Here is a 227,325-nt window from a genome sequence, read left to right as displayed (position 1 = left end):
GTAGGCCTGCTTCGCGGCCGCCTGACGGGACGTCCAGCTGCCCTCGGTGCCCTCGGTGTGGTCGACCGCGCCGCCAGACCAGGCGTTGTCGGCGAACTCGTGGTCGTCCCAGATAGCGATGACCGGCGCCTTCAGGTGCAGGGCCTGCAGGTCGGGGTCGGTCTTGTAGGTGGCGTGCCGGATGCGGTAGTCAGCGAGCGTGAGGATCTCGTGCGCGGGGGCGTGCGGGCGTACGACCGTGCCCCGGGCCGCGTACTCGCCGGACTTGTACTCGTAGATGTAGTCGCCCAGATGCAGCCACGCGTCGAGGTCGCCGCGCGCCGCGAGGTGACGGTAGGCCGAGAAGTGGCCGGCCTCCCAGTTGGCGCAGGAGACCACGCCGAAGCGCAGGCCGGGCACGGTCGCGTCCGCCGCCGGCGCGGTGCGGGTGCGCGCCACCGGGGAGTCGGTGCCGCCGACCGAGAAACGGAACCAGTAGTCCGTGGCCGGCTCCAGGCCGCGGATGTCGGCCTTCACGGTGTGGTCGGAGGCGGCCGTCGCGGTGGTGGAGCCCTTGGCGACGACGCTGGTGAACGCCTTGTCCCTGGCGACGATCCAGCTCACCTCGGTGTCCGGGCCGAGCCCGGATCCGGGTATCGCCTCCGGGACGGCAGTCACCCGGGTCCACAGCAGGATGCCGTCGGGCAGCGGGTCACCGGAGGCGACGCCATGCAGGAAGGCGGGGGCGTCCGTGGCGGCGCGGGCCGGGAGCGCGGCGGCCAGCGGGCCGGCCAGGACAGCGGTCGCCGCCGCGGCCTTGACGACCGTACGGCGGCGTGGCGAGGGCGAGTCGAGGCGCTGCGACGCCTCGGACGATCGGTATCGACTGGTCACGACCGATCAGGTTACTGATCGGTATGCAGGAGAGCGGGCGAACTCGGAAAGTTCGCCCGCTCTTCACGCGGAGGCCGGATCGCTCACGCGCGGGGCCGTCCGCCCGCTGGGGAGACCGGCGGTGACGGTCCGTCAGCCCTTGAGGGCCGCGTCCACCACCCGGTTGAAGTCGGCCACCGTCATGGGCGGGTCGCCCGCGGCGTCGGTGGTGAGCTTCTTGCCGTCCATGACGAAGCTCGGGGTGCCGCTCACGCCGTCCTTGTTGTCGTCGAACGTCTTGGACATGGCCATCGCCCAGGCGTCGTAGGTGCCGTTCTTCACGGCGTTCTGGAACGTGGCGTTGTTCTTCAGCGCGGGGACGGTGGCGGCGACCTTCAGGAGGTAGTCGTCGCTCTTGAACTTGTCGTCCGTCTCGGCCGGGTGCCACTTGGTCGAGTACAGCGCGGTCTTGTACTCGAGGAACGCCTCGGGGCTGACGTTGAGCGCCGCGCCGAGGGCGCTCAGCGCGTTCTTCGAACCCTGGCCGTCGGTCCGGTCGAGGAACGTGGCACCGATGAACTGGATCTTGAACTTGCCGTCGTCGATGTCCTTCTTCACGGTCGACCCGACGGTCTGCTCGAACTGGGCGCAGATCGGGCAGCGCGGGTCCTCGTAGATCTTGAGGGTCTTCTTGGCGGTGTCCTTGCCGATGACGACCGTGGTGCCCTTCGTGCCCGTGGTGTTGGCCGGGGCGGTGACCTTGGCGTCCTTCAGGCCCTCCCAGTAGCTGGGCTTGTTGGCCTGGACGACGGCGTAGCCGATGCCGCCGGCCGCGGCCAGCACGGCCACGACCGAGGCGGCCACGATGATCTGCCGCCTGGCCTTGTCCCGCTTGGCCTGCCGCTCGCGCTCCTGGCGCAGCCGCTCCCGGGCCGCCACCTTCGCCGCCTGGCTGTTCCGCTTGCTCATGTTGGTGATCTCCATGTGGGACGCGCACATGTCGTACGCGGGATACGTGTGGGGGACTGGTCGTGCTCACGTGCCGTCGCTTCAGGCGAAGGCCGGTGAGCACGGCGGTCCACGCCGTCCCAGGGAGTGCACGAGGAGGCGGTCGCGGGCGGCGGCCGGCCGCGGGGCCGGCCGCGGCAGCGCGCGGGCCGGGGACAGCCGTACGGAGCCGGCGGCCACGGCCAGCAGCAGCGGCCGGAAGGTGGTCGCGGCGACCGCGCGCAGCAACTGGGTGAGGGCCCGCTCACCCCTTCGCAGGGAGGCGGCCGCGAGGAGCCCCACGCCGACGTGCGCGGCGAGCAGCAGCCACGCGGCGGCCGGGCTGGCGTGCGCGAGGAAGGCCTCGGCGCCACGGCCCGGGGCACCGGTCATCCGGGCCAGCGGGGCACCGACCGCACCGCCCTGGCACAGCACGTCGACGCCGAAGGCGCGCAGCGGGCCGGCCACCGGGCCGCCCGCCCTGCCGTAACAGGTGTGCTGGCCGGTGGTGAACACCGTGTCCGCGGCCAGCTCCAGCGGGATCAGCAGGGCCGCGATCCGGCCGAAGCCGCGCTCGCGGCCCGCCAGCGCGTACGCGGTGACGAACACTCCGGCGGCGACCGCGGTCACGGCCGCCAGCGGCAGCGGAGCCCGCGACAGCAGCACGTGCGACGCGGTGCTGAGCGTCACGACGAAGGCCGTGAACAGCGCCGCGCGCACGGCTCTGAGCTGGGTCCCGGAAATGTCCATAGCGAAAGGAGAGTGTGTCACGTGAGCGGGTAAGGGACCCCTAAAGGGTGCCTGTGAGTGCGCGAAGGTCACAGCCCCGGAATCCGGCCGTTGCGGAACAGGTCGACGAAGATCTGGTGGTCGGCGCGCGCGCGTGCGCCGTAGCTGTGCGCGAAGTCCACCAGCAGCGGCGCGAAGCCCTCCTCGTCGGCCGCGAGCGCCGCGTCGATGGCGCGCTCGGTGGAGAAGGGCACCAGGGACTCGCCGGACTGGTCGTCGGCCGCCGCGTGCATGGTGGCGGTGGCCCGGCCGAGGTCGGCCACGACGCCCGCGATCTCCTCGGGGTCGTCGATGTCGCCCCAGTCCAGATCGACCGCGTACGGCGAGACCTCGGCGACCAGCTGGCCCGTGCCGTCCAGCTCGGTCCAGCCCAGCCACGGGTCGGCGTGCGCCTGCAGGGCGCGCTGGGAGATCACCGTGCGGTGGCCCTCGTGCTGGAAGTACTCGGCGATCGCCGGGTCCGTGACGTGCCGGGAGACGGCCGGGGTCTGCGCCTGCTTGATGTAGATCACGACATCGTTCTCCAGGGCGTCGCTGTGGCCCTCCAGCAGGATGTTGTACGACGGCAGGCCCGCCGAGCCGATGCCGATGCCCCGGCGCCCGACGACGTCCTTCACGCGGTACGAGTCCGGCCGGGCCAGCGAGGAGTCCGGCAGGGTCTCCAGGTAGCCGTCGAAGGCTGCCAGCACCTTGTAGCGGGTCGCCGCGTCCAGCTCGATGGAGCCGCCGCCGGGTGCGAACCGGCGCTCGAAGTCGCGGATCTCGGTCATCGACTCCAGCAGCCCGAAGCGGGTCAGCGAGCGGGCGTCACGCAGCGCGTCCAGCAGCGGGCCCTGCGCGGTGTCCAGCGTGAAGGGCGGCACCTCGTCGCTCTTGGCGCCGGTGGCCAGGGCGTGGACGCGCTCGCGGTAGGCCGCCGCGTAGACCGTCACCAGCTCGGTGATCTGCTCGTCGCTGAGGGCCTTCGCGTACCCGATGAGGGCGATCGAGGCCGAGAAGCGCTTGAGGTCCCAGGTGAAGGGGCCGACGTAGGCCTCGTCGAAGTCGTTGACGTTGAAGATCAGCCGGCCGTTGGCGTCCATGTAGGTGCCGAAGTTCTCCGCGTGCAGGTCGCCGTGGATCCACACGCGCGAGGTGCGGTCGTCCAGGTACGGGCCGCCCCGCTTCTCGGCGTCCAGGTCGTGGTAGAAGAGGCACGCCGTGCCCCGGTAGAACGCGAAGGCCGAGGCGGCCATCTTCCGGAACTTCACCCGGAACGCGGCCGGGTCGGCGGCCAGGAGCCGGCCGAAGGCGGTGTCGAAGACGGCGAGGATCTCCTCGCCGCGCTGCTCGTCGTTGAGCTGGGGGACCGACATCGCGGGGTGCCTCCTGGTGCAGGACGGTGGTGCGTGCATGTGCATGAACGGGTACGACGGCGCTTCCGCCGTCTTCAACGGGCGACGCCACGCGGGAGTGCCCGGTTCCCTGCACGAAGGTACGCGGATGCGGCCCGCGAGTGTCAGTGCCGGGGCATAGACTTCGACGCTGTCCCCAGACCGTCCGGAACCCGTGGGACGCCCGTCGACGTCCGTTTGCCTTGGAGGCTCGAACCGTGTCAAAGCCGCCCTTCACGCACCTGCACGTCCACACCCAGTACTCGCTGCTGGACGGTGCCGCGCGGCTCAAGGACATGTTCAACGCCTGCAACGAGATGGGCATGACGCACATCGCCATGTCCGATCACGGCAACCTCCACGGGGCGTACGACTTCTTCCACTCCGCGAAGAAGGCCGGAATCACCCCGATCATCGGGATCGAGGCGTACGTCGCCCCCGAGTCCCGGCGCAACAAGCGCAAGATCCTCTGGGGCCAGCCGCACCAGAAGCGGGACGACATCTCCGGTTCCGGTGGTTACACCCACAAGACGATGTGGGCCGTGAACAGGACGGGCCTGCACAACCTCTTCCGCCTCTCCTCGGACGCCTACGCCGAGGGCTGGCTGCAGAAGTGGCCCCGGATGGACAAGGAGACCATCGCCCAGTGGTCCGAGGGCATCGTCGCCTCCACCGGCTGCCCCTCCGGCGAGGTGCAGACCCGGCTGCGCCTCGGCCACTTCGACGAGGCCCTGAAGGCCGCCGCCGAGTACCAGGACATCTTCGGCAAGGACAAGTACTTCCTGGAGCTGATGGACCACGGCATCGAGATCGAGCGCCGGGTCCGTGACGGCCTGCTGGAGATCGGCAAGAAGCTGGGCATCCCGCCGCTGGTCACCAACGACTCGCACTACACGTACGCGCACGAGGCGGGCGCCCACGACGCCCTGCTGTGCATCCAGACCGGCAAGAACCTCTCCGACCCGGACCGCTTCAAGTTCGACGGCACCGGCTACTACCTGAAGTCCACGGACGAGATGTACGCCATCGACTCCTCGGACGCCTGGCAGGAGGGCTGCGCCAACACGCTCCTCGTCGCCGAGATGGTCGACACCACCGGCATGTTCGAGAAGCGCGACCTCATGCCCAAGTTCGACATCCCGGAGGGCTACACCGAGGTCACCTGGTTCAAGGAGGAGGTCCGCCGCGGCATGGAGCGCCGCTTCCCCGGCGGCATCCCCGAGGACCGCCAGAAGCAGGCCGACTACGAGATGGACACCATCATCTCGATGGGCTTCCCGGGCTACTTCCTCGTGGTCGCCGACTTCATCATGTGGGCCAAGAAGCAGGGCATCGCCGTCGGCCCCGGCCGAGGCTCAGCGGCCGGCTCGATCGTCGCCTACGCCATGGGCATCACCGACCTCGACCCGATCCCGCACGGCCTGATCTTCGAGCGGTTCCTCAACCCCGAGCGCATCTCGATGCCCGATGTCGACATCGACTTCGACGAGCGCCGGCGCGTCGAGGTGATCCGCTACGTGACCGAGAAGTACGGCGCCGACAAGGTCGCCATGATCGGCACCTACGGCACCATCAAGGCCAAGAACGCGATCAAGGACTCCGCGCGCGTGCTGGGCTACCCGTACGCGATGGGCGACCGCATCACCAAGGCCATGCCCGCCGACGTCCTCGGCAAGGGCATCCCGCTGTCGGGCATCACCGACCCCAGCCACCCCCGCTACAGCGAGGCCGGCGAGGTCCGCGGGATGTACGAGAACGAGCCGGACGTGAAGAAGGTCATCGACACCGCGCGCGGTGTGGAGGGCCTGGTCCGGCAGATGGGCGTGCACGCGGCCGGCGTGATCATGTCCAGCGAGACCATCACCGAGCACGTCCCGGTCTGGGTGCGGCACACCGACGGCGTGACCATCACGCAGTGGGACTACCCGAGCTGTGAGTCGCTCGGCCTGCTGAAGATGGACTTCCTGGGCCTGCGCAACCTCACGATCATGGACGACGCGGTCAAGATGGTGAAGGCCAACAAGGGCCTCGACATCGACCTGCTGTCCCTCCCGCTGGACGACCCGACGACCTTCGAACTGCTCCAGCGCGGCGACACCCTCGGCGTCTTCCAGTTCGACGGCGGCCCCATGCGGTCCCTGCTCCGGCTGATGAAGCCGGACAACTTCGAAGACATCTCCGCCGTGTCTGCCCTGTACCGGCCGGGCCCGATGGGCATGAACTCCCACACGAACTACGCCCTGCGCAAGAACGGGCAGCAGGAGATCACGCCGATCCACCCGGAGCTGGAGGAGCCGCTCAAGGAGGTCCTGGACGTCACCTACGGCCTGATCGTCTACCAGGAGCAGGTGCAGAAGGCCGCCCAGATCATCGCGGGCTACTCGCTCGGCGAGGCCGACATCCTCCGCCGCGTGATGGGCAAGAAGAAGCCCGAGGAACTCGAGAAGAACTTCGTCATCTTCCAGGCCGGCGCCCGCAAGAACGGCTACAGCGACGAGGCCATCCAGGCACTCTGGGACGTGCTGGTCCCGTTCGCCGGCTACGCGTTCAACAAGGCGCACTCCGCCGCGTACGGCCTGGTCTCCTACTGGACCGCCTACCTGAAGGCGAACCACCCCGCCGAGTACATGGCGGCCCTGCTGACCTCCGTCAAGGACGACAAGGACAAGTCGGCGGTCTACCTCAACGAGTGCCGCCGCATGGGCATCCGGGTGCTCCCGCCGAACGTCAACGAGTCCGAGGCGAACTTCGCCGCCCAGGGCGACGAGGTGATCCTCTTCGGCCTCTCCGCCGTCCGCAACGTCGGCACCAACGTGGTCGAGTCGATCATCAAGTGCCGCAAGGCGAAGGGGAAGTACAGCTCCTTCCCCGACTACCTCGACAAGGTCGAGGCGGTGGTCTGCAACAAGCGCACCACGGAATCGCTGATCAAGGCGGGCGCCTTCGACTCGATGGGCCACACCCGCAAGGGCCTCATGGCCCAGTACGAGCCGATGATCGACAACGTGGTCGCGGTCAAGCGCAAGGAGGCCGAGGGGCAGTTCGACCTCTTCGGCGGCATGGGCGAGGAGACCAGCAGCGAGCCCGGCTTCGGACTCGACGTGGAGTTCGGCACCGACGAGTGGGAGAAGACGTATCTGCTCGCCCAGGAGCGGGAGATGCTCGGTCTGTACGTCTCCGACCACCCCCTCTTCGGCCTGGAGCACGTGCTGTCCGACAAGGCGGACGCGGGCATCGCCCAGCTCACCGGCGGCGAGCACGCGGACGGCGCGGTCGTCACCATCGGCGGCATCATCTCCGGCCTGCAGCGCAAGATGACCAAGCAGGGCAACGCCTGGGCGATCGCCACCGTGGAAGACCTCGCCGGCTCCATCGAGTGCATGTTCTTCCCGGCGACCTACCAGCTGGTGTCGACCCAACTCGTCGAGGACGCGGTCGTGTTCGTCAAGGGCCGCCTGGACAAGCGCGAGGACGTGCCGCGGCTCGTGGCCATGGAGCTGATGGTCCCGGACCTGTCCCACGCGGGCACCAACGCGCCGGTGGTCCTCACCATCCCGGCGGTGAAGGTCACTCCGCCCATGGTCAGCCGCCTCGGTGAGATCCTCAGCCACCACAAGGGCGACAGCGAGGTCCGGATCAAGCTCCAGGGCCCGCGCAAGACCACCGTGCTGCGCCTGGACCGGCACCGGGTCAAGCCCGACCCGGCCCTCTTCGGCGACCTGAAGGTGCTGCTCGGCCCGTCCTGCCTGGCCGGCTGAGCCATGGACGCGCGAAGGGGCGCACCCCGCACGGGTGCGCCCCTTCAGTGTGCCCGGGCTTTCAACTGCCCTTTAGTTGTGGCCGAAGCTCTTCTGCTTCTTACGAGCACCATCCGAGGGGTCGCCCGGGACGTGCGCCATCGGCGACTCGTGTTCCTCCGCCGACGGACGCTGCGTGCGCTCCGGTGCGTGCTCGGCCTGCGAGGAACGGTTCTGCGGACCAGTCTGCTTACGGTTCTTGTTCTTGGCCATGGTGATCTGCCTCCTGTGGGGGATCTAGGGGCCAGGGCCGGGTTCAGATTCACATAGGCTGACAACAAGCGCATGTCGGATAATTACCGTGTGTGACAGGGCAGGTGGGCGAGCGGGAACCGCAAACGCCACGCCGAAGATCGAGTTCGGGCCGTTAACCCCCGCGCGGTCGGGCAGACTCGAAGGAAGTCCGAAGCAAAACCTCCCGGGAAGAGGGTGAGTCGCGTGGACCGCTGCATCGTCCTGGTGGACGCCGGGTATCTGCTGGGCGCCGCCGCCAGCCTCCTCGCCGGTGAGCCCTCACGATCCCGGATCACCGTCGACCACCCCGCGCTGATCCAGGCCCTGCGTGAACGCGCGGAGTCCGAGACCGAGTGCCCGCTGCTGCGCATCTACTGGTTCGACGGCGCCCCCGACCGGGTCCCCCAGCCGGAGCACCGCCGGCTACGCGTGATGCCCCGGGTCACCGTCCGGCTGGGCGCCCTCACCCGCAGCGACGGACGCTGGGCGCAAAAGGGCGTGGACGCGGCCATGCACGCCGAGCTGACCGAGCTGGCCCGCAACCGCGCCTGCTCCGACGTCGTCCTCGTCACCGGCGACGGCGACCTGCTGCCCGGCATGATGGCCGCCAAGGAGCACGGCGTCGCCGTCCACCTGTGGGCCGTGCAGGCCGCCGACGGCGACTACAACCAGTCCGAGGACCTGGTCGCCGAGGCCGACGAGCGGCGCGTCCTGGACCGCGCCTGGATCACCAAGGCCGTCCGGGCCAAGGAGCTGACCGGCGTCTGCGCGCCGCCGCCCGCGCCGCGCCCCGAGATCGCCGCGATCCTCTCGGCGCCGCTGCCCGAGTCCGCGCTCTCCACGGGGGCCGAGCGGCCCGCCGAGCAGGGCACGCACGCCCGGGCCGGCACCGCGACCGAGAACGGCGCCCAGGAGCGGGTCCCCGCCACCAAGGGCGTCCCGACCCCCAAGGACCTCGCCGCGCTGCGCGCACCGGGCGTCCAGCCCCCGCAGCACCCCGCGACGGCGACCCTGCGCTGGTCCTCCGACAAGGGCTGGGTGGACCGGCCGGGCGCGGTCGCCGAACCGCCCGAGGTCGCCTCCATGCCGACGCTGGCCCAGCTCACCACGGCCGAGCAGCGGTGGGCCGACCGCGAGGAGGACATCACCACGGTCGGCGGCGACCCCTACGAGGTGGGCCAGGTCTTCGCCCGCCGCTGGATGTCCCGGCTCGGCGACCAGACCCATCTGCAGAAGCTGTCGCAGATGTACCCGCGCATCCCGCACCGCATCGACGGGGAGCTGCTGCGGTACGCGGCCCGGTTCGGGCTGCTGGCCCACAAGGACGACCAGATCGACGAGCACGACCGTTACGCCATTCGGGCGGGGTTCTGGCGAGAGGTCGACGTGCCGGCCGCCACCGAACAGGCGAGCACGGGGGAGTGAGCGGATCGGTGCCGGCGGCGTCATCCCCACCGGTCACGTACAGAAGCGGACCCAAAGGCGAGTAAAGGCCCCCGACCCCGTAGTCTCGTCCTTTGTGGATACGCGCGCGGGACAGGTACCTCGGCATGACGAGGTCGTACGCGTGCGCGGGCTCAGCAAGACCTATCCGGCCGTCAAAGGGCGGCGCGGCACGCCCGGCACCCCCGAGGTGCGGGCCACCGACGGGGTCGAGCTGGACGTGCGGCGCGGCGAGGTCTTCGGGCTGCTCGGCCCGAACGGCGCCGGCAAGTCCACCCTCGTACGGCAGCTGACCGGGCTGCTGCGGCCGGACGCCGGCCGCGTCGAGATCCTCGGCCACGACATCGTGAAGCACCCCGAGCGGGCCGCGCGGATCCTCGCCTACCTGGGCCAGGAGTCCTCCGCACTGGACGAACTGACCGTCTCCCTCGCCGCCGAGACGACCGGACGCCTGCGCGGCCTGGACGTACGGCGGGCGCGGGCCGAACGGGACGCCGTCCTGGACGAACTGGGGCTCACCCCGATCGCCGGGCGGGCGCTGAAGAAACTGTCCGGCGGACAGCGGCGGCTCGCCTGCTTCGCCGCCGCGCTCGTCGGTCAGCGGCCGCTGCTCGTGCTGGACGAGCCGACCACCGGCATGGATCCGGTCGCCCGGCGCGCGGTGTGGGCGGCCGTGGACAGGCGGCGCGCGGAGCACGGTACGACCGTGCTGCTGGTCACCCACAACGTCATCGAGGCCGAGACGGTGCTCGACCGGGTCGCCGTGCTCGACCAGGGCCGGCTCATCGCCTGCGACACCCCGGCGGGACTCAAGGAACAGGTCGCCGGCGAGGTACGGGTCGAGCTGGTGTGGCGGGAGCGGGCGCCGCTGGAGGTGCCCGAGGTCGCCGTCCTGCGCGAGCGGGCCGTGGAGTCCGGCAGGCGCTGGACGCTCCGGCTGGCGCCCGAGGAGGCCCGCGCCGTCGTCGCCACCGTGACCGGCGGAACCGCGTTCGCTGCCCTGGACGACTTCACGCTCGCCACGCCCAGCCTGGAGGACGTCTACCTGGCGCTGGGCGGCGCGGCCCGGCAGGGGCTGGTGAGGGCATGAGCGCACGGGCCGCGGGATGCGTATGGATGTGCGCGACTGCCGTAGGGAAGAGGAGCAGTTCGTCGTGAGTGTCGTACCCGCCGAGGTTCTGCCGGGCGGCGCCCGGGCCGTGCCGAAGACGGCACCGGGCGCGGCCGAGCTGGCTCCGCCCGCGCGGCTGTGGCCCTCGCTGGTGGCCGTCTACCGGGCGCAGCTGTCCCGGGCCCGGGTGGCCCGCATCCCGCTGCTGTTCGTGGCGACCTTCCAGTCCGTCGGCATCACCGTGATGATGCGGGGCGTCGTCGACAGCGGCAGCGAGGCCCAGTCCGTGGTGGCCGGCTCGTCCGTGCTGGTCGTCGCGTACGTGGCACTGAACCTGCTGTCGCAGTACTTCGGCCAGCTGCGCGCCAGCGGCGGACTCGACCACTACGCCACCCTGCCGGTGCCGCCGGCCGCGGTGGTGCTGGGCGCGGCGGCGGCCTACGCCTCCTTCACCGTGCCGGGGACCTTGGTGACCGCCGTCTTCGGCTGTGTGCTGTTCGGGCTGCCACTGTCCAATCTGTGGATCCTGGTGGCGGTGATCCCGCTCGCCGGGGCCGCGCTGGCCGGGCTCGGCGCCGCCTGCGGGCTGCTCGCGTCCCGGCCGGAACTGGCCACGCTGCTCGGGCAGCTGGGCATGTCGGCGGCGCTGCTGCTGGGTGTGCTGCCGGCCGACCGGATGCCGGAGATCGTACGGCTGGCCCGTGATCTGCTGCCCTCGACCTATGGCGTGGAGGCATACGCCCGGACCTTCGGGGCACACCCGGACTGGGCCGTCGTCCTGGTCGACCTGGGGGTGTGCGCGGGTGTCGGAGTGGTCTCGCTGGCCGTGGCGACCTGGGCCTACCGCAGGGCCGCCGTCCGGTGACGCGGCGCACAGCGGGACCTGGCACGATATTCAGGTGACCGCACCGCTGACTCCGCCTCCGCCGCCGCACGACAACTCCGCGCACCAGGTCTGGCAGGCTCCGCCGCATGCCGGGGCGCCGGGCGCGGGATCGTACGAAGAGGACGGCCCCGGGATGAAGACGGAAGTGCGGGAGGCCGCCGTGATCACGGTGGCAGTGGCGCTCGGCGGGATACTGCTGGGGCTGCTGTGGTGGTGGCTGGCGCCGCGTGTCCAACTGGTCGGGGACGAGTTCGACAAGAGCTGGGTCGTCTATGTGAAGGACTCCGAGGGGGAGCAGGCGGCCGGGGTGGACGGAACGTTCACGCTGCTGGGGCTGGGCTTCGGGCTGGTCAGTGCGGTCGTCGTGTTCCTGCTGCGGCGGCGCGGGGGTGTGCCGCTGGTCGTCGCCCTCGGCCTGGGCGGGCTGCTCGGGTCGCTGCTGGCCTGGCGGCTGGGGGTGTGGCTCGGACCGGGGTCCGACGTGCTCGCGCATGCGAAGGCCGTGGGCAAGGGGGTGACGTTCTCGGGGCCGCTGGAGTTGGGGGCGAAGGGGGCGTTGCTGGCCTGGCCCCTCGGGGCGTTGCTGGTGCACCTCGGGCTGACCGGGCTGTTCGGACCCCGGGATCCCGACCCGCAGTATCCGCAGGCCTGACCCCGCCCACCCGCGTCGATCGGCTGAAAGCCGACCGCAAACGACGAGCCCGCCGGCCTCACCCGACGGACACCGGCCCCACGCCGTCGGCTTCCCAGCGCCCGATCGGCGGCCCGCGCCCGTCGCTTCGCACTTCGGGGGGCCGCACGCCCGATCGGCGTGGGCGCCCGCGCCCGTCAGCCGCGCAACCAGTACCGAGGCGAGGCCGTCGGCCTCGCTCGATGGGTGCCAGTACCAGGGCGAGGCCGTCGGCTTCGCCCGATCGGCGCCGACCCGGCGCCCGTCCACCTCGCGCGATCTGCGTCGGCCCCGCGCCGCTCAGCCAGTACCCCGCCCGTCCGCCTCGCGCGATCGGCGTCGGCCCCACGCCATCAGCTTCACAGCCGGTACCCCGCCCGTCCGCCTCGCCCGATCCGCGGCCCGCGCCCGTCGCCTCGCAGTCGGGGGGCCGCACGCCCGATCGGCGTCGGCGCCCGCGCCCGTCAGCCGCGCAGCCAGTACCGAGGCGAGGCCGTCGGCTTCGCCCGATCGGCGCCGACCCGGCGCCCGTCAGCCTCGCCCGATCGGCGTCGGCCCCGCGCCCCTCAGCCGGTACCCCGCCGTCCGCCTCGCCCGATCGGCGGCCCGCGTCCGTCGCCTCGCAGTCGGGGGCCGCACGCGGCGGCGTCCGCTCCTGTCAGGCTCGCCCGATGGGTGCCAGTACCGCGTCCGTCAGCTTCGCCAGGTCGCCCGGCGCCAGCTCGACCTCCAGGCCCCGGCGTCCCGCCGATACGCAGATCGTGGGGTGGGCGTCCGCGGAGTCGTCGAGGACCGTCGGCAGCTTCTTGCGCTGGCCGAGCGGGGAGATGCCGCCGCGGACGTAGCCGGTCGTGCGCTCGGCGAGGGTCGGGTCGGCCATGGTCGCCCGCTTGCCGCCCACCGCCGCAGCGAGGGCCTTCAGATCCAGGGAGCCGGCCACCGGGACCACGCCGACGACCAGGGCGCCGTCCACGTCGGCGACCAGGGTCTTGAAGACGCGGTCCGGGGAGACACCCATCGCCTCCGCCGCCTCCTCGCCGTAGGAGGGGTGGGAGGGATCATGGTCGTAGGAGTGGACGGTGAAGTCCACGCCCGCCGCGGTCAGGGCCACCGTCGCCGGCGTGCCCCCGGACTGCTGCTGTTTCTTCGACTTCTTCGCCATCGGAGTGTCTCGGCCTCGGTCTTCCGGGTCTTCCTCAGTTCAGGCTCGTCGGCGTCCGTGTCAGCTCGAACGCCGGCAACGACGGCAGACTACGGATGATGGCCGTCTCGGAGCGAAGGAGTTTCAGCTCGTCCCGCAGCCGGGACGCGGTGTCCGGGGCCTGGAGCAGCCGCTGCTTGGTGGGGGTGTCGTGCACCATCGCCGCCGCCACCAGGTACGACACCACGCTCGGGTCGTCCGGCAGGTCGGCGCCGGTGGACAGCGAGCGCTCGCGGGCGCCCGCCAGGCGCTTCTGGTACTGGCGGAAGGACCGCAGGACCCCCTCGGCCAGCGCGCCGGCCTCGTCGCCGGGCTCCTCGGGCAGCTCCTCCAGCTCCGCGGTCAGGTAGGGACCCGACGCGTCCACGGACAGCAGCCGCACCCGGGTCGTACCGGTGGCCAGTACCTCGAACGTGCCGTCGGCCCGTTCCCGGACGGTCGCGGCGTCCGCCACGCAGCCCACCTGGTGGAAGGCCTTCAGGGGGTCGGGGCCGAAGCCCGCGGCCGGGCCGCGCTCGGGCTGTGCCGTGGGATCCGGCATGCCGGGGGCGCTCGGCGCCACCTCGTGGCCGTCGCGGATGGCCACGACGGCGAACCGGCGCGGTTCGTCCTCGGGGGTCTTGAGCAGCTCGCGCATCATGGCGCGATAACGCTCCTCGAAGACGTTCAGCGGCAGCACGAGCCCCGGGAACAGCACCGAGTTCAGCGGAAAGAGCGGGAGACGGACGGTGGTCACGACGCCCCAGCCTAGTGGTCACCGGCGCGGGCGTGTCCGCGGTGTTCGCCGAGGGGGCCCCGGGGCGCCGGTATCAGCCCGGCCGGGACCGGCCGGGCACCGGCGGTCAGCAGGTGCTCGCGCAGGCGCAGGAAGTGCCCGAGCGGGTCGTCCGAGAACCGGTCCCAGGGGAAGGACGTGGCGTACGGGCCGATGAGCCGCAGCTGGGCCTGCGCGTCCTGCCGGCGGCCCAGCCGCACCAGGACGTACAGGAGCTTGTTGCGGACCTCGGCGGGCCACGGGTCGGCCGCCGGGAACCGGGCGGACAGGGCGATCGCGCGGTCGGCCGCCGCGTCCAGCCGGGCGCGCGGCACCTCCGGGCCGCAGCCGTCGGTCAGGTAGCCGAAGGCCGCCCGGGCCGGCAGTGCCTGCACGAGCGAGTCGGCCGGGGCGTCCTGCGCGGCCCGGTCGGCGAAGTCGAAGCACTCGTGGTGCGCGCCGTGCCAGAGGGCGGCCAGGTAGCGCAGGGCGGCCACGTGGCAGCCGTAGTGGTGCGGGGCGCGCCGGACCGCCGCCTCCCACAGCTCCTCGAAGTACCGGTGCCCGGCCCGGGAGCCGCGCGCGTGGTCGAGCGCGATCCTCCAGGGCACCGGGTCGCGGTCGTCGGCGCGCGCGGCGGCCGTGATCAGCGGGCTCGCCTCCCGCAGCAGCTCGGCGCGGGCCGGGGAGGGCCAGACGCGGTCCACCGCCAGCTGGGCACCGAGGAGCAGGGTGTCGGGGTGGTCGGGGGCGGCGGTGCGCCACTCCTCGTACCACTCGGGGCGCGAGCGGGCGAAGGCGGCGAGGCGCCTGACGTACCGGTCGTGGGTCTCCCACTCGGCCGCGGCGCGGGTGGCGGCCAGCAGTTCGGCCGCGCCGGTGTACTCGCCCCGGCCGGCCGCGACCAGCGCGGGCGAGAGACGGTCGTCGGGCGCGTCGAGCACGGTCTCGTCCCCGGCCGACGGCCGGCCGGACGGACCCGCGGAGCGTTTGGTCATCCGGGTGGGGCGGATGAACGAGGGCAGCAGAGCCATGGTGTCGACCATTGAAAGACCGCAGGTCGGGGGCGCGCCAGAGGGTCGGGGCAAGTTACGGAAGGTTGTAGCGCCGACGGTCAAGGAACAGTAAAAGGTGACGGTTCAACCGATGTGGTGAACCTGTCGACGAACCGTGAATTCTTCGGAGAACGGGAACTTCCCGGCGGCCGGCGGTCAACCGCGGCGGAGCAACCGCGACGCGCCCGCCGCCACCGTCGTCGCCAGGACCCAGCCGAGCAGGATCATCACCGCCGCCAGCCACTGCCAGCCGCCGCGCAGCCGCCACTGACCGGCCTGGCCCAGGTCGATCACCGGCAGCAGCAGGTCCAGGGTGAACAGCGCCGGGCTCCAGGACGGATGGCCCTCATGGTCCACCGGCGGATGGTCCGCGTGCGCGAACGCGAGCGTGCCCGCCGCCCACAGCACCGCCATCCACACCGCGGCCCGGCCCGGCCGGTAGCCGTAGGCGACCGCCAGGTCCTGGACGAAGCCCCAGAACTTCCCGGCCAGCGGAAGCGTCTCGCGGCGCCGGCGCTGCTTGGCCAGCAGCACCTCGCGCGCGTCCTCGTCCTCCCCGGCCGCGCGCAGCACGGAGGCCAGCCGTTCGTACGGCTCCGGGGCGTACTCGGCGGTGGCCGCCGCCACCCAGTCCAGGCGCCGGGTCAGCGGGAAGGGGCCCCGCGGGACCAGGTTCTCGTAAGCGAACCCGGCCATGTGCAGGTTGCCGGCCTCCGGCCAGCTGCCCGCGCGGTCCACCAGGTTGACGATCCGCGCGCCGGACAGCGCCACCTTGCCGCGCTGCGGTTTGTCACCGAGGAAGCGCAGCTCGGGCGTCTGCACCCGGCGCAGCGACAGCTCCTGGTCGTCGGTGAAGACGAACCGGGCCCGCTCCAGGTCGACGGCGTCCCCGAACCGCCCGTCGTCCAGGCGCACCCCGCCCCGGCACTCGAACCGCTGGATCCGTGTCCCGCGCGCGGGTGTCGTGCCGCTCAGCAGCGGGCTGCCCACGCCGGCCGGGGTCAGGTACAGGGTGCGCTCGACCGTCAGCTGGGGCGCGTTCAGGGCGAGCCGCGCGTAGGGATTGGCGAGTCTCGCGCCGCGCAGGCTGAGCGAGACGCCGACCTGGGCGCCGCGCAGGCTCAGCTCGCCGTGCGACTCCAGCATCTCCGCCTGCAGGTCCTGGCCGACGGTCATGCCGTCCGCCGCGATCGACCGGCCGCTGCGGTCGCGGTAGACGATCGCCTGGTTGAGCAGCAGATCGGTGCCGATGTGCGCGTCGGTCAGCCGGACCCCGTTCTGGAAGCGGCAGCGCGGCAGGTGCAGGTCGCCCTCGGTGTGCACACGGGCCGCCTCCAGGCGCGGCACCGAGCAGTCCACCAGGCGCACGGTCGTGAACCGGGCCTCCGGCAGGCGCACCTCGTCGTCGAAGCGGCAGCCGCGCAGCTCCACGTACGGCGTCACCGTGCCGCCCGCCAGGTCCAGCGTGTCGGTGATCCGTACGCCGACCAGCTTCAGGGCGGACACCCGGCCCGCGAGCGCGGGCGGACCGTCCAGCAGCAGCCAGCAGACGATGCGCGCGCGAACGGTACGCTCGGGGCCCCACGGATGGCCGCCGTGCGGATCGTCCACTACGGCGTCCCCGCTGCTCAGGTCGTACACGCTGCCGTTGCGGAAGGCCTGCCACATGCCCGCCTCGGCCGCGGTCAGGTCGTCCGGCAGGTCCCCGGCGCGGATGCCGGTCCCCTCGGTCACCGCTCTTCCTTCTCCCTCGCCCGTTCGGGCTACTCGTGAGTCACCTGTGTCGTACTGGCGTTCATGCCCGGTGCGTGACACCCCGAACACCATGGGTGACGGTGATCTTCCGGGTTCCGGCCACCCTATGTACCAGCGATTGACCCACGGTCTGTATCAGCCATTGATACGCGCGAACGGCTCCCGACGCCGGTCTGAGAGAATTGGGACTGTGATTTCCCGAATCGATCTGCGCGGCGACGCCCTTCCCGAGGGCCCCGCCCTGCGCGACCTGCTGCCCCGAGCCGACTTCGACGTTCAGGCCGCCCTGGAGAAGGTGCGTCCGATCTGCGAGGCCGTGCATCATCGGGGCGACGCGGCGCTGATCGACTTCGCCGAGAAGTTCGACGGAGTACGGCTGGAATCCGTCCGTGTCCCGGCCCAGGCGCTCACCGACGCGCTCGACGGCCTCGACCCGGCCGTGCGCGCCGCCCTGGAGGAGTCCGTCCGCCGCGCCCGCCTGGTCCACCGCGAGCAGCGCCGTACGACGCACACCACCCAGGTGGTCCCCGGCGGCTCCGTGACCGAGAAATGGGTGCCGGTCGAGCGCGTCGGGCTGTACGCGCCCGGCGGGCGGTCCGTCTACCCGTCGTCCGTGGTCATGAACGTCGTGCCCGCACAGGAGGCCGGCGTCGAGTCCATCGCGCTCGCCTCGCCCGCCCAGGCCGAGTTCGGCGGCCTGCCGCACCCGACGATCCTCGCCGCCTGCGCCCTGCTCGGCGTCGACGAGGTCTACGCCGCGGGCGGCGCCACCGCCGTCGCGATGTTCGCGTACGGCACCGAGTCCTGCCCGCCCGCGAACATGGTCACCGGCCCGGGCAACATCTGGGTCGCCGCCGCCAAGCGCTACTTCACCGGCAAGATCGGCATCGACGCCGAGGCCGGCCCCACCGAGATCGCGATCCTCGCGGACTCCGCCGCCGACCCGGTGCACGTCGCCTCGGACCTGATCAGCCAGGCCGAGCACGACCCGCTCGCCGCGGCCGTCCTCGTCACCGACTCCGTCGAACTGGCGGACGCGGTGGAGAAGGAGCTGGAGCCGCAGGTCGCCGCCACCAAGCACGTCGAGGACCGGATCCGCCCGGCCCTCGCGGGCAAGCAGTCCGCGGTCGTGCTGGTCGACGGCATCGAGGAGGGCCTGCGGGTGGTCGACGCCTACGGCGCCGAGCACCTGGAGATCCAGACGGCCGACGCCACCGCGGTGGCCGACCGGGTGCGCAACGCCGGCGCGATCTTCATCGGCCCCTGGGCCCCCGTCTCGCTCGGCGACTACGCGGCCGGGTCCAACCACGTCCTGCCCACCGGCGGCTGCGCCTGCCACTCCTCGGGCCTGTCCGTCCAGTCCTTCCTGCGCGGCATCCACATCGTCGACTACACGAAGGACGCGCTGGCCGAGGTCGCGCACCACGTGGTCACGCTGGCGGAGGCGGAGGACCTGCCGGCGCACGGCGCGGCGGTCAAGGCACGGTTCGGCTGGAAGGTACCCGAGAGCAAGTGACCGGCATCGACGATCTCCCCGTACGGGACGAGCTGCGCGGCAAGTCCCCCTACGGCGCGCCCCAGCTGGACGTGCCCGTACGGCTGAACACCAACGAGAACCCCTACCCGCTGCCCGAGCCGCTGGTCGAGCGGATCGCGGAGCGGGTGCGGGAGGCCGCCCGCGACCTGAACCGCTACCCCGACCGGGACGCGGTCCAGCTGCGCACCGAGCTGGCCAAGTACCTGACCAGGACCGGCAAGCACCCGCTCGGCATCGAGAACGTGTGGGCGGCCAACGGCTCCAACGAGGTCATCCAGCAGCTGCTGCAGACCTTCGGCGGACCGGGCCGCACGGCGATCGGCTTCGAGCCGTCGTACTCGATGCACGCGCTCATCGCGCGCGGGACGGGCACGGGCTGGATCTCCGGTCCGCGCGGCGAGGACTTCACGATCGACCGCGCCGCCGCCGAGCGCGCCATCGCCGAGCACAAGCCGGACGTCGTCTTCATCACCACCCCCAACAACCCCACCGGCAACGCGGTGCCGCCGGAGACCGTCCTCGCGCTGTACGAGGCGGCCCAGGCGGCCAAGCCGTCCATGGTGATCGTGGACGAGGCCTACATCGAGTTCAGCCACGGCGACTCGCTGCTGCCGCTGCTGGCGGGCCGCCCGCACCTGGTCGTCTCCCGCACCATGTCGAAGGCGTTCGGTGCGGCCGGGCTGCGCCTCGGCTATCTCGCCGCCGACCCGGCGGTCGTGGACGCCGTCCAGCTCGTCCGGCTGCCGTACCACCTGTCGGCGATCACCCAGGCGACCGCGCTGGCCGCCCTGGAGCACACCGACACGCTGCTGGGCTACGTCGAGCAGCTGAAGGCGGAGCGGGACCGCCTGGTCGCCGAGCTGCGCGCGATCGGCTACGAGGTCACGGATTCCGACGCGAACTTCGTGCAGTTCGGCCGGTTCGACAGCGCGCACGAGGCCTGGCAGAGGATCCTCGACCGGGGCGTGCTGGTCCGGGACAACGGCGTACCCGGGTGGCTGCGGGTGTCCGCGGGCACGCCGGAGGAGAACGACGCGTTCCTCGACGCGGTACGTGAACTGAAGAAGGAGCTTGAGGCATGAGCCGCACAGGACGCGTGGAGCGCACCACCAAGGAGACCTCGGTCCTGGTCGAGATAGACCTCGACGGCACCGGGCGGACCGACATCGCCACCGGCGTCGGCTTCTACGACCACATGCTCGACCAGCTCGGCCGGCACGGTCTGTTCGACCTGATCGTGAAGACCGACGGCGACCTGCACATCGACTCCCACCACACCATCGAGGACACCGCCCTCGCGCTGGGCGCCGCCTTCAAGCAGGCGCTCGGCGACAAGGTGGGCATCTACCGCTTCGGCAACTGCACGGTCCCGCTGGACGAGTCCCTCGCCCAGGTCACCGTCGACCTGTCCGGCCGCCCCTACCTCGTGCACACCGAGCCCGAGAACATGGCGCCGATGATCGGCGAGTACGACACGACGATGACCCGGCACATCCTGGAGTCCTTCGTCGCCCAGGCGCAGATCGCGCTGCACGTGCACGTGCCCTACGGGCGCAACGCGCACCACATCGTCGAGTGCCAGTTCAAGGCGCTGGCCCGGGCGCTGCGTTACGCGTCCGAGCGCGACCCGCGCGCGGCCGGCATCCTCCCCTCCACGAAGGGCGCGCTGTAACCCATGACCGGTCTGTCGACCCTGCTGATCGTCGTCGGCCTCTTCCTGGTCGGCGGGATCATCTCCTTCGTCAAGCAGAAGATGCCCACGAGCCTGATCGTGCTGCTCTCGATCGGCGCGGGCCTGTGCCTCGTCGCGGGCGTCATGCGGCTGGAGGTGTGGAATTGAGCGCTCCCAAGCGAGTAGTCGTCTTCGATTACGGCTTCGGCAACATCCGGTCCGCCGAGCGCGCCCTCGCGCGCGTGGGCGCCGACGTGGAGATCACGCGCGACTTCGACAAGGCGATGAACGCCGACGGCCTGCTCGTGCCGGGCGTCGGCGCCTTCGCCGCCTGCATGCAGGGCCTGCGCGCCGCCCGCGGCGACTGGGTCGTGGACCGCCGGCTGTCCGGCGGGCGCCCGGTCATGGGCATCTGCGTCGGCATGCAGATCCTCTTCGCGCGCGGCATCGAGCACGGGGTGGAGGCCGAGGGCCTGGACGAGTGGCCGGGCACGGTCGAGCCGCTCCAGGCCGACGTCGTGCCCCACATGGGCTGGAACACCGTCGACGCCCCGGCCGACTCGCAGCTGTTCGCGGGCCTGGACGCGGACGCCCGCTTCTACTTCGTGCACTCCTACGCCGTCCACGACTGGGCCCTGGAGGCGCACAACCCGGTGATCGCGGCCCCCAAGGTCACCTGGTCGACGCACGGCAAGCCCTTCGTGGCCGCCGTGGAGAACGGCGCCCTGTGGGCCACCCAGTTCCACCCCGAGAAGTCCGGCGACGCCGGTGCCCAGCTCCTCACCAACTGGATCGGAACCCTGTAGACCATGGCCAAGCTCGAACTCCTCCCCGCCGTCGACGTCCGCGACGGCCAGGCCGTACGCCTCGTGCACGGTGAGTCCGGGACCGAGACCTCCTACGGCTCCCCGCTGGAGGCCGCCCTCGCCTGGCAGCGGTCCGGCGCCGAGTGGCTGCACCTGGTCGACCTGGACGCCGCGTTCGGGACGGGTGACAACCGGGGCCTGATCGCCGAGGTCACCAAGGCGATGGACATCAAGGTGGAGCTGTCCGGCGGCATCCGCGACGACGACACCCTCGCCGCCGCCCTCGCCACCGGCTGCACCCGGGTGAACCTCGGCACCGCCGCCCTGGAGACCCCGGAGTGGGTCGCCGAGGTCATCGCCGAGCACGGCGACAAGATCGCGGTCGGCCTGGACGTGCGCGGCACGACCCTGCGCGGCCGCGGCTGGACCCGCGACGGCGGCGACCTCTACGAGACGCTGGAGCGTCTCGACAAGGAGGGCTGCGCCCGCTATGTCGTCACCGACATCGCCAAGGACGGCACCCTCCAGGGCCCGAACCTGGAGCTGCTGAAGAACGTCTGCGCCGCCACCGACCGCCCGGTCGTGGCCTCCGGCGGCGTGTCGTCCCTGGACGACCTCCGCGCCATCGCCGAGCTGGTACCCCTCGGTGTCGAGGGTGCCATCGTCGGGAAGGCCCTGTACGCGAAGGCGTTCACCCTGGAAGAGGCCTTGGAGGCGGTAGCCAAGTGAGCGACGTACGACGCGTGTCGACCGGCGCGCCCTGGGAGGAGCAGTTCGGCTACTCCCGCGCGGTGGAGCTGCCGAACGGTCTGGTGCTGGTCTCGGGCTGTACGTCCATCGTGGACGGGCAGATCGCCGGGGGCGGCCCGTACGAGCAGGCGATCAACGCCTTCCACGTCGCGCTGGCGGCGCTGGGGCAGGTGGGGCTGGGCCGGGACGACGTCGTGCGTACGCGCATGTACATCACGCACGCCCGGGACGTGGACGAGGTCGGCCGCGCTCACAAGGAGCTGTTCGACACCGTCCGGCCCGCCTCGTCCATGATCATCGTCTCCGGTTTCGTAGACCCCAGCCTGGTCGTCGAGGTCGAGGTGGAGGCGTTCCGAGGAGTATCCGCATGACCTTGGCCGTACGAGTCATCCCCTGCCTGGACGTGGACAACGGCCGGGTCGTCAAGGGCGTCAACTTCCAGAACCTGCGCGACGCGGGCGACCCCGTCGAGATGGCCAAGGTGTACGACGCCGAGGGCGCCGACGAGCTGACGTTCCTGGACATCACCGCGTCCTCCGGCAACCGGGAGACGACCTACGACGTGGTGCGCCGCACCGCCGAGCAGGTGTTCATCCCGCTGACGGTCGGCGGCGGTGTCCGTACGGCCGAGGACGTGGACAAGCTGCTGCGGGCGGGCGCCGACAAGGTGGGCGTGAACACCGCGGCCATCGCCCGCCCGGACCTGATCCGCGAGATCGCCGAGCGCTTCGGCCGGCAGGTGCTGGTGCTGTCCGTGGACGCGCGGCGCAGCGAGTCCGGCTCCTTCGAGGTGACCACCCACGGCGGCCGCAAGGGCACCGGTATCGACGCCGTCGAGTGGGCGCACCGGGCCGCCGAGCTGGGCGCGGGGGAGATCCTGTTGAACTCCATGGACGCGGACGGCACGAAGGACGGCTACGACCTGGAGATGATCGCCGCCGTCCGCAAGCACGTCACCGTCCCGGTGATCGCCTCGGGCGGCGCGGGCCGGCTGGCCGACTTCTCGCCGGCGATCGAGGCGGGCGCGGACGCGGTGCTGGCCGCGTCGGTGTTCCACTTCGGCGACCTGCGGATCGGCGAGGTGAAGCAGACGCTGCGGGAGGCGGGCCACCCGGTCCGCTAGACCCGGCCCCGAGCATCCCCAAGATGCGAAAGAGAAGTTGCGCAAAATTTGTTGTGCAACTTTTCTTTCGTGTCTAGGCTTGCGGGCGTGGCAGACAAGGAGAACCGGCGGATCACCGATGTCGGGACGCTGAAGGCCCTCGCCCATCCGCTGCGGGCGCAGCTGTACCGGCTGCTGTGCGTCGAGCGGGTGGCCACGGCCTCCCGGCTCGCCGAGCACGTGGACGAGGCCGTGTCCCTCGTCAGCTACCACCTGCGCAAGCTCGCCGAGCACGGGCTGATCGAGGAGGCGGAACCGCAGACCGGGGACGCGCGCGAGCGGTGGTGGCGACCCGCCTCGGACGGGGTGAGCATCCGGGACGAGGACTTCCGGGGCGAACCGGGCAAGGCCGCGGCCCACTTGGCCGCCACCCGCCTCTTCCACGACCAGCGTGCCGACCACTACCGCCGCTACCTGGACGAACGCCCTGCCTGGAGCCCGCAGTGGAACACCGCGTCCGTGGACAACGAGTCCTGGCTGCGCCTCACCCCGGCGGAACTCACCGAGCTGAAGCAGGAGTTGGAGGCGCTCCTGCGCACCTACGACGAGCGGGGACGAGCCGCCGAAGCCGCGGGCGAGACCGAGGGGCGCGAGCACGTCGCGCTGTACATGTACGGATTCCCGTTCCGCGTCTGAGGGAGGCCACCGCCGTGACCACCGTGTCCGCGACACCCGCCGTACAGCAGGCCCCGGACCGCCCCGCCCACCGCGACCCCAACGTCCTGCGCTGGCTCGCCGCCTACACCTCCTCGATGCTCGGCGACGGCGTCTACTACCTCGCCCTGTCCTGGGCCGCCGTCCAGGCCGGTACACCGGCCCAGGCCGGACTCGTGATGTCCGTCAGCGCGCTGCCCCGAGCCCTGCTGATGCTCGTCGGCGGAGTGATCGCCGACCGGTTCGGCCCGAGGAGAGTCGTCATCGGCAGTGACGCCGTGCGCTGCGCGACCGTTCTCGCCGTGGCCGCCCTGCTGTTCCTCACCAGTCCCGGCCTGTGGCCGCTCGCCCTGCTGGCGCTGGTCTTCGGCACGGTCGACGCGGTCTTCATGCCCGCCGTCGGCGCCCTCCCGGCCCGCCTCACCGGCAAGGGCCAGCTCGCCCGCATCCAGGGCCTGCGCGGCCTCGCCATCCGCTTCTCCACCGTGGTCGGCGCCCCGCTCGGCGGCCTCTGCGTGGCCGTCGGCGGCGCGTCCGCGGCCTTCGCCCTCGCCGGGCTGCTCATCGCCGTCTCCGTGCCGCTGCTGGTCTCCGTACGCGTACGGGACCTGCCCCAGGACGACACACCCGGCAGCACCACCGCCTGGCGGGACCTCGCCGCCGGCCTGCGCCACATCCGCCGCCACCGCGTCCTCGCCCCGCTCATGCTGGTCATCGCCCTCGGCGACCTCGGATTCGTCGGCCCGCTCAACGTCGGCCTGACCCTGCTCGCCGACCGGCGCGGCTGGGGCGCCTCCGGAGTGGGCTGGGTGCTCGCCGGCTTCGGAGTCGGCGCGGGCGCCGCCTCGCTGCTGCTGACCGTACGCGGCCGGATGCCCCGCGCCGGACTGGTCACCGGGTGCGCGTGCGTCGCGGGTTCCGTGGCCATCGGCGCCCTCGCCTTCGCCCCCGCGCTCGCCGCCGCCGTCGGGGTGGCCCTGGCCGTGGGCCTGCTCGCCGGGCTCAGCGGCGCCCTGTGCGGGGCCCTGCTGCAGACCCAGTCCGACCCCGCCTGCCTCGGCCGGGTCACCGCGGTCGCCGGCCTGATCAGCCTCGGCATCGCCCCGCTCAGCATGCCGTTCGCGGCCGGCGCGATCGGGGCGTGGGGGCTCGGCCCGGTCTTCGTGGTCAGCGCGGTCGTCTGCGGCCTCGGCGGACTCGTCGCCCTCGCCGTCCCCGACCTGCGCCGCGCGGAACTGCCGGGCTGACCCTCACTCGTTCGGCTGAACCAGCTGCACCAGATTGCCCACCGTGTCGTCGAACACGGCCGCGAGCACCGGCCCCTGCTCCCGCGGCTCGTGCGTGAACCGGACACCGAGGCCGCTCAGCCGCTCGTGCTCCGCCCGCAGGTCGTCCACGGAGAAGACGATGCACGGGATGCCGGCCTCGTACAGCGCCCTGCGGTACGGCTCCGCGATGGGGCCCTGCCCGGGCTCCAGCAGCAGCTGCAGATCCGGCTGGGCGCCCCGGGCCCCGACCGTCACGAACAGCGTGCCGTCCCCGAGGTCCCGGTGGATCCGCGTCCCGAAACCGAGGACCTCCGTGTAGAAGGCGTGCGCCTTAGCCACGTCGTCGACGTACACGCCGGTCATCGCCACCCTGATCACGGGCGTGTCCTCTCAGATGCCCAGCTGCCTGGACGCGTGCAGCCTGTCGATCGCGTCCGCGTCGCCCTCCAGCTCCACCTTGGCGGCGTTCTGCCGGCCGAACGCGAACATCAGCAGCTCCGACGGCTCACCGGTCACCGTCACCACCGGAGCACCCCGGCGCGCCACCGCCGTCTGACCGTCCGGGCGGCGCAGCACCAGCCCCGTCGGCACGCCCCGGCCCATCAGCCGCGCGGTGCGCTCCAGCCGGGACCACAGCGCGTCCTGGAAGACCGCGTCCAGCTCGCGCGGGCTCCAGTCCGGCTGGGCACGGCGGACGTCCTCGGTGTGGACGTAGAACTCGACGATGTTGGCCGCCTCGTCGACCTGTTTGAGCTGGAAGGGCGAGAAGCGCGGCGGGCCCGTACGGATCAGCTGGACCAGCTCCTCGTACGGCTTCGCGGTGTACTCGGCCATCACCTTCTCGAGGCGCGGCGCGAGCTGCTTGATCAGCGTGCCGCCCGCCGCGTCCGGGCGGCGCTCACGCACGATCACATGCGCCGCCAGGTCCCGGGTCCGCCAGCCCTCGCAGAGGGTCTCGGCGTCCGGACCGACGGTTTCCAAGAGGTCGGCGAGCAGAAGCCGTTCACGCTTGGCGAAGGTCGACATACGATCAGCCTACGACCACGTCGTCGGTCCGCCCACCCGTCACCCGGCCACCACCCCCCGAAGGGACGCCGCCCGCCGCTGTGACCACTCCATGGACACGGCCCCGGCCGTGCCGGTGCGGCGCGGCACAATGGCACCCATGACCAGTACGACCGGTACCCCCCGGCCCAGCAGCCTCGACCCGGAGATCGCCGCGCGCCTCAAGCGCAGCACCGACGGACTCCTCCCCGCCATCGCCCAGCAGTACGACACCGGTGAGGTGCTCATGCTCGGCTGGATGGACGACGAGGCGCTGCACCGGACCCTGACCACCGGCCGCTGCACCTACTGGTCGCGCAGCCGCCAGGAGTACTGGGTCAAGGGCGACACCTCCGGCCACTTCCAGTGGGTGAAGTCGGTCGCCCTGGACTGCGACGCCGACACGGTGCTGGTCAAGGTCGACCAGGTGGGCGCCGCCTGCCACACCGGCGCCCGCACCTGCTTCGACGAGGACGTCCTCCTCAAGGACGCCGATTCCGGTCCCGCCGGTTCGGATCAGTAAGGTCAGCGGCCATGGACCTCGAGACCTTCCGCAAGCTGGCCACCGACCGGCGAGTCATCCCGGTCACGCGCAAGCTCCTCGCCGACGGCGACACCCCGGTCGCGCTCTACCGCAAGCTCGCCGCCGAGCGCCCCGGCACGTTCCTGCTGGAGTCCGCGGAGAACGGCCGCTCCTGGTCCCGGTACTCGTTCGTGGGCGTCCGCAGCGCCGCCACGCTGACCGCGCGGGACGGACAGGCCCACTGGCTCGGCACCCCGCCCGTCGGCGTCCCCACCGACGGCGACCCCCTCCAGGCCCTGCGCGCCACGATCCAGACCCTGCACACCCCCCACCAGGAGGGCCTGCCGCCCTTCACCGGCGGCATGGTCGGCTACCTCGGCTACGACATCGTCCGCCGCCTGGAGAAGATCGGCCCCGGCGAGCGCGACGACCTGGGACTGCCCGAGCTGACCATGCTGCTCACCAGCGACCTCGCGGTCATGGACCACTGGGAGGGCTCGGTCCTGCTGATCGCCAACGCGATCAACCACAACGACCTCGACACCGGCGTGGACGAGGCCCACGCCGACGCCGTGGCCCGCCTCGACGCCATGGAGGCCGACCTCACCCGTGCGGTGGCCCAGCCCCCGGCCGTCCTGCCGCCCTCCGAGCTGCCCGAGTACACCGCGCTGTGGGGCGGCCCGGACTTCCAGGCGGCCGTCGAGGACGTCAAGGAGCGCATCCGCGCGGGCGAGGCCTTCCAGGTCGTGCCCTCCCAGCGCTTCGAGACCCCGTGCACGGCGAGCGCGCTGGACGTCTACCGGGTCCTGAGGGCCACCAACCCCTCGCCGTACATGTACCTCTTCCGCTTCGACGGGTTCGACGTCGTCGGCTCCTCGCCGGAAGCCCTGGTCAAGGTCGAGGACGGGCGCGCCATGGTGCATCCCATCGCCGGCACCCGGCACCGCGGGGCCACCCCGCAGGAGGACCAGGCCCTCGCCGAGGAGCTGCTCGCCGACCCCAAGGAGCGCGCCGAGCACCTCATGCTGGTGGACCTCGGCCGCAACGACCTCGGCCGGGTCTGCGAGCCGGGTTCGGTCGAGGTGGTCGACTTCATGTCCATCGAGCGCTACTCGCACGTGATGCACATCGTCTCCACCGTCACCGGCAAGGTGGCCGCGGGCCGCACGGCCTTCGACGTGCTCACCGCGTGCTTCCCGGCCGGCACCCTGTCCGGCGCCCCCAAGCCGCGCGCCATGCAGATCATCGACGAACTGGAGCCCTCGCGGCGCGGGCTGTACGGCGGCTGCGTCGGCTATCTGGACTTCGCCGGCGACTCCGACACCGCGATCGCCATCCGCACCGCCCTGCTGCGAAACGGGACGGCGTACGTGCAGGCCGGAGCCGGCATCGTCGCCGACTCCGACCCGGTGGCGGAGGACCAGGAGTGCCGCAACAAGGCGGCCGCGGTGCTCCGCGCGGTGCACACCGCCAACCGGCTGGGCGAGTAGGGCGTTTCTCATACGAACCCCGGGTGACGGTTCGCCCGGGGTTCAGGCGATAGTGGAGTACGTGACTGCTGTACCTGACCCCCGTTCCGAAGCCGCCGCACCCGTCCGGTCCGGCCGGCGGAGCCTCGCCGTGGCCCTCCTGTGCGGTGCCCTCGGCGCGGCCGTGGCGCTGCTCGCGACCCGGCAGCGCTGGGCGGAGGGCACCGCTACGGTGGCCGGCGGCGCGTTCCCGCTGACCGTGAAGGGCAGCGACGTCACCGGCGTCCCGGCGGCCCTCGCCATAGTGGGCCTCGCCGCGCTCGTCGCCGTCTTCGCCGTCCGCAAGGCCGGCCGCTTCCTGGTCGCCGGTCTGCTCGCGCTCTCCGGGGCCGGCATCGCCGTCGCCGCCCTCGTGGCCGCCTCCGACAGCTCCGCGCTGGACGAGCAGGCGGCCAAGGCCAGCGGCGACACCTCCGCCACGGTCGGCGCGCTCACCCACACCGGCTGGCCCTACGTCGCGGCCGCCGGCGGCGCCCTGATCCTGCTCGCCGGTCTCCTCGCGCTGCGCTACGGCAGCCTGTGGCCCGCCATGTCCGGCCGCTACGAGCGCGGCAGCGACCGCCCGCGCCGCACGGCCCGGCCGGCCGACCCCGAGCGCCCCGAGGAGATCTGGAAGGCCCTGGACCGGGGCGAGGACCCGACGGGCGCCTGAGCGATCCGCCCGAACGGGCCGCCCGGGTGATGTGGTGAAACAGACGCCACCCCCGCGTCCGGCACCCGCCCGCGTACGGGACAATGGAGGACGAGCGTCCGGCTCGGACAGTGACGGGCGGGCTCGGAATCGTACGGACACGTACTACGACACGTACACAGCAACGAGGAGCAAGTCATGGCGGGCAGCAGCCACGGTCACACCCCGGCCGCCTGGACCGGCGTCATCATCGCCTTCATCGGTTTCTGCGTCGCGGGCGCCTTCATGGTGATGGCCCAGCCGGTCGGCTTCTGGGCCGGCATGGCGATCGTGGTCCTCGGTGGCGTCGTCGGCGCCGTCATGCGCGCCATGGGCCTCGGCCAGCCGAAGGAGGAGCGTGCCCTTCCGCACCAGGCTCCCCTCGCGACCCCCGAGCCGGCCGGCGTCGAGAGCTGAGCCCCACGGCTTCCCGCGAGGGGCGGCCCCGGCACCCGTGAGGTGCGGGCCGCCCCTCGTCGTGTGCCGGGCCCCGCGCCCCGGGACCGGCGGCGGCCCGCCCCTGGCGCTCACCCGACGAGCGCGTGCCGCGTCCCCGGTCGTCGCCCGGCCGGCCGCCGCGCACGCGCGCGTGCCGGGCCGGCGGGGCAGAATGCCGCCGTGAACGCCGACAGTCCCACGGCCCCGCCCCCGGTTCCGCCCTCCGCCCCGCCCGGCCCCGTGTGGCGGCGGCTCGCCGTCCCGGCCGGGCTGTTCGCGGCCACCGCCGGAGCCTTCGCCTACGTCGGCACCGTCGACCCCGGCGAGCCCGGCCACTACCCCGTCTGCCCCCTGTACCGGCTCACCGGCCTGTACTGCCCCGGCTGCGGCGGACTGCGCAGCGCGCACGCCTTCATTCACGGCGACCTCCTCACCGCCCTGCGCGACAACGCGGCCGGCGTGGCCGCCTACCTGGCCTTCGCGGTGCTGTGGACCGTCTGGGTGATCCGCACGGTGCGGGGCAGGCCGGCGCGGCTCGACCTCGGACCGGCGCAGCTGTGGACGATCGGCGCGCTGCTGCTGGTCTTCACGGTGGTCCGGAACCTTCCGTTCGGCAGCTGGCTGCGTCCGTGACCGACCGGCGAAATGTCCAGGTAGTGGGACCGCCATCCACCGGATGCGAGGCCTGCGCGCTCCTGCGGATACCATCGCAGTGACTACGGGTTTGCAAAGCCCGAGGGATCCACCGCCAGGAAGGGGGCCGCTCGCGTGAGTGTGCTCGACGAGATCATCGACGGAGTCCGTGCCGACCTCGCGGAGCGGCAGGCACGCGTGAGCCTCGACGAGCTCAAGGAGCGCGCGGCCAAGGCCCCCGCCGCCAAGGACGGGGTGGCCGCGCTCAAGGGCGACGGCGTCAAGGTGATCTGCGAGGTCAAGCGCTCCAGCCCCTCCAAGGGCGCGCTGGCCGCGATCGCCGACCCGGCGGGACTCGCTGCCGACTACGAGGCGGGCGGCGCGGCCGTCATCTCCGTCCTGACCGAACAGCGCCGCTTCGGCGGCTCGCTGGCCGACCTGGAGGCCGTCCGCGCCCGGGTGGACATCCCGGTGCTGCGCAAGGACTTCATCGTCACGTCGTACCAGCTGTGGGAGGCCCGCGCGTACGGCGCCGACCTCGCGCTGCTGATCGTGGCCGCCCTCGACCAGCCGGCCCTGGAGTCGCTGATCGAGCGGGCCGTCTCCATCGGGCTCACCCCGCTCGTCGAGGTCCACGACGAGGACGAGGCCGAGCGGGCCGTGGACGCGGGCGCCAAGGTCATCGGCGTCAACGCGCGCAACCTGAAGACGCTGGAAGTCGACCGCGGCACGTTCGAGCGGATCGCCCCGGAGATCCCGGCCGGCATCCTCAAGGTGGCCGAGTCCGGGGTGCGCGGACCGCACGACCTGATCGCCTACGCCAACGCGGGTGCCGACGCGGTGCTGGTCGGTGAGTCCCTCGTCACCGGACGCGACCCGAAGGCCGCCGTCTCCGACCTGGTCGCCGCGGGCGAGCACCCCGCACTGCGGCACGGGCGGGGCTGAATCTCCGGCTAAGCTGGATCTCGATGATGCTTCCGATCACGCCGGCGACGCGGGACCCGTATGCCCGCCTCGCCCGCGGCTGCCGACCCCGTGGCTGCCGTGCCCCCGCGCGGCGGGTGCACGGGCGGCGGGTCCGGTATGTGATCGGTGACGAGCCGGGTCAGGTGAACGGCATGCGATGGCGTCCCCTCGCGTGCGCGTCACCTGCGGTGAGCTGAGTCGGCGTTCTCTGTCCGAGTCGGCTCGCCTTGTGCTCCCGTTGCCCGGGCCGACCAGAGGGCTCCGCCCCCTGGCCCCCGGTGTGTCCACCCGCCACCGGACTCGGTCGGCTGGACAGCGGCCCGTCGCTTGCGGCTCGGTCGGCTGAACAGCGGTGTGCCCTGCCGGCAGTGAGGGTCGGCGGGGTGGGAACGCACCGTCGAGGGCAGCGCACGCGTACCCCGTACCCCAAGACCAGCTACCCGGGGCCGAGCCCCTGCGAGGTATCCGTATGCCCAGCGAGTTCTTCATCCCTGACCCCAGCGGCCAGGTGCCCAGCGCCGAGGGCTACTTCGGCGCGTTCGGCGGCAAGTTCATCCCGGAGGCGCTGGTCGCCGCCGTGGACGAGGTCGCCGTGGAGTACGACAAGGCGAAGGCCGACCCCGAGTTCGGGCGCGAGCTCGACGACCTGCTCGTCAACTACACCGGGCGCCCCAGCGCGCTCACCGAGGTGCCCCGGTTCGCCGAACACGCCGGTGGCGCCCGGGTGTTCCTCAAGCGGGAGGACCTGAACCACACCGGCTCCCACAAGATCAACAACGTGCTGGGCCAGGCCCTGCTCACGAAGCGCATGGGCAAGACGCGGGTCATCGCCGAGACCGGCGCCGGTCAGCACGGTGTCGCGACCGCCACCGCCTGCGCGCTGTTCGGGCTCGAGTGCACGATCTACATGGGCGAGATCGACACCCAGCGGCAGGCCCTCAACGTCGCCCGCATGCGCATGCTCGGCGCCGAGGTCGTCGCCGTGAAGTCCGGCAGCCGCACCCTGAAGGACGCCATCAACGAGGCGTTCCGGGACTGGGTGGCCAACGTCGACCGCACCCACTACCTGTTCGGGACCGTGGCCGGACCGCACCCCTTCCCGGCCATGGTCCGCGACTTCCACCGGGTCATCGGGGTCGAGGCGCGGCGGCAGTTGCTCGAGCGTGCCGGGCGGCTGCCCGACGCCGCGATCGCCTGTGTCGGTGGCGGCTCCAACGCCATCGGCCTCTTCCACGCCTTCATCCCCGACGAGGGCGTCCGGCTCATCGGCTGCGAGCCCGCGGGGCACGGCATCGAGACGGGGGAGCACGCGGCCACGCTGACCGCGGGCGAGCCCGGCATCCTGCACGGCTCCCGGTCCTACGTCCTGCAGGACGAGGAGGGCCAGATCACCGAGCCGTACTCGATCTCGGCCGGTCTGGACTACCCGGGCATCGGCCCCGAGCACTCCTACCTGAAGGACTCCGGCCGCGGCGAGTACCGCGCCGTCACCGACGACGCGGCGATGCAGGCCCTGCGCCTGCTGTCGCGCACCGAGGGCATCATCCCGGCCATCGAGAGCGCCCACGCCCTCGCCGGCGCCCTGGAGGTGGGCAAGGAACTGGGCAAGGACGGCCTGATCGTCGTCAACCTGTCCGGCCGCGGCGACAAGGACATGGACACCGCCGCCCGCTACTTCGACCTCTACGACACCGACGCCGAGGTGGCCGCCGACGAAGCCGACACCGCCGAGATCGAGGGGGACGCCAAGTGAGCGGCAACATCCAGCTGTTGACGGACACCCTCGCCGCCGCCCGGGCGGAGGGCCGGTCCGCGCTCATCGCCTACCTCCCGGCCGGCTTCCCGACCGTGGACGGTGGCATCGAGGCGATCGAGGCCGTCTTCGAGGGCGGGGCGGATGTCGTGGAGGTGGGGCTGCCGCACAGCGACCCCGTCCTCGACGGCCCCGTCATCCAGACCGCCGACGACATCGCCCTGCGCGGCGGCGTCAAGATCGCGGACGCCATGCGCACGGTCAAGGAGGCCCACGCGGCCACCGGCAAGCCCGTGCTCGTCATGACGTACTGGAACCCCATCGACCGCTACGGCGTCGAGCGCTTCACCGCCGAGCTGGCCGAGGCGGGCGGCGCGGGCTGCATCCTGCCCGACCTGCCGGTCCAGGAGTCGGCCCTGTGGCGGGAGCACGCCGAGAAGCACGGCCTCGCGACCGTCTTCGTCGTGGCGCCGAGCAGCAAGGACGAGCGGCTCGCCGAGATCACCGCGGCGGGCAGCGGCTTCGTCTACGCCGCCTCGCTCATGGGTGTCACCGGCACCCGCGAGTCCGTCGGCGCGCAGGCCCAGGACCTGGTCGAGCGGACCCGCGCCACCGGCACCGGACTGCCCGTCTGCGTCGGGCTCGGCGTCTCCAACGCGGCCCAGGCCGCCGAGGTCGCCGGCTTCGCCGACGGCGTCATCGTCGGCTCGGCGTTCGTCAAGCGGATGCTGGACGCCCCCGACCACGCCTCGGGCCTCGAGGCGGTCCGTGAGCTGGCCGGCGAGCTGGCGAAGGGCGTGCGCGGGCAGGCGTAACGGAACTCATCATCCTTCACCGTTCACAACGGAAGATTCGGTCACTCGAACGGGTGGACCTCAGGCCGGGGAGGCGCGCTGCGCCTCCCCGGTTCGTTCTGGGGGTGTGAGCGAGAAGAACCGTGACGGAAAGCGCACGGCCCGGGAGAGGCTGACGGCCGAGCGCGAGAAGCAGAAGGCCGCGGAGAAGCGGCGGCGCACGCTGATCGTGGGCGCGAGCGTCGTCTGCGTCCTCGGCCTCGCGGCGGTGATCGGCGTGGTCGCCGCGAACGCGGGCAAGGACAAGAAGAGCAGCAGCGCGGGCCCGGTCGTGGCGCCCTCGGGCGCGCAGGGCAAGGACAGCCTCGCGATCCCGGTCGGCAAGGACGGCGCGAAGTCGACGCTCACCGTCTGGGAGGACTTCCGCTGCCCGGCGTGCCAGGCCTTCGAGATGGCGTACCGGCCGACGCTGCACGAACTGGCCGACGCCGGCAAGCTCAGAATCGAGTACCACCTGGTCCGGCTGATCGACGGCAACCTCGGCGGCAGCGGCTCGCTGCGCGCGGCCAACGCCGCGGCCTGCGCCCAGGACGCCGGAAAGTTCCGCGACTACCACGACGTGCTGTACGCGAACCAGCCCAAGGAGACCGACGACGCCTTCGGCAACGACGCCAAGCTGATCGAGCTGGCCGGCAAGGTGAAAGGCCTGGACACGCCCGCCTTCCAGAAGTGCGTCAAGGACGGCACCCACAACAGCTGGGTGACCAAGTCCCACAAGGCCTTCCAGTCCGGCGGTTTCACCGGCACGCCGACGGTCCTGCTCGACGGCAAGAACATCTACCAGGACCAGACGATGACCCCGGCCAAGCTCAAGCAGATGGTGGAGGCGGCCGACAAGCGGTAAGCGTTTCTCACGCCCCCGTTATGGACCCGTAGCCGGGCTGTGTGCCGTCCCCCCGGCCCGGCACGGTAGCGTCGGACCTGCCATGGAACTTGCCTACATTCCCAGCCCGTCGCACGGGGTGCTGTATCTCGGCCCCATCCCGCTGCGCGGCTACGCCTTCTGCATCATCATCGGCGTCTTCGTTGCCGTCTGGCTCGGCAACAAGCGCTGGATCGCCCGCGGCGGACAGTCCGGCACGGTCGCCGACATCGCGGTCTGGGCCGTGCCGTTCGGCCTGGTCGGCGGCCGGCTCTATCACGTGATCACGGACTACGAGCTGTACTTCAGCGAGGGCCGTGACTGGGTGGACGCCTTCAAGGTGTGGGAAGGCGGCCTGGGCATCTGGGGCGCGATCGCGCTCGGTGCCCTGGGCGCGTGGATCGGCGCGCGGCGCCGGGGCATCCCCATGCCCGCGTACGCCGACGCCGTGGCACCGGGCATCGCGTTCGCGCAGGCCATCGGCCGCTGGGGCAACTGGTTCAACCAGGAGCTGTACGGCCGCGAGACGCATGTTCCGTGGGCGCTGCACATCACCTCCTCCGAGGGCGGCCGGGTGCCGGGCTACTACCACCCGACCTTCCTCTACGAGTCGCTGTGGTGCATCGGCGTCGCCCTGCTCGTCATCTGGGCCGACCGCCGCTTCGAGCTGGGCCACGGCCGGGCGTTCGCCCTGTACGTCGCCGCGTACTGCTTGGGCCGTGGCTGGATCGAGTACATGCGGGTGGACGACGCCCACCACATCCTGGGCCTCCGCCTCAACGACTGGACCGCGCTGATCGTCTTCCTGCTGGCGGTGACGTACATCGTGGTGTCGTCGAAGAAGCGGCCGGGGCGGGAGGCCGTGGTCGAACCGGATGTCTCCGGCTCCGGCGGTTCGGCCGACGGTACGGAATCCGTCGCCGAGGCGGACGCGCAGGCCGAGCCGGGTGCCGAGGAGACGAAGGACGAGGCAGAGTCGGCCCCGAACAAGGGCTGACGGCCGGCTGTGACGCCACCGAGGGCGCCCGGGGTTTCCGGGCGCCCTCGGCATGTACGGGCGGGCGGCCGCACCGGCTCGGCGAACAACAGGCTCAGTCCCTGCGCGCCAGGGACAGCGTGCGCCGGGCCATGGCCACCACCGCCGCGTCGATGAAGCGGCCGTCGGGGAGGGCCTGGGCGCCCTGGTGCGTGGCCGCTGCCTTGATGATCGTTTCCGCCTGCTCGATCTCCGCCGGGGTCGGGAGGTACGCCTGCTCGATGACCGGCAGCTGCCGGGGGTGGATCGCCGCGCGGCCCAGGAAGCCGAGCGCGCGGCCGTGGGCGCTGGACGCGGCGAGTCCGTCCAGGTCGCGGATGTCCGGGTGCACGGACTGGGGCGGCGGGGCGAGCCCCGCCGCGCGGGCGGCGACGACCACCCGCGAGCGCGGCCAGTCGAGGCCCGCGTCGGCCCGTACGCCCAGGTCGGCCCGGAGGTCCGCCTCTCCGAGGGAGATGCCCCGCAGGGACGGGTGGGCGCCGGCGATCGCGTGGGCGTGCTCGATGGCGAGGGCCGACTCCAGCAGGGCGTACAGGGGCAGGGGGGTGGCCACGGCGACCTGCCTGATCTGGTCCGGAGACGTCACCTTCGGAAGCCGTAGCCCGGACACGCCCGGCAGTGTGGCCAGTGCCGTGAGGTCGGCGGCCGCCCAGGGGCCGTCCAGCGCGTTGACGCGGACGTGCACCGGGACCGGCTGGGGCGCGCGGAGGCGGTCGGCCGTGGCCGCGCGGGCGTACTCCTTGCGGTCCGGGGCGACCGCGTCCTCCAGGTCGATCACCACCACGTCGGCGCCCGCGGCCAGCGCCTTGGTCACCACGTGCGGACGGTCGCCGGGGACGTAGAGCCAGGTGAGCGGCATCCGGGGGGTCACAGGGCGCCCTCCGCGCGCAGGGCGGCGATGTCGGCCGGGTCGAGGCCCAGCTCGGTGAGCACGGCGTCCGTGTCGGCACCGTGCGGCCGGCCGGCCCAGCGGATCGCGCCGGGCGTCGAGGAGAGCCGGAAGAGGACGTTCTGCATCCGCAGCGGGCCCAACTCGGGGTCGGCGACGGTGGTGACCGTGTCCAGGGCCTGGTACTGGGGGTCCGCGAGGACGTCCCGGACGTCCTGGACCGGGGCCACCGCCGCCTCCGCCTTCTCGAAGGCCGCCAGGACTTCGGCGCGGGTGCGGGCGGCGATCCAGGAGCCGACCGCCTCGTCCAGCACGTCGGCGTGGGCGGCGCGGTCCGCGCCCGAGGCGAACCACGGTTCCTCGGTCAGCTCCGGGCGGCCCACCAGGCGCATCACCCGCTCGGCGACCGACTGCGCGGAGGTGGAGACGGCGACCCAGGCGCCGTCGGCGGTGCGGTAGGTGTTGCGCGGGGCGTTGTTCGCGGACCGGTTGCCGGTGCGTTCCTGCACGTAGCCGAGCTGGTCGTACCAGGTGGGCTGCGGCCCGAGGACCGACAGGATCGGCTCGATGATCGCCATGTCGACCACCTGTCCGGTGCCGGTGCGCTCCCGCGCGGCCAGTGCCGTGAGCACGGCGTACGCGGTCGCCAGGCCCGCGATCGAGTCCGCGAGCCCGAACGGCGGGAGCGTCGGGGGCGCGTCCGGCTCGCCGGTGATCGCCGCGAAGCCGCTCATCGCCTCGGCCAGGGTGCCGAAGCCGGGGCGGTGCGCGTACGGACCGAACTGGCCGAAGGCGGTGACCCGGGTCAGGATCAGCCGCGGGTTGGCCGCGGCCAGTGCGTCCCAGCCGAGGTCCCATTTCTCCAGGGTGCCGGGGCGGAAGTTCTCGATCACCACATCGGCGCCGGCGGCGAGCCGCAGGAGGGTGGCGCGGCCGCCGGGCGTGGACAGGTCGAGGGTGACGGTCCGCTTGTTGCGGCCGAGCACCTTCCACCACAGGCCGACGCCGTCCTTGGCCGGGCCGTGTCCGCGGGAGGGGTCGGGCCGGTGGGGATGCTCCACCTTGATCACGTCGGCGCCGAAGTCGCCGAGCAGGGTCGCGGCCAGCGGGCCGGCGAACAGGGTCGCGAGGTCCAGCACCCGCAGACCGTCCAGGGCCGGGGGCGTGTGTGTCGTCGTCCTCATGAGCTGTACTGCGCCTCGATCTCCGGGCGGTACGGCATCGACGCCGACGCCCCCGCCCGCTGCACGGAGATCGCCGCCGCGGCGGCCGCCCAGGACAGGGCCTCCCGTACCGGTTTCTCCTCGGCGAGGGCCACCACGAGCGCACCGACGAAGGTGTCGCCCGCGCCCGTGGAGTCGACGGCGGTCACCCGGGGCGCGGGTACCACGAGCGGCTCGGTGCCGCGGGCCAGGTAGAGGCTGCCGGTCGCGCCCAGGGTGACGACGACCTCAGGGACCAGGTCCAGCAGGGCGGCGGCCGCCTCGCGCGGGTCGGTGCGGCCGGTGAGGGTGACCGCCTCGTACTCGTTGGGCACCAACAGGTCGATGGAAGCGAGGAGTTCGGGTGGCAGTGGCTGTGCGGGGGACGGGGTGAGGACCGTACGGACACCGTGCCGGCGGGCCGCCTCCGCGCCCGCGACGACCGCGGCCAGGGGGATCTCCAGCTGCAGCAGCAGGGCGTCGGCGGAGGCGATCACCCCTTCGTCGCCGGGGGAGAGGTGGTCGACGGTGCCGTTGGCGCCGGGGATGACGACGATGGAGTTGCCGCCCTCGGCGTCCACCACGATGTGTGCGGTGCCGGAGGGACCCTCGACCGTGCGCAGGGAGTCGGTGTCCACACCGGAGTGTTCGAGGGTGCCGCGCAGGCGCACGCCGAAGGCGTCGTTGCCGACCGCGCCGATCATCGAGACGGTGGCGCCGGAACGGGCCGCGGCGATCGCCTGGTTGGCGCCCTTGCCGCCGGGGATCGTACGGAACTCCCGTCCCGTCACGGTCTCGCCGCGCTGCGGGGCCTTGGTGACGTAGGCGACGAGGTCCATGTTCGTGCTGCCGAGGACGGCGATGTGGGTCATGAGCGGGTCGCCTCCAGGTGGGTGAGGTGGGCGAGGGAGTCGAAGCCGGTGCCGTGGAAGTCGGCGACCGTGGTGGCGAGCCGGTTCTTCAGCGGGGCCCGCCAGCGGTCGGGCAGCGCGGTGGGCGCGCCCGCGAGGAGACCGGCGATGCTGCCGGCCGTGGCGCCGTTGGAATCGGTGTCCCACCCGCCGGACACCGCACGGCAGACGGAGCCGGTGAAGTCGCCGTCCGCGTGGGTGAGGGCGGCGGCGATCAGGGCGGTGTTGGGGAGGGCGTGCACCCAGTGGTGGGCGGGGGCGTAGGTGGCGTGGAGTTCGTCCACGACCTCGTCGAAGTGCTCCTTCGCCGCGGCCAGTCGGACGGCGTGGTCGATCGCCCTCGCCAGGCGGGAGCGGGGCGGGACCACCGTGCGGCCGGCGCTGAGGCAGGCGTGGACGTCGTGGGCTCCGGTGGCGGCGGTGGCGATGACGGCGGCGGTGAACATCGCCGCGTAGACGCCGTTGGCGGTGTGGGTGAGGACCGCGTCGCGGTGCGCCTGTTCGGCGGCGGCGGCCGGGTCGCCCGGGTTGGTCCAGCCGTGCACGTCGGCGCGGATCAGGGCGCCGATCCACTCGCGGAACGGGTTGCGGTGGCGTGCCGTGTGCGGGGGTTCGACGCCGCCGAGGAGGTTGCGGTAGGCGATGCGTTCGGCGGTGAAGGTACGGCCGGGCGGGAGTTCCTCCAGCCAGAGCCGGGCCACGTCCGTGGTGGTGAAGGACTTTCCGTGGCGCCGCAGGAGAAGAAGGTTGAGCAGGGGGTAGTTCAGGTCGTCGTCCTCGGGCATGCCGTCGATGTTCTCGGCGAGGGAGGTCGCGGCCGAGCGGCGGTTCCAGGGGTACTGGTCCAGGAGGTCGCGGGGGACGCCCTTGGCGGTGAAGTACGTGGTGAGCGGCCAGTTGCCGGTGGCTCGGGCCAGGGCGCGGATGCCGTCGAGGGGGAGCTTCTCGACCGGCTTGCCGAGCAGGCAGCCGATGGCCCGGCCCAGCCAGGACGCTTCCAGGGCGAGGGGGGAAGGGGGCGGCGCGGGGGGCCGGTCCTGCGCCCCCGCCGGCGGGGCAGGCCACGCGGGGCACACCGCCTTGATACCGGCCAGGTCCGTCGGCTCGTCCTCGGCCAACCTGCTCGGCAGGTCCGCCAGTTCGTCCAGCAGGTCCTCGGCCAGCAGGCGCAGGTAGCGCGAGGCCCGTTGCGGTGAGGCGCCCGCCCGCTCCGGAGCGGCCATGCCGCCGGCCGCCCGCCACCGCGCCTCGATCCTCGACGGCTCCCGGCCGTCCAGGCGGGCCTGGCGGAGTTCATGGCCCAGGAGGTCCTCGGGCTGGACCCAGGTCAGTCGGAGCATGCCGGGCCTCCGAGTGCCGCGAACGCCCTCTCATGGGCGCGTCGGCGGCGTACGTCCCGGGCGAAGATCTCGCGGGTGACCGTGGTGAGCGTGCGGGCCGGCTCCCACAGGTCCAGGCGGCTCGCCTCCGCGACCGTCTTCGACCACTCATCGGGAACGGGTGAGCCGAGGGCCCCCGCGAGGGCACCGGCCATCGTGGCGATCGAGTCGCAGTCGCGGCCGTAGTTGATCGAGCCCAGGACGGCGTGCCGGTAGTCCCCGCCGGAGACCAGCACCATGCCCAGGGCGACCGGGAGTTCCTCGATGGAGTGCAGACGGGAGGGGCGGCGGGCGGCGAGGGAGGGGGCGCGGTAGTCCGGGCCGACCGTGTCGTACGGGGCCACCGCCGCGCGCAGCGGGCCGAGCGCCGACTCGAAGTCACGGTGCCGCGCGGCGACTTCGCAGACCTTCTCGATCGCCGTGCGGGTGCCGTCCTTCGCCAGGGACAGGCAGGCGGTCACGACCGAGTCCGGGGTCGCGCCCGGTGCGGTGGCGGCGGCCACGGCCGCGGCGAAGACGCCGGCCGCCTCCCGGCCGTACGACGACTGGTGCGCACCGGCGAGGTCCAGCGCCTCGGCGTAGGCGGCGGCCGGGTTGGCGGCGTTGACCAGGCCGACGGGGGCCATGTACATCGCCGCGCCGCAGTTGACGATGTTGCCGACGCCCGCCTCCCGGGGGTCGACGTGGCCGTAGGCGAGCCGGGCCACCAGCCATTTCTCGGCGAGGAAGACGCGGTGCAGCGGCAGCGTCTCGGTCTGCAGTTCCGGGATCCAGCGGGGGGTGGTCATCAGGTCCGGGACCAGGTGGTCGGCGATCGCGTACGCGTCGAGGTGGTCACGGACACGGTCGTAGACCCGGACCAGCGCGTGCGTCATCAAGGTGTCGTCGGTGACGTGCCCGTCGCCCTTGTGGTACGGGGCGATGGGGCGGGCGGTGCGCCAGGCGTCGCCGTGCCAGGGGCCGACGACGCCATGGACGCGGCCGCCGTGGCGCTCGGCGATCTGGTCCGGGGAGTAGCCCTCGACCGGGCCGCCGAGGGCGTCGCCGACGGCGGCTCCTACCAGGGCGCCGGTGATCCGTTCGTCGAGGGTGTGCGGGGGTGGCTCGCTGCGTTCTTCTTCCGCGGGACCTCGAGGTGCCGTGGGTTCCCGGGACGCATCGGACTCTCGGCGCGCTTCGGTTTCGCGGGGCGTTTCGGCGGCTCGGGGCTGTTGGGGTTCTTCGGGCGTCATGTCCCGAATCATCCTCCTGGACGGGCCGGTTGTGCGGCTTCCAGGAGTCCGGCGAGTTCCACCAGGTCGGTGCCGGTGAGGCGGGGCAGGGCGCAGCCGGACAGGGTGCGGCAGGCGTCCCGCCAGCTCTGCGGGACGGCCGGGCCGCCGCCGAGGGCACCGGTCAGCGCCCCCGCGAGGGCGGGCGCGGAGTCCGCGACCCGGGACAGGCAGGCGGCGGCCGGTACGGCTTCGGCGATGCGGCCGCGGGCGGCGGTGGCCAGGGCGAGGGCGACGGGGACGGTCTCGGCGGCGGCGATGCCGTAGCTGTAGACGTGGTCGACGATCTGGTGCTCGAGCAGCGGGACGAGGGCGAACGCGGACTCGCTGTCCTCGGCCAGGGCGAGCGCGTGGCGGGTGTTGCGGCCGATCTCCGTGTCCGCGGGGAGTTCGGCGAGCGCGGCGGTCACGCAGGTGCCGGTGTCCGCGTCGGCGAGGGCCAGCGCCAGGGCCGCGGCCATCGCGCGGGCGCCGTGCACGCCGTCGCCGTCCTGGGTGTAGCGGGCGTCGAACTCGGCCAGGGCGGCGGCGCGTCGGGGGTCGCCCGGGTGGGCGACCGCGAGGACGCAGGCGCGGACGCAGGCGGCGTCGTCGAAGTAGTGCGGGTTGTCGTGGCCGGTGGCGGGTGGGCGCAGACCGGCGGCGAGGTTGCCGAGGCCGGCGCGGACGGAGATGCGGGCGCGCAGGGGGAGGACGGCGGACTCGATCTCCGGGGCGCGTTCCGCCGCCGCGGCGACTTCGGAGGCCACGGCGGTCCAGGTGAGGTCGATCGCGGCGCGCATACGGCGTTCCCGGCTGAGGTCGCCGAGTACGTCGTCGTCGCCGGCGAGCAGGACCGCCTCGGCGGCGAAGACGGCCCACTCGGCGTCGTCGGAAGGGCCGAGGCGGAGAGGCTCGGGGGGTTGGTTGAGGGCGATCGGCACCGGCAGGGTGGTGGTCGCGTTCTGCTCGGCGAACGTGTCCAGTTCCCGGGTGAGGCGGCGGGTCCACTCCGGCATGCGGGCGGCGCGGTGCCGTGCGGCGGGCCAGCCGGCGGCGTCTCCCGCGGCGAGGCCGAGGAGGAGGCCCTCGATACGGCGCGCCCTCATGGCCGACCCTCGCTGTCCCCGTTGCCGGAGTTCCCGGCCCCCACCAGCGGGCTCCGCCTTTTGTTTTCTAGCCCCTCAACCCACCCACCACCCGACTCGGTCGGCCGGGAGGTGACCGAAAAGGGCGGGGGCGGATCGGTGGGCTGGGAGGTGGCCGGGAGGAGTGGCGGCGGATCGGTGGGCCGGGGAGTGGCTGGGAGGGGTGGGCGTGGGTCGGTGGGTTGGGGGGTGGCGGGCAGGGCGGCTACGGGCGGCTCGGTCGGCTGGGGGGTGACGGGGAGGGCGACCACAGGCGGCTCGGTCAGCGGGGAGATGGTCGGGAGAGCTGGAAGCGGCCCGGTCGGCTGGGAGGCCGGGGGACGGGGTGGGACCCGCTCGGTCGGCTGGGGACTGGGCGAGGGGGAGGGCGCGGGGGCGGGCGGCTGGGAGGTGGCCGGGAGGGGCGGTCTTGGCTCGGTCGATTGCGCGGTGGTGGATGGGCCTGGCGGGGCCGGGGCGGTGGGCCGAGAGGTGGTCGGGAGGGAGGGCGCGGGGGCGGGCGGCTGGGAGGTGGCCGGGAGGGGCGGCCTTGGCTCGGTCGATTGCGCGGTGGTCGGGAGGGAGAGCGCGGGGGCGGTGGGCTGTGGGGTGGTGGTTGGGGAAGGGGTTGCCGGGACGGGCGGCTGGGTGGTGGTTGGGAGGGAGAGCGCCGGGGCGATGGGCTGGTGGGTGGTGGTCGGGAGGGAGGGTGCCGAGGCGGTGGGCTGGTGGGTGGTGGTCGGGAGGGAGGGCGCCGGGGCGGGCGGATGGGAGGTGGGGGAGAGGGAGGGTGCCGGGGCGGTGGGGGTGGGTGCCTTCTCCGTCGTGGTCTGCGTGAGCTGCAGTGCGGCCAGTACGCGTTCGCGTTCGCGGTCCGGTGGCTGTTGCCGCGCGTCCTCGTGGGCGGGGTGCCCGGCGCCCGGTGTCGGGCACCGGTCGGGCTGCGGCAGCAGCTCCCGTAGGGGCTCCGGCAGGAGTTCCGGCAGGATCACGTCCGCCCCCCACTTGCCGCCCTCGCCGGGTACCAGCAGCTCCGCCACGTCCAGGATGTGGTGGCCCGCCATGGACGGCAGGCAGCGGCCGCGGGCCGGACCGATGGCGGCGGCCCAGGCCGGCGGGATCGCGGTGAGGCCCTGGGCCGCACCGCAGAGCGCGCCCGCCACCGCCGCCGTCGTGTCCGCGTCGCGGCCCATGTTGACGGCTGTCAGAACGGCCTCGCGGAAGTCGCCGTCGGCCGCCGCGTACGCGCCGAAGGCGAGGGCGACCGCCTCGGGGGCCAGGTCGGTCCAGGGGTAGCCGCCGATGACGACCGCGGAGCGCACCGCGCGCTCACCGCGGTGCGCCACCGCCACCGCGCGGCGCAGGGAGCGGGCCGTCCAGGAGTCGTCCGGGACGACCGCGAGGGCGGAGGCGACCACCACCGGTACCGGCGCTCCCGCCATCGCCGCCGCCACGCCCGCCGCGACCGCCTGGCCGCCGTAGATGCCCTCGCCCTCGTGGCTGATCGAGCCGTCGATCGCCACCAGCCGGGCCGCCTCCCCGGGGCGACCGGCGGCGAAGACCCCGAAGGGCGCCGCCCGCATCGCCAGCCCGTCGCTCCAGGCGTGGCGGTGCTGGGCCGAGATGGGCGCGGCCAGCCCCCGGCGGAGGTTCTCCAGGGTGCCGCGTTCGCTGAAGCCCGCGCCCCGGAAGGGGCCCTCGGCCCGGTCCGCGATCCACTCGTGCCAGGCCGCCTCCACATGGGCCGGGGTCAGCGCCGAGCCGTGCCGGGCCAGGAGGAGACCGGAGAAGATCGCGTACTCGGTGTCGTCCGTGCCGGCCGGTTTCTCGGCGACGTACCCGGTGATGCGGCCCCAGCGCGCGCGGATCTCGGAGGGTCTGAGGTTCTCCGCGGGTGCCCCCAGCGCGTCCCCGACCGCCAGGCCGAGCAGTGCGCCGCGTGCCCGTTCGCGGAGTCCGGTGGCGTCACCGGGGGCCGGGATCGGGGGAGTGCAGGCGGTCGATGCCATGGGGCGGCCTCCTTCAGCAGGATCACGGGGACCCTGGAGCGGCCTCGGTCGGCGGGACCACGGGGACCCTTTGCGGATGTGTGCCACGGGAGGCGCCCCGGCGAGCCTCCGGGCGCCCGGAGTCACCCGCTCGACATCTGAGCAGTAACTGGCACGAATGAGCGATGGCAGGGAAAGCCGCAGGTTAGCCCAGCCTTTCCTTGCTGGCGGCAGCGAAATTCTCGGCGTAGGTTCTGAGTTATCAAAAAGTAGAACTCGTCCAAAGTTAGCTTTGGCTTAGCTATCCGGGGGGCCGCATGGCCATCATCGACACCGAGGCCGCGCTGCACGAGGCGCACCGCGACAACCACACGCACCGCGACGTCAACGGCGGCTGGCTGCGCCCGGCCGTCTTCGGTGCGATGGACGGCCTGGTCTCCAACCTCGCCCTGATGACCGGCGTGGCCGGTGGTTCCGTGAGCCAGCAGACGATCGTCATCACCGGGCTCGCCGGCCTGGCCGCGGGCGCCTTCTCCATGGCGGCCGGCGAGTACACCTCCGTCGCCTCCCAGCGCGAGCTGGTCGAGGCCGAACTCGACGTCGAGCGCCGTGAGCTGCGCAAGCACCCGCAGGACGAGGAGGACGAGCTGGCCGCACTCTACGTGGCCCGCGGTGTCGAGCCGGACCTGGCCCGGCAGGTCGCCCGCCAGCTGTCCCAGGACCCGGAGCAGGCCCTGGAGATACACGCTCGGGAGGAGCTGGGCATCGACCCCGGTGACCTGCCCTCGCCGCTGGTCGCCGCGGTCTCGTCCTTCGGCTCGTTCGCGCTCGGCGCCCTGCTGCCGGTGCTGCCGTACCTGCTGGGCGCGACCGTGCTGTGGCCCGCCGTGCTCCTCGCCCTCGCCGGACTCTTCGGCTGCGGTGCCGTCGTGGCCAAGGTGACCGCGCGAACCTGGTGGTACAGCGGTCTGCGGCAGCTCGCGCTCGGCGGTGCGGCGGCCGGTGTGACGTACGCCCTGGGCAGCCTGTTCGGAACGGCCGTAGGATAGCGGGGCCGGTACTTATGCGATGGGCCGCATAAGTAGCCGTTACTCGCTGGTTTCGACTGCATGACCACCGGGCATGAGCCGTAAGCGCTGTGGGCAATGACGCCTGCCGCGCCCCCCGGGGTGAGCCGACGACGCTCCCCCCGCCCCTCGGGCCGACGGACGGCGATCAGACCGATCGCGTCCGCAACGGTCCCCCTCATACGTCGGCCGCCTCGCGCGGCTCCGCGCCGCCCCGTGCGGCGCCCGGCCACGGACCCCGTGGCGTCCGCATGCTGGAACGGAGTATCCGGTTCCCGAGAACCGCTCCATCATGTAACCTGCACGAAATTTTGCACTCCACGCAGAGGGCCAACGTCGTCCCTCGGCACTTGCCACATGCCACATGACGACGACGGGAGAGCCGATGCGTACGCCGCGCCAGCCGTCCCAGCATTCCGCGAATGGCCAGAACTGGTCGTTCATGGATGCTCGCCCTGCTGCGCAGGGTATGTACGACCCCCGCAACGAACGCGACGCCTGTGGCGTCGGTTTCGTCGCCACCCTTACCGGCGAGGCGTCCCATACGCTGGTCGAGCAGGCGCTCACCGTGCTGCGCAACCTGGAGCACCGCGGTGCCACCGGCTCCGAGCCCGACTCGGGCGACGGCGCGGGCATCCTCTCGCAGGTGCCGGACGCCTTCTTCCGTGAGGTGGCCGGATTCGACCTCCCCGCCGCCGGTTCCTACGCCGTCGGTATCGCCTTCCTGCCGGAGGAGGGCGCCGAGGACGCCGTCTCGCGCATCGAGACGATCGCGGCCGACGAGGGCCTCACCGTCCTCGGCTGGCGTGCGGTCCCGGTCGCCCCGGAGCTGCTGGGCGCCACCGCCCGCTCCACCATGCCGGTCTTCCGTCAGATCTTCGTCGCCGACGGCGCCAGCGAGGGCATCGCGCTGGACCGCAAGGCGTTCGTGCTGCGCAAGCGCGCCGAGCGGGAGGTCGGGGTCTACTTCCCGTCCCTGTCAGCCCGCACGATCGTCTACAAGGGCATGCTGACCACCGGCCAGCTGGAGCCCTTCTTCCCGGACCTGTCCGACCGCCGCTTCGCCTCCGCGATCGCGCTCGTCCACTCCCGCTTCTCCACCAACACCTTCCCGTCGTGGCCGCTCGCGCACCCGTACCGCTTCGTCGCGCACAACGGTGAGATCAACACCGTCAAGGGCAACCGCAACTGGATGACCGCCCGCGAGTCGCAGCTGGTCTCCGACCTGTTCGGCTCCGAGGAGAAGGCCATCGAGCGGATCTTCCCGGTGTGTACGCCGGACGCCTCCGACTCGGCGTCCTTCGACGAGGTGCTGGAGCTGCTCCACCTCGGCGGCCGCTCGCTGCCGCACTCCGTGCTGATGATGATCCCGGAGGCGTGGGAGAACCACGCGTCCATGGACCCGGCCCGGCGCGCCTTCTACCAGTTCCACTCCACGATGATGGAGCCCTGGGACGGCCCCGCCTGTGTCACCTTCACCGACGGCACCCAGGTCGGCGCCGTCCTCGACCGCAACGGTCTGCGCCCCGGCCGCTACTGGGTCACCGACGACGGCCTCGTCGTCCTCGGCTCCGAGGTCGGCGTCCTCGACATCGACCCGGCCAAGGTCGTCCGCAAGGGCCGCCTGCAGCCCGGCCGCATGTTCCTCGTGGACACCGCCGAGCACCGCATCATCGAGGACGACGAGATCAAGGCGTCCCTCGCCGGCGAGAAGCCGTACGCCGAGTGGCTGGAAGCCGGCGAGATCGAGCTGGGCGACCTGCCCGAGCGCGAGCACATCGTCCACACCCACGCCTCGGTCACCCGCCGTCAGCAGACCTTCGGGTACACCGAGGAGGAGCTGCGCGTCATCCTCGCGCCGATGGCCCGCACCGGTGCCGAGCCGATCGGCTCCATGGGTACGGACTCGCCGATCGCGGCCCTGTCCGAGCGCCCGCGGCTGCTCTTCGACTACTTCACCCAGCTGTTCGCGCAGGTCACCAACCCGCCGCTGGACGCGATCCGCGAGGAGCTGGTCACCTCCCTGCGCTCGTCCCTGGGCCCGGAGGGCAACCTGCTGGAGCCGACGGCCGCCTCGTGCCGCTCGGTCACCCTGCCCTTCCCGGTGATCGACAACGACGAGCTGGCCAAGCTCATCCACATCAACGCCGACGGCGACATGCCCGGTTTCAAGGCCGCGACCCTCTCCGGCCTGTACCGGGTGCACGGCGGCGGCGAGGCGCTGGCCGCGCGGATCGAGGAGATCTACGCCGAGGCCGACGCCGCGATCGAGAACGGCGCCCGCCTGATCGTCCTGTCGGACCGCCACTCCGACGCCGAGCACGCGCCGATCCCGTCGCTGCTGCTCACCGCGGCCGTCCACCACCACCTCATCCGCACCAAGCAGCGCACCCAGGTGGGTCTGCTGGTCGAGGCCGGTGACGTCCGCGAGGTCCACCACGTCGCCCTGCTCATCGGTTACGGCGCCGCCGCCGTCAACCCGTACCTGGCGATGGAGTCCGTCGAGGACCTGCTGCGCGCGGGCACCTTCATCAACGGGCTCGAGCCCGAGAAGGCCATCAAGAACCTGATCTACGCCCTCGGCAAGGGCGTGCTGAAGGTCATGTCCAAGATGGGCATCTCCACCGTCGCCTCCTACCGCGGCGCCCAGGTCTTCGAGGCCGTCGGCCTGGACGAGACCTTCGTGGAGAAGTACTTCAACGGCACGGCCACCAAGATCGGCGGCGTCGGCATCGACGTCATCGCCCAGGAGGTCGCCGCACGCCACGCCAAGGCCTACCCGGCCTCCGGCATCGCTCCCGCGCACCGCGCGCTGGACATCGGCGGCGAGTACCAGTGGCGCCGCGAGGGCGAGCCGCACCTGTTCGACCCGGAGACGGTCTTCCGCCTCCAGCACTCCACGCGCACCGGCCGCTACGACATCTTCAAGAAGTACACGGACCGGGTGAACGAGCAGTCGGAGCGCCTGATGACGCTGCGCGGCCTGTTCGGCTTCAAGTCCGACCGAGGGCCGATCCCGGTCGAGGAGGTCGAGCCGGTCTCCGAGATCGTCAAGCGGTTCTCGACGGGCGCCATGTCGTACGGCTCCATCTCCAAGGAGGCGCACGAGACCCTCGCCATCGCCATGAACCAGCTGGGCGGCAAGTCCAACACGGGTGAGGGCGGCGAGGACCCGGAGCGCCTGTACGACCCCGCGCGGCGCAGCGCCATCAAGCAGGTCGCCTCCGGCCGCTTCGGCGTCACCTCCGAGTACCTGGTCAACGCGGACGACATCCAGATCAAGATGGCCCAGGGCGCCAAGCCCGGCGAGGGCGGCCAGCTGCCCGGCCACAAGGTCTACCCGTGGGTCGCCAGGACGCGGCACTCCACGCCGGGTGTCGGCCTGATCTCCCCGCCGCCGCACCACGACATCTACTCCATCGAGGACCTGGCCCAGCTGATCCACGACCTGAAGAACGCGAACCCGCAGGCGCGGATTCACGTCAAGCTGGTCTCCGAGGTCGGCGTCGGCACGGTCGCGGCCGGTGTGTCCAAGGCGCACGCGGACGTCGTACTGATCTCCGGCCACGACGGCGGTACCGGTGCCTCGCCGCTGACCTCGCTGAAGCACGCGGGCGGCCCCTGGGAGCTGGGCCTGGCCGAGACCCAGCAGACCCTGCTGCTCAACGGCCTGCGCGACCGCATCGTCGTCCAGACCGACGGCCAGCTGAAGACCGGTCGTGACGTGGTCATCGCCGCGCTGCTCGGCGCCGAGGAGTTCGGTTTCGCGACCGCTCCGCTGGTCGTCTCCGGCTGCGTCATGATGCGCGTCTGCCACCTGGACACCTGCCCGGTCGGCATCGCCACCCAGAACCCGACCCTGCGCGACCGCTTCGCCGGCAAGGCCGAGTACGTGGTGAACTTCTTCCGGTTCATCGCCGAGGAGGTCCGCGAGCTGCTCGCCGAGCTGGGCTTCCGCTCCATCGAGGAGGCCGTCGGCCACGCCGAGGTGCTGGACGTCGAGCGCGCGGTCGACCACTGGAAGGCCCAGGGCCTGGACCTGGAGCCGCTGTTCCACGTGCCGTCGCTGCCCGCCGGCGCGGTCCGCCACCAGATCGTCGAGCAGGACCACGGCCTGGAGAAGGCGCTGGACAACGAGCTGATCAAGCTCGCCGCCGACGCCCTCGCCGCGAACGACGCGACCGAGGCGCAGCCGGTGCGCGCCCAGGTCGCCATCCGTAACATCAACCGCACCGTCGGCACCATGCTCGGCCACGAGGTGACGAAGAAGTTCGGTGGCGCGGGCCTGCCCGACGACACCATCGACATCACCTTCACGGGCTCCGCCGGCCAGTCCTTCGGCGCGTTCCTGCCGCGCGGTGTCACGCTCCGCCTGGAGGGCGACGCCAACGACTACGTCGGCAAGGGCCTGTCCGGCGGCCGGATCGTCGTCCGCCCGGACCGCGCGGCCGACCACCTCGCCGAGTACTCGACCATCGCGGGCAACACCATCGGCTACGGCGCCACCGGCGGCGAGCTGTTCCTGCGCGGTCGCACCGGTGAGCGGTTCTGTGTCCGCAACTCCGGCGCCCTGGTCGTCTCCGAGGGCGTGGGCGACCACGGCTGCGAGTACATGACCGGCGGTCACGCGGTCGTCCTCGGCCCGACCGGCCGCAACTTCGCGGCGGGCATGTCCGGCGGTGTCGCCTACGTCATCGACCTCGACCGCGACAACGTCAACGTCGGCAACGTCCAGTCCGTCGAGGCGCTGGACGACGCGGACAAGCAGTGGCTGCACGACGTGGTGCGCCGCCACGCCGAGGAGACCGGTTCGACGGTCGCCGAGAAGCTGCTCGCCGACTGGGACACGGCCGCGGAGCGGTTCAGCAAGATCACCCCCAGCACGTACAAGGCAGTGCTCGCCGCCAAGGACGCCGCCGAGCGAGCCGGTCTCTCCGAGACCGAGATCACCGAGAAGATGATGGAGGCGGCGATCAATGGCTGACCCGAAGGGCTTCCTGAACCACGGCCGTGAGGTCGCCAAGACCCGCCCCGTCGACGAGCGGGTCAAGGACTGGAACGAGGTCTACGTCCCCGGCTCGCTGCTGCCGATCATCAGCAAGCAGGCCAGCCGGTGCATGGACTGCGGCATCCCGTTCTGCCACAACGGCTGTCCGCTGGGGAACCTGATCCCCGAGTGGAACGACTACGCCTACCGCGAGGACTGGGCCGCCGCCCAGGAGCGTCTGCACGCGACCAACAACTTCCCGGAGTTCACCGGTCGCCTCTGCCCGGCCCCCTGCGAGTCGGCGTGCGTGCTCGGCATCAACCAGCCGCCGGTCACCATCAAGAACGTCGAGGTCTCGATCATCGACAAGGCGTGGGAGACCGGTGACGTCGCCCCGCAGATCCCCGAGCGGCTGTCCGGCAAGACGGTCGCGGTCATCGGGTCCGGCCCCGCCGGTCTCGCCGCCGCGCAGCAGCTGACCCGGGCCGGCCACACCGTCGCCGTCTACGAGCGCGCGGACCGCATCGGAGGCCTCCTCCGGTACGGCATCCCCGAGTTCAAGATGGAGAAGCGGCACATCAACCGCCGTATCGAGCAGATGCGCGCGGAGGGCACCCGCTTCCGCACCGGTGTCGAGATCGGCCGCGACCTCAAGGCGACCGACCTGAAGAAGCGGTACGACGCCGTCGTGATCGCCGCCGGCGCCACGACCGCGCGGGACCTGCCGGTGCCGGGCCGCGAACTCAAGGGCATCTACCAGGCGATGGAGTACCTGCCGCTCGCCAACAAGGTCCAGGAGGGCGACTACGTGACCGCCCCCCTTTCCGCCGAGGGCAAGCACGTCGTCGTCATCGGTGGCGGTGACACCGGCGCGGACTGCGTGGGCACCGCCCACCGTCAGGGCGCGGCCTCCGTCACCCAGCTGGAGATCATGCCCCGCCCGAACGAGGAGCGGCACGCGACCAACCAGCCCTGGCCGACCTTCCCGATCCTCTACAAGGTCACCTCGGCCCACGAGGAGGGCGGCGAGCGGATCTACTCCGCCTCCACCACCCACTTCGAGGGCGACGAGGACGGCAACGTCCAGTGGCTGCACCTGGCCGAGGTCGAGTTCGTCGACGGCAAGCTGACCTCCAAGCCGGGCACCGAGCGCAAGATCCCCGCCCAGCTCGTCACCCTCGCCATGGGCTTCACCGGCACCGACCGGGAGAACGGCCTGGTGGAGCAGTTCGGCCTGGAGCTGGACGAGCGCGGTAACATCGCCCGCGACGCCGACTTCCAGACCAACGTGCCGGGTGTGTTCGTCGCCGGTGACGCCGGCCGCGGCCAGTCCCTCATCGTCTGGGCGATCGCGGAGGGCCGCTCGGCCGCCCGCGGAGTCGACCGCTACCTGACCGGGGCCAGCGACCTGCCGGCCCCGATCCGCCCGACCGACCGCGCCCTGGCGGTCTGACGGCTCCCCCACAGACGTCCCGTACAAAGGCGTACGGAACACCAGACGGCGCCTGCCCACCTGTCCCCGACCGGACGCTTGGGCAGGCGTCGTTGCATGTCCGCCGGCCCTAGGGCACCTTGTACGTCTCCCCGTACACCTGCCACTCCAGCGGCGTGCGCAGGTCCAGGTTCCCGTCGTGGAGGAACCGGCGCTGGGCCGTGTCGATGCGGGAGGTGTCGAGGGTGGCCCTCTTGCTCTTCATGGCCTTGCGGCGGATGTCCAGGAAGACGTCGAGGTAGTGCTTCTCGCTGCCGCCGTCGGAGGGGGTGTCGGCCTGCTTCAGGGCGCGCTCGCGCAGGCCGTAGAAGCCGGTGGGGCTGGTGCCGGGCCCGTGGAAGACCATCGCGTCGTAGTACACGAACTGGCCCAGCGTGCCCAGCCCGTCGAGCTTGGCGAGCCGGACGGCCGGGTCGAAGTAGACGCGGTCGCGCTCCTCGTCCTGCGCCGCACGGAACGCCGGCAGCTTCGCCTCCGCCTTCCAGGCCGCGGTGAACCCCGGGTCCAGGCCCTCGTGCGAGTCCGTGCCGTCGACCTCGCGCAGGGCGGGCAGGTACCTCGCCAGGCCGTTGTCCGGGTGGGCCTCGGTGTAGCGCTCCACGAGGGTGAGCAGATCATGGGTGCCGGTGCAGAAACCGATGATGCCGGCGGTGTAGCCCTGCCCGTCGCCGATGTCCTCGATGTACCCGTAGGCGGACCGCCAGTCCAGCGTCGAGTTCTCGGCGCTCGCCACGAGCCGCTGCGCCAGTTCCTTCTTCGCGGGCGCGGCCAGCCCCGGCGGGGCGTCGGCGATGACCTCGTCGTCCCCCGACCGCGCCTCGCGGCCCGCCGAGACGTCCTTGCCCCCGTCCGCGGAACCCGACTGGCCGGGACCGACGGCGTACAGCACGCCCGCGACCACCACCGGCACGGCCGCGAACAGCAGGATTCCGGCTCTCCTCATGCGGCCGCACCTCCCGTGAGACCCGACACCTTGACCCAGGCGAGGACCAGCAGCGCAGCCGTCAGCGCCACGCACACCCCCGCCTGGACCGGCACGCGCCGGCCGTCCCGGGGCGCGTACGCGTACGCCAGCGTCACGGCTCCGCCCGCCAGCAGGCCGCCGAGGTGGGCCTGCCAGGAGGTCAGCCACGCGGAGATCACCAGCCACAGCAGCAGACCGCCCATGTACTGGTTGACGGCCCGCATGTCGTGGCCGAGGCGACGGCCCATGACCCAGTAGGCGGCGCTCAGTCCGAAGAGCGCACCGGACGCGCCGACCGTGCGGGTCTCCGGAGCCACCAGCAGGACCAGCACCGAGCCGCCCAGCGCCGCCAGCAGGTACAGGGCGAGATAGCGGACCCGGCCCAGTTGGGCCTCGACCACTCGGCCGATGTTCCACAGCACGATCATGTTGAACAGGACGTGCGTGATGCCGAACGTGCCCTCGCCGGGCGTCAGATGCAGGAACGCGCCGGTCAGCAGCCGGTACCACTCGCCGTGCGCGACGCCCTCCGGGAGGTGGCCCGCGGGCACCGTGCCGAGCATGTCGAAGCGGTACTCGACCGACGGGCGCGCCAACTCGGCCAGATAGGCCAGCACGTTCAGCCCGATCAGCACGTACGTCACCAGAGGCACCGCGCTGATCCGGCCGCCGAACGCGGTCCGCGCCTGCCGGACCGTGCGCGCACCCTCCTTCACGCACTCCACGCACTGGTGGCCGACCGCCGCCTCACGCATGCAGGACGGGCAGATGTAACGCTCGCAGCGGGTGCAGCGGACGTACGACGCCACCTGCGGATGGCGGAAGCAGGTGGTCACGGCGGACTCGGCGGCCACGGCCGGCTCCTCGGAAGAAAGAAAAGGGGACGGGAAGAGCCGGTGGGGGCGGCAGCGAACAAAATATCCAACCACGGTGACAGCAGCGACCGCAGGGCCCGTGATCACGTAGGCTCGGCCCCCGGACAGCCCAGGGGGGACCATGGCAGCGATCAGTCTGCGCAAGGTGGAGGAAGCCGCACCCGCGCTCGTCGGCGCCTACCGCTCGGCCGGGGTGTCCCTGCGCAAGCACGGCCTGGACGGGCTGCGGACCGCCGTCTACCTCGTGGTCGACTACTCCGGCTCGATGAAGCCGTACTACGCCGACGGCAGCGTGCAGGCCCTCGCCGACCGGGTGCTGGGTCTGTCGGCGCACCTGGACGACGACGGCCGGGTGCCGGTGGTGTTCTTCTCCACCGACGTCGACGCGGTCACCGACATCGCCCTCGACGGTCACGAGGGCCGCATCGGGCGGATCGCCGCCGGACTGGGGCACATGGGCAAGACCAGCTACCACCTGGCGATGGACGCCGTCATCGACCACTACCTCGACAGCGGCGCCACCGACCCCGCCCTGGTCGTCTTCCAGACCGACGGCGGCCCGATCAACAAGCTCGCCGCCGAACGCTACCTGTGCAAGGCGGCGAAACTGCCACTGTTCTGGCAGTTCGTCGGCTTCGGCGACCCGGGCAGCCGGCAGTTCGAGTTCCTGCGCCGACTGGACGAGCTGGCGGTGCCCGGCAAGCGGATCGTGGACAACGCCGGCTTCTTCCACGCCGGCCGGGACCCGCGACGGGTCACCGACGACGAGCTGTACGACCGTCTCGTCGGTGAGTTCCCCAGCTGGCTGACGGCCGCGCGCGCCGCGGGCATCGTAGGACTCGGCCGGGTCTGACGGCCTCCGCGAGAAACAGGTCCCGGCACTCCTCGGGCTTCCCCCACGCCGTGCGCAGCGCACGGGCCTTCGGTCATGCCGGTCGGCGGATGTGCGGGTGTGCGGGTCAGCGGGTGAGGCGGGTCGCTGCCGCGTGCTGCCGTTCGCTCATCACCGACAGGAAACGCACCACGGTGCGAAGTTCCTCCGTGCTGAACTCCTCGCAGGCCTCGACGATGTCCCGCGCCCAGTCCTCGAAGAAGCCGGCCAGTTCGGCGAGCTTCTCCTGGTTCAGTTCGACCACCACCCGGCGCTTGTCCGTCGGGTGCTTGACCCTGCGGACGAAGCCCTTGGACTCGAGCCGGTCGAGCAGGCCGGTGACGGAGGCGGGGGCGAGCCCGGTCAGCTCGGCGAGGTCCTTGGCGGTGAGCGGACCCTTGCGCTGGAGGTAGTCGAGGGTCTTCTCCTCCGTCGCGTTCAGCCCCTGCTTGGCGGCCACGGCCGAGTGGAACATCACCGTCACGGCGCTGTGGGCCCGTCCCACCTCCATGAGCTGCCCCAGGACCTCGGCGCGCGCCGCCTCGCCCGGCTTCTCGTCTCCCTTGGTCATGGGCCAAGGCTAACAAAAATTTCGTTCGGTCGAACTAAAGACTTGCGGTCGACGCGGCGTCGATGGAAGTCTTTCGTTAGGGCGAACGAAATAAATCCGAGCCGAGGAGACCACTCATGTCCACGACCGCCACCCCGAGCCCGTCGACCCTCGCGGAACCCCATCCGCGCCGCTGGGCCGCCGCCGTCGTGATGATGATCGCGGCACTGATGGATCTGCTGGACGGCACGATCGTCAACGTGGCGGTGCCGTCCATCAGCCGCGACCTGCACGCCTCCGCGAGCGACCTGCAGTGGGTCGTCTCCGCCTACCTGCTCGGCTTCGCCGCCGCGCTGATCGTCTCCGGCCACCTCGGCGACCGCATCGGCCGCCGCCCCCTCTTCCTCACCGGCACCGTGGGCTTCGGGCTGGCCAGTCTGGCGTGCGGAATCGCGCAGTCACCAGGGCAGCTGACCGCCGCCCGCGCGGTCCAGGGCGTCCTGGCGGCGGTGCTGGTGCCGCAGGTGATCGGCTCCTTCCGCACCCTCTTCCAGGGCAAGGAACGCGGGGCCGCCTTCGGGCTGTACGGCGCCGTCGCCGGGTTCGCCTCCGCGATCGGGCTGCTGCTCGGCGGGGTGCTCACCGACGCCGATCTGTTCGGCTGGGGATGGCGTTCGGTGTTCCTGGTGAACGTGCCGGTCTCGATCGCGACGTTCGTGGGCGGGCTGCTGCTGGTGCCGGCCACGCGGGAACGGTCGGCGGGCCGGCCGGACGTACGGGGCAGCCTGGTCCTGGCCGGCGGACTGGTCGCGATCGTGCTGCCGCTGGTGCAGGGTCGGCAGAACGGCTGGCCGGTGTGGGGCTGGGTGTGCCTCGCGGCGGGCGCGGTGGCCGTGGTCGGCCTCGGGGTGTACGAGGCCCGCCGGCACCGGCCCGGGACCGTGCCGCTGCTGCCGGCGCGCGCCTTCGGGCTCCCGGCGTTCTCGGTCGGTGTGCTGGTCCAGCTGCTGTTCTCCGTCGGTCTGCAGGGCTTCTTCCTTGTCTTCGCGGTCTGGCTGCAGGGCGGCGAGGGGTACACGCCGATGCAGGCCGGGCTGGTGACGGTCGCGTTCTCGGTCGGTGGTTTCCTCACCGCGCCCGCCGCGGACGGGCTCGCCGTCAGGTACGGGCGGCTGGTGCTCGGTGCCGGGGCGCTGATGATGGCGGGCGGCTTCGGCTGGGTGTGGGCCGTGGTCGACGGTGCGGCCGCCGAGCACACGGGGGCGTGGCCGTTGGTACCGGGGCTGGTGATCGCCGGGGCGGGGCTCGGTTTGCTGGTGGTCCCGCTGGTGAACGTGGTGCTGTCGGCCGTACCGGGGGAGTTGGCGGGTGGCGCGTCCGGGATCTTCTCCACGGCCCAGCAGTTCGGGGGAGCGCTGGGGGCGGCGGTGGTCGGCACGGTGTTCTTCGGGGCCGTGGGGGAGGGGCTGAGCGGGGCGCTGGCCGAGGCGATGCCGTGGGTTGTGGGAGCGTTCGTGGTGTGCGGGGTGCTGTGTGCGGCGCTTCCTCGGCGGGCGGTCTCGGACCACCTCGGCTGATCCCCGGACCCCTGGGGGTCTCCGCCCCCCGGGCCCCTTGTCCTCCGCCCTCGGCCCCCTTGCCCACCCGGCCGTCCGACTCGGCCGGCTGAAGGAGCGAGGCGGGACGGGGGGCGTGCGCCCGGCCGAGCGGGGTGCGTGCGCCAGGATCGAGCGGGGTGCGTGCCGAGGCCGAGCGGGGTGCGTCCCCTGGCCGAGCGGCTTCGGTCCCAAGGTCGAGCGGGGTGCGTGCCCAGGCCGGCGGGGTGCGTCTTCAGGCTGAGTGGTGCCCGTCTCCAAGCCGAGCGGCATCCGTCCCGAGGGCAGCGGCGCCCGTCTCCAGCCCGACCGAGCCCGGCCCCGCGTGTTCCGGTCTGCCGAGGCTGGACCTGGGCCTTCCGGTTGGCCGAGTCAGGTGGGGCAGGCAAGGACGGGGGCTGGGGGCGGAGCCTCCGGCCAGGTGCCGTGAGGCTACGTGTCGCACTCCAGTACCGTCCGGCACAGCCCGCACCGCGCGCGGACGCGCCCCCGTACAGGCACCCTGATCCGCTGGTGGCAGGTCGGGCAGGGGAAGGAGACGCGGAGGTGGCCGGAGGGGTCGGGGGTGAAGGCGTAGGGGGCTGTCGGCTGGACGCCGGAGATGTGCCGGCGGTCGTGGGCGTACCGGCGCCGCCCCGCCCAGCCGGCCGCGGTCAGCGGCGGCTGCTCCTCGTCCCGGCGGGCCCGGGCCATGCCCTTGGTGTAGGCGGTGTAGGCCTGCGGGCTGGTGAACCACACGGAGGGGTCCTCCTGGAAGAGCAGCGCCCGCTTGGCCAGGACGTAGCCGAACTCCTCCGGGGTGAGGTAGCCGAGCTTCTGGGAGGAGACCGCGTCCTCACGGAAGGCGTCCAGCAGCAGCCAGCCCGCTCCCAGATAGGTCGTCACCGTGTCCGTGAGGATCTCGTTCTCCGCCGTGGTGGGGAAGACGAGGTCCATGCGGTGCAGGTAGACGTGGGCGATCTCGTGCGCGAGCGCGGCGCCGATGTCCCGGCGATGGGTGCGGAAGCGGTCGTTCAGTTCGACGAAGTACTCGGGGCCCGCCGTCAGTTCGACGTTCGCCGCGTGCGTCATCTCCCGGAAGCCGACGATCAGCCGCGCGTCCGGCAGCCGGAAGTGCCGCACGATCTCGCGGGCCACCCGCTGCGCGCCCAGATGCAGGTCGTCGATGTCGCAGAACGCCACGTCGGCGGGGGCCACGCTGGTCGAGAACGTCTGGACGGTGTCGTAGGACAGCCGTTTGTACAGCGCCGTGACGGCGGCCCGCACCGTCTCCAGATGCGGGAAGCCGTGCTGGACCGGTCCGCCGTTCGCCACGTCCGCACCCCCAAAGACGCCGGAACTCCTCTCCACTGTAGGCGGGGCACGCGGCCGGTGTGCGGGGGCGGGCGGCCGGTCACACGGGCAGCAGGCGGGGCGCCGGCCGGTTCGGGTCGGTCTCCTGCAGCTCCAGCAGCCACAGCTCGTTCTCGCCCTCGCGCAGCACCGGCCCGGGGACGTACAGGGACCGCTGGGGGCCGACCGACCAGTAGCGGCCCAGTCCGAAGCCGTTGATCCAGGCGAAGCCGCGCGTCCAGCCGGGCAGGTCGAGCCGGGCGTCCCCGGCCCCGCGGACGGTGAGCGTGCCCCGGTACAGCCCCGGGGCGCCCTCCTCGGGCAGCGCACGGAAGGGCACCGGATCGACACCGCCGGCGAACGCGTCCAGGTCCAGTCCACGCGCGCGTACCCCGTGCAGGTACTGCCGCTCGTGCAGGATGCCGCCGGTGACGCCCTTCGCCTCGCCGGAGCGGGGCCCGTAGTTCACCCTCCCCAGGGACTCCACCCACAACTCCACGCGCGCGGGGCCCGCGACCGGCTCCTTCAGCCGCGGCTCCTCCTCGGTGAGCACCCCGGCCCGCTCGCCGTCCACGTACACCGTCGCGAGGTCCCGCAGCCCGCGCACGGTCAGCGGGTACGGCCGCCGCGGCCCCGGCACCTCCACCGTGTAGCGCACGAGTCCCCGGGTGACCCCGAGATCCTCGAAGGAGGGCGGCATCGGGGTCACGGTCCCCGCACCGCCCAGTGCCTCCAGCACGTCACCCAGGGGTGCCCATCCGGTGAGCGCGGCCTCGGCCGGAGCATCCAAGGGGGCGGGTCGCGGCGGCAGTCCGGGGAGCGGGCCGGTGCGGTACTCGGCCAGCACCTCGCGGAAGCGCCAGAACTTCTCCGTCGGGCGGCCGTACTCGTCCACCGGCGCGTCGTAGTCGTACGACGTCACGTCCGGCTCCAGCGGCCCCTCGTGCAGCTCGCCGCCGCCCCGGTTGGCGCCCGCCCAGCCCCCGAAACTCGTGCCGCCGTGCGCCATGTAGAGGTTCACCGAGGCCCCGCACTCCAGGATCTCCCGCAGCGCCTCGGCGGCCTCGCCGGGGTCCCGTACGACGTGCTCGCCGGCCCAGTGGTCGAACCAGCCGCACCAGAACTCCATGCACATCAGCGGGCCACCGGGGCGGTGGCGGCGCAGGGTCTCGAAGGCCACGCGCGCGTGGGAGCCGAAGTTGACCGTGGCGAGCACACCCGGCAGCGAGCCGCCGGTCAGCATGTGGTCCTCGGGGCCGTCCGAGGTGAACAGCGGGACGGTGACCCCTTCGGCGCGCAGCAGCACGGCCAGCTCCGTCAGGTAGCCGGTGTCGCTGCCGTAGCTGCCGTACTCGTTCTCCACCTGCACCATGAGGACCGGGCCGCCGCGGCCGATCTGCCGGGGCACGATCTCGTGCAGCAGATGGCGGAACCAGTTGCGGACATGGAACAGATAGCGTTCGTCGCGGGTACGCGCGCGTGTGCCCAGCTCGCCCGTCAGCCACGCCGGGAGCCCGCCGTTCTCCCACTCGGCGCAGATGTAGGGGCCCGGCCGCATGATCGCCCACAGGCCGGCCTCACGGACCGCGTCCAGGAACCGGCCGATCGCCCGCACGTCCCGGAAGCGCCCCGGGCCCGGCTGGTGCAGGTTCCAGGGGACGTACGTCTCCACGCAGTTCAGGCCCATCGCCCGCAGCATCGCCAGCCGGTGCCCCCACTGCGCCTCGTGCACCCGGAAGTAGTGCAGCGCCCCGGACAGCAGCCGTACCGGCCGCCCGTCCAGCAGGAAGTCCGCTTCCCCCACCGTGAACTCACTCATCCGCCCGCCCCCGCCCCCGGCCTCGCGCACGACGCGCCCGGCCCCGCCCTCACTCATGCGCCCGCTCCCGGCCCCTGAACTCGCTCGTGCGCCCAGGCTCACCCCTGGCGGCGCCCCCGCGCCATGGACGAAGATCGGCGCTGCTTGGACAAAAGTCCGCCGCCGCCGACGCCGGGAGGAGCAGCGATGTACCACACCTGGATGCGGTTCTTCAGCCCCGGCCCCGCCCACCACCGCCTCGGCCTGGTCTGCCTCGGGGTCGGCCTCCAGCACGGCGCGCTGCCCACGGTCGGCCCACGCACCCTCGACCACCACGTGGCCGTCGTGATCAGCTCGGGCGGCGGCTGGTACCAGGGCGCCGACGGTCGCCGTACGACCGTCACCGCGCCCGCCCTCCTCTGGCTCACCCCCGGCGTGCCCCACCACTACGCGCCCGATCCGGACACCGGCTGGGACGAGGGCTTCGTCGACTTCGCCGGGCCCGCCACCCCCACATACACCGAACTCGGCTACATCGAACCCGGACGGCCCGTCGTCCCGCTCTCCGACGCCTCCGCCCCGCGCGCGGTCGTCGCCCGTATCGCCCGCGCCGCCCGCCGCGGCAACCCACTGCTGGAGGTGGAGACCGGGGCCGCCGTGCACGAACTCCTCGTCGCCCTGCGCCGCGCCCGCGCCGACCTCGCCCCCGACGGCGACCAGGTGCTCGAGGCGCTGGCCCGGGACGCCTGCACCCCGATGAGCGTCGCCGACCACGCCGCCCGGCACGGGATGACCACCGCGGAACTGCGCGGCGCGGTCCGCCGGGCCGCCGGCTGCAGCCCCAAGGACTACCTCCTCGGCATCCGCCTCGGCCGCGCCAAGGAACTCCTCGCCGCCACCGAGCTGCCCGTCGCGGCCGTGGCCCGCCGCGTCGGCTACGACGACCCCGCCTACTTCTCCCGGCTGTTCACCCGCCGCGTCGGCCTCCCCCCCCGTCCGCTTCCGCGCCCAGCAGGGCCGCAGTGTCCCCGGCGGCTGGAGCGACCGTGTTCCCGACCCCGGCGATCCGCCGATGATCCACTCTCCGGACACCCCGTAGGCGGGACCCGGCGACCGCATAGGGTGGGCGCCCATGACCACCAGCAACACCCATAGCGGTGCCGTGGACCCCGAGGTCCGCCAGGAACTGGAGCGGCTGCGCGACAGCATCGACAACATCGACGCGGCCGTCGTCCACATGCTCGCCGAGCGTTTCAAGGCCACCCAGCAGGTCGGCAGGCTCAAGGCGGTGCACCAGCTGCCGCCCGCCGACCCGGCGCGCGAGGCCCGGCAGATCGAGCGGCTGCGCAGCCTCGCCGAGAACGCCAAGCTCGACCCGGCGTTCGCCGAGAAGTTCCTGAACTTCATCATCGCCGAGGTGATCCGTCACCACGAGCGCATCGCCGAGGACACCAACGGGCGCTGAGCCACGGACGGCTCCCCCGGGAGGCGGGGGCGCACACCGGACATAAGCCTTGTACCGGTCCGCCCCTGTGCGCTGCCGGTCCCATCAGGCAGCATGGCCTGCATGTCCGTACTCACGCGCGATGAGGCGCAGCTCCGAGCACAGTTCCTCGACGTCCACCGCTACGCGGTCGAACTGGACCTCACCACCGGTGAGGAGACCTTCGGCTCCCGCACCGCGATCCGGTTCACCGCACGGTCCGACGGGGACACGTTCGTCGAGCTCAAGCCCGCCGAGCTGCGCGCGGTCACGCTCGACGGGCAGCCCCTCGACGCGGAGACGCTGCACGAGAACCGGCTGCCGCTGAAGAACCTCACCGCGGGCGAGCACGAGCTGCACGTCGACGCGGTCATGCGCTACTCCCGCACCGGCGAGGGCATGCACCGCTTCACCGACCCCAGCGACGGCGAGACGTACGTCTACACGCAGATGTTCATGGACGACGTCCAGCGGGTCTTCGCCGCCTTCGACCAGCCCGACCTGAAGGCCGTCTTCGAGATCTCCGTGAAGGCGCCCGAGGACTGGACCGTCCTCGCCAACGGCATCACCGAGCGGCGCGGCGACGGCGTCTGGCAGGCCGCACCCACCCCGCTGATCTCCACCTACCTCGCCGCCGTCGCCGCGGGCCCCTGGCACTCGGTGCGCACCGAGCACCGCGGACTGCCCTTCGGCATCCACTGCCGCCGCTCCCTCGCGCCGTACCTCGACACCGACGCCGACGAGATCCTCGACGTCACGCGCGCGTGCTTCGACCGCTACCACGAGAAGTTCGACGAGCCGTACCCCTTCGACTCCTACGACCAGGCGTTCGTCCCCGAGTTCAACGCGGGCGCCATGGAGAACCCGGGTCTGGTCACCTTCCGCGACGACTTCGTCTACCGCTCCGCCGTCACCGACACCGAGCGGCAGACCCGCGCCATGGTCATCGCGCACGAGATGGCCCACATGTGGTTCGGCGACCTCGTCACCCTGAAGTGGTGGGACGACATCTGGCTGAACGAGTCCTTCGCCGAGTACATGGGTTACCAGACCACCGCGGAGGCCACCCGGTTCACCGACCCCTGGACCGAGTTCGGCGTCACCCGCAAGGCCTGGGGCTACGACGCCGACCAGCGGCCCACCACCCACCCGGTCGCCCCCGAAGCCGTCGACGACACCGCCTCCGCGCTGCTCAACTTCGACGGCATCTCCTACGCCAAGGGCGCCTCCGCGCTGCGCCAGCTGGCCGCCTGGCTCGGTGAGAAGGACTTCCTCGCCGGTATCAACACCCACTTCGCGCGGCACAAGTTCGGCAACGCCACCCTCGCCGACTTCATCGACTCCCTCGCCTCGGCCACCGACCGCGACGTGCACGCCTGGGCCGACGACTGGCTGCGCACCACCGGTGTCGACACGCTCACGCCCGTGATCGCCTCCGCCGACGGCACCTGCACGCTGACCGTCGACCGCGCGGGCAGCCGCCCGCACCGCCTCACCGCCGGCCTGTACGACCACGACGTCGCCGACGAGGGCCGGCTGGTGCTGCGCGAGCGCCTCGGCCTCGACGTCCCGCAGAGCGCCCCGCGGCCCATCGGCAAGCGCCCCGCGCTGCTGCTGCTCAACGACGGCGACCTCACCTACGCCAAGGTCCGCTTCGACGACGGCTCCTTCGAGGCGTTGCGCTCCAGCCTGTCCGGCCTGCCCGACCCGCTCACCCGCGCGATCGTCTGGAACGCCCTCAGGGACGCCGTGCGCGACGGCGAACTCCCGCCCACCGCCTACCTCGAGACGGCCCGCGCCCACCTCCCGCGCGAGACCGACCTGGCCGTCGCCCAGGGCGTCCTCGCCTTCGCCGCCGGGCAGATCGCCGACCAGTACCTGCGGGCCGAGGACCGCCCGGCCGCCCTGGCCACGCTCACCTCCCTCTGCCGCGACCTGCTGCGCCGCACCGAGGACGGCGACCACCCGGGCCTGCGCCTGATCGCCGTCCGGCACCTGATCGGCGTGGCCGCCCACCCCGACACCATCGCCGCCTGGCTCGCCGACGGCACGGTCCCCGGCGGGCCGGAACTCGACCCCGAGCTGCGCTGGCGGATCCTCGGCCGGCTCGCGGTGCTCGGCGCCACCGACGAGGCCGCCATCGCCGCCGAGCTGGAGCGCGACCCGAGCGCCGCCGGCCAGGAGGGCGCCGCCCGCTGCCGTGCCGCCCTGCCCGAACCGGAGGCCAAGCGGGCCGCCTGGGCGGCGATGTTCGCCGGCGACGACCTGTCCAACTACCTCTTCACGGCCACCGCGCAGGGCTTCTGGCAGCCCGAACAGGCCGAACTGGTACGCGCGTACGTGCCGCGCTTCTACGAGGACGCCGTCGCGCTCGCCGCCCGCCGCGGCCCCGCCATCGCCGTCGCCGCCGGCCGCTGGGCCTTCCCGGCGCACGCCGTGGACGCCGAGAACCTGCGCCTCGGCGAGGCCTGCCTGCGCGACGCCGACCTCACCCCGGCCCTGCGCCGCACCCTCGCCGACCGCCTCGACGACCTCGCCCGCGCCCTCCGCGTACGCGGCGAGCAGGGGCAGCAGGGAGAGCAAGGGCAGCAGGGAGAGGACACGAAGGAGAGGCAGACCCAAGGAGCGTAGGCCGGCGACCCGGGGTGCGGCTGCCGCTGCCGACTCGGTGAACCCAGCCGCCCCCACCGCACCCCGCCACACGGCAACCCGCCACCGGATCCCTCCCTCACCGGCCCCGACAGCACCGCCCCGCCGCCCGAGTCGGCCCTCTACGGGCCGTAGTACCGCCCGACCGCCCGAGTCGGCCTTGGGCGGGCCGGTGCTGCCGCCTACCCGAACCGGCCCCGGGCGCGCCGTAATACCGCCCCGCCACTCGATTCGGGCTTAGCGGGCCGTAGTACCGCCCGCCGCCCGAACCGGCCTCAGGCGGGCCGGTGCTGCCGTCCCCCGAACCGGCCCTGGGCGGGCCGTAGTGCCGGTCGGTGTCGTCACCAGGCCTCGGCGGGTCGCAGTGTCGCCCGCCGTAGGGATCCGTCGCGCGGGTTCGGTCGGCGGTCGGCGTCGGCGGGGCGGGGCGCGGCGTCGGAGGTCAGGGTGAAGCCGAGCCTGCGCAGGAAGGCTTCGCCGGAACGCCAGCCGGGCGGGACCGTGGCCGTCACCACCGAGGCGCCCTCGGCGCGGGCCAGCAGGGAGGCGGCCACGGCCCGGCCGAGGCCCCGCCCGCGCGCCCAGGGCGCCAGCAGGAACAGGCCCACCGCCACCGCCCCGGGCTCCGGATGGTTCCGCACGGCGTCCACCACGCCCGCCACCACCCCGTCCCGCTCCACGACCAGCAGCACCTTGTCGTCCGGGTCAGCGCCCTCCGGCAGCGCGTAGAACAGGCTCTGCACATCACCCGGCCCCGACGGCAGCCCCGTCGCCGCCACGAACCAGTCCTCGCACTCGTCGAACAGCGTGAGCAGCGGCCCCTCGTCCGCCGGGCCGAGTTCGCGCACCAGCACCCGCTCACCGGGCACGTCGATCATCCACGCGTCAACCACCCGACCGACGTTAGCGCGCACGGCCACCTCCCAACGCGTTTTCCCCCCACGGCCGTACCCACTTTCGGGTACTGATCGCCGGGCTTCCGGGACGCGCGGCCCTCTTTCCGTACAAGCTGGGAGTCCCCGGACAGAAACGTCCGTGCAGCAGCCTCCGAACACCGTCCTCGCGCCCCGGAGGAAAGCCATGAGCACGCCGCCTCCTCTCGCCTCAGGCCCCGACGGCGCCGACGCCCTGCGGCCGCTCCTGGGCACCGTTCTCGACGCGCTCGCGGCCGGTGGCCGGGCGCGCGGCGGACCGCTGCCCGCCGGCGGGCCGGAGGCCGTCGCCGCGCGCGTCGCCGACGCCGTCGGGGACGCTCTGCCGGACGACGGCGACCCCGAGGCCCTGCGGACCCTCGTGCACACCCTCGCCGAGGGCGCCGCCGACCCCGCCGACCCCCTGTGCGCGGCCCATCTGCACTGCCCGCCGCTCGCCGTGGCCGTCGCCGCCGACCTGGCCGCGAGCGCCCTCAACCCCTCCCTGGACTCCTGGGACCAGGCCCCGGCCGCCTCCGCCCTGGAAGCCGCGGTCACCCGTGCCCTCGCCCACGCGGCCGGTCTCGCCGACGCGCTCGTCACCACCGGCGGCACCGAGTCCAACCAACTCGCCCTGCTGCTCGCCCGCGAGGCGCACGGCGGCAGCGTCCAACTGGTCTGCGGTGCCAACGCCCACCACTCGCTGCCGCGCGCCGCCTGGCTGCTCGGCCTGCCCGACCCGGTCGTCGTCCCGGCACCGCACGGCACCCTCGACCCGGCCGCCCTGCACGAGGCGCTCACCGCGCTGTCCGGCCCCCTGCTGGTCGCCGCCACCGCCGGCACCACCGACGCCGGCCTCATCGACCCGCTGCCCGAGATCGCCGGGCTGTGCACCGCCCACGGTGCCCGTCTGCACATCGACGCCGCCTACGGCGGAGGCCTCCTCTTCAGCGACCGGCACCGCGACAAGCTCGCCGGACTGGAAACCGCCCACACCGTCACCCTCGACCTGCACAAGCTCGGCTGGCAGCCGGCCGCCGCGGGCCTCCTCGCCGTCGCCCGCCCCCGTGAACTCGCCGCACTCCACCAGCGCGCCGACTACCTGAACGCCGACGACGACACCGAGGCCGGATTCCCCGACCTGCTCGGCCGCTCCCTGCGCACCACCCGCCGCCCCGACATCCTCAAGACCGCGGTCACGCTGAAGACCCTCGGCCGCAGCGGACTCGGCACCCTGGTCGACCAGGTGTGCGCCCGCGCCCGTGAGTTCGCCGCGCTCGTCCAGGAGCACCCGGGCTTCGAGCTGTACGACCGGCCGGTCATCAGCACGGTCCTGTTCCGGCCCGCCGAGGCCGCCGACGACGCCGTGGCCGCCGTACGCCGCAGGCTGCTCCACGAGGGCCGGGCCGTCCTCGGCCGCGCCCGGCTCGACGGCCGCCTCTGGCTCAAGGCCACCCTCCTCAACCCCCACAGCCGGCCCGACGAACTGGCCCAGCTCCTGAAACTCGTAGAAGGAACGACCCCCGAATGACCATCCCCCCACGCCACGAGCCCACATCCCCCCGCGATCTGGTCGGCATCGGCATCGGACCGTGCAACCTCTCGCTCGCCGCCCTCGCCCACCCGCTCGCCGAACTCGACGCCGTCTTCTACGAGCAGCGTCCCGGCTTCGACTGGCACCCGGGCCTGCTCATCGACGGCGCCACCATCCAAGTGCCCTTCCTCGCCGATCTGGTGACCCTCGCCGACCCCACCAGCCCCTGGAGCTTCCTGAACTACCTCAGGACCCGCGAGCGGCTCTTCCCCTTCTACTTCGCCGAGCGCTTCCAGATCCACCGCGCCGAGTACGACGCCTACTGCCGCTGGGTCGCCCAGAGCCTGCCCGGGCTGCGCTTCCGCCACCAGGTCGACGCCGTCCGCTGGAACCCCGAACGGGATGTGTTCGAGGTCGACTTCACCCAGCTCGACGCCGACGGCGAGGCCGAGGCCCTGGGCCGCACCCACACCCGCAACATCGTCCTCGGGGTCGGCACCGTGCCCCATGTGCCCGACCCCCTCAAGCCCCTGGTGGACACGCCCGCTGTGCCCGTCCTGCACGCCGCCGACTACCTCGCCCACCGCGACACCGTCCTCGCCGCCGAGCACGTCACCGTCGTCGGCTCCGGACAGTCCGGCGCCGAGATCTTCCTCGACCTGCTGCGCCACCGCCCGGTGGGCCGCGAGAAGCTGCACTGGATCGGCCGTACCGAGGCGTTCGCGCCGATGGAGTACTCCAAGCTCGGCCTGGAGCACTTCACGCCCGACTACACCCGCTACTTCCACGCCCTCGCCGAGCCGGTCCGCGACCGGCTGGTCGCCGCCCAGTGGCAGCTGCACAAGGGCATCGACGCCGGCACGCTCGCCGCCATCCACGACGAGCTGTACCGGCGCGCCCTGTACGGTGGCTGGCCCGACGCCGTCCTCACCCCGGGCGTCCGGGTCCGCACGGCCGGCCGGATCGCCACGACCAAGGTCGAACTGCATCTGGAGCATCTCCAGCAGGGCAGCCGCTCGCGGCTCACCACCGACGCGGTCGTCCTCGCCACCGGCTACCGCGAGCGCCCCCTCGGCCGCATCCTCGCCGGACTCGACCCCTATCTGCGCCGCGACAGCAGCGAACGCCCCCGTGTCGACGACGAGTTCCGGCTCGTCCTCGATCCCTCGGTCACCGGCTCGGTGTACGTCCAGAACGCCGAGCTGCACACCCACGGCGTCGGCGCCCCCGACCTCGGCCTCGCCGCCTGGCGCAGCGCCACCATCCTCAACTCGCTCACCGGGAAGGACCCGTACCCGCTGCCGGCCCGGACGGCCTTCACCACCTTCGGACTCGAGCAGGCCCAGCCCCGGGTGCCGCAGACACGGCCGGCGAAGGGGCTGACCCCACTCGTCGAGGGCAGGTGACGAGCGAGGCCAGGCCCGATCCACGGCGGCCCTAGAACACCGGCGTGCCGTTCCGGGTGAGCTTCCAGTCCACGGACGCGAAGTCCTTCGGGTCCAGGACGCCCTTCGCGGTGACCCACTCCGCGATCCTGGTGCGGATCTCCGTCGACTCCGACCACAGCTCCTTGGCCGTGGCGACGTGCGGGAAGGCACCGCCGCCGTTGGCCCGATAGTTGTTCACCGCCAGCACGAACTGCTGGGCGTCGTCCAGCGCGGCCCCGCCGAAGGTCAGGTTCTTGATGCGCGACCCGGCCGGCTGGGCGATGTCGATGTCGTACGACAGACCCGAGACGTAGTCGTAGTTGTAGTCCGGGCGGCCGCCGGCGTTGGTCAGCTTCTCGACGTCGACCGTGGCGTCCGCGGCCGTCTGGACGTAGTACTCCGCCGAGTACTCCAGGTACGCGCGCACCTGAGCGCCCGTCAGCAGCTTGGCGACCAGCGTGTTGTCGTACACGTACAGGCTCGACAGGTCCCGGATCGTCACCTCGCCGGCCGGGATCTCGGAGGTCCGGGAGAACGGCGAGGCCTGGGCGATCACCGGCAGCGAGGCGTACTCGGTGCCCGCGAGCGCCGTCTTGACCACGTCCTCCTGGACCTTGGTGATCAGGTCGATGATCGGGGCGTCCTTGTACCGTGCCTCGACCGTGGTCAGCGTCTCGGTCGCCCGGCCCACCACCTGGTTGACGTACGCGACGACCTTCTGGTGCTCGTCGGTCAGCAGCTTGGTGATCTTCGGGTCGTCGGCGACCGTGTTGGAGTTGCGCAGCGAGGCGGAGACCGACTCCACCTCCCACTTCCCCTTGCTGAACACCAGCTCGATGTCGAAGAGGGAGAGCCGTTCGGCGTAGCACAGCGGCTCGGAGAGCACGACGGTCCTGCCGGTCTGCTCGTTGACGACCTTCAGCTCCGGGATCTCCACGTGCGCGTGGCCGACCAGGATCGCGTCGATGCCGGGTACCTTCTTGGCCACGTCCGCCGCCGCGTTCTCCACGTACGGCACCTGGTCGCCGTACGACGACGTGCCCGAGGTGCCCGAGTGCGCGGAGACCACGACCACGTCCGCGCCCAGCGACCTGAGCCTCGGCACCCACTTCGCGGCCTGCTCCTCCAGGCCCTCGAACTTGAGTTTGCCCTGCACATAGGCCTTGTCCCAGATGGCGATGCCCGGGTTGGTCAGGCCGAGGACGGCGACCTTGACCGGCTTGGCGCCGGGCACGTGGAACGTCTTGATGAAGTAGGGCGGGAAGGCCGGCCTGAGCGTCTTGGCGTCGACCGCGTTGGCGCCGAGCAGCGGGAAGTCCAGCTGGTCCTCGAACCGGCGCAGGGTCTCGATGCCGTAGTTGAACTCGTGGTTCCCGAGCGCCGCCGCGTCGTACCCGATCGCGTTCATCGCCTGCGCCATCGGGTGCACCGGGCCACCCTTGGCGGTGATCGGGTCGACCTTGGCGTAGTAGTACGTCAGCGGGGTGCCCTGGATGGTGTCACCGGCGTCCAGCAGGAGTGTGTTGCGGCGGCCCTTCTCCTCGCGCACCTGGTCCACCAGGGTGGAGATCCGGGCCAGGCCCATCGCGTTGCCGGCCTTGTCGGAGTACTCCGCGTCCTTGAAGTAGTCCCAGTTGAAGACGTGACCGTGCAGGTCGGTGGTGCCCATGACCGTCAGGGAGTACCGCTTCACGGGATGTCCCGGCTTCCTTTGCTCCGCCGCCTCGGCCGCCGGAGTCGCCGCCGCACCGGCGATCGCCACTCCCGCCCCGGTGGCAGCGGACTTCTTCAGGAACTTCCGGCGGTTCAACGGCATCTCTGGGTCTCCTCGGGTGGTCGAACGACGCGCGTAGATTCTGGCCTGAACATGACCCGTGGCAACAGGTCCGGAAGGTTGCGATCTGATGACCCCATGGAAAATCGCTCATAGGAGCGGGCCGTCGCACAATTCAACACTTGTCAAATCCCTTTACCCAGAGTGCGTTGAGTAGTCATACAGCGCCGATTCTCTACCCGCGGGTAAGGCATAGGCTCGACCCATGCGCCGAGCAAAGATCGTCTGTACATTGGGGCCCGCCACCGACTCGTACGACCAGATCAAGGCACTGGTCGAGGCCGGAATGGACGTCGCCCGCTTCAATCTCAGCCACGGCACTCACGCCGAACACGAGGAGCGTTATCAGCGCGTGCGTAAGGCGGCCGACGAAACCGGCCGTAGCGTCGGAATCCTCGCCGACCTTCAAGGCCCGAAGATCCGGCTCGGCCGCTTCGTCGAAGGGCCGGTACTCCTTGAACGCGGCGACACCTTCACCATCACCGTGGAGGAGGGCGTCGAGGGCGACCGCCACCAGTGCGGCACCACGTACGCCGGTCTCGCCGCCGACGTCACCCCCGGCGAGCGCGTCCTCGTGGACGACGGCAAGGTGTGCCTGGAAGTGACCGCCGTCGACGGACCCCGGGTCCGCACCCGAGTGGTCGAGGGCGGCGTGATCTCCGACCACAAGTGCCTGAACCTCCCCGGCGTCGCCGTCTCCGTCCCCGCCCTCTCGAAGAAGGACGAGGACGACCTGCGCTGGGCGCTGCGCACCGGGTTCGACGTCATCGCCCTCTCCTTCGTCCGCAGCGGCAGGGACATCCAGGACGTCCACCGCATCATGGACGACGAGGGCCGCCGCCTGCCGGTGATCGCCAAGGTCGAGAAGCCGCAGGCGGTCCAGAACATCGACGACATCGTGGCCGCCTTCGACGGCATCATGGTCGCCCGCGGCGACCTGGGCGTGGAGATGCCGCTGGAGCAGGTTCCGATCGTCCAGAAGCGTGCCGTCAAGCTCGCCCGGCGCAACGCCAAGCCGGTCATCGTCGCCACCCAGATGCTGGACTCGATGGTCGACAACTCCCGCCCGACCCGCGCCGAGGCCTCCGACGTGGCCAACGCGGTCCTCGACGGCACGGACGCGGTGATGCTCTCCGGCGAGACCAGCGTCGGCAAGCACCCGATCGAGACCGTGCGCACCATGGCGAAGATCGTCGCGGCGGCCGAGGAGGACATGCTGGCGGGCGGCCTGCCGCCGCTGACCGAGCGGAACAAGCCGCGCACCCAGGGCGGCGCGGTCGCCCGCGCCGCCGCCGAGATGGGCGACTTCCTCGGCGCGAAGTTCCTGGTGGCGTTCACCCAGTCGGGAGACACGGCCCGCCGGCTCTCCCGCTACCGCTCGCCGATCCCGCTGCTCGCCTTCACCCCCGAGCCGGCCACCCGCTCCCAGCTCAGCCTCACCTGGGGCGCCGAGACCTTCCTCGGTCCGCACGTGGACTCCACGGACGCCATGGTCGACCAGGTGGACGAGCTGCTGCTGAAATACGGCCGCTGCCGGAAGGGTGACGTCGTGGTGATCACGGCCGGCTCCCCGCCCGGCGTCTCCGGCTCGACCAACATGGTCCGCGTCCACCACATCGGCGAGGACGACAGTCCGAAGTGACGGGACGGGGCCTTGCTCGGGGCGCCCTTCTCAGTGCTGGGGGCCGACGTGGGCGTCGACAAGAGCCACCGGGGCCCTCTTGGCGACGGGCACGTGGTGAAGGAGTGCGGCGACACGCGGCAAAAAGTGGATGTTCACGAAACCATGAACGTCCACTTTTTGAGGTCACCTTCGTTTCCTAGGAAAAGTACCCCGGGTCGGATTCGAACCGACGCTGGATGGTGTTTGAGACCATTGCCTCTACCGCTGGGCTACCGGGGCTCCCTTGAAAAGCAAGGTCGACGGGCACCCGCCGTGACCCCACCTTACCGTAGCTGGGTAGGCTCTTGTCAGCAGTACCCCTGCCCTGAACGAGGAGCCCCCGTGACCGCCGAGTCGCCCCAGCCCGTAGACGCGCCCGACGACGACAAGTCGCACGTGCCTCCGCTGACGACCCGTGTCGTCATCGCCGAGGACGAGGCACTGATCCGGCTCGACCTCAAAGAGATGCTCGAGGAGGAGGGGTACACCGTCGTCGGTGAGGCCGGGGACGGTGAGCAGGCCGTCGAGCTGGCTCGCGAGCACAAGCCGGACCTGGTCATCCTGGACGTGAAGATGCCCAAGCTCGACGGCATCTCCGCGGCCGAGAAGATCGCCGAGGAGTCCATCGCGCCGGTCCTGATGCTCACCGCCTTCTCGCAGCGCGACCTCGTCGAGCGGGCCCGGGACGCGGGTGCCATGGCCTACCTGGTGAAGCCGTTCAGCAAGAGCGACGTCGTCCCGGCCATCGAGATGGCCGTCTCCCGCTTCACCGAGCTGAAGCAGCTGGAGCAGGAGGTCGCCGACCTCACCCAGCGGCTGGAGACCCGCAAGCTGGTCGACCGGGCGAAGTCCATCCTGCAGACCGAGTACGGCCTGACCGAGCCGGCCGCCTTCCGCTGGATCCAGAAGACCTCCATGGACCGCCGCATGTCGATGCAGCAGGTCGCCGAGGCGGTCATCGCGGACAACGAGGAGAAGAAGGCCGCGAAGAAGAGCTGAACGCGCCTGTCCACGACGAGGCCCGCGCCCCGGAAAGGGGGCGCGGGCCTCGTCGTGGTCCCGGTCAGTCCTCGCCGAGGTACGCCTTGCGCACGGACTCGTCGTGCAGCAGGTCCTGGCCGGTGCCGGACAGGACGATGTTGCCGACCTCCATGACATGACCCTGGTCGGCCAGCGAGAGTGCCGCCTGAGCGTTCTGTTCGACCAGCAGGATGGTGGTGCCCTGGGCCTTCAGCTCGGCGATCGTCGACATGATCTTCTGCATCATGATCGGCGACAGGCCCATGGAGGGCTCGTCCAGCATCAGCAGCTTGGGCTGGGACATCAGCGCCCTGCCCATCGCCAGCATCTGCTGCTCACCGCCCGAGAGGGTGCCCGCGGCCTGCTTCCTGCGCTCCCCGAGGATGGGGAAGAGGTCGTAGGCGCGCTGGATGTCCTTCTCGATGCCGTCCTTGTCCTTGCGGAGGAAGGCGCCGAGCTGGAGGTTCTCGGCGATGGTCAGGCGCGGGAAGATGTGCCGGCCCTCGGGGGAGTGGGCGAGCCCGAGGGAGACGATCTTGTGCGCCGGGACGCCGGCGAGCGGCTTGCCGTCGAAGACGATCTTCCCGGAGGTGGGCTTCAGCAGGCCCGAGAGCGTGCGCAGCGTCGTCGTCTTGCCGGCGCCGTTGGTGCCGATCAGGGTGACGACCTGGCCGGCCTCGACGCTGAACGAGATGCCCTTGACGGCCTCGATCTTGCCGTAGGCGACCCTGAGGTCCTCGACCTCCAGCAGTGCGGTCACTGGGCCTCTCCCTTGGTGGTGCTGGTGCTCTCCTCGCCGGTGCTCTCCGCGTCGCCGGTGCTCTCCGCGTCGCCGGTGCTCTCCGCAGCGGCGGTTTCCGCGGCCTCGGCCTCGGCGGCCTCCGCCTCCCCGGGGTCGCCCTCGAAGGGCTCGCCGAGATAGGCGGCGACGACCCGCTCGTCGGCCTGGACGACCTCGGAGGTGCCCTCGACGAGCTTCTCGCCCTGGACGAGGACCGCGACGCGGTCGCAGAGGTTGAAGATGAAGCGCATGTCGTGCTCGATGACGAGCACGGCGATGCCCCTGTCCCGGATGGCGAAGACCAGTTCCTCGGTGGTCCGGGTCTCCTGCGGGTTCATACCGGCCGTCGGCTCGTCGAGCAGCAGCAGACCCGGCTCGCTCGCCAGCGCCCGGGCGATCTCCAGCTTGCGCTGCTCGCCGTAGGGCAGGTTGCGCGCGAGGTGGTCGCGCTTGGCGGCGAGGCCGACGAACTCCAGGAGTTCCATGGCCTTCGCCTCGGACTCCTTCTCGGCCTTGCGGAAACCGGGGCCGCGCAGCAGCGCCGACCACAGGCCCTCCTTGGTCCGCGTGTGGCGGCCCACGAGGACGTTCTCCAGCACGGTCATGTTGGCGAAGAGCCGGATGTTCTGGAACGTACGGGCGATGCCCGCCTGCGTCACCAGGTGCGGCTTGGGCGGCAACACCCGGCCCTGGTACGCGACCGTGCCCTCGGTGGGGATGTACAGACCGGTGAGGCAGTTGAAGAACGTGGTCTTGCCGGCGCCGTTCGGGCCGATCAGGCCGACGATCTCGCCGCTGTTGACCGTGAAGTCGACCGAGCGGACGGCGGTCAGTCCGCCGAAGCGCATCGTGACGTCGCGGGCTTCGAGTACAGGTGTCGTCATGGTTCCTTACGCCCCTGCCTTGGTGGCGGCCGGTTCGTCGGTCAGCGTCTTCTGTTCCGGTACGTCGAGTTGGCCGGTCTCGTGGAACTCCAGCTGGCGGCGGCGGTTGGCGATGATGCCCTCCGGCCGGAACCGCATCAGCAGGATCAGCGCGATACCGAAGGCGAACAGCTCGTAGTTCTGCAGGAACTGCAGCTTCTCGGGGACCAGGTAGAGGACGCTCGCGCCGAGCAGCGGGCCGCTGACGGTGCCCATGCCGCCGAGGACGACGGCGGCGAGCAGGAAGGCCGAGTTGGGCGGGGCGGCACCGGCGAACTGGTACGGCTGCGGGTTGACGCTGTAGTTGACGTGGGCCATCACGGTGCCGGCGAGACCCGCGAGGGAGGCGCCGAGGGCGAAGGCGATCAGCTTGACCCGGAAGCCGTTGATGCCCATGGCGGTGGCGGCGGTCTCGTCCTCGCGGATGGCGATCCAGGAGCGGCCGATACGGGAGTCGGCGGCGCGGGTGAAGACGAGCACGACGATGGCCGTGACGATGAGCATCAGGAACAGGTAGTTGGCGAACCGGCCCAGGGTGAACCCGCCGATGTCGTGCGCCTCGCCCAGGTTGAACCCGAGGATGTTCAGGTCCGGGATCTGGGTGATGCCGTTGGGTCCGCGGGTGATGTTCGGTCCGGAGTCGCCGTCGAGGTTGTTGACGGTGATACGGAAGATCTCACCGAAGCCGAGGGTGACGATGGCCAGGTAGTCGCCGCGCAGCCGCAGGGTCGGCGCGCCGATGAGCACACCGAAGACCAGTGCTGCGGCCATGCCGGTGAGGGCGGCGGCCCAGAACGGGAAGTGCACACCGGAGAACCGGGAGTACTCCGAGCCGGAGACCAGCGCGGCCGCGTAGGCGCCGACGCCGAGGAAGGCGACGTAACCGAGGTCGAGCAGGCCGGTGAGGCCGACGACGATGTTCAGGCCGAGGGCGACGGTGGCGAAGATCAGGATGTTCACGCCGACGTTGGCGTTGTGGTCGTCGCTCTGGGTGAAGGGGAAGATCACGGCGGCGACGAAGGCGAGCGTCGAGGCGAAGGCCTTGTGCTGTGCCGAGATGGTCGTGTAGCGGTCGACGAGGCCGGTGTGGACCAGCGCCCAGGCGGCGAAGATGACGAGGAGCAGGAAACCGATGAAGGTCTCGCTCTCCTCGTTGTCGATGCCGATGCCGTAGGTGAAGGCCACCAGGGCGATCGCGGTGCCGGCGGTGATGATGCCGCGCTCGGCGAGCGGGTTCAGCTTGCCGGGGCGGGGCTGCTGGGGCTTGGTGAGGTAGCCGCGGACGCCGGTGCCCGGAGCGGGGTGCGGCAGCGCGAGGGCGCCGACGACGGGAAGCGCGGAGGCCACCATCGCCACGTAGGCGCCGGGGTCGAGGTTGACCAGGCCGCCGAGGTCGACCGCGATGGCGATGCCGGTGAACCAGCAGACGGCGAATGCCGACAGGGCCGCCAGGAGCACGGGCGAGGTGGCGTCGGCGGGGTTCAGCCGGCGCAGCCCCTTCACGTCCCACAGGGTGAGTGCGAACAGCAGGGTGAGGGCGCCGGCCACGAGGGCGAGGATCTGCAGGCCCGCCGGGTAGCCGTAGACGGTCAGGTCGCCGGGGAACTCGGGCGTCCAGGTCCAGCTGAGGAAGGTGCTGGCGATGGTGCCGACGGCGCCGACGGCGACGAGCAGCCGCGCGGCGGACCGCGGGAGCGGGACGGGTCCGTGCTCGGGTGCGGCGGTGGTCTTGGCGGTGGTCTCGGTCATGCTGCTCACGCCCTGTCCGCGACGCGTTCGCCGAGCAGGCCCTGTGGTCTGAACAGGAGGACGAGGATGAGGAGGACGAAGGCCCACACGGCGGCCCAGCCGCCGCCGCCGAGCTGCTGCATGCCGGGGATGTCGGCGATGTAGGCGGTGGCCATGGCCTCGGCCAGGCCGAGGACGAGGCCGCCGACCATGGCGCCGTAGATGTTGCCGATGCCGCCGAGGACGGCCGCGGTGAACGCCTTCAGACCGGCGATGAAGCCCATGTCGTAGGAGACCGAGCCGTACTTGAGGCCGTAGGAGACGCCCGCGACAGCCGCGAAGAAGCCGCCGATGGCGAAGGCGATGACGATGATGCGGTTGGTGTCGATGCCCATCAGCTGGGCGGTGTCCGGGTCCTGGGCGGTGGCCTGCATGGCGCGGCCGGTGCGGGAGAGCCGGACGAAGAAGGCGAGGACGGCCATGCACACCGGGGCGGCGATGATCAGGAAGACGTCACCGCTCTGCACGGTCACGGAGCCCAGGTGCAGCGGGCCGAACGGCAACTGCGGGAAGACCCGGGCGGACTTGGCGTCGCCGCCGTAGTTGTACCAGTTGAAGACCGCCTGCTGCAGGGCGAGTGACAGGCCGATCGCGGTGATCAACGGCGCCAGGCGTGGTGCGCCGCGCAGCGGACGGTAGGCGAAGCGCTCGGCGCCGACGGCGATGAGCACAGCGACCAGTGCGCCGCCGATGAGCATCGCCGGCAGGGCTATCCACATGGATATGCCGTCCGGCAGGGCGAGGTAGACCGTGAGCGCGCCGAAGCCTCCGGTCATGAAGATCTCGCCGTGGGCGAAGTTGATGAGCTGGACGATGCCGTACACCATCGTGTAGCCGATGGCGATCAGCCCGTACATCGAGCCGAGGAACAGCCCGTTGGCCAGCTGCTGCGGCAGGGTGTTCACCGCATGGCCTCCATGTGGTGGGGAGAGTCAAGGGGGGCGGTAGAAAGCGGGCCGCGCGGTGACGGTGGTCTGCGCCGCGCGGCCCTGGTGGTGCGAGGGGTTCGGTGGTTACTTCGGGTTGGCGGTGCCGCTCTTGACGGACTTCCACTCACCGTTGGTGACCTGGTAGACGGTCAGCTGCTTGTTCGTGGTGTCGCCGTACTCGTCGAACGAGATCTTGCCGGAGATGCCGTCGAAGGAGCTGTTCTGCACGGCCTCGACGACCTTGGCGCGGCCGTCGGAGGGAACCTTGCCGTCCTTCACGACCTGGCCGACGGCCTTGATGATCGCCGTGGTGGCGTCGTAGGCGTACGAGCCGTAAGTGCCGTAGTCACCGGGGTACTTCTTGGCCTTGTAGGTGGCCACGAACTCCTTGGCGGCGGGCAGGGTGTCGACCGGGACGCCGATGGAGGTCACCAGGTCGCCCTCGGCCGCCTTGCCGGCGGTCTTGATGAAGGTCGGGGTGAACATGCCGTCGCCGCCGAACAGCGGGATCTTGGCCCCGGCGTCCTTGAGCTGCTTGGTCAGCACCTGGGACTCGTCGTACTGGCCGCCGTAGTAGAGGATGTCGGCGCCCGAGTTCTTGATCTTGGTGACGAGGGTGGAGAAGTCACGGTCACCGGTGTTGACGTGGTCCGTGCCGATGACCTTGCCGCCCTGCTTGGCGAACTGCTCCTTGAAGATCTTGGAGAGGCCCGCGCCGTAGGTCTGCTTGTCGTCGACGACGAAGGCCTTCTTCTTCTTGAGGCCGTTGTAGGCGTAGTCGGCGGCGAAGGCGCCCTGGAGGGCGTCGGTGGTGGCGGTGCGGAAGTAGGACTTGAACGGGCGGGACTTGCTGGTCTGCCAGTTCTTGCCCTGGGTCAGCTCGGGCGCGGTGTTGGAGGGGGAGATCTCCACCAGGTTGGCCGCGGCGAGCGTCTGCTGCATCTGCGTGGCCACACCCGAGTTGAGCGGGCCGACGACACCGAGGACGTCCTTGTCGGCGACGAACTGGGAGGCGTTCTGCTGGCCGGTGGCGGGAATCGCCTTGTCGTCCAGCGCCTTGATCTTGAAGGTGACGCCCGGGACGGTCTTGTTCTTGTTGGCGTCGTCCACGGCGATCTGCGCGCCGTACTGGATGCCGAGACCCGTGGCGGAGTTCTGGCCGGTCAGCGGGGCGTCAACGCCGATCGTGACCGTCACGTTGCCGCTGTCGCCGTCTTTGCTGTCGTCGTCGCGGGAGCCGCAGGCGGTGAGGGTCAGAGCTCCGGTGGTCAGCACGGAGGTAAGAATCACCAGAGAACGCTGTCGCACAATCGATCCTTTCCGCAGGCACGGTCGCCCCCTTCGGGGTACGACGGGTGCCGCGCCGGTACCGAACTCCCGATGGAGCGGTGACTGGCCGTGACTCTAAGCGTGTGTGGGGAACGTGGAGGAGAGCTTGACCAAGGCTGTGACGCTCTTGTTATGACACGAGGTAATGCAGAGCGGTACAGCGTGGGGGGAAAACAGGAATTCAGGCCGATTCGCCCCGTCCACATTGTGAGAACCCGCAGGACTCACCGTGATCGGTTCAGGTGTCTCCGGGGTTTTGGTGATTACGCAACTCTGTTGCTGCAGGCGACTTCCGGGGATGCGGAGAGGCGCTGTGCGCGGTGCGCGTCACGGGGGAAACGGCGAATGCGTATTGCGTGCGCATTACGCAGAGTTACGTCTGAGGAAATGGACTCGGCGACTTCGGTCGCTTTTCGGTATTTCGTCGCGGGAGGCCTGCGGCCATCCCGGGGGGCCGGGCCTGCCTCTGTCCGGAAGGGGCGCCCGGCGTCGCGGCGCCCGGTGTCTGCCACCTGGCGCGGCCCCGGCCGTGGGCCTGACGGACCGTCAACTCACCGGGTCCGGGTGGGCTTCGAGGGCGGCTTCGTGGTCCACACCGCGCGGCCATGCCCGGCGGGGCTCGACGGCCCCGCCGGGAAACGGTCAGACGCCCGTGCCGCGAGCGTGCGCCTCGTCGCCCGGCTTGGCGTCCCGCAGCAGGCAGGTCAGCCGGGCGGTGCACACCCGGCGGCCCTCCTCGTCGCTGATCACGATCTCGTACGTCGCAGTCGACCGGCCCCGGTGCACGGGCGTGGCCACGCCGGTCACCATGCCCGAGCGGACGCCGCGGTGGTGGGTGCAGTTCAGGTCCACGCCGACGGCGATCTTCGAGCTGCCGCCGTGCAGCATGGAGCCGACCGAGCCGAGCGTCTCCGCCAGTACCGCGGACGCGCCGCCGTGCAGCAGGCCGTACGGCTGGGTGTTGCCCTCCACCGGCATGGTCGCCACGATCTTCTCCGCCGAGGCCTCCAGGATCTGCACACCCATGCGCGTGCCGAGGTGGCCGGCCGAGAACAGGGCGGGCAGGTCGACACCGAGCGCTGCGTACTCGTCGATGATCTCCTGCGGGAACTTCACTCGCTGCTGCTCGCCCATCGGTCCGGCTCCGTTCGTCGTACGCCTGTCTGGCGGCTGAGCAAACGCTCAGTCGGTCGCCGATTGTTCCAGACGGCTCTCCGCCCGGTCCTCGGCGCGGCCCTTCCCGTGACCCTCCACGGGGAACTCGACGTGGTCCTCGAGACGTACGACGACGGACTTGCTGGCCGGGGTGTTGCTGGTGTCGGCTGTGGCGTCCAGAGGGACGAGCACGTTCGTCTCGGGGTAGTACGCCGCCGCGCAGCCCCGGGCCGTCGGATAGAGCACGACCCGGAAACCGGGCGCCCGCCGCTCCACCCCGTCCTTCCACTCGCTCACCAGATCCACGTACGACCCCTCGGCGACCCCGAGCCGGCGCGCGTCCTCGGGGTTCACCAGCACCACCCGGCGCCCGCCCGTGATGCCCCGGTACCGGTCGTCGAGCCCGTAGATCGTGGTGTTGTACTGGTCGTGCGAGCGCAGCGTCTGCAGCAGCAGCCGGCCTTCGGGCAGTTCCGGGTACTCCACCGGCGCCGCCGTGAAGTTCGCCTTGCCGGTGGCGGTCGGGAAGCGGCGCTCGTCGCGCGGGGCGTGCGGCAGCGCGAAGCCGCCGGGGCGGGCCACGCGCGCGTTGAAGTCCTCGAAACCGGGGATCACGCGCGCGATGCGGTCACGGATCGTCGCGTAGTCCTTCTCGAACTCCGCCCACGGCACGACGCTGTTCTCGCCGAGCACCCGGCGCGCCAGGCCGCAGATGATGGCCGGCTCGGACTTCAGCCGCGGGCTCGCCGGCGCGAGCCGCCCCCGCGAGGCGTGCACCATGCCCATGGAGTCCTCGACCGTCACGAACTGCTCGCCGCCGCTCTGCAGATCGCGTTCCGTCCGCCCCAGCGTGGGCAGGATCAGCGCCCGCGCGCCGGTGACGACGTGCGAGCGGTTGAGCTTGGTCGACACATGCACGGTCAGCCGCGCGCGCCGCATCGCCGCCTCGGTCACCTCGGTGTCGGGGGACGCGGAGACGAAGTTGCCGCCCATCGCGAAGAACACCTTCGCCTCGCCGTCGCGCAGCGCGCGGATGGCCCGTACGACGTCCAAGCCGTGCTCGCGCGGCGGGGCGAACCCGAACTCCTTCTCCAGCGCGTCCAGGAAGGCCGGCGCGGGCCGTTCGAAGATGCCCATCGTGCGGTCGCCCTGCACATTGGAATGGCCGCGCACCGGGCACACGCCCGCGCCCGGACGGCCGATGTTGCCGCGCAGCAGAAGGAAGTTGACCACCTCGCGGATGGTCGGCACCGCGTGCTTGTGCTGCGTGAGCCCCATCGCCCAGCAGACGATGGTCCGCTCCGAGGCGAGCACCATCCGCAGGGCTTCCTCGATCTCCTCCTGGGAGAGACCGGTCGCGGTCAGCGTCTCGTCCCAGTCGGCGGCACGCGCGGCCGCGGCGAACTCCTCGAACCCATGGGTGTGTTCGCGTACGAACTCCTCGTCGACCGCGCCGTCCGTCTCCAGGATCAGCCGGTTGAGGAGCCGGAAGAGCGCCTGGTCGCCGCCGATGCGGATCTGCAGGAACAGATCGGTGAGGGCGGAGCCCTTGAGGAGACCCTGCGGGGTCTGCGGGTTCTTGAAGCGCTCCAGGCCCGCCTCGGGCAGCGGGTTGACGCTGATGATCCGCGCGCCGTTCGCCTTGGCCTTCTCCAGCGCGGAGAGCATGCGCGGGTGGTTCGTCCCCGGGTTCTGCCCGGCGACGATGATCAGGTCAGCCCGGTACAGGTCCTCCAGCAGGACGCTGCCCTTCCCGATGCCGATGGTCTCGGACAGCGCCGAGCCCGACGACTCGTGGCACATGTTCGAGCAGTCCGGCAGGTTGTTCGTGCCCAGTTCGCGCGCGAACAGCTGGTACAGGAACGCCGCCTCGTTGCTGGTGCGGCCCGAGGTGTAGAAGACGGCCTCGTCGGGGGAGCCGAGGGCGGCGATCTCCTCGGCGATGATGTCGAAGGCGCGCTCCCAGTCGACCGGCTCGTAGTGCTCTCCCCCTTCGGGGAGATACATGGGGTGCGTGAGCCGCCCCTGCTGGCCCAACCAGTAGCCGCTCCTGGTGGCCAGGTCCGCGACGGAGTGCGCGGCGAAGAACTCCGGCGTGACCCGGCGCAGCGTGGCCTCCTCCGCCACCGCCTTCGCGCCGTTCTCGCAGAACTCCGCCGTGTGCCGGTGGTCCGGCTCGGGCCAGGCACAGCCCGGGCAGTCGAAGCCGTCCTTCTGGTTCACCCGCAGCAGGGTCAGCGCGGTGCGCTTCACACCCATCTGCTGCCGGGCTATGCGCAGGGTGTGGCCGATGGCCGGCAGTCCCGCGGCCGCGTGCTCCGGCTCCGCGACCTGCGGCGCGTCCTGAACCGGATCACCCTTGGGCGGCTTCGTCGCCATCGCACGGTCCCCTTCGACTGCGTGTGAGAAGTACGACGACGATCCTCCCACGGGCCACTGACAACGGTTCCGGGTGGGCGGACCGGAAGCGGGAGCGGTGTTCTGCGCCGGTCCATCGACGCTCCGCCACGGCGAGTGACCGACGGGCAACCCTGCGCACCTCGGGAGGGAACCGCCCGGGCCGGACTGTCAGTGCGGCGTGGCAGGATCGGGGACGTGGCAGAGACAGCATCGAAGCAGACCGACAAGACCCCCGGCGGCAGCCGTCCCCGGCTGATGCTCATGGACGGGCACTCGCTGGCCTACCGCGCGTTCTTCGCGCTGCCCGCGGAGAACTTCACGACCGCGACCGGCCAGCCGACGAACGCGATCTACGGCTTCGCGTCGATGCTGGCCAACACCCTGCGTGACGAGGCGCCCACCCACTTCGCGGTGGCCTTCGACGTCTCCCGCAAGACCTGGCGCTCCGAGCAGTTCACGGAGTACAAGGCGAACCGCTCCAAGACCCCCGACGAGTTCAAGGGCCAGGTGGAGCTCATCGGCGAGCTGCTCGACGCGATGCACGCGCAGCGCTTCGCCGTGGACGGCTTCGAGGCGGACGACGTCATCGCCACGCTCGCCACCCAGGCCGAGGCCGAGGGCTTCGAGGTGCTGATCGTCACCGGCGACCGCGACTCCTTCCAGCTGGTCACCGAGCACACCACCGTGCTCTACCCGACGAAGGGCGTCTCGGAGCTGACCCGGTTCACCCCGGAGAAGGTTTTCGAGAAGTACGGATTGACGCCCGCGCAGTACCCGGACTTCGCGGCCCTGCGCGGCGACCCCTCCGACAACCTCCCCGGCATCCCCGGCGTCGGCGAGAAGACCGCCGCGAAGTGGATCAACCAGTTCGGCTCGTTCGCGGAGCTGGTCGAGCGCGTCGAGGAGGTCAAGGGCAAGGCCGGGCAGAACCTGCGCGACCACCTGGAGTCGGTCAAGCTCAACCGCGTCCTCACCGAGCTGGAGCGGCAGGTCGAGCTGCCGAGGACGGTCGCCGACCTGGAGCGGGCCCCGTACGACCGCAAGGCCGTCGCGATGATCCTGGACACCCTGGAGATCCGCAACCCGTCCCTGCGCGAGCGCCTCTTCGCCGTCGACCCCGGCGGCGAGGAGGCCGAAGCCACCCCGATCGCGACCGACGGCGTGGAACTGGACGGCAAGATCCTCGCCACCGGCGAGCTGGCCCCCTGGCTCGCCGAGCACGGCACGGAGACCCTGGGCGTCGCCACCGTCGACACCTGGGCGCTGGGCGCCGGCTCGGTCGCCGAGGTGGCCCTCGCCGCGGCCGGGGGAGCGGCCGCCTGGTTCGACCCCGCCGAGCTGGACGAGGCCGACGAGAACGCGTTCACGGCCTGGCTGGCCGACGCCGGCCGCCCCAAGGTGTTCCACAACGCCAAGGGCGCCATGCGCGTCTTCGCCGAGCACGGCTGGAGCGTCGAGGGCGTGCGTATGGACACCGCGCTCGCCGCCTACCTGGTCAAGCCGGGCCGCCGCTCCTTCGATCTGGACGCACTGTCCCTGGAGTACCTGCACCGCGAGCTGGCTCCCGCCGCCGCGGCCGACGGCCAGCTCGCCTTCGGCACGGACGACGGCGCCGAGGCCGAGGCCCTGATGATCCAGGCCCGCGCCGTCCTCGACCTGGGCGAGGCCTTCGAGGGCCGCCTCCAGGAAGTGGGCGCGGCCGACCTGCTCCGGGACATGGAGCTGCCCACCTCCGCCCTGCTCGCCCGCATGGAGCGCCACGGCATCGCGGCCGACCGCGCGCACCTCGAGGCGATGGAGCAGATGTTCGCGGGTGCGGTGCAGCAGGCCGTGAAGGAGGCGCACGCTGCCGCCGGACACGAGTTCAACCTGGGCTCGCCCAAGCAGCTCCAGGAGGTCCTCTTCGGCGAGCTGGCCCTGCCCAAGACCAAGAAGACCAAGACCGGCTACACCACCGACGCCGACGCCCTGGCCTGGCTGGCCACCCAGACCGACAACGAACTGCCGGTGATCATGCTCCGGCACCGTGAGCAGGCGAAGCTGCGCGTCACCGTCGAGGGCCTGATCAAGACCATCGCGGGCGACGGCCGTATCCACACCACCTTCAACCAGACGGTGGCCGCGACCGGCCGCCTGTCCTCCACGGACCCGAACCTGCAGAACATCCCGGTCCGCACGGACGAGGGCCGGGCGATCCGCCGCGGATTCGTCGTCGGCGAGGGCTTCGAGTCCCTGATGACGGCGGACTACAGCCAGATCGAGCTGCGTGTGATGGCCCACCTCTCCGAGGACGAGGGCCTGATCCAGGCGTTCACGTCCGGCGAGGACCTGCACACCACGGCGGCCGCGCAGGTGTTCTCCGTCGACCCCTCGGCGGTGGACGCGGAGATGCGCCGCAAGATCAAGGCGATGTCGTACGGCCTGGCGTACGGCCTGTCGGCGTTCGGCCTGTCCCAGCAGCTGAACATCGAGGCGGCGGAGGCGCGCGCCCTGATGGACGCGTACTTCGAGCGCTTCGGCGGCGTCCGGGACTACCTGCGCCGAGCGGTCGACGAGGCACGGGCGACGGGCTACACGGCGACGCTGTTCGGGCGCCGCCGCTACCTGCCCGACCTCAACAGCGACAACCGCCAGCGCCGCGAGGCGGCCGAGCGCATGGCCCTCAACGCGCCCATCCAGGGCACGGCGGCGGACATCGTCAAGATCGCCATGCTGAAGGTGGACAGCGCGCTGCGGGAGGCCGGCCTCAAGTCCCGCATGCTCCTGCAGGTCCACGACGAAATCGTCCTGGAGATCGCCCCGGGCGAGCGGACCGCCGCGGAGCAGATCGTCCGCCGCGAAATGGCCAACGCCGTCCAGCTCCGCGCCCCCCTGGACGTCTCGGTCGGCGTAGGCCCCGACTGGGAATCCGCAGCCCATTAGCCGGCGGTGCCAACCTGGGGCGCTGGGGCGGCGGGGCGTCGACGTCGCCCACCCCCCGGCGCCCCTACTACGGCACGCCCAGCCCACACCCCACCCACCAGCACAACGCCCCGACCCCCAGGTAGCAAAGACGGCCGAACCCCCGGAGGGACGTCACTCTCGTGGCCCCCGCCAAAACGCCCCCCACCCCCCACGGCCGCAAGACTGCGGGCATGGGTATACGCATGCTTCACCGCCGGACGCCCGAGGCAGTCACCCGGGCCTGGGCGGACACCGCCTCGGCGCAGGCCATGCCCGCCTCGCCGGTCCCGGCCCTCGCGGCCGACGCAAGCACCGCCCGCATCCCGGCCGACCTGGCCGCGACCGCACGCAGGACCGCCACCGGCTTCCGGCGCAGACTCGCCGGCCTGACCGCCCGCGCGGACCACGCCCCGGACTGGCGCCCATGGGCCGACCTGGCCCGCGGCTATCTCGCCCTCGCGCTCACCCTGATCCCGAGATCGCGCCGCCCCCGGCCCACGCTCACGGTCTTCGTCGCGTCGCTCACCGAGAGACCGGCCGCCGCCGGCCCGCACCGACCGTCCCACCGGGACTCCCCGCAGCCTCAGGGCCGCCCGGAACCGGGCCCGGACGCCACACCCTGACCCCGACCGCGTACAGCAGCAGCCCCAGGACCACCCCGGTGCCCACCCCGAAGCACAGGGTGGGCACCAGCTCCCACGGCCGCGCCGGCGCACCCTGGTGCTCCCACCACCGCGCCGCCCGCTGCACCGCCCCGGCCGACGCACAGCCGCCGATCACCGCCAGCGCCCCCCACCGGTCCCGCACGGACAGCTCCGGCACCCCCGTCGGCTCCCCGCCGGGCGCCCGCCGCAACGCTCGTACCAGGACGACCGCGATCACCACGGCAGCGGCCACGGACGAGCCGTACTGCAGCCACGAGTACAGCGGCATGCCCGCCGGCCGGTCCCGCCCGATGGCCGGAATCAGCCGCGTCCCCCACCGGTCGTGGTGGGTGAACGCGTCCCACACCACATGGGTGAGCGCGCCCAGCACCGCGGAGACGTACCACCACACCACCGAAGCGGCCCGCACGCGCGCGCGTGGCGTACCGCAGCGCAGCAGACCGGCCGGCCTGCCCTGCCGGGCCCGTGGCAGCAGCGCGACCAACGGCTCCCGCACGAGCAGCCACAGTCCGGCGAGCGCCCAGGTGATGAGCACGTCCACGGTGGCGACCCCGGCGAACGAGTGGGTGACCGCGCCGAATTCCATGGCGCCCGGCACAAGACTCGCCGCATAGAAGGTCAGATCGGGTGCGAAGGAGCCGGCGACGAGCAGCGCGGGCACCAGCCGGCCCCGGCCGGTCCCGTCGTGGCGGATCGCGGGCAGCACGGCCGCCGCGTGGCTGAGCGTGAACGGCAAGAGGGCCCCCTCGTACGGTCGTCGGCCGTGACACCGGCACCGGTGATCGGGCCCGTCCAGTATGCGGGACCGCTGTCCGGCGCCGACGACGACGATAGTCGGCCAACAGGTGAAAACCGGGCGCGCACAGTGCCCACGCAAAGCAAGTTGTCGTAGGGTCACCTGCGTCGCCGTGCCGGGCGCACGGTCGAACGCACGTCGCACACATGGAAAGGCGGAACAGGGGCAACCACAGCACCGGGTCGACCGTCACACCAGAGCGAGGAAGACAGACGGAGACGGACGCAACGGCGTCCAGGGGAGGGGTTCACTCTATGGCGGCGCATTTCGGCAGGCGGCTGCGCAAGGGAGCGGCGACCACCGCCGTGGCCGCGGCAGCGGTCGCGGCTCTTTCCGCGTCCCAGGCTCCCGGAGTGACCGGCGAGGACCACGGGGGACCGACAGCGGCCGGCGCCTCCACGCCCGTACCCGACACGGCCTCCGGCGGCGTCGCCACCGGCAACTCGCCCTACTACACGGACCTACCACCGCTGAACAGCCCCAGCCCCAGCCCCAGTTCCTCACCGGACATCGGCACCCCCGTCTCCCGGGGTGAGGCCGAGGCCGGCATCCCCGCGACGGTTCTCGACGCCTACAAGAAGGCCGAGGCCGAACTGCGCGCCTCCAAGCCGGGCTGCAATCTGCCCTGGCAACTGCTCGCCGCGATCGGCAAGGTCGAGTCGGGGCAGGCGCGCGGCGGGCGGGTCGACGCAGCCGGCACCACGCTGGGCCGGATCCTCGGCCCGCAGCTCGACGGCAACGGCTTCGCGCTCATCCCGGACACCGACCACGGCGCGTACGACGGCAACAGCACGTACGACCAGGCCGTCGGCCCCATGCAGTTCATCCCCTCCACCTGGGCCTGGGCGGGCCGTGACGGCAACGGCGACGGCGCGAAGGACCCGAACAACGTCTACGACGCCGCCCTCGCGGCCGGCCACTACCTGTGCCGCAACAACTGGGACATGTCCAGTGAGGCCGGACTGCACCGTGCGATCCTCAGCTACAACAACTCGCAGGACTACCTGAACCTGGTCCTGAACTGGCTGCACTACTACCGCAAGGGCACCCACTCCGTGCCCGACGGAACCGGCCAGGTGCCGCAGCACCGCAGCGACGACAGCACCCCGCACGGCAAGTCCCCGAAGCCCTCGCACCCGCCGAGGACCGAGCCGGCCCCCAAGCCGGACCCGAAGCCCCAGCAGCCCGGCGGCGGCAACGAGGGGAGCCCCCGCCCGAATCCGCCGAAGTCGCCCGTCCCGCCGACGTCCCCGCAGACCCCCACCGACACGGTGGACCACCTGGAGGACGCGGGCACGCCCAAGCTCACCGCGATGGCCGGCGACGCCTTCACCGAGCGGATCGGCACCCGCGCCGAGACCAAGGCCGGCAAGTCCGTCGGCAAGGTCAGGATCAGGTTCACCATCACCGGGGACACCGACGCCACCTTCACCGGCGGCGAGACCGTGGCCACCGTCGCCACGGACGCCAAGGGCGTCGCTCTCGCCCCGGCGCTCCAGGCGGGCGAGAAGACCGGCGACTTCAAGGTCACCACGGCCGTCGTGGGCCGTTCGGTCAAGGGCGTCGACTACACGGCCACCGTCACCGCGCGCGCCGCCGACACCCTGGCCCGCACCAGCGACACCGCGCTGACCTGCACCCCGGGCGGCGAGTTCGCCGACCAGGTCCAGCTGAAGGCGACGTACAAGGGCGCCGTCGCGGACAAGGTCGAGGCCACCGCCACCCTCGTCAAGTCCGCGACCGACGCCACCGAGAACGACAAGGGCCCCTACTTCAAGGACGCCGACGGCAAGCCCCTGCGTACCCTCACCGGCCTCCAGACGGACGACAAGGGCCTGCTCACGCTGCCGAAGCTGTACGCGGACGACACCACCGGCACCTTCCTGCTCCGCATCACCACCACGGGCGGCGCGACGCTCACCGTGGAGTTGACGGTGGCGGCCCCCGCCGACCCCTCGGAGAGCCCGTCCCCGAGCCCGTCCGCCTCTTCCTGAGGCCGCACGACTCCAGGGCGCCCTCACCGCTCCGGCGGGGAGGGCGCCCTCGTGCGTGCGTGCACCGCTGTTCTCCTCACGACGGCCCGCTGCCCCGGTGCCCGACCTGACGAACCGTCAGGAAGCAGTCGGGCCGCGCTTTCCCTCTGCCTGGAGGCCCGCGCCCGCCGCCCGCAGGACCCCGCACCCACGCGGACGGGGGCCCGAACCGGTCAGCGCCTGAGGCGCGCGTTGGTGTGCCGCGTGGGCTCGGCGGTCGCCGGGTCCTCCGGCCACGGATGCTTCGGATAGCGCCCGCGCAGCTCCGCCCGTACGCCCTTGTAGCCGTCCGCCCAGAAGGAGGCGAGGTCGGTCGTGACGGCGGCGGGCCGCCCGGCGGGGGAGAGCAGGTGCACGAGCAGCGGCACCCCCGCCACAGCCGGCGTCTCCCGCAGCCCGAACATCTCCTGCAGCTTGACGGCGAGCACCGGCCGCTCGGCATCCCGGTAGTCGATCCTGATTCTGGACCCACTCGGTACGGTGATCCGTTCGGGCGCCAGCTCGTCCAGCCGTGCGGCATCCCCGCTCGCCCAGGGCAGCAGCCGAGCGAGCGCCTGCCCTGCGTCGATCCGGCCGAGATCGGCCCGCCGCCGGGCCCTGCTCAGTTCCGGCTCCAGCCACTCGTCCACGCGCGCGTGGAGCGCGTCGTCCGACACGTCCGGCCATGGTTCCCCGAGGTGCGCGCGCAGGAACGCCAGCCGCTGCCGCAGCCCTTCCGCCTCCGGCGACCAGCGCAGCAGCCCGAGCCCTTCCCGCCGGAGCCCTTCGAGCAGCGCGGCCCGTACGAGGGCCGGGTCGGCGTCCTTCAGGGGCTGTACGGCCAGCTCGATCGCGCCCAGCCGTGCCACGTGCCGGGCCACGACCTCCCCGTCGGCCCAGCGCACCTCGTCCCGCTCCTCCAGGAGCGCCCCGGCAGCGGCGCGCGCGACGTCCTCCGGCACCGCGGCCCCGAGCCGCACGCGCGCGTGCCCCTTGCCCGCGGGCCGGTCGGCAACGGCGACGACTATCCACGGCACCCCTCGCAGCGCCGACCCGTCCCCCACCTCGACCCGAGTCCCGGACGCCATCAGATACGACCCACCGTCCAGCCTGGCAACCCGCTCCGGAAAGGCGAGGGCGCCGACAAGCCCGACGAGCCCGTCCTCTCCGGAACGGACTGTGGGGGGTCCGCCGAGGGTGCCGTCTTTGTCGGGGGTGGCGGGGGGTCCGCCGAGGGTGCCGTCTCCGGCAGGCTCGGCGACGGGGCCGGTGAGCGTGGCGTCCCCGGTGGCCGGTCCCGTTTCGACGGCCGCTTCCGAGTGGTGGTGCCGGTGACGGGCGGGGGGATGGGAGAACTCCGCGGAGACGGCCCGCAGCCGCCGCACCTCCGCAGCCCACCGCCCCGCGTAGGCGTCACCCCCACGCCGGGCCCGCCGCAACGCCCCGGCCAGATCATCCCCGTACTCCCGCGGCACCTCTTCGGAGAGCAGGGCCACAACCGGGGCCCCCTCCCCGGCCGTGTCCAACAGCGCGCGCCCCAGCCGGGGATGCACGCCCAGCCGGGCCAACCGCACACCGACCTCCGTCGCCCGCCCGACGGAGTCCACCGCTCCGACGGCCGACAGGACATCCCGCGCCGCCGCCATCGCCCCGCCCGGCGGCGGATCGAGCAACGCCAGTCCCGAGGCGTCCGGATCGCCCCAGCAGGCCGCCTGGAGGGCGAACGCGGTCAGGTCGGCCACCTTGATCTCCGGCGCCGGAAACGCCGGAAGACGGACGTCCTCGGCCTCGGACCAGCACCGGTACACCGCCCCCGGCGCCTCACGCCCGGCCCGCCCCGCCCGCTGCCGCCCGGCCGCCCGCGACGCCCGTACGGTCGTGAGGCCGCTCAGCCCGCGCGCGTGGTCCACCCGCGGCTCTCGCGCGAGCCCCGAGTCGACCACCACCCGCACCCCGGGCACGGTCAGTGACGACTCCGCCACCGACGTGGCCAGCACCACCCGGCGCCGCGCCCCGGGCGCCAGCACCGCGTCCTGCACGGCGGCCGGCGCCCGCCCGTGCACCTGGAGCACCTCGACGTCACACAGACCCCCGAGCTGACCGCCCACGCGCGCGATCTCGCCCACGCCGGGCAGGAAACACAGCACGTCCCCGTCCCGCTCGGCCAGTGCGCGCCGCACCACCGACGCCACATGCGCCAGCAGCGCGGGATCGACGCGCATCCCGTGCGGCGGACGCACCGGACGCTCCGGCGGAGCCCACACCACCTCCACGGGATGCGTGACACCCGCGGCCTCGACCACCGGCGCCCCGCCCAGCAGCCGCGCCCAGCCCTCCGCGTCCGTGGTCGCCGACGCGGCCACCAGTCGCAGCTCCGGCCGCAGCGCCTGCCGTACGTCCCACAGGAACGCGGCCACCGTGTCGGCGTCCAGATGCCGCTCGTGGCATTCGTCGAGGACGACGACATCGACGCCGGCCAGCTCCTGGTCGCGCTGCAGCCGCTGCAGCAGCACACCGGTCGTCACGACCTCCACGCGCGTGTGCCGCCCGACGGCCCGCTCGCCGCGCACCGTGAAGCCCACGCTCCCGCCGGGCTTCTCACCCAGCAGCCATGCCATCCGGCGGGCCGCCGCCCGCGCCGCGATCCGCCGCGGCTCGGCCACCACGACCCGTCGCGCGTGGCCGCCGCCGACGAGCCCCGCCAGCACGAGCGGCACCAGCGTCGTCTTGCCCGTGCCGGGCGGCGCCACGAGGACGGCGGTGCCGTCCCCCTTCAGGGCGTCGGTCAGGGCGGGCAGGGCGGAGCGCACGGGCAGCGCGTCCAGGGCGTCGTAACGGATCACGCCCCTAGTGTCGTACGACGGCGAGTACGCCCCTCAGGCGCGCGTGCCGCAGGCGCTCAGTCCCGCTCGCACACGAAGATCGCCGTCCCCGGGATCAGGTTCCCGCGCAGCGGGGACCAGCCGCCCCACTCCGACGTGTTCCACGACGGCCACTCCGGCTCCACCAGGTCCACCAGCCGGAAGCCCGAGGCCACGATGTCCCGGACCCGGTCGCCGACCGTCCTGTGGTGCTCCACGTAGACCGCGCGGCCCTCCTCGTCCTGCTCCACGTAGGGCGTGCGGTCGAAGTAGGAGGAGGACACCGACAGGCCCTCCGGGCCCGGCTCGTCCGGGAAGGCCCAGCGGATCGGATGCGTCACCGAGAAGACGAACCGGCCGCCCGGCCGCAGCACCCGGCGCACCTCGCGCAGCACCAGCCGCGGGTCGGCCACGAACGGCAGCGCCCCGTACGCGGAGCACGCCAGGTCGAAGGAGCCGTCCGTGAAGGGCAGCGCGCCGGCGTCGGCACAGACAAGGGGAAACGATCCGCCGATCCGCAGGGAGTGCTGCAGCTGGCGGTGCGAGAGGTCCAGGGCGACCGGGCGGGCTCCCTGCGCGGCCAGCCAGCGCGAGCACTGCGCCGCACCCGCGCCGATCTCCAGGACGTCCCTGCCCTTGAGATCCTCCGGCGGGCCCAGCAGCTCGGCCTCCACCTCGTCCAGGCCCTCCGGGCCCCACACGAAGCGGTCGTCGCCGAGGAACGTGCCGTGCTCGGTCTGGTACTCGTCCGCGTTGCGATCCCACCAGCCCCGGTTGGCCCGGGCGCTCTCCGTGACGTCCGCGTCACGCCGGGTGGCTTCCGGTTCGAACCCTTCGGGACCTTCGGGCTCGTGCGTTTCCGGCTCTTGGATGATCGGCTCCCTCGTCGTACTCTTCCGTCCAACCCGCCGGGGGTGGTCGCGGAAGCGATCCCACAAGCCCGCGTGGCCTCCTGGGACGTTTCTTCTGCCTGGAATGCGGCGATCTGCCCCGGGTGTGCGCCTTCGCGCATTGACCCTGCCCGGCTGCCCCCGTATGCTACAAGTTGCGCTGCGGGCCTGCGCACCTCAGACGTAGCAGGCTGCGCTCGCATCTGTTGTATGTCCCCTCGGTTGTCGAGGCGCCACAGTGGTTTTGTGTGGCGCTTCCTTGGCTGTCCGGCTTCTGCAGAGCGAAACGGGCTCCCGGCGTAAGCAGTACCTACGACTTCAATGTCCGTACCGGAGCCCTTTCCCACATGACGAGCAGCACCGAGACCACCGCCACCACCCCGCAGGTAGCGGTCAACGACATCGGTAACGAGGAAGCCTTCCTCGCCGCGATCGACGAGACGATCAAGTACTTCAACGACGGCGACATCGTCGACGGCGTCATCGTGAAGGTCGACCGGGACGAGGTCCTGCTCGACATCGGTTACAAGACCGAAGGCGTTATCCCGAGCCGCGAGCTCTCCATCAAGCACGACGTCGACCCCAACGAGGTCGTCGCCGTGGGCGATGAGATCGAGGCCCTTGTTCTCCAGAAGGAGGACAAGGAAGGCCGCCTGATCCTCTCGAAGAAGCGCGCCCAGTACGAGCGTGCCTGGGGCACCATCGAGAAGATCAAGGAAGAGGACGGCATCGTCACCGGTACCGTCATCGAGGTCGTCAAGGGTGGTCTCATCCTCGACATCGGCCTCCGTGGCTTCCTGCCGGCCTCCCTCGTCGAGATGCGCCGCGTCCGCGACCTCCAGCCTTACGTGGGCAAGGAGCTCGAGGCCAAGATCATCGAGCTGGACAAGAACCGCAACAACGTGGTCCTGTCCCGCCGGGCCTGGCTCGAGCAGACCCAGTCCGAGGTTCGCCAGACGTTCCTCACGACCCTCCAGAAGGGTCAGGTCCGCTCCGGTGTGGTCTCCTCGATCGTCAACTTCGGTGCCTTCGTGGACCTGGGTGGCGTCGACGGTCTGGTCCACGTCTCCGAGCTGTCCTGGAAGCACATCGACCACCCGTCCGAGGTCGTCGAGGTCGGCCAGGAGGTCACCGTCGAGGTTCTCGACGTCGACATGGACCGCGAGCGCGTCTCCCTGTCGCTGAAGGCGACCCAGGAAGACCCGTGGCAGCAGTTCGCCCGCACCCACCAGATCGGCCAGGTCGTGCCCGGCAAGGTCACGAAGCTGGTTCCGTTCGGTGCGTTCGTCCGCGTGGACGAGGGCATCGAGGGTCTGGTCCACATCTCCGAGCTGGCCGAGCGCCACGTGGAGATCCCGGAGCAGGTCGTCCAGGTCAACGACGAGATCTTCGTCAAGGTCATCGACATCGACCTCGAGCGTCGTCGCATCAGCCTCTCGCTGAAGCAGGCCAACGAGTCCTTCGGTGCCGACCCGGCCTCGGTCGAGTTCGACCCGACCCTGTACGGCATGGCCGCGTCCTACGACGACCAGGGCAACTACATCTACCCCGAGGGCTTCGACCCGGAGACCAACGACTGGCTGCCGGGCTACGAGAAGCAGCGCGAGGAGTGGGAGCGCCAGTACGCCGAGGCGCAGTCCCGCTTCGAGCAGCACCAGCAGCAGGTCATCAAGTCCCGCGAGGCCGACGCCGCTGCCGCGGCCGAGGGTGGCGAGGCTGCGGCTCCGGCCGCGACCGGCGGTTCGTACTCCTCCGAGGGCGCGGACACCTCCGGTGCGCTGGCCTCGGACGAGGCGCTGGCCGCGCTCCGCGAGAAGCTGGCCGGGGGCCAGAGCTGAGCGCTGCCGCTGAGGCTTAGCCGATAGCTGCTGAGGGGCCGTACCTTTCGAGGTGCGGCCCCTCAGAGTTTTTCCGGGCGGGTCGGTCGTCGTCCCGCCCCGGGTCTTCGGTGGCCGGGCGCGCGGTCCCCGTGTCCCTCAGGGCGTCACCGGGACGTTGGTCAGGCCCTTGCCGCCCGTCACCGTGTTGCTGCTGTACACCGTCGTCCTGCAGCTCGCGCTGGAGTTGGTGACGTTGATCGCCAGCCGGGTCGAGCCGGTGGCGCCGGTCAGAGTCGACTTGTTGCCCTTGAAGACCGTGCCGCAGCCCCAGCCGGACTGCTGGGTGTGGGTCTGATAGCCGTCGTTCGTGGTGTTCGTGCCGGTGTTGTCCTGGACGAGGACGTCGTTGCCCTTCACGTCGACCCAGGAGTCGTCGTAGTTGGCGCCGGTCAGCCCGCTGCCGTCGAAGGTGTTCCCGATGATCTGCGCGCCGGTCGTGCCCTCCTTGATGTCGATGCTCTCGCCGCCCACGTCCGGGCCGATCGTGTTGTGCAGGATCCGGATGCGGTCGCTGCGGTCGGAGAGCGTGCCCGCGGAGCCCACGTACACGCCCTCGCCCATGCCCCTGCCGTCGTTCCCGGTGTCGTAGATCGTCGAGTTCCTGATCACGCCGTCCGTGCTGGAGGTGCGGAAGTGCACGCCCTCCATGTCCAGGCCGTGCACCGTGACCCCGTCCACGACCACCCCGTCGGCCGCGTCGATCATGATGCCCTTCTGCCCGCCGGTCACGGTCAGCCCGCTGACCGTCCAGTAGGAGGCGCCGTTCAGATGGAGGCCGTAGCCGCCGCTCGCGGTGAGTACCGCCTTGGGGGAGCCGGTGAGGGTGATGCGGGCCGTGGCGGTCGCCGGCGCTGTCGCCTTGAAATTGCCGGTGTAGGTGCCGTCCGCCAGATGGATCGTGTCGCCGGGCCTCGCGCTGCCGAGCGCGGTCTTCAGCTGCGCGGCGGTGCCGACCTCGATGGTCGAGGCGGCGGAGGCGGGGCCGGCGGAGAGGAGCAGTCCGCCGGTGGCGGTGGTCGCGGCGAGCAGGGAGGTGAGCAGCGTGCGCGTGCGCATGGGGGTGCCTTCCTGTCGTACGAGCGCGATCTCATGCATGAATGATGAACGTGTATATGAACGCCGTCGTCGTGAAGGTACGGACCAGCTGACGGGTCGTCAAGGTGTGCTGCGCGAGATGCCTGATCAGCGACCTGACCCGGGAATGCCCACGCCCCACAGTGCGTTGTCCATCAGGAACACGAGGAGGAGCGGTCACAGTGCTTGATCCGCAGGGTTTGTACGCATGGGAGCCGAAGGGCCTCGCCGTGGTGGACATGGCGCTCGCCCAGGAGTCGGCCGGCCTTGTCATGCTCTACCACTTCGACGGATACATCGACGCGGGTGAGACCGGCGACCAGATCGTCGACCGGCTGCTCGACTCACTGCCCAACCAGGTCGTGGCCCGTTTCGACCACGACCGGCTCGTGGACTACCGGGCTCGCAGGCCCCTGCTGACCTTCAAGCGGGACCGCTGGGACGGTTACGAGGTCCCCGCCATCGAGGTCCGCCTCGTGCAGGACGCCACCGGCGCCCCCTTCCTGCTGCTGTCCGGTCCCGAACCGGACGTGGAGTGGGAGCGGTTCGCGGCCGCCGTACGCCAGATCGTGGAGCGGCTGGGCGTCCGCCTGTCCGTGAACTTCCACGGCATCCCCATGGGCGTCCCGCACACCCGCCCCGTGGGCCTGACCCCCCACGGCAACCGCACCGACCTCGTCCCCGGCCACCGCAGCCCCTTCGAGGAGGCCCAGGTGCCCGGCAGCGCCGAGTCGCTCATGGAGTACCGCCTCATGGAGGCCGGGCACGACGTCCTGGGCGTCGCCGCGCACGTCCCGCACTACATCGCGCGTTCCCCGTACCCGGACGCCGCGCTGACCGTCCTGGAGGCCATCACGGCCGCCACCGGACTGGTCCTGCCCGGCATCGCGCACTCCCTGCGCACGGACGCGCACCGCACGCAGACGGAGATCGACCGGCAGATCCAGGAGGGCGACGAGGAACTCACCGCGCTCGTCCAGGGCCTGGAGCACCAGTACGACGCCGCGGCGGGCGCCGAGTCCCGCGGCAACATGCTCGCCGAGCCCGTGGAGATCCCGTCGGCCGACGAGATCGGGCGGGAATTCGAGCGGTTCCTGGCGGAGCGGGAGGGCGACAACTAGGGCCCGTCCCGCGCGGGGGCGGGGCGGGCGAGGCCCTGGAGAGCCGAACGGCGGGGATGGTCCGGTGCCGGGGTCGGCTCTGCTTGGCCGGTGCTGGGGTGGGTTCTGCTGGCGGTGGCTGGTGTCGGCGGCTCTGCTCGGCCGGTTCCGGGTTGGGTTCCGCCCATGTCGCTCGCACCGGTGCCGGGAGTGGTTCTGTCAGCGGCAGGGCCTAAGCTTCCGCTCATGCTGAAAGTGGGGCTGACCGGCGGCATCGGCGCCGGCAAGAGCGAGGTGTCGCGGCTGCTCGTGGACCACGGGGCCGTACTGATCGACGCGGACCGCATCGCGCGCGAGGTCGTGGCGCCCGGCACGCCCGGCCTCGCGGCCGTGGTCGAGGCCTTCGGCGAGGGCGTCCTCACCGCCGACGGCAGCCTGGACCGGCCCCGGCTCGGCTCGATCGTCTTCGCCGACCCGGCCAAGCTCGCCGTCCTCAACTCGATCGTCCACCCCCTGGTCGGTGCCCGCTCCCGTGAGCTGGAGACCGCCGCGGCCGATGACGCCGTGGTGATCCACGACGTCCCGCTCCTCACCGAGAACGGCCTCGCGCCGCTCTACGACGTCGTGGTCGTCGTGGACGCGAGCCCCGAGACCCAGCTCGACCGGCTGGTCCGCCTGCGCGGCATGACCGAGGAGGACGCACGCGCGCGCATGGCCGCGCAGGCGACGCGCGAGCAGCGCCGGGAGATCGCGGACATCCTGATCGACAACGACGTACCGCTGGACGCGCTGAGGAAACGCGTCACAGAGGTGTGGGACGACCTGGTGCGACGGGTGCGCGGGAGCGAGGAGGAGCCCGGCGGCAGACGTCCGTAGGACAGCGGCCTGGAATAACGGGCGTCTGTGCGGGCGTTGAAGTGCGGTAGTGAGGGAAGGACTGTGCCGTGCCCGAGACCAGCGGTTCCACCGGACGCACTCCGGAGACGCATGTCATCGACTTCCGTGCCGCCGAGCACCTGCTCAACGCACGGGACCCGCGGGGCGCGGTGAAGCTGCTGGACGGAGTCATCGCCGCGCATCCGGAGAACACCGCCGCCCGTCTGCTGCGCGCGCGTGCCTTCTTCGCCGCGGCTCAACTGCGCCCTGCCGAGCTGGAGTTCACCATCGTGCTGGAGCGCGAGCCGGACAACGCGTTCGCGCACTTCGCGCTCGCCCGCACCTACGAGCGCCAGGGCCGACCGGACCAGGCCAAACGCCATTTCCGGCTGGCGGCCGCGCTCGACCCGAACCCGCAGTACCTGAAGGCTGCCCACTTCGACGACTGAGCGTCGTCCGGCCGTCCTCGGCCGAGCCTCTCGACGACCGAGTGCCGTCACGCGTCCTCGGCTGAGCGTCGTCCGGCTGACCTGGGACCGAGCCTGCTCACGGATCCTCGGCCTCGATCCGGCATCGTCGTCACGGATGCCGGTGCCTGCGCGGCCCCGGGTACGGCGGTCCGCCGTCCGGCGGCGGGTAGGGCGGTATGTCACGGCCCGGCTGATAGTGCGGGCCCTGCCGGATGTGCCTGAGGATCAAGGCCATGTCGGCGGTGACCACCAGCCACAGCACCCCGCAGGCAGCCGCCCAGGCGGGGCGTCCGGCGAGCGCGAACGCCGCCGTGCCGAAGATCGCCCAGACCAGTCCCCACACGCTCAGCCACAACCGCGCCCGCAGTGCACTGCGCGCGGTCGCCGGTTCACTGCCCGTACGCATCGGATCACCACTCCTCACTTGCAACGTACTCTTCGAGGGCGACGTGCATCAACGCTCGACGGCGACGCGCGCCGGTGCCGGCGCCGTGCCGTTCGCCGAAGGGGGACCCATCGTGCTGCCGGACGCCGACGACCTGCCGGAACTCCTCCTCGACCTGGCCGTGCCGCACGAGGACATCAACGGTCTGGTCGCACTGCGGCACAGGGTGACCGGGGACCCGGGCACGCTGCGGCTGCTGAAGGAGTGCGTCGAGGAGATGTTCCGTGATCCGGGGGACCTGGGCCGCACCCCCGACCTCGCTGAACTGCTCGCCTCGGCACCGGTCGATCTCACCGACACCTTCCCCGTGTACGTCTTCCTCGCCGCGCTCCCGCACACCCGCGCCCAGCACCGGGAACGTGGCATCCCCGCCGAGATCTCCCGACGCACCCTGGCCGACCTGGGCCGCCACATGACGGCGCACCGTCGGCGGCACGGCAGGTCCGGGGTGCAGTCGCGGCGCTGGCTGGTCCGCCACTTCCGCGGCGAGCTGTACCAGCTGGGGCGACTGCAGTTCGAGCGGGCCCGGATCGGACAGCGCACGGCGCCGGTGCTCGCGGCCGCCGGACTGGACTCGGTGCCGGGCACGCCCTGCCTGAACCTGCACATCCCCGACTTCCACGGACCGCTGACCCCGTCCGCCTGCGACCGCTCCCTGGCACTGGCCCGCGAGTTCTTCGCCCTGCACTTTCCCGAGGAGCGCGTGCAGGCCGTACTGTGCCATTCCTGGCTGCTCGACCCGCAGTTGAAGGCCTACCTGCCCGCGGACTCCAACATCGTCCGCTTCCAGGACCGGTTCGGCGTCGCCCGCGAGGACACCGAGCCGGCCGACACGGAGCCCGTCCAGTTCGTGTTCGGGGACCCGGACCTGCCAGTGTCCGAGCTGCCCCGCCGCACCTCCGTGGAGCGGGCGGTGGGGGACCACCTGCGGTCGGGCGGCCACTGGTACATCGGGCACGGATGGTTCCCGTTCCGAGCCTGATGACTCGAACGAGTGAACCAGGGTCGAACGGGAACGGGCATGCGGCGGTGGGCCGTTGTCCGGGCATGACGGTCGAAATGCGTGAGGGCTACGAGGGCACGGGACCCGGTGCGATCACCCCGGACGGCTGCGCGGTCGAGCTGTACGAGCGGCTGCCGGTGGGCGAGGAGCCGGACATCATCGCCGCGGCGGTACCGGCGGGGGCGCACATCCTGGAGCTGGGCAGCGGAGTGGGCCGAGTGACCCGTCCCCTGCTGGAGCGCGGGTTCACGGTCACGGCGGTGGACGAGTCCGCCGACATGCTGGCCCGCATCCGTGGGACGCGCACGATATGCAGCCCCATCGAGGACCTGGACCTGGGCGAGACGTTCGACGTGGTGATGCTCGCGTCGTTCCTCGTGCACGCCGGTGACGAGGAGGTGCGCAGGGGCCTGCTGCGCACCTGTGCCAAGCACGTTGCGGAGGGCGGCTGCGTGCTCCTCCAGCGGGAGGGCGAGGACTACCACACGAACGTCCCCAGAGAGCGAGTCGACCCCAGCGGCTTCACCGTGCGGATCGTGTCGGCGGAGCCCGTCGGAGACGGGGTGGACTCGGTCCGGGCCGAGTACGTGTTCCCGGATGCGGTCTGGACGCAGACGTTCCTGTCCCGGCCTCTGACGAAGGAGCAGTTCGAGTCGGCGCTGGCGGAGGCGGGACTGGAGGTGGACACCTATCTGACACCGGACGGGATGTGGGTGAGGGCGGTACCGACGACGTAGGCGACTGCGGCGCCGGTCGTGACGGAAAGGAGGTCATGGAGGGCGTAGGGGGGACGATCGGCGTGGGCGGAGATGTCGGACGGCGAGTCGACTCATCGCCCCCGGGATTGGCCACCGGACCCACGGGTGCCTCCCGGCCTTTCCGACCCACGGGTGCTTCCGGGGTTCCCGGACCCACGGGTGTTCCCGGACCCACGGCTGCTGCCTTGGCCGCCTGGCGCGCCCGGTGCACCTGGGCCGCCGAGTCCGGCGAAGCCGCCGAGCCCTCCGGGGCCGGCCGGGCCGGCGAGGCTGCGGAGGCGCTCCAGTTCACGGCGGTCCCGCTTGGTGGGGCGCCCGGTGCCTCGGTCGCGGAGACCGGCGGGTGCGAAGGCCTCGCGGGGCGGGGGCGGAGGGGAGTTGTCGACGTAGCACTGGGCGGCCACGGGCGCACCGACCCGCTTGCGGATCAGGCGCTTGACGATCACGATCCGTTCCCGGCCCTCGTGCCGCAGGCGCACCTCGTCGCCGACGCGCACGGAGTAGGCGGGCTTCACGCGCTCGCCGTTCACGTGCACGTGCCCGCCGCGGCACGCGGCGGCGCCCAGGGAACGCGTCTTGATCAGACGTACGGCCCAGATCCAGCTGTCGAGCCGGACCGTCTCGCCCTTGGACGGTCCCGCGGCCTCGGCGGCGGCCACCGCGGCGGCGACCTTGGGATCGAGCGGTTGGTCGGCGGAGGTGTCGGTGCCGGAGGTGCCGGAGCCGTCTGCATCCTGGGCGGGGTCCGTTCCGCCCGGCCCGCCGGTCCCACGGTTCACGTTCTCGTCCGCATCCTCGGAAGCCATGTTCCGACCTTAACGCGCCAGGCCGGGAGAGCCGGGCGCAATTTCCGGGCGCCGCCCACCCCGCGCTTCCGCGCCCCCCGCGCACCCCGGGCTCCGCACTTCCCGGCTCCAGCTGTCTCGGTCACTGCGCCCAGGCCTCTGCAATCCCGTGGTCCCCGCGCACCCCGCCCCCGCTCCAGTTGTCTCGGTCACTGCACCCTGGACTCCGCCCCCCGATCCCCGCGCCCCCGATCTCCGTACGCTCCAGGACAGCCCGCCGCCCTCTCCGGCTCTTGCACCCCGCCTCGCTCCGGCCCTGCACCCTCCGGCGCCCGCACTCCAGGCACGCCTGGACCCCCAGCCCGCGCCCGCACCCCCGCACCCCTTGGCTCCCGTGACGGCCCTCGGCCTGGTGCGCAGTCAAGCCGCTCCCGCGCGCCCCCTGCTTCCGCACACACGCATCGGCCCACGTCACCGGGGCATACGGTGGCGGTATGGACGACAGCAGCGCCCTTGACCGGCTCGACCGGCGCGTCGCGGAGTGCCGGGCCTGTCCTCGGCTGGTCGACTGGCGTGAGGAGGTGGCCCGGACCAAGCGGACCGCGTTCGCCGACTGGACGTACTGGGGGCGGCCGGTGCCCGGCTTCGGCCCGGCCGACGCACGGCTGGTGATCATCGGGCTGGCCCCCGCCGCGCACGGCGGCAACCGCACCGGGCGGATGTTCACCGGTGACCGCTCCGGGGACGTCCTCTATCAGGCGCTGCACGAGGTGGGGCTCGCCTCGCAGCCCACCTCCGTCAGCATCGACGACGGACTCGAGCTGTACGGCGTACGCATCACCGCGCCGGTGCACTGCGCCCCGCCCGCCAACAAGCCGACCCCCGGCGAACGTGACACCTGCCGCCCCTGGCTGGTCCAGGAGCTGAAGCTGCTGCGCCCGACGTTGAAGGCCGCGGTCGTCCTCGGTGCCTTCGGCTGGCAGGCCGCGCTGCCCGCGTTCGCCGAGGCGGGCTGGACCGTGCCCCGCCCCCGTCCACCCTTCGCTCACGGCACCCGCGTCGCCCTGGAGGGCCTCGACCTCTTCGGCTGCTTCCACGTCAGCCAGCGCAACACCTTCACCGGCCGGCTCACCGCAGAGATGCTGCGTGAGGTGCTGCGCACGGCGGCGGACGCGGCGGAACTGCCGTAACGCGTCGCGCAGCTCGAAGAGTGCCGTGACCTCGGTCGGGGTCAGCGCTGTGCGTGCGACCGTGCGGCGGGCCGACTCGAACAGGACGGAGCCCTCGGCGACCACCGAGGGCCGGGGCCGGTCGTGTGTGCCGCTGATGCCTCAGGGCTGCCAGACGTAGCGGACGTCCGGCTCCCGCTCCTCGTTGTCGCTGCCGTCGGTGAACTCGACGGCGGTGAAGCCGTGCCGTTCGTAGAAGCGGTGGGCGGGCTTGTTGACCTGGAAGGTCCACAGGGTCAGCCCGCCCGGGCTGCGCTCCTTGGCCAGCGCGACGAACCGGTCCCCGAGGCCCCGCCCCCGCCACTCGGGTTCCAGATACAGCTGGGACAGCAACTCTCCGTTGAGCACCATCAGGCCGACGATCCCGGTCCCGGCCGCCTCCGCCACCCAGATCTCCCGCAGTGGTACGACGACGTCCCGGAAGTAGTCCCGTACGTCGTCGTCGGTCCGCGGCCGGACCACCGTGGGCAGCGCGGCGGCGAACGACCGCAGCCAGACGTCGGCGGCGGCACGGGCGTCGGCCGCCAGGGCGCGCCTGAGGACGACCCCTGTCGTCACGGTGTTCCCTCGTCCGGCACCACGGCCGTCGCCGTGATCTCCACCAACTGCCCGGTGTACCCGAGGCAGGCGACGCCGAGCAGCGTGGAGGAGTGCGGCCCCATGCTCAGCCCCGAGGCCTCCACGACGTCCCACACCGCGGACAGCACCGAGGGCTCGCTGCTGACGACGTACACCTCCGTCACCAGGACATGTTCCAAGTCGCTGCCGACCGCGCGCAGTTGCTCGCGCAGATTGGCGATCACCTGCTCGGCCTGCCGTACGGGATCACCCGGACCGACGATGTCCCCCTTCTCGTCGAGCGGCACGGCCCCCGCGAGGAACGCGAGCTTCGTGCCCGCCTCGACGACGGAGGCGTGGGAGTACGTGGGGGGCGGGAAGAGCCCGGGCGCGATCACTCGCCGGATCATGGAAGCTGCTCCTGGACGGTCAGCGGACGACTTCCCGATGATCGGCCTCCCCGGCCCGGAGCGCATCCGAATTTCGGGGCGGCCCCCAGGCGGCCGGCGTGTACCGCCGCCGACCCGCTCCGCCAGGGACGGTCGCCGTCAGGATGGCCCTGGCCCTGACCTGCGGCGCCCGTCCGTGACCCGGGCCCGGCGAGTGGGCCGCCGACACGTCGATCAGGCGGCCACCCGGCCACCTCCGCAGGGTCCGCGGCAGGGAGGCCGCGGGGTGCGCCGTACTTCGGTGATCTCGTTCAGGAGCGGACTTCGGAGCGGTTGCGGCAGGCTGAGGGTATGAACCAGTCGTCCGACCCCGGCTTCCTCTCCGCCACCGCCGACCGCCTCGCCGCGCTCCCGACCGTCCGAGCGGTGGCGCTCGGCGGTTCCCGGGCCCAGGGCACCCACCGCCCGGACAGCGACTGGGACCTGGCCGTCTACTACCGCGGCCCCTTCGACCCCGACGAACTGCGCGCCCTCGGCTGGGAGGGCGAGGTGTCCGAGGTCGGCGGCTGGGGCGGCGGCGTCTTCAACGGCGGGGCGTGGCTCACCATCGACGGACGCCGGGTCGACGTGCACTACCGGGACCTGGACGTGGTCGAGCACGAGCTGACGGAGGCGGCGGAAGGAAGGTTCCGGGTGGAGCCGCTGCTGTTCCACCTGGCCGGCATTCCCACCTACCTGATCGTGGCCGAACTGGCCCTCAACCAGGTCCTCAGGGGCACCCTGCCCCGCCCGGCGGGCTACCCGGCCAAGCTGCGTCTCACCGCCGCCGAACACTGGCACGGCACCGCGCGCGCCACCCTGGCCTACGCGAAGGCCAACCACGCCGCGCACGGTCGCCTCACCGAGACCGCCGGCGCCCTCGCCACCGCCACCACCCAGGCCGCGCACGCCGTACTCGCGGCACGCGGGGAGTGGGTGACGAACGAGAAGCGGTTGCTGGAGCGCGCCGGGTTGCGGGGGATGGACACCGTGACGGGTGCGCTGCGGGCCGCGCCCGAGGCCTTGGTCGCTGCCGTCCGCGAAGCGGAGGAGATCATCGCCAGGGCATTGCGTTCACAGATCAACGCACCGGCATTGCGTTCATAAAGAAACCCGTCCTCCGGGCACCTTTCACCTCCCTGAAACGTGATCGTCCCGTTTGCTCGGGGAACGCGCCCTACCGTGGAAGCAGGTCCCGTGGCACCACCGTGGGACCACGTCCCGCGGCACACCACCGTGTGCACCCCGTGGGAACACCGCCCGGCCACCGTCGTCCGAAGGCCCACCCCGCCCTCGTATGAACAGGAGCCCTGTGTCCCGGCCTGTCGCACCGCCCTGGCTCGCTCACGCCCTGCGTGCTCAGCGCGGTCCCGTTCCCTGGAGCGCGGTGACCCGGGGTGCGCTCGCCGCCGGGCCGCTGCTGCTCGCCGGTGTGCTGAGTGGGCGGACGCCCGTCGGGGTGCTCGCCGCCATCGCCGCGATGCTCGCCGGGATCAACGACCGGCCCGGGAGCCGGCGCGCCTGCGTCAAGCGGCTCGGGCTGCCCGCGCTGGCCGGTGCCCTCGGGCTGCTCGGGGGCACGTATGCCGGGCAGGGGATGGCGGCCGTACCGCTGACGTCTGCGCTCACCGCGCTCGGGCTGGTCGCCGGAGGCATCAGTGCCGTCGGGCCCGTCGCCTCCGCCGCCGGAACGCAGTTGCTCGTCGCCGCCGCCATCGGCGCCGGGATGCCGGCGGCCGAGAGCGGCTGGCAGCGGGCCCTCGCCTTCCTCGCCGGCGCCGGCTGGTTGATCCTGCTGCGGCTCGCCCTGCCCACACCCGGTTCGCTCGCCGGGGACTTCCGGTTCGACGGGGAGCGTAAGGCGGTCGCCGACGTGTACGACGCGATCGCCGCGCTCCTCGACGCCGTCGGCGGCGCGCACGCCACCGCCCGGCGGGCCGCGCTCACCGCCGCCCTCGACCATGCCCAGGACGCCCTCGCCGGACCCCGGCTGCGCCGGTACGCCAGTTCCGCCGCCGAGCGCCGGCTGTACGCCCAGTACGCGGCCGCGCTGCCCCTTGCCGAGGCCGCCACCGCCCTGTACTGGACGGGAGAGCCCGGCACGGCGCGGGCGGCGGAAGGGCCCCGGCGGCTCGCCGCCGCGGTCCGCGGCAACACCGGCACCGGCCCGCTGCCCGCGCCGCAGCGGTCCGCGCCCGCGCTCCGCGCCCTCGACGACGCCCTGCTGCGCGCCGCCGAGGCCTTCGACCGGGCCGAGGGGACCCAGCGGCGGCTGGTCGCCCGGCGCCGGGGCGTCCAGGAAGCGGTACGGGCCGCGTTCGGGGCCGGTGGACGCGAGTACGGCCTGCGGGTCGCCCTCTGCTTCGGCGGCAGCGCGGCCATCGCCCAGGCGCTGCACCACGCCCGCTGGTACGGCCAGCACCAGCACTGGTACTGGCTGCCCGCCACCGCCGTCTTCCTGGTCAAGCCCGACCTCGGGCCGCTCGCCTCCCGGGTGCTGTGCCGGGCCGCCGGAACCGTGCTGGGCGCCCTGGTCTTCACCGGCCTCGCCGCGCTGCTGCCCCGGCCGGCGGGACTGATCGCACTGGTCGCGGTGTGCGGAGCGCTCGTCCCGGTCGCCACCCGGCACTTCGCCGCCCTGACCGCTGTCGTCACGGTCCTGGTCCTTGCCCTGGTCATGGTCGGCGGGGAGCCGCAGGCCTCCGTCAGCCGGATCGGCGAGACGCTGCTGGCCTGCGCGCTCGTGCTGGTCGTCGGGCATCTGCCGATGCCGGGCCAGCACGGCGGCGGGGTACGGGCCCGGCTCGCCGCGGCCGGGGACGCCGCGCACGCCTATCTCCTGCACGTCCTCGGCGAGTCCGGTGACCGTGCCGAGCGGTGGGCGCTGCGCCGGGAGGCCTACCGCACCCTCGCCGAGGCCCGTACCGCCATCGCGCTCGCCGCCGCGGAACTGCCCGCGCTCGCTCGGCACACCGAGGGCACGGACACCGTCGCGGACGCCCTGGAACGGCTCGTGGACACGACCACGGCCTGCGCCGTCCACCTCGACGACACCGGACGGCTCACTGCCCGGCATGTCCGTCAACTGGAGAAGGCGCTGGGGGAGTTGCGGCTGCAGGGGGTGCCGGTGCCGCTGCCCGCGGCGGCGTAGCGGGTGCCGGCGGTCCCGTGCCGCACCGCGCAGCGGTCCAGGCGTTCCCCTGCGCCGCCCACCACCCGGATCATCGTGAGCGTCTCCGGCTGCAGAGTGCCCGCGCGGTCGGTCTCGGCGCGAGCGCCGGCAGCCTCGCCCCCGGCCGCCGCGCCGACATCGTCCTGGTCGACCTCAGCGGCCCGCACACCCGGCCCGTCCACGGCCTCGCCGCCACCCTCGTGCACAGCGCCCGCTCGGCCGACGTCCGCACCACCATCGTGGACGGCCGCGTGCTGGTGCGGGAACCGGAACTCCTCACGGAGCGGCGGAAAAAGTGTCGGAAAAAATTCTCCGCGCGCAGCGATGAGTTCCGTATCCGATGACGGTCACCACCCCGAACCGACCGTCGGACAGGAGGGCCCATGTCGCTTCCGGAGATCGTCTCGCGCGAGCAGTGGCGCGCGGCGCGCGAGGAGTTGCTGCGCAAGGAGGAGGCGGTCAGACGGGCGCGCGAGGTGCTGGGCGCCGAGCGGCGGAGGCTGCCCATGGTCGAGGTCGACCCGGAGTACGTCTTCGAGGGCGGCGACGGGAAGGCCACCCTCCTCGACCTCTTCGAGGGACGGGCTCAGCTCGTCGTCCACCACTTCATGTTCGCGCCGGAGTGGGAGGCCGGCTGCCCCTGCTGCGCGGCCTTCCTGGACCAGGTCGGCCACCTCGCCCACCTGAGGGCCCGGAACACCTCGTTCGCGGCCGTCTCCCGGGCGCCGTTCACCCGCGTCCTGCCGTTCAAGGCACGGATGGGCTGGGCGGTGCCCTGGTACTCCTCCAGTCACAGCGACTTCAACCGCGACTTCGAGGCCACCGTCGAATCCGGTGGGGAACCGGTCGAGCGGCCGGGCCTCAGCTGCTTCCTGCGCGACCACGACCGGGTCTTCCACACCTACTCGGTGTACGACGACGGGCTGGACGGACTCGGCACCATCGCCGGCCTCCTCGACCTGACCGCGCTCGGCCCCAGCCCCACGGGCAGCGATCACCTCCGCCTTCACGACGAGTACGAATACTGACACCCAGGGTGCGTTTCGTGTCACGACGTGAACGGATCCTCACCGTCCGCGCCGAACGCGTGTCGACAATGTCTCAGTCCCGTCACTGAGCGAGGCGTTTCCCTCCTCCAAGGCGTTAACTCCTACAGTTACGACGCTTCTGGAGGTGCGAGATGGTGAACGGGCGAACAGTGCTCGAACGCTTTCCCGCCGGTGGTCCGCGCGGATCCCGGCCAGCGGAGGAATTCGCGCACGCGCGGCGTCTGGAAGGCCTGCCCGCCGAGGTCGTCATGGACCTGGCGACGGACACGTTCCTGGTGATCGTGCGCGGGGGCGACGCCGCCGAGTGAGACGGCCGACCCCCGCGGGACCGGGTCAGGACGCCGCCGAGCCGGTTCAGGCCGGAAGTCGCCGGGCCGGGCCAGACCGCGCTGCCGAGCCCAGTCAGGAAGGCAAGCCGCTGTTGCCGGGTCAGGCCGGTTTCGGCGCCGGGATCTTCGCGGTGAACTGCCGCGCCTGGAGCGCGTACAACTCTGCGTAGACACCACCCCTCGTCAGCAGTTCCTCCGGGGTGCCGGACTCCACCAGCCGCCCGTGCTCCAGCACGTGCACCAGGTCGGCGTGCCGGACCGAGGCCAGCCGGTGGGTGATCAGGACGACCGTCTGCCCGCTGCCGGCCAGCGCCCGGATCTTCTCGAACACCTCCAGCTCGGCCCGCGCGTCCAGCGCCGCGGTCGGCTCGTCCACGATCAGGATGTGCCCGCGCCGGTACGCGGCGCGCGCGATGCCGAGCCGCTGCCACTGGCCGCCGGACAGCTCGTGCCCGCCGCTGAAGTTGCGGGCCAGCAGCGTGTCCAGACCGTGCGGCAGATCCGCGACCACCTGCTCGGCGCCCGCGTCGGCGATCGACGCCGCCAGCCGCTCCTCGGTCATCGGCGCGGCCGAGCGGCCGACGGCCACGTTCACCCGGGCGGTGAACGGCCATCTCTTGAAGTCCTGCGCCACCATCGCGACGCGCTCGGCGAGCAGCCGCCGGTCGGCCCGCCCGGCGTCGACCCCGTCCCACAGGATCCGGCCCCGGTCCGGTGTGTACAGGCCCGCGAGCAGCTTGACCAGTGTCGTCTTGCCCGAGCCGTTCTCGCCGACGAGTGCGATGATCCGGCCCAGGGGAAGCGTGAGGGTGACATCGTCCAGGGCGGGCCGGGTCGCGTCGCCCGGATAGCTGAAGGTGACGTTCTCGAACCGGATCTCCCGCGGGTTCTCCGGAAGGGCCTCCCCGCCCGCCGGGATGGCCCGGGCGGCCGCCTCGACGTACAGCCGTTCCAGGTCGCCCACGAACAGGGCCTCCTCGTGCAGTTGGTTGATCTGCAGCACGAGGGTGTCCAAGCTCGCCGCGCCCGTACGGATCGCGAGCACCGCCGTACCGGCGACGGACAGGGCCATCGCGCCGCCCAGCAGCAGCGCGCCCAGCGTGGCGTACGTCGCGAGCGTGGCGAGGCCCGTCCAGGCCGCCGCGATCAGACCGGTCCGGGCGGCCAGCCGGGACAGCCGGGCCTGTTCCGCCTCCGCCGTCTCCGACATGGCCCGGAAGTGCCGCAGCAGGAACGGGCCCATCCCGTGCACCCGGATCTCCGGGGCGGCGCCCGGCTCGGTGAGCAGGCTGCTGAGCAGCTGCCCGGCACGGGCGTGCTGCACCCAGGTGTGGAACGACTCGTAGTGCCGCCGGGCGTTGGTCAGCGCGCTCCAGGCGCTGGGCAGGGTCATGGTGACCAGCAGCGGCAGCAGCGCCGGGTGCAGCACGGTCAGCACGCCCGCCGCCGCGACCAGCGAGATCATGGCGTTGATCACCTGGGTGCCGTACCCGATCATGCGCCGGGCGGACCGGGCGCCGTACTGCGCCGTGTCCAGCAGCTTGTGGAAGGCATGGTCCTCGATCGCGGCCAGTTCCACGTTCGCCGCGCGCTCCAGATACAGCTCGGTCGCCACCCGTTCCACCTTGGGCTCCAGCCGCCCGGTGGCGTAGACGGAGGCGGCCCGCAGCAGCGCGGCCACCAGCATCACGGCGGCCACGACGACCAGGGCGGGCGCGGCCGCGTGCAGGCGCTGTGCGATGTCAGGGCCGGTGAGCAGGTTTCCGAGCGCGCTGTTCACGGCCAGCAGGCTCACCGCCTGGGCGGCGCCCCGGCCCATCTCGGCGGCCAGCACGATCCACGCGGCCCGCGGGTCGGCCTGCCGGGCCAGTCGGAGGCTGGAGACCAGCATGCCGGGCAGCCGGACCACCATCGCGCGGAAGTTCAACTGCAAGAAGGCGTCCGCGTGCTTGTTCCAGCCCGTGTCGTACCGCAGCGGCCCGCCGAACAGCAGCCGCTCCGACTCCGACACCGCGGGCTCGGCAGGCCCCCGTTTCTTCCTCACCTTGACCTCCCGGACCGTGACGGAACGGCCACTATCGCGGGCGCGCGCGCTGCCTGGGCAGGGCGCGAGAGGACGTAAGGGGGGCGCGGAGGGGGCGCTGTCGTGGGGCGGGGGCGGGGCGGCGGGTGGCCGGAGGGGGCTGGGGACGGACGGACCGGGGGCCGGGGCAGCCGGGCCGGCGAGCCGGCGGGGGGATGGAAGCTGCGAGGGGGGAAAGGGCGTGCGGTGCGCCCGGTGCCGGCGGCACGGCCGATGGGAGGCGTCCGATGCCTCCGATGCGGCCGTCGTGATTCGTGCGCCGAGGCCGGTGGAGGTGCTGCGGTGCGCCGTGTCGTTCTCGCGTCGGGGTACCGGTCGCGGCAGGTGCCCCACGGCTCAGACAGCCGCGGCCCTTACGCCGATACCGCCCTCGACCAGTCCGGATTCGTCCCGGTCACCCGGCACAGGGAGAGATACAGGGGGATCGGCGGGGTGTACGGGACCGTGCCCTCGGGGCAGTGGATGAGCCGGGCGGTACCGGTGACCTGGGCGCCGGAGGCGTACTGGGCGGGGGACGGCCAGCGCAGGGCGTAGTCCGAGTCCGCCGGAACGATCCACCACCAATGTGTACCGTCGGCGTACACACATCCCAGCCGGGGCAGCCGCGGTACGACGAGGGGGCCGAGGCGGTCGGGTACGGCCACGGCGTCGTAGCCGAGCGGGGCCGTCATGCCCTCCGGCATCGGCAGTCGGCGCACCGCGTCCGGAGCCGGTCGGCGGCGCTGCAGCCGCACGAGGGTGTCCAGCCCGATCGGCCCCTCGGGGCCGGAGGGCCGACCCGGCGCGGAACCGGTCGCCTCGTACCGGCGGGAGCCGGTGGCGTCGTACCGGTCGGGGCCGGGAGCGCCGTACTGGCCGGGGTCGGTCCCGCCGTACCGGTCGGAGGCGCCGGTGCCGGTCACGGCCGTTCTCCGGTTGCGTGCTGCTCCTGGACCCGGTGCTGGGGCTGGGCCGGGGTGCGGTGCTGAGGCTGGGACGGAGTGTGCCGCAGGGGCTCGGCCGCGGTGCGGGGCCGGTGCTGCTCGGGGAGCCTGCGGTGGGCCTCGGCCGGGTCGTCGTCGCCGGAGTCGTCCGGGCGGTCCGGCTTGGGGCGGGCGCCCCAGCCAAGATCGTTGCGCGGCTCGTCGGTGTCCTGGGCCGCGTCCGCACGGCGGGCCAGCTCGGCCCAGACCAGCAGCCCGGAACCGTGTTCCTGCGCACCCCAGGACCGGCACAGGGCGTCGACGAGAAACAGTCCCCTCCCGTGTTCCTCATCGGGCCGCTGCGGGGACGGATGAGGTTCACCGGGGGCACAGCCCTCGTCGCGTACGGCTATGCGCACCGTGTCGTCGTGGTCGTGCAGTTCGCACACGACGCGGCTGCTCGCGGTGTGCACGATCGCGTTGGTGACCAGCTCGGATATGACCAGGGCCGCGTTGTCGCAGGTGTCCGCGCACACGGCCCAGCCGGTCAGCCGGGCATGCGCAAGGCGTCTGGCCTGGGCGACGGAACCCGGATGTGCGGCCAGCTCGAAGCGGAACCGGCGCCGGGCAGCGTCCCCCGAAGGGGTTGCTCCCGTCGCGGCACCGAGACCAGGACGGTCTGCGGCGGCGTCTGTTCCTAAGGGCGCGGACGGAATCACGCTTGCCACTATCTCCCCGCCGTGAACACTTGGCAAGTGTCACTATGAAAAATGCAGAGTGCTGTGTGACTCGGTCAGAGGCCGTGGCACACTGCTCGCAACAGCACGTCGCGCGGCGCCAATTGGGGTCATCGGAGATCCGACCCGGTCTTCGAATGAGTCTTCGAATGGCGCCGCAGGGCTGTCAGGAAACTTTCGGTGGAGCTTTCGGTGGAGGTGGGACGTGAGCGAACCGCGGTCCGCGCCGACCGTGGGTCAGGTCGTCCTCGGCCGGCGCCTGCTGGACCTGCGGGAGCGCGCCGGACTCAAGCGTGAGGAGGCCGCCCGCGTCCTGCGCGTCGCCCCCGCCACCGTCCGCCGCATGGAGATGGCCGAGGTCGCCCTCAAGATCCCGTACCTGCAACTGCTGTTGAAGGCCTACGGCGTTCCCGACGACGAGGCCGAGGTCTTCGTACAACTGGCCGAGGAGGCCAACAGACCCGGCTGGTGGCAGCGGTTCCACGACATCCTGCCGGGCTGGTTCTCGATGTACGTCAGCCTCGAGGGCGCGGCCGGCCTCATCCGCTCCTACGAGCCGCACTTCGTCCCCGGCCTGCTGCAGACCGAGGACTACGCGCGCGGGGTGCTCAAGTCCGGTGCCATCGGCCAGACGAGCCCGGACGAGATCGAGCGCCATGTCGCCCTGCGCATGCAACGCCAGGAACTGCTCACCCGCCCCGACGCCCCGCGCTTCTGGGCGGTGATGGACGAGACCGCCCTGCGCCGCCCGGTCGGCGGCCCGGAGGTGATGCGTGCGCAGATCGACAAGTTGCTCGAGGCCACGAAGCTGCCCCATGTGACGCTCCAGGTCGCTCCGTTCGCCAACGGGCCGCACCCGGGGACGTACGGGCCCTTCGTGCTGTTCCGATTTGCCATGTCAGAACTGCCGGACATGGTCTACAGCGAGTACCTGACCGGCGCCGTCTATCTGGACGCGCGCGCCGAGGTGGCGACCCACCTGGAGGTCATGGACCGCATGGCGGCGCAGGCCGCTACGGCACAACGCACGAAGGAGATCCTCCGGGATCTCCGCAAGGAGCTGTAAATGGATCGCATCACGCCGCGCGGACACGTCTACAACGGCATGCCCGCGCGGGAGCTGGGCAGCGAGGGGTGGCACAAGCCCTGGAGCGGCGGCAACGGCGGCAACTGCCTGGAGGCGATGAAGCTGGCCGACGGCCGGATCGCCGTACGCCAGTCGACCGACCCGGACGGGCCGGCACTGATCTACACCACGGACGAGATGACCGCGTTCATCGAAGGCGCCAAGGCGGGGGAGGCCGACTTCCTGCTGTCCTGAACCCGCCGAAGGTGCGGCCGCGCCGAGTCGACGGATTTTTGTATCTTGCGCAAGTTCCTTACCGTGACAGTGACTTGACCATGCAACGTGTCCGACGCCTACGGAGTGCCGCATGACAGGGCAGGACCCGACAGCCATCGAGATCGACACCGGCAAGCCGCATCCCGCGCGGATGTACGACTGGTATCTCGGCGGCAAGGACAACTACCCCGTCGACGAGGCGATGGGCCGGCAGATGCTGACCCTCGACCCCCGGGTGCCGGTGATGGCCCGGGTCAACCGCGCGTTCATGCACCGCGCCACGCGCTGGCTGGCCCAGCAGGGCGTACGGCAGTTCCTGGACATCGGCACCGGCATACCGACCGAACCGAACCTGCACCAGATCGCCCAGCAGGTCGCCCCCGACGCCCGGGTGGTCTACTGCGACAGCGCCCCGATCGTGCTGGCCCACGCGGCCGCCCTGCTGCGCAGCACGCCCGAGGGCACGACCGAGTATCTGCAGGCCGACGTGCGCGACCCGGGCGCGATCCTCACGGCGGCCCGGCAGATCCTGGACCTCGACCGGCCGGTGGCCCTCTCCCTGGTCGCCCTGCTGCACTTCATCCCCGACGAGGACGGCGCGCACGAACTCGTCCGCCGGCTGCTGTCCCCACTGCCCTCCGGCAGCTACCTGATGATGACCCACGCCACGGCCGACTTCACCCCGGAGGAGTCGGCGGCCGCCGTCGAGAAGCTCAAGGCGGCCGGCGTCACCCTCGCCCTGCGCTCCCACGCGGAGTTCGCCCGCTTCTTCGACGGCCTCGACCTGGTCGACCCCGGCGTCGAGGTCGTCCACAAGTGGCATCCGGAACTGGGCGAGCCGGTGCCGGGGCAGGACGACGGCGTCATTCCGGGGTACGGGGCGGTGGCACGCAAGCGATAGGCCTCCGGCGGCATGCGGCTGCCGGCCCCGTGCGACACCTGCACGGTCATCGCTGCGCGGGGTAGGTCCGGCGGCATGCGGCTGCCGAGGACACCTGCGACACCTGAGGACACCCGCACGGTCACCGTCACCGCCACCGACCCCCACCTCCGAAGCATCTCGTCCGCTGTCGCGCCGCTCCTCCTCCCCGCCGCCTCCGCCGTCCCGAGCCTTCCCTGACTCCCGTCGCTTCGCCGTCCCGACTCTTCCTCGGCTCCGTCGCTCCACCCGCCGCCTGCGCCGTCACTCAGGCGGCAGCACCCCGCACAGCGCCTCCAGCGCTGCCTCGTAGGTGTGTTCGGCGGCGGCCGCGTATCCCACCACCAGGCCCTCACCAGCCGTCGTGGGCGACTGCGGATGCCGGAACGCGGCGAGGCCGTCCAGGCCGACGCCCTGCCACGTGGCGGCCTTCACCGTGGACCGCTCGGTGCCGGGCGGCAGGCGCAGCACCGCGTGCAGACCGGCCGCGATCCCCGTCACCTCGATGTGCGGCGCGTGCGCGGCGAACGCGGCGACGAGCCGGTCGCGGCGACCCCGGTACCGCTGCCGCATCCGCCGCACATGACGGTCGTACGACCCCGAGACCACGAAGTCGGCCAGCGCGAGCTGGTCCGGCACGCTCGCCCATGCCTCCCGCTCGCCCTTCGCCGCGAGCACGGGCCCGACATAGCGCTCCGGCAGGACCATCCAGCCCAGCCGCAGCGCTGGTGACAGGCTCTTGCTGACCGAGCCGATGTAGATCACCCGCTCCGGATCGAGACCCTGGAGTGCGCCGACGGGCCGGCGGTCGTACCGGAACTCGCCGTCGTAGTCGTCCTCCAGCACCACCGCCCCCCGCGCCCGGGCCCAGTCGATCACCGCGGCACGGCGTTCCGGATGCAGCGGGCCGCCGGTCGGGAACTGGTGCGCCGGTGTGAGCAGCACGGCCCGCTCCCGCCCGAGGACCTCCACCCGCGCGCCGTGCTCGTCCAGCGGCAGCGGCACCGTCCGTACTCCGGCCGTCGCGAGCAGCCCCCGGTGGAAGTCCAGCCCGTAGGCCTCCACGCCCAGCGGACCGCGTAGCACCCCGCCCGTACCTTCCCCGAACAGCAACCGCAGCGCGTGCGCGAACCCCGAGCAGACGACGATCCGGTCCGGCTCGGTACGCACTCCCCGCGCGCGTGCCAGGTATTCCGTCAGCGCCTCCCGCAACTCCCTGCGCTCGGCCGGATCCCCCGGCCCGAACGCCTCGCTCGGCGCCGCCTGCAGCGCCCGCCGGTACGAGGCCGACCAGGCCGTACGCGGGAACGACGACGCATCCGGCGCACCCTGCCGCAGATCGTGCCGCGGCCCATGCGCGCGTGGAGGTGTCTTCACCGGCGTCCGTACAGCCTGTCGCGGCGGTTTCCTCCTCCCCGACTGCCCGGAAGGCGTGGAAGGCAGCCCCATCGCGACCCGCGTCCCCGAGCCCTGCCGAGCGGTCAGCCAGCCCTCCGCCACCAGTTCCGCGTACGCGTCCGCCACCGTGTTGCGCGCGACGCCCAGGTCGGCCGCGAGCGACCGGTACGGCGGCAGCCGGGTGCCCGGAGCGAGGCGTCCGCTGCGCACGGCCTCCCGCAGCGCCCGGGTCAGCGCCGCCCGCCGCCCGCCCGGTCCCGACAGCTCCAGGTGCAGATCGGCACCGATCCGCTCGGCGGAATTGACCCATGATTCCGTCATGGAAATGCACCCTATCGTCGGTCTTTCCCCACCCTAGATTGAAGACATGACGACGAACACGACCGCAACTTTCCCGGCCGCCACGACTGTCGACACCGCCTCCGGGATCGCCACCGCCGAGGCCGCCAGGGCCCGCCTGGACCTCGCGAAGACCGCTCCCAAGGTCTTCCGCGCCCTCATCGGCTTCGATGCCGCCGCCCGCACGGGCCTCGACCCCGCACTGGTCGAGCTGATCCAGATCCGGGCCTCGCACCTCAACCACTGCGCCTACTGCCTGCACATGCACACCAGCGACGCCCGCAAGGCCGGAGAGAGCGAGGACCGGCTCCATCTGGTCGCCGTCTGGCGGGAGGCCCGCCACTTCTTCACGCCGAAGGAGCAGGCGGCCCTCGCGCTGACGGAGGCGGTGACCCTGGTCGCCGACGCGGGCGTCCCCGACGCCGTCTACGCCGAGGCCGCCGCCCACTTCGAGGAGGAGGAACTGGCCCACGTCCTCGCTCTGATCCTCGCCATCAACACCTGGAACCGGGTGGCCCTGGCGACGGGCAAGGTGGCGGGGACGGACGAGAGGCGCGGCTGACCCGCGCGTTCGCGGTGCGACCGGGCGGGAACGGCCGACGAAGGTGCGCACCGCTTGCACCGTGGTGCTCCGTGAAACACCCGCCTCGCCCGCTCGGCGCTGACCGCCGCCGTCGACACCCTGCTCGTGCTCGCGATCCGCTCGGCCACGCGGGCCGGCCGGCCTCGTGTTCTCCGGGCTCCGGTCGCCCGGCCGGTCGGCTTTCTCGGCGACGAAGGGGCGAACCCACCACCTGTGGCGACAACGGCGGCAAGGTGCCCCGGTGCCACCTCATTCCGCAGCGCCCACCAGCGCGGAAGCCCCTCGGTGCGGAACCGGCCGCAGCCAGGACCGCGCTGCCGCTCTCACACCCGCTCTCACACCCTCATCGGCCGATCCCTCGGAGTGACCGGTGCCGGCAGCCGTGAACTTCCCGTGAGATACCGGTCGACGGCCGCGGCCACCGCCCGTCCCTCCGCGATCGCCCACACGATGAGCGACTGCCCGCGCGCCGCATCCCCGGCGGCGAACACCCCGGGCACGTTGGTCGCGAAGCCGTCGTCCCGGGCGATCGTGCCGCGCGGCTGGAGCGCCAGCCCCAACTGCGCGACCAGCCCGTCCTCCTGGTCGGGTCCGGAGAACCCGAGCGCGAGCAGCACCAGGTCGGCGGGGAGCATCCGCTCGGTGCCCGGCACCGGCTGCCGCCGCTGGTCGACCTCCACGAGGCGCAGCCCCCGTACGTGTCCGCCGTCGTCGCCGGTGAAGCGGAGCGTGGACGCCGCGAACAGCCGTGCGTCCGCGTCCGCCGCCGGTGCCGTACGCAGATCCCGCGCCTCCTGGTGCGCGGCCGACAAGCGGTAGATCTTCGGGTACGTCGGCCACGGCTCGGTGTCCTCGTCGCGCTCGGTGTCCGGCTGTGCGTAGATGTCCAGCTGGGTCACGGACGCGGCCCCCTCGCGCACCGCCGTCCCCAGACAGTCCGCCCCGGTGTCCCCGCCGCCGACGATCACGACGTGCTTGCCGGCCGCGGACAGCGGTGAAACCTCCAGATCCCCCTCACACACCCGATTGGCCAGCGGCAGATATTCCATCGCCTGGTGTATCCCGTTCAACTCCCGACCCGGCACCGGAAGTTCCCGCCACGCCGTCGCCCCCGTGGCGAGCACCACCGCGTCGTACCGCGCGCGCAGATCCTCCGCCGCCACGTCCCGTCCGACCGCCGTCGACGGACGGAACTTCGTCCCCTCGGCCCGCATCTGCTCGATCCGGCGCTCCAGATGCCGCTTCTCCATCTTGAACTGGGGGATGCCGTACCGCATGAGCCCGCCGATCCGGTCGTCCTTCTCGAACACGGCGACCGTGTGCCCGGCCCGGGTCAGCTGCTGTGCCGCGGCGAGCCCGGTGGGCCCGGAGCCGATGACGGCGACCGTCTTCCCGGACAGCCGTTCGGGAGGCCGCGCGGGGGTGAAACCTTCCTCCCACGCCCGGTCGGCGATGGCGCACTCGACGTTCTTGATGGTGACGGCCGGCTGGTTGATCGCCAGCACGCATCCCGCCTCGCACGGTGCCGGGCACAGCCGCCCGGTGAACTCGGGGAAGTTGTTGGTGGCGTGCAGTCGGTCGCTCGCGGCCCGCCAGTCCTCCCGCGAGACCAGGTCGTTCCACTCGGGGATGAGATTGCCGAGTGGACAGGCGTCGTGGCAGAACGGGATGCCGCAGTCCATGCAGCGGTCGGCCTGCTTGCTGATGATGGGCAGCAGCGCTCCGGGGACGTACACCTCGTCCCAGTCCCGCACCCGCTCCTCGACGGGCCGCCGCGGCCACTCCTGGCGCGGCGTGGTCATGAACCCCTTGGGATCGGCCATGGTCGTCTTCCTCGCGTACGGGTACCGAAAGGCACCGGGTGTACGACGGGCCGTGCGCCATCGGGCGGCACTCCTGCGGCCACGATACGTCCCCGTCGGCAACCGCGCAGAGCGACGGACAGCGCTTTCTGGCGGGTCACGGCGGGGGGAGGGAGGACCGCGGAGGGTCAGGGCACGACCACCGTAAGACCGATGCGGACGGGCCATCATGTGAGCGCGAGGACGTAGACGAGGGCGGCCGCCGCGGAGGCGACGGTGCGGACGTGGTTCCACAACGTCCACTCGCGCACATACGCCGGCCAGTACACGGCCGCCTCCGGGGCACCCGCGGTCAGCCGGGCCAGCCTGTCGTTGCGGGGCACGTTCGCGACGAGCGTCAGCCCGAACGAGCCGAACAGATGCAGCACGCTGCCCAGCAGCAGCTCCATCCTGCCGTCGTCCGGCCACACCACGAACGTCACCACCCCGATCAATGCGCTCAGCACCGCCGAACCGGTGAACACCGCCATGAAGGCGGGCCGCACCGCGGCCCCGTTGATCGCGTTCGTCGCCGCGACACCCTGCGCGGGCGGCAGCGCCGCCAGGCCCCGCATCACGAAGGTCGAGAATCCGCAGAAGACACCGGCCACCAGCCCCGTCCCGAGGATTCCCAGCACGACCAGTACGAAGAACGGCCCGTCGATCATCTCCACGCCCTCTTCTCGTTCCACCCGGGCCAGGACCCGGCCTCACCTCACCTCCAGTCAATGCCCCGGACGCGCGACCGGCCATGGCCGAGGGACGCCATGGCATACGCGAGCGTCCAGAGGAAGCGGCGTCACAGGGCGGCCCCCGTCAGCCGACGTCCTCCCCGGCGCCCTGCCACGCCCGCAGCACGCTCTGCACGGACGGGGCGATCCGGCGCCGTGCCTCGTAGCGCGACACCCCGCTCATCAGCAGCTGGTTGTACGGCGTGTCCACATGCCGTACGGCCGCCACGACCGCCGAGATCACCGCCCCCTCGGACAGCGCCCGCCCGGCCGCGCTGCGCCCGACCCGCCCGCTGCCCCGCACGGACGCGTGCGCGGCGACGGCCCGGGCCCGCTCGGCCGGGCAGCCGGGAAACAGCCGGAGGATCTCCGCGGCGAACGCCGCCACGAACCGCTCGTCCTCCACCGCCCGGCGCCGCGCGTCCCGCGCCCGCCGCCGACGCCGGGCCTCCGCGTCCGCCAGGCAGCGTTCCTCGGCCCGGGCCAGCGCCGCCTCCTCCACGAGGACGCCCTGCCGTTCGTAGCGGCTCTTGCGCCGGTTGAACCGGACGACGACCACCGACAGCGTGCTCTCCTCCCGCGATCTGCGGGTCAGCGCGGTGTCGCCGCGCGGCAGGAACACCAGGTGCCCGAGATCGGCGCAGTCCAGGCAGTGCGGTGCCCCGTCCTCCAGCACGAGCAACGGCAGCGGACCACGCCGGCAACCGGCACACCGCTTGTGTTTCAGAGGCTGGATGGCGACAAGCCGACCGGGGGAGTGAGGAGTTGAGGGAAGCGCCATACGCGGTACTTTCCCGTCACCGCCCGCCCTCCCACACCCGGCCCGCAAGACGCCGGCCCTCACCGGAAGTCGAACACCGACACCCGCGTACGGTGCCGCACCGGTACCTGGACCTCGTCCACCAACCGCCACCGCGAGATCGGCGTACGACAACCACGGCTCGCCGCCGGCACCGTCGCCTCCGGCGCCGGCACACAGCCGCTCCCCGCCCCCGCCGTACCGTCCCGTCCGGGCGGGTGTGGACGTCACCCAGTCGACGGGCGCGTCCCCGCGTTCCCGCAGCCAGTGCGGCCCGGCGGTGTGCGCCGGCGCGATGAACCGGATCCCGGCCGGGAACGCCCCCGGGCGTCCCTCACGGGCCGTCCCTCCGCGCCCGGCAGGTGCACAGCCAGCCCCCCGCGACGAGCCGTCCCGCTTCGTCCGCGGCCCGCCCGTCCAGCAGCACGTCGGCCGCGCTCACGAAGAACTTGGGATCGGCTTCCGGGGCACCGTCACGGCAGCCTTCGGGAGGGTGCCGACGCGGTCCCGTCACACCGCCGCCGCCGTCTTCGGGAGGGTGTGGGCATCGGTCCGGTCACACCGCCGCCGTCGCTGTTTTCGGGAGGGCGTGGGCATCGGTCCTGGCGTACCGCCGCAGCCGTCTTCGAGAGGGTGTGGGCATCGGTCCGGACGCGCCGCCACCACCGTCTCCGGGAGGCCTCCGGCACGGTCCCGCCGTACCGCCGCCGTCTCCGGGTGCCCCCTCTCGTGGCGGCCACCAGCACCGGGCGCTCGGTCCACCCGGCATCATGGGCCCTGTGCGACTCGAAGCGATCACCTGGGACCGGCTCGCCGAACTGCTGGCCGACCGGCTGACCGAGCTGGCGCCGGCCGACGGAGGCGCCTGGCCGCGCGTCGGCTTCGACGGAGCGCCGGCCGCCCGTCCAGGAGACCTCGCCGAGCGAGTCGGCGAGGCGCTGCGTCTGCGTGGCCGGCCCTCGCTCGTGGTCGGCGCCGAGGGTTTCCTGCGTCCTGCCTCGCTGCGCCTCGAACACGGGCGGCGGGATGCGGAGTCGTACTACAGCGGATGGTTCGACACCGGCGCCTTGTGGCGCGAGGTCTTCGGCCCGCTCGACCCCGGAGGCAGCGGGCGGGTCCTGCCCGACCTGTGGGATCCGGCCACCGACCGGGCCACCCGCAGCCTCTACGTCCAACTCCCGCCCGGCGGGATCCTGTTGTTCCATGGTCCCCTCCTGTTGCGCCACTGGTTCCCGTTCGACCTGACCGTGCACGTCCTCCTCTCCGCGGGCGCCCTGCGCCGTCGGACCCCCGAGGCCGACCACTGGACGCTCCCCGCTTTCGAGCGCTACGAGTCCGAGACGGACCCGGCCGGGACGGCGGACGTCCTGGTGCGCGCCGATGACCCACGCCATCCCGCCTGGGGCGGTTGATCCAGGAATCGGTCCAGGGATCCCTCTGCACCGCGATCCAGCGCAACCCTTTCGTATGCGCGGGGACACCGTGCTCTTGCCGTAGGAGCTGTCGCACAAGTACTTCGGAATCGACCCGCCGACGGAGAAGGAGGACGAGAGCCGGGTGATCATCTGGATCGTTCCGGAGTAGGTCGTGTCCGTCTCGGCGTGGCCACCGACGCAGCCGGCGAGGACCGGCGAACCGGCGGCAACGACGCTCGTCAGAGCCAGCCGTTGCGCCGGAAGCCCCGGTGCAGCGCCACGCACGCCCCCGCCATCACGGCCATGACCAGCGGATAGCCGAACCGCCAGTGCAGCTCCGGCATGTGGTCGAAGTTCATGCCGTACACACCGCACACCATCGTCGGCACGGCGATCACCGCGGCCCACGCCGTGATCTTCCGCATGTCCTCGTTCTGCGCGACGGTCACCTGCGCGAGGTGCGCCTGCAGGATGGAGTTGAGCAACTCGTCGAACGCGGCGATCTGCTCCTTGGCCCGTATCAGGTGGTCGAGCACGTCCCGGAAATAGGTCTGTATCTCCGGGGCCACGACCCGTATGGGCCGGGTGGCCAAGTCCTCCACCGGCCGGCCCAGCGGCACTACCGCCCGCTTCAGCTCCAGCAGTTCGCGCTTCATCTGGTAGATGCGGCCCGGGTCGAGCCGTGCGCCGTTCTCCGAGAACACGTCCGTCTCGACCTGGTCGATGTCGGCCTGCACCGCGTCCGTCACGCTCAGGTAGTCGTCGACGACGTGGTCCGCGATCGCGTGCAGCACCGCCGCCGGCCCCTTGGCGAGCTGCCCCGGATCCGCCTCCAACTCCTCGCGCAGGGGCCCCAGCGAGCCGTGCCGGCCGTGGCGCACCGTGATGACGAAGTCCTCACCGACGAACACCATGATCTCGCCGGTGTCCACCACCTCGCTGGTCGCCGTCAGCTGTTCGTGCTCCACGTAGCAGACGGTCTTGAAGACCGCGAACAGCGTGTCCCCGTAGTGCTCCAGCTTCGGGCGCTGGTGTGCCTCGACCGCGTCCTCCACCGCCAGGGGATGCAGATCGAACAGCTCGGCGATGCCCCCGAACTCGCGGGCAGTCGGCTCGTGCAGCCCGAGCCAGACGAACCCCTCGCCCCTCTTGCGCACCAGACGCACGGCATCCACCAGATCGGCGCACTCCGGTACGCGCACGCCGTCCTGGTACATCACGCAGTTCACCACCGACGAGCCCAGCGGTGACCTGGCGGGATGACTCAGGTCCACCCGCGGCCGCCGCCTGGCCAGCCGCGCCACCTTGCGCAGGCCGCCGACCCTGTCCAGCCCCGTGACCTTCCGCAGATTCCCTGCCATGGACATCTGGATCTCCTCGTGTGGATCTCCTCGTGCAACGCTTCCGCGCCTTGCCCGGCAAGTCTGCCAGCCGAGGGGCGTTGCGTGGGCAAGCCTGTGGGAACGCAGAGTTCCGCTTGGTTCCCGCCTGTGGACACAGCATCGAACCGACACTCATCTCTGGCTCCCGCCCGCGAAAGGAGGGCTGGATCCTCGGGCTGCCGCTCGCGAACGGACAGCCGGTCGAGCCGGACAAGCCGGGTGACTGGGATGATCGCGGCATGACGCGATCCGACGGGTACCTCCTGGACAACCGACAGAGCGAGGCCGGCCGACGCTTCGACGCCTTCGCCGCCCTCTTCGATCCCACGACGTTCCGGCACATCGAAGGGCTCGGCATCGCGCCCGGCTGGCGCTGTTGGGAAGTGGGGGCCGGCGGCACCTCCGTGGTGTCCTGGCTCGCGACGAAGGTGGGCCCCACCGGCAAGGTCGTCGCCACCGACATCGACACCACGCGGCTCGCCCCCGCGGCCGGTCCGACGGTGGACGTCCGCGTCCACGACGTGGGCACCGGACAACCGCCGGAGGAGGGATTCGACCTGGTCCACGCCCGGCTCGTCCTGGTCCACGTCCCGGACCGGGAAAGGGCGTTGCGCTCCATGGTCCAGGCTCTGCGGCCCGGCGGACGGCTGCTGATCGAGGACGCCGACCCCGCCCTCCAGCCCCTGATCTGTCCCGACGAGTACGGCCCGGAGCAGCGGCTCGCCAACCGGCTTCGCCAGGGCTTCCGCTCACTGCTCGCCGAACGCGGCGCCGACCTGTCGTACGGCCGCAAGCTCCCGCGGCTGCTCCGCGAGGCCGGGCTGCACGAGGTGGAGGCCGACGCGTACTTCCCCGTCACCTCACCCGCCTGCACCGCGCTGGAGGCCGCGACGGTCCGTCAGATCCGTGACCGGCTCGTCGCCGCCGGGCTCGCCACCGACGAGGAGATCGACCGGCACCTGGCCAACGTCGAGGCCGGTGACATGGATTTGGCCACCGCCCCCATGATCTCCGCGTGGGGCAGGAAGGCGTAGACAGCCGTCGTCCGTCCGCTCGCGATGTCAGTGCGCGGGCGTTCGGCCGGAAGGTGTGCTCAGCGGTCGTCCGTCCGCTCGGCTGTCACTGCGGGCGCCGTGTCGGCCAGCCCGCGGAGGCGTGCGCGCGGTCCCGCGCTAGCCGCCGCGCCCCGGATGCGGCGGTCTTCCGCCCACCCGTAGCACCGCCTCCGCCCCCGCCCGGCATCCGAGTGCCGCCGCTTCCTCCGGGTCCGCGCCCGAGGCCAGGGCGGCGAGGAACGCGCCGGTGAAGGCGTCGCCGGCGCCCGTGGTGTCCTGCGGAGTCGCCGACGGGGCCGGAACCCGCGCGCCCACAACGCCGGAACGGGCCACCAGCGCCCCGTCCGCACCCGCCTTGGCCACCACAAGCGGCACGAGACGGCTCAACTTGGCCGCCGCGTCCGCCGGGTCCGACAGCCCCGTCAGCAGACATGCCTCGTCCCGGCTGGGCAGCAGCACGTCCAGCCCCTCCGCGAACGCCAGGAAACGGTCCACACCCAGCTCCACCAGGAAGCCCGCCGACGCCGGATCCAGGCTCACCGGTACACCACGCGCGCGTGCCGCGGCGAGCGCCGTCTCGGCGAGCGCCCGGCTCGACTCCGTGAACAACAGATAGCCCGACAGATGCAGCCGGGCCACCCCGTCCAGCAACGCGTCCGACCAGTCGGCGGGCTCGAGCCGCAAAGACGCCCCACTGTCCGTGAGGAACGTGCGCTCGGCCGCCGCACCCGTGTCGACGAGGCAGATCACCGTCCCGGTCGCCGCCTCCGGATCGACCACCAGCCGGGGCCGCACCCCCGCCGCCACCAGCTCCCGCTCGTGCCACGCGGCCGCGTCCGCGCCCACCCGCCCCAGCAGCCGTACGTCCGCACAGCCCGCGTGGGCGGCCCAGCAGGCCACGTTGGCGCCCGCGCCGCCCGGCAGCGTCCGGATCACGGCGGCCGTATCCGTGCCGGCCGCGAGTGGCCCCCGATGCCGGGCGACCACATCCGTGACCACGTCCCCGACGACCAGCAGCGCCCCGTCCCGGCGCCCCGCGGTCATCCCCTGGCCCACGCCGCGGCGATCCGTGCCGCCAGCCGTACGTTGCCGCGCACGGCCGCCAGATTGGCGCTCAGGGAGGCGCCGTCCGTGTGCCGGACCAGGTAGTCCAGCAGGAACGGGGTCACCGCCTGTCCGGTGATGCCCCGCTCCGCACAGGCGGTGAGCGCGTCGGCGAGCACGCGTGCGTGCAACTCGGGATCGAGCTGTTCCGCCTCCGGTACGGGATTGGCGACGATCAGCGCCGACTCGGCCGCGCCGAGCGCGTCCTGCGCCCGCATGACGTCGGCGACCTGCTCCGCGCTGCTCAGCGTCCAGTCGACCGGATGGCCCGAGTCGGACAGATAGAAGCCGGGGAAGCGGTCCGTGCCGTACCCGGCGACGGCCACGCCCAGCGTCTCCAGCCGCTGCAGGGTCGCCGGCACGTCCAGGATCGACTTCACGCCCGCGCACACCACCGTGATCCGCGTGCGCGCCAGCAGCCCGAGGTCGGCCGACTCGTCCTGCGTCACCGTCCACTCCCGGTGCACCCCGCCCAGACCGCCCGTCGCGAACACGCGGACGCCCGCCAGCGCGGCCAGCTGTGCGGTCGCCGACACCGTGGTCGCCCCGCTCGCCCCCGCCGCCACGGCGAGGGGCAGGTCACGGTGGCCCAGCTTGCGGATGCCCTCCTCGTTCGCGACCCGCTCCAGCTGCTCCTTGTCCAGGCCGACCCGGGGATGTCCGTCGAGCACGGCGACGGTGGCCGGGACGGCGCCCTCCCGCCGCACCGCCTCCTCCAGCTCCAGCGCCACCTGCAGATTGCGTGGGCGCGGCAGGCCGTGCGCGATGATCGTGGACTCCAGGGCCACCACCGGCCGCCGCGCGTCGATCGCCTCCCGGACTTCTTCCGACACCACCAGCACCACGCGTCCGCCTCCTGTCCGTCGGTCCTTCCTCATCTCTGGCGGGCACCGGCCCCCGCTAAACGCTTGCGGCCTGTGGGCGACACCACCAGCCTGGTGGCATGACGAGCATGAGCGCACGCCTCGACCATGTGGTCCTGTGGGTGGCCGATCCGGTCGCCGCCGCCGGCTTCTACGAGGAGGCCGTCGGCCTGGAGCCCCTGAGAGTGGCCGAGTTCGCCGAGGGCAAGGTGACGTTTCCCTCCGTACGCGTCAACGAGGAGACGATCCTCGACCTCGCCCCGCACAGCGTCGCCGACCGCATGAGGATGCTGCCCGGCTCGGCCGACAGCGCGGGCCGCCCCGTCAACCATGTCTGCCTGTCCCTGCCGGCCGACGCCTTCGACGCCCTGCGCACCCGCCTGCAGGAGCACGGCGTCCCCCTGAGCGACATCGGCCACGACGCGTTCGGCGCCCGCGGCGAGGCCACGCGCAACTTCTACTTCCGGGATCCCGACGGCAACGTCTTCGAGGCCCGGCACTACGACGAGTAGCCGGCTCCGGCCCCTCAGAACAGCGGTTCGGGCAGAACGCCCTCCAGCGCGAGCAGCTTCCGCTTGGCCTCCAGGCCGCCCCCGAACCCGCCGATGCCGCCGTCGCTCTCCACCACCCGGTGGCACGGCACGACCACCGGCAGTGGATTGGCGCCCATCGCCGCGCCGACCGCCTGCGCCCCGCCGGGCTGCCCGACCCGCCCGGCCAGATCGCCGTACCCCACCACGGTGCCGTACGGCACCCCGGACGCCAGCTCACGCAGCACCTGCCGGTTGAACCCGGAGATCAGCGACCAGTCCAGCGGCAGGTCGAAGTCGTGCCGCCGGCCCGCGAAGTACGCCCGCAGCTGACCTATCGCCTCGGCCAGCAGCGGCGAGTCCGGGTCCTCCACGGGCTCGCCGCCCAGCCGGGCCGCCAGCCGCTCCAGGGCCCGGTCGCGCACCGCGTCCGTGGCGTGGAAGACGACGTTGACCAGGCCGTCACGGGTCGCCGCCAGCATCAACGGGCCGACGTCGCTGCCGACGACGGCCCACACGACCCGCTGCTCATCCTGCGCAAGGCTGTCCATGCGCCCACGGTACGACCCGCCACTGACAACGCCCGTCCGGCTCAGTCCGAGTCCACCGCCGACCGCACCACGTCGGGCTTGTTGCTGATGATCCCGTCGACGCCGTAATCGGCGACCTCGCGGGCGGTGGCCGCGTCGTCCACCGTCCACGCGAACACCCCGAGCGGCCTGCCGTGCGGCCCGTCGAAGGCATGCACGGCCGAGACGTACCCCTGGGAGAGCGTCCCGTACGAGGGATTGATCAGATCGGCGAATCCGGCGTACTGCTGCAGCTGCGCCACCGTGGGCGTACCGAGGTAGCCGGTGGTGACCGCGGGCTGCAGTTCATGGACCGTCCGCACGCTGTCGGCGCTGAAGCTCTGCACGATGAGCCGGCCCTGGTGGCCGCGGTCCAGCCAGCCCGCAGTGCGGAGCAGCTTGAGGGTCTGCCGCTCGATGCCCGGGTACAGGTCCGGGTTCTTGATCTCCAGCAGGAGGTTCTCGCGGTTGCGCTCGACCCGGCGCATGTACTGCCTCAGCGTCGGCACGCGCGTACCCGCGTACGCGGGGGAGAACCAGCTGCCCGCGTCCAGCCGCGCGATCTCGGCGGCGGTGAAGTCCTTCACCTTCCACGGTGCCCGGCCGGGGAAGAGGTCCTCGACGTTCGTGGTGCGCCGCAGACTGTCGTCGTGGATGACGACCAGCTCGCCGTCCTTCGTCCGCTGGACGTCGTTCTCGACCCAGGAGAAGCCCAGCTTCGCCGCCTTGTCGATGGAGGCGAGCGTGTTCTCGGGAGCGTAGGCGGAGGCCCCCCGGTGGGCGATCACCGTGGGCGTGCCGACAGCGGCCACCTCGCTGATCTCACCGGCCAGGGCGCCGGAGGTGGGGCTCAGCAGGGTCGCCGCCGCCCCCAGGACCGCGGCGGCCGCGGCGAAAGCTACGCGCGCGTGCATGCAGACTCCTCGCGTCGAGAGAATACGGACAGCACCAGAGTGACAGCAGAGGGTGAACATCACCCAGGCGCACGATGGCCACACATGGAACGGAGGCGTCCAAGTCCGCTCACCAGGGCCGCACAAGTGCGGCAAGGCCGTGTTTCTTTGCCGGAAAATCGTTCGACCATTCCGGTGGGGGTCATACTTTCTGCGACAACCCTGACCGCCCGCGCGGTCCTGGGACGGGGGCACATCGCAGATATTCCGGGACGCAAGAAGGCGGAAGGGCAGCCGCGCATGCAAGGCACGGTCGACGGATTCAGCTACGGGGCCGTCACCCCACTGGTGGCCTATGTGATGGCCTGCCTCGGCAGTGCCCTCGGCCTGCGCTGCACCACCCGTTCCCTGCTGGTCACGCACTCCCGGCGCCCCGCCTGGCTGGCCCTCGGCGCCGCCGCGATCGGCTCCGGCATATGGACCATGCACTTCGTCGCGATGATGGGCTTCACCATTCGGCAGACGTCGATCCACTACGACAAGCCGATCACCTATGCGAGCCTCGCCCTCGCCATCGTCATGGTCGGCATCGGGATCTTCATCGTCGGCTACCGCGGCGCCTCCGGCACCGCCCTGTTCACGGGCGGCACGATCACCGGTCTGGGCGTCGCCTCGATGCACTACCTCGGCATGGCCGGCATGCACTTCAGCGGCCGGTTCACGTACAACACGCTCACCGTGGCCGCCTCCGTCGTCATAGCGGTCGTGGCGGCCACCGCCGCCCTGTGGGCCGCCGGGCGCGTCCGGGGCTTCCTGTGGAGCGTGGGTGCGAGCCTCGTCATGGGCCTCGCGGTCAGCGGCATGCACTACACCGGCATGGCAGCCCTCAGCGTCCGGCTCGACGGCGCCTCCCACACCGCCGGGGGCAGCCCGGGGGCGTCCGTGCTCGCGCCGATGCTGATCGGCCCGCTCGCCTTCCTGCTCCTCGCCGGCGTTGTCGTGATCTTCGATCCGCTGATGGTCGGGGGCCGGCCGGCCCGCACGTCGGTCGAGCACAAACCGGGCGTCCCGGCCGCCGCCGTCGCCGCCCACCCCGGCCGCCGTCCCGCCCTCCACGAGGACCGCGAGCCGGTCCGCCGGCCCGAGCACCACGGCTCCCGCACCCCGCAGAACCGCTGATCCGGGCCCGTTGTCAGTGCGGGGTCGTACGGTTGATGACATGCGGCCCGTTTCCCACATCGAACGCACGGTGGCGCCCTTCGAGGTCGTCAGCTCCTACCAGCCCAGCGGCGACCAGCCGGCGGCCATCGCCGAGCTGGCCAAGCGCATCGAGGCCGGTGAGAAGGACGTCGTCCTGCTGGGCGCGACCGGCACCGGCAAGTCCGCCACCACGGCGTGGATGATCGAGAAACTCCAGCGCCCCACCCTCGTGATGGCGCCGAACAAGACGCTGGCCGCCCAGCTGGCCAACGAGTTCCGCGAACTCCTGCCGAACAACGCGGTCGAGTACTTCGTCTCGTACTACGACTACTACCAGCCCGAGGCGTACGTCCCGCAGTCGGACACCTACATCGAGAAGGACTCCTCGATCAACGAGGAGGTCGAGCGCCTGCGCCACTCGGCGACGAACTCGCTGCTCACCCGCCGTGACGTGATCGTGGTCGCCTCGGTCTCCTGCATCTACGGCCTCGGCACCCCACAGGAGTACGTCGACCGGATGGTCCCCCTGCGGGTCGGCGACGAGATCGACCGCGACGAACTGCTGCGCCGCTTCGTCGACATCCAGTACACGCGCAACGACATGGCCTTCAGCCGGGGCACCTTCCGGGTCCGCGGCGACACCATCGAGATCTTCCCGGTCTACGAGGAGCTGGCCGTCCGCATCGAGATGTTCGGCGACGAGATCGAGGCGCTGTCCACGCTCCACCCGCTCACCGGCGAGATCATCAGCGACGACCAGCACCTGTACGTCTTCCCCGCCTCCCACTACGTCGCGGGGCCCGAACGCATGGAGCGGGCCGTCAACGACATCGAGAAGGAGCTGGGGGAGCGCCTTGCCGAGCTGGAGAAGCAGGGCAAGCTGCTGGAGGCCCAGCGCCTGAGGATGCGCACCACGTACGACATCGAGATGCTCCGCCAGATCGGCACCTGCTCCGGTGTGGAGAACTACTCGATGCACTTCGACGGCCGCTTGCCCGGCTCCCCGCCCAACACCCTGCTGGACTACTTCCCGGACGACTTCCTGCTCGTCATCGACGAGTCGCACGTCACGGTCCCGCAGATCGGCGCCATGTACGAGGGCGACGCCTCCCGCAAACGCACCCTGGTCGACCACGGCTTCCGGCTGCCCTCGGCCCTGGACAACCGCCCGCTGAAGTGGGAGGAGTTCCAGGAGCGCATCGGGCAGACCGTCTATCTGTCGGCGACGCCGGGCACCTACGAACTGTCGCGCGGTGACGGCGTGGTGGAGCAGATCATCCGTCCCACCGGCCTGGTCGACCCGGAGGTCGTCGTCAAGCCCACGGAGGGCCAGATCGACGACCTGGTGCACGAGATCCGCAAGCGCACCGAGAAGGACGAGCGCGTCCTGGTCACCACGCTCACCAAGAAGATGGCCGAGGACCTCACCGACTACTTCCTGGAACTCGGTATCCAGGTGCGCTACCTGCACAGCGACGTCGACACCCTGCGCCGCGTCGAGCTGCTGCGCGAGCTGCGCTCCGGAGAGTTCGACGTCCTGGTCGGCATCAACCTGCTGCGTGAGGGCCTCGACCTGCCCGAGGTGTCCCTGGTGGCCATCCTCGACGCCGACAAGGAGGGCTTCCTGCGCTCCGGGACCTCGCTGATCCAGACCATCGGCCGAGCGGCGCGCAATGTCTCCGGCCAGGTCCACATGTACGCCGACAAGATCACCCCGGCGATGGAGAAGGCCATCGAGGAGACCAACCGCCGCCGGGAGAAGCAGGTCGCCTACAACAAGGCCAACGGCATCGACCCGCAGCCGCTGCGCAAGAAGATCAACGACATCGTCGCGCAGATCGCCCGCGAACAGGTCGACACCGAACAGCTGCTCGGCTCCGGCTACCGCAACCTCAGGGACGGAAAGGGTGCCAAGGCTCCCGTACCGTCGCTCGGCGACAAGGCGGCCAAGGGCGCGAAGGGCGCCAAGGCGACCAAGTCCGCCAAGGGCAAGGCGGGGGCCGCGGTGCCCACGGACCGCCCGGCGGCAGAACTCGCCGAGCAGATCGAGGAGATGACGGAGCGCATGCGCGCCGCTGCCGCGGAGCTGCAGTTCGAGATCGCCGCCCGGCTGCGCGACGAGGTCTCCGAGATGAAGAAGGAACTGCGCCAGATGCGCGAGGCGGGCCTCGCCTGAGCCCACCGCCACCCTGCCGGACCTCGGCATATGCGCCAAGTGTTGCAACACCGACACAAAGCGCGGGCCGGGGTTCGGCACCGTCGGTGCCGCTGCGTAGGGTTCTGGACAACCGCAAGTGCGCGGCAACAGGGGACGTCGAGAGGGGAACCAGCCGTGTCCGTCAACTTGACCAAGGGTCAGGCCATCAGCCTGGAGAAGAAGGACGGGGCAACCCTGACCGCGGTCCGCATGGGGCTCGGCTGGCAGGCGGCGAAGCGGCGCGGCCTGTTCGGCTCCCGCACCCGCGAGATCGACCTGGACGCCTCGGCCGTCCTCTTCGCCGAGAAGCAGCCGGTCGACGTGGTCTTCTTCCGCCACCTGGTGAGCGACGACGGTTCCGTGCGCCACACCGGCGACAACCTCGTCGGTGGCGTCGGCCAGGGCGGGGACGACGAGGCGATCCTGGTGGACCTGCAGCGCGTTCCGGTCCACATCGACCAGATCGTCTTCACCGTGAACTCCTTCACGGGCCAGACCTTCCAGGAGGTGGAGAACGCGTTCTGCCGCCTCGTGGACGAGACCAACGGCCAGGAACTCGCCCGCTACACGCTGGCCGGCGGTGGCCAGTACACCGCCCAGATCATGGCCAAGGTGCACCGGGCGGGCTCCGGCTGGACCATGACCGCCCTGGGCACCCCGGCCAACGGCCGCACCTTCCAGGACCTGATGCCGGCGATCCTGCCGCACCTGTAGGACCGGGACCGGACCGCCCGTGCGACGGGCGGGCGCACGACAACACGACACAGGGGGCGACGGCGATGACGGCCGAGCTGGTGAGGGGGCAGAACCACCCGCTGTCCCAGGTCCGGCTGACGATCCGGATCTCGGCCGGAGCGCCGGTCCTGGCCGGGGCCGCACTCGGCGACGAGAACGGCACGGTGCACGGCCCCCAGTGGGTGGCCCACCCCGGCGCCCCCGCACTGCCCGGCGTCGAGGTGTCGCGGCAGGCCACCGCCGAACACCGCCTGGCCGTCGACCTCGCCGCCCTGCCCGAGGCCGTGCACCGCGTCGACGTGTTCCTCGCCCTGCCCGCCGGGACCGGGGGGCCGCTCCGGTTCGGTGCCGTGCCCGCACCGCACACCGCGGTCGAGGGCCCCGACGGCACCGAGCTGGCCTCCTACACCCTCACCGGGCTGGACGCCGAGGCCGCCGTGATCGCCCTGGAGTTCTACCGCCGACAGAGCGCCTGGAAGGTACGCGCGATGGGCCAGGGCTACGCGGGCGGTCTCCCCGCGCTCCTCGCCGACCAGGGGCTGCGCGAGGCCGGTGGGCTCGCGGCCGCCGTCCAGGAGGCGGCAGCCCAGAGCCTGTCCCGCGCCGTCCCGGCACCCGCACCACAGGACCGCGCCCCTGCGCCTCAGGCCCCCGCGGCGCACGACGCCTCCGGGCCGGTTCCCTCCGCGCCCGGGACGACCGAGGCGGCCCCCTCGTACGATCCGCAGCCCTCGGCGCGCGACGGCCGGAACCCGTATGAGGTCGAGGCCCCCGGCGCCGAACCCCCACCGCAGGGACTCGGCGGTCCGGTCGACTACACACACCCCCACCGCCGCCACAGCAGCCCGCCCCCGCCTCCGCCCTCCGCAGCCCCGGCGGCCGACGGGCAGCCCGCCCAGCCCGTCGCCGGCGACGCAGCGGGCTGGTCGATGGAGGAACGGCTGTACAACCAGGTGTGGGGCATGTTCGAGGACCTGGCCCGGACCACGGCCGCCTATCGCGGCGCCGTGGACTTCGCCGATTCCCGCATGGAGAAGGAAGTCGACCAGGCCCTCGCCGACCCCCGGGGCCGGCTCGGTACCTCAGCAGACGCCGCGCGGGAGGCGGCGTACGCGCGCCGGACCCAGCTGGTCGACCAGGCGCGCGCGGCCCTCGACCGCGACCTCGCCCAGCTCACCGCCGAGGCGGAGGTGGTCGAGCCCGCGCTCCCGCCCGCGTACGCCGGCTGGGACAGCCCCGTCTGGCATGGCTACCGCGTGCCTGCCGAGCCGCCGATGGCTCTCCGGCTCGGCGATCTCCACCTTCCCGAAAGCGCGCCGCTGCGGATCCCGATGCTGGTCAGGCTGCCGCTGGAGCGGGGCCTGTGGATCGACAGCGGTCCGACGGCAGCGCTCGACGACTCCTTCCCGGACTCCGTCGAACTGCGGCACCTGGCCATGGCCGCGGCCGTCGCGCTCGCGGCCCGGCTGCTCGCCGTGCACCCGGCGGGGGAGTTCGCCGTGCACGTCATCGACCCTGCCGGTGCCGGGACGAGGGCATTTCTGCCGCTGACGGGGGCCGGGGTGCTCGCCGCTCCGCCCGCGACCGGGGCGGCGGGGGTGACGGAGGTGCTGGAGAGGCTCACCCGGCGGGTCGACCTGGTGCAGATGGCGATGCGGGCCGGCGCCGCCGCGTCGCTGCCGGCCGATGTCGACACCGCGCAGCAGCTCCTGATCGTCAACGACTTCCCGCACGGATTCGACGACCGTGCGGTGACCCGGCTGCGGTACCTCGCCGACGAGGGTCCGGCCGTCGGCGTCCACCTGCTGATGGTCGCGGATCGGCAGGACGCCGCCGCCTACGGCCCCCTGCTCGACCCGCTGTGGCGTTCGCTGATGCGACTCACCCCCGTGTCCGACGACCACCTCGCCGACCCCTGGGTCGGCCATGCCTGGACGTACGAGCCTTCGATCGTGCCGGCCGGGAGCCAGGTCCTTCAGCAGGTGCTCGCCGAGGTGGCAAGGGGCCAGGCCAAGCACAGGTAAAGCGCTTCTGAGCAGGGTATTTGGTCTTTCTTTTACTTAGCTCTTTACCGTTCCTTGGTGATTGGGGTACTGTTTTCCGTGCGGAGGGGAGTACTCCCTGACTGCGGCGCACCCGTCAGTACGGACCGGCTCCGGTCCCGGGGCGTCGGCCCCGCGCGGGTGGAAGAGACCTCCGGCAGTGACAACGCCATGTGTTTGCCGTTACGTAATGCCGGAGGTGCAGTGGAAGTCTCCATGACCCTGTGGGTCCTGACCATCCTGGGTCTCGCCGCCCTGATCGCCGTCGACTTCTTCATCGGGCGCAAGCCCCATGAGGTGTCGATCAAGGAAGCCGGAATCTGGACCGGCGTCTGGATCGCCCTGGCCGGGCTCTTCGGCCTCGGTCTCCTCGTCTTCGGCGGCGGACAGCCGGCCGGTGAGTTCTTCGCCGGCTTCATCACCGAGAAGTCGCTGAGCGTCGACAACCTCTTCGTCTTCGTCCTCATCATGGCGAAGTTCGCGGTACCCACCCGGTACCAGCAGCGTGTGCTGCTCGTCGGCGTCCTCATAGCCCTGGTCCTGCGGGCCGTCTTCATCGCCGCGGGAGCCGCGATCCTCGCCAGCTTCTCCTGGGTGTTCTACCTGTTCGGCGCCTTCCTGATCTGGACCGCCTGGAAGCTCATCCAGGAGGCCCGCGCCGAGGAGGAGGACGAGGAGTACGAGGAGAACAAGCTGCTGAAGGCCGCGGAGCGCAAGTTCGGCGTGGCCGACCGGTACCACGGCACCAAGCTGTGGATCCAGCAGAACGGCAAGCGGGTCATGACCCCGATGCTGGTCGTGATGCTCGCCATCGGCACCACGGACGTCCTGTTCGCCCTGGACTCCATACCCGCGATCTTCGGCCTGACCCAGGACCCGTACATCGTCTTCACCGCCAACGCCTTCGCCCTGATGGGCCTGCGTCAGCTGTACTTCCTCATCGGCGGTCTGCTGAAGAAGCTGGTCCACCTCTCCTACGGCCTGTCGATCATCCTCGGCTTCATCGGCGTCAAACTGGTGCTGCACGCGCTGCACGAGTCCGGTGTCCATGTCCCCGAGATCAGCATCCCGGTCTCGCTCGGCGTCATCTGCGCCGTCCTGGTCGTCACCACGATCACCAGTTTGATGGCCACCAGGAAGCAGGCGGCCGCCGAGGCGGAACGCACGGGCGGCGAGGGCGCTCCGAAGGACAGTGTCGACGTCTGACCCCACCGGACGGACGACGGGGGCCCGGTGCGCCGGCGTCGGGCCACCCCCCGGGAAGGATGAGAGGTATCCGAAAAGAACGGAATGCGAACCATGTACGTCTCTGCAACCATCGCGGCATGATCACTCGGCGGTCGCTCACCCGGCAATGGACGATCCTCGTGCCGGTTCTCGCCGTCGTCCTGCTGGTCTTCACCTGGGGCCGTGACCTGCCCGGCGCGATCGTCGCCCTGGTGACCCTCGTACTGGCCGGCTCCGTCCTGGCGGCCGTGCACCACGCCGAGGTGGTCGCCCACCGGGTCGGGGAGCCCTTCGGCTCCCTGGTGCTCGCCATTGCCGTCACGATCATCGAGGTGGCTCTCATCGTCACGCTCATGGCCGACGGTGGTGACAAGAGTTCCACTCTGGCACGCGACACCGTCTTCGCCGCCGTGATGATCACCTGCAACGGCATCGTCGGAATCTGTCTGCTCGTCGCCTCCCTGCGGCACGGCACCGCGGTCTTCAACCCGGAGGGCACCGGCGCCGCCCTGGCGACCGTGGCGACGCTGGCCACGCTCAGCCTGGTCCTGCCGACCTTCACCACCAGCAAGCCCGGACCCGAGTTCTCCACGGTCCAGCTGACGTTCGCCGCGGTGTCCTCGCTGATCCTCTACGGCCTGTTCGTGGCCACCCAGACCGTGCGCCACCGGGACTACTTCCTGCCGATCACCCGGCAGGGGGACGTCATCACCGGCGACGACCATGCCGCGCCCCCGTCGGTGCGCACCGCCAGGATCAGCCTCGGCCTGCTCGGGCTGGCCCTGATCGGCGTGGTCGGGCTGGCCAAGAGCGTGTCGCCCACCATCGAGTCGGGCGTGGCGGCGGCGGGACTGCACCAGGCCGTCGTCGGTGTGGTCATCGCCCTGCTCGTCCTGCTACCCGAGACGATCGCCGCGCTGCGCTCCGCGCGCCGCGACCGGGTGCAGACCAGCCTCAACCTGGCGCTGGGCTCCGCCATGGCCAGCATCGGCCTGACCATCCCGGCCGTGGCGCTCGCCTCCGTCTGGCTGTCCGGACCGCTCGTCCTCGGCCTCGGCTCGACGCACATGCTGCTGCTCGCGCTCACCGTCGTGGTCGCCTCCCTGACGGTCGTGCCGGGACGGGCCACCCCCCTCCAGGGAGGCGTCCACCTGGTGCTGTTCGCCGCCTACCTGGAACTGGCGATCAACCCCTAGACCGCGGCGGGTCGACTTGTCGACCAAGACAGGGGCCCGGCGCCGGCGCCACCGGGTTCATCCCGTGGCCGGCTCCACCGCCGGCACGGGGACCGGCCGTGTCTCCGGCAGCAGCGCGAAGCACCCCAGGCTGAGCAGTGCCACGCCCGTCAGATACGCGCCGACGCCCCATGGGACGCGCCCGCCGTGTTCCGCGAGCGCCGTGGCCACGATCGGGGTGAGCGCGCCGCCGACAACACCGCCGAGGTTGTAGCCGACCGCCGCCCCCGTGCAGCGCACCCGCGCCTCGTACAGCTCCGGCAAGTAGGCGGCGATCACCGCGAACATGGTGACGAAGGCGAGCAGCGCGCCCAGGATGCCGAGGAACATCAGCAGCGGCTCCCCGGTGGCCAGCAGCGCCACCATGGGCAGCATCCACAGGGCACAGGCGGCGCAGCCCGCCAGACACATCGGCCGGCGCCCGTACCGGTCGCCCAACAGCGCCATGACGGGCGTAAGCGCTCCCTTCACCAGTACCGCGGCCATGACGCAGGTCAGCATGACGGTCCGGCTGACGCCGAGCCGTTCCGTGGCGTACGCCAGCGACCAGGTCGTCACCGCGTAGAACACCGCGTAGCCGGCGGCCAACGCCCCGGCGGTCAGCAGCACCAGCCGCCCGTGGTGCCGTACGACCTCGACGAGCGGCACGCGCGCGTGGTCGTCGATCTCAAGGAACCGAGGACTCTCGGTGAGCGACGAGCGCAGCCACAGCCCTGCCAGCGCCAGCACTCCGGCCGCCCAGAACGGCACGCGCCACCCCCACTGCGCGAACTCCGCGTCCGTCAACGCCGCCGACAGCGCGAGCATCACCCCGTTGGCGAGCACGAAGCCGACCGCGGGCCCCACTTGGGGAAAGCACGACCACAGTGCGCGCCGCCCGGCGGGTGCGTGCTCTGCGGTCAGCAGCACGGCCCCGCCCCACTCCCCGCCGAGCCCCAGCCCCTGCAGAAAACGCAGGACGAGCAGCAGCACGGGCGCGGCGACACCGAGCGTCCCGTACGACGGCACGCAGCCGACCGCGACCGTCGAGGCGCCGGTCAGCAGCAGCGAGATGACCATCACCGGCCGCCGTCCGCGCCGGTCGCCCAGGTGCCCGAACACCACCGAGCCCAGTGGTCGGGCCACGAAGCCCACCCCGAACGTCGCGAACGCCGCCAGCGTCCCCGCCACCGGCGAGAAGGTCGGGAAGAACAGCGGCCCCAGCACCAGGGCCGCCGCGGTCCCGTAGACGAAGAAGTCGTAGAACTCGATCGCGGTCCCGACGAGGGAGGCGGCGGCGAGCCGCGACATGGACGGTGCGCTCACGGCGCGTACATCGTGCATGCCGCGTCAACCACCCGCAGTGATCACCGGTTACGGGGGCGCGCGGTGGTGATCACCGGTGCCGGAGCGTGCGCCGAGCAGGCGGCGCGCGAGGCCCGTCGCCCGCTCCGGCCGGCGTGATAGACCGGGTGCGAGCAGCGGTCGTCGACGCACCGCCCCGAACGGACCGGAGGAACCGTGCCCCGCACCCTGGCCAACGCCCCGATCATGATCCTCAACGGGCCCAACCTGAACCTGCTCGGCCAGCGTCAGCCCGAGATCTACGGCAGGGACACGCTGGCCGACGTAGAGGCACTGTGCGCCAAGGCGGCGGCCGCGCACGGCGGCACGGTGGACTTCCGGCAGTCCAACCACGAGGGCGAACTCGTCGACTGGATCCACGAGGCACGCCTGGGCCACTGCGGCATCGTCATCAATCCCGGCGCCTACTCGCACACGTCGGTCGCGATTCTGGACGCACTCAACACCTGCGACGGAATGCCCGTGCTGGAGGTGCACATCTCCAACATCCACCAGCGCGAGGCGTTCCGGCACCACTCCTATGTCTCGCTGCGCGCCGACGGCGTGATCGCCGGCTGCGGGGTGCAGGGCTACGTGTTCGGCGTCGAGCGGGTCGCCGCTCTGGTGGGGACGGCACAGGCCGACGCGTAGCCCCCTGGCTCCTACAGGCGGCCGGCCTCCACGATCCGCCGCAGGAAGCGCCGCGTGCGCTCCTGCTGCGGGTCGCCGAAGACCTGCTCGGCGGTGCCACGCTCCCGTACGACGCCACCGTCCAGAAAACAAACCTGGTCGGCGACGTCCCGGGCGAACCCCATCTCGTGCGTGGCGAGCATCATGGTCATGCCCTCGTCCTTCAGGCCCCGGACCACGTCCAGTACCTCGCCCACGAGTTCGGGGTCGAGTGCGGCCGTGATCTCGTCCAGCAGCAACAGCCGGGGCCGCACGGCGAGGGCCCGTACGATCGCCACACGCTGCTGCTGGCCGCCGCTGAGACGGTCCGGGTAGGCGTCCGCCTTCCCGGCGAGTCCGAGGCGCTCCAGCAGCCCCCTGGCCCGCTCCTCGGCCTCGGCGCGCGAGACGCCGTGCACCCGGCGCGGGGCGAGCGTGATGTTGTCCAGCACGGTCATGTGCGGGAAGAGGTTGTACGCCTGGAAGACCACGCCGATCCGGCGCCGTACCGCGTCCTGGTCGACCCGGGGATCGGTGATCTCCTCGCCGTCCAGCCAGATCGCGCCGTCGTCGATCTCCTCCAGGAGGTTGGCGCAGCGCAGCAGTGTGGACTTGCCCGAGCCGGAGGCACCGATCAGCGCGGTCACCGTGTGCGGGGCGACCTCGAGATCGACGTCCCGCAGCACGACGGAACCGCCGAAGGTCTTGCGGACCGACTCCAGACGCAGGACAGGTGCGTCGCTCATAGGGATCCTCCCTGGGCCCGCTGCCGGTCCATCCGGGCCGTCACCCAGTCCGTGAAGCGGGTCATCGGGATGGTCAGCGCCACGAACACCAGCCCCGCGACGATGTACGGCGTGTAGTTCAGACTGCGGCCCACGATGATGTCGGCCGCCCGTACGGCGTCCACCGCGCCGCCGATCGACACCAGGCCGGTGTCCTTCTGCAGCGACACCAGGTCGTTGAGCAGCGGCGGGACCTGTCGGCGCACCGCCTGCGGCAGCACCACGTAGCGCAGGGCCTGCCGGTTCGTCAGGCCCAGCGAGCGTGCCGCCGCTCGCTGGGAGGGGTGGATGGACTCGATGCCGGCCCGGAACACCTCCGCCACGTAGGCCGAGTACGTCAGGGTCAGCGCCGTACCGCCGAGCAGCACCGGATCGACCGTGACGCCCTGCAGGCGCAGCGCGGGCACGCCCAGGACCACGATCATCAGGTTGATGATCAGCGGCAGGCCGCGGAAGAAGTCGGTGTACGCCGCCGCCAGCACGCGCAGCGGGAAGAACACCGGGCCGCGCAGGGTCCGTGCGACGGCGATCAGCATGCCGAGGACCAGGACGGCGGCGCCGCAGACGAGGAGCAGGCGGACGTTCAGCCACAGCCCTTGAAGGACCTTCGGGAGCGCCTCGCGCGCGTACTGCGCGCTGAAGAAGGTCTCCTTGGTGCGCGGCCAGCCCGGCGCGTTGACGACGACCAGGTAGAGCACGACGGCCGTCACGAGCGTCGACAGCGCGGCGACGGCCGTGGCACGGCGGGCACGCGCGCGTTCGTGACGCTCGCGCTCCAGCCGCCGCTCGGAGGGCACGTAGCCGTCGTCGGCGCCGTCACCGGCGTCGCCCGTCATGTCGCCCTCGCCGTCCGCCCCGTCCCGCGCCGACTCGCCCTTGGTGACCGTCACTTGAGCACCGGGGCGTCGACGGCGTCCGAGAGCCACTGCTTCTCGAGCTTCGCCAGGGTGCCGTCCTTGCGCAGGGCGTCGACGGCACCGGTCACGCACGAGGTGAGCGGGCTGCCCTTGTCCAGTACCAGCCCGAACTGCTCGGGCGTACCGCCCTGGTTCTCGAACTGGCCGACGATCTTCGCGTCCGTCACCTCGGCCGCGGTGATGTAGAACGCGGTCGGCAGGTCGGTGACAACAGCGTCCACCTGACCGTTCTTCAGCGCCGACTTGGCCTGGTCGTTCTTGGCGTAGGCGGCAACCTCCTGCTTCGGCTTCACCACGTCGGTGATGTAGGCGAGGCTCGTCGTGCCGACCTGTGCGCCCAGCTTGAGGTTCTTCAGGTCCGCGACGCTCGTCGCCTGGGCGGCCTTGCCGCCCTTGAGCGCGATGACGGCCTGACGCACGTCGTAGTACCCGGAGGAGAAGTCCACGGCCTTCTTGCGCTCGGCGCTGATCGACACCTGGTTGATGTCGAAGTCGAAGGTCTTCGCGCCAGGGGCGAACGCCTTGTTGAACGGCACGCTCTGCCACACGACGGCGCTCTTGTCGTACCCCAGTCGCTTCGCCACGGCGTAGGCGACCGCCGACTCGAAGCCCTTGCCGTTGGCGGGCTTGTCGTCCTTGAACCACGGCTCGTAGGCCGGCTCGTCGGTCGCGATCGTCAGTTTTCCGGACGTCTTGGTGGCCAACGTGCCCTGGACGCAGCTCTTCTCGGTCGACCCGGACGGGGCGGCCGACGCCTTCTCCTCGGGCTGCGGAGCACAGCCGGCAGCGGCGGCGAGCAGGGCTATGGTGGCGGCGGCTACCGCGCGGCGCAGGGTGCGAGGGGCAGGATGCATGGCGGGAGAGTGGCAGCGAACGCCGCGTTTGTCGAGGTCACGCCGGTACTTGTCCGCATGGTGGGAACGGGCGTTGCGGTCGTGTGAACACCGGCTGTGGCACGCGCCCCGGCCTGGGCCGCCGGCCGAGGGCGGGGTGGGAAGGCCGGCGGCCCATACCGCGCAGGAGCCGTCATCCTGTGCGGGGCTGCTACCAGTTGACCGCGCGACACCCTCCTGCGGGAGTGCGCACGGGGGCCGGGCGCGTGCGAAGCGTTCACACGGGGCGCGTGCGAAGCGTTCACACGGGGCGCGCGCGAGGAGGTACGCGCCGGGCGCAGGCGTGAGGCGTGCGCCCGGCGCTCCCGGTCGGCCATTTCTCGGGCTCCCCGTGTTCGCATGGGTGCGCGGACAACCGCGCGACAGGCCACGACGAACCCGCAGTCACGTACGTACAAGCCCCCGACGGCGCTTGAGCCTTCACCACCCGCGCGCGTGCCACTCCGGCAGATGCGGCCGCTCCGCGCCCAGCGAGGTGTCGTTGCCGTGGCCGGGGTAGACCCAGGTCTCGTCCGGCAGCACGGCGAAGAGCTTCGTCTCCACGTCGTGGATCAGGCTGGCGAACGCCTTCGGGTCCTTGCGCGTGTTGCCGACGCCGCCAGGGAAGAGGCAGTCGCCGGTGAAGACGTGCGGATGGCCGTGCGGGTCGTCGTAGACCAGCGCGATCGACCCAGGGGTGTGCCCGACGAGGTGGCGCGCGGTGAGTTCCACGCGCCCCACCCTGATGACGTCGCCGTCGTCGACGAGTACGTCCGTCGGCACCGGAATGCCGGGGGCGTCCTCGCGGCCGGCGTAGGTACGCGCGCCCGTGCCGGCGACGACCGCGGCGAGCGCCTGCCAGTGGTCGCCGTGCTGGTGCGTGGTGACGACGGACGCGATGCCGTCGTCACCGATCATGCCGAGGAGCGTCTCCGCCTCGTTGGCGGCGTCGATCAGAAGCTGCTCGTCGGTGGCCCGGCAGCGCAGCAGATAGGCGTTGTTGTCCATCGGGCCGACCGCGATCTTGGTGATCATCAGGTCTTTCAGCTCGTGCACGTCCGCCGGTCCGCCGACCTGGACCTCTCCGGTGTACGTCATGGTGATCAGCCTATAGCCGGGGACGCCTGGCGGACGGTCGTCGCGCTACAGCGGGGGCAGCTTCGGGAGCGTCCCGCCCCGCGCCTTCAGCGCCCCACCGTCGCGGCGGCCGGCGAGCCAGCCCAGCAGCTGCGCCGCCGGACCGCTGACCGTGACCTCGGGCTCGTCCGCCGTACGACCGGTGCGCCACGCGTGCGTGCCGTCCGTGACGCGGGTCGCCGGGATGTCGGAGCGCCCGGAGAACCGCTGTGCGAGGAAGTCGATCTCCCGCTCCGTGAACTCGTCCGGAAGGTCCTCCAGCTCGTATCCGATGCCGAGGTCGACGTGGTGCAGCTCCACCTCGGCCCACCGCCGGAACGGCACCCGGGACGCGGAGTCGGTGACCCCGTTGCGCAGCTCGACCGTGCGCGTCCAGTCCGCGGGCGCGTCTCCCGCCGCCTGGAAGCGGGCCCCGCTCTCGCGCAGGTCGGCGAGCTGGACGTCGAGGGGGCGCGGGGCGTCGCGCTCGATGTCGGCGTCGCGCACCTCGGCGCTCGCGTACATGGGACGGCCCTGCAGGACGTTCACGAGAGCGTCCGCGTTGCGGGCGAGGTGGGCGACGACGTGTCCCCGGCTCCAGCCGGGAAGCCGTGACGGCTCGGCGAGCGAGGCGTTGTCCACTTCGGCGACCGCGGTGAGGAGCCGTTCGGTCGCGTCACGTACACATGCCAGGTCATGAGCGTGATCAATCATGGTGCTGACCCTAGCCCCGCCGCACCTTCGGGTGAAGGTGGTGAAGCTCGTCCGTAAATCGAATGCGCGTGCTATATGGTCGAGAGCGGCGTCGGGCATGCTGGAGGGCCGGGGGTTGTTATGCAACCGGGCAATCCGACCGGCGTTGTCAGTGGCTCCCCCTAGTCTGAAGAAGCACGGGGGCCCCGCCCCTGTCACTTCTCTCAAGAAAGGTGCGGACCGGCGTGGCCGACCGTCTCATCGTCCGTGGCGCGCGCGAGCACAACCTGAAGAATGTCTCGCTCGACCTGCCGCGTGACTCGCTCATCGTCTTCACGGGTCTGTCCGGGTCGGGCAAGTCCTCCCTGGCTTTCGACACGATCTTCGCCGAGGGCCAGCGCCGCTACGTGGAGTCGCTCTCCTCGTACGCGCGGCAGTTCCTCGGCCAGATGGACAAGCCGGATGTGGACTTCATCGAGGGCCTGTCCCCGGCGGTCTCCATCGACCAGAAGTCGACCTCGCGCAACCCGCGCTCGACGGTCGGCACCATCACCGAGGTCTACGACTACCTGCGTCTGCTCTTCGCGCGCATCGGCAAGCCGCACTGCCCCGAGTGCGGCCGCCCGATCTCGCGCCAGTCGCCGCAGGCCATCGTGGACAGGGTCCTGGAGCTGCCGGAGGGGAGCCGCTTCCAGGTGCTGTCGCCGCTGGTGCGCGAGCGCAAGGGCGAGTTCGTCGACCTCTTCGCCGACCTGCAGACCAAGGGCTACTCCCGCGCGCGTGTGGACGGCCAGACCGTCCAGCTCTCCGACCCGCCCACGCTGAAGAAGCAGGAGAAGCACACCATCGAGGTGGTCGTGGACCGCCTCACGGTGAAGGACTCCGCCAAGCGGCGCCTCACCGACTCCGTGGAGACCGCCCTCGGCCTGTCCGGTGGCATGGTGGTGCTCGACTTCGTCGACCTCCCCGAGGACGACCCCGAGCGCGAGCGCATGTACTCGGAGCACCTGTACTGCCCGTACGACGACCTGTCCTTCGAGGAGCTGGAGCCCCGCTCCTTCTCCTTCAACTCGCCCTTCGGCGCCTGCCCCGAGTGCACCGGCATCGGCACCCGCATGGAGGTCGACCCGGAGCTGATCGTCCCGGACGAGGACAAGTCCCTGGACGAGGGCGCCATCCACCCCTGGTCGCACGGGCACACCAAGGACTACTTCGGCCGCCTGATCGGCGCCCTCGCCGACGCGCTGGGTTTCCGCACAGACATCCCCTTCGCGGGCCTGCCCCAGCGCGCCAAGAAGGCCCTGCTCTACGGCCACAAGACCCAGATCGAGGTGCGGTACCGCAACCGGTACGGCCGTGAGCGCGTGTACACCACGCCCTTCGAGGGCGCGGTGCCCTTCGTCAAGCGCCGGCACAGCGAGGCCGAGAGCGACGCCAGCCGCGAGCGCTTCGAGGGCTACATGCGCGAGGTGCCCTGCCCCTCCTGTGAGGGCACGCGCCTGAAGCCGATCGTCCTCGCGGTCACGATCATGGAGAAGTCGATCGCCGAGGTCTCCGCCATGTCGATCAGCGACTGCGCGGACTTCCTGGGTGAGCTGAAGCTCAACGCCCGCGACAAGAAGATCGCCGAGCGGGTGCTCAAGGAGGTCAACGAGCGGCTGCGCTTCCTGGTCGACGTCGGCCTGGACTACCTCTCGCTGAACCGCGCGGCCGGCACCCTCTCCGGCGGCGAGGCCCAGCGCATCCGGCTGGCCACGCAGATCGGCTCCGGTCTCGTCGGCGTCCTGTACGTGCTGGACGAGCCGTCCATCGGCCTGCACCAGCGGGACAACCACCGGCTGATCGAGACCTTGGTCCGCCTGCGCGACATGGGCAACACGCTCATCGTGGTGGAGCACGACGAGGACACCATCAAGGTCGCCGACTGGGTCGTGGACATCGGTCCCGGCGCCGGTGAGCACGGCGGCAAGGTCGTGCACAGCGGCTCCCTGAAGGAGTTGCTCGCCAACACCGAGTCGCAGACCGGTGCCTACCTCTCGGGCCGCAGGTCGATCCCGCTCCCGGACGTACGCCGTCCCCGCGATCCGTCCCGGCAGCTCACCGTGCACGGCGCCCGCGAGAACAACCTCCAGGACATCGACGTCTCCTTCCCGCTGGGCGTGTTCACGGCTGTGACGGGCGTCTCCGGCTCCGGCAAGTCGACCCTGGTCAACGACATCCTGTACACCCACCTGGCCCGCGAGCTGAACGGCGCGCGGAACGTCCCCGGGCGGCACACGCGCGTGGACGGCGACGACCTGGTCGACAAGGTCGTCCACGTCGACCAGTCGCCGATCGGCCGCACCCCGCGGTCCAACCCGGCGACCTACACGGGTGTCTTCGACCACATCCGCAAGCTGTTCGCCGAGACCACCGAGGCGAAGGTCCGCGGCTACCAGCCCGGCCGCTTCTCCTTCAACGTCAAGGGCGGTCGCTGCGAGAACTGCGCGGGCGACGGCACGATCAAGATCGAGATGAACTTCCTCCCGGACGTCTACGTCCCGTGCGAGGTCTGCCACGGTGCCCGGTACAACCGGGAGACCCTGGAGGTCCACTACAAGGGCAAGTCCATCGCCGACGTGCTGAACATGCCGATCGAGGAGGCCACCGACTTCTTCGAGGCCGTCCCGGCCATCTCCCGGCACCTGCGGACGCTGAAGGACGTCGGCCTCGGCTACGTCCGCCTCGGCCAGTCCGCGACCACCCTGTCCGGCGGCGAGGCCCAGCGTGTGAAGCTCGCCAGCGAACTGCAGAAGCGGTCCACCGGACGCACGGTCTACGTCCTGGACGAGCCGACCACCGGTCTGCACTTCGAGGACATCAGCAAGCTGCTGACGGTCCTCGGCGGCCTGGTCGACAAGGGCAACACGGTCATCGTCATCGAGCACAACCTCGACGTGATCAAGACCGCCGACTGGATCGTGGACATGGGTCCGGAGGGCGGTGCCGGCGGTGGCCTGGTGGTCGCCGAGGGCACACCCGAGGAGGTCGCCGGGGTCCCGGCGAGCCACACCGGCAAGTTCCTGCGCGAGATCCTCGGCGCCGACCGCATCAGCGACGCGGAGCCCGTGAAGGCGCCGCGTGGCACGACGGCGAGGAAGACGGCCGCGGCGAGGTCGGCGGCGAAGAAGACGGTGACGGCCAAGGCCGACAGCACGGCGACGAGGAAGGCCGCCGCGGCCACGAAGAAGGCGACGCCCGCCAAGAAGACGACACGGGCCCGCAAGGCCTGAGACGACCGGCCCTGACGGGCACCGGGCCGCAAGCCCGTGCCTGACACAACATCAAAGAACGGCGCCCCGCGGGAACTCCCCGCGGGGCGCCGTCCGTTCCACTGTCAGACAGCCCGGCCCGGCGGTTCGGCAGGCCCTCCGACCACGAGACCGGCCGCACCTTGACAAGACCACAGGGAAATCGGACCGCTCACCACTCACCCAGCTCGGCCGCGTACGGCGGCTCGGCTCCCGCCCGCGAGCAGGTGATCGCCGCCGCGCATGCCGCGAAGCGCAGCAACCGCGTCCACCCCTCCGTCCCGAGGGCCGCGAGCGCTCGCGCAGAGAGCGCGTCCTGGGCGGCCAGACCGTGCAGCAAGGCCGCGTTCACCGTGTCACCGGCGCCGATGGTGTCCACGACGTCGACCTTCTCTCCCGGCACGGAGTGCTCCCCTCCGTCCCGGGTGAACACGGTCAGGCCGTCGCCGCCCCGGGTGACCACCACGGCCGACGGCCCCGCGGCCAGCCACTCGCTGGGAGTGCCACCCAACCACGCGGCGTCCTCGGCGGAGAGCTTCAGCAGCGTCACCGAGGGCAGCCAGCTCTTGAAACGCGCCCTGTAGGCGTCCGCGTCCGGGATCAGCCCCGCCCGGATATTGGGGTCCAGCGCCGTGAACAGCCCCTGCCCGGCCGCCGTCCGCATCAGCTCCTCATAGGCGCTCGCCCCCGGTTCCAGGACGAGCGAGCAGGTGCCGAAGGACACCGCGCGCGTGTGGGCGGGGAGAGCGGCCGGGGCGGTGAACAGGCGGTCGGCGGTGCCGTCGACGTAGAAGGAGTACGCCGCCGAGCCACCGGCATCGATCGTGGCCACGGCAAGGGTCGTGGGCTCCGGTCCGCGTGCCACTGAGGACACGTCGACCCCGGCCCGCCGCAGCCCGTCGAGCAGGGCCTCGCCGAAGGCGTCGGACGAGGTCCGGGAGCAGAAGGCGGTGGGGGAGCCGAGCCGGCCGAGGGCCAAGGCGGTGTTGTACGGGCCGCCGCCGAGCGCCGGCTTCAGGTCCGCGAGGGCGCCAGGGCCCTGCGGTACCAGGTCGATCAATGCCTCTCCGGCGACGACGATCACGAGGCGGTTCCCTTCTCGGACAGCGTGGATGATGCGGTCGGCCAGGCCTCTTCGAACCTGGCCTGCTCCTCCGGGCACCCGCACGAGGTGCGGTGCACGAACGCGCTCGGCAGCCGCACGCTCTGGGCCGGCCGGTCAGGGTCGGCCAGGCGGTCCAGGAGAACCCGGACGGCCGTGGCGCCGAGTTCCGTACTGGGCTGGGCGACGGCGGTGAGCCGGGGCGAGAACAGGTCGGCCCAGGCGAAGTCGTCGAAACAGCACAGGGCGATGTCGTCCGGCACGGACACACCCTGTCGGCGCAGCGCGCGCAGGGCGCCGATGGTCATCGCGTTGTTGGCGGTGACGAGTGCCGTGGGCGGATCGGGCAGGGCGAGCAGCGCGGACGTGGCCTGGTCGGCACCGGTGGACTCGGAATTGCCGGACACGACGAGCCGGTCGTCGTACCCGAGGCCGGCGGCGGCCAGACCGGTCCGGTAACCGGTGATGCGCTCACTGGTCGTGCTGAGCCCCGGCAGGCCCGCCACCAGGCCGATCCGGCGGTGGCCCAGCCCGGCGAGATGAGCGACGAGCCGGGCCGTCGGTTCGGCGCTCTCGGCACAGACCTGATCGAAGGCCGGCGCGCCCGCGGCAGGGCCGGCATCCCCTCCGGCCGCGGCGCCCGCTGCACCGCCGGCGCCCGCTCCACCGTCCGCCGCGGCCGCGTGCAGCCCGCGCGCGTCGATCACCCGGTCCAGGAACACCGTCGGTACGGCGTGGCGGCGCAGGTAGCCGACGAGCTCGTGCGGCTGCGCGGAAGGGGCGACGATCATGCCGTCCACCCGGCGCTCGTGGAGGAGCTGTACGACCTTGCGCTCGTGCTGGGGATCGTCGTGCGGATCGGCGATGAGCAGGCTGTACCCCGCTTCCAGAGCGGCGGCCTCGACGCCCTGGAGGATCTCCGTGAAATACGGGTTGCTGATCGCCGATACCGCGAGGCCGATGGAGCGGGTGCGGGAGGTCACCAGGGAGCGGGCCAGGGTGTTGGGCGTGTAACCGAGGGCGTCGACGGCGTCCAGCACGGCCTGGCGGGTGTGCGGCAGCACCGGGCGCGTGCCGTTGAGCACGTGAGAGACGGTCGCCACGGAGACTCCGGCGCACCGGGCGACGTCCGCCATGGTGGGCATCTGTCTGTCCCCTCCCTGGGGCATCTGGGCCGCTCTGCTCGGCCGGACGGACTGGCTCGGCCACGCTCGGGTCCACTTCGCCGGCTGAACCGTCCCCGGTCACGTACGGGCCTTCCGGCCGGGAAGGTACCCCATCGACCGCCCTCGCGTAAACGCTTGCGCAAGCGTTTACGTCACTCATCACCCGCCCACCCCCGTCGACTCCCGGCCCCCGCCTGAACCCCGCCCCGCCCCCGGACCGGTCCGTCTGTCCGGGTATCGTCGCCCCGCACACCCCTTGACCTGTGGAGTCCCAGATGCCCGCCCGACCGTCCACCAGCCGCCGCACTGTCCTTCGAGGAGCCGCCGTGGCCCCGGTCGCCGGGCTCGGCCTGGCCGCGTGCTCGGCTCCCGGCGACGGCGACTCCGCTGCGGCCACCCCCACCGCGCCGGTCGACCTCGGCGCCGAGAACGAGATCTCGAAGGGCGGTGCCAAGCTCTACCGCGACCACAACGTGGTGGTCAGCCGTGACGGAGACGGCACCCTGAAGGCGTACAGCACCGTCTGCACGCACGCGGGCTGCGCGATCAACAAGCTGCAGGGGACGACCCTGATCTGCCCCTGCCACGGCAGCCAGTTCGACGCCGTGACGGGCGAAGTGGTCCAGGCACCGGCCACCGAGCCCTTGACCGAACTGTCGGTGAAGGCCGCGAACGGCCGGATCGTCGCCGGTCCCGCCGCCTGACCGGAGGTGTCGGGGGCCGCTCACTCCCAGTCCCAGGCGATGCCCACGATGCCCGGGCGTATCCGCGGCTCGACCACGTGGACGCAGTGGTGCGACCACGTGACGGGCAGGTCCTGCCGGCCGCTGCGCGGTGCCGCCGGCGACTGCTGGGTGAAGCGGTGGCAGCGCGCCGGCAGCGCGGCCGCGTCGAAGCGCACCTGGAGGGCGTACTGACCGCCGGGGAAGCCGAAACGGTGGAGGTACTCGCCGGAGGTCCCGGCCGTCGCGTCGTCGATGCCGTACCGGAAGAGAAAGGTGTCGCCGGAGCGCAGGCGGGTGCCGAAGAGCAGCTCGGCCACCAGCACGCCGGTGTCCTGGTCCCAATGGACACGACCCGTGCGGCAGTTCTCCAGGGCCCGCACCCGCATGTCGCGGGGGCTGCTGCCGGGGTCACCGTGGTGCACGGCGACGAAACGGTCGGCGCCGTCGCGGTGGGCCCGCACGATGTGGTGGGCCTCGCGTCCCGCCAGCTCGCGCCGGGCGCCGATGCGGACGTGTTCGTGGTGGCCCAGGGTGTGCAGTCCGCCGTCGAGGGACCAGCCCAGCTCGCCGCGGAGCCGGTCCACGACGTCCGAGGCCTCGACCAGGGAGCGGTACGAGCGGCCCGCCGGACGGCCGGCCCCCGCGCGCCCGTCGGACTCGGTGAGCAACCGGATCAGTGACTCGTCCGGCAGCTGGAGGATCTCCTCCAGCGCCCGCACCGCGCGCAGTGACTCCGGGCGTTGCGGGCGGCGTGCACCCTGCTGCCAGTAACTCAGGCTGGTCACGCCGACCTTGACCCCGTGCCGCGACAGATGGTGCTGGACGCGCTGGAGCGGCAGCCCGCGTGCGGCGATCGCGGCGCGCAGCGCGACGTGGAAGGGGCCGCCCCGCAGGGCCGTGTCCAGTTCCGCGGTAGGGACGTCCGCGTGCTCTGTGGCATGCCGCATGCCGAGGGGCCTTTCTGTGAGGTGTCACACGGCTGGTCAGACCGTCTGCGCGGGGGTGCGGGGCCACCCCCGTGGGCGTTGTGGACGCCCGTAGCTGCGCACGCCGCGCCCGTCCGCGTGCGTGCCCGGCCCCGAGTTCCCGTGCATTGAAGCGTGTTGACCAGACCCCGACAACACCTCTGACTCGGCCGTGGCACACTCCTGGCCGGAGCGTGCCCCCACGCGGGCGGGCGACGCGGGCGGCGCGGGCCTCTCGGGGCCGTGCGCGCGGGGCCGCCACGAGGGCGGTACGGACGGCGGCCGAGGCGGGCATGGCCGGAACGTGCCGGTCGGGGTCGACCGTGAGCGGGGCCGGGGCCGGGGCCGGCGGCCGGGCGGGCCGCGGACCCGGACCCGGACGATCGGGGACGGGCGTGGCCGTCCACCTTCAGCCCAGGACCGCTCACGGCGCCCGGCGGGTACCGCAGGGTCCGGGCGTTGTCCACAGGCCCGACGCTGTGTCGGTGCTCGCCAGTAGGGTGTGAGACATGGCCGACCCCTCCAGCTACCGCCCCAGGCCGGGTGAGATCCCGGACTCTCCGGGGGTGTACAGGTTCCGTGACGAGCACCGCCGGGTGATCTACGTCGGAAAGGCGAAGAGCCTGCGTCAGCGCCTGGCGAACTACTTCCAGGACCTGGCGAACCTGCACCCGCGCACCCGGACGATGGTGACCACCGCCGCGTCCGTGGAGTGGACCGTGGTGTCCACGGAGGTCGAGGCGCTGCAGCTGGAGTACTCCTGGATCAAGGAGTACGACCCCCGGTTCAACGTCAAGTACCGCGACGACAAGAGCTACCCGTACCTCGCGGTGACGATGAACGAGGAGTTCCCGCGGGTGCAGGTGATGCGCGGTCACAAGAAGAAGGGCGTCCGGTACTTCGGGCCGTACGCGCACGCGTGGGCCATCCGGGACACCGTCGACCTGCTGCTGCGCGTCTTCCCGGTGCGCACCTGCTCGGCCGGCGTCTTCAAGAACGCCGCCCGCACCGGCCGCCCCTGCCTGCTCGGCTACATCGGCAAGTGCTCCGCCCCCTGCGTCGGCCGCATCACCCCCGAGGACCACCAGGACCTCGCCGAGGAGTTCTGCGACTTCATGGCGGGCCGCACCGGTACCTACCTCCGCCGTCTGGAGAAGCAGATGATGGAGGCGGCCGAGGAGATGGAGTACGAGCGGGCCGCCCGCCTGCGCGACGACATCGAGGCCTTGAAGAAGGCCATGGAGAAGAACGCGGTCGTGCTCGCCGACGCGACCGACGCCGACCTCATCGCCGTCGCCGAGGACGAGCTGGAGGCGGCCGTGCAGATCTTCCACGTGCGCGGCGGCCGGGTGCGCGGCCAGCGCGGCTGGGTGACCGACAAGGTGGAGGAGGTCACCACCGGCGCCCTGGTCGAGCACGCCCTGCAGCAGCTGTACGGCGAGGAGACCGGGGACGCGGTCCCCAAGGAGGTCCTGGTCCCGGCGCTGCCCGAGCCGGTCGAGCCGGTCCAGGAGTGGCTGACCGGCCGCCGCGGGGCGAACGTCTCGCTGCGCATCCCGCAGCGGGGCGACAAGAAGGCGCTGATGGAGACCGTGCAGCGCAACGCCCAGCAGGCTCTCGCCCTGCACAAGACCAAGCGCGCCTCCGACCTGACCACGCGCTCGCGTGCGCTGGAAGAGATCGCCGAGGCCCTCGACCTGGACAGCGCCCCGCTCCGGATCGAGTGCTACGACATCTCGCACCTCCAGGGTGACGACGTGGTCGCCTCCATGGTCGTCTTCGAGGACGGCCTGCAGCGCAAGAGCGAGTACCGGCGCTTCCAGATCAAGGGCTTCGCCGGGCAGGACGACGTCCGCTCCATGCACGAGGTGATCACCCGCCGCTTCAGGCGCTACCTCGCCGAGAAGGAGAGGACGGGGGAGTGGACCGACGGGACGGACCCGGCGGACGCCCTCACCGACGGTGACGGCGACGGCACGCTCGCCGGTCCGGACGCGATGACCGGCGGCCCCCAGGACGACGGGATCACCGGCGCCCTCAAGGACGACGACGGCCGCCCCAAGAAGTTCGCCTACCCGCCCCAGCTCGTCGTCGTCGACGGCGGTCAGCCGCAGGTCGCGGCGGCCCGGCGCGCCCTGGACGAGCTGGGCATCGACGACATCGCCGTCTGCGGTCTCGCCAAGCGCCTGGAGGAGGTCTGGGTGCCCGGCGAGGACGACCCGGTGGTCCTGCCGCGCACCAGCGAGGGTCTCTACATGCTCCAGCGCGTCCGTGACGAGGCCCACCGCTTCGCGATCACCTACCAGCGCACCAAGCGCGCCAAGCGCTTCCGGGCCGGCCCGCTGGACGACGTCCCCGGGCTCGGCGAGACTCGCAAACAGGCGCTCGTCAAGCACTTCGGCTCGGTGAAGAAGCTGCGGTCCGCCACGATCGAGCAGATCCAGGAAGTGCCCGGAATAGGCCGGAAGACGGCCGAGACCATCGCCGCGGCCCTCGCCCGGGCGACCCCGGCCGCACCCGCAGTGAACACGGCGACCGGAGAGATCATTGACGACGAGGAACCCGATACGACGGGGGGTACCTCGGGGGAGCCCGTGACCGCGGGCGTCCCGGACGAACGACGGGGGCAGGAGACATGACCGAGCACGACGCACAGCCCACAGCGCGGCGAGATCAGACGCACGGCGACACGGGCGACGATGCCGTCCGGCACGACGCCGGCCAGGACACGGGCCAGGACAACGGAGCACAGGTGAGTACGGGCAGCGAGACAGCCGGGGTACCCGAGGCGGCCATCCCCGAGCTGGTGATCATCTCCGGCATGTCCGGAGCGGGCCGGTCGACGGCCGCGAAGTGTCTGGAGGACCTCGGCTGGTTCGTCGTGGACAACCTCCCGCCCGCGCTCATCCCCACCATGGTGGAGCTGGGCGCCCGCTCCCAGGGCAACGTGGCGCGGATCGCGGTCGTCGTGGACGTACGCGGCCGCCGCTTCTTCGACAATCTGCGCGAGTCCCTCGCGGACCTGGAGGCGAAGAACGTCACCCGGCGGATCGTCTTCCTGGAGTCCTCCGACGAGGCCCTGGTGCGCCGCTTCGAGTCGGTGCGCCGGCCGCACCCGCTGCAGGGCGACGGCCGCATCGTGGACGGCATCGCCGCCGAGCGGGAGCTGCTGCGCGAGCTGCGCGGGGACGCCGACCTGGTGATCGACACCTCCAGCCTCAACGTGCACGAGCTGCGCGCCAAGATGGACGCCCAGTTCGCCGGCGAGGAGGAGCCCGAGCTGCGGGCGACCGTGATGTCCTTCGGCTTCAAGTACGGCCTCCCGGTCGACGCCGACCTCGTGGCGGACATGCGGTTCCTGCCCAACCCGCACTGGGTCCCGGAGCTGCGCCCCTACACCGGCCTCAACGAGGAGGTCGCCGCCTACGTCTTCAACCGGCCCGGCGCCAAGGAGTTCCTCGACCGGTACGCCGAGCTGCTGCGGCTCGTCGCGGCCGGCTACCGGCGCGAGGGCAAGCGGTATGTGACCATCGCCATCGGCTGTACCGGCGGCAAGCACCGCTCGGTCGCGATGTCGGAGAAGCTCGCCGCGCGCCTCGCGGCCGAGGGCGTGGAGACGGTGGTCGTACACCGGGACATGGGACGGGAATGACGGAACGTACACCGCGGCTGGGCAGGCTGCGCCGGGTGGTGCCGGAGGGCCGCGCGAGCCGCGCGAGCCGTGCCATGGCCGAGGCCCGGTCCGCCCGGTCCGCCGAGGCCCGTGGCGGCCGCGCCCGCCGCCGGGGCGCCCAGCCCAAGGTCGTCGCCCTCGGTGGCGGCATGGGGCTCTCCGCCTCGCTCGCCGCGCTGCGCCGGATCACCGGCGATCTCACCGCCGTCGTCACCGTGGCCGACGACGGCGGCTCCAGCGGTCGGCTGCGCGACGAGCTGGGCGTGCTGCCGCCCGGCGATCTGCGCAAGGCGCTGGCCGCGCTGTGCGGCGACGACGACTGGGGCCAGACCTGGGCCCGGGTCATCCAGCACCGCTTCCAGACCCAGGGCGACCTGCACGACCACGCGGTGGGGAACCTGCTGATCGTCGCCCTGTGGGAGCAACTGGGCGACCACGTCCAGGCCCTGGACCTGGTCGGCAAGCTGCTCGGCGCGCACGGGCGCGTGCTGCCCATGTCCGCCGTACCGCTGGAGCTGCAGGCCCTGGTCAAGGGACACGACCCGGAGCGCCCGGACGACGTGGACACCGTGCGCGGACAGGCGACCGTCGCCCTCACGCCCGGCGAGGTGCAGTCGGTGCATCTCGTGCCGCACGACCCGCCCGCCGTCCCGGAGGCCGTCGCCGCCGTCCTGGACGCGGACTGGGTGGTACTCGGCCCCGGCTCCTGGTTCTCCTCGGTCATCCCGCACCTGCTCGTCCCCGAGCTGCTGGACGCCCTCACCGAGACCAAGGCGCGCAAGGTCCTGTCCCTGAACCTCGCTCCGCAGCCGGGAGAAACCGAAGGCTTCTCACCGCAGCGTCATTTGGAGGTTTTGGGGCGACACGCCCCTAAACTCGCCCTGGACGTGGTGCTGGCCGACGAGGCCGCCGTGCCCGACCGCGACTCGCTCACCGAGGCCGCCAAGCGGCTGGGAGCCGCGGTCGAGCTGGCGCCCGTGGCCCGGACCGACGGAAGCCCCCGGCACGACCCGGAGCTGTTGGCCGCCGCGTACGACCGTATTTTTCGGATGCATGGAAGGATCGGCCCATGGCGATGACGGCAGCGGTGAAGGACGAGATCTCCCGGCTCCCCGTCACCCGGACCTGCTGCAGGAAGGCGGAGGTCTCCGCCATTCTGCGGTTCGCCGGCGGCCTCCACCTGGTGAGTGGGCGCATCGTGATCGAGGCGGAGCTGGACACCGCGATGGCGGCCCGCCGTCTGAAGCGGGACATCCTGGAGATCTTCGGCCACAGCTCCGAGCTGATCGTGATGGCACCCGGTGGGCTGCGCCGCGGCTCGCGGTACGTCGTGCGGGTCGTCGCCGGCGGTGACCAGCTGGCCCGGCAGACGGGCCTGGTGGACGGCCGGGGCCGGCCGATCCGCGGACTGCCCCCGCAGGTGGTCTCCGGGGCCACGTGTGACGCGGAGGCGGCCTGGCGTGGAGCCTTCCTGGCGCACGGCTCGCTGACCGAGCCGGGTCGTTCCTCCTCCCTGGAGGTGACCTGCCCCGGCCCCGAGGCCGCGCTCGCGCTGGTCGGTGCCGCCCGCCGGCTGTCGATCGCCGCGAAGGCCCGTGAGGTGCGCGGTGTGGACCGGGTGGTCGTCCGGGACGGTGACGCGATCGGCGCGCTGCTGACCCGGCTCGGCGCCCATGAGTCCGTGCTGGCCTGGGAGGAGCGCCGGATGCGCCGCGAGGTGCGGGCCACGGCCAACCGGCTCGCCAACTTCGACGACGCCAACCTCCGCCGTTCGGCCCGCGCCGCGGTGGCCGCCGGTGCACGGGTGCAGCGTGCACTGGAGATCCTCGGCGAGGAGGTCCCCGAGCACCTCGCCGCCGCCGGGCGCCTGCGCATGGAGCACAAGCAGGCCTCCCTGGAGGAGCTGGGCGCGCTCGCCGACCCGCCCCTGACGAAGGACGCCGTCGCGGGCCGGATCCGCCGTCTGCTGGCGATGGCCGACAAGCGCGCCGCCGATCTGGGCATCCCGGGCACGGAGGCCAACCTCAGCGAGGAGCTGGCGGACAACCTGGCCGGCTGACCGGACGGAGCGTCAACTGGCCGGTGCCGACCGCCGTTCGGGTGGTCGGCACCGGCTTTTGCGTGTCCATGAGGCGCCCTTGACTCGATCATGGAGTGACATGAGCCTGGCAACCTGTTCGCCGCTGTGGCGAACCACCGGTAGGGGGGTTCATGAGACACAGAGCGAGATCGATCCTCGCTGTCGGCGCGCTTCTCGTCGCGGGAGCGAGCCTTGCGCCCATCGCCCAGGCACAGAGCCCAACCGCGGCCGCGTCCGACCCCGACGAGGTCAAGGTCTTCCGCGCCGAGGTCACGAAGCAGCAGGTACCCCTGCTCCTCAAGGCCGGACAGGACGGCCACGAACTCGGCGAGCGGGTGACCGGGGACGGGAAGACCACCGTCGAGGTCTACCTCACCGACAAGCAGGCCCGAAAGCTCAAGAACCAGGGCGTCCACCTCACCGCGCACACGCTGTCCGCCAAGGCCGAGGGGCGCGTCCAGGACGCCTCCCAGGGCGTGTTCCGGCCCTACGGCGGCAGCGGCGGCCTGAAGGAGGAGATCCTGCGCACCGCCCGGGCCAACCCCGGCCTCACCAAGGTCGAGTCCATCGGCAGGACCATCAACGGCCAGGACATCCTCGCGCTCAAACTGACCAAGAACGCGAAGAAGTCGAAGGACGGCTCCAAGCCGTCCGTGCTGTACCTGTCCAACCAGCACGCGCGCGAGTGGATCACGCCGGAGATGACCCGGCGGCTGCTGCACCACTACCTTGACCACTACAAGACCGACAAGCGCGTGCGGAAGATCGTCGACTCGACCGAGTTGTGGTTCGTGCTCTCGGCCAATCCCGACGGCTACGACTACACCTTCCAGGACTCCGGCACCCGCCTGTGGCGCAAGAACCTGCGGGACGTCAACGGCGACGGCGCCATCAGCACGGGCGACGGCGTCGACCTCAACCGCAACTTCGCCTACAAGTGGGGCTACGACGACGAGGGTTCGTCCCCCAACCCCACCAGCCAGACCTACCGCGGCGCGAGCCCCGCGTCCGAGCCCGAGACCCGGGCGCTGGACGCCTTCGAGAAGCGCATCGGCTTCACCTACGGCATCAACTACCACTCCGCCGCCGAACTCCTCCTCTACGGCGTCGGCTGGCAGGTGGCGACCCCGACCCCGGACGACGTGCTGTACAAGGCGCTCGCCGGCACCCCCGGCAACTCGGCCGTCCCGGGCTACCACCCGCAGGTCTCCTCGGAGCTGTACACCACCAACGGCGAGGCGGACGGCCACGCGTCGAACGTCAACGGCATGGCGATGTTCACCCCCGAGATGTCGACCTGCCAGACCGCGTCGGACATCGACCCGAACGACGCCTGGAGGCCCGCGGACTGCCAGTCGGTCTTCAACTTCCCCGACGACGAGAAGCTGATCCAGCAGGAGTTCGAGAAGAACATCCCGTTCGCGCTCTCCGTAGCCGAGACCGCCGTACACCCGGACAAGCCGGCCTCCTCGGTCGGCCTGAGCGCCGCCGACTTCACCCCGGCCGCGTTCTCCACGTCGTACTCCCGGGGCGCGGACCAGGAGGTCTCGGTCGTCGTCCGCAAGGCGATCCGGGACAAGGAGCTGAAGTACCGCGTCAACGGCGGCCGTACGCGCGACCAGGCGCTGAAGCCCTGGAAGGGCGGGGAGACCTACGGCGGTGAGGACGACCTCTACTTCGACGAGTACCGGGCCGAGGTGCGGGACGGCGCGCCGGGCGACAAGGTCGAGGTGTGGTTCACCGGTGAGACGAAGACCGGCAAGAAGGTCACCGGCGGCCACTTCACCTACACCGTCGCCGAGCGGCCCGGGGCGGACACCCTCGTGGTCGCCGAGGAGGGCACGGCCGCCACGCAGGCGCGGACGTACGTGGACGCGCTGAAGGCGGCCGGGCACCGGGCGATCGTGTGGGACGTGGCCACTCAGGGCGTGCCGGACGCGCTCGGCGTGCTGAGGTACTTCCGGACGGTGGTGCACTACTCCGGAGCGAACGGTCCCGCCAACCCCACCCAGCTCCAGCTGCGCGCCTACCTCAACGAGGGTGGCAGGCTGATCGAGGCCGGCGAGCTGGCCGGCGGCAGCGTCGATCTCGGCGACGGCACTCCGTCGGACGACTTCAGCCAGTACTACCTGGGCGCCTACAGCCGTACGTCGACCGAGGGAGCCACCGGCTTCACCGGCTCCGCTGCCCTCGACGGCTTCACCGGTGCCCTCGGCGACGCGCCCGGCAATCCGCTCGACGAGGCCGGCACCTACGGCGTCACCTCCGACGAGCTGCCGTCGTCCACGTACCCGCAGTTCGAGAGCGCCGGCGCGGGCCGGTTCGCCGGCACCGTCAACCCGTACGGGCCGTACGCCGGCTCCGCCATGGCCGCCGCGGTGCACACCGACGACGCCTACAAGCGCCTGACGCGCACGATCGACCTCACGGGCGTCGGCGCCGCCGGCAAGCCGGCCCTGAGCGCCCGGCTGCTGTGGGACACCGAACCCGGTTACGACCACGCGGTGGTCGAGGCGCACACCGTGGGCGCCGACGACTGGACGACCCTGCCGGAGGTCTCGGGCGCCACGAGGACGGCCGTGCCGGCCGAGTGCGGGGCCGGGTTCCTGATCGGCGAGCACCCGTGGCTCGAGCACTATCTGACGCTGTCGGGCAACGCGTGCACCGGGACCGGCAGCACCGGCTCGTGGAACAGCCTCACCGGCAGCTCGACCGGCTGGCAGCAGGTCGGCTTCGACCTGAGCGCCTATGCCGGGAAGTCGGTGGAGGTCTCGATCAGCTACGTCACCGACCCGGGCAGCGGCGGGCACGGCGTCCTCGTCGACGACGCCTCTCTGGTCGTCGGCGGCACGGTGAAGGAGACCGAGGGCTTCGAGTCGTCCTTGGGCGCCTGGAAGCCGGCCGGGCCGCCCGCGGGCAGCCCGGCGGTCCTGAAGGACTGGGCGCGCACCGGAACCCTGTTCCAGACGTACGGAGCGGTCGCCACGGACGACACGGTGCTGCTCGGTTTCGGCCTCGAACAGGTGCTGTCGGCGGCCGATCGGGCCGCCTTGCTGAGGAAGGCGTTCGCCTCACTCGACAGGTGAGCGGAACCCCCTCTCAACGGTGCACGCAACGGGTAGTCGACAGGTGAGCCGACCCGCTCACGAACGAGTGACAACGGCGTCGATAAGGGGACGCATTCCGTAACAAATACGAGTGAAGCCACTGTCGATCCCTGGTGGTCCGTACCCCTACTGGCGGGTACGGACCGCCTGCCCTCTATGCGGCATCTCGATGTCACCTCGGGGGCCTCAGAGAGGTAGGGTCGGGGGTGGTCGGGGACATCCCAAATACAGCTCGCCGGCACCGCATGGCCGGCGTACCAACGAGGAGATCGGTTCGTGACGATCCGCGTAGGCATCAACGGCTTCGGCCGTATCGGCCGTAACTACTTCCGCGCGCTGCTGGAGCAGGGTGCAGACATCGAGGTTGTGGCTGTCAACGACCTGGGTGACACCGCGACCACGGCGCACCTGCTCAAGTACGACACGATCCTGGGCCGCCTCAAGCAGGAGGTCTCCCACACCGCCGACACCATCACCGTCGACGGCCACACCATCAAGGTGCTCTCCGAGCGCAACCCGGCCGACATCCCGTGGGGCGAGCTGGGCGTCGACATCGTCATCGAGTCGACCGGCATCTTCACCAAGCGCGAGGACGCCGCCAAGCACCTCGCCGGCGGCGCCAAGAAGGTCCTCATCTCGGCTCCGGCCAAGGACGAGGACATCACCATCGTGATGGGCGTCAACCAGGACAAGTACGACCCGGCGCAGCACAACGTCATCTCCAACGCCTCCTGCACCACCAACTGTGTGGCCCCGATGGCGAAGGTCCTCGACGAGAACTTCGGCATCGTCAAGGGTCTGATGACCACGGTGCACGCGTACACGAACGACCAGCGCATCCTCGACTTCCCGCACAAGGACCTGCGCCGCGCCCGCGCCGCCGCCGAGAACATCATCCCGACCACCACCGGTGCCGCCAAGGCCACCGCCCTGGTCCTCCCGCAGCTCAAGGGCAAGCTGGACGGCATCGCCATGCGCGTCCCGGTCCCGACCGGCTCGGTCACCGACCTCGTCCTCGAGCTGTCCCGCGAGGTCACCAAGGAAGAGATCAACGCGGCCTTCCAGAAGGCCGCCGAGGGCGAGCTGAAGGGCCTCCTCGAGTACACCGAGGACCCGATCGTCTCCTCCGACATCGTCAACTCCCCGGCGTCCTGCACCTTCGACTCCTCCCTGACCATGGTCCAGGAGGGCAAGAACGTGAAGGTCATCGGTTGGTACGACAACGAGTGGGGCTACTCCAACCGCCTCGTCGACCTGACGGTCTTCGTCGGCAACCAGCTCTGATCGCCGAAGCAGGACCTTGAAGTGAGAGCAGGGCTCGGGCAGCGCACCGTCGCGCTGTCCGGGCCCTGTCCCACGTACGGACCACGTCCTTTTACGATCAGGTGCACCACGAGCCCTCCTCAGGAGTCCACCCCATGAAGACGATCGACGAACTTCTCGCCGACGGCGTGAGCGGCAAGCGGGTCTTCGTCCGCGCCGACCTCAACGTGCCGCTGGCCGACGGGACGATCACCGACGACGGCCGCATCCGCGCCGTCCTGCCCACCGTCAAGGCCCTCGCCGAGGCGGGCGCCAAGGTGATCGTCGCCTCGCACCTGGGCCGCCCCAAGGGCGCCCCGGACCTCGCCTTCTCGCTGCTGCCCGCCGCCGAGCGCCTCGGTGAACTGCTCGGCGCCCCGGTCGCCTTCGCCCAGGACACCGTCGGCCCCGCCGCCCACGACGCCGTCGACGGCCTCCAGCCCGGCCAGGTCGCGGTCATCGAGAACCTGCGCTTCAACCCCGGCGAGACCTCGAAGGACGACACCGAGCGGGGCGAGTTCGCCGACCGGCTGGCCGCCCTCGCCGACGTCTACGTCGGTGACGGCTTCGGCGCCGTGCATCGCAAGCACGCCTCCGTCTACGACCTCCCGGCCCGGCTGCCGCACTACGCCGGCTACCTCATCGCCACCGAGGTCGGCGTCCTGAAGAAGCTCACCGAGGACGTCAAGCGCCCCTACGTCGTCGCGCTCGGCGGCGCCAAGGTCTCCGACAAGCTCGCCGTCATCGACCAGCTGCTCGGCAAGGCCGACCGCCTGCTCATCGGCGGCGGCATGGCGTACACCTTCCTCAAGGCCAAGGGCTACGAGGTCGGCATCTCCCTCCTCCAGGAGGACCAGGTCCCGGTCGTCGAGGAGTACATGGAGCGCGCCGAGAAGCAGGGCGTGGAGCTGGTACTCCCCGTCGACGTCGTGGTGTCCCGGGAGTTCCCGGACCTGAAGGCCAAGGCGCCGACCGAGAACACCGTGGTCGACGCGGACAAGATCCCCGCCGACCAGGAGGGCCTGGACATCGGCCCGAAGACCCGAGAGCTGTACGCCTCGAAGCTCGCCGACGCCGAGACCGTCTTCTGGAACGGTCCCATGGGCGTCTTCGAGCACCCCGACTACGCCGAGGGCACCAAGGCGGTCGCCCAGGCCCTCGTCGACTCGCACGGCTTCACCGTCGTCGGCGGCGGTGACTCCGCAGCGGCCGTGCGTACGCTCGGCTTCGACGAGAACGCATTCGGCCACATCTCGACCGGTGGCGGCGCCTCCCTCGAATACCTCGAGGGCAAGACGCTCCCCGGCCTCGCCGCACTGGAGGACTGACCCTGATGAGCACGCGCACGCCGCTGATGGCGGGCAACTGGAAGATGAACCTCAACCACCTCGAGGCCATCGCGCACGTCCAGAAGCTCGCCTTCGCCCTGGCCGACAAGGACTACGAGGCCGTCGAGGTCGCCGTCCTGCCGCCCTTCACCGACCTGCGCTCCGTGCAGACCCTGGTCGACGGCGACAAGCTCCGGATCAAGTACGGCGCCCAGGACATCTCGCAGTACGACTCCGGCGCCTACACCGGCGAGATCTCCGGGCCGATGCTGGCCAAGCTGAAGTGCACGTTCGTGGTGATCGGTCACTCCGAGCGGCGCCAGTACCACAACGAGACCGACGAGGTGGTCAACGCCAAGGTCAAGGCCGCCTACAAGCACGGTCTCACCCCGATCCTGTGCGTCGGCGAGGAACTGGACGTCCGCGAGGCGGGCGACCACGTCAGCCACACCCTCGCCCAGGTCGAGGGGGGCCTGAAGGACCTTCCGGCCGAGCAGGCCGAGTCCATCGTGATCGCCTACGAGCCCGTGTGGGCCATCGGCACCGGCAAGGTCTGCGGCGCCGATGACGCCCAGGAGGTCTGCGCCGCCATCCGCGGCAAGATCGCCGAGCTGTACTCCCAGGACGTGGCCGACAAGGTCCGCATCCAGTACGGCGGCTCCGTGAAGTCGGGCAACGTCGCCGAGATCATGGCCAAGGCCGACATCGACGGTGCCCTGGTCGGCGGCGCCTCGCTGGACGCCGACGAGTTCGTCAAGATCGTGCGCTTCCGCGACCAGTGAGTATGCGCTAGACACGATCCGTCGTACCCTGGCGGGGGCACAGCCGACGTGCTGCGCCCCCGTCGTCCATCCGTATCCGAGGAAGTTGGTCCAGCCGTGGTTTTGGGGTTCTCGATCGCCCTGATCGTCTTCAGCCTGCTGCTGATGCTGCTGGTGCTGATGCACAAGGGGAAGGGTGGCGGCCTCTCCGACATGTTCGGTGGTGGCATGGCGTCGTCCGTCGGCGGCTCCTCGGTCGCCGAGCGCAACCTCGACCGGATCACCATCGTGATCGGCCTTCTGTGGTTCGCGTGCATCATCGTCCTCGCCATGCTGATGAAGACGAACAGCTGACGCCCGAACGGCACGTACATCACGCACATTCCGTACGGAAGGCCCCATGTTCGGTACGCGCTCCGGAGCGCGGCCTATCATGGGGCTTGCGTCTACGTGTGGGGGCTGTAACTCCAATCACTGGACGCGCGTTGGGCCTTACGTAGACTGAGGCGCTCGCAGCGAAGCGGAACGCCGACTCGCTTCGCGGCACCATCACGCAGGGAGTTACGACCGTGGCAAGTGGCAACGCGATCCGAGGAAGCCGGGTCGGGGCGGGGCCGATGGGCGAGGCCGAGCGCGGCGAGTCCGCGCCGCGTCTGCGCATCTCCTTCTGGTGCTCCAACGGGCATGAGACGCAGCCGAGCTTCGCCAGCGACGCTCAGGTTCCCGACACCTGGGACTGCCCGCGCTGCGGCTTCCCGGCCGGTCAGGACCGGGACAACCCGCCGGACCCGCCGCGCACGGAGCCGTACAAGACGCACCTCGCGTACGTACGGGAGCGGCGCAGCGACGCGGACGGCGAGGCGATCCTCGCCGAGGCGCTCGCCAAACTGCGGGGCGAGATCTAGGACTTCTCACCGGCCGGGTGCCTGCGGGCGCCTGGCCGGAGCCGTATCCGCCCCTCGGGGCCGACCGATTGTCAGTGGTGCCCTCTACGGTTTTCGTGAACGCGGGAACCGGAGGGGGAGTTGTGACGGCGGTCGGGACGGGGGAGCGGTGTGCGCCCGCGTGGGGCGGTGGCTTCGGGCGGCTGTGGAGCGCCGCCGTGCTGTCCAGCTTCGGTGACGCGCTGCGCAGAGCCGCGCTGCCGCTGCTCGCGGCCTCGCTGACCGACCGGCCCCTGCTCATCGCCTCCGTGACCGCCTGCGGTCATCTGCCCTGGATCGTCTTCGGCCTGTTCGGCGGAGCGGTCGCCGACCGCGTCGACCAGCGGCGCGCGATGTGGACGGTGGATGCGGTACGAGCGCTGCTCGTCGCCGGTTTCGCGGCCGCCGTGGCCCTCGGGCACGCCTCGATCGCCCTGCTCATCGCCCTGGCCTTCACGCTGACCGCGCTGGAGACCCTTTTCGACAACGCCGCCACGGCCCTGCTGCCCGCCCTGGTGGGCCCTGAAGCCCTCGGGAGCGCCAACGCCCGCCTCATGACCGGGCAGCGGGTCGCGGGCGGTCTGCTCGGGGCACCGGCGGTGCCGCTGCTGCTCGGCGCCGGAACGGCCGCGCCGTTCGCGGCCGACGCGGCCACCTTCCTGCTGGCGGCCGCCCTGGTCGCCTCCCTGCGCACGGGCGCGCCCGGGCGGGAGCCGAGACCGGCGGGCAGCACCCTGCGCCAGGAGATCGTCGGCGGGCTGCGCGCCCTGTGGCGCGACGGGGCCCTGCGTAACCTGTGCGCCGCCACCGCCCTGTGCAACATCGGCGTCGGCGCCCTGGTCGCCACCCTGGTGGTCCTGATCACGGGCCCGCTGCACGGCGGCACCGGCGGGTACGCGGCGGCGACCACGGCCTACACGGTCGGCAGCCTGGCCGGAGCCGCCGTGAACGGACGGCTGGTCACCCGGCTGGGGCGCACCCGGGCCGTCCTGCTCGCCGGAACGGTGCAGACCGGCGCGCTGGTCGTCATGGGCACCGTGCGCAGTCTGCCCGCCCTGGTGGCCGCCATGGCGGTGTTCGGCGTCATGGGCATGGTGTGGAACGTGAACACCACGACGCTGATGCAGCAGCGCACCCCCGCCGGGATGGTGGGCCGGGTGGCCGCCGCGTTCCGCACCCTCGCGGTCGCCGGGGCACCCCTGGGCGCACTGCTCGGCGGCGCCGCGGCCACCGCCTGGGGCGCCGGCACCCCGCCCCTGCTCGCCGCCGCCTTCTTCGTCCTGTCCGTCACCGCGCTGATACCGGCAGGCAAGCCGGACGTATCTGTTGGTGTCCACCAGGACAGCGCCGCCACCGCTCGTCGTGCGGGCTGATCAATTAGGTTGGGAGGGCAGCGGGGCAAGGTACGCAGCAGGACAGGTGCAGGAAAGAAGGCTGAAGTCGGAAATGAACGCAGACGGCCGTACCAGGCTCAATCAGACGCCCGAATGGACCGCTCTCGCCAAGCACCGGGAGGAGCTGGCCGACACCCATCTCAGGGACCTGTTCGCCGCCGATCCGCGGCGCGGCGACGCATACACGCTCCAGGTCGGTGACCTGTACGTCGACTATGCCAAGCATCTGGTCACCGACGAGACGCTGCGGCTGCTGCGCGAGCTGGCCGCCGCGACCGACGTGTTCGGCCTCAGGGACGCCATGTTCCGCGGCGAGAAGATCAACGTCACCGAGGACCGGGCCGTGCTGCACACCGCGCTGCGTGCCCCGCGGGACGCCGTGATCGAGGTCGACGGCGAGAACGTGGTGCCGAAGGTGCACGCGGTCCTCGACAAGATGGCCGGCTTCGCCGACCGGGTCCGCTCGGGCGAGTGGACCGGCCACACCGGCAAGCGCATCAAGAACGTGATCAACGTCGGCATCGGCGGCTCCGACCTGGGCCCCGCGATGGCCTACGAGGTACTGCGCAGCTTCACCGACCGCGAACTGACGGTCCGTTTCGTCTCCAACGTGGATGGCGCCGACCTGCACGAGGCCACCCGTGACCTGGACCCGGCCGAGACGCTGTTCATCATCGCCTCCAAGACCTTCACCACCATCGAGACGATCACCAACGCGACCTCCGCCCGCACGTGGGTGCTGGACGCGCTCGGTGACGAGTCCGCCGTGGCCAAGCACTTCGTGGCCCTGTCGACCAACGCCGAGAAGGTCGCCGGGTTCGGCATCGACACGGCCAACATGTTCGAGTTCTGGGACTGGGTCGGCGGCCGGTACTCGTACGACTCGGCGATCGGCCTCTCCCTGATGATCGCGATCGGTCCTGACCGCTTCCGGGAGATGCTGGACGGGTTCCGCCTGGTCGACGACCACTTCCGCACCGCGCCCGCCGAGGCCAACGTGCCCTTGCTGCTGGGCCTGTTGGGCATCTGGTACGACAACTTCCACGACGCCCAGTCGCACGCCGTCCTGCCCTACAGCCACTACCTGTCCAAGTTCACCGCGTACCTGCAGCAGCTGGACATGGAGTCCAACGGCAAGTACGTGGCACGCGACGGCAAGCAGGTCGACTGGCAGACCGGCCCGATCGTCTGGGGCACGCCCGGCACCAACGGACAGCACGCCTACTACCAGTTGATCCACCAGGGCACCAAGCTGATCCCGGCGGACTTCATCGGCTTCGCCGAGCCGGTCGCCGAGCTGAGCGGTGAACTCAAGGCCCAGCACGACCTGTTGATGGCCAACTTCTTCGCCCAGACCCAGGCGCTCGCCTTCGGCAAGACCTCCGAGGAGGTCCGCGCGGAAGGGGTGCCGGACGAGCTGGTCCCGCACAAGACCTTCCCGGGCAACCGGCCGACGACGACCATCCTGGCCAGGGAACTCACCCCGTCCGTGCTCGGCCAGCTGATCGCCCTCTACGAGCACAAGGTGTTCGTGCAGGGCGCGGTCTGGAACATCGACTCCTTCGACCAGTGGGGCGTGGAACTCGGCAAGGTCCTCGCCAAGCGGGTCGAGCCCGCCCTGACCGAGGGCGCCGAGGTACCCGGCCTGGACGCGTCGACCAAGGCGCTGGTCGCCAAGTACCGGGAGCTGCGCGGCCGCGGCTGACCCGCGACCAGGTCCGCCCGGCGGCCGCCGCGGTGACCGTACCTGTGCGTCCTCTTCGCCGATCCCCGAGGTCCCGCTGATCCAGGGGCGGCACGCACGAGGCGCGGGGACTCACCGCGGTGGCCGCGGCGGGAGGCCGGGCCGCCGGCTCAGGCCACCGCGCTCAGCGTGTCCGCGAGGCGTCTGCGCGCCGCGCGGGACGCGGGCAGCGCGGCCAGTGCCGCCGCGCCCAGCACGGCCGCCGCGCCCAGCAGGAGCAGCGGCCCGGGCGAGGGGGACTGGGCGATCCCGGCGCCGAGGCCGCTGGAGCTGCCCTGGGCGTCGATCAGCCGGCGGGCCAGCGGCAGGCCCAGCGCCGTACCGGCGACGGCCGCGGCCAGGGCCGTGCAGCTCATCGCCGTGACGGTGATCGCGGTGATCTGCCGCGGGGACATGCCGATCGCCCGGAGCGCCAGCACGTCCCGCTCGCCCTCACGGACGCTGCCGCCGATCGCGGTGAGCAGTTCGACCAGGCCGATGAGGGCCAGGACGGCGATCAGCCCGGCGACGACCGCGCGCAGCGAGGACAGCCCGTCGGCGGGGTTGGTCACGGGGTGCACGTCCAGGCGGCCCTGGCCGGCCGCGGTGAGTGCGGCGGCCACGCGGTGCGCATCGGCGCCGGGCCGCAGGCGCAGCTCGTAGAAGGCGGGGGACAGCCCGGGGTCGTTCTCGCGGAGGGTGTCCAGGGAGGTCGTCACCACCCGGCCGGCGTTCTGCGGTTCGATGCTGCGTCCGACGATGTGCAGGATCTGCGGCCGGTCGCCCACTGTCATCCGCACCCAGTCGCCGACCCGGGCGTCCAGCAGGTCCAGCAGGCCCTGGCCGGCCACCGCCTCGTCCGGTCCGCGCGCGGCCCGGCCCTCGGCGAGCGCGTACGGGTAGGGCTCGCCGCGGGTGCCGATACCGCGCAGGGCGATGGTGCCGGTCTGGCCGGGGACCAGCGCGGCCACCTCGACACCCGGGTAGGCGGCGGTGACCCGGGAGTCACGGGTCAGCAGGCTCCGCACGTCGGCCGGGTCCGCGGCGTCGTCCGAGCGGACCGTCAGCGCGGTCGGCAGGCCCACCCGCTCGGGGCTGCTGTGGAAGCGGTCGATCGTCGTCCACGCGCTGAGCGCCACCACGATCAGGACCAGTGGCAGCGTCAACCGGGCCACGGACGCCAGGGACCGGCCGCGTCCCGCGAACGCCTTGTGGCAGCCGAGGACCAGCGCGGCCGGCAGCCGCAGCCCCAGCGCCCGCCGGGCCAGGCCGGTGAGCCGCCCGCCCGCCGTGGCCGACGGACGCGGCACCGGAACCGGCGGCACCCGGCCCGCCCGCCAGGCCGCGAGCCCCGTGGTCAGGCCGATGAACAGCACCGTCCCCACGGGCACCGCGCACAACGCCAGGGTGTGCCCGGGCAGCCCCTGCCACACGCCCACGGCGTCCCCGAGCCGGCCGGGGACCCGGCGCCCCAGGGCCTCGGTCAGCGCCGCCGCCACCACCGAGCCGAGCAGGGCGTACGCGAGGTGCTGGAGCAGGAAGACCCGCACCACCTGGCCGGGCGTGAAGCCGATCGCCTTGAGCACCGAGAGGTCCCGCAGATGCCCACGGATGCGGGTGGCGATCGCCCCGTGCACCGCGAACCCCGCGGCGATCAGGGCGCCCAGACCGAACAACCCCAGCACCTGACCCAGCAGCCGGTTGTCGCCCTGTGCCTCGGAACGCGCCTGCTGCCAGGTGGAGACCTCGCCGACGGCGCCCGCGCCCAGCACGGTGACGGCGCGCTGCACCGCGTAGTCCGTGTCGGCCGGATCGCCCAGCCGCAGCCCGGTCACCTGGCCGCCGGGGGCGCGCACGGCGGACGGCAGGGCCCACACCAGTCCCGGCTGCTCACCCGGGCTGTAGTGGGGTTCGGCGCTCTCGGCGATGCCCTCGACGGTGAGGGTGCGGGCGGTGCCGGGCAGCGTGAGGGTGTCACCGGGCTCGGCCAGCAGGGCCCGTGCCAGGCCGCTCTCCAGCACCACGCCGTCCGGCTCGGCCGGGTCCAGCCAGTGCCCGGCGGTGAGCAGCGGGCGGCCGACGGAGGGCAGGCGCGGGGTGCCGCGCAGCTCCACGGAGGCGCGGGTGCCGCGTGCGGAGACGGTGGCGGACTCGGTGGCGTAGGGGCCGGCCACCGCCTCGACGCCGTCCAGCCGGGCGAGCTCGCGGGCGTCCGCCGACGGGACGGTGTGGATCCATACGTGGGCTCCGCGCGCCTGGGTGAAGACCCGCTGCCAGGGGTTCGTGGCATAGCCGAACAGGGCGGTGGCCAGCAGCAGGGAGGCGACGATGCCGGCGGTGGCCAGCACCAGGAACAGCGCCTCGCCGCGATGCGTCCGCAGATCGGAGTGCGCCCAGCGCAGAGTGGCCCGCACGTGCCTCAGCCCCTCGTCCCGCAAGACCCCGCCACGGCACCGGCCGCCGCCGCATGCCCCGCCACGGCACCGGCCGCATGCTCCGCGGCCGCACGCCCCGCCGCCACAGCCGGATGCCCCGCCGGCCGTGCTACCGGCTGAGCCACCGGCCGTAGCGCCGGTTGAATGACCACCCGTGTTGCCGGCTGAGCCACCGGCCCTGCCGTCGGTTGAGCCGGCAGCTGTGTCTTCAGCCGTGCCATCAGTCCCTCAGCTCCAGCACACCGGCGGCGCCGGCGCGGCGCGAGGGCGCGCCGTCCAGGGCGGCGTCGTCGGCTATGCGGCCGTCGAAGAAGCTGATCACCCGGTCCGCGGCGCTCGCCAGCCGGGCGTCATGGGTGACCAGCACGATGGTCTGGCCGCGCCCGTGGAAGCGGGACAGCAGCCGCATCACCTCGCGGGTGCCCTTGCTGTCGAGGCTGCCGGCGGGCTCGTCCGCGAGCAGCAGCGGCGGGTGGTTGACCAGGGCCCGGGCCAGCGCGACCCGCTGCTGCTCGCCACCGGACAGCTCGCCGGGCATGCTGCGTTCCTTGCCCTGCAGGCCCAGCTCGGTGAGGAGGGCCTCGCGCTCGCCGCGGGCCTTCTTCGGCGGGACGCCGGCCAGCAGGGCGGGCAGCTCGACGTTGTCGGCGACGGACAGGTTCGACACCAGGTTGAAGAACTGGAAGACGATCCCGATGGCCTTGCGCCGCTCCACGGCCCAGCGGGCCTCGCTGAAGGAGTCCGTGCACCGCCCGTCGAGCCAGATGCTGCCCTCGTCCGGCCGCTGCAGCCCGCCCAGCAGATGCAGCAGCGTCGACTTCCCCGCACCGGACGGGCCGGTGATCGCCACGAACTCGCCCCGCGCCACCGCGAGGTCGACCCCGCGCACGGCACACGCGGGCGCGCCCTCGCCGTGGTGGGTCTTCACCAGTCCCTCGGCGCGCAGCAGGGGAGCGGCAGAGCCGTCGCTCATTCCAGCTCCTCCAGTTCCTCCTGGCACCGCTCCAGCCAGTCGAGGTCGGCCTGCAGGTGCAGCATCGCGCCCTCGATGAGCAGATGGGCGATTCTGTTGTCCCGGTTCTCGGCCGCGGCCAGTTTCGACAGGTTGCGCATGGTGTTGAGGTACTGGCGCCGCTGCCTGTTGATGAGGGCGATCTGGTCGGCGAGACCGGTCTGCGGGGCGACGGCGAGTTTCATGAAGAACTCGTCCCGCACCCGCGGCTCGTCCTCGGTCTCCTCGAACCAGGCGTGCAGCGCTTCCCGCCCGGCGTCGGTGAGGTGGTAGACCTTCTTGTTGGGTCGGCTGGACTGCTCGACGTCCTCGCCCTCGATCAGTCCCGACTTCTCGAGGCGGCCGAGGGTGACGTAGATCTGGCCGACGTTCGGCTGAGGGTACGCGGAGCCCAGCAGTTGCTCAAGGTCCTGCTTCAGCTCGTAGCCGTGGGCCGGGCCGCGGGCGAGGAGTGCCAGGAGGGGCAGGCGCACGCGTGCTGTCCTCCTGTCTGCTCAATGTGCTCCAGGCCCTAGTATCGCCCATACCTAACAGGTATACATGGCCTCTGACTCCCGGCGAGGGCGCCCGGAGCCTGTGTACGTGTTCAGGGAGGAACCTATGCGGTGGATACGCGCCGCCGGTAGGGGCCTCCTCGTTCTCGTCGTGGTCATGGCCGGCTACGTCGCCTCCGGCGCGCGGGCCGACGAGGCGGGCGCCTCCGGCCGCGGCCCCCTCACCCTGGCCACCGCCGGCGATCTCACCGGCTATCTCGGACCGCTCCTCGAGGGCTGGAACCGCACCCACCCCGGTGAGAAGGTCACGCTGGTCGAGCTGCCGGACTCCGCGGACGAGACCCACGCGCAGATGACCACCGACCTGCGCGGCGGCGACCGCGGCCGCTTCGACGTCCTGAACATCGACGTCAACTGGACCTCGGAGTTCGCGGCAGCCGGCTGGATCCGCCCGCTGCCCCGCGACCGCTTCCCGCTGCGGAGCTTCCTGCCCCCGGTCGTGGACACGGCCACCTACGACGGACGCCTGTACGCCGTCCCGTACGTCACCAACGCCGGACTCCTCCTGTACCGCAAGGACGTCCTCGCCGAGGAGGGCGTGCCCCCGCCGCGCACCTGGGCCGAGCTGGAGCACGATGCGAAGACCGTCGCGCCGAAGTACGGACTGGGCGGCTACGCGGGCCAGTTCCTGCCGTACGAGGGCCTCACCGTGAACGCGGCCGAGGCCGTCTACTCGGCGGGCGGCACGATCCTCGGCGCCGAGGGCACCCGCGTCACCGTCGACTCGGCCGCCGCCCGCGAGGGCATCGGCTTCCTCGCCCGCGGCATCCGCGAGGGCTGGATCCCGAGACAGGCGCTCACGTACAAGGAGGAGGAGTCCAAGCAGGCGTTCCAGGACGGGAAGCTGCTCTTCCTGCGCAACTGGCCCTACGCCTACGCCGTCGCCTCCGCCAAGGGGTCCGCGGTCGCCGGGAGGATCGGCGCCGTACCGCTGCCCGGGCCCGACGGACCCGGGACGAGCGTCCTCGGCGGTTCCAACCTCGCGGTCAACAGCCATGCCCGGCACCCCGACTCCGCCGCGCGTCTGATCGCCTACCTCACCAGCGAGCCCGTCCAGCGCCAGGTGCTCACCCGGGGCGCGCTGCCGCCCGTACGCGCCGCGCTGTACGAAGACCGCGCGCTCGTACGGCGGTTCCCCTATCTGCCGACCCTGCGCACCGCCGTCCTGACCGCCGCACCGCGCCCCAAGAGCGCGCACTACGACCAGGTCAGCCTGGTGGTGCAGGCGGTCGTCCAGGACGCGCTCACCGGGCGCCAGACGCCCGGGCAGGCCGTGCGCCGGCTGGCGCGCGAGCTGGACGCCATCGCCCGTCGCTAGTTACTTGTTAAGTAACGCCGCCATCACGACTGCGTTCTTCTTGGCGTGAAGTGCCCCGTTTTGCACGGTGAACTGGCCGGTAGCCTCTGTTCATCTCATTGACACCCTCGCGCGACGCCTACCTAACATGCATGCATAACAGCCCCCCTTCAGAGACAGGTCCACAGGGTTGAACAGGCATCATTGGTGGCGCGACGCGGTGATCTACCAGGTGTACGTCCGCAGCTTCCTGGACAGCACCGGCGACGGCATCGGCGATCTGGCCGGCGTCCGCGCCGGGCTTCCGTACCTGAAGAAGCTCGGCGTCGACGGCATCTGGCTGAGCCCGTTCTACCCCTCGCCGCAGCACGACCACGGCTACGACGTGGCCGACTACCGCGGCGTGGACCCGGTCTTCGGTGACCTCGCCGAGTTCGACCTGCTGATGGCGGCCGCCCGGCGGCTCGGCATCAAGGTGCTGCTCGACATCGTCCCCAACCACTGCTCCAGCGAGCACCCGTGGTTCCGCGAGGCGCTGGACAGCGCGCCCGGCAGCCCGGCCCGCGCCCGCTTCCACTTCGCCGACGGCCGCGGCCCCGACGGCAGCGAGCCGCCCAACAACTGGCACGCCATGTTCGGCGGCCCGGCCTGGACCCGGGTCACGGAGTCCGACGGCCGCCCGGGCCAGTGGTACCTGCACATGTTCACGCCCGAGCAGCCCGACTGGAACTGGCGCAACCCCGAGATCCCCGCCGAGTTCGACCGCATCCTGCGCTTCTGGCTGGACCGGGGCGTGGACGGCTTCCGGATCGATGTGGCGGCCGGCCTGTACAAGCACCCGGGGCTGCCCGACTCGGACGACCCCGAGGCCGACGCCCGCACCCGCGACTCGGTCAACCCGCTGGCCTGGAACCAGCCCGAGGTGCACGACGTGTGGCGGCAGTGGCGTGCCACCTGCGAGGAGTACACCGAACGCGACGGCCGGGAACGCCTCCTCGTCGGCGAGGTCTCCGTCCCCACCGCCCGCGAACACGCCCTCTACGTCCGCCCCGACGAACTCCACCAGGCCTTCTTCTTCGACCTGCTCGGCGCCCCCTGGGACCCGGACGCCTTCCGCAAGGTCATCTCCGAGGCCATGCAGGACATAGCCGGCACCGGCTCGACCGTGACCTGGGTCCTCAACAACCACGACCAGGTCCGCACCGTCACCCGCTACGGCGAACCCGCCACCGAGGGCAGCGGCCTCGGCGCCGCCCGCGCCCGCGCCGCCGCGCTGCTGATGCTGGCGCTGCCCGGAGCCGCGTACATCTACCAGGGCGAGGAACTGGGCCTGCCCGAGGTCGTCGACCTGCCCGACGACGTGCTCACCGACCCCATCTTCCACCGCACGGGCAGCCGCGCCCGCATCCGCGACGGCTGCCGGGTGCCGCTGCCCTGGTCCGGGCAGGCGTCCCCGTTCGGCTTCACCTCAGGCACCGAGGGAGCCAAGCCGTGGCTGCCGCAGCCGGAGTACTTCGCCGAGTACGTCACCGAGCGCGCGCTCGCCGACACCCGCTCCTTCTGGCACCTGTACCGCGACGGACTGCAACTGCGCCACTCCCTGCCCCAGTTGGGCGAGGGCACGCTGCGCTGGCTGGACACCCCGCCGGGAGTCCTCGGCTTCGTCCGCGGCGACGGCCTGGTCTGCGCCGTCAACTTCGGTACGGCCCCCACGCCCGCGCCGGTCCCCGGCACCCCCCTGCTCTCCAGCGGCCCCTGCCCGGCCGGCGTCCTGCCCGGCTCCACGGCGGCCTGGTGGCTGAACGACCTCTGACCCGATCCGTCCACTCCCATCCCCCTGAAGGGACATCAACGATGATGCGTCGACGTACCACCCTGCTCACCAGCTGCACCGCGCTCGCCCTGGCTCTCGGTGCCACCGCCTGCGGTGGCGGCGGCCCGGTCTCCGCGGGCGGCGGTGACAAGGCGCTCAGCGGCCAGACGGTCACCGTGGCCGGCGTCTGGTCCGGCAGCGAGCAGAAGAACTTCCAGAAGGTGCTGGACGCGTTCGCCGAGAAGACCGGCGCCAAGACCCAGTTCGTCTCCACCGGTGACAACGTCTCCACGGTCGTCGGAAGCAAGATCGAGGGCGGCAACGCACCCGACGTCGTGATGGTCCCGCAGGTCGGCGTGCTCCAGCAGTTCGCGAAGAAGGGCTGGCTCAAGCCGCTCTCGGGGACCGCCCAGCAGACCATCGACGCCGACTACGCGCCCGTGTGGAAGAAGTACGGCAGCGTCGACGGCACCCTCTACGGCCTCTACTTCAAGGCCGCCCACAAGTCCACCGTCTGGTACAGCCCCGAGGCGCTCACCCAGGCCGGGATCGAGCCGCCGAAGACGTACGACGAGCTGCTGACCGCCGGGCACACCGTCTCCGACTCCGGCCTCGCCGCCTTCGCCGTGGCCGGACAGGACGGCTGGACGCTCACCGACTGGTTCGAGAACGTCTACCTCTCCCAGGCCGGACCCGAGAAGTACGACGCCCTCGCCGCGCACAAGCTCAAGTGGACGGACGCTTCGGTCGTCAAGGCGCTCACCACCCTCGGCAAGCTCTTCAAGGACAAGCAGCTGATCGCGGGCGGTCAGAAGGGGGCCCTGAACACCGACTTCCCGGGCTCGGTGGAGAAGGTGTTCGGGCCCAAGCCCGAGGCCGGCATGGTCTACGAGGGCGACTTCGTCGCCGGGGTCGCCCACGACCAGTTCGGCAGGACCATCGGCAAGGACGCAAACTTCTTCCCCTTCCCCGCGGTCGACGGCGGTACGGCACCGGTCGTCAGCGGCGGTGACGCGGCGGTCGTCCTCAAGGACGCCAAGAACGCCAAGGCCGGCATGAAGCTCCTGGAGTACCTGGCCACTCCCGAAGCGGCGGCCGTGTGGGCGAAGGCGGGCGGCTTCCTGTCGCCGAACAAGAAGCTCGACCTCGCCCAGTACGGGGACGACGTCACCCGCGCCACCGCCAAGTCCCTCGTCGGGGCCGGGGACTCGGTCCGCTTCGACATGTCCGACCAGGCTCCGGCGGCCTTCGGCGGCACCAAGGGCACCGGCGAGTGGAAGCTGCTCCAGGACTTCCTGCGCGACCCGTCGGACCCGAAGGGGACCGCGGCCGAGCTCGAAGCCGCGGCGGCCAAGGCCTACCGAGGCTGAGCGGCAGCACCATGACCGCCAGCACACTCCTGAAACAGCAGGCGGCCCCGCGGGCCGCCGGCGTGGCGCGCGGGCGCCGCGGCCGGCGGCGCGCCCGGCTGATCGCCCTGCTCTTCGTCTTCCCCGCGCTGCTCCTGCTCGGCGCGCTCGTCGTCTACCCGGTGCTGTTCTCCGTCGGCCGCAGCTTCTTCGACGCCTCCGGCACCCGGTTCGTCGGCGGCGACAACTACGCCGAGATGTTCCGGGACCCGGCCACGCTGAAGGCCATCCGCAACACCACCATCTGGGTCGTCGTGGCCCCGGCCCTGCTCACCGGCCTCGGCCTGATCCTGGCCGTGCTGGTGGAGAAGGTCCGCTGGGCCACGGCGTTCAAGCTGCTCCTCTTCATGCCGATGGCGGTGTCCTTCCTCGCCGCCGGCATCATCTTCCGGCTCGCCTACGACGAGGACCCGGACAAGGGTGTCCTCAACGCGGCCGTGGTCTCCGTGCACGACGCCTTCACGGGGACGTCGACGTACCCGACGGCCCGCGGCCGCCAGGGCCTGCTGACCCAGGACCGGGACGGCTCCTACGGCACGACCGCGGCGACGGGCCGCTCGGTGACGCTGCCCATGGTCGGCGTCCTGCCCAAGGACCTGCCCGGCAACGCCTCCCCGGCGTTCCCGGCGGCCGCGGCGAAGACCGCCCCCGACGAGCTGCGCGGTGTCGTCTACCTGGACTTCACCCCCGGCGGCGGAGGCAAGCAGGGCAGGGTCGACCGGCGGGAGAGCGGGCTGCCCGGCATGAAGGTCGAGGCGGTCCGGGACGGGAGGACGGTCGCGAGCACGACGACCGCCGGTGACGGCTCCTTCCGCTTCTCCGGGCTCGACGACGGCTCGTACACGGTGAAGCTGCCCGCCGCCAACTTCGCCGCGCCGTACCAGGGGATCTCCTGGCTCGGGCCGGCCCTCGTCACACCGGCGATCATCGGCGCCTACCTCTGGATCTGGACGGGCTTCGCGATGGTGCTGATCGGCGCGGGCCTCGCCACGCTCCCCCGGGACACGCTGGAGGCGGCGCGGATGGACGGCGCGAACGAGTGGCAGATCTTCCGCCGGATCACCGTCCCGCTGCTCGCGCCCGTGCTCACCGTGGTCTTCGTGACCCTCGTGATCAACGTGATGAAGGTCTTCGACCTGGTCTACATCATCGCGCCCGGACCGGTGCAGGAGGACGCCACCGTCCTCGCGACCCAGATGTGGCTCGTCTCCTTCGGCGGCGGCAACAACCAGGGCCTCGGCAGCGCCCTCGGTGTGCTCCTGCTGCTCCTGGTGATCCCCGCGATGGTGTTCAACGTCCGCCGTTTCCGAAGCAGTCAGCGATGAGGTCAGCGATGAGGAGTCAGCGATGAACGTGATCAGGCGGGGCCTGGGCAGCGGCCTGGTGCAGGCCTTCCTGGTGGTGATCGGCCTGGTCTGGCTGACCCCGCTGGCGGGACTGTTCCTGTCCTCTCTGCGCTCGGCCCAGGACACCGCGAAGGGCGGCTGGTGGACGGCCCTGGCCAGCCCCGGCCAGCTGTCCTTCGACAACTACTCGGCGCTGCTGAAGAACTCCGGCATCACCCAGGCCTTCTGGAACACCGTGCTGATCTCGGTGCCGGCGACCACCCTGGTCGTCGTCATCGCGGCCCTCGCCGGATACGCCTTCGCCTGGCTGGACTTCCCGTTCCGGGAGCCGCTCTTCCTGCTGGTGGTGGCCCTGCTGGTGGTGCCGGTGCAGATCGGCCTGCTGCCGGTGGCCAAACTCTTCGGCCGGCTGGGCCTGTTCGGCACGATCCCCGGTGTCGTCCTCTTCCACGTGGCGTACGGACTGCCGTTCGCCGTGTTCCTGCTCCGCAACTACTTCGCGGAGATACCGAAGGAGATGCTGGAGGCGGCACGGATGGACGGCGGCAGCGAATGGCGCATCTTCACGCGTCTCGTGCTGCCCGTGGGCCGTCCGGCCATCGCCTCGCTGGCCATCTTCCAGTTCCTCTGGGTCTGGAACGACATGCTGGTCGCGCTGCTCTTCGCCGACAGCTCGTCCCAGCCGCTCACCGTCGAACTCCAGTCGCAGATCCGTCAGTTCGGCAGCAACATCGACGTCCTCGCCCCGGGGGCCTTCCTGTCCCTGATCGTGCCGGTCGTCGTGTTCTTCGCCTTCCAACGGCACTTCGTCCAGGGCGTGATGGCCGGTTCGGTCAAGTGACCGACCCCGCGTGACCCCCGCAGAGGCGGCCGGGAACCCGGCCGCCTTCGGTAACGTCAGCCGTGGAAGGTGATGTAGCCGTTGCCGTCCCGGTCGTCGCGGGACTTGGTGTAGGCGTGGGTGTCCGCGTGGGAACCGGACGGCTTGTACAGGTAGATCGTGTCCTTGTCGTTGTTCCAGATGAAGTTGCAGTTCTGGCGGTAGACGACGTTCTTGGCGTCCGAGTCGGTGCCGTGACCCCCGCGCAGCTGCACGTAGTCGCCGGGCTGGAGGTAGTGGTTGGCGGTGAAGGTGAACCGGTTGCTGCTGGTGGTGTCCTTGACCACGTAGCCCTTGAGGTTGACGGTCGCGGTCCGCGAGTAGTTCTTGATCGTCACGTACTCGCTCTTGCTGTTGCCGGTACGGCAGTTGTTGGAGTCCCGCCCCGGTGCGTCGTACTGGGCGCCCTTGATCTTCAGGGCGGAGGAGTATTCGGTGGCCTGGGCCGGGCTCGCGACGACGACGGCGAGCGTTCCGGCGGTGACAGCGGTGGCCAGCGCGAAGCGTATGCGCATGAGGTCCCCCCTCGATGATGCGAATGGTGCGGCCAGGAGCTTACACAAAAGATGACCAGTACATGTACGTATGGTGCGGAAAATGTGAAGAGCCTGACTGAGGGGGAGTCACCGACGCGACGGGGGCGGCAAGGGAGTCATCCCCCGCCGCCCCCGTTCGTCACGGTGGCGGGTTCGTCACGGCGAAGCCGGCGGATACAGCGACCGCGGCAGCTGCGAAGCCGCCGCCGCGTCCAGCAGCCACAGGGTGCGGGCGCGGCCGTACGCGCCCGCCGCCGGGGCCTGGATCTCGCCCGCACCCGACAGGGCGATGGCCACGGCCTCCGCCTTGTCCTCACCGGCCGCGAGGAGCCAGACCTCACGGGCCGCGCGGATCGCCGGCAGGGTCAGGGAGATCCGGGTCGGCGGCGGCTTGGGCGCACCGTGCACGCCGACCACCGTGCGCTCGGTCTCCCGCACGGCCGGCAACTCCGGGAAGAGCGAGGCCACATGGGTGTCCGGGCCGACGCCCAGCATCAGGACGTCGAAGGTCGGCACCGGGCCGTGGTTCTCCGGCCCGGCCGCCTTCGCCAGCTCCGTCGCGTACGCCTCCGCCGCGGCCTCGACGTCCGCGCCGTACGGGCCGTCGGAGGCGGGCATGGCGTGCACGCGCTCCGGGTCCAGCGGTACGGAGTCCAGCAGGGCCTCGCGGGCCTGCGTGACATTGCGCTCGGGGTCGTCCTCGGGGAGGTAGCGCTCGTCACCCCACCACAGGTCGAGACGGCCCCAGTCGATGGCGTCCCGGGCGGGCGCCGCGGCCAGCGCGGCCAGCAGGCCGTTGCCGTTGCGGCCGCCGGTGAGGACCACGGACGCGCTGCCCCGGGAGGCCTGCGCGTCCACGATCTTCGTGATCAGGCGGGCCGCGGCGGCCTGTGCCATCAGTTCCTTGTCGTGGTGGACGACCAGCTGCGGAGTGCTCACTTCGCCGCCGCCTTCCTCGCCGGTGCCTTCTTCGCGGTCTTGGCAGCGGCCTTCTTCGCGGGCGCCTTCGCGGCCTCCTCGACCGGCTCCGGCTCGGCGACCGGCTCGGCGGCGGACTCGGCCGCATCCTTCGAGGACTGCTCGGGAACGGAGTTCAGCCGCTCCACGCCGTAGCGCAGCGCCGACGCGTAGGTGTCGTCCGGGTCCAGCCGGCGCAGTTCCTCCGCGATCAGCTCGGCGGTGTCCCGCCGCTTGAGCGCCACCGCGCGGGCCGGCTGGCCCTCGATGGTGAGCGTGGCCAGCGAGCCGTCCGCCCGGTCCAGGGTGATCGGACCGCAACTGGTCTCCATGCGCACGGCCGTGAGACCCGGACCGGAGGAGAGGGAGCGTTTGACGGGGACGTCCAGCCGGTCCGCCAGCCACATCGCCAGCAGCTCGCAACTCGGGTTGAACTCCTCGCCCTCCACCTCCACGGCCCGCACCTCGCAGGTGACCTGGTCCAGGGCCGCCGCGAGCATCGAGCGCCACGGCGTGATCCGGGTCCAGGACAGGTCGGTGTCGCCGGGGGTGTAGGCCTCGGCACGGGCGGACAGCTCCCGCACCGGCTGCTCGGCGGCATAGGTGTCGGTGACCCGGCGCTGGGCGAGCGCGCCCAGCGGGTCCTTCGCCGGATCCAGCGGGGCGTTCACCGGCCACCAGACGACGACCGGCGCGTCCGGCAGCAGCAGCGGCAGGACGACCGAGTCGGCGTGGTCGACGACCTCGCCGTACATGCGGAGCACGACCGTCTCGCCGGTGCCCGCGTCCGCGCCCACCCGGACCTCGGCGTCCAGACGCGAGGAGGTGCGGTCGCGCGGGGTGCGCGAGACCCGCTTGATGACCACCAGTGTGCGCGAGGGGTGCTCGCGCGAGGCGTCGTTGGCCGCCTTCAGGGCGTCGTAGGCGTTCTCCTCGTCGGTGACGATGACGAGGGTGAGGACCATGCCGACGGCGGGGGTGCCGATGGCGCGGCGTCCCTTGACGAGCGCCTTGTTGATCTCGCCGGCGGTGGTGTCGGTCAGGTCTATCTTCATGGCCGGCGCCAGCTCCGTCCGTCTCGTGCGAGCATCTCGTCCGCCTCGGCCGGACCCCAGGTGCCCGACGGGTACTGCGCGGGCCTGCCGTGCGTGTCCCAGTACTCCTCGATCGGGTCGAGGATCTCCCAGGACAGCTCGACCTCCTCCGTGCGCGGGAAGAGGTTGGCGTCGCCGAGCAGCACGTCCAGGATCAGGCGCTCGTACGCCTCCGGGCTCGACTCCGTGAAGGACTCGCCGTAGGCGAAGTCCATGGAGACGTCCCGGATCTCCATCGAGGTGCCCGGCACCTTGGAGCCGAAGCGGACCGTGATGCCCTCGTCCGGCTGGACGCGGATGACGATCGCGTTCTGGCCCAGTTCCTCCGTCGCCGTGTGGTCGAAGGGGGAGTGCGGGGCACGCTGGAAGACGACCGCGATCTCCGTCACGCGCCGGCCCAGACGCTTGCCGGTGCGCAGGTAGAAGGGGACGCCCGCCCAGCGGCGGTTGTCGATCTCCAGCTTGACCGCGGCGAAGGTGTCGGTCTTCGACTTCGGGTCGATGCCGTCCTCTTCGAGGTAGCCGGTGACCTTCTCGCCGCCCTGCCAGCCGGCCGCGTACTGACCGCGCACGGTGTCGCGGCCGAGGTCCTTCGGCAGCCGGACGGCACCGAGCACCTTGGTCTTCTCCGCGGCCAGCGCGTCCGCGCCGAAGGAGGCGGGCTCCTCCATCGCGGTCAGCGCGAGCAGCTGCAGGAGATGGTTCTGGATGACGTCACGGGCGGCGCCGATGCCGTCGTAGTAGCCGGCGCGGCCGCCGATGCCGATGTCCTCGGCCATGGTGATCTGCACGTGGTCCACGAAGGACCGGTTCCAGATCGGCTCGAACATCGTGTTGGCGAAACGCAGCGCCAGGATGTTCTGGACGGTCTCCTTGCCGAGGTAGTGGTCGATGCGGAACACCTGGTCCGGCTCGAACACCTCGTGCACGACCTTGTTCAGCTCCTCGGCCGACTTCAGGTCGTGGCCGAACGGCTTCTCGATCACCGCGCGCCGCCAGGAACCGCCCGACTGGTCGGCCAGACCGTGCTTCTTCAGCTGCTGGATGACCACGGGGAAGGAGCGCGGCGGCACCGACAGGTAGAAGGCGAAGTTGCCGCCCGTGCCCTGTGCCTTGTCCAGCTCCTCGATGGTGGCGCGCAGCCGCTCGAAGGCCTCGTCGTCGTCGAAGGTGCCCTGGACGAAGCGCATCCCCTGGATGAGCTGCTGCCAGACCTCCTCGCGGAACGGTGTGCGCGAGTGCTCCTTGACCGCGTCGTGCACGACCTCGGCGAAGTCCTCGTGCTCCCAGTCGCGGCGGGCGAAGCCCACCAGCGAGAAGCCCGGCGGCAGCAGACCCCGGTTGGCGAGGTCGTACACCGCGGGCATCAGCTTCTTGCGGGACAGATCGCCCGTGACACCGAAGATGACCAGGCCCGACGGCCCCGCGATACGCGGGAGCCGTCGGTCGGCCGGGTCACGAAGCGGGTTCGCTCCGGAACCGGAAACGGGTGACAAGTCAGCCCTCCGAGGGGGCAAGGCGCTCGAGCTCCGCCTGGGTCGACTTCAGCAGGTCGTTCCAGGACGCCTCGAACTTGTCGACGCCCTCGTCCTCCAGCACCTGGACCACGTCGTCGTACGAGATGCCGAGGTTCTCCAGCGCGTCGAGGTCGGCGCGCGCCTGCTCGTAGGTGCCGGCGATGGTATTGCCGGTGATCTCGGCCTGGGCCTCGGTGGCCTCCAGCGTGGCCTCCGGCATGGTGTTGACCGTGTTCGGGGCGACGAGCCCGTCGACGTAGAGGGTGGCCGGGTACGCCGGGTCCTTCACACCGGTCGACGCCCACAGCGGACGCTGCTTGTTGGCGCCGGCGTTCTCCAGCGCGCTCCAGCGGTCGGAGGAGAAGACCTCCTCGTACGCCTGGTAGGCGAGACGCGCGTTGGCGACGGCGGCCTTGCCGCGCAGCGCCTTGGCCTCGTCGGTGCCGATCGCGTCCAGGCGCTTGTCGATCTCGGAGTCCACACGGGACACGAAGAAGGACGCCACCGAGTGGATCTTGGAGAGGTCCAGGCCGCGCTCCTTGGCCTTCTCCAGGCCGGAGAGGTACGCGTCCATGACGGCGCGGTAGCGCTCCAGGGAGAAGATCAGCGTGACGTTGACGCTGATGCCGTGGCCGATCGTCTCGGTGATCGCCGGCAGGCCCGCACGGGTGGCCGGGATCTTGATGAGGGTGTTCGGGCGGTCGACCAGCCAGGCCAGCTGCCTGGCCTCGGCGACCGTCGCCTTCTCGTTGTGCGCGAGGCGCGGGTCGACCTCGATGGAGACCCGGCCGTCCTTGCCTCCGGTGGCGTCGAAGACGGGGCGCAGGATGTCGGCGGCGTCGCGGACGTCCGCCGTGGTGATCATGCGGATGGCCTCTTCGACGGTGACCTTGCGGGCGGCGAGGTCCGACAGCTGCTGGTCGTAGCCGTCGCCCTGGGAGATCGCCTTCTGGAAGATCGTCGGGTTGGTGGTGACGCCCACGACGTGCTGCTGGTCGATCATCTCGGCGAGGTTGCCGGACGTGATCCGCTTGCGCGACAGGTCGTCCAGCCAGATCGCGACGCCTTCTTCGGAGAGGCGCTTGAGTGCGTCTGTCATGGAATTACATCTCCTACGTGTCGTATATGAGCGTCAGCGCTGGGCGGCGGTCAGGGATTCCCGGGCCTTGGCGGCCACGTTCTCGGCGGTGAAGCCGAACTCGCGGAAGAGCACCTTGGCGTCGGCGGAAGCACCGAAGTGCTCCAGGGAAACGATGCGGCCGGCGTCCCCCACGTACTTGTGCCAGGTCAGGCCGACGCCCGCCTCCACGGCGACACGGGCCTTGACGGACGGCGGCAGCACGGATTCCCGGTACCCCTGGTCCTGCTGCTCGAACCACTCCACGCACGGCATCGACACCACGCGGGTGGGCACGCCCTGGGCCTGGAGCTGCTCACGCGCCTCCACGGCCACGTGCACCTCGGAACCGGTGGCGATCAGGAGGACCTGCGGCTCGCCGCCCTCGGCCTCGAACAGCACGTAGCCACCACGGGCCGCGTCCTCGTTCGGCTCGTAGGCCGGTACGCCCTGGCGGGTCAGCGCCAGGCCGTGCGGCTGGCCCTTGCCGAACTCCTTGGTCCAGCGCTTGAGGATCTCGCGCCAGGCGATCGCGGTCTCGTTGGCGTCCGCCGGGCGGACGATGTTCAGCCCCGGGATGGCGCGCAGCGAGGCCAGGTGCTCGACCGGCTGGTGGGTGGGGCCGTCCTCACCGAGACCGATGGAGTCGTGCGTCCACACGTACGTCACCGGCAGGTGCATCAGGGCCGACAGCCGCACCGCGTTGCGCATGTAGTCGGAGAAGACGAGGAAGGTGCCGCCGTAGACGCGGGTGTTGCCGTGCAGCGTGATGCCGTTCAGCTCCGCGCCCATGGAGTGCTCGCGGATGCCGAAGTGGATCGTGCGGCCGTACGGGTTGGCCTCGGGCAGCGGGTTGCCCTCGGGGAGGAACGAGCTGTTCTTGTCGATCGTGGTGTTGTTCGACCCGGCGAGGTCGGCGGAGCCGCCCCACAGCTCGGGGATGACCGCACCCAGTGCCTGCAGCACCTTGCCGGAGGCGGCACGCGTGGCGACGGCCTTGCCCGGCTCGAAGACCGGGAGCTTCTCCTCCCAGCCGGTGGGCAGCTCGCCCTTGCTGATGCGGTCGAAGTCGGCGGCACGCTCGGCGTTGTTGTTCCGCCACTCCTGGAAGGACTTCTCCCACTCCGCCTTGAACTGGCGGCCGCGGTCGAGCGCCCGGCGGGTGTGGGCGATGACCTCGTCGGAGACCTCGAAGGTGCGCTCCGGGTCGAAGCCGAGGACGCGCTTGGTGGCCGCGACCTCCTCGTCACCCAGCGCCGAGCCGTGCGCGGCCTCGGTGTTCTGCGCGTTCGGGGCGGGCCAGGCGATGATCGAGCGCATCGCGATGAAGGACGGCCGGTCGGTGACCGCCTTGGCCTCCTGGATCGCGGCGAAGATCGCCGCCGGGTCCAGGTCGCCGTTCTCCTTGGCCTCCACGCGCTGGACGTGCCAGCCGTAGGCCTCGTACCGCTTGACGGTGTCCTCGGAGACCGCCGTCTCGGTGTCGCCCTCGATCGAGATGTGGTTGTCGTCCCACAGCAGGATCAGATTGCCGAGCTTCTGGTGGCCGGCCAGCGAGGACGCCTCGGCGGAGATGCCCTCCTGGAGGCAGCCGTCACCGGCGATGCAGTAGACGAAGTGGTCGAAGGGGGACTCGCCCTGCGGGGCGTTCGGGTCGAACAGGCCGCGCTCGTAGCGGGCGGCCATCGCCATGCCCACCGCGTTGGCCACGCCCTGGCCCAGCGGGCCGGTGGTGGTCTCGACGCCCTTGGTGTGCCCGTACTCCGGGTGCCCGGGGGTCTTGGAGCCCCAGGTCCGGAAGGACTCCAGATCCTCCAGCTCCAGACCGAAACCGGCCAGGTAGAGCTGCGTGTAGAGGGTCAGGGACGAGTGCCCGGCGGACAGCACGAAGCGGTCGCGCCCGACCCACTCCGGGTCGGCCGGGTCGTGCCGCATCACCTTCTGGAAGAGGGTGTAGGCGGCCGGGGCCAGGCTCATCGCCGTACCGGGATGGCCGTTGCCGACCTTCTGTACGGCGTCGGCGGCCAGGACGCGGGCGGTGTCCACGGCCCGCTGGTCCAGGTCGGTCCACTCAAGGTCTGTGGTGGTCGGCTTGGTGCTCACCCTGGGTCAGGGCTCCTCTCCACATGTCGGTCGCCGGTCTTCGGGGTATGCCCCCACCCGGCCGCCGGCGTGCTTCTGCCCGCCGGCCGCTGTCGAGCCTACCCCCGTAAGGACGTGCGTTTTTTCGAGTGTTTCCAGACTGCCGGGAGTCGGTGCGATCCGCCTCCCGACTGGCCGGGAAAGGCATGTGGCACATGAATACGGCGCCGGCCATCTGAGCGCTCAATCGAGTGCCGGACCCCCTCTTATGGGGCGTGCGTCAACACGACCCCACCCCCGCGAAGGCCGGGGTATGGGCAACGTCTAAAGTGGCGTGGTACGCGCGAGCCTTTACCCGGACTTCACACGGGGAGGCTTGCTGGGATGTCTCTGTCAGGGGTGTGCGTGACGGCCGTCGAATCCCGTCCAGCGGGGGTGCTCGGTGCGAGCCAGGGCCCGGTTCATCGGCCGTTCGGGGCCCGTGTCAAGGCGTTCGTCGCGCTGACCAAGCCCCGGATCATCGAGCTGCTGCTCATCACCACCGTTCCGGTGATGTTCCTGGCGCAGCAGGGTGTGCCCGACCTGAAGCTGGTCCTGCTCACCTGCATCGGCGGCTACCTCTCCGCGGGCGGCGCCAACGCGCTGAACATGTACATCGACCGGGACATCGACGCGCTGATGGACCGCACCTCGCAGCGGCCGCTGGTGACCGGCATGGTCAGCCCGCGCGAGTGCCTGGCCTTCGGCATCACCCTCGCGGTCGTCTCGACGCTGCTGTTCGGTTTCACCGTCAACTGGCTGAGTGCCTGGCTGTCGCTCGGAGCGCTCCTCTTCTACGTCGTCGTCTACACGATGATCCTCAAGCGGCGTACGTCGCAGAACATCGTGTGGGGCGGCATCGCGGGCTGCCTGCCCGTCCTGATCGGCTGGTCCTCGGTCACGAACTCGATGTCCTGGGCGCCGATCGTCCTCTTCCTCGTCATGTTCTTCTGGACGCCGCCGCACTACTGGCCGCTGTCCATGAAGGTCAGGGAGGACTACGCGCGCGTGGGCGTGCCGATGCTGCCCGTCATCGCCTCCAACAAGGTCGTCGCCCGGCAGATCGTCATCTACAGCTGGGTGATGGTCGCCGTCTCCCTGCTGCTGACCCCGCTCGGCTACACCGGCTGGTTCTACACGGTGGTCGCCCTCGCGGCCGGCGGCTTCTGGCTCTGGGAGGCGCACGGGCTGCAGAACCGGGCGAAGGCCGAGGTGACCGGGGCGAAGCTGAAGGAGATGCGCCTCTTCCACTGGTCGATCACCTATGTGTCGATCCTGTTCGTCGCGGTCGCGGTGGACCCCTTCCTGCGCTGACACCCACATCACAGGGCCCTGCCCTCGCCAGCTGATCTACCCGTGAGTAGCATCCTGGTCATGGCAGACACGCAGCAGGTTGACCCGAAGGCCGAGCGCAAGGTGACCCGGCTCGCCCACCAGATCAGCGCCTTCTCCAAGGCCCACGGCGGCGCCGAGGGCCAGGTGGCCCACATCGGTGAGCGCGGTGCCCGCATCGTGCTCGTCGGCCAGGACGGCGGCTGGGGCGACCTGGTGGCGCCCACGTACGCCATCGCCGAGCAGGCGGTGGAGAAGTCCGGCATCACCGTCCACGAGTCGTTCGACGGCGAGTTCGCGGCGAAGGTCGCGACGGGCCCGTACGAGTGGAAGCGGATGGCGGGCATGCAGATCGGCTGACCAGCACGCCCGGGAAGGGCCGCGGGGAACTGCGCGACACGGCGGCAGGACCCGCAGCCGCCGGACGACCTGAGGTCCCCGACAGGCCGCGACCTCGAACCCCGTTCACCCGTTAGGACGTGTAAGGCAGCACGCGTCCCACGGGGAGTCCCGGATGATCGAAACGCCGTCCCTCGTGGACCAGTACTGCCACGGAGTGCTGCGCACCGAACTGGGCCTCGGCACGTTCGAGGCCCAACTCGCCCGCACCGAGGGACCACCGGCCCCGGGCACCACCCTCTTCGACACCCAGACCGGTTTCGCCGTGCGGCGCTGGTGCCCACCCCTGCTCGGCCTGGAACCGCACTGCCCGCCCGCCCGCTATCTGGCCCGGCGCCGGGAACTGGGGGTCCTGGAAGCGGGCCGCAGGCTGCTGCGGGGCAGCGGGATCACCACCTACCTCGTCGACACGGGCCTGCCCGGCGACCTCACCGGCCCCGCCGAGATGGCCTGCGACGGCGACGCCGACGCGCGCGAGATCGTCCGTCTGGAGCCGCTGGCCGAGCAGGTCGCCGACACCTCCGGCACCGTCGAGTCCTTCCTGGCCAACCTCGCCGAGTCCGTGCACGGCGCCGCCGCGAACGCGGTGGCCTTCACCTCCGTCGCGGGCCTCAGACACGGCCTGGCCCTCGCACCCGAGCCACCGGGGCCGGGCGAGGTGCGGGGCGCGGCGGCCCGCTGGCTGGCCGGGCGCCGGGTCGGCGGCCCGCTGACAGACCCCGTGCTGCTCAGGCACCTGCTGTGGATCGCGGTCGCCTCCGGTCGGCCGCTGCAACTGCACGCCGGAATCGGCGAGCCCGGTTCCCGCATCGACCGCACCGACCCGGTGCTGCTGACCGACTTCGTGCGGGCCACGGCCGGCCTCGGCACCGACCTGATCCTGCTGCACGGCTACCCGTACCACCGCCACGCCGCCCACCTGGCCGGTGTCTTCTCGCACGTCTACGCCGACTCGGGCGCCGCGCTCGTGCGTACCGGCGCCCGCGCGGCCACGGTCCTCGCGGAGACCCTGGAGCTGGCCCCCTTCGGCAAGATCCTCTTCTCCACCGGCGCCCACGGTCTGCCCGAGCTGCACGTCGTGGGCGCCCGCCTCTTCCGCGAGGCGCTGGGCCGCGTCCTGGGCACCTGGGTGGCCGAGGGCGCGTGGTCCCTGGAGGACGCCCAGCGAGTGGCCCGGCTGATCGCGGCGGACAACGCGCGACGGGTCTACGGGCTGCGCTGAGGTCTGTACGGTGCGTCCGGCGCTGTCCAGACTGGTGCGATGCCGACCGACGCGCTCCTCGCCCGCTTCCTGCACGCACTGTCGGAGCTGAGCCCGCTCGCCGTCTGGGCGCACGGCTCCCTGGCCGGAGGCGACTACCAGGAGGGCCGCAGCGATCTGGACCTGATCGCGGTGCTGCCCGAACCGCCGGCCCTGAGGACCGTACGGCGCCTGGTGACGCTGCACCGGCGGCTGCGCACCCAGCCGCTCGCCGCGAAACTCCACTGCAGCTACCTCGCCCCGGCCACCCTGGACGACCCGGAACGCTCGCACCCGACCTGGGCGCACGGACGCGCGATGCGCCGCCCGGTCACCCCCGTCACCCGGCGCGAGCTGCACGCGTTCGGCCGGGTGCTGCACGGGCAGGCGCCCGCCCGGCTGCTCCCGCCGGTACCCGACCGGCAGCTCCATGACTTCGTCGTCCAGGATCAGCGGGACTTCTGGCGGCCGGCCGTGGACAAGGCCCGGCTGTGGCGGCAGGACGCCTGGGTCGACCTGGGGATGCTGACCTTCGCCCGGGCCACCGTGACCCTGCGCGACGGACGGCTGGTCTCCAAGCGGCAGGCGCTCGGCGAGCTGTCCGCGCTGGGCGCCCCGGCCGAGGTCGTCGCGGACATCGCACGACGGCGCTACGGAAACCCGGCGGACCCCGTTCCGGCCGCCGACGGCCGGCTCGCCCGCCGGGCCGGGCTGACCCGCGCCTACCTCGGCCCGGCGATCGACGCGCTGGTCACCCGGTACGGGTGAGTCACGCGCGGGTGCCGACCGTCACCCCGGCCGAGGGACCGGGCAGGTCCGGGGCGGGCTCCGGGCGCTCGCGCAGCGCCAGCAGGACGCGCAGCGTGCCGATCCAGATCAGGCACGAGCCGAGCATGTGGAGGCCGACCAGGACCTCGGGCAGGTGCGTGAAGTACTGCACGTAACCGATCACGCCCTGGGCGAGCAGGACCACGAACAGCTCCCGCGTCCGCGCCAGCGGCCCCCGGGGCGCGTCCACCGCCTTCAGCACGAACCACAGCGCGAACGTCAGCGTGACCACGATCCAGGCGAGCACCGCGTGCAGCTTGGCCACGGTCTCCCAGTCGATGGGGATCCGGTCGACCTCGCTGGAGTCACCCGCGTGCGGTCCGGCCCCCGTCACCACCGTGCCGACGGCGATGAGCAGCACGGACGCGGCCACCAGGAACCACACCAGCTGCTGCACCGCCTTGCCGACCAGCGGACGCGGGGCGGCGTCGCCCTCGCGGGTGCGCTGCCACATCACCGTCGCGACGGCGATCAGCGCCGTGGAGAGCAGGAAGTGCGCGGCGACCGTGTACGGATTGAGGCCGACCAGCACCACGATGCCGCCGAGCACCGCGTTGCCCATGACGACCCAGAACTGCGCCCAGCCCAGCCGGATCAGGCTGCGCCGCCAGGGCTTCTGGGAGCGGGCCGCGACGATCGCCCAGCCGACGGCCGCGCACAGCACGTACGTCAGCATGCGGTTGCCGAACTCGATGACCCCGTGGAAGCCCATGGCCCGGGTCGTGGTCAGCGAGTCGTCGGTGCAGGTGGGCCAGGTCGGGCAGCCGAGGCCCGAGCCGGTCAGCCGGACGGCGCCGCCGGTGACGACGATGACCACCGACATGGCGAGCGCGGCGAGGGCCGCCCGCTGGACGGTCCGGGGATCCGGGGTCCAGCGTTCGGCGATGAAGGCGAGCGGGTTGCGCAGGGCCGCCTGGGCGTCGGCGCGGTTCAGCTTTGGCACGCGCACCATCGTAGGCCGCCGCTTGTGCACGCGTTCACGAGGGTCGGCTCCCGGTGCGTTGAGAAAGGTCACTCCCGCGCGCTGAGGAAGGTCATTCCCAGCGGAAGAACTTCCCCGCGGCCGCCAGCCCGAGCACCGCCCACACGGCGAGGATCCCCAGGTCGCCCCAGGGCATCCCGGCGCCGTGCTGGAGCACGTCCCGCAGACCGTCCGACAGCGCCGAGATCGGCAGCAGGCCGAGAACGTGCTGCCCGGCCGAGCCGAACTTCTCCAGCGGCACGATCACCCCGCCGCCGACGAGCAGCAGCAGGAAGACCAGGTTGGCGGCGGCCAGCGTCGCCTCCGCCTTCAGGGTGCCCGCCATCAGCAGGCCGAGCCCGGAGAACGCGGCCGTGCCGAGGATCAGCAGGAGCAGCACCGCGGCGGGGTTGCCGTGCGGGGACCAGCCCAGCGCGAAGGCGATCACCGTCAGCAGGATCACCTGGAGGATCTCGGTGACCAGCACGGACGCCGTCTTCGCGGTCATCAGGGCCCAGCGGGGGAGCGGGGAGGACGCGAGCCGCTTGAGGACGCCGTAGCGGCGCTCGAAGCCGGTCGCGATCGCCTGCCCGGTGAACGCCGTCGACATCACGGCGAGCGCCAGGATGCCCGGCGCGAGGAAGTCGACCGCCTCGCCCTCGCCGGTGTCGACGATGTCCACGGAGCTGAAGAGCGCCAGCAGCAGGGTCGGGATGACGACCGTCAGCAGCAGCTGCTCGCCGTTGCGCAGCAGCATCTTCGTCTCCAGCGCCGCCTGCGCCGCGATCATGCGGGACAGGGGGGCCGCACCCGGCTTCGGGGTGTAGGTGCCCGCGGTGGTCATGAGCGCAGCTCCTTGCCGGTCAGCTCCAGGAAGACGTCCTCCAGGGTGTGCCGTTCCACCGAGATCCGGTCCGGCATCACCCCGTTCTGGGCACACCACGAGGTCACCGTGGCGAGCAGTTGCGGGTCGACCTTGCCGACGACCCGGTAGGCGCCCGGGGTCAGCTCGGCGGCCGTGCAGTCGGCCGGGAGCGCCTTGAGCAGCGAGCCCACGTCGAGGCCGGGACGGCCGGTGAAGCGCAGGGTGTTCTCGGCGCCGCCCTTGCACAGCTCCTCGGGGGAGCCCTGGGCGATGACCCGGCCGCCGTCGATGATCGCGACGTCGTCGGCGAGCTGCTCGGCCTCTTCCATGTAGTGCGTGGTGAGGATGACCGAGACGCCGTCGGCGCGCAGGTCCCGCACCAGGTCCCAGGTGGCCCGGCGGGCCTGCGGATCGAGGCCGGCCGTCGGCTCGTCCAGGAACACCAGCTCAGGGCGGCCCACGACGGCCATGGCGAGCGCCAGCCGCTGCTGCTGGCCGCCGGACAGCCGCCGGTAGCCGGTCCGGCCGCAGGAGCCGAGCCCGAGGCGCTCGATCAGCGCGTCCACGTCCAGCGGGTGCGCGTGCAGCCTGGCGACATGGCGCAGCATCTCGTCCGCTCTGGCGCCCGAGTACACGCCCCCGGACTGGAGCATCACCCCGATACGGGGCCGCAGCTCGGCCGACTGCCGGACCGGGTCGAGGCCCAGGACGCGCACCGTGCCGGAATCCGGCTTCCGGTACCCCTCGCAGGTCTCGACCGTGGTGGTCTTCCCCGCCCCGTTGGGGCCGAGTACGGCGGTCACTCCCGCCCTGGCCACCAGGTCGAGGCCGTCCACCGCGGTCTTCGTGCCGTACCGCTTCACCAGGGCCTGGACCTGGACCACGGGCTCACTTCGCATGGCTCCAGAGTCTAGGGAGACCGCTTGCCGTTCAGGTGGGCGGGTGCGGGAACTCCTCCTCACGGGGACGGTGCAGCGGCAGCCACCGCTCGGCGTAGGCCACCGCGTCCGCCACCGGGAACAGGCGTACGTCCGCCGCGCCGACCCTGCCGCGTACGACGGGCCGGTCCCGTTCGAAGTCGTGTCCCAGCTCGTCGAAGCGGTCGGAGCTGAGGGAGACCTCGACGACCGTCTCCCAGCCGCCGTCGGGCGCCGGCCGTCCGACCTCGACGCGTGGCGCCGGTGTCCGGTACTCGGCCAGGTGGAAGCTGGTGCAGGCGTCGTAGCCCGCGCCGAGCAGCAGCACCCGGGCGCCCAGCTTCTCCAGCCGGGCCAGCGGGCTGCGCTCGCCGAGCCGGCAGTCGGGCGCGTGGCCCTCGGTGATCTCCCGCGCGTGCGGGCCGAGGGCGGCGAAGGAGGTCTGCGGATGGGCGCTGCGCAGGGCGCCGGGCCAGGTCCGCACGGTCTCGGGGAGCACGCCGACTCCGCGCGAGGGGGTGGTCAGCGGGTCGTACGGGGGCATGGTGGCCCGGATGCGGTCCCACCACTCCTCGGGGACCGGCGGCCTGCTCCACAGCGCCGGGTCGGACAGGTGGGCCGACTGGGTGGGGACGACGAGCGTGCCCGACGGGCCGAGCGCGTCGAGGATGCCCTGGACGACCGCGACGGCGCCTCCGTTGACCCAGCCGAGGGAACGGAGCGAGGAGTGCACGAGGAGGGTCTCGCCGGTCTCGACACCGAGCAGGCGCAGCTGTGCGGCGACGGTGTCCCGAGTGACAAGAGGGCCGGTCGGAGGGGGCGTGGGCATGGTTCGGGAGTCTTCCCGAAGGGGTCGCGGAGCGCCACCGATTTGCCCTGCGAGGCGTCGGCGACGTTCGATCAGAAGATCGTTTCCGCGGGTCGGATTAGGTATACCTAAGTGACGCAGGGCACCGACCGGTGATCCGAACGGCGCTTGTCAGGCTCTGAGGAATTACGCAACAATGGCGTTGTGAAAAACGTCGGCGAGGCTCGGGAGACCCCGGTGGGGACCCCGCAGGAGGAACTCGCGGCTGGGATGCGCTCGGATCGCTCGACGCGCAACCGGGTCGCGCGGTCGATCCTGGACCACGGCCCGTCGACCGTCGCCGAACTCGCCGGCCGGCTGGGACTCACCCAGGCGGCCGTACGGCGCCACCTGGACGCGCTGGTCGCCGACGACGTCGTCGCGGCCCGCGAGCAGCGGGTGTACGGCACGCGCACGCGGGGCCGTCCCGCGAAGGTCTTCGCGCTCACCGACTGCGGCCGGGACGCCTTCGACCAGTCGTACGACAAGCTGGCCGCGGACGCCCTGCGCTGGATCGCCGAGCGCGAGGGCGGGCCGGAGGCGGTCGCCGCCTTCGCCCGCGCCCGGATCGCCGCCCAGGCAGGCGCGTACCGCGAGGCGATCGAGAGCGTGAGCCCCGACAAGCGCGCCGAAGCGCTGGCCAAGGCCTTGAGCGCCGACGGGTACGCTGCTACGGCGCGCAGCGCACCGGTCGGCGAGCAGCTCTGCCAGCACCACTGCCCGGTCGCCCATGTCGCCGAACAGTTCCCGCAGCTGTGCGAGGCGGAGACGGAGATCTTCGCCGAGCTGCTGGGCACCCACGTCCAGCGACTGGCGACCATCGCGCACGGCGACGGCGTCTGCACGACGTTCATCCCCAAGATTTCCACTGACGCACCTGCAAGCACGGCCGGGAGGAACCCCGCATGACTCTCCCCACGGAGACTGCTCACCCCGAACTCGAGGGCCTGGGCAAGTACGAATACGGCTGGGCCGACTCCGACGTGGCCGGTGCGTCCGCGCGCCGTGGCCTGAACGAGGACGTCGTCCGCGACATCTCGGGCAAGAAGTCCGAGCCGGAGTGGATGACGAAGCTGCGTCTCAAGGGCCTGAAGCTCTTCGAGAAGAAGCCCATGCCGAACTGGGGCTCGGACCTGTCGGGCATCGACTTCGACAACATCAAGTACTTCGTGCGCTCCACGGAGAAGCAGGCGGAGTCCTGGGAGGACCTGCCCGAGGACATCAAGAACACCTACGACAAGCTGGGCATCCCGGAGGCCGAGAAGCAGCGCCTCGTCGCCGGTGTCGCCGCCCAGTACGAGTCGGAGGTCGTCTACCACCAGATCCGCGAGGACCTGGAGGAGCAGGGCGTCATCTTCCTCGACACCGACACCGCCCTGAAGGAGCACCCGGAACTCTTCAAGGAGTACTTCGGCACGGTCATCCCGGCCGGTGACAACAAGTTCGCCTCGCTGAACACGGCCGTGTGGTCCGGCGGCTCCTTCATCTACGTGCCGAAGGGCGTGCACGTCGAGATCCCGCTCCAGGCCTACTTCCGCATCAACACGGAGAACATGGGCCAGTTCGAGCGGACCCTGATCATCGTCGACGAGGGTGCCTACGTGCACTACGTCGAGGGCTGCACCGCCCCGATCTACAAGTCGGACTCGCTGCACAGCGCCGTGGTCGAGATCATCGTCAAGAAGAACGCCCGCTGCCGCTACACGACCATCCAGAACTGGTCGAACAACGTCTACAACCTGGTCACCAAGCGCGCCGTGGCCTACGAGGGCGCGACCATGGAGTGGATCGACGGCAACATCGGCTCCAAGGTGACGATGAAGTACCCGGCCGTCTACCTGATGGGCGAGCACGCCAAGGGCGAGACCCTGTCCATCGCCTTCGCGGGCGAGGGCCAGCACCAGGACGCCGGCGCCAAGATGGTCCACATGGCGCCGAACACGTCGTCCAACATCGTCTCGAAGTCGGTCGCGCGCGGCGGCGGTCGTACCTCCTACCGCGGTCTGATCGAGATCGGCGAGGGCGCCGCCGGGTCGAAGTCGAACGTGCTGTGCGACGCGCTGCTGGTCGACACCATCTCCCGGTCGGACACGTACCCGTACGTGGACGTCCGCGAGGACGACGTGTCCATGGGCCACGAGGCCACCGTCTCCAAGGTCTCCGAGGACCAGCTCTTCTACCTGATGAGCCGCGGCCTGTCCGAGGACGAGGCGATGGCGATGATCGTGCGCGGCTTCGTCGAGCCGATCGCCAAGGAACTGCCCATGGAGTACGCGCTGGAGCTCAACCGGCTGATCGAGCTGCAGATGGAGGGCGCGGTCGGTTAAGACCGCCCCCATCGCCAGCAGACGTCTTACTCAGGAAAGAGAGCACTACGACAGCCATGGCTGAGGCCCAGAACATCCCGGTGGGTTCCACCACCGCCGGCTCGATCGCGGTCGCCGCGGAGTCGACCGTCGTCTCCCGCATGAGCGCGCCCCCGTCCTTCGACGTGGCGGACTTCCCGGTCCCGCACGGCCGCGAGGAGGAGTGGCGGTTCACCCCGCTGGAGCGGCTGCGCGGACTCCACGACGGCACCGCGGTCGCGAACGGCGGCGGTGTGAAGGTCGACGTGCAGGCCCCCGAGGGCGTCGTCGTCGAGACCGTCGGCCGCGACGACGCGCGGCTCGGCAAGGCGGGCACCCCCGTGGACCGGGTCGCCGCACAGGCGTACTCCGCCTTCGACAAGGCCTCGGTCGTGACCGTCCCGAAGGACACCGTCCTCACCGAGCCGATCCGCATCGCCGTGCACGGCCAGGGCGGCACCGCCTTCGGCCACCAGGTGATCGAGCTGGGCGCCTTCGCCGAGGCCGTCGTCGTCATCGACCACACCGGTGACGCGGTGCTCGCCGCCAACGTGGAGTACCTGCTCGGTGACGGTGCCAAGCTGACCGTCGTCTCCGTCCAGGACTGGGACGACAAGGCAGTCCACGTCGCCCAGCACAACGCGCTGGTCGGCCGGGACGCCTCCTTCAAGTCCGTGGTCGTGACCTTCGGCGGCGACGTGGTCCGGCTGCACCCGCGCGTGGAGTACGCCGGCACCGGCGGCGAGGCCGAGCTGTACGGCCTGTACTTCACCGACGCCGGGCAGCACCAGGAGCACCGCCTCCTGGTCACCCACAACGCCGCGCACTGCAAGTCGAACGTCGCCTACAAGGGCGCGCTCCAGGGCGACGGGGCGCACGCGGTCTGGATCGGTGACGTGCTCATCGAGGCCAAGGCCGAGGGCACGGACACCTACGAGATGAACCGCAACCTGGTCCTCACGGACGGCGCGCGCGTCGACTCGGTTCCGAACCTGGAGATCGAGACCGGCGAGATCGTCGGCGCCGGCCACGCCTCCGCCACCGGCCGCTTCGACGACGAGCAGCTCTTCTACCTGATGGCCCGCGGCATCCCGGAGCACGAGGCCCGCCGTCTGGTGGTCCGCGGCTTCTTCGCAGAGCTGGTCCAGCAGATCGGTGTCGCGGACATCGAGGAGCGCCTGCTCGCCAAGATCGCGGAGGAGCTGGAGGCTTCGGTCGCATGACCTTCGTACGCGCCTGTGGGCTGAGTGAGCTGGCGGAGGACACCCCGAAGCGGGTGGAACTCGACGGCACGCCGGTCTCGGTCGTGAAGACCGAGGGCGAGGTGTTCGCCATCCACGACATCTGCTCCCACGCGAACGTCTCCCTCTCCGAGGGCGAGGTGGAGGACTGTCAGATCGAGTGCTGGCTGCACGGCTCCTCCTTCGACCTCCGCACCGGCAAGCCGTCCGGCCTCCCCGCGACGCGCCCCGTCCCCGTTTACCCCGTAAAGATCGAAGGGGACGACGTTCTCGTCTCCCTCACCCAGGAGTCCTGAGGCACCCATGGCAACGCTTGAAATCCGAGACCTGCACGTCACCGTCGAGGCCGACAACGCCACGAAGGAGATCCTCAAGGGCGTCGACCTCACCGTGAAGCAGGGCGAGACGCACGCCATCATGGGCCCCAACGGCTCCGGCAAGTCGACCCTCGCCTACTCCCTCGCGGGTCACCCGAAGTACACGATCACCAGCGGCACCGTGCTGCTCGACGGCGAGGACGTCCTGGAGATGTCCGTCGACGAGCGTGCCCGCGCGGGCCTGTTCCTGGCGATGCAGTACCCGGTCGAGGTTCCCGGCGTCTCGGTCTCCAACTTCCTGCGCACCTCCGCCACCGCCATCCGCGGCGAGGCCCCCAAGCTGCGCACCTGGGTGAAGGAGGTCAAGGAGGCCATGGAGCGCCTCCACATGGACCCGTCCTTCGCCGAGCGCAACGTCAACGAGGGCTTCTCCGGCGGTGAGAAGAAGCGCCACGAGATCCTCCAGCTCGAGCTGCTCAAGCCGAAGGTCGCGATCCTGGACGAGACCGACTCCGGCCTGGACGTCGACGCGCTCCGCATCGTCTCCGAGGGCGTCAACCGCATCCGCGAGACCGGCGAGGTCGGCACCCTGCTGATCACGCACTACACGCGCATCCTGCGCTACATCAAGCCCGACTTCGTCCACGTCTTCTCGGCCGGCCGCATCGTCGAGTCCGGCGGCGCCGAGCTCGCCGACAAGCTGGAGGACGAGGGCTACGAGGCATACACGAAGGGTGGCGCATCCGCGTGACACAGCTGCCGGGCCTCCTCGACACCGAGGCGATCCGCAAGGACTTCCCCGTCCTGGACCGTCTGGTCCACGACGACAAGAAGCTCGTGTACCTGGACAACGCGGCGACCTCCCAGAAGCCGCGCCAGGTACTGGACGCCCTGAGCGAGTACTACGAGCGCTACAACGCCAACGTCCACCGCGGTGTGCATGTGCTCGCCGAGGAGGCCACGGCGCTGTACGAGGGCGCGCGCGACAAGGTCGCCGCGTTCATCAACGCGCCGAGCCGCGACGAGGTGATCTTCACCAAGAACGCCTCGGAGTCGCTGAACCTCGTGGCGAACATGCTGGGCTGGGCCGACGAGCCCTACCGGGTGGACCACGAGACCGAGATCGTCATCACGGAGATGGAGCACCACTCCAACATCGTGCCGTGGCAGCTGCTCGCGCAGCGCACGGGCGCGAAGCTGAAGTGGTTCGGCCTGGACGACGAAGGTCGCCTGGACCTCTCCAACATCGACGAGATCATCACGGAGAAGACGAAGATCGTCTCCTTCGTGCTGGTGTCGAACATCCTGGGCACGGTCAACCCGGTCGAGGCGATAGTGCGCCGCGCGCAGGAGGTCGGCGCGCTGGTGTGCATCGACGCCTCGCAGGCCGCCCCGCACATGCCGCTGGACGTGCAGGCCCTCCAGGCCGACTTCGTGGCGTTCACCGGCCACAAGATGTGCGGCCCGACCGGCATCGGTGTCCTGTGGGGCCGCCAGGAGCTGCTCGAGGATCTTCCCCCCTTCCTGGGCGGCGGCGAGATGATCGAGACCGTCTCGATGCACTCCTCGACCTACGCCCCGGCGCCGCACAAGTTCGAGGCGGGCACGCCCCCGATCGCCCAGGCGGTCGGCCTGGGCGCGGCCATCGACTACCTCGAGTCGATCGGCATGGACAAGATCCTCGCCCACGAGCACGCGCTCACCGAGTACGCGGTGCGGAAGCTGAGCGAGGTCCCGGACCTGCGGATCATCGGCCCCACCACGGCCGAGGACCGCGGAGCCGCGATCTCCTTCACACTCGGCGACATCCACCCGCACGACGTGGGCCAGGTCCTCGACGAGCAGGGCATCGCGGTCCGCGTCGGCCACCACTGCGCGCGGCCCGTCTGCCTGCGCTACGGAATTCCTGCGACCACGCGAGCGTCGTTCTATCTGTACTCCACGCCGGCCGAGATCGACGCACTGGTCGAGGGGCTGGAGCACGTTCGGAACTTCTTCGGCTGAAGGGCGTGAGCTGAGACCGTGAAGCTGGATTCGATGTACCAGGAAGTCATCCTGGACCACTACAAGAACCCGCACGGGCGTGGTCTGAGGGATGGCGACGCCGAGGTGCACCATGTGAACCCGACGTGCGGCGACGAGATCACCCTCCGCGTGAAGTACGACGGCACGAAGATCGCGGACGTCTCCTACGAGGGCCAGGGCTGCTCCATCAGCCAGGCCTCCGCCTCCGTGCTGAACGAGCTGCTGGTCGGCAAGGACGTGGCCGAGGCGCAGAAGGTCCAGGAGACCTTCCTGGAGCTGATGCAGTCCAAGGGCCGGATCGAGCCGGACGAGGCGATGGAGGACATCCTGGAGGACGCGGTCGCGTTCGCCGGTGTCTCCAAGTACCCCGCCCGGGTCAAGTGCGCCCTCCTGAGCTGGATGGCGTGGAAGGACGCGACGGCCCAGGCGCTGGGTGGCGCCGACGCCGAAAGGAAGACCGCATGAGCGACACAGTGGAGATGAAGCCGGCGTCGGAGGAAGAACTCCGCGAGGCCCTGATGGACGTCGTCGACCCCGAGCTGGGCATCGACGTCGTCAACCTCGGCCTCATCTACGGCATCCACATCGACGAGGCCAACATCGCCACCGTCGACATGACCCTGACGTCGGCGGCCTGCCCGCTGACGGACGTCATCGAGGACCAGGCCAAGTCCGCCACGGACGGCCTCGTCAACGAGCTGCGCATCAACTGGGTCTGGATGCCGCCGTGGGGCCCGGACAAGATCACGGACGACGGCCGCGAGCAGCTTCGGGCGCTCGGGTTCAACGTCTGACACAGACCCTGTGGAAGGGGCCATGGCCAGGTGCCGTGGCCCCTTTCGCGTACGTGCTCGCCGCCGGGCGCGGCCTTCCGCTCCGGAGCCCGGTCGTGCCCGGCTGCGCGGCCGTTGTGTACGCCTGTACACAGCGGCTGTGTACGCTCGTACACATGGGATACCTGTTGCTCGCCGGCGCCATCGCCGCCGAGGTCGCCGCCACCACGGCGATGAAGTACAGCGAGGGGTTCAGCAGGCTCTGGCCCTCCCTCGTGACGGCTCTGGGCTACCTCGTCTCCTTCGCTCTGCTCGCCCAGACGCTGAAGACCGTGCAGATCGGCACGGCGTACGCGATCTGGTCCGGCGTGGGCACCGCGACCGTCGCCGTCCTCGGTCTGCTGCTGTTCGGCGAGGGTCTGAGCGTGGCCAAGGTCGCCGGGATCCTGCTGATCGTCGGCGGAGTGGTGGTCCTGAACCTGGGCGGAGCGACGCACTGATGCCCCGCCGGTACGACCCCGAGCGGCGGCAGCGGATCATCGACGCGGCGATCCGCGTGGCCGGCCGGGACGGCATCGCCGGGCTGAGCCACCGCTCGGTCGCCGCCGAGGCCGACGTACCGCTCGGCTCCACCACGTACCACTTCGCCACCCTGGACGACCTGCTGGTGGCCGCCCTCCGCCAGGCCAACGAGGGCTTCGCCGGGGCCCTGGCCGGCAGCGGGGTGCTGGAGGACGCCGACGGCGACCTCGCCGCCGGTCTCGCCCGGGTCCTCGGACAGTGGCTGGGCGGCGGCCGGCCGGGCGTCGAGCTGGAGTACGAGCTGTATCTCGCGGCCCTGCGCCGTCCCGCCCTGCGGCCCGTCGCGGCCCAGTGGACCGAGGAGACGGCCGAGCGGCTGGCCGCGCGGGTCGATCCGGTGACGGCGCGGGCGCTCCTGGCGCTGATGGACGGCATCTGTCTGCAGGTGCTGCTGACGGGCGGTTCGTACGACGAGGAGTACGCGCGGGAGGTGCTGGCTCGGGTGATCCCCTGAACCCGCGCCCGGCACGTGAGACACGGTTCGCTCCCGCACCCCGCCTCACGTTAGGTTTTCCCCATGACCGACTCTGCTTCCCGCACCACCGGCGCCGTGGCCGCCGGCCTCGCCACGATCGCCTCCGACGGCACCGTTCTCGACACCTGGTTCCCGGCCCCCGAGCTGGTCGCCGAGCCGGGCCCCGCCGGCACCGAGCGGCTGTCCGCCGAGCAGGCGGCGGAGCTGCTGGGCGGCGGAGCGACCGCGGCGATCGGCCCGGACAACCGCCGGGGTGTCGAGGTGGTCGCGGTCCGCACGGTCATCGCCTCGCTGGACGAGAAGCCGATCGACGCGCACGACGTCTACCTGCGCCTGCACCTGCTCTCGCACCGCCTGGTCAAGCCGCACGGCCAGAGCCTGGACGGCATCTTCGGTCACCTCGCCAACGTCGCCTGGACCTCGCTCGGCCCGGTCGCCGTGGACGACATCGAGAAGGTGCGGCTCAACGCCCGCGCCGAGGGTCTGCACCTGCAGGTGACCTCGATCGACAAGTTCCCGCGCATGACGGACTACGTCGCCCCGAAGGGCGTCCGCATCGCCGACGCCGACCGGGTCCGGCTGGGCGCGCACCTCGCCGAGGGCACCACGGTCATGCACGAGGGCTTCGTCAACTTCAACGCCGGCACCCTCGGCACCTCCATGGTCGAGGGCCGGATCTCCGCCGGTGTCGTGGTCGGCAACGGCTCCGACATCGGCGGCGGCGCCTCCACCATGGGCACCCTGTCCGGCGGCGGCAACGTGATCATCTCCATCGGCGAGCGCTGTCTGATCGGCGCCGAGGCGGGCGTCGGCATCGCGCTCGGCGACGAGTGCGTGGTCGAGGCCGGCCTGTACATCACCGCGGGCACCCGGGTCACCATGCCCGACGGCGAGATCGTCAAGGCCCGGGAGCTGAACGGCGCCTCCCACATCCTCTTCCGCCGCAACTCGGTCACCGGCAAGGTCGAGGCCCGCCCGAACAACGCGGTCTGGGGCGGCCTGAACGACATCCTGCACAGCCACAACTGACGCACCCCGTCCGAAGCGCCCCGCACCCCGGGTGAGGGGCGCTTCGTCATGCGGGCAGGCCGGGGGTGCCGGTCGCGAACTGCCTCAGGGCCCTGAAGTCGGCCTCGCGCAGCCCCCGGCGCGGATCGACGTGGTGCAGCAGGGCCGGGCCGGGATGACGGGCGGCCACGTACACGGTGTCCGCCGGGCTCTGCTCGTCGTCCACCCAGGCGAACGGGCGGCCCTCGGCGTAGGCCACGATCGCCTCCGTCTTCCAGTGGACGCCGTCCGGGCGCTCGGCGAACAGGCCGGTGCCGAAGTCGACGTACGGCAGCTCGGGCAGGCCGACGACCGGGGCGATCCAGCGGTTGGCCTCGGCCATCCAGGTGGTCGCCCAGCACAGGTCGTAGCCGAGGCCGAGCAGCGCCGGGCCGTGCGCCGGATTCAGCCAGACCCGCAGCGGGCGGCGTGAGTGCAGGGGCACCCGGATCGTCGTGTAGCCCTCGGGCCGGCGTTCCGGCTGGGCCGCGTACGGGTTGAGGGGGCCGTCGACGTCCAGGAACAGCAGGGGGCGGCTCACGGGGCCACCGTACGGCAGGGGAGGCGGCAGGCGGGGCGGGGGAGCCGGACCGGTCCGGCCCGTGCGGGTCGTGCGCGGCCGCGCGTGCCGTCCCGCTCACAGCCGGCAGGGCCGTCCGCGGTGTGCGCCGGGCGGTGATCAGACGGCGGGCGGGGCGTCCGCCGCGAGTCGTTCGTACAGTGCCAGCAGCCCGTCGGCCGTCTCCCGGCCGGCGGGCAGCAGCGGTGCGCGGACCGGGCCGGCGGGCAGTCCCAGGCGGGCCAGCAGGGCCTTCGCGGTGACCGTGCCCGGCAGGCCCGCACCCATCATCGCCTCGATCAACGGCACCACCCTCAGCTGGAGTTCCCTCGCCCGGGCGGTGTCGCCCGCGTCGAAGGCGTCCAGGATCGCCGCGATGTGGGCCGGCACGGCATTGCCGACGGTGCTCACGCAGCCCACAGCGCCCACCGCGTACAGCGCGAGCACATGCTCGTCGCAGCCCGCGTAGTACGCCAACTCCGTTCGCTCCAGCACCTTCTGGGTGCCGAGGAAGTCGTAGGCGCAGTCCTTGACGGCCACGATCCGGGGGTGTTCGGCGAGGCGGATCATCGTGTCCGGTTCGATCCGGGTGCCGGTGCGGCCCGGGATGTCGTAGAGCATCACCGGAAGAGCGCTCGCGTCGGCGACCTCCAGGAAGTGGGCGGCCACGGCCTGCTGCGGTGGCCGGCTGTAGTACGGCGTCACCACCAGGACGCCGTCGGCACCCGCCTTCTCCGCCGCGAGGGCCAGCTCGACCGTGTGCCGGGTGTCGGACGTGCCCACGCCCGCGACCAGCGTGGCCCGGTCACCGACCGCCTCCCGGACGGCCGCGATCAGCTCCGCCTTCTCGGTGTCCGCGGTGGTCGGCGACTCGCCCGTCGTGCCGTTGAGGACCAGACCGTCACAGCCCTGAGCCAGCAGCCGAGCGGCCAGGCGCCCGGCTCCGTCCAGGTCGAGGGCGCCCCCCTCGGCGAACGGCGTGATCATCGCGCAGAGGGTGCGGCCGAAAGGCGGGGTGGGCCTGTGCGTGCTCGTCATGGGAGTAGTCTCGGCACCGCAGCTGTGAAGCTCTACTTAATTCTTCTGCACAGTATGGGTAAGTACACCTAAGGTGTCCGGGGTTCCTGTGTCCAACTCGGCCGTCATGGGTCACTATGGCCGGAGGGTCAACCGACGTCAGGTCATGGGAGGCGCCATGAAGCTGGGCAAGGCACTGGCCACCGGGGTCGCCGAGGAGCGGCCACTCGTCCACGAAGAGGAAGCACGGCTGCCCGAGCGGCTCCCCGAGGGCACCGCCCGCACCGAACCGGCCGAGCCGGACCGCGAAGAGGCCCCGGTCGCCCGATGAGACTGCGGCTCCCGGCGGAACACCCGGCGGAGCCGCCGACCGGATACAAGATCGCCCACCCGGTGCTGTCCCAGGACGGCACCCGTGCCGGGTTCACCGGGGTGTCCCTGGGCGGCGCACTGCCGTACGGGGTGCTCGACGACGCCTCCTGCGTGTACGGCCGACGACACCGCCCGCCCGCGCGGCTGTGCGACTGCGGCTTCCACTGCGTCCACGACCGCACGGCGGCCGAGGCCCTGCTGTGCACCGCCGAGCACCGGGCCGCCGTGCTGCTCGAGGTCTCGGTGCTCGGCGCCTACATCCGCTTCGAGCGCGGCTTCCGCTACGCCCGGCAGCGGGTGCGTACGGCGACCGTGGGTGCCTGCGGCTGCGGTGCCGGTGCGGTCGGGCTGGCCGACGCGGGCTGGGGCAGACCCGGCTGGCGGGCTCTCGTGCCCGTCTGCGCGGGCTGTGCGCGCGGGCGTACCTCCGTCTCCCTCGCGGGGTTCGCCCGGCTGGCCGGGGACGGGCTGCGGGTGGTCGCCGGAGGCGGCGGTACGGCGGGCGCATCCACCGAGTTGACGGGCGGCAGCGAGCTGGGCGTGCCGGAACTCGTCGCGGAGGCGGCCCTGTTGCAGGCGCGCCTGGACTGGTTCCAGGCCCAACTGGCTCGCCTGGGCGAGCGCGGAGGCGGGGGAGTGGAGCACGGCTAAGGGTCTGCGGGACGGGTACCCGGATGTTCCGTACAGAGAGGAGGCGGAACACCGTGACCGTGACCCCCCACGCACGGCCCGCGGCCGACGGGCACCCCTCCACAGGCGAACTCGTCGGCCGGGCCACCGAACAACTCTCCACGCTCCTGCGCCAGGAGGTCGCCCTCGCCAAGGAGGAACTGACCGAGAAGGGACGTCGTGCCGGACGCGGCGGCGGACTGCTCGGTGCCGCGGGCGCCGTCGGATACGTCGGTCTGATCACCCTGGCCGGCGCCGCCACCGCCGCCCTCTCCCTGGCGCTGCCCGTGTGGGCGGCGGCACTGATCGTGGCCGCGGTCTTCTTCGCGGTGGCCGGCATCCTGGCTGCGACCGGACGCGCCCAGCTGCGCCGTGCCGCCCCGGCCACACCCGAGGAGACCCTCGGCAGCGTCAGGGCGGACGTCGACGCGATCAGGGAAAGGGCACACCGATGAGGCACAAGACCCCGCACGGTTCGGGCGCCAAGGGCCCCGACGAGCTGCGGCAGCAGATCGAACACACCAGGAACCAACTCGGCGAGACCGTCGCGCAGTTGGTGGACCGGGCCGATGTGAAGGGCCGGGCCCGTGCCCGGGCCGCCGACCTGAGGGACAAGGCCGGCGCCATGACCGTCCAGCTGCGCACGAGCGCCACCCACGCGGGGCACACCGTGCAGGACCGGGCGGGCCGTGCCGGGCACGTGGTGCAGGACCGGGCGGCCCATGCCGGGCACGTGGTGCAGGACCGGGCGGCCCATGCCGGTCACGCCGTCCAGCGCCGGGCCGGACGCGCGGGCCAGTCCATGGAGGGCGGTGTCCCGCAGCCGCTGCGCCGTGCGATGCGCGCGGCGCAGCGGCACCCGGGGCCGGTCCTGGCCGTGGGCGTCCTGGGCGCGGCCGCGGTGACGGCCGGCATCGCCTGGCGCAGGCAGCGCCACCACTGACGGCGGGCGCGCGGCACAGGGGCATCGCACCACCCTCCCACCGAAAATTCTGTCCTCCTGGACAAGAAAAGTTTTCGGTGGGAGGGTGGTCGCATGCTGGACGTGAGCGTGATCGAGGACCCCGAGGCAGCGGCCGTATCGCTCGACCCGATACGGGCCCGGCTGCTCGCCGAGCTGGCCGCCGAACCGGCGTCGGCGGCGATGCTGGCCGGCCGGGTAGGACTGCCCCGGCAGAAGGTGAACTACCACCTCAAGGCGCTGGAGCGGCACGGACTGGTCGAGCTGGCCGGGGAGCGCCGCAAGGGCAATGTCACCGAGCGGTTGATGCGCGCGACCGCCGCGTCGTACGTCATCTCGCCGGCCGCCCTCCCCGCCGTGCAGCCGGACCCGGACCGCTTCCGCGACCAGCTCTCCGCGCGCTGGCTGCTCGCGCTCGGCGCCCGCCTCGTGCGGGACGTCGGCGCGCTCATCACCGGCGCCACGAAGGCCCGCAAGCGGCTGGCGACCTACGCCCTGGACGGCGAGGTCCGCTTCGCCTCCGCCGCCGACCGTGCGGCCTTCGTGCAGGAGCTGACGGCGGGCGTGAGCGCCCTGGTGCGCAAGTACGACGCCCCCGGCGCCGAGGGCGGCCGCGACCACCGGATCGTCGTCGCGCTGCATCCCAAGGTCGAGGACCGGCCCACCATCGAGAGCTGAGCAGGAGCCCGCCATGCCCGAGGAATTCGAGATCGTCCGCGAGTTCGAGGTCGACGTCCCGCCCGAGGAGGTGTGGGAGGCCGTCACCACCGGCACGGGCGGCTATCTGTGGCCGATGGATCCGCCCGAGCCCCGGGAGGGCGGCAAGGGACCGTTCGGGTCCACCGTCGTCACCTGGGACCCGCCCCACCGCTACACCAACCGCAGCGAGGACGTCGGTTTCCCGACCCAGTCGCTCAACCAGCTGGACTACACCATCGAGCCCCGCGACGAGGGCCGCCGCGCCTGGGTGCGCTACGTCCACAGCGGCATCTTCACGGACGACTGGAACAACCAGTACGACGGCGCGAGCAAGCACACCAACTTCTATCTGCACACCCTGCGCGAGTACCTCACGCACTTCGCGCCCCGCCCGGTCACCTTCGCCCAGCTGAACGGGCCCGAGACCTCGCGGAGCCCGCGGGCGCTCGCCGCCGTCGGCCGTGCGCTCGGCCTGGCGGACGACACGGCAGCGGGCACGAAGGTCGGCGCCCAGGGACCCGGCGGGCGGACCCTGGACGCCGTACTCGACTACCGCAACCCCTACTTCATCGGGCTGCGCACCGACACCGCACTCATCCGCTTCTTCGGACGCGGCCACTGGGGCGCCCCGCTCGGCATCAGCGTGCACGACTTCGCGCCGGACGCCGACGCCCGGGCGAACGAGACAGCCTGGCAGGACTGGCTGAACGGCGTGTTCGGCCAGTCCTGAGCCCGCCGGGCGTCCGGACTACGGGCGGAACCTCAGCACCTGCGGGTCGTGGTCGCTGATCTGGTCGTGGAACTCCGAGTTGATGTGCACGCTGTCGTACTCGAAGTCGCAGCCGCGCCGGATCGCCGGGCTGATCAGGATCTGGTCCAGGACCTGCTGGTTGCCCTGGTAGTCGTAGGTGTAACGCTCGCTCCCGGGCAGCGACTTGATCGCCGACCACAGCTCGCCGTCCCCCTCGAGGATCTTCGCGGTGCCGGAGAACTCGAAGTCGTTGATGTCGCCGAGCGCGATGACGTCCGCGTTCTTCTGGACGTCCAGGAGGTCCTTGACGAACGCGTGCACCGCGGTCGCCTGTGCGTGGCGCTGGATCTCCGAGCTGCGTACCGGCGGCTGGTACTGCGCGGTCAGCCCCTGGTCGCCGCCCTTGGAGTTGAGGTGGTTGGCGATCACGAAGACCGTCCGGCCACCGAAGACGAACTCGCCGGCCAGCGGCTTGCGGCTGTTGCTCCAGGCCGCGTTCGCCGGATCGATCCGGCCCGGCGAGACCGTCAGCTGCGCCTTGCCGTGCACCTTGGTGACGCCGACGGCGGTGGTCGAGTCGCCGCCCGCGCGGTCCACGAAGGACACCCGCTCGGGGTTGAACAGGAACACCTGGCGGATGTTGCCGCCCGGCTCACCGCCGTCCTGGTCGTCGACCGGGTCGATCGCGCGCCAGTCGTAGGCCGGGCCGCCCGCTGCGACGATCGCGTCGATCAGCTTGCTCACGGTCTCGCTCGCGTCGACCGTGCCGTCGTCCTTGGCGCCGTTGTTGTCCTGGATCTCTTCCAGGGACACGATGTCCGGCGACTGGAGGTTGTTCACGATCGCGGCGGCGTGCCGGCCGAAGGTGGTGTCCGACGGGTCGAGGTTCTCGACGTTGTAGGTCGCCACCGCGAGCTCGCGGTCCGACTGCTTCCGCGTCGTCTCGCGCTCCAGGCCGCCGCTGTCCAGCGCGCCGAGCTCGCGCGCGACGAGGGTGTAGCCGCCGTACTGGTTGAAGTCCAGCGGGCCGGTGGTGGGGCCGGTGAGCGTGTCGCCGACGTTCGCCTTCGGGAAGTCGGCGGTCGAGCCCAGCGACTGGATCTGCAGCCGGCCCGTGTTCTGGGAGTCGTAGGAGCCGTAGACCGTGCCGCCGCGGCGGCTCTGGTGCTCGTGCGGCTTCACCGTGACCCACAGCTCGCTGTACGGGTCGGTCGCGGTGACCACGCGGGCGTCCGCGACCTGGACGTTCATGCCCTCCAGGGACTCGTAGTAGTCCAGCGCGTACGTCGACGGGTCCAGGGTGAGGCCGTTGACGGAGCCGCTCGCGGCCGGGTCACCGGTGGGGGCGTAGGCGTCCGGTACGGAGTCCTCGCCGACGGCGACCGGGGCCGGGACCGCGTTGCCGGTGGAGACGGTGGTGATCACCGGCTTGGTGATCTCCGTCAGCGACTGGTTGCCCGAGGAGGCGCCGCCCGGCACGTACTCGGAGACCGTGCCGGTGACCGTGACCGAGTCACCGACCGCGACCTTCGGCGTGGAGCTGGTGAAGACGAACACACCCTCACTGGTGGCCGGGTTGTCGTCCGGGGCCGGGTCCTGGAGCCAGAAGCCCCTGGAGGAGCCGTAGGTGCGCGTCGCCGTGACGACGCCGGGGACGTCCGTCACCTTCTGGCCGGCGAACGGCGATATTCGGGTCGTGCCCTGGACGTCGTGGACGCGCACCGAGTCGGCGTGCGCGGGGGACGTCAGGACGACGGCGGACGCCGCGCTGCAGACGGCGGCGACGGTGAGCGCGGCGAGGCGCGCGGAAGACCTGCTCGGCAAGGGTTCCCTCCGGGGACGTGCGTGAGCGCCGGGACGAGGGTGGAACGGGAGCGTGTGGGGCTCGTGGCCCTCAGTGACACGCGTAGAGCCGAGTGAACAGTTGTCCCCCCAACGTCTACGCGCGTCAATCTCCTGCCTGACGGCGGGAGTTGTCAAGGTTTCGGCCATGTACGACCGCGGACCGGGAGATGAACCGGGCGGCATGGGTGGAAATCCGTCTAGGCTGAGCGGCTGAGCCCGTTCACGGTCCGAGGAGAACCAGCCGATGTCAGACAGCTCCCCCCTGCCGCCCGTACGGCTGCACCCCGAAGCGGAGCTGGCGCGCGCCGCGCTGTCCACGCCGTTGCTCTCCCGTGCCGCCCGCCTCGCCCGCTGGGCCGGACCCGAGACCCGCGTGGACGCCGGTGGCGGACTCGTCGAGGAGCAGCTGCCGGCCGCCGCCGAACTGCTCGGGCTGAGCGGTGACGACGCCGCGGCCCATGCCAGCGAGGCCTGGCGGGTCGCCGTGGACGCCGGACTGGTCGAGATCGTGGACGAGCAGGGCGGGACCGTGGCGGCCGGCGCGGACCTGGCGCTGCTCACCGGCGGCTCCCCGCACGATGTGCTCACCGTGTGGCTCGCCGCCGTGGAGACCGTCATCGCGGATGCGGGCGTGCCCGACCTGGACGGACTGGTCGACGCGCTGGACGAGGGCGGCGAGGTCGATTTCTCGTCACTCGACTGGGACCCGGAGGCCGAGGCGGAGTTCCTCGACGGCGTCCTCGGCAACCTCTACCTGCTCACCGTGAGTGAGGACGGCCCCGGCGCGGGCCCCGTCCCGCTGCCCGCCCTCGCCGCGTCGATGATCGTGCCCGACGACATGGGCGAGCCCACGAACGACGTCCTGGAGCAGGTCTCCGACGCCATGATGCGGCTCGACGACCAGTTCCGGACGCTGGAGCCGATCGGCTTGGTGGAGTACCAGCCGGTGGACGAGGCGCTCATGGCGGACACCGAGGAGGAGCCCGCCGCGCCGGTCGACGAGAGCGACGTCTCCCGCTACGGCATGGTCCGGCTCACCCCGCTCGGCGCCTACGGGCTGCGGGCGCGACTGCTGGAGGCCGGCTTCGCGGCACCGGCCGTCGGTGAACTGGTCGACAAGGGCGCGGACGCGCTGCTCGACGGCACGGCCGGGTTCGGGCAGTCCGCCGCGCGCGCCGAGACCGAGCAGTGGCTTGCCCGCCGCGAACCGCTCGCCGCGGCACGGGAGTTGCTCGCGGCGGCACGGGGCGCGGATGCGGGGGCCCCGCTGCGCAGGCTGCGCTGCCAGCAGGCGCTGTCCCTGGTGGGCGCGGAGGCAGAGCCCGCGCTGCGGGAGGTGCTCGACGACCCCGAGCTGGGCGGACTCGCCCGGGTGTGGCTGAGCGAACGGGGAGCCGCCGGGGTGCCGGCGCCCTCGCAGGAGCTGGTGTTCTGGCTGACCATCGACACGGTTGCCGCGCAGCTGGCCGCCGAGGGCAACTCGGAGGAGCTGCAGGCGCTGGTGGAGGGGCTGGCCGAGCAGCACAGCGGGTTCTTCGCGGCGGCCTGGCGGGTGGAGCATCCCGCGACGGCCGATGTGCTGGAGGCGATGGGGCGGCTGCACCCGGACAAGAAGGTGGCGAAGGAGGCCCGGAAGGCCGCGTTCAAGGCGCGGTCGCAGCAGGGCGGGTGAGAGCCGCAGGGGGTGTGCGGCGCCTGCTCCGGCACCGCCGGGCCGCCCTGACCGCTGACCGCTGAGCGGCTGGGGACGGGTGCCGGGGACGGGAGCAGCGCGGTCGGCTCGGCGGCTCCGGGCAGGGCGCGGCCTTCGGCTCCTCCCTGCCCCTCCTGGGCCCGCCCCTGGCGTGCGGATTCATGGAACAGGGGCCTCCGACGTAGCCCGGCGTTCAACTCCTGTTCAAAAGTGGGCGGGAACGTGTGCGCCGAACCGAGGTCCGCCACCCTCCACGGCCGGCCCACCTGTCTCAGGAGACACCATGTCGCTCACCCGCAGGGACTTCACCAGAACATCCGCGATCACCGGTGCCGGGGTCGCCCTGGCGGGCAGCGTCGGCGCACTCGCCACCGCGCCGAACGCCCTCGCGTCCACCGAGGCCGACAGCGAGCACATGGACGGTGCGTCGGCGCACGGCCACCACGGCGTCGGCTACGGCCCGCTCATCCCCGACCCGGACGGCATCCTCGCCCTGCCCGCGGGCTTCGCGTACCGGGTCATCACCTACAGCGGCAGGACCAAGCTGGAGTCCGGCGAGTTCACCCCGTCCAACCACGACGGCACCGCCACCTTCGACGGCCCGCGCGGCACCACCCTCCTCGTCAACAACCACGAGCTGGCCGGCGCCCGCGCCCAGTGGCCGCACCCGGTGCCGCTCACCGAGGGCCTCGTCTACGACCCCGCGGCGGCCGGCGGCTGCACCGTCGTCGAGGTCCGCCGTGGTGGCGAGGTCGCCGAGTGGGTGGGCATCGCCGGTACCGCCACCAACTGCGCGGGCGGCCGCACCCCCTGGGGCACCTGGCTGACCTGCGAGGAGACCGAGGACAAGGCCGGCAAGAACGGCTTCACCAAGGACCACGGCTACGTCTTCGAGGTGGACCCCGAGGACCGCCGCGCCAACCGCGACCCCAAGCCCGTCAAGGCGCTCGGCCGCTACGCCCACGAGGCCGTCGTCGTCGACCCCAAGCGCGGCCACCTCTTCCTCACCGAGGACGCCTCCGGCCCCAACGGCCTGCTCTACCGCTGGACCCCGCCGGAGGGCTTCCGGCACGGCCGCGGCAAGCTGCGCACCCTCGCCGACGACGCGGGCGTCCTCCAGGCCTTCAAGTGCTTCGACTCCGGCGGCAAGTTCGTCGACGACCTCTCCCGCGCCACGAGGATCGGCACCGTCTACGGCGTCGACTGGGTGGACGTCCCGGACCGCGACGCCAAGACCGTCTCCGTGCGCAAGCAGTTCACCACCGGCCAGATCACCCGCGCCCGCAAGCTGGAGGGCATGTGGTGGGCCGACGGCGGCGCCTACATCGTCTCCTCCTTCGCCCGCGAGGAGAGCCCCGTCCAGCACGACGGCCAGGTCTGGTTCTACGACCCCAAGCGCCGCACCCTGACCCTCAAGGTGCTGCTCGGCGTGAACCCCGACCCGGCCAAGGACGGCGACTTCGACGGCCCGGACAACATCACCGTCTCCCCGTACGGCGGCCTGGTCATCGCCGAGGACGGCGAGGGCGTCCAGCACCTGTTCGGCGCCACCGACAGCGGCCGCACCTACCCCATCGCCCGCAACGAGCTGAACATCGGCACCGAAGAGGAGCCCGAGTACAGCGAGTTCACCGGTGTCACCTTCTCACCCGACGGCCGCACCCTGTACGCCAACATCCAGACGCCCGGCATCATGCTGGCCATCACGGGGCCGTGGAAGCGGCAGAAGCGGTAGGCGAGGGCCACACCGTCCCACTTGACGGGCCGACGGGCGGAGACGCGCGTCGGCCCGTTTGCGTGCCGTACGACCGCTTTCTCGCCACCCGCCGACGCGCCGGATCCGGGTTCATCGCGGCGGTCAGTCGTCGTCTGCAGCGCTCGATAAAATGCGCAGACCACCACCGCTCGCGAGGAGTTGCCGGATGACGCAGGTCAGGGCCATGCGTGCGGACGCTCGGCGTAACTACGAGCGGCTGCTGAAGGTGGCGGCGGAGGCCTTCGCCGAGCATGGGGAGAACGCGTCGCTCGACCAGATCGCCAAGCGGGCGGGCGTCGGCTCCGGCACGCTGTACCGGCACTTCCCGACGCGGCACGCGCTGCTGGAGGCCGCGTACCTGGACCGGATCGAGGCGCTCGGGAGGCGGGCCGACGAACTGGCCGCGGAGTTGCCGCCGGGCGAGGCGCTGATGGAGTGGCTGAACGAGCTGTGCGCCGCCACGATCCAGCTGCGGGGCATGAAGGCCCTGCTGGGGGCGGCGGTCACGGACGGCGGGGCGGCGGCGCTGACGGCGTGTGGTGCGGCGTGCGGTACGGCGGTGAACGGGGCGGCGAGACGGCTGGTGGGGGCGGCGCAGGCGGAGGGGGCGCTGCGGGCCGATCTGGAGCCGGTCGAGGTGCTGCGGCTGGCGCACGGGGTGGTCACGGCGTCGGAGTTGGCGGACGGGCAGGGCGGGGAGATCCGCCGGTACCTGACGTTGCTGACGGAGGGTCTGCGACCCTGACCCGAGGCCACCCGGCGCTGGGCCGGGCCGGGGTGGGTTCCGCTCGCCCGCGCCGGCGGGGTGCCGCTGCGCCCACCCGTGCCGCCCCAGCGGCACGACTGCCCGCAGCGGCGCGGGGGAGAGAGCGAGCCGCCGTGCCGCCCGAGCGGTAGGGCTGCCCGTAGCGGCACGGGTGAACGGGCGGGCCGCCCCGAGCCGCACGATTGCCGTGGCGGCGCGGGTGAACGGGCGTGCCGCCGCGACCGGTGGGGGTGCCCGTGGCGGCGCTGGGGCGGATGGTCGTTACAGAGCCCTCGCGCCCGGGTCCACCATGTTGCGGACCGTGCGGGCCTTGACGAAGTCGCCCAGGGCCGTCATGTCCCACTCGCCGGAGAACTGGCGGATGAGCTTGGCCATCATCACGCCGGTCTGCGGCTCGGCGCCCGTGAGGTCGAAGCGGACGAGTTCCTCGCCGGTCGCCGGGTCGACGAGGCGGCAGTACGCCTTGGCGACCTCCGTGAACTTCTGGCCGGAGAAGGAGTTCACCGTGAAGACCAGGCCCGTGACCTCCTGGGGGAGGCGGCCGAGGTCGACCACGATGACCTCGTCATCGCCACCGCCCTCCCCGGTGAGGTTGTCGCCGGAGTGCTTGACCGCGCCGTTCAGGATCGTCAGCTTGCCGAAGTAGCAGCTGTCGATGTGGTTGCGCTGCGGCCCGTAGGCGATGACCGAGGCGTCCAGGTCGATGTCCTTGCCGCGGAAGGCGGGCTCCCAGCCGAGACCCATCTGCACCCGCGAGAGCAGCGGACGGCCGCCCTTGACCAGGGACACGGTCTGGTTCTTCTGCAGACTGACCCGGCCCTTGTCCAGGTTGATCTTCCCGGCACCCGGCACGGGAGGAGCGGGCGGCGCCGGGGGCATCGGCGGAGCCGACGGGGTGGACACCGGCGGGGCGGTCGGCTGCGGCGGCGCGGCCGCGGGGGCGGCGGCCGGCTCCTCCACCGTCACACCGAAGTCCGTCGCGATACCGGCCAGCCCGTTGGCGTACCCCTGGCCGACGGCGCGGGCCTTCCACTGGCCGCCCCGGCGGTAGATCTCCACGACGACCAGCGCGGTCTCGGCGCCGAGCTGCGGCGGTGTGAACGTGGCCAGCACCGCGCCGCCGTCCGCGTCGCGGATCGTGGCCGTCGGCTCGATGCCCTGGAAGGTCTGGCCGGCCGCGTCCGGGCTGGCCGTGACCACGATCTTGTCGATGTCCGACGGCACGGCCGCGGTGTCGACCGTGATCGCGTCGGGCGCCGTGCCGCCGCCGGAGCGGTAGGTCACGCCCGAGCCCGTCGGCTGGTTGTAGAAGATGAAGTCGTCGTCGGAGCGCACTTTGCCGTCGCCCGTGAGCAGCAGGCCCGACACGTCGAGCCGCACCGGAGCGGCGACGTCCACCGTCACGCGCGTGGCGGGGAGAGGGATGTTCGAGCCAGGGGTCATAGCTGTCATGCCGGGTGAACGAACGACACCGCTTTACCGTTCCCTTACCTGCCGAACGGGTTACGGCACGACGACGATCTTCCGCCCCACACCCGCCGCGAACTGCTCCAGCGCCTGCGGGTACCGCTCCAGCGGGATCCGGTCGCTGATGAACACCTCCGGGTCCAGCACCCCGCCCGCGAACAGCTCGGCCGCCCGCTCGAAGCTGTGCAGCACCGCCATGGAGCCCGTGATGGTGATCTCCTGGTTGTAGATGCGGTACGGGTCGATCGTCACGCGGGTCGCGTAGTCGGCCACCCCGAACTGCAGGAACGTGCCCGCCTTCGCCACCCGGTCCAGGCCGTCCTGGATCGCCGCCGCGTTGCCGGTGGCGTCGACGACGACGTCCCAGCCCTGCGGGCGGTCGAGCTCGTCCGCGCCGCCCGCCGCGCCCGAGACGCCGAGCCGGCGTGCCGTCTCCAGACGGGCCGGGTTCACGTCGACCACGTCGACGCTCGCCGCGCCGGTCCGCTTGGCCAGCTCCAGCATCATCAGGCCCATGGTCCCGGAGCCGTAGATCAGCACGTGGGCGCCGAGGCGGGAGCGCAGGACGTCGTAGCCGCGCACCGCGCAGGACAGCGGCTCCACCAGGGCCGCGTCCTCGGTGCGCACGTGCTCGGGCAGCTTCACGCAGTTGGCGACCGGGGCGAGCGCGTACCGCGCCGCGCCTCCCGCCGTCGTGACGCCGATCGCCGCCCACCGCTCGCACAGGTTGTTGTGGCCGTCACGGCAGTACCGGCACTCGTAGCAGTACAGCGACGGGTCCACGGCCACCCGGTCGCCGACCGCGACCTCGGTGACCTGGGTGCCGACGCCGACGACCTCGCCGGCGAACTCGTGCCCGGGGACGATCGGCAGCTTGGGCGCGAACTCGCCCTGGAGGATGTGCAGATCGGTGCCGCACAGGCCGCACGCGGCGACCTCGACGACGACCTCGCGGGGCCCTGGCGTCGGGTCCGGTACCTCGGTGACGACGGCGCGGCCCACGGACTCGATGACGGCGGCCTTCATTTGACGGCTCCCAGCGACAGGCCCTGGACCAGTTTGTCCTGGGCGGCGAACCCCGCGGCGAGCACCGGCAGGGAGATGACGAGCGACGCGGCGCACACCTTGGCCAGGAACAGGCCCTGGCTGGTGATGAAGCCGGTCAGGAAGACGGGGGCGGTCTCGGCGACCACGCCCGTCAGGACCCGGGCGAACAGCAGCTCGTTCCAGCTGAAGATGAAGCAGATCAGGGCGGTCGCGGCGATGCCCGGCAGGGCGATCGGGGCCACCACGCGCGCGAGGATGACGGGGAGGCGGGCGCCGTCCACCCTCGCCGCCTCGATGACCGCGACCGGTACCTCGGCGAGGAAGGACTGCATCATCCACACCGCGATCGGCAGGTTCATGGAGGTGTAGAGGACGACCAGGAGCCAGATGTTGTCCAGCATCCCGGCGTTCTTGGCGAAGAGGTAGATCGGCAGCAGGCCCGCCACGGCCGGCAGCATCTTCGTGGACAGGAAGAAGAACAGCACGTCCGTCCACTTCTTCACCGGCCGGATCGACAGCGCGTAGGCCGCCGGGAGGGCCAGCAGGAGGACGCAGAGCGTCGAGGCCACCGACGCCACCGTGGAGTTGACCAGCGCGGGCCAGGGGCTCGCTCCACCGCCGCTGCCGAAGAACTCGCGGTAGCCGTCGAGGGTCAGCGACGCCGCGAAGGAGGGCGGGTTGGTCGCCGCGTCGGACTCCGAGTGGAACGACGTCAGCGCCATCCACGCGATCGGCAGGAAGAACACGATCCCGGTCAGCCAGGCCACCAGGCCCAGCCCGCCTCGTCGCAGGACACTCATGCGCCGGACACCTCCTCGCGGAACAGGGACGACACCACGCGCAGGGCGAAGGTCGCGATGACGATGGAGCCGATGACCACCAGGACGCCCGCGGCGGAGGCGAGCCCGTTCTCGTGCGCCTGGTAGAAGCTCTGGTAGACGGTGTAGGGGAGGTTGGCGGTGCCCAGGCCGCCGGAGGTGATCGTGAAGACCGCGTCGAAGTTCTGGACGATGTAGATCGACCCGAGCAGGGCGCCCAGCTCCAGGTAGCGGCGCAGGTGGGGCAGGGTCAGATGGCGGAATGTCTGCCAGTCGCTCGCGCCGTCGACCCGGGCGGCCTCGATCTGCTGCTGGTCCCGGCTTTGCAGCCCGGCCAGCAGGATCAGCATCATGAACGGCGTCCATTGCCAGACGAGGGACGCCTCGACCGCCAGCAGCGGGGTGCGGGAGATCCAGTCCGGCTGGGGGCCGCCCACATAGTGCAACAGCCCATTGAACAGGCCGTATTCGGGGTTGTAGAGCACATGCTTCCAGAGCAGGGCCGCGGCCACCGGCACCACCAGGAAGGGCGCGATGAGCAGGGTGCGGACGATGCCCCGGCCGCGGAACCGCCGGTCCAGCAGCAGGGCCAGGAGGAGGCCCAGCACCAGGCTGGCCAGCACCACCGCCACCGTGAGCAGCACGGTCGTCCACACCGAGTGGCGCAGGTCCGCGTCGGTGAGCACCTGGCGGTAGTTGTCGAGGCCGGTGAAGTGGCGGGCCTTGGGGTAGAGGGCGTTCCAGTCGAAGAAGGAGATCACCAGCGTGGCCACGAACGGCAGCTGGGTCACCACGATCATGAAGATGAGGGCCGGCAGCAGCGGGGCGCGGGTGGCCCAGGCGCGCAGCCGGGCCGGGGGCCGGCGCACCGTCCGTGCGGGCGTGGCCGTGAGCGGGGCCGTTGTCGTCGCTGTCATCGTCCCTCGTACTCCTTGGAGATCTTCTCGGCGAGCGCTTGCGACTTCTTCAGGGCCGCGTCGACGGACTGGCGCCCGGCGATGGCCGCGCTGATCTCCTGGGAGACCTTGGTGCCGAGGTCGGTGAACTCGGGGATGCCGACGAACTGGATGCCGGGGGCGGGGCGCGGCTGCACGCCGGGGTCGTTCGGCCGGGCGCCCTCGATGGCCTCCTTGGTCATCTCCTGGAAGGCGGCGGCCTCCTTGCGGTAGGCGGCGTTCGTGTACGTCGAGGCGCGCTTGCCGGCCGGGACGTTCGACCAGCCGCTGGTGTCGCCGACCAGCTGCTCGTACCCCTTGCCCGACGCCCAGGAGACGAACTTCCAGGCCTTGTCGGGGTTGCGGGAGGCCTTCTGGACGCCCCAGGCCCAGGTGTAGAGCCAGCCGGAGGACTCCGTCTCCTCCACGGGCGCGGGGGCGTAGCCGAGCTTGCCCTTGACCGGGGACTTCGCCGCCTCCAGCAGTCCGGCCGCGGAGGTGGCGTCGTACCACATGGCGACCTTGCCCTGGGTCATGTTGTTCAGGCACTCGGCGAAGCCGGACTGGGCGGCGCCGGACTCGCCGTGCTCGCGGACGAGGTCGACATAGAACTTCGTCGCCTTTTCGAAGGCCGGGGAGTCGAGGCGGGCCTTCCAGTCCTTGTCGAACCAGGTGCCGCCGAAGGTGTTCACGACCGTCGTCAGCGGTGCCATCAGCTCGCCCCAGCCGGGCAGCCCGCGCAGGCAGATGCCCTTCATGCCGGGCCGGGCGCCGTCCGCCCGCGCGGCGAGGTCGGCGACCTGCCGCCAGGTGGGACGGGCGGGCATCGTCAGGCCCTCCGCCGCGAACACGTCCTTGCGGTACATCAGGAAGGACGACTCGCCGTAGAAAGGTTGCCCGTAGAGCTTGCCGTCGTCGCCGGTGAGGGACTGGCGCATGGGCTTGAGCACGTCCTGCTCGTCGTAGGACGGGTCCTTCGCGACGTACGTGTCCAACTCGTGCAGCCAGCCGTTGCGGGCGTAGATCGGTATCTCGTAGTTGGACAGGGTGGCCACGTCGTACTGGCCGGCCTGGTTGGCGAAGTCCTGGCTGATCTTGTCGCGGACGTCGTTCTCGGGCAGGACCGTGAAGTTGACCTTGATGCCGGTGTCCTTCGTGAAGTGCGCGGCGGTCAGCTTCTGCAGCTCGGTCATCTGGGGGTTGTTGACCATCAGCACGTTGATGGAGTCGCCGCCGGAACCGGTCCCGCCCGCACCGGCCCAGCAGCCGGAGAGCAGCGGGGCGAGCAGCGTCCCTGCGGCGGCCATGGCGAGCGTGGCTCGCGGCCTCCGTCGGCTCGGGGTGCGCATGGATCGCTCCTGAAGTATGGGAAAGAGGGGCATAAGGGGTGTTCGGAGGTGAGGAACGCCCCTGGACGGGGACGAGTTGGCAGGTCAGACGCGGATGACCTGCGGGCCCAGCAGGGAGTAGCGGTGGGCCTCGGCGGCCGGGAGCAGGGTGCTGGTCACGATCGTCTCCAGAGCGCCGATCTCGGCGAACCGGCAGAAGCTGACCGCGCCGAACTTGGTGTGCACGCCCGCGAAGACCGTGCGGCGGGCGGCCCGGACGGCCTGCGCCTTCACCTCGCTGACCGCCGGATCGGGGGTGGTCAGGCCGTGTTCGCGGGAGATGCCGTTGGCCCCGATGTAGGCGAGGTCGATCACGAAGCCGGCCAGCATCTTCGTCGTCCAGTGGTCGACGGTGGCCAGCGTTCCCGGGCGGACCCGGCCGCCGAGCAGCAGCACCGAGATGCGCTCGGCCTCCGCGAGGGCGCCCGCGACCGGCAGGGACGCGGTGACCACGGTCAGGGGCCGGTCCCTCGGGAGCGCCTCGGCGATGAGCTGCGGGGTGAAGCCCTCGTCGACGAAGACCGTCTCGGCGTCCCCGAGCAGTTCGGCCGCGGCGGCGGCGATCCGGCGCTTCTCGGGCACATGGCTGGTGGCGCGGAAGGCGAGGGTCGTCTCGAACCCGGCGCTCTCCACCGGACAGGCGCCGCCGTGGGTGCGGCGGACCAGGCCGTGGTCCTCCAGGGCGCGCAGATCGCGCCGGATGGTCTCCTTGGCCACGCCCAGGTCGGCGGCGAGCGCGGTGACGTCCACCGAGCCGGTGGCGCGGGCGGCCCGCACGATCTCCCGCCGGCGTTCTTCCGCCGTCCTGGTGGTCATGTCGTCACCCACTTCCCTGTGGAACTGCCCGTTCGGGCCCATGGGGGAAGTTCTACCGCCGGTGCGCGGCGCTGACCAGGTCTGTTGCGGGCCCGATACTGCCCGCTTGTGCCCGCTTGGCGCGGGCCGTGCCCGTCGCGGACCTGCGCGGCCGCCCGGGGCGGGGTGGGATCGGGCACGGCGGATGCCCGGACACGGCGGCGGGCGGGCCCGTTCGGTGCCCGCCCGCTCGCGTGGACGATCGTTTCCGGCCGCCGGGAGCCACCCGGGGGCCTGTACGAGGCTCAGTACGGCCAGATCGGCGGGTCGCTGACGAAGTGCCCGCCGAGGTGGCTGTGGGCCGGGTTCTCGGGGGCCAGCTCGCCCTGCTCGGCGATCAGCTTCTCGGCGTACGGCTCGGAGTCGTCCCGCGGTTCGTAGCCGAGCGCCCGGGCGGTCGTGAGGTCCCACCACAGACGCGTGTTGGCGGAGGAGCCGTAGACCACCGTGTGGCCGACCTTCTCGGCGGTCAGGGCCGCGTGGAAGAGGCGGGCGCCGTCGGCCGGGCTCATCCACACCGAGAGCATGCGCACGCTGGTCGGCTCCGGGAAGCAGGAGCCGATGCGCACCGATACGGTCTCCAGGCCGTGCTTGTCCCAGTAGAACTGGGCCAGGTCCTCGCCGAAGGACTTCGACAGGCCGTAGAAGGTGTCCGGGCGGCGCGGGGTGTCGATCGGGATGAGCGGATCGCCCGCGCCCGGGGCCGGCGTGAAGCCGACGGCGTGGTTGGAGGAGGCGAAGACGATCCGGGGCACGCCTTCCCGGCGGGCGGCCTCGTACAGGTTGTAGGTGCCCTCGATGTTCGACCTGAGGATCTTCTCGAACGGCGCTTCGAGGGAGATGCCCGCGAGGTGGAGGATCGCGTCCACGCCCCGCACCGCCTCGCGCAGCGCCTCCTTGTCGGAGAGGTCCGCGGTGATCGCGTCCGGCTCGCCGTCGACGGGGCGCACGTCGAACAGCCGCAGCGCGTAGCCGTACTCCGGCAGCAGGGACCGCATCAGGGTGCCGAGCCCGCCGGCGGCGCCGGTGAGCAGAACGGTGCGGGGAGCGGGCATCCTCGGTCTCCTTGACGTCAGCGGCCGTATGCGTGGACGACATTCACATGCGTGGACACGCTAGGAAGTGGCGACACGCCTCGTCAAGTGTGCCGTGACACGGGGGAATCCGCCGCTGTCTTGCCCGCTCGCGCGCTTGACCCGCTCCAATACGGGCCCGTAGCGTGAGATCGTTCAGAAATATAGACGACGATCAGAAGCATGCACCGACTGGGAGCGCTCGTGACGCCTGCCCCTCTCGCCGCCCGGCTCCGCGATCCCAGCGGGCCGCTCTTCTTCCCCGTCACGGCCTACGGCCCCGACGGCTCACTCGACCTCGACGCCTACCGCACCCACGTGCGCCGGGGCGTCGCGGCCGGTGCCGCCGCCGTGTTCGCCTGCTGCGGCACCGGGGAGTTCCACGCGCTCCTGCCGGAGGAGTTCGAGGCCTGCGTCCGGGTGGCCGTGGAGGCGGCCGAGGGCCGCGTCCCGGTCGTCGCCGGCGCCGGCTACGGCACCGCCCTCGCCGTCCGCTACGCGCGCCTCGCCGAGGGCGCGGGCGCCGACGGCCTGCTGGCCATGCCGCCGTACCTCGTGCTCGCCGGCCAGGAGGGCCTGCTGCGGCACTACCGGGAGGTCGCCGCGGCCACCGCCCTGCCGGTCGTCGTCTACCAGCGCGACAACGCCGTCTTCACCCCGCGGACCGTGGTCGAACTCGCCCGCACCGACGGGGTCATCGGCCTCAAGGACGGCCTCGGCGACCTCGACCTCATGCAGCGGATCGTCAGCGTGGTGCGCACCGAGGTTGCCGGCGACTTCCTGTACTTCAACGGCCTGCCCACCGCCGAGCAGACCCAGCTCGCCTACCGCGCCCTGGGCATCACCCTGTACTCCTCGGCCGTGTTCTGCTTCGCCCCGGAGATCGCCCTCGCCTTCCACCGCGCCCTGGACACGGGCGACCAGGACACCGTGCGCCGCCTCCTGGACGGCTTCTACCGCCCGTTCGTCGAACTGCGCGCCCAGGGGCGGGGCTACGCCGTCTCCCTCGTCAAGGCCGGCGTACGGCTGCGCGGCCTGGACGTCGGCGAGGTCCGGCCCCCGCTGCACGAGCCGGGCGAGGATCATGTCAAACAGCTCGCCCAACTGATCGAGCGCGGATACGCGCTGCTGGAGGAGGACGCGTGATCGACCACGGCCCCATGCCGCCCGAGGAGGCCGCATGAAGGCGTCGGCGTTCGTCTATCCCTGGGACGTCGACGGGGACCCCGAGGCCCCCGCGCGCATCGCCGGGCTCGGTGTCGAGCAGGTGACCCTCGCCTCCGCCTACCACTCCACCCGCGCCCTGACCCCCCGGCACCCCCGCCACCGCATCGTCACCGCCGAGTACGCGGCCGTCCTCTACCCGCCGGGCGACCGCTGGGCGGGCCGCGGCCTGCGCCCCTACCCCGCCGGCCGCTGGGCCCCCGGCAACGCGTACGGTGAGGCCGCCGAGGCCCTCGTCGAGGCCGGCCTGGAGGTGCACACCTGGGTCGTCCTCGCCCACAACTCCCGCCTCGGCGCCGAGCATCCGGACACCTCGGTGGTCAACGCCTACGGGGACCGCTACCCATGGGCGCCCTGCATCGCCCAGCCCGCCACGCGCGCCTACCTGGTCGACCTGGCCGCCGAGGCCGCCGTACGCCCCGGCGCGCACGGCACCGAGCTGGAGTCCCTCGGCTGGTACGGGCTTCAGCACCTGCACGCCCACGACAAGACCTCCGGCGTGGGCCTCGGGGAGGCCGGGCAGTACCTGATGTCGCTGTGCTTCTGCCCGTCCTGCCGCGCGGGCTACGGCGGACAGGGTCTCGACGCCGACGAACTGGCGGCGGCCGTGCGGACCGCGCTGGAGCCGCTGTGGCGGGGCGCGGCGGACGACGAGGGCTGGCCCACGGCCGAGAAGCTGCTCGGCGAGGGCACGGCGGCCGCCACGCGCGCGTGGCGCGAGGAGACCGCCCGCACCCTCCAGGAGGAGGCCGTCGCCGCCGTACGCGCCGCCGCGCCCGACGGCTTCCAGGTCCTGCTGCACGCCGACCCGGTCTCCTACCACTGCGGCGCCAACGCGGGCGTCGACCCCGCCCACGTCCTGTCCGTGGCCGACGGCGTGGTGGTGCCCTGCACGGGCGGTACGGACCTGCTGGCGCCCTTCGCCGCACAGGCCCGGGAGCGGACGGTGCTGGCCGCCAACCTCACGGTCGTCACCGGGATGGGCGGCAGCCCCGGCACGCTCGCGGCCGACGCGGCACGCGCGCGTGCCCACGGCGCGACCGAACTGCGGCTGTATCACGCCGGGTTGGCGTCGGACGGGGACCTCGCGGCGGTGCGGGCGGCGCTGTCGGCGCGCTGAGCCAGCGAGGCCGCCGTCAGCAGCAGCGCGAGACCGTACAGCGGCAACAACAGCCCGGGGCCGGCCAGTTCGACCAGGCCGGCCCCGAGGGCGAGGCCGAGCACGTTCGGGGTGAAGACCAGCGTGTGGGCGGTGGCCGTCGCACGGCCGAGGAGCGGGCCGGAGGTCTCGCGCTGCACGGCGGTGAACGCGGCGATCAGCACACAGGGCAGGCCCAGGCCGCTCGCCGCGCTGGACATCAGGGCCACCGGGTCCGACGGCACGGCCCGCGCGGCCACGGCGACCCCCGTCAGCGCGATCCCCGCCGCAGCGAACCGGCGCTCGCCGAGCCGGCGCAACGCGGGCCCCGAGACGAGCCCGACCGCCACCGAACCGGCGCCCTGGACGGCGTACAGCACGCCGGTGTAGGCGGGGCCGTGGCCGAGGCGGTCGACGACGGCGTACAGCATGGCGCCGCAGAGCGCGGTCAGCAGCATGGTCGTACCGCCCGCCCGGACCAGCGGGCGCAGCACGGGGTGACCCCACAGGTGCCGGAAGCCCTCCGCGGTCTGCTTCCGCCGGCCGCCGCCGGACCGGGCGGGCCGCTCCTCGCGCACCCGCAGCAGCGCGCACAGCCCGGCGGCCAGGACGAAGGTGACGGCGTCCAGGCAGGCCACGGCCGGCCCCCCGGAGACCGCGTAGAGGCCCGCCCCGGTCAGTGGGGCGACGAGTTTCATGCCCTCCGTGACGGTCATCCGCAACCCGTTGAAGTCGCCGAGGAGATCCGGGGCGACGGCGGCGGCGACCAGGGCCGACTCGGCGGCGTCGTGGACGACTCCGGCGGTGCCGTACAGGAACAGGACGGTGAACAGCAACCACAAGCGGCCGGGGGAGTCGACGGTGAACAGCGTCAGGAGCATGGCCGCCAGCCCCAGATTCAGCGTGATGAGCAGGGGCTTGCGCGGGAGGCGGTCGGCGAGCGTGCCCAGCGCCGGGCCCGCCAGGGTGGGCGCCCACATGGCGACCATGCACAGGGCGGCCAGGCCGTCGGACCCCGTGAGGTCCTTGACCCACACCCCCGACACCAGCCACAGCGAGGAGGTGCCGAAGGCGGACACCACCAGGCCGGTGAGGTACAGCCCCGCAGTGCGGTCCCGCAGGACGCGGACCACGGTCCAGGAAGTCGTCATGCCTGGTCATCGTGGACCTAAGGCGAGGACCTCGGGATCGGTAAGGTGCCCTAGCTGTGCCGTCCGACCCTTCCCGTCTGCCTTCGGGCGACGACGCGGATCGTCGGACAGGGCCCTGGTCCCGGGCGCGGCGCGGCGGCGACGATCCGCCGGTCATCGGTCTCCCCCCACGACTCCTCGTCCGGCTGCGCGCCGCGCGACCCGGTGATCGCGGCGCGGTGCCCCGGCGGCGGCCGTGTGCCGTGGGCGTGCCTGTGCGGCACCGATGAGTTCCGCGGGTCCGGCCGGTCAATCTGTTCGTACGGGCAGCGCGACCCCGAAGGAGCAGGACATGACCATGGTGGACCTCGGCCCGCAGACCCGGATCGTGGCGCGGCTCGCCGAGAACGTGACCGACGAACAGCTGACGGCCGTCACGCGTGCCCGGACTGCGCGGTGCGGAACCTGCTGGGCCATCTGGTGATGCTCTCGGTGGCCTTCCGCGACGCGGCCCGCAAGGACCTCGGCGCGACGACCGACACCAACCCGAACGCCGCCGTCCCGGACATCGGCCCCGGCTGGCGCGAGGAACTGCCCAAGGCACTGGACGAACTGGCCGACGCCTGGCGCGACCCGGCCGCCTGGACCGGCGACACGCGGGCCGGCGGGGTGGACCTGCCGGGCGCGGTCGCGGGCGCCGTCGTCGCCGACGAACTGGTGATCCACGGCTGGGACCTGGCCCGCGCCACCGGCCAGGACTACGCCCCCGACCCGGCCGCCCTCCGATCGGCCCACGGTTTCCTCCTCGCCGCCGCCGACGACCCGGACCGGGGCGGCGGCCTGTTCGGCCCGGTCGTCCCGGTCCCGGAGGGCGCGCCGCTCGTGGAGCGGGCGGTGGGGCTCAGCGGGCGGGACCCGGGGTGGCGGCCGTAGGAGCGACCCGGGACGGCGGCCGCAGGAGGGCACCGAGAGCGGCACTGAGTAGGCGAACCGGTACGGCATGAGTACCTCGGCCGGTGTGCCGGGCACGGCGGCACCGGTTCGATGGCCACATGACGACACAGCACATCGCGACGGTCCCGGGCCCGGCCGGCGCGGAGCGGCGGGACCCCCGGGGCTGGGTGGCCCCCGCGGTCGCGACGGCCCTGATGGTCCCGCTGGCCCCGCTCGCCCTCCTCTTCGGCGGACTGTCCGCCATGGCCACGGACAGCTGCGGCCCCGACGACTGCTCGGCCGCCCTGGAGACGGCGCTGGCCTGGATCAACGGGATGCTCGGCGTCGGTGGCCCGCTGTCGTTCACGGCCCTGCTCACCGCGTGGCTGCTGCCCTGGAGGCGCCGCTGGTCGGCGGCGCGCGTCTGGGCGTCCCTGGTCGCGCTGACGCCGCCGCTGTCCGTCCTGTACCTGGTGTTCACACTCCCCGCGCCCTGACCCCGGCGCTCCCCGGGGGCGCCGAGGCATGGGTGGACGCGGGGCCCGGGACACGTTCGCCGCTTCGCAGCGGCACACGGACCCCGCGCGGCCCACCGCGATCCGGATCCGGCATCTGCACGCCGACCACAGCGCCGACCCGCCGGCCGCCGCCTACGCCTCCGCCTTCGGCGGCATGACACCGCCCGCGCCGATCCCGTGTACGCCTCACGGGACTGCGCCTGTCGGCCGGCCGGCTTCTTCGGGCGACCGGACGTCGACTTCCGTGAGGGCGTCCTCGGCTTCCGCGACCTGCACGACGGCGTCCGGCACCGGAACCTGCGCCTGACCGCCCGAGCCGTCGCCCACGAGACGGCGGCGTAGGGGCTGCGCGCCGAGTGCCGGGCAGCGTGCCGGCGTGCTCCGGGAGGCGGACCTCGGCGAGCATCGCGAAGGCGAACCGCCGCAGCGGGTGCGTCTCACGCCGGAGGGCGCCGGCCGGATCGCCCGCGACGCCCACGTGCGCGAGCCGCTCGTCCCCCTGTCGGGCCCACACCGACCCGCGAGGCGGCCACCGTGCGCGCCGCCGCCGTCTCCGGGCGGCCCACGCACCGGGCGATCGCGGGCGGCATCCGCACCGCCCGAGCCGCCCCGCCCCGGCAACCTCGACTTCCTCTGCCGGAAGCATTGACGAAACGCGAGCCCACTCCTACCTTCAACGCGTCGTACTTCGTACGTCATATATGAGACGCGATATGTGAGATCCGAGAGGGCCGCATGACCTCTGTGCCCACCCCGATCCCGTCCCGCACGCAATACGTGCTGGACGCCATCAAACACCGCATCCTGACGGGGCAGTTGACGCCCGGACAGGCCCTGGTCGAGACGGAGCTGGCCGCACAGTTCGGGGTGTCCAAGACCCCGGTGCGGGAGGCGCTGAAGACGCTCGCCGGGACCGGTCTGGTCGTGATGAGCCAGTACAAGGGCGTCACGGTGCGCATGGTGGACGCGGACATGGCGCGCGAGGTCTACGACGTGCGGCTGCTGCTGGAGCCGGAGGCCCTGCGCCGGGCGGTGCGGCGCGGCGCGTCCCTCGACGCCGCTCGCTCCGCGCTGACCCGCGCCGACGACGCCACCGACACCGCCGAACGGTCGCTCGCCAACCGCGAGTTCCACCGCGCCCTCTACCTGCCCTGCGGCAACCCGCTGCTCGGCCGGATGCTGGACGAGGTCCGCGACCAGGCCGCCCTCGTCTCCGCCGTCGCCTGGGCGGCCGACCCCTCCTGGGAGCGGGAGGCCGCCGAGCACCGGGAGATCCTGCGGCTCGCGCTCGACGGTGACGCGGACGGCGCCGCGAGCGCCCTGCACGCCCACATCGCGTCCTTCGTGCGGCGAGCGTTCCCCTCGGACAGCGAGCCCCACCCAGAGGAAGGCCAGGAATGAGCAGCGTGACGTTCGAGACCCAGCGGGCGGCCCTGGCCGACGTGGTGGCCATCCCGGTGACCCCCTTCGCCGAGGACGGCTCCGTCGACCGGGACACCCACCGGGTCCTGCTGCGTCGCCTGCTCGACGGCGGGATCAGCACCCTCACCCCCAACGGCAACACCGGCGAGTTCTACGCCCTCAGCCCCGAGGAGCGGCGCCTGGTGACCGAGTGGACCGTGCAGGAGGCGGGCGACCGTGCCGTGATCCTCGTCGGGGTCGGGCACGACGTACCCACCGCGATCGCCTCCGCCCGGCACGCCCGCGACCTCGGCGCCCAGATGGTCATGGTCCACCAGCCCGTCCACCCGTACGTCTCGGCCGCCGGCTGGGTCGACTACCACCGCGCCATCGCCGAAGCCGTCCCCGAGCTGGGCGTGGTGCCGTACCTGCGCAACGCCCAGTTGCCCGGCGCCCGCCTCGCCGAACTCGCCGACCACTGCCCGAACGTCATCGGCGTCAAGTACGCCGTCCCGGACGCCGCACGGTTCGCGGCCTTCGCGCGGGACGCGGGCCTCGACCGCTTCGTCTGGGTCGCCGGTCTCGCCGAGCCCTACGCCCCCTCCTACTTCTCCGCGGGCGCCACCGGCTTCACCTCCGGGCTCGTGAACGTCGCCCCGGCCGTTTCGCTGAACATGATCGAAGCCCTTCGATCCGGCGACTATCCGGCCGCCATGAAGGTCTGGGAGCAGATCCGCCGCTTCGAGGAACTGCGCGCGGCCCACGGCTCCGCCAACAACGTCACCGTCGTCAAGGAGGCGCTCGCCGCGCTCGGCCTGTGCCGCAGGGACGTCCGCCCGCCGAGCAAGCCGCTGCCCGAGGACGAACGGGCCGAGGTCGCCGTCATCGCCGCCGGATGGTCGATATGAACGCACCCCGCAAGAGCCCCGAGAATCTGAGGAGCCACCAGTGGTACGGCACCGACGGCCTGCGCTCCTTCAGCCACCGCGCCCGCACCCGCCAGCTCGGCTACCTGCCCGAGGAACACCTCGGCAAGCCGGTCATCGCCGTCCTCAACACCTGGTCCGACATCAACCCCTGCCACGTCCACCTGCGCGACCGCGCCCAGGCCGTCAAGCGCGGGGTGTGGCAGGCCGGTGGCTTCCCGCTGGAGTTCCCGGTCTCCACGCTCAGCGAGACCTTCCAGAAGCCGACCCCGATGCTCTACCGCAACCTGCTCGCGATGGAGACCGAGGAACTGCTGCGGTCGTACCCGGTCGACGGAGCGGTGCTGATGGGCGGCTGCGACAAGTCCACGCCCGCCCTGCTCATGGGCGCCGCCTCCGTGGACCTGCCGGCGGTCTTCGTGCCGGCCGGCCCCATGCTCCCGGGCCACTGGCGCGACCAGGTCCTCGGCTCCGGCACCGACATGTGGAAGTACTGGGACGACAAGCGGGCCGGTCTCATCGGCGACTGCGAGATGGCCGAGCTGGAGAGCGGCCTGGCCCGCTCGCCCGGCCACTGCATGACCATGGGTACGGCGTCCACGCTCACGGCCGCCGCCGAGGCGCTCGGCGTGACCGTGCCCGGCGCGTCCAGCATCCCGGCGGTGGACTCCGGACACGACCGGATGGCCGCCGAGGCGGGCCTGACGATCGTCGAACTGGTCCACCGGGACCGCAAGCTGAGCGAGATCCTCACCCGCGAGGCCTTCGAGGACGCCGTGACGACCGTCCTGGGCCTCGGCGGCTCCACCAACGCCGTGATCCACCTGATCGCCATGGCGGGCCGGGCCGGGGTGCGGCTCACCCTGGACGACTTCGACCGCATCGCCCGCACGGTTCCCGTGCTCGCCGACGTCCGCCCCGGCGGACAGCGCTACCTCATGGAGGACTTCCACTTCGCGGGCGGCCTGCCCGGCTTCCTGTCCCGCATCCGCGACCTGCTCCACCTGGAGCGGCCGACGGTCTCGCACGACACCCTGCGCGACCAGCTGCGGGGTGCCCGGGTGCACAACGACGACGTCATCCGGCCCCGTGACAACCCGGTCGCGCGCGAGGGCGGGGTCGCCGTACTCCGGGGCAACCTCTGCCCGGACGGCGCCGTCATCAAGCACATCGCCGCCGAGCCCCACCTGCTCCGGCACACCGGCCCCGCGGTCGTCTTCGACGACTACAGGACCATGCAGCGGACCATCGACGACCCCTCGCTCGGCATCACCGCCGACAGCGTGCTCGTCCTGCGCAACACCGGTCCCAAGGGCGGGCCGGGCATGCCCGAGTACGGCATGCTGCCGATCCCCGACCACCTGCTCAAGCAGGGCGTACGGGACATGGTCCGGATCTCCGACGCCCGGATGAGCGGCACGAGTTACGGCACCTGTGTCCTGCACGTGGCGCCCGAGTCGTACGTCGGCGGCCCGCTGGCGCTGGTCCGCACCGGGGACCTCATCACCCTCGACGTCGACGCCCGCGGCCTCCATCTCCACGTGGACGACGAGGAGCTGGCGCGCAGGCGAGCCGAGTGGACCCCGCCGCCCGCCCGGTTCGAGCGGGGCTACGGCGCCCTCTACAACGAGCAGATCACGCAGGCCGACACCGGCTGCGACTTCGAGTTCCTGGCCCGGCCGGGCAGCGTGCCGGACCCGTACGCCGGCTGACCCGTCGACATGAGCGAAGCGCTCACCCATGTGTATGTAGCAAGCGCTTCCTATATCCGCCCCACTGTGAACGGAGAACAGTCATGGCCCAAGCCGCAGCCGTGGCGAAACCGCCCGCGCCACCCCGGCGGCGCCGTGCCTCCGCGACCCCGCGCAGGCTGCCGTACCTGCTGATCGCCCCGGCGGCCCTGCTGATGCTGGGCTTCATCGCCTACCCGGTGCTCAGCGTCTTCTACTACAGCCTGCAGAACTACAACCCCACCAAGCCGTGGCGGAACGGCTTCGCGGGCTTCGACAACTTCACGCAGGCCTTCGCCCACGACCCCCAGTTCTGGGACACGCTGACCTTCAGCGCCCAGTGGGTCGTGGTCGAGGTCGGCCTGCAACTGCTGTTCGGGCTCGCGCTGGCCCTCATCGTCAACCAGACCTTCGTCGGGCGGGCGCTCGGACGCGCCCTCGTCTTCTCCCCGTGGGCCGTCTCCGGCGTGCTGACCTCCGCGATCTGGGTCCTGCTCTACAACTCCCAGACGGGCATCACCCGTTACCTCGCCGATGCGGGCATCGGCTCCTACGGCACGAGCTGGCTGTCGGACACCTCGACGGTCTTCCCGGCGGCGGTGGTCGCCGATCTCTGGCGGGGCGTCCCCTTCTTCGCGATCCTCATCCTCGCCGACCTCCAGTCCGTCTCCAGGGACCTGTACGAGGCGGCCGAGGTCGACGGAGCCAGTCGCCTCAAGCAGTTCTGGCACATCACCCTGCCCCACCTGAAGGACGCGATCGTCCTGTCCACGCTGCTGCGCGCGGTGTGGGAGTTCAACAACGTCGACCTGCTCTACACCCTCACGGGCGGCGGACCGGCCGGGGA

201 protein-coding genes, 1 tRNA gene and 3 pseudogenes (2 of these 205 running past the window's edge) are annotated in these 227,325 nt (G+C 71.7%); 119 read left to right on the top strand and 86 right to left on the bottom strand.

Features of this window, described 5'->3' with window-relative positions:
* The 4 genes from ACGFRF_RS19505 to ACGFRF_RS19490 all read right to left on the bottom strand — a co-directional run.
* Nucleotides 1-873, bottom strand: partial view of an alkaline phosphatase D family protein gene (locus ACGFRF_RS19505; RefSeq protein WP_393741448.1) — the 5' portion only. Its footprint begins 798 nt before the window's first position; the window shows 873 of its 1,671 coding nt (coding positions 1-873); it begins with the start codon at nt 871-873; its stop codon lies off the left edge, out of view.
* 132 nt (nt 874-1,005) lie between these two features.
* Nucleotides 1,006-1,821, bottom strand: coding sequence for a thioredoxin domain-containing protein (locus ACGFRF_RS19500; protein ID WP_393741447.1), 816 nt, complete (start codon nt 1,819-1,821; stop codon nt 1,006-1,008).
* Nucleotides 1,822-1,902: 81 nt separating this feature from the next.
* Complete coding sequence (locus ACGFRF_RS19495) at nt 1,903-2,589, bottom strand: hypothetical protein (RefSeq protein ID WP_393741445.1); 687 nt, start codon at nt 2,587-2,589, stop codon at nt 1,903-1,905.
* 68 nt (nt 2,590-2,657) lie between these two features.
* Nucleotides 2,658-3,983 carry a DUF2252 domain-containing protein gene (locus ACGFRF_RS19490; protein ID WP_393741443.1) on the bottom strand — a complete coding sequence of 442 codons (1,326 nt, stop codon included), beginning with the start codon at nt 3,981-3,983 and terminating at the stop codon, nt 2,658-2,660.
* 236 nt (nt 3,984-4,219) lie between these two features.
* Here ACGFRF_RS19490 and dnaE point away from each other — a divergent pair, with 236 nt between their 5' ends.
* Nucleotides 4,220-7,759, top strand: a complete 3,540-nt coding sequence (dnaE, locus tag ACGFRF_RS19485; protein ID WP_393741442.1) for a DNA polymerase III subunit alpha — start codon at nt 4,220-4,222, stop codon at nt 7,757-7,759.
* A 72-nt stretch (nt 7,760-7,831) separates the two neighbouring features.
* Here the strand turns inward: dnaE and ACGFRF_RS19480 are convergent, their stop codons facing one another.
* Complete coding sequence (locus tag ACGFRF_RS19480) at nt 7,832-8,011, bottom strand: hypothetical protein (RefSeq protein WP_393741440.1); 180 nt, start codon at nt 8,009-8,011, stop codon at nt 7,832-7,834.
* A 225-nt stretch (nt 8,012-8,236) separates the two neighbouring features.
* On the opposite strand from ACGFRF_RS19480, the gene ACGFRF_RS19475 reads away from it, so the two are divergent.
* From ACGFRF_RS19475 to ACGFRF_RS19460, 4 genes are all read left to right on the top strand, one after another.
* Nucleotides 8,237-9,457 (top strand): NYN domain-containing protein, encoded by a 1,221-nt coding sequence (locus ACGFRF_RS19475; RefSeq protein ID WP_393741438.1) that lies wholly within the window; start codon nt 8,237-8,239, stop codon nt 9,455-9,457.
* A 94-nt stretch (nt 9,458-9,551) separates the two neighbouring features.
* A complete protein-coding gene (locus ACGFRF_RS19470) occupies nt 9,552-10,565 on the top strand; it encodes an ABC transporter ATP-binding protein (protein WP_393741436.1) in 1,014 nt (337 codons plus the stop codon).
* A 64-nt stretch (nt 10,566-10,629) separates the two neighbouring features.
* The gene (locus tag ACGFRF_RS19465; protein WP_393741434.1) at nt 10,630-11,451 is read left to right on the top strand and encodes an ABC transporter permease; all 822 of its coding nucleotides are present in this window, start codon (nt 10,630-10,632) and stop codon (nt 11,449-11,451) included.
* A gap of 34 nt (nt 11,452-11,485) precedes the next feature.
* Nucleotides 11,486-12,124 (top strand): AAA family ATPase, encoded by a 639-nt coding sequence (locus ACGFRF_RS19460; RefSeq protein ID WP_393741432.1) that lies wholly within the window; start codon nt 11,486-11,488, stop codon nt 12,122-12,124.
* A 676-nt stretch (nt 12,125-12,800) separates the two neighbouring features.
* Here the strand turns inward: ACGFRF_RS19460 and ybaK are convergent.
* The 4 genes from ybaK to ACGFRF_RS19440 form a co-directional block, all read right to left on the bottom strand.
* Entirely contained in the window at nt 12,801-13,304 is a 504-nt protein-coding gene (gene ybaK / locus ACGFRF_RS19455) for a Cys-tRNA(Pro) deacylase (RefSeq protein WP_393741430.1), read from the bottom strand.
* A 34-nt stretch (nt 13,305-13,338) separates the two neighbouring features.
* Nucleotides 13,339-14,079 carry an LON peptidase substrate-binding domain-containing protein gene (locus ACGFRF_RS19450; RefSeq protein WP_393741429.1) on the bottom strand — a complete coding sequence of 247 codons (741 nt, stop codon included), beginning with the start codon at nt 14,077-14,079 and terminating at the stop codon, nt 13,339-13,341.
* Nucleotides 14,080-14,090: 11 nt separating this feature from the next.
* Nucleotides 14,091-15,143 (bottom strand): hypothetical protein, encoded by a 1,053-nt coding sequence (locus tag ACGFRF_RS19445; RefSeq protein ID WP_393741427.1) that lies wholly within the window; start codon nt 15,141-15,143, stop codon nt 14,091-14,093.
* 165 nt (nt 15,144-15,308) lie between these two features.
* On the bottom strand, nt 15,309-16,886 hold the full coding sequence (locus ACGFRF_RS19440; RefSeq protein WP_393741425.1) for an oxidoreductase: 1,578 nt from the start codon (nt 16,884-16,886) through the stop codon (nt 15,309-15,311).
* A gap of 211 nt (nt 16,887-17,097) precedes the next feature.
* On the opposite strand from ACGFRF_RS19440, the gene hisD reads away from it, so the two are divergent.
* The 10 genes from hisD (at nt 17,098) to ACGFRF_RS19390 (ending at nt 24,735) form a co-directional block, all read left to right on the top strand.
* On the top strand, nt 17,098-18,423 hold the full coding sequence (gene hisD / locus ACGFRF_RS19435) for a histidinol dehydrogenase (protein WP_393741423.1): 1,326 nt from the start codon (nt 17,098-17,100) through the stop codon (nt 18,421-18,423).
* Nucleotides 18,420-19,526, top strand: a complete 1,107-nt coding sequence (locus ACGFRF_RS19430) for a histidinol-phosphate transaminase (protein ID WP_393741421.1) — start codon at nt 18,420-18,422, stop codon at nt 19,524-19,526. The genes hisD and ACGFRF_RS19430 overlap by 4 nt, the downstream gene beginning before the upstream one ends.
* Nucleotides 19,523-20,116: an imidazoleglycerol-phosphate dehydratase HisB gene (hisB, locus tag ACGFRF_RS19425; RefSeq protein ID WP_393741419.1), complete on the top strand. Its 594-nt coding sequence runs from the start codon at nt 19,523-19,525 to the stop codon at nt 20,114-20,116. The genes ACGFRF_RS19430 and hisB overlap by 4 nt, the downstream gene beginning before the upstream one ends.
* Nucleotides 20,117-20,119: 3 nt before the next feature.
* Nucleotides 20,120-20,284, top strand: coding sequence for a hypothetical protein (locus ACGFRF_RS19420; RefSeq protein ID WP_014672133.1), 165 nt, complete (start codon nt 20,120-20,122; stop codon nt 20,282-20,284).
* Entirely contained in the window at nt 20,281-20,922 is a 642-nt protein-coding gene (gene hisH / locus ACGFRF_RS19415) for an imidazole glycerol phosphate synthase subunit HisH (RefSeq protein WP_393741417.1), read from the top strand. The genes ACGFRF_RS19420 and hisH overlap by 4 nt, the downstream gene beginning before the upstream one ends.
* Nucleotides 20,923-20,925: 3 nt before the next feature.
* Entirely contained in the window at nt 20,926-21,651 is a 726-nt protein-coding gene (gene priA, locus ACGFRF_RS19410; protein ID WP_393741415.1) for a bifunctional 1-(5-phosphoribosyl)-5-((5-phosphoribosylamino)methylideneamino)imidazole-4-carboxamide isomerase/phosphoribosylanthranilate isomerase PriA, read from the top strand.
* Nucleotides 21,648-22,043 carry a RidA family protein gene (locus tag ACGFRF_RS19405; RefSeq protein WP_393741413.1) on the top strand — a complete coding sequence of 132 codons (396 nt, stop codon included), beginning with the start codon at nt 21,648-21,650 and terminating at the stop codon, nt 22,041-22,043. The genes priA and ACGFRF_RS19405 overlap by 4 nt, the downstream gene beginning before the upstream one ends.
* On the top strand, nt 22,040-22,795 hold the full coding sequence (hisF, locus tag ACGFRF_RS19400) for an imidazole glycerol phosphate synthase subunit HisF (protein WP_393741411.1): 756 nt from the start codon (nt 22,040-22,042) through the stop codon (nt 22,793-22,795). Before ACGFRF_RS19405 ends, hisF begins: the two co-directional genes overlap by 4 nt.
* Nucleotides 22,796-22,882: 87 nt before the next feature.
* The gene (locus ACGFRF_RS19395; protein ID WP_393741409.1) at nt 22,883-23,470 is read left to right on the top strand and encodes a helix-turn-helix domain-containing protein; all 588 of its coding nucleotides are present in this window, start codon (nt 22,883-22,885) and stop codon (nt 23,468-23,470) included.
* Nucleotides 23,471-23,484: 14 nt separating this feature from the next.
* Nucleotides 23,485-24,735, top strand: coding sequence for an MFS transporter (locus ACGFRF_RS19390; RefSeq protein ID WP_393741407.1), 1,251 nt, complete (start codon nt 23,485-23,487; stop codon nt 24,733-24,735).
* 3 nt (nt 24,736-24,738) lie between these two features.
* Here the strand turns inward: ACGFRF_RS19390 and ACGFRF_RS19385 are convergent, their stop codons facing one another.
* Entirely contained in the window at nt 24,739-25,134 is a 396-nt protein-coding gene (locus tag ACGFRF_RS19385) for a VOC family protein (protein WP_393741405.1), read from the bottom strand.
* 12 nt (nt 25,135-25,146) lie between these two features.
* A complete protein-coding gene (locus ACGFRF_RS19380) occupies nt 25,147-25,782 on the bottom strand; it encodes a TIGR03085 family metal-binding protein (RefSeq protein ID WP_393741403.1) in 636 nt (211 codons plus the stop codon).
* A 139-nt stretch (nt 25,783-25,921) separates the two neighbouring features.
* Here ACGFRF_RS19380 and hisI point away from each other — a divergent pair, with 139 nt between their 5' ends.
* The 11 genes from hisI (at nt 25,922) to lgt (ending at nt 35,025) form a co-directional block, all read left to right on the top strand.
* A complete protein-coding gene (gene hisI / locus ACGFRF_RS19375) occupies nt 25,922-26,323 on the top strand; it encodes a phosphoribosyl-AMP cyclohydrolase (RefSeq protein WP_393741401.1) in 402 nt (133 codons plus the stop codon).
* 11 nt (nt 26,324-26,334) lie between these two features.
* The gene (locus ACGFRF_RS19370; protein ID WP_393741399.1) at nt 26,335-27,813 is read left to right on the top strand and encodes an anthranilate synthase component I; all 1,479 of its coding nucleotides are present in this window, start codon (nt 26,335-26,337) and stop codon (nt 27,811-27,813) included.
* Nucleotides 27,814-27,865: 52 nt separating this feature from the next.
* Nucleotides 27,866-28,504, top strand: coding sequence for a TIGR02234 family membrane protein (locus tag ACGFRF_RS19365; protein ID WP_393741397.1), 639 nt, complete (start codon nt 27,866-27,868; stop codon nt 28,502-28,504).
* 177 nt (nt 28,505-28,681) lie between these two features.
* A complete protein-coding gene (locus ACGFRF_RS19360; RefSeq protein WP_393741395.1) occupies nt 28,682-28,939 on the top strand; it encodes an HGxxPAAW family protein in 258 nt (85 codons plus the stop codon).
* Nucleotides 28,940-29,140: 201 nt separating this feature from the next.
* A complete protein-coding gene (locus ACGFRF_RS19355; protein ID WP_393741393.1) occupies nt 29,141-29,593 on the top strand; it encodes a DUF2752 domain-containing protein in 453 nt (150 codons plus the stop codon).
* A 135-nt stretch (nt 29,594-29,728) separates the two neighbouring features.
* Nucleotides 29,729-30,538, top strand: coding sequence for an indole-3-glycerol phosphate synthase TrpC (gene trpC, locus ACGFRF_RS19350; RefSeq protein ID WP_393741391.1), 810 nt, complete (start codon nt 29,729-29,731; stop codon nt 30,536-30,538).
* Nucleotides 30,539-30,561: 23 nt separating this feature from the next.
* Nucleotides 30,562-30,756 (top strand): tryptophan biosynthesis modulator TrpM, encoded by a 195-nt coding sequence (gene trpM, locus ACGFRF_RS19345; RefSeq protein ID WP_393741389.1) that lies wholly within the window; start codon nt 30,562-30,564, stop codon nt 30,754-30,756.
* Between the two features lie 272 nt (nt 30,757-31,028).
* A complete protein-coding gene (trpB, locus tag ACGFRF_RS19340; protein WP_393741387.1) occupies nt 31,029-32,312 on the top strand; it encodes a tryptophan synthase subunit beta in 1,284 nt (427 codons plus the stop codon).
* Nucleotides 32,309-33,127, top strand: a complete 819-nt coding sequence (gene trpA, locus ACGFRF_RS19335) for a tryptophan synthase subunit alpha (protein WP_393741385.1) — start codon at nt 32,309-32,311, stop codon at nt 33,125-33,127. The genes trpB and trpA overlap by 4 nt, the downstream gene beginning before the upstream one ends.
* A 106-nt stretch (nt 33,128-33,233) precedes the next feature.
* A complete protein-coding gene (locus ACGFRF_RS19330) occupies nt 33,234-34,010 on the top strand; it encodes a DsbA family protein (protein WP_393741384.1) in 777 nt (258 codons plus the stop codon).
* Nucleotides 34,011-34,092: 82 nt separating this feature from the next.
* Nucleotides 34,093-35,025 carry a prolipoprotein diacylglyceryl transferase gene (gene lgt / locus ACGFRF_RS19325; protein WP_393741382.1) on the top strand — a complete coding sequence of 311 codons (933 nt, stop codon included), beginning with the start codon at nt 34,093-34,095 and terminating at the stop codon, nt 35,023-35,025.
* Between the two features lie 94 nt (nt 35,026-35,119).
* Here lgt and ACGFRF_RS19320 read toward each other — a convergent pair whose 3' ends face one another.
* From ACGFRF_RS19320 to ACGFRF_RS19290, 7 genes are read right to left on the bottom strand one after another with little or no spacing between them, the layout of a single operon-like run.
* Nucleotides 35,120-35,923, bottom strand: a complete 804-nt coding sequence (locus tag ACGFRF_RS19320; protein ID WP_393741541.1) for an HpcH/HpaI aldolase/citrate lyase family protein — start codon at nt 35,921-35,923, stop codon at nt 35,120-35,122.
* Between the two features lie 8 nt (nt 35,924-35,931).
* Nucleotides 35,932-37,137, bottom strand: a complete 1,206-nt coding sequence (locus ACGFRF_RS19315) for a CaiB/BaiF CoA transferase family protein (RefSeq protein ID WP_393741380.1) — start codon at nt 37,135-37,137, stop codon at nt 35,932-35,934.
* On the bottom strand, nt 37,134-38,027 hold the full coding sequence (gene rbsK / locus ACGFRF_RS19310) for a ribokinase (RefSeq protein ID WP_393741378.1): 894 nt from the start codon (nt 38,025-38,027) through the stop codon (nt 37,134-37,136). Before rbsK ends, ACGFRF_RS19315 begins: the two co-directional genes overlap by 4 nt.
* Nucleotides 38,024-39,406, bottom strand: coding sequence for an ADP-ribosylglycohydrolase family protein (locus ACGFRF_RS19305; protein WP_393741376.1), 1,383 nt, complete (start codon nt 39,404-39,406; stop codon nt 38,024-38,026). Before ACGFRF_RS19305 ends, rbsK begins: the two co-directional genes overlap by 4 nt.
* Nucleotides 39,394-40,677 carry an ADP-ribosylglycohydrolase family protein gene (locus tag ACGFRF_RS19300; RefSeq protein WP_393741374.1) on the bottom strand — a complete coding sequence of 428 codons (1,284 nt, stop codon included), beginning with the start codon at nt 40,675-40,677 and terminating at the stop codon, nt 39,394-39,396. The genes ACGFRF_RS19305 and ACGFRF_RS19300 overlap by 13 nt, the downstream gene beginning before the upstream one ends.
* An 8-nt stretch (nt 40,678-40,685) precedes the next feature.
* Complete coding sequence (locus ACGFRF_RS19295) at nt 40,686-41,804, bottom strand: ADP-ribosylglycohydrolase family protein (RefSeq protein WP_393741372.1); 1,119 nt, start codon at nt 41,802-41,804, stop codon at nt 40,686-40,688.
* Entirely contained in the window at nt 41,801-43,831 is a 2,031-nt protein-coding gene (locus ACGFRF_RS19290) for an ADP-ribosylglycohydrolase family protein (protein ID WP_393741370.1), read from the bottom strand. The genes ACGFRF_RS19295 and ACGFRF_RS19290 overlap by 4 nt, the downstream gene beginning before the upstream one ends.
* 296 nt (nt 43,832-44,127) lie before the next feature.
* Here ACGFRF_RS19290 and ACGFRF_RS19285 point away from each other — a divergent pair, with 296 nt between their 5' ends.
* The 3 genes from ACGFRF_RS19285 to ACGFRF_RS19275 all read left to right on the top strand — a co-directional run bounded on the left by ACGFRF_RS19285 (nt 44,128) and on the right by ACGFRF_RS19275 (nt 51,317).
* Entirely contained in the window at nt 44,128-44,859 is a 732-nt protein-coding gene (locus ACGFRF_RS19285) for a VIT1/CCC1 transporter family protein (protein WP_393741368.1), read from the top strand.
* A 403-nt stretch (nt 44,860-45,262) separates the two neighbouring features.
* Nucleotides 45,263-49,861, top strand: coding sequence for a glutamate synthase large subunit (gene gltB / locus ACGFRF_RS19280; protein WP_393741367.1), 4,599 nt, complete (start codon nt 45,263-45,265; stop codon nt 49,859-49,861).
* On the top strand, nt 49,854-51,317 hold the full coding sequence (locus tag ACGFRF_RS19275; protein WP_393741366.1) for a glutamate synthase subunit beta: 1,464 nt from the start codon (nt 49,854-49,856) through the stop codon (nt 51,315-51,317). Before gltB ends, ACGFRF_RS19275 begins: the two co-directional genes overlap by 8 nt.
* Nucleotides 51,318-51,426: 109 nt before the next feature.
* Here the strand turns inward: ACGFRF_RS19275 and ACGFRF_RS19270 are convergent, their stop codons facing one another.
* Both ACGFRF_RS19270 and ACGFRF_RS19265 read right to left on the bottom strand, forming a co-directional pair.
* Complete coding sequence (locus ACGFRF_RS19270; RefSeq protein WP_393741364.1) at nt 51,427-52,299, bottom strand: chitosanase; 873 nt, start codon at nt 52,297-52,299, stop codon at nt 51,427-51,429.
* On the bottom strand, nt 52,296-53,174 hold the full coding sequence (locus ACGFRF_RS19265) for a rhomboid family intramembrane serine protease (protein ID WP_393741362.1): 879 nt from the start codon (nt 53,172-53,174) through the stop codon (nt 52,296-52,298). Before ACGFRF_RS19265 ends, ACGFRF_RS19270 begins: the two co-directional genes overlap by 4 nt.
* A 142-nt stretch (nt 53,175-53,316) precedes the next feature.
* Between ACGFRF_RS19265 and ACGFRF_RS19260 the strand changes: the two genes are divergently transcribed.
* On the top strand, nt 53,317-54,048 hold the full coding sequence (locus ACGFRF_RS19260; RefSeq protein WP_393741361.1) for a VWA domain-containing protein: 732 nt from the start codon (nt 53,317-53,319) through the stop codon (nt 54,046-54,048).
* Between the two features lie 106 nt (nt 54,049-54,154).
* Here ACGFRF_RS19260 and ACGFRF_RS19255 read toward each other — a convergent pair whose 3' ends face one another.
* Entirely contained in the window at nt 54,155-54,637 is a 483-nt protein-coding gene (locus tag ACGFRF_RS19255; RefSeq protein ID WP_393741359.1) for a MarR family winged helix-turn-helix transcriptional regulator, read from the bottom strand.
* Nucleotides 54,638-54,753: 116 nt separating this feature from the next.
* On the opposite strand from ACGFRF_RS19255, the gene ACGFRF_RS19250 reads away from it, so the two are divergent.
* On the top strand, nt 54,754-56,193 hold the full coding sequence (locus ACGFRF_RS19250; protein ID WP_393741357.1) for an MFS transporter: 1,440 nt from the start codon (nt 54,754-54,756) through the stop codon (nt 56,191-56,193).
* 450 nt (nt 56,194-56,643) lie between these two features.
* On the opposite strand, the gene ACGFRF_RS19245 is transcribed toward ACGFRF_RS19250, so the two are convergent.
* Both ACGFRF_RS19245 and ACGFRF_RS19240 read right to left on the bottom strand, forming a co-directional pair.
* Nucleotides 56,644-57,525: a hypothetical protein gene (locus ACGFRF_RS19245; protein WP_393741356.1), complete on the bottom strand. Its 882-nt coding sequence runs from the start codon at nt 57,523-57,525 to the stop codon at nt 56,644-56,646.
* Between the two features lie 79 nt (nt 57,526-57,604).
* A complete protein-coding gene (locus tag ACGFRF_RS19240; RefSeq protein WP_393741539.1) occupies nt 57,605-59,362 on the bottom strand; it encodes a beta-galactosidase family protein in 1,758 nt (585 codons plus the stop codon).
* Nucleotides 59,363-59,548: 186 nt separating this feature from the next.
* Between ACGFRF_RS19240 and ACGFRF_RS19235 the strand changes: the two are divergent.
* From ACGFRF_RS19235 to pepN, 3 genes and pseudogenes are all read left to right on the top strand, one after another.
* Nucleotides 59,549-60,440: pseudogene (locus ACGFRF_RS19235) on the top strand (AraC family transcriptional regulator).
* A gap of 33 nt (nt 60,441-60,473) precedes the next feature.
* Entirely contained in the window at nt 60,474-60,806 is a 333-nt protein-coding gene (locus ACGFRF_RS19230) for a chorismate mutase (protein WP_393741354.1), read from the top strand.
* Nucleotides 60,807-60,908: 102 nt separating this feature from the next.
* Nucleotides 60,909-63,455 carry an aminopeptidase N gene (gene pepN / locus ACGFRF_RS19225; RefSeq protein WP_393741352.1) on the top strand — a complete coding sequence of 849 codons (2,547 nt, stop codon included), beginning with the start codon at nt 60,909-60,911 and terminating at the stop codon, nt 63,453-63,455.
* A 359-nt stretch (nt 63,456-63,814) separates the two neighbouring features.
* Here pepN and ACGFRF_RS19220 read toward each other — a convergent pair whose 3' ends face one another.
* Nucleotides 63,815-64,366 carry a GNAT family N-acetyltransferase gene (locus tag ACGFRF_RS19220; protein WP_393741350.1) on the bottom strand — a complete coding sequence of 184 codons (552 nt, stop codon included), beginning with the start codon at nt 64,364-64,366 and terminating at the stop codon, nt 63,815-63,817.
* Nucleotides 64,367-64,553: 187 nt separating this feature from the next.
* On the opposite strand from ACGFRF_RS19220, the gene ACGFRF_RS19215 reads away from it, so the two are divergent.
* Nucleotides 64,554-65,915: a pyridoxal phosphate-dependent decarboxylase family protein gene (locus tag ACGFRF_RS19215; protein WP_393741348.1), complete on the top strand. Its 1,362-nt coding sequence runs from the start codon at nt 64,554-64,556 to the stop codon at nt 65,913-65,915.
* Nucleotides 65,912-67,324, top strand: coding sequence for a lysine N(6)-hydroxylase/L-ornithine N(5)-oxygenase family protein (locus tag ACGFRF_RS19210; protein ID WP_393741346.1), 1,413 nt, complete (start codon nt 65,912-65,914; stop codon nt 67,322-67,324). Before ACGFRF_RS19215 ends, ACGFRF_RS19210 begins: the two co-directional genes overlap by 4 nt.
* A gap of 31 nt (nt 67,325-67,355) precedes the next feature.
* Here ACGFRF_RS19210 and ACGFRF_RS19205 read toward each other — a convergent pair whose 3' ends face one another.
* The gene (locus ACGFRF_RS19205; protein ID WP_393741344.1) at nt 67,356-69,161 is read right to left on the bottom strand and encodes a bifunctional metallophosphatase/5'-nucleotidase; all 1,806 of its coding nucleotides are present in this window, start codon (nt 69,159-69,161) and stop codon (nt 67,356-67,358) included.
* A gap of 223 nt (nt 69,162-69,384) precedes the next feature.
* Here ACGFRF_RS19205 and pyk point away from each other — a divergent pair, with 223 nt between their 5' ends.
* Nucleotides 69,385-70,821 (top strand): pyruvate kinase, encoded by a 1,437-nt coding sequence (gene pyk / locus ACGFRF_RS19200; protein ID WP_393741342.1) that lies wholly within the window; start codon nt 69,385-69,387, stop codon nt 70,819-70,821.
* Between the two features lie 188 nt (nt 70,822-71,009).
* On the opposite strand, the gene ACGFRF_RS19195 is transcribed toward pyk, so the two are convergent.
* Nucleotides 71,010-71,082 (bottom strand) — tRNA-Leu (locus ACGFRF_RS19195).
* Between the two features lie 102 nt (nt 71,083-71,184).
* Between ACGFRF_RS19195 and ACGFRF_RS19190 the strand changes: the two genes are divergently transcribed.
* Nucleotides 71,185-71,841, top strand: coding sequence for an ANTAR domain-containing response regulator (locus ACGFRF_RS19190; protein WP_393741340.1), 657 nt, complete (start codon nt 71,185-71,187; stop codon nt 71,839-71,841).
* Nucleotides 71,842-71,905: 64 nt separating this feature from the next.
* Here ACGFRF_RS19190 and ACGFRF_RS19185 read toward each other — a convergent pair whose 3' ends face one another.
* The 7 genes from ACGFRF_RS19185 to ACGFRF_RS19155 form a co-directional block, all read right to left on the bottom strand.
* Nucleotides 71,906-72,622, bottom strand: a complete 717-nt coding sequence (locus tag ACGFRF_RS19185; protein WP_393741339.1) for an ABC transporter ATP-binding protein — start codon at nt 72,620-72,622, stop codon at nt 71,906-71,908.
* Entirely contained in the window at nt 72,619-73,527 is a 909-nt protein-coding gene (locus ACGFRF_RS19180) for an ABC transporter ATP-binding protein (RefSeq protein ID WP_393741337.1), read from the bottom strand. The genes ACGFRF_RS19185 and ACGFRF_RS19180 overlap by 4 nt, the downstream gene beginning before the upstream one ends.
* 6 nt (nt 73,528-73,533) lie before the next feature.
* A complete protein-coding gene (locus ACGFRF_RS19175) occupies nt 73,534-75,315 on the bottom strand; it encodes a branched-chain amino acid ABC transporter permease (protein ID WP_393741335.1) in 1,782 nt (593 codons plus the stop codon).
* 5 nt (nt 75,316-75,320) lie between these two features.
* Nucleotides 75,321-76,259: a branched-chain amino acid ABC transporter permease gene (locus ACGFRF_RS19170; RefSeq protein WP_393741333.1), complete on the bottom strand. Its 939-nt coding sequence runs from the start codon at nt 76,257-76,259 to the stop codon at nt 75,321-75,323.
* Nucleotides 76,260-76,367: 108 nt separating this feature from the next.
* Nucleotides 76,368-77,591 carry a branched-chain amino acid ABC transporter substrate-binding protein gene (locus tag ACGFRF_RS19165; RefSeq protein ID WP_393741331.1) on the bottom strand — a complete coding sequence of 408 codons (1,224 nt, stop codon included), beginning with the start codon at nt 77,589-77,591 and terminating at the stop codon, nt 76,368-76,370.
* Between the two features lie 663 nt (nt 77,592-78,254).
* Nucleotides 78,255-78,746, bottom strand: a complete 492-nt coding sequence (locus ACGFRF_RS19160; protein WP_393741330.1) for a hotdog fold thioesterase — start codon at nt 78,744-78,746, stop codon at nt 78,255-78,257.
* A gap of 48 nt (nt 78,747-78,794) precedes the next feature.
* Nucleotides 78,795-81,146, bottom strand: a complete 2,352-nt coding sequence (locus ACGFRF_RS19155; RefSeq protein ID WP_393741328.1) for an FdhF/YdeP family oxidoreductase — start codon at nt 81,144-81,146, stop codon at nt 78,795-78,797.
* Nucleotides 81,147-81,362: 216 nt separating this feature from the next.
* On the opposite strand from ACGFRF_RS19155, the gene polA reads away from it, so the two are divergent.
* Complete coding sequence (gene polA / locus ACGFRF_RS19150) at nt 81,363-84,089, top strand: DNA polymerase I (RefSeq protein WP_393741326.1); 2,727 nt, start codon at nt 81,363-81,365, stop codon at nt 84,087-84,089.
* 212 nt (nt 84,090-84,301) lie between these two features.
* Nucleotides 84,302-84,733: a hypothetical protein gene (locus tag ACGFRF_RS19145; protein ID WP_393741324.1), complete on the top strand. Its 432-nt coding sequence runs from the start codon at nt 84,302-84,304 to the stop codon at nt 84,731-84,733.
* Here ACGFRF_RS19145 and ACGFRF_RS19140 read toward each other — a convergent pair.
* Nucleotides 84,633-85,511, bottom strand: coding sequence for a DUF4184 family protein (locus ACGFRF_RS19140; protein ID WP_393741322.1), 879 nt, complete (start codon nt 85,509-85,511; stop codon nt 84,633-84,635). The genes ACGFRF_RS19145 and ACGFRF_RS19140 overlap by 101 nt on opposite strands.
* A gap of 314 nt (nt 85,512-85,825) precedes the next feature.
* Here ACGFRF_RS19140 and ACGFRF_RS19135 point away from each other — a divergent pair, with 314 nt between their 5' ends.
* Nucleotides 85,826-87,565, top strand: a complete 1,740-nt coding sequence (locus ACGFRF_RS19135) for a lytic transglycosylase domain-containing protein (protein ID WP_393741320.1) — start codon at nt 85,826-85,828, stop codon at nt 87,563-87,565.
* Between the two features lie 212 nt (nt 87,566-87,777).
* On the opposite strand, the gene ACGFRF_RS19130 is transcribed toward ACGFRF_RS19135, so the two are convergent.
* Together ACGFRF_RS19130 and ACGFRF_RS19125 are read right to left on the bottom strand one after the other, a co-directional pair.
* The gene (locus tag ACGFRF_RS19130) at nt 87,778-90,426 is read right to left on the bottom strand and encodes an ATP-dependent RNA helicase (protein WP_393741318.1); all 2,649 of its coding nucleotides are present in this window, start codon (nt 90,424-90,426) and stop codon (nt 87,778-87,780) included.
* 56 nt (nt 90,427-90,482) lie between these two features.
* Nucleotides 90,483-91,382, bottom strand: coding sequence for a class I SAM-dependent methyltransferase (locus ACGFRF_RS19125; RefSeq protein ID WP_393741316.1), 900 nt, complete (start codon nt 91,380-91,382; stop codon nt 90,483-90,485).
* 299 nt (nt 91,383-91,681) lie between these two features.
* Between ACGFRF_RS19125 and rpsA the strand changes: the two genes are divergently transcribed.
* Nucleotides 91,682-93,172 (top strand): 30S ribosomal protein S1, encoded by a 1,491-nt coding sequence (gene rpsA, locus ACGFRF_RS19120; RefSeq protein WP_363213635.1) that lies wholly within the window; start codon nt 91,682-91,684, stop codon nt 93,170-93,172.
* A 138-nt stretch (nt 93,173-93,310) separates the two neighbouring features.
* On the opposite strand, the gene ACGFRF_RS19115 is transcribed toward rpsA, so the two are convergent.
* Nucleotides 93,311-94,270, bottom strand: coding sequence for a right-handed parallel beta-helix repeat-containing protein (locus ACGFRF_RS19115; protein WP_393741314.1), 960 nt, complete (start codon nt 94,268-94,270; stop codon nt 93,311-93,313).
* A 200-nt stretch (nt 94,271-94,470) separates the two neighbouring features.
* Between ACGFRF_RS19115 and ACGFRF_RS19110 the strand changes: the two genes are divergently transcribed.
* The 3 genes from ACGFRF_RS19110 (at nt 94,471) to ACGFRF_RS19100 (ending at nt 96,713) form a co-directional block, all read left to right on the top strand.
* Nucleotides 94,471-95,409, top strand: a complete 939-nt coding sequence (locus ACGFRF_RS19110; RefSeq protein ID WP_393741312.1) for a PAC2 family protein — start codon at nt 94,471-94,473, stop codon at nt 95,407-95,409.
* Between the two features lie 225 nt (nt 95,410-95,634).
* The gene (gene coaE / locus ACGFRF_RS19105) at nt 95,635-96,264 is read left to right on the top strand and encodes a dephospho-CoA kinase (RefSeq protein WP_393741310.1); all 630 of its coding nucleotides are present in this window, start codon (nt 95,635-95,637) and stop codon (nt 96,262-96,264) included.
* Nucleotides 96,265-96,332: 68 nt separating this feature from the next.
* Entirely contained in the window at nt 96,333-96,713 is a 381-nt protein-coding gene (locus tag ACGFRF_RS19100) for a tetratricopeptide repeat protein (protein WP_393741308.1), read from the top strand.
* A 130-nt stretch (nt 96,714-96,843) separates the two neighbouring features.
* On the opposite strand, the gene ACGFRF_RS19095 is transcribed toward ACGFRF_RS19100, so the two are convergent.
* The gene (locus ACGFRF_RS19095) at nt 96,844-97,140 is read right to left on the bottom strand and encodes a DUF6343 family protein (protein ID WP_393741306.1); all 297 of its coding nucleotides are present in this window, start codon (nt 97,138-97,140) and stop codon (nt 96,844-96,846) included.
* A 112-nt stretch (nt 97,141-97,252) separates the two neighbouring features.
* Here ACGFRF_RS19095 and ACGFRF_RS19090 point away from each other — a divergent pair, with 112 nt between their 5' ends.
* Both ACGFRF_RS19090 and ACGFRF_RS19085 read left to right on the top strand, forming a co-directional pair.
* A complete protein-coding gene (locus ACGFRF_RS19090; protein ID WP_393741537.1) occupies nt 97,253-98,161 on the top strand; it encodes an acyltransferase domain-containing protein in 909 nt (302 codons plus the stop codon).
* Between the two features lie 65 nt (nt 98,162-98,226).
* On the top strand, nt 98,227-98,919 hold the full coding sequence (locus ACGFRF_RS19085) for a class I SAM-dependent methyltransferase (RefSeq protein ID WP_393741304.1): 693 nt from the start codon (nt 98,227-98,229) through the stop codon (nt 98,917-98,919).
* A 92-nt stretch (nt 98,920-99,011) separates the two neighbouring features.
* On the opposite strand, the gene ACGFRF_RS19080 is transcribed toward ACGFRF_RS19085, so the two are convergent.
* Nucleotides 99,012-99,746: an RNA-binding S4 domain-containing protein gene (locus tag ACGFRF_RS19080; protein ID WP_393741302.1), complete on the bottom strand. Its 735-nt coding sequence runs from the start codon at nt 99,744-99,746 to the stop codon at nt 99,012-99,014.
* A 473-nt stretch (nt 99,747-100,219) separates the two neighbouring features.
* On the opposite strand from ACGFRF_RS19080, the gene ACGFRF_RS19075 reads away from it, so the two are divergent.
* Nucleotides 100,220-100,915, top strand: coding sequence for a uracil-DNA glycosylase (locus tag ACGFRF_RS19075; RefSeq protein WP_393741300.1), 696 nt, complete (start codon nt 100,220-100,222; stop codon nt 100,913-100,915).
* 141 nt (nt 100,916-101,056) lie between these two features.
* Here ACGFRF_RS19075 and ACGFRF_RS19070 read toward each other — a convergent pair whose 3' ends face one another.
* Both ACGFRF_RS19070 and ACGFRF_RS19065 read right to left on the bottom strand, forming a co-directional pair.
* Entirely contained in the window at nt 101,057-101,512 is a 456-nt protein-coding gene (locus ACGFRF_RS19070) for a GNAT family N-acetyltransferase (protein ID WP_393741298.1), read from the bottom strand.
* A complete protein-coding gene (locus ACGFRF_RS19065) occupies nt 101,509-101,922 on the bottom strand; it encodes a RidA family protein (RefSeq protein ID WP_393741296.1) in 414 nt (137 codons plus the stop codon). Before ACGFRF_RS19065 ends, ACGFRF_RS19070 begins: the two co-directional genes overlap by 4 nt.
* Before the next feature lie 330 nt (nt 101,923-102,252).
* Here ACGFRF_RS19065 and ACGFRF_RS19060 point away from each other — a divergent pair, with 330 nt between their 5' ends.
* The 5 genes and pseudogenes from ACGFRF_RS19060 to ACGFRF_RS19040 all read left to right on the top strand — a co-directional run bounded on the left by ACGFRF_RS19060 (nt 102,253) and on the right by ACGFRF_RS19040 (nt 106,469).
* On the top strand, nt 102,253-103,047 hold the full coding sequence (locus ACGFRF_RS19060; RefSeq protein WP_393741294.1) for a nucleotidyltransferase domain-containing protein: 795 nt from the start codon (nt 102,253-102,255) through the stop codon (nt 103,045-103,047).
* Between the two features lie 190 nt (nt 103,048-103,237).
* Nucleotides 103,238-105,091, top strand: coding sequence for an FUSC family protein (locus ACGFRF_RS19055; RefSeq protein ID WP_393741292.1), 1,854 nt, complete (start codon nt 103,238-103,240; stop codon nt 105,089-105,091).
* Nucleotides 105,092-105,180: 89 nt separating this feature from the next.
* A pseudogene (locus ACGFRF_RS19050) lies at nt 105,181-105,393 on the top strand (amidohydrolase family protein); the annotation flags it as partial.
* A 102-nt stretch (nt 105,394-105,495) separates the two neighbouring features.
* Complete coding sequence (locus ACGFRF_RS19045) at nt 105,496-106,140, top strand: DUF899 domain-containing protein (protein WP_393741291.1); 645 nt, start codon at nt 105,496-105,498, stop codon at nt 106,138-106,140.
* A 152-nt stretch (nt 106,141-106,292) separates the two neighbouring features.
* Nucleotides 106,293-106,469, top strand: coding sequence for a hypothetical protein (locus ACGFRF_RS19040; RefSeq protein ID WP_393741289.1), 177 nt, complete (start codon nt 106,293-106,295; stop codon nt 106,467-106,469).
* 121 nt (nt 106,470-106,590) lie between these two features.
* Here ACGFRF_RS19040 and ACGFRF_RS19035 read toward each other — a convergent pair whose 3' ends face one another.
* The 3 genes from ACGFRF_RS19035 to ACGFRF_RS19025 form a co-directional block, all read right to left on the bottom strand.
* On the bottom strand, nt 106,591-108,534 hold the full coding sequence (locus ACGFRF_RS19035) for an ABC transporter ATP-binding protein (RefSeq protein ID WP_393741287.1): 1,944 nt from the start codon (nt 108,532-108,534) through the stop codon (nt 106,591-106,593).
* Nucleotides 108,535-108,926: 392 nt separating this feature from the next.
* Nucleotides 108,927-109,325: a hypothetical protein gene (locus tag ACGFRF_RS19030; RefSeq protein ID WP_393741535.1), complete on the bottom strand. Its 399-nt coding sequence runs from the start codon at nt 109,323-109,325 to the stop codon at nt 108,927-108,929.
* A 146-nt stretch (nt 109,326-109,471) separates the two neighbouring features.
* Nucleotides 109,472-110,230, bottom strand: a complete 759-nt coding sequence (locus tag ACGFRF_RS19025; protein ID WP_393741285.1) for an ATP-binding protein — start codon at nt 110,228-110,230, stop codon at nt 109,472-109,474.
* 187 nt (nt 110,231-110,417) lie between these two features.
* Here ACGFRF_RS19025 and ACGFRF_RS19020 point away from each other — a divergent pair, with 187 nt between their 5' ends.
* The 3 genes from ACGFRF_RS19020 to ACGFRF_RS19010 all read left to right on the top strand — a co-directional run bounded on the left by ACGFRF_RS19020 (nt 110,418) and on the right by ACGFRF_RS19010 (nt 112,455).
* Nucleotides 110,418-111,278 (top strand): helix-turn-helix domain-containing protein, encoded by an 861-nt coding sequence (locus tag ACGFRF_RS19020; protein WP_393741283.1) that lies wholly within the window; start codon nt 110,418-110,420, stop codon nt 111,276-111,278.
* The gene (locus ACGFRF_RS19015) at nt 111,279-111,533 is read left to right on the top strand and encodes a DUF397 domain-containing protein (RefSeq protein ID WP_071375516.1); all 255 of its coding nucleotides are present in this window, start codon (nt 111,279-111,281) and stop codon (nt 111,531-111,533) included.
* Between the two features lie 112 nt (nt 111,534-111,645).
* Entirely contained in the window at nt 111,646-112,455 is an 810-nt protein-coding gene (locus ACGFRF_RS19010) for an SAM-dependent methyltransferase (RefSeq protein WP_393741282.1), read from the top strand.
* 282 nt (nt 112,456-112,737) lie between these two features.
* Here the strand turns inward: ACGFRF_RS19010 and ACGFRF_RS19005 are convergent, their stop codons facing one another.
* Entirely contained in the window at nt 112,738-114,192 is a 1,455-nt protein-coding gene (locus ACGFRF_RS19005) for a PLP-dependent aminotransferase family protein (RefSeq protein WP_393741280.1), read from the bottom strand.
* 46 nt (nt 114,193-114,238) lie between these two features.
* On the opposite strand from ACGFRF_RS19005, the gene ACGFRF_RS19000 reads away from it, so the two are divergent.
* Nucleotides 114,239-114,772 carry a carboxymuconolactone decarboxylase family protein gene (locus tag ACGFRF_RS19000; RefSeq protein WP_393741278.1) on the top strand — a complete coding sequence of 178 codons (534 nt, stop codon included), beginning with the start codon at nt 114,239-114,241 and terminating at the stop codon, nt 114,770-114,772.
* A 356-nt stretch (nt 114,773-115,128) separates the two neighbouring features.
* Here the strand turns inward: ACGFRF_RS19000 and ACGFRF_RS18995 are convergent, their stop codons facing one another.
* The 3 genes from ACGFRF_RS18995 to ACGFRF_RS18985 all read right to left on the bottom strand — a co-directional run bounded on the left by ACGFRF_RS18995 (nt 115,129) and on the right by ACGFRF_RS18985 (nt 118,146).
* On the bottom strand, nt 115,129-116,616 hold the full coding sequence (locus ACGFRF_RS18995; protein ID WP_393741276.1) for a glutamate synthase subunit beta: 1,488 nt from the start codon (nt 116,614-116,616) through the stop codon (nt 115,129-115,131).
* Nucleotides 116,617-116,822: 206 nt separating this feature from the next.
* Nucleotides 116,823-117,302: a DUF1772 domain-containing protein gene (locus tag ACGFRF_RS18990; RefSeq protein WP_393741533.1), complete on the bottom strand. Its 480-nt coding sequence runs from the start codon at nt 117,300-117,302 to the stop codon at nt 116,823-116,825.
* 148 nt (nt 117,303-117,450) lie between these two features.
* A complete protein-coding gene (locus ACGFRF_RS18985) occupies nt 117,451-118,146 on the bottom strand; it encodes a DUF2293 domain-containing protein (RefSeq protein ID WP_393741274.1) in 696 nt (231 codons plus the stop codon).
* Nucleotides 118,147-118,943: 797 nt separating this feature from the next.
* On the opposite strand from ACGFRF_RS18985, the gene ACGFRF_RS18980 reads away from it, so the two are divergent.
* Nucleotides 118,944-119,576 carry a uridine kinase gene (locus tag ACGFRF_RS18980; protein ID WP_393741272.1) on the top strand — a complete coding sequence of 211 codons (633 nt, stop codon included), beginning with the start codon at nt 118,944-118,946 and terminating at the stop codon, nt 119,574-119,576.
* Between the two features lie 242 nt (nt 119,577-119,818).
* Here ACGFRF_RS18980 and ACGFRF_RS18975 read toward each other — a convergent pair whose 3' ends face one another.
* On the bottom strand, nt 119,819-120,946 hold the full coding sequence (locus ACGFRF_RS18975) for a magnesium and cobalt transport protein CorA (protein ID WP_393741270.1): 1,128 nt from the start codon (nt 120,944-120,946) through the stop codon (nt 119,819-119,821).
* A 254-nt stretch (nt 120,947-121,200) separates the two neighbouring features.
* On the opposite strand from ACGFRF_RS18975, the gene ACGFRF_RS18970 reads away from it, so the two are divergent.
* Nucleotides 121,201-121,995, top strand: coding sequence for a methyltransferase domain-containing protein (locus tag ACGFRF_RS18970; RefSeq protein WP_393741268.1), 795 nt, complete (start codon nt 121,201-121,203; stop codon nt 121,993-121,995).
* 138 nt (nt 121,996-122,133) lie between these two features.
* On the opposite strand, the gene ACGFRF_RS18965 is transcribed toward ACGFRF_RS18970, so the two are convergent.
* Both ACGFRF_RS18965 and ACGFRF_RS18960 read right to left on the bottom strand, forming a co-directional pair.
* Nucleotides 122,134-123,060: a carbohydrate kinase family protein gene (locus ACGFRF_RS18965; RefSeq protein ID WP_393741266.1), complete on the bottom strand. Its 927-nt coding sequence runs from the start codon at nt 123,058-123,060 to the stop codon at nt 122,134-122,136.
* Nucleotides 123,057-123,965, bottom strand: coding sequence for a pseudouridine-5'-phosphate glycosidase (locus ACGFRF_RS18960; protein WP_393741264.1), 909 nt, complete (start codon nt 123,963-123,965; stop codon nt 123,057-123,059). The genes ACGFRF_RS18965 and ACGFRF_RS18960 overlap by 4 nt, the downstream gene beginning before the upstream one ends.
* A 98-nt stretch (nt 123,966-124,063) precedes the next feature.
* On the opposite strand from ACGFRF_RS18960, the gene ACGFRF_RS18955 reads away from it, so the two are divergent.
* Entirely contained in the window at nt 124,064-124,495 is a 432-nt protein-coding gene (locus ACGFRF_RS18955; RefSeq protein ID WP_393741262.1) for a VOC family protein, read from the top strand.
* Nucleotides 124,496-124,509: 14 nt separating this feature from the next.
* On the opposite strand, the gene ACGFRF_RS18950 is transcribed toward ACGFRF_RS18955, so the two are convergent.
* Nucleotides 124,510-125,064 (bottom strand): methylated-DNA--[protein]-cysteine S-methyltransferase, encoded by a 555-nt coding sequence (locus ACGFRF_RS18950; protein WP_393741260.1) that lies wholly within the window; start codon nt 125,062-125,064, stop codon nt 124,510-124,512.
* Nucleotides 125,065-125,105: 41 nt separating this feature from the next.
* Nucleotides 125,106-125,996: a glycerophosphodiester phosphodiesterase gene (locus ACGFRF_RS18945; protein WP_393741258.1), complete on the bottom strand. Its 891-nt coding sequence runs from the start codon at nt 125,994-125,996 to the stop codon at nt 125,106-125,108.
* Nucleotides 125,997-126,275: 279 nt separating this feature from the next.
* On the opposite strand from ACGFRF_RS18945, the gene ACGFRF_RS18940 reads away from it, so the two are divergent.
* The 6 genes from ACGFRF_RS18940 (at nt 126,276) to ACGFRF_RS18915 (ending at nt 134,572) form a co-directional block, all read left to right on the top strand.
* Nucleotides 126,276-127,154, top strand: coding sequence for an MHYT domain-containing protein (locus tag ACGFRF_RS18940; RefSeq protein WP_393741256.1), 879 nt, complete (start codon nt 126,276-126,278; stop codon nt 127,152-127,154).
* 40 nt (nt 127,155-127,194) lie between these two features.
* Nucleotides 127,195-129,351: an excinuclease ABC subunit UvrB gene (gene uvrB / locus ACGFRF_RS18935; RefSeq protein WP_393741254.1), complete on the top strand. Its 2,157-nt coding sequence runs from the start codon at nt 127,195-127,197 to the stop codon at nt 129,349-129,351.
* 156 nt (nt 129,352-129,507) lie between these two features.
* A complete protein-coding gene (locus tag ACGFRF_RS18930) occupies nt 129,508-130,086 on the top strand; it encodes a TerD family protein (RefSeq protein ID WP_393741252.1) in 579 nt (192 codons plus the stop codon).
* Between the two features lie 65 nt (nt 130,087-130,151).
* Nucleotides 130,152-132,131 (top strand): TerD family protein, encoded by a 1,980-nt coding sequence (locus ACGFRF_RS18925; RefSeq protein WP_393741250.1) that lies wholly within the window; start codon nt 130,152-130,154, stop codon nt 132,129-132,131.
* Between the two features lie 222 nt (nt 132,132-132,353).
* Nucleotides 132,354-133,355 (top strand): TerC family protein, encoded by a 1,002-nt coding sequence (locus ACGFRF_RS18920; protein ID WP_393741248.1) that lies wholly within the window; start codon nt 132,354-132,356, stop codon nt 133,353-133,355.
* 119 nt (nt 133,356-133,474) lie between these two features.
* Nucleotides 133,475-134,572, top strand: a complete 1,098-nt coding sequence (locus ACGFRF_RS18915) for a calcium:proton antiporter (RefSeq protein ID WP_393741246.1) — start codon at nt 133,475-133,477, stop codon at nt 134,570-134,572.
* 57 nt (nt 134,573-134,629) lie between these two features.
* Here ACGFRF_RS18915 and ACGFRF_RS18910 read toward each other — a convergent pair whose 3' ends face one another.
* The gene (locus tag ACGFRF_RS18910) at nt 134,630-135,901 is read right to left on the bottom strand and encodes an MFS transporter (RefSeq protein WP_393741531.1); all 1,272 of its coding nucleotides are present in this window, start codon (nt 135,899-135,901) and stop codon (nt 134,630-134,632) included.
* A gap of 210 nt (nt 135,902-136,111) precedes the next feature.
* On the opposite strand from ACGFRF_RS18910, the gene aroQ reads away from it, so the two are divergent.
* Nucleotides 136,112-136,585, top strand: a complete 474-nt coding sequence (gene aroQ / locus ACGFRF_RS18905; RefSeq protein ID WP_393741244.1) for a type II 3-dehydroquinate dehydratase — start codon at nt 136,112-136,114, stop codon at nt 136,583-136,585.
* Between the two features lie 11 nt (nt 136,586-136,596).
* Here aroQ and ACGFRF_RS18900 read toward each other — a convergent pair whose 3' ends face one another.
* The 5 genes from ACGFRF_RS18900 to ACGFRF_RS18880 form a co-directional block, all read right to left on the bottom strand.
* Nucleotides 136,597-137,349 carry an amino acid ABC transporter ATP-binding protein gene (locus ACGFRF_RS18900; protein WP_393741242.1) on the bottom strand — a complete coding sequence of 251 codons (753 nt, stop codon included), beginning with the start codon at nt 137,347-137,349 and terminating at the stop codon, nt 136,597-136,599.
* Nucleotides 137,346-138,278, bottom strand: coding sequence for an amino acid ABC transporter permease (locus tag ACGFRF_RS18895; protein WP_393741240.1), 933 nt, complete (start codon nt 138,276-138,278; stop codon nt 137,346-137,348). Before ACGFRF_RS18895 ends, ACGFRF_RS18900 begins: the two co-directional genes overlap by 4 nt.
* Nucleotides 138,275-139,159: an ABC transporter substrate-binding protein gene (locus ACGFRF_RS18890; RefSeq protein ID WP_393741238.1), complete on the bottom strand. Its 885-nt coding sequence runs from the start codon at nt 139,157-139,159 to the stop codon at nt 138,275-138,277. The genes ACGFRF_RS18895 and ACGFRF_RS18890 overlap by 4 nt, the downstream gene beginning before the upstream one ends.
* 459 nt (nt 139,160-139,618) lie before the next feature.
* Complete coding sequence (locus tag ACGFRF_RS18885) at nt 139,619-140,275, bottom strand: MBL fold metallo-hydrolase (RefSeq protein ID WP_393741236.1); 657 nt, start codon at nt 140,273-140,275, stop codon at nt 139,619-139,621.
* Nucleotides 140,276-140,320: 45 nt separating this feature from the next.
* Nucleotides 140,321-141,007 carry a maleylpyruvate isomerase family mycothiol-dependent enzyme gene (locus ACGFRF_RS18880; RefSeq protein ID WP_393741234.1) on the bottom strand — a complete coding sequence of 229 codons (687 nt, stop codon included), beginning with the start codon at nt 141,005-141,007 and terminating at the stop codon, nt 140,321-140,323.
* A 224-nt stretch (nt 141,008-141,231) separates the two neighbouring features.
* Between ACGFRF_RS18880 and uvrA the strand changes: the two genes are divergently transcribed.
* Nucleotides 141,232-144,258 (top strand): excinuclease ABC subunit UvrA, encoded by a 3,027-nt coding sequence (uvrA, locus tag ACGFRF_RS18875; protein WP_393741232.1) that lies wholly within the window; start codon nt 141,232-141,234, stop codon nt 144,256-144,258.
* Between the two features lie 190 nt (nt 144,259-144,448).
* Here the strand turns inward: uvrA and ACGFRF_RS18870 are convergent, their stop codons facing one another.
* Both ACGFRF_RS18870 and ACGFRF_RS18865 read right to left on the bottom strand, forming a co-directional pair.
* A complete protein-coding gene (locus ACGFRF_RS18870; protein ID WP_393741230.1) occupies nt 144,449-145,360 on the bottom strand; it encodes a carbohydrate kinase in 912 nt (303 codons plus the stop codon).
* Nucleotides 145,357-146,523 carry a LacI family DNA-binding transcriptional regulator gene (locus ACGFRF_RS18865; RefSeq protein WP_393741228.1) on the bottom strand — a complete coding sequence of 389 codons (1,167 nt, stop codon included), beginning with the start codon at nt 146,521-146,523 and terminating at the stop codon, nt 145,357-145,359. Before ACGFRF_RS18865 ends, ACGFRF_RS18870 begins: the two co-directional genes overlap by 4 nt.
* A gap of 296 nt (nt 146,524-146,819) precedes the next feature.
* On the opposite strand from ACGFRF_RS18865, the gene ACGFRF_RS18860 reads away from it, so the two are divergent.
* A complete protein-coding gene (locus tag ACGFRF_RS18860; protein WP_393741226.1) occupies nt 146,820-147,248 on the top strand; it encodes a Rieske (2Fe-2S) protein in 429 nt (142 codons plus the stop codon).
* A gap of 20 nt (nt 147,249-147,268) precedes the next feature.
* Here ACGFRF_RS18860 and ACGFRF_RS18855 read toward each other — a convergent pair whose 3' ends face one another.
* Nucleotides 147,269-148,216: a hypothetical protein gene (locus tag ACGFRF_RS18855; RefSeq protein WP_393741224.1), complete on the bottom strand. Its 948-nt coding sequence runs from the start codon at nt 148,214-148,216 to the stop codon at nt 147,269-147,271.
* Between the two features lie 527 nt (nt 148,217-148,743).
* On the opposite strand from ACGFRF_RS18855, the gene uvrC reads away from it, so the two are divergent.
* The 12 genes from uvrC (at nt 148,744) to pgi (ending at nt 164,507) form a co-directional block, all read left to right on the top strand.
* The gene (gene uvrC, locus ACGFRF_RS18850) at nt 148,744-150,873 is read left to right on the top strand and encodes an excinuclease ABC subunit UvrC (RefSeq protein ID WP_393741222.1); all 2,130 of its coding nucleotides are present in this window, start codon (nt 148,744-148,746) and stop codon (nt 150,871-150,873) included.
* On the top strand, nt 150,870-151,886 hold the full coding sequence (gene rapZ, locus ACGFRF_RS18845) for an RNase adapter RapZ (RefSeq protein WP_393741221.1): 1,017 nt from the start codon (nt 150,870-150,872) through the stop codon (nt 151,884-151,886). Before uvrC ends, rapZ begins: the two co-directional genes overlap by 4 nt.
* Complete coding sequence (gene yvcK, locus ACGFRF_RS18840) at nt 151,883-152,986, top strand: uridine diphosphate-N-acetylglucosamine-binding protein YvcK (protein WP_393741219.1); 1,104 nt, start codon at nt 151,883-151,885, stop codon at nt 152,984-152,986. Before rapZ ends, yvcK begins: the two co-directional genes overlap by 4 nt.
* Entirely contained in the window at nt 152,977-153,966 is a 990-nt protein-coding gene (gene whiA / locus ACGFRF_RS18835; RefSeq protein WP_067125808.1) for a DNA-binding protein WhiA, read from the top strand. Before yvcK ends, whiA begins: the two co-directional genes overlap by 10 nt.
* Nucleotides 153,967-154,118: 152 nt before the next feature.
* Nucleotides 154,119-157,073, top strand: coding sequence for a M14 family zinc carboxypeptidase (locus ACGFRF_RS18830; RefSeq protein ID WP_393741216.1), 2,955 nt, complete (start codon nt 154,119-154,121; stop codon nt 157,071-157,073).
* A gap of 297 nt (nt 157,074-157,370) precedes the next feature.
* Nucleotides 157,371-158,378 carry a type I glyceraldehyde-3-phosphate dehydrogenase gene (gene gap, locus ACGFRF_RS18825; protein WP_393741214.1) on the top strand — a complete coding sequence of 336 codons (1,008 nt, stop codon included), beginning with the start codon at nt 157,371-157,373 and terminating at the stop codon, nt 158,376-158,378.
* Nucleotides 158,379-158,512: 134 nt separating this feature from the next.
* The gene (locus tag ACGFRF_RS18820) at nt 158,513-159,724 is read left to right on the top strand and encodes a phosphoglycerate kinase (protein WP_393741212.1); all 1,212 of its coding nucleotides are present in this window, start codon (nt 158,513-158,515) and stop codon (nt 159,722-159,724) included.
* 5 nt (nt 159,725-159,729) lie between these two features.
* Nucleotides 159,730-160,506, top strand: coding sequence for a triose-phosphate isomerase (gene tpiA, locus ACGFRF_RS18815; protein WP_393741211.1), 777 nt, complete (start codon nt 159,730-159,732; stop codon nt 160,504-160,506).
* A gap of 102 nt (nt 160,507-160,608) precedes the next feature.
* Nucleotides 160,609-160,839 carry a preprotein translocase subunit SecG gene (secG, locus tag ACGFRF_RS18810; protein ID WP_393741529.1) on the top strand — a complete coding sequence of 77 codons (231 nt, stop codon included), beginning with the start codon at nt 160,609-160,611 and terminating at the stop codon, nt 160,837-160,839.
* Between the two features lie 215 nt (nt 160,840-161,054).
* Nucleotides 161,055-161,390, top strand: coding sequence for an RNA polymerase-binding protein RbpA (locus ACGFRF_RS18805; RefSeq protein ID WP_003957010.1), 336 nt, complete (start codon nt 161,055-161,057; stop codon nt 161,388-161,390).
* Nucleotides 161,391-161,512: 122 nt separating this feature from the next.
* Nucleotides 161,513-162,781 carry an MFS transporter gene (locus ACGFRF_RS18800; protein ID WP_393741209.1) on the top strand — a complete coding sequence of 423 codons (1,269 nt, stop codon included), beginning with the start codon at nt 161,513-161,515 and terminating at the stop codon, nt 162,779-162,781.
* A gap of 73 nt (nt 162,782-162,854) precedes the next feature.
* Nucleotides 162,855-164,507 carry a glucose-6-phosphate isomerase gene (gene pgi, locus ACGFRF_RS18795; protein ID WP_393741207.1) on the top strand — a complete coding sequence of 551 codons (1,653 nt, stop codon included), beginning with the start codon at nt 162,855-162,857 and terminating at the stop codon, nt 164,505-164,507.
* Between the two features lie 149 nt (nt 164,508-164,656).
* On the opposite strand, the gene ACGFRF_RS18790 is transcribed toward pgi, so the two are convergent.
* The 3 genes from ACGFRF_RS18790 to ACGFRF_RS18780 all read right to left on the bottom strand — a co-directional run bounded on the left by ACGFRF_RS18790 (nt 164,657) and on the right by ACGFRF_RS18780 (nt 168,445).
* Entirely contained in the window at nt 164,657-166,939 is a 2,283-nt protein-coding gene (locus ACGFRF_RS18790) for an FtsX-like permease family protein (protein ID WP_393741205.1), read from the bottom strand.
* A 241-nt stretch (nt 166,940-167,180) separates the two neighbouring features.
* A complete protein-coding gene (locus tag ACGFRF_RS18785; RefSeq protein WP_393741203.1) occupies nt 167,181-167,933 on the bottom strand; it encodes an ABC transporter ATP-binding protein in 753 nt (250 codons plus the stop codon).
* On the bottom strand, nt 167,930-168,445 hold the full coding sequence (locus ACGFRF_RS18780; protein ID WP_393741201.1) for a PadR family transcriptional regulator: 516 nt from the start codon (nt 168,443-168,445) through the stop codon (nt 167,930-167,932). The genes ACGFRF_RS18785 and ACGFRF_RS18780 overlap by 4 nt, the downstream gene beginning before the upstream one ends.
* Before the next feature lie 127 nt (nt 168,446-168,572).
* Here ACGFRF_RS18780 and ACGFRF_RS18775 point away from each other — a divergent pair, with 127 nt between their 5' ends.
* The 5 genes from ACGFRF_RS18775 (at nt 168,573) to ACGFRF_RS18755 (ending at nt 175,232) form a co-directional block, all read left to right on the top strand.
* Entirely contained in the window at nt 168,573-169,844 is a 1,272-nt protein-coding gene (locus ACGFRF_RS18775; RefSeq protein WP_393741199.1) for an ABC transporter substrate-binding protein, read from the top strand.
* A gap of 169 nt (nt 169,845-170,013) precedes the next feature.
* Nucleotides 170,014-171,636 (top strand): glycoside hydrolase family 13 protein, encoded by a 1,623-nt coding sequence (locus ACGFRF_RS18770; RefSeq protein ID WP_393741197.1) that lies wholly within the window; start codon nt 170,014-170,016, stop codon nt 171,634-171,636.
* Between the two features lie 41 nt (nt 171,637-171,677).
* Nucleotides 171,678-173,006, top strand: a complete 1,329-nt coding sequence (locus tag ACGFRF_RS18765; RefSeq protein WP_393741195.1) for an ABC transporter substrate-binding protein — start codon at nt 171,678-171,680, stop codon at nt 173,004-173,006.
* A gap of 11 nt (nt 173,007-173,017) precedes the next feature.
* Nucleotides 173,018-174,370, top strand: a complete 1,353-nt coding sequence (locus tag ACGFRF_RS18760; protein ID WP_393741193.1) for an ABC transporter permease subunit — start codon at nt 173,018-173,020, stop codon at nt 174,368-174,370.
* A gap of 22 nt (nt 174,371-174,392) precedes the next feature.
* Nucleotides 174,393-175,232, top strand: a complete 840-nt coding sequence (locus tag ACGFRF_RS18755; protein WP_393741191.1) for a carbohydrate ABC transporter permease — start codon at nt 174,393-174,395, stop codon at nt 175,230-175,232.
* Between the two features lie 56 nt (nt 175,233-175,288).
* On the opposite strand, the gene ACGFRF_RS18750 is transcribed toward ACGFRF_RS18755, so the two are convergent.
* From ACGFRF_RS18750 to tkt, 6 genes are all read right to left on the bottom strand, one after another.
* The gene (locus ACGFRF_RS18750) at nt 175,289-175,786 is read right to left on the bottom strand and encodes a lamin tail domain-containing protein (RefSeq protein WP_393741189.1); all 498 of its coding nucleotides are present in this window, start codon (nt 175,784-175,786) and stop codon (nt 175,289-175,291) included.
* 177 nt (nt 175,787-175,963) lie between these two features.
* The gene (gene pgl, locus ACGFRF_RS18745; RefSeq protein ID WP_393741187.1) at nt 175,964-176,746 is read right to left on the bottom strand and encodes a 6-phosphogluconolactonase; all 783 of its coding nucleotides are present in this window, start codon (nt 176,744-176,746) and stop codon (nt 175,964-175,966) included.
* The gene (opcA, locus tag ACGFRF_RS18740; RefSeq protein WP_393741185.1) at nt 176,743-177,819 is read right to left on the bottom strand and encodes a glucose-6-phosphate dehydrogenase assembly protein OpcA; all 1,077 of its coding nucleotides are present in this window, start codon (nt 177,817-177,819) and stop codon (nt 176,743-176,745) included. Before opcA ends, pgl begins: the two co-directional genes overlap by 4 nt.
* On the bottom strand, nt 177,816-179,354 hold the full coding sequence (zwf, locus tag ACGFRF_RS18735) for a glucose-6-phosphate dehydrogenase (RefSeq protein ID WP_393741183.1): 1,539 nt from the start codon (nt 179,352-179,354) through the stop codon (nt 177,816-177,818). The genes opcA and zwf overlap by 4 nt, the downstream gene beginning before the upstream one ends.
* A 1-nt stretch (nt 179,355) precedes the next feature.
* Nucleotides 179,356-180,474: a transaldolase gene (gene tal / locus ACGFRF_RS18730; RefSeq protein WP_393741181.1), complete on the bottom strand. Its 1,119-nt coding sequence runs from the start codon at nt 180,472-180,474 to the stop codon at nt 179,356-179,358.
* A gap of 33 nt (nt 180,475-180,507) precedes the next feature.
* Nucleotides 180,508-182,595, bottom strand: a complete 2,088-nt coding sequence (gene tkt, locus ACGFRF_RS18725) for a transketolase (RefSeq protein ID WP_393741179.1) — start codon at nt 182,593-182,595, stop codon at nt 180,508-180,510.
* 363 nt (nt 182,596-182,958) lie between these two features.
* Here tkt and ACGFRF_RS18720 point away from each other — a divergent pair, with 363 nt between their 5' ends.
* The 4 genes from ACGFRF_RS18720 to ACGFRF_RS18705 all read left to right on the top strand — a co-directional run bounded on the left by ACGFRF_RS18720 (nt 182,959) and on the right by ACGFRF_RS18705 (nt 186,352).
* A complete protein-coding gene (locus tag ACGFRF_RS18720; RefSeq protein ID WP_393741177.1) occupies nt 182,959-183,927 on the top strand; it encodes a heme o synthase in 969 nt (322 codons plus the stop codon).
* Nucleotides 183,928-183,987: 60 nt separating this feature from the next.
* Nucleotides 183,988-184,305, top strand: coding sequence for a hypothetical protein (locus ACGFRF_RS18715; protein ID WP_393741175.1), 318 nt, complete (start codon nt 183,988-183,990; stop codon nt 184,303-184,305).
* Between the two features lie 154 nt (nt 184,306-184,459).
* Nucleotides 184,460-185,566 (top strand): amidohydrolase family protein, encoded by a 1,107-nt coding sequence (locus ACGFRF_RS18710; RefSeq protein WP_393741173.1) that lies wholly within the window; start codon nt 184,460-184,462, stop codon nt 185,564-185,566.
* Nucleotides 185,567-185,605: 39 nt separating this feature from the next.
* The gene (locus ACGFRF_RS18705) at nt 185,606-186,352 is read left to right on the top strand and encodes a nucleotidyltransferase domain-containing protein (protein WP_393741171.1); all 747 of its coding nucleotides are present in this window, start codon (nt 185,606-185,608) and stop codon (nt 186,350-186,352) included.
* Between the two features lies 1 nt (nt 186,353).
* On the opposite strand, the gene ACGFRF_RS18700 is transcribed toward ACGFRF_RS18705, so the two are convergent.
* From ACGFRF_RS18700 to ACGFRF_RS18685, 4 genes are all read right to left on the bottom strand, one after another.
* Nucleotides 186,354-187,364: a heme A synthase gene (locus tag ACGFRF_RS18700; protein WP_393741169.1), complete on the bottom strand. Its 1,011-nt coding sequence runs from the start codon at nt 187,362-187,364 to the stop codon at nt 186,354-186,356.
* An 82-nt stretch (nt 187,365-187,446) separates the two neighbouring features.
* Nucleotides 187,447-188,217 carry an ABC transporter permease gene (locus ACGFRF_RS18695; protein WP_393741167.1) on the bottom strand — a complete coding sequence of 257 codons (771 nt, stop codon included), beginning with the start codon at nt 188,215-188,217 and terminating at the stop codon, nt 187,447-187,449.
* Nucleotides 188,214-189,137, bottom strand: coding sequence for an ABC transporter ATP-binding protein (locus ACGFRF_RS18690; protein WP_393741165.1), 924 nt, complete (start codon nt 189,135-189,137; stop codon nt 188,214-188,216). The genes ACGFRF_RS18695 and ACGFRF_RS18690 overlap by 4 nt, the downstream gene beginning before the upstream one ends.
* A gap of 31 nt (nt 189,138-189,168) precedes the next feature.
* The gene (locus ACGFRF_RS18685) at nt 189,169-189,984 is read right to left on the bottom strand and encodes an aminoglycoside N(3)-acetyltransferase (protein WP_393741163.1); all 816 of its coding nucleotides are present in this window, start codon (nt 189,982-189,984) and stop codon (nt 189,169-189,171) included.
* Nucleotides 189,985-190,167: 183 nt separating this feature from the next.
* On the opposite strand from ACGFRF_RS18685, the gene ACGFRF_RS18680 reads away from it, so the two are divergent.
* The 11 genes from ACGFRF_RS18680 to dapD all read left to right on the top strand — a co-directional run bounded on the left by ACGFRF_RS18680 (nt 190,168) and on the right by dapD (nt 198,789).
* A complete protein-coding gene (locus tag ACGFRF_RS18680; protein WP_393741161.1) occupies nt 190,168-190,911 on the top strand; it encodes a helix-turn-helix transcriptional regulator in 744 nt (247 codons plus the stop codon).
* On the top strand, nt 190,908-192,329 hold the full coding sequence (gene sufB / locus ACGFRF_RS18675; RefSeq protein ID WP_393741159.1) for a Fe-S cluster assembly protein SufB: 1,422 nt from the start codon (nt 190,908-190,910) through the stop codon (nt 192,327-192,329). The genes ACGFRF_RS18680 and sufB overlap by 4 nt, the downstream gene beginning before the upstream one ends.
* 56 nt (nt 192,330-192,385) lie before the next feature.
* Complete coding sequence (gene sufD, locus ACGFRF_RS18670; RefSeq protein ID WP_393741157.1) at nt 192,386-193,570, top strand: Fe-S cluster assembly protein SufD; 1,185 nt, start codon at nt 192,386-192,388, stop codon at nt 193,568-193,570.
* The gene (locus ACGFRF_RS18665) at nt 193,567-193,884 is read left to right on the top strand and encodes a bifunctional 3-phenylpropionate/cinnamic acid dioxygenase ferredoxin subunit (protein ID WP_393741155.1); all 318 of its coding nucleotides are present in this window, start codon (nt 193,567-193,569) and stop codon (nt 193,882-193,884) included. The genes sufD and ACGFRF_RS18665 overlap by 4 nt, the downstream gene beginning before the upstream one ends.
* Nucleotides 193,885-193,891: 7 nt before the next feature.
* Complete coding sequence (gene sufC / locus ACGFRF_RS18660) at nt 193,892-194,656, top strand: Fe-S cluster assembly ATPase SufC (RefSeq protein WP_393741153.1); 765 nt, start codon at nt 193,892-193,894, stop codon at nt 194,654-194,656.
* Nucleotides 194,653-195,909, top strand: a complete 1,257-nt coding sequence (locus ACGFRF_RS18655) for a cysteine desulfurase (protein WP_393741151.1) — start codon at nt 194,653-194,655, stop codon at nt 195,907-195,909. The genes sufC and ACGFRF_RS18655 overlap by 4 nt, the downstream gene beginning before the upstream one ends.
* An 18-nt stretch (nt 195,910-195,927) precedes the next feature.
* A complete protein-coding gene (gene sufU / locus ACGFRF_RS18650; protein ID WP_393741149.1) occupies nt 195,928-196,395 on the top strand; it encodes a Fe-S cluster assembly sulfur transfer protein SufU in 468 nt (155 codons plus the stop codon).
* Nucleotides 196,392-196,724 (top strand): metal-sulfur cluster assembly factor, encoded by a 333-nt coding sequence (locus ACGFRF_RS18645; RefSeq protein WP_393741147.1) that lies wholly within the window; start codon nt 196,392-196,394, stop codon nt 196,722-196,724. The genes sufU and ACGFRF_RS18645 overlap by 4 nt, the downstream gene beginning before the upstream one ends.
* Nucleotides 196,725-196,879: 155 nt before the next feature.
* On the top strand, nt 196,880-197,203 hold the full coding sequence (locus tag ACGFRF_RS18640) for a DMT family transporter (protein ID WP_393741145.1): 324 nt from the start codon (nt 196,880-196,882) through the stop codon (nt 197,201-197,203).
* Nucleotides 197,203-197,739, top strand: a complete 537-nt coding sequence (locus ACGFRF_RS18635) for a TetR/AcrR family transcriptional regulator (RefSeq protein WP_393741143.1) — start codon at nt 197,203-197,205, stop codon at nt 197,737-197,739. The genes ACGFRF_RS18640 and ACGFRF_RS18635 overlap by 1 nt, the downstream gene beginning before the upstream one ends.
* A 63-nt stretch (nt 197,740-197,802) precedes the next feature.
* Nucleotides 197,803-198,789, top strand: coding sequence for a 2,3,4,5-tetrahydropyridine-2,6-dicarboxylate N-succinyltransferase (gene dapD / locus ACGFRF_RS18630; RefSeq protein WP_393741141.1), 987 nt, complete (start codon nt 197,803-197,805; stop codon nt 198,787-198,789).
* A 46-nt stretch (nt 198,790-198,835) separates the two neighbouring features.
* Here dapD and ACGFRF_RS18625 read toward each other — a convergent pair whose 3' ends face one another.
* On the bottom strand, nt 198,836-199,348 hold the full coding sequence (locus ACGFRF_RS18625) for a hypothetical protein (RefSeq protein WP_393741139.1): 513 nt from the start codon (nt 199,346-199,348) through the stop codon (nt 198,836-198,838).
* Nucleotides 199,349-199,486: 138 nt separating this feature from the next.
* On the bottom strand, nt 199,487-200,404 hold the full coding sequence (dapA, locus tag ACGFRF_RS18620) for a 4-hydroxy-tetrahydrodipicolinate synthase (RefSeq protein ID WP_393741137.1): 918 nt from the start codon (nt 200,402-200,404) through the stop codon (nt 199,487-199,489).
* 157 nt (nt 200,405-200,561) lie between these two features.
* On the opposite strand from dapA, the gene ACGFRF_RS18615 reads away from it, so the two are divergent.
* The 6 genes from ACGFRF_RS18615 to ACGFRF_RS18590 all read left to right on the top strand — a co-directional run bounded on the left by ACGFRF_RS18615 (nt 200,562) and on the right by ACGFRF_RS18590 (nt 203,814).
* The gene (locus ACGFRF_RS18615; protein WP_393741135.1) at nt 200,562-200,714 is read left to right on the top strand and encodes a hypothetical protein; all 153 of its coding nucleotides are present in this window, start codon (nt 200,562-200,564) and stop codon (nt 200,712-200,714) included.
* Entirely contained in the window at nt 200,711-201,406 is a 696-nt protein-coding gene (locus tag ACGFRF_RS18610) for a hypothetical protein (protein WP_393741133.1), read from the top strand. Before ACGFRF_RS18615 ends, ACGFRF_RS18610 begins: the two co-directional genes overlap by 4 nt.
* 53 nt (nt 201,407-201,459) lie before the next feature.
* A complete protein-coding gene (locus tag ACGFRF_RS18605) occupies nt 201,460-201,879 on the top strand; it encodes a phage holin family protein (RefSeq protein ID WP_393741131.1) in 420 nt (139 codons plus the stop codon).
* Nucleotides 201,876-202,367 carry a DUF3618 domain-containing protein gene (locus ACGFRF_RS18600; RefSeq protein WP_393741129.1) on the top strand — a complete coding sequence of 164 codons (492 nt, stop codon included), beginning with the start codon at nt 201,876-201,878 and terminating at the stop codon, nt 202,365-202,367. Before ACGFRF_RS18605 ends, ACGFRF_RS18600 begins: the two co-directional genes overlap by 4 nt.
* 93 nt (nt 202,368-202,460) lie before the next feature.
* Complete coding sequence (locus ACGFRF_RS18595) at nt 202,461-203,063, top strand: ArsR/SmtB family transcription factor (RefSeq protein ID WP_393741127.1); 603 nt, start codon at nt 202,461-202,463, stop codon at nt 203,061-203,063.
* A gap of 13 nt (nt 203,064-203,076) precedes the next feature.
* A complete protein-coding gene (locus ACGFRF_RS18590) occupies nt 203,077-203,814 on the top strand; it encodes an SRPBCC domain-containing protein (RefSeq protein ID WP_393741125.1) in 738 nt (245 codons plus the stop codon).
* Nucleotides 203,815-203,832: 18 nt separating this feature from the next.
* Here the strand turns inward: ACGFRF_RS18590 and ACGFRF_RS18585 are convergent, their stop codons facing one another.
* The gene (locus tag ACGFRF_RS18585) at nt 203,833-205,659 is read right to left on the bottom strand and encodes an endonuclease/exonuclease/phosphatase family protein (protein ID WP_393741123.1); all 1,827 of its coding nucleotides are present in this window, start codon (nt 205,657-205,659) and stop codon (nt 203,833-203,835) included.
* Nucleotides 205,660-205,924: 265 nt separating this feature from the next.
* On the opposite strand from ACGFRF_RS18585, the gene ACGFRF_RS18580 reads away from it, so the two are divergent.
* The 3 genes from ACGFRF_RS18580 to ACGFRF_RS18570 all read left to right on the top strand — a co-directional run bounded on the left by ACGFRF_RS18580 (nt 205,925) and on the right by ACGFRF_RS18570 (nt 209,874).
* The gene (locus ACGFRF_RS18580) at nt 205,925-207,352 is read left to right on the top strand and encodes a hypothetical protein (protein WP_393741121.1); all 1,428 of its coding nucleotides are present in this window, start codon (nt 205,925-205,927) and stop codon (nt 207,350-207,352) included.
* Between the two features lie 304 nt (nt 207,353-207,656).
* Nucleotides 207,657-209,108, top strand: a complete 1,452-nt coding sequence (locus tag ACGFRF_RS18575; protein ID WP_393741119.1) for an alkaline phosphatase PhoX — start codon at nt 207,657-207,659, stop codon at nt 209,106-209,108.
* A 187-nt stretch (nt 209,109-209,295) separates the two neighbouring features.
* A complete protein-coding gene (locus ACGFRF_RS18570) occupies nt 209,296-209,874 on the top strand; it encodes a TetR/AcrR family transcriptional regulator (protein WP_393741117.1) in 579 nt (192 codons plus the stop codon).
* A 282-nt stretch (nt 209,875-210,156) separates the two neighbouring features.
* Here the strand turns inward: ACGFRF_RS18570 and ACGFRF_RS18565 are convergent, their stop codons facing one another.
* The 7 genes from ACGFRF_RS18565 to ACGFRF_RS18535 form a co-directional block, all read right to left on the bottom strand.
* Nucleotides 210,157-211,338, bottom strand: coding sequence for a TerD family protein (locus ACGFRF_RS18565; protein WP_393741115.1), 1,182 nt, complete (start codon nt 211,336-211,338; stop codon nt 210,157-210,159).
* Nucleotides 211,339-211,398: 60 nt separating this feature from the next.
* Nucleotides 211,399-212,388: a zinc-dependent alcohol dehydrogenase family protein gene (locus tag ACGFRF_RS18560; protein ID WP_393741113.1), complete on the bottom strand. Its 990-nt coding sequence runs from the start codon at nt 212,386-212,388 to the stop codon at nt 211,399-211,401.
* Complete coding sequence (locus tag ACGFRF_RS18555; protein WP_393741111.1) at nt 212,385-213,209, bottom strand: carbohydrate ABC transporter permease; 825 nt, start codon at nt 213,207-213,209, stop codon at nt 212,385-212,387. The genes ACGFRF_RS18560 and ACGFRF_RS18555 overlap by 4 nt, the downstream gene beginning before the upstream one ends.
* Nucleotides 213,206-214,144, bottom strand: coding sequence for a carbohydrate ABC transporter permease (locus ACGFRF_RS18550; protein ID WP_393741109.1), 939 nt, complete (start codon nt 214,142-214,144; stop codon nt 213,206-213,208). Before ACGFRF_RS18550 ends, ACGFRF_RS18555 begins: the two co-directional genes overlap by 4 nt.
* Nucleotides 214,141-215,511, bottom strand: coding sequence for an ABC transporter substrate-binding protein (locus ACGFRF_RS18545; RefSeq protein WP_393741107.1), 1,371 nt, complete (start codon nt 215,509-215,511; stop codon nt 214,141-214,143). Before ACGFRF_RS18545 ends, ACGFRF_RS18550 begins: the two co-directional genes overlap by 4 nt.
* Nucleotides 215,512-215,595: 84 nt before the next feature.
* Complete coding sequence (locus ACGFRF_RS18540) at nt 215,596-216,366, bottom strand: DeoR/GlpR family DNA-binding transcription regulator (RefSeq protein WP_393741105.1); 771 nt, start codon at nt 216,364-216,366, stop codon at nt 215,596-215,598.
* Nucleotides 216,367-216,650: 284 nt separating this feature from the next.
* Complete coding sequence (locus ACGFRF_RS18535; protein WP_393741103.1) at nt 216,651-217,460, bottom strand: NAD-dependent epimerase/dehydratase family protein; 810 nt, start codon at nt 217,458-217,460, stop codon at nt 216,651-216,653.
* Between the two features lie 222 nt (nt 217,461-217,682).
* Here ACGFRF_RS18535 and ACGFRF_RS18530 point away from each other — a divergent pair, with 222 nt between their 5' ends.
* Together ACGFRF_RS18530 and ACGFRF_RS18525 are read left to right on the top strand one after the other, a co-directional pair.
* A complete protein-coding gene (locus tag ACGFRF_RS18530) occupies nt 217,683-218,624 on the top strand; it encodes a 5-dehydro-4-deoxyglucarate dehydratase (RefSeq protein ID WP_393741527.1) in 942 nt (313 codons plus the stop codon).
* Nucleotides 218,625-218,658: 34 nt separating this feature from the next.
* The gene (locus ACGFRF_RS18525) at nt 218,659-219,822 is read left to right on the top strand and encodes a hypothetical protein (protein WP_393741101.1); all 1,164 of its coding nucleotides are present in this window, start codon (nt 218,659-218,661) and stop codon (nt 219,820-219,822) included.
* Here the strand turns inward: ACGFRF_RS18525 and ACGFRF_RS18520 are convergent.
* Entirely contained in the window at nt 219,759-220,991 is a 1,233-nt protein-coding gene (locus tag ACGFRF_RS18520; RefSeq protein ID WP_393741099.1) for an MFS transporter, read from the bottom strand. The genes ACGFRF_RS18525 and ACGFRF_RS18520 overlap by 64 nt on opposite strands.
* Nucleotides 220,992-221,322: 331 nt before the next feature.
* Between ACGFRF_RS18520 and ACGFRF_RS18515 the strand changes: the two are divergent.
* The 7 genes and pseudogenes from ACGFRF_RS18515 to ACGFRF_RS18485 all read left to right on the top strand — a co-directional run.
* A pseudogene (locus tag ACGFRF_RS18515) lies at nt 221,323-221,903 on the top strand (TIGR03086 family metal-binding protein).
* Nucleotides 221,904-222,022: 119 nt separating this feature from the next.
* A complete protein-coding gene (locus tag ACGFRF_RS18510; RefSeq protein WP_393741097.1) occupies nt 222,023-222,400 on the top strand; it encodes a hypothetical protein in 378 nt (125 codons plus the stop codon).
* A gap of 198 nt (nt 222,401-222,598) precedes the next feature.
* The gene (locus ACGFRF_RS18505) at nt 222,599-222,763 is read left to right on the top strand and encodes a hypothetical protein (RefSeq protein WP_393741095.1); all 165 of its coding nucleotides are present in this window, start codon (nt 222,599-222,601) and stop codon (nt 222,761-222,763) included.
* A gap of 393 nt (nt 222,764-223,156) precedes the next feature.
* A complete protein-coding gene (locus tag ACGFRF_RS18500) occupies nt 223,157-223,822 on the top strand; it encodes a GntR family transcriptional regulator (RefSeq protein ID WP_393741093.1) in 666 nt (221 codons plus the stop codon).
* Complete coding sequence (locus tag ACGFRF_RS18495; protein WP_393741091.1) at nt 223,819-224,730, top strand: dihydrodipicolinate synthase family protein; 912 nt, start codon at nt 223,819-223,821, stop codon at nt 224,728-224,730. Before ACGFRF_RS18500 ends, ACGFRF_RS18495 begins: the two co-directional genes overlap by 4 nt.
* Nucleotides 224,727-226,460: an L-arabinonate dehydratase gene (gene araD, locus ACGFRF_RS18490; RefSeq protein ID WP_393741089.1), complete on the top strand. Its 1,734-nt coding sequence runs from the start codon at nt 224,727-224,729 to the stop codon at nt 226,458-226,460. The genes ACGFRF_RS18495 and araD overlap by 4 nt, the downstream gene beginning before the upstream one ends.
* 83 nt (nt 226,461-226,543) lie before the next feature.
* On the top strand, nt 226,544-227,325 hold the 5' portion of the coding sequence (locus ACGFRF_RS18485) for a carbohydrate ABC transporter permease (protein ID WP_393741087.1). 154 nt of this gene lie beyond the right edge of the window; 782 of the gene's 936 nt are visible here — the first part of the coding sequence; the start codon lies at nt 226,544-226,546; its stop codon lies off the right edge, out of view.

The organism is Streptomyces sp. NPDC048521, from assembly GCF_043199855.1.
Classification (GTDB): Bacteria; Actinomycetota; Actinomycetes; order Streptomycetales; family Streptomycetaceae; genus Streptomyces.
This window is presented reverse-complemented; position numbering and strand designations above follow the sequence as displayed.

Coding starts and splice junctions, on each gene's coding strand:
- ACGFRF_RS18990 (WP_393741533.1), bottom strand. CDS start 117,302: ATGATCGACGGGCCGTTCTTCGTACTGGTCGTGCTGGGAATCCTCGGG.
- ACGFRF_RS18560 (WP_393741113.1), bottom strand. CDS start 212,388: ATGAAGGCCGCCGTCATCGAGTCCGTGGGCCGCGCCGTCGTCACCGAG.
- ACGFRF_RS19180 (WP_393741337.1), bottom strand. CDS start 73,527: ATGACGACACCTGTACTCGAAGCCCGCGACGTCACGATGCGCTTCGGC.
- ACGFRF_RS19255 (WP_393741359.1), bottom strand. CDS start 54,637: ATGACCAAGGGAGACGAGAAGCCGGGCGAGGCGGCGCGCGCCGAGGTC.
- ACGFRF_RS18520 (WP_393741099.1), bottom strand. CDS start 220,991: ATGACGACTTCCTGGACCGTGGTCCGCGTCCTGCGGGACCGCACTGCG.
- ACGFRF_RS18915 (WP_393741246.1), top strand. CDS start 133,475: ATGATCACTCGGCGGTCGCTCACCCGGCAATGGACGATCCTCGTGCCG.
- tal (WP_393741181.1), bottom strand. CDS start 180,474: ATGACAGACGCACTCAAGCGCCTCTCCGAAGAAGGCGTCGCGATCTGG.
- ACGFRF_RS19290 (WP_393741370.1), bottom strand. CDS start 43,831: ATGGCATCGACCGCCTGCACTCCCCCGATCCCGGCCCCCGGTGACGCC.
- ACGFRF_RS19060 (WP_393741294.1), top strand. CDS start 102,253: ATGAACCAGTCGTCCGACCCCGGCTTCCTCTCCGCCACCGCCGACCGC.
- ACGFRF_RS18610 (WP_393741133.1), top strand. CDS start 200,711: ATGAGACTGCGGCTCCCGGCGGAACACCCGGCGGAGCCGCCGACCGGA.
- ACGFRF_RS18635 (WP_393741143.1), top strand. CDS start 197,203: ATGCCCCGCCGGTACGACCCCGAGCGGCGGCAGCGGATCATCGACGCG.
- ybaK (WP_393741430.1), bottom strand. CDS start 13,304: ATGGCGAAGAAGTCGAAGAAACAGCAGCAGTCCGGGGGCACGCCGGCG.
- ACGFRF_RS18720 (WP_393741177.1), top strand. CDS start 182,959: ATGTCTCTGTCAGGGGTGTGCGTGACGGCCGTCGAATCCCGTCCAGCG.
- ACGFRF_RS19300 (WP_393741374.1), bottom strand. CDS start 40,677: ATGACGCCCGAAGAACCCCAACAGCCCCGAGCCGCCGAAACGCCCCGC.
- ACGFRF_RS18970 (WP_393741268.1), top strand. CDS start 121,201: ATGACGCGATCCGACGGGTACCTCCTGGACAACCGACAGAGCGAGGCC.
- ACGFRF_RS18940 (WP_393741256.1), top strand. CDS start 126,276: ATGCAAGGCACGGTCGACGGATTCAGCTACGGGGCCGTCACCCCACTG.
- ACGFRF_RS18685 (WP_393741163.1), bottom strand. CDS start 189,984: ATGCCCACGCCCCCTCCGACCGGCCCTCTTGTCACTCGGGACACCGTC.
- ACGFRF_RS18500 (WP_393741093.1), top strand. CDS start 223,157: ATGACCTCTGTGCCCACCCCGATCCCGTCCCGCACGCAATACGTGCTG.
- hisB (WP_393741419.1), top strand. CDS start 19,523: ATGAGCCGCACAGGACGCGTGGAGCGCACCACCAAGGAGACCTCGGTC.
- uvrB (WP_393741254.1), top strand. CDS start 127,195: ATGCGGCCCGTTTCCCACATCGAACGCACGGTGGCGCCCTTCGAGGTC.
- ACGFRF_RS18925 (WP_393741250.1), top strand. CDS start 130,152: ATGACGGCCGAGCTGGTGAGGGGGCAGAACCACCCGCTGTCCCAGGTC.
- ACGFRF_RS18645 (WP_393741147.1), top strand. CDS start 196,392: ATGAGCGACACAGTGGAGATGAAGCCGGCGTCGGAGGAAGAACTCCGC.
- ACGFRF_RS19380 (WP_393741403.1), bottom strand. CDS start 25,782: ATGTCGACCTTCGCCAAGCGTGAACGGCTTCTGCTCGCCGACCTCTTG.
- opcA (WP_393741185.1), bottom strand. CDS start 177,819: ATGAAGATAGACCTGACCGACACCACCGCCGGCGAGATCAACAAGGCG.
- ACGFRF_RS18580 (WP_393741121.1), top strand. CDS start 205,925: ATGTCAGACAGCTCCCCCCTGCCGCCCGTACGGCTGCACCCCGAAGCG.
- ACGFRF_RS18595 (WP_393741127.1), top strand. CDS start 202,461: ATGCTGGACGTGAGCGTGATCGAGGACCCCGAGGCAGCGGCCGTATCG.
- ACGFRF_RS19230 (WP_393741354.1), top strand. CDS start 60,474: ATGACCACCAGCAACACCCATAGCGGTGCCGTGGACCCCGAGGTCCGC.
- ACGFRF_RS18710 (WP_393741173.1), top strand. CDS start 184,460: ATGATCGAAACGCCGTCCCTCGTGGACCAGTACTGCCACGGAGTGCTG.
- ACGFRF_RS19445 (WP_393741427.1), bottom strand. CDS start 15,143: ATGGTCGACACCATGGCTCTGCTGCCCTCGTTCATCCGCCCCACCCGG.
- ACGFRF_RS18600 (WP_393741129.1), top strand. CDS start 201,876: ATGAGGCACAAGACCCCGCACGGTTCGGGCGCCAAGGGCCCCGACGAG.
- ACGFRF_RS19250 (WP_393741357.1), top strand. CDS start 54,754: ATGTCCACGACCGCCACCCCGAGCCCGTCGACCCTCGCGGAACCCCAT.
- sufB (WP_393741159.1), top strand. CDS start 190,908: ATGACTCTCCCCACGGAGACTGCTCACCCCGAACTCGAGGGCCTGGGC.
- ACGFRF_RS19135 (WP_393741320.1), top strand. CDS start 85,826: ATGGCGGCGCATTTCGGCAGGCGGCTGCGCAAGGGAGCGGCGACCACC.
- ACGFRF_RS18700 (WP_393741169.1), bottom strand. CDS start 187,364: ATGGTGCGCGTGCCAAAGCTGAACCGCGCCGACGCCCAGGCGGCCCTG.
- ACGFRF_RS18510 (WP_393741097.1), top strand. CDS start 222,023: ATGACGACACAGCACATCGCGACGGTCCCGGGCCCGGCCGGCGCGGAG.
- ACGFRF_RS18615 (WP_393741135.1), top strand. CDS start 200,562: ATGAAGCTGGGCAAGGCACTGGCCACCGGGGTCGCCGAGGAGCGGCCA.
- ACGFRF_RS19115 (WP_393741314.1), bottom strand. CDS start 94,270: ATGCGCACGCGCACGCTGCTCACCTCCCTGCTCGCCGCGACCACCGCC.
- ACGFRF_RS18535 (WP_393741103.1), bottom strand. CDS start 217,460: ATGCCCGCTCCCCGCACCGTTCTGCTCACCGGCGCCGCCGGCGGGCTC.
- ACGFRF_RS18690 (WP_393741165.1), bottom strand. CDS start 189,137: ATGCGAAGTGAGCCCGTGGTCCAGGTCCAGGCCCTGGTGAAGCGGTAC.
- ACGFRF_RS19215 (WP_393741348.1), top strand. CDS start 64,554: ATGAGCACGCCGCCTCCTCTCGCCTCAGGCCCCGACGGCGCCGACGCC.
- ACGFRF_RS19145 (WP_393741324.1), top strand. CDS start 84,302: ATGGGTATACGCATGCTTCACCGCCGGACGCCCGAGGCAGTCACCCGG.
- ACGFRF_RS18575 (WP_393741119.1), top strand. CDS start 207,657: ATGTCGCTCACCCGCAGGGACTTCACCAGAACATCCGCGATCACCGGT.
- ACGFRF_RS19360 (WP_393741395.1), top strand. CDS start 28,682: ATGGCGGGCAGCAGCCACGGTCACACCCCGGCCGCCTGGACCGGCGTC.
- ACGFRF_RS18695 (WP_393741167.1), bottom strand. CDS start 188,217: ATGACCACCGCGGGCACCTACACCCCGAAGCCGGGTGCGGCCCCCCTG.
- rapZ (WP_393741221.1), top strand. CDS start 150,870: ATGACCGAGCACGACGCACAGCCCACAGCGCGGCGAGATCAGACGCAC.
- ACGFRF_RS19210 (WP_393741346.1), top strand. CDS start 65,912: ATGACCATCCCCCCACGCCACGAGCCCACATCCCCCCGCGATCTGGTC.
- ACGFRF_RS19175 (WP_393741335.1), bottom strand. CDS start 75,315: ATGACCGAGACCACCGCCAAGACCACCGCCGCACCCGAGCACGGACCC.
- ACGFRF_RS19240 (WP_393741539.1), bottom strand. CDS start 59,362: ATGAGTGAGTTCACGGTGGGGGAAGCGGACTTCCTGCTGGACGGGCGG.
- tpiA (WP_393741211.1), top strand. CDS start 159,730: ATGAGCACGCGCACGCCGCTGATGGCGGGCAACTGGAAGATGAACCTC.
- ACGFRF_RS18975 (WP_393741270.1), bottom strand. CDS start 120,946: ATGTCCATGGCAGGGAATCTGCGGAAGGTCACGGGGCTGGACAGGGTC.
- ACGFRF_RS18545 (WP_393741107.1), bottom strand. CDS start 215,511: ATGCGCACCCCGAGCCGACGGAGGCCGCGAGCCACGCTCGCCATGGCC.
- ACGFRF_RS19080 (WP_393741302.1), bottom strand. CDS start 99,746: ATGGCTTCCGAGGATGCGGACGAGAACGTGAACCGTGGGACCGGCGGG.
- ACGFRF_RS19495 (WP_393741445.1), bottom strand. CDS start 2,589: ATGGACATTTCCGGGACCCAGCTCAGAGCCGTGCGCGCGGCGCTGTTC.
- ACGFRF_RS19420 (WP_014672133.1), top strand. CDS start 20,120: ATGACCGGTCTGTCGACCCTGCTGATCGTCGTCGGCCTCTTCCTGGTC.
- ACGFRF_RS19095 (WP_393741306.1), bottom strand. CDS start 97,140: ATGCGTACGGGCAGTGAACCGGCGACCGCGCGCAGTGCACTGCGGGCG.
- ACGFRF_RS18715 (WP_393741175.1), top strand. CDS start 183,988: ATGGCAGACACGCAGCAGGTTGACCCGAAGGCCGAGCGCAAGGTGACC.
- sufD (WP_393741157.1), top strand. CDS start 192,386: ATGGCTGAGGCCCAGAACATCCCGGTGGGTTCCACCACCGCCGGCTCG.
- coaE (WP_393741310.1), top strand. CDS start 95,635: ATGCTGAAAGTGGGGCTGACCGGCGGCATCGGCGCCGGCAAGAGCGAG.
- ACGFRF_RS19075 (WP_393741300.1), top strand. CDS start 100,220: ATGGACGACAGCAGCGCCCTTGACCGGCTCGACCGGCGCGTCGCGGAG.
- ACGFRF_RS19040 (WP_393741289.1), top strand. CDS start 106,293: ATGGTGAACGGGCGAACAGTGCTCGAACGCTTTCCCGCCGGTGGTCCG.
- yvcK (WP_393741219.1), top strand. CDS start 151,883: ATGACGGAACGTACACCGCGGCTGGGCAGGCTGCGCCGGGTGGTGCCG.
- dapA (WP_393741137.1), bottom strand. CDS start 200,404: ATGACGAGCACGCACAGGCCCACCCCGCCTTTCGGCCGCACCCTCTGC.
- ACGFRF_RS18540 (WP_393741105.1), bottom strand. CDS start 216,366: ATGACCACCAGGACGGCGGAAGAACGCCGGCGGGAGATCGTGCGGGCC.
- ACGFRF_RS18985 (WP_393741274.1), bottom strand. CDS start 118,146: ATGGCGCTTCCCTCAACTCCTCACTCCCCCGGTCGGCTTGTCGCCATC.
- hisF (WP_393741411.1), top strand. CDS start 22,040: ATGACCTTGGCCGTACGAGTCATCCCCTGCCTGGACGTGGACAACGGC.
- ACGFRF_RS19295 (WP_393741372.1), bottom strand. CDS start 41,804: ATGAGGGCGCGCCGTATCGAGGGCCTCCTCCTCGGCCTCGCCGCGGGA.
- ACGFRF_RS18900 (WP_393741242.1), bottom strand. CDS start 137,349: ATGAGCGACGCACCTGTCCTGCGTCTGGAGTCGGTCCGCAAGACCTTC.
- ACGFRF_RS19015 (WP_071375516.1), top strand. CDS start 111,279: ATGGATCGCATCACGCCGCGCGGACACGTCTACAACGGCATGCCCGCG.
- lgt (WP_393741382.1), top strand. CDS start 34,093: ATGGAACTTGCCTACATTCCCAGCCCGTCGCACGGGGTGCTGTATCTC.
- ACGFRF_RS18955 (WP_393741262.1), top strand. CDS start 124,064: ATGACGAGCATGAGCGCACGCCTCGACCATGTGGTCCTGTGGGTGGCC.
- ACGFRF_RS18880 (WP_393741234.1), bottom strand. CDS start 141,007: ATGATTGATCACGCTCATGACCTGGCATGTGTACGTGACGCGACCGAA.
- ACGFRF_RS18890 (WP_393741238.1), bottom strand. CDS start 139,159: ATGCATCCTGCCCCTCGCACCCTGCGCCGCGCGGTAGCCGCCGCCACC.
- ACGFRF_RS18775 (WP_393741199.1), top strand. CDS start 168,573: ATGCGGTGGATACGCGCCGCCGGTAGGGGCCTCCTCGTTCTCGTCGTG.
- ACGFRF_RS18495 (WP_393741091.1), top strand. CDS start 223,819: ATGAGCAGCGTGACGTTCGAGACCCAGCGGGCGGCCCTGGCCGACGTG.
- ACGFRF_RS19260 (WP_393741361.1), top strand. CDS start 53,317: ATGGCAGCGATCAGTCTGCGCAAGGTGGAGGAAGCCGCACCCGCGCTC.
- rbsK (WP_393741378.1), bottom strand. CDS start 38,027: ATGACCCACATCGCCGTCCTCGGCAGCACGAACATGGACCTCGTCGCC.
- ACGFRF_RS19270 (WP_393741364.1), bottom strand. CDS start 52,299: ATGAGGAGAGCCGGAATCCTGCTGTTCGCGGCCGTGCCGGTGGTGGTC.
- ACGFRF_RS19285 (WP_393741368.1), top strand. CDS start 44,128: ATGGCCATCATCGACACCGAGGCCGCGCTGCACGAGGCGCACCGCGAC.
- ACGFRF_RS19055 (WP_393741292.1), top strand. CDS start 103,238: ATGAACAGGAGCCCTGTGTCCCGGCCTGTCGCACCGCCCTGGCTCGCT.
- ACGFRF_RS19205 (WP_393741344.1), bottom strand. CDS start 69,161: ATGCCGTTGAACCGCCGGAAGTTCCTGAAGAAGTCCGCTGCCACCGGG.
- ACGFRF_RS19315 (WP_393741380.1), bottom strand. CDS start 37,137: ATGAGGACGACGACACACACGCCCCCGGCCCTGGACGGTCTGCGGGTG.
- ACGFRF_RS18820 (WP_393741212.1), top strand. CDS start 158,513: ATGAAGACGATCGACGAACTTCTCGCCGACGGCGTGAGCGGCAAGCGG.
- ACGFRF_RS19490 (WP_393741443.1), bottom strand. CDS start 3,983: ATGTCGGTCCCCCAGCTCAACGACGAGCAGCGCGGCGAGGAGATCCTC.
- ACGFRF_RS18750 (WP_393741189.1), bottom strand. CDS start 175,786: ATGCGCATACGCTTCGCGCTGGCCACCGCTGTCACCGCCGGAACGCTC.
- trpM (WP_393741389.1), top strand. CDS start 30,562: ATGATGCTTCCGATCACGCCGGCGACGCGGGACCCGTATGCCCGCCTC.
- ACGFRF_RS18760 (WP_393741193.1), top strand. CDS start 173,018: ATGACCGCCAGCACACTCCTGAAACAGCAGGCGGCCCCGCGGGCCGCC.
- ACGFRF_RS18950 (WP_393741260.1), bottom strand. CDS start 125,064: ATGGACAGCCTTGCGCAGGATGAGCAGCGGGTCGTGTGGGCCGTCGTC.
- pgi (WP_393741207.1), top strand. CDS start 162,855: ATGAACGCAGACGGCCGTACCAGGCTCAATCAGACGCCCGAATGGACC.
- ACGFRF_RS19500 (WP_393741447.1), bottom strand. CDS start 1,821: ATGAGCAAGCGGAACAGCCAGGCGGCGAAGGTGGCGGCCCGGGAGCGG.
- araD (WP_393741089.1), top strand. CDS start 224,727: ATGAACGCACCCCGCAAGAGCCCCGAGAATCTGAGGAGCCACCAGTGG.
- priA (WP_393741415.1), top strand. CDS start 20,926: ATGGCCAAGCTCGAACTCCTCCCCGCCGTCGACGTCCGCGACGGCCAG.
- sufC (WP_393741153.1), top strand. CDS start 193,892: ATGGCAACGCTTGAAATCCGAGACCTGCACGTCACCGTCGAGGCCGAC.
- ACGFRF_RS18570 (WP_393741117.1), top strand. CDS start 209,296: ATGACGCAGGTCAGGGCCATGCGTGCGGACGCTCGGCGTAACTACGAG.
- ACGFRF_RS18565 (WP_393741115.1), bottom strand. CDS start 211,338: ATGACCCCTGGCTCGAACATCCCTCTCCCCGCCACGCGCGTGACGGTG.
- ACGFRF_RS19010 (WP_393741282.1), top strand. CDS start 111,646: ATGACAGGGCAGGACCCGACAGCCATCGAGATCGACACCGGCAAGCCG.
- ACGFRF_RS18965 (WP_393741266.1), bottom strand. CDS start 123,060: ATGACCGCGGGGCGCCGGGACGGGGCGCTGCTGGTCGTCGGGGACGTG.
- ACGFRF_RS19370 (WP_393741399.1), top strand. CDS start 26,335: ATGGACCTCGAGACCTTCCGCAAGCTGGCCACCGACCGGCGAGTCATC.
- ACGFRF_RS19045 (WP_393741291.1), top strand. CDS start 105,496: ATGTCGCTTCCGGAGATCGTCTCGCGCGAGCAGTGGCGCGCGGCGCGC.
- ACGFRF_RS18865 (WP_393741228.1), bottom strand. CDS start 146,523: ATGCCCACCATGGCGGACGTCGCCCGGTGCGCCGGAGTCTCCGTGGCG.
- ACGFRF_RS18665 (WP_393741155.1), top strand. CDS start 193,567: ATGACCTTCGTACGCGCCTGTGGGCTGAGTGAGCTGGCGGAGGACACC.
- ACGFRF_RS18910 (WP_393741531.1), bottom strand. CDS start 135,901: ATGTCGCGGCTCGCCGCCGCCTCCCTCGTCGGGACCGCGATCGAGTTC.
- ACGFRF_RS18785 (WP_393741203.1), bottom strand. CDS start 167,933: ATGAGCGACGGCTCTGCCGCTCCCCTGCTGCGCGCCGAGGGACTGGTG.
- ACGFRF_RS18855 (WP_393741224.1), bottom strand. CDS start 148,216: ATGCGGCATGCCACAGAGCACGCGGACGTCCCTACCGCGGAACTGGAC.
- ACGFRF_RS18640 (WP_393741145.1), top strand. CDS start 196,880: ATGGGATACCTGTTGCTCGCCGGCGCCATCGCCGCCGAGGTCGCCGCC.
- hisI (WP_393741401.1), top strand. CDS start 25,922: ATGACCAGTACGACCGGTACCCCCCGGCCCAGCAGCCTCGACCCGGAG.
- gltB (WP_393741367.1), top strand. CDS start 45,263: ATGCGTACGCCGCGCCAGCCGTCCCAGCATTCCGCGAATGGCCAGAAC.
- ACGFRF_RS19000 (WP_393741278.1), top strand. CDS start 114,239: ATGACGACGAACACGACCGCAACTTTCCCGGCCGCCACGACTGTCGAC.
- ACGFRF_RS18945 (WP_393741258.1), bottom strand. CDS start 125,996: ATGCACGCGCGCGTAGCTTTCGCCGCGGCCGCCGCGGTCCTGGGGGCG.
- ACGFRF_RS18705 (WP_393741171.1), top strand. CDS start 185,606: ATGCCGACCGACGCGCTCCTCGCCCGCTTCCTGCACGCACTGTCGGAG.
- pepN (WP_393741352.1), top strand. CDS start 60,909: ATGTCCGTACTCACGCGCGATGAGGCGCAGCTCCGAGCACAGTTCCTC.
- ACGFRF_RS19275 (WP_393741366.1), top strand. CDS start 49,854: ATGGCTGACCCGAAGGGCTTCCTGAACCACGGCCGTGAGGTCGCCAAG.
- ACGFRF_RS18830 (WP_393741216.1), top strand. CDS start 154,119: ATGAGACACAGAGCGAGATCGATCCTCGCTGTCGGCGCGCTTCTCGTC.
- ACGFRF_RS19320 (WP_393741541.1), bottom strand. CDS start 35,923: ATGCCGCTCACCTGGCTCTACGTCCCCGGCGACCGTCCGCACGTGGTG.
- ACGFRF_RS18590 (WP_393741125.1), top strand. CDS start 203,077: ATGCCCGAGGAATTCGAGATCGTCCGCGAGTTCGAGGTCGACGTCCCG.
- ACGFRF_RS19005 (WP_393741280.1), bottom strand. CDS start 114,192: ATGACGGAATCATGGGTCAATTCCGCCGAGCGGATCGGTGCCGATCTG.
- whiA (WP_067125808.1), top strand. CDS start 152,977: ATGGCGATGACGGCAGCGGTGAAGGACGAGATCTCCCGGCTCCCCGTC.
- ACGFRF_RS19085 (WP_393741304.1), top strand. CDS start 98,227: ATGACGGTCGAAATGCGTGAGGGCTACGAGGGCACGGGACCCGGTGCG.
- ACGFRF_RS18555 (WP_393741111.1), bottom strand. CDS start 213,209: ATGAGTGTCCTGCGACGAGGCGGGCTGGGCCTGGTGGCCTGGCTGACC.
- ACGFRF_RS18525 (WP_393741101.1), top strand. CDS start 218,659: ATGAAGGCGTCGGCGTTCGTCTATCCCTGGGACGTCGACGGGGACCCC.
- ACGFRF_RS19160 (WP_393741330.1), bottom strand. CDS start 78,746: ATGGGCGAGCAGCAGCGAGTGAAGTTCCCGCAGGAGATCATCGACGAG.
- ACGFRF_RS18995 (WP_393741276.1), bottom strand. CDS start 116,616: ATGGCCGATCCCAAGGGGTTCATGACCACGCCGCGCCAGGAGTGGCCG.
- ACGFRF_RS18765 (WP_393741195.1), top strand. CDS start 171,678: ATGATGCGTCGACGTACCACCCTGCTCACCAGCTGCACCGCGCTCGCC.
- ACGFRF_RS18755 (WP_393741191.1), top strand. CDS start 174,393: ATGAACGTGATCAGGCGGGGCCTGGGCAGCGGCCTGGTGCAGGCCTTC.
- dapD (WP_393741141.1), top strand. CDS start 197,803: ATGACCGACTCTGCTTCCCGCACCACCGGCGCCGTGGCCGCCGGCCTC.
- rpsA (WP_363213635.1), top strand. CDS start 91,682: ATGACGAGCAGCACCGAGACCACCGCCACCACCCCGCAGGTAGCGGTC.
- ACGFRF_RS18860 (WP_393741226.1), top strand. CDS start 146,820: ATGCCCGCCCGACCGTCCACCAGCCGCCGCACTGTCCTTCGAGGAGCC.
- ACGFRF_RS19065 (WP_393741296.1), bottom strand. CDS start 101,922: ATGATCCGGCGAGTGATCGCGCCCGGGCTCTTCCCGCCCCCCACGTAC.
- trpB (WP_393741387.1), top strand. CDS start 31,029: ATGCCCAGCGAGTTCTTCATCCCTGACCCCAGCGGCCAGGTGCCCAGC.
- pyk (WP_393741342.1), top strand. CDS start 69,385: ATGCGCCGAGCAAAGATCGTCTGTACATTGGGGCCCGCCACCGACTCG.
- uvrC (WP_393741222.1), top strand. CDS start 148,744: ATGGCCGACCCCTCCAGCTACCGCCCCAGGCCGGGTGAGATCCCGGAC.
- ACGFRF_RS18550 (WP_393741109.1), bottom strand. CDS start 214,144: ATGACAGCGACGACAACGGCCCCGCTCACGGCCACGCCCGCACGGACG.
- ACGFRF_RS19155 (WP_393741328.1), bottom strand. CDS start 81,146: ATGGCGACGAAGCCGCCCAAGGGTGATCCGGTTCAGGACGCGCCGCAG.
- ACGFRF_RS18885 (WP_393741236.1), bottom strand. CDS start 140,275: ATGACGTACACCGGAGAGGTCCAGGTCGGCGGACCGGCGGACGTGCAC.
- ACGFRF_RS19480 (WP_393741440.1), bottom strand. CDS start 8,011: ATGGCCAAGAACAAGAACCGTAAGCAGACTGGTCCGCAGAACCGTTCC.
- ACGFRF_RS19305 (WP_393741376.1), bottom strand. CDS start 39,406: ATGCTCCGACTGACCTGGGTCCAGCCCGAGGACCTCCTGGGCCATGAA.